This window comes from Spiribacter vilamensis, from assembly GCF_004217415.1.
GTDB lineage: Bacteria > Pseudomonadota > Gammaproteobacteria > Nitrococcales > Nitrococcaceae > Spiribacter > Spiribacter vilamensis.
In genome coordinates this window covers 224,742-455,427 of the sequence record NZ_SHLI01000001.1, presented here as the reverse complement: position 1 = coordinate 455,427, position 230,686 = coordinate 224,742, and the positions used below count along the sequence as shown (strand labels likewise).

Annotated in this window: 210 protein-coding genes, 6 tRNA genes and 1 other RNA gene (2 of these 217 only partly in view); 96 read left to right on the top strand and 121 right to left on the bottom strand. The window is 64.5% G+C overall.

All coding sequences use genetic code 11. From position 1 onward, the window contains the following. On the bottom strand, positions 1-506 hold the 5' portion of the coding sequence (locus EV698_RS02305; RefSeq protein ID WP_130502557.1) for a peroxiredoxin. Its footprint begins 157 nt before the window's first position; the window shows 506 of its 663 coding nt (coding positions 1-506); the start codon lies at positions 504-506; its stop codon lies beyond the left edge, outside the window. A 108-nt stretch (positions 507-614) separates the two neighbouring features. Between EV698_RS02305 and EV698_RS02300 the strand changes: the two genes are divergently transcribed. Genes EV698_RS02300 through fsa form a run of 3 tightly spaced genes read left to right on the top strand, consistent with a single transcriptional unit; the run spans position 615 to position 2,147 of the window. After that, positions 615-1,085, top strand: a complete 471-nt coding sequence (locus EV698_RS02300) for a hypothetical protein (protein ID WP_130502556.1) — start codon at positions 615-617, stop codon at positions 1,083-1,085. 48 nt (positions 1,086-1,133) lie between these two features. Further along, positions 1,134-1,490, top strand: a complete 357-nt coding sequence (locus tag EV698_RS02295; RefSeq protein WP_130502555.1) for a histidine triad nucleotide-binding protein — start codon at positions 1,134-1,136, stop codon at positions 1,488-1,490. Between the two features lie 6 nt (positions 1,491-1,496). Continuing rightward, positions 1,497-2,147, top strand: a complete 651-nt coding sequence (gene fsa, locus EV698_RS02290; protein ID WP_130502554.1) for a fructose-6-phosphate aldolase — start codon at positions 1,497-1,499, stop codon at positions 2,145-2,147. A 17-nt stretch (positions 2,148-2,164) separates the two neighbouring features. On the opposite strand, the gene EV698_RS02285 is transcribed toward fsa, so the two are convergent. Continuing rightward, positions 2,165-3,046, bottom strand: a complete 882-nt coding sequence (locus EV698_RS02285; RefSeq protein ID WP_130502553.1) for a DMT family transporter — start codon at positions 3,044-3,046, stop codon at positions 2,165-2,167. Positions 3,047-3,248: 202 nt separating this feature from the next. On the opposite strand from EV698_RS02285, the gene EV698_RS02280 reads away from it, so the two are divergent. Beyond that, positions 3,249-3,842, top strand: coding sequence for an NADPH-dependent FMN reductase (locus EV698_RS02280; protein ID WP_130502552.1), 594 nt, complete (start codon positions 3,249-3,251; stop codon positions 3,840-3,842). Positions 3,843-3,969: 127 nt separating this feature from the next. Here EV698_RS02280 and EV698_RS02275 read toward each other — a convergent pair. Next, positions 3,970-4,046: transfer RNA gene (locus EV698_RS02275), tRNA-Arg, on the bottom strand. A gap of 128 nt (positions 4,047-4,174) precedes the next feature. On the opposite strand from EV698_RS02275, the gene EV698_RS02270 reads away from it, so the two are divergent. The 7 genes from EV698_RS02270 (at position 4,175) to EV698_RS02240 (ending at position 10,709) form a co-directional block, all read left to right on the top strand. Beyond that, on the top strand, positions 4,175-5,122 hold the full coding sequence (locus tag EV698_RS02270; RefSeq protein ID WP_130502551.1) for a glycerophosphodiester phosphodiesterase: 948 nt from the start codon (positions 4,175-4,177) through the stop codon (positions 5,120-5,122). Between the two features lie 77 nt (positions 5,123-5,199). Beyond that, a complete protein-coding gene (locus tag EV698_RS02265) occupies positions 5,200-6,489 on the top strand; it encodes an NCS2 family permease (protein ID WP_130502550.1) in 1,290 nt (429 codons plus the stop codon). Between the two features lie 157 nt (positions 6,490-6,646). Further along, positions 6,647-7,831 (top strand): thiolase family protein, encoded by a 1,185-nt coding sequence (locus EV698_RS02260; RefSeq protein WP_130502549.1) that lies wholly within the window; start codon positions 6,647-6,649, stop codon positions 7,829-7,831. 252 nt (positions 7,832-8,083) lie between these two features. Further along, positions 8,084-8,485, top strand: coding sequence for an IS66-like element accessory protein TnpA (gene tnpA / locus EV698_RS02255; protein ID WP_130502548.1), 402 nt, complete (start codon positions 8,084-8,086; stop codon positions 8,483-8,485). Continuing rightward, positions 8,482-8,829, top strand: coding sequence for an IS66 family insertion sequence element accessory protein TnpB (gene tnpB / locus EV698_RS02250; protein WP_130502547.1), 348 nt, complete (start codon positions 8,482-8,484; stop codon positions 8,827-8,829). The genes tnpA and tnpB overlap by 4 nt, the downstream gene beginning before the upstream one ends. A 38-nt stretch (positions 8,830-8,867) precedes the next feature. After that, positions 8,868-10,454, top strand: a complete 1,587-nt coding sequence (gene tnpC, locus EV698_RS02245; protein ID WP_130502546.1) for an IS66 family transposase — start codon at positions 8,868-8,870, stop codon at positions 10,452-10,454. A gap of 12 nt (positions 10,455-10,466) precedes the next feature. Continuing rightward, the gene (locus EV698_RS02240; protein ID WP_130502545.1) at positions 10,467-10,709 is read left to right on the top strand and encodes a hypothetical protein; all 243 of its coding nucleotides are present in this window, start codon (positions 10,467-10,469) and stop codon (positions 10,707-10,709) included. 247 nt (positions 10,710-10,956) lie between these two features. Here the strand turns inward: EV698_RS02240 and EV698_RS02235 are convergent. Then, positions 10,957-11,046: transfer RNA gene (locus EV698_RS02235), tRNA-Ser, on the bottom strand. Positions 11,047-11,165: 119 nt separating this feature from the next. Between EV698_RS02235 and phnD the strand changes: the two genes are divergently transcribed. Genes phnD through EV698_RS02210 form a run of 5 tightly spaced genes read left to right on the top strand, consistent with a single transcriptional unit; the run spans position 11,166 to position 15,534 of the window. Further along, complete coding sequence (phnD, locus tag EV698_RS02230) at positions 11,166-12,119, top strand: phosphate/phosphite/phosphonate ABC transporter substrate-binding protein (RefSeq protein WP_130502544.1); 954 nt, start codon at positions 11,166-11,168, stop codon at positions 12,117-12,119. A gap of 30 nt (positions 12,120-12,149) precedes the next feature. Next, entirely contained in the window at positions 12,150-12,998 is an 849-nt protein-coding gene (phnC, locus tag EV698_RS02225) for a phosphonate ABC transporter ATP-binding protein (protein ID WP_130502543.1), read from the top strand. Continuing rightward, entirely contained in the window at positions 12,998-13,813 is an 816-nt protein-coding gene (gene phnE, locus EV698_RS02220; RefSeq protein WP_130502542.1) for a phosphonate ABC transporter, permease protein PhnE, read from the top strand. The genes phnC and phnE (EV698_RS02220) overlap by 1 nt, the downstream gene beginning before the upstream one ends. Further along, positions 13,810-14,622 carry a phosphonate ABC transporter, permease protein PhnE gene (phnE, locus tag EV698_RS02215; protein ID WP_130502541.1) on the top strand — a complete coding sequence of 271 codons (813 nt, stop codon included), beginning with the start codon at positions 13,810-13,812 and terminating at the stop codon, positions 14,620-14,622. The genes phnE (EV698_RS02220) and phnE (EV698_RS02215) overlap by 4 nt, the downstream gene beginning before the upstream one ends. A 21-nt stretch (positions 14,623-14,643) precedes the next feature. After that, positions 14,644-15,534, top strand: a complete 891-nt coding sequence (locus tag EV698_RS02210; RefSeq protein WP_130502540.1) for an HAD-IIA family hydrolase — start codon at positions 14,644-14,646, stop codon at positions 15,532-15,534. Here EV698_RS02210 and tadA read toward each other — a convergent pair. Genes tadA through guaB form a run of 3 tightly spaced genes read right to left on the bottom strand, consistent with a single transcriptional unit; the run spans position 15,493 to position 19,046 of the window. Next, positions 15,493-15,978, bottom strand: coding sequence for a tRNA adenosine(34) deaminase TadA (gene tadA, locus EV698_RS02205; protein ID WP_239016272.1), 486 nt, complete (start codon positions 15,976-15,978; stop codon positions 15,493-15,495). The two genes, EV698_RS02210 and tadA, sit on opposite strands and share 42 nt — an antisense overlap. Before the next feature lie 14 nt (positions 15,979-15,992). Continuing rightward, positions 15,993-17,576, bottom strand: a complete 1,584-nt coding sequence (gene guaA / locus EV698_RS02200) for a glutamine-hydrolyzing GMP synthase (RefSeq protein WP_130502538.1) — start codon at positions 17,574-17,576, stop codon at positions 15,993-15,995. A 3-nt stretch (positions 17,577-17,579) separates the two neighbouring features. Beyond that, a complete protein-coding gene (gene guaB / locus EV698_RS02195; RefSeq protein WP_130502537.1) occupies positions 17,580-19,046 on the bottom strand; it encodes an IMP dehydrogenase in 1,467 nt (488 codons plus the stop codon). A 116-nt stretch (positions 19,047-19,162) separates the two neighbouring features. Here guaB and xseA point away from each other — a divergent pair, with 116 nt between their 5' ends. Together xseA and EV698_RS02185 are read left to right on the top strand one after the other, a co-directional pair. Further along, positions 19,163-20,515 (top strand): exodeoxyribonuclease VII large subunit, encoded by a 1,353-nt coding sequence (gene xseA / locus EV698_RS02190; RefSeq protein ID WP_130502536.1) that lies wholly within the window; start codon positions 19,163-19,165, stop codon positions 20,513-20,515. A 79-nt stretch (positions 20,516-20,594) separates the two neighbouring features. Beyond that, a complete protein-coding gene (locus EV698_RS02185) occupies positions 20,595-24,083 on the top strand; it encodes an FAD-dependent oxidoreductase (RefSeq protein WP_130502535.1) in 3,489 nt (1,162 codons plus the stop codon). Here EV698_RS02185 and acpS read toward each other — a convergent pair. Genes acpS through lepA form a run of 7 tightly spaced genes read right to left on the bottom strand, consistent with a single transcriptional unit; the run spans position 24,080 to position 30,156 of the window. Beyond that, complete coding sequence (acpS, locus tag EV698_RS02180; RefSeq protein ID WP_130502534.1) at positions 24,080-24,472, bottom strand: holo-ACP synthase; 393 nt, start codon at positions 24,470-24,472, stop codon at positions 24,080-24,082. The genes EV698_RS02185 and acpS overlap by 4 nt on opposite strands. Then, positions 24,469-25,218 carry a pyridoxine 5'-phosphate synthase gene (gene pdxJ, locus EV698_RS02175; RefSeq protein ID WP_130502533.1) on the bottom strand — a complete coding sequence of 250 codons (750 nt, stop codon included), beginning with the start codon at positions 25,216-25,218 and terminating at the stop codon, positions 24,469-24,471. Before pdxJ ends, acpS begins: the two co-directional genes overlap by 4 nt. Next, complete coding sequence (recO, locus tag EV698_RS02170; RefSeq protein WP_130502532.1) at positions 25,193-25,948, bottom strand: DNA repair protein RecO; 756 nt, start codon at positions 25,946-25,948, stop codon at positions 25,193-25,195. Before recO ends, pdxJ begins: the two co-directional genes overlap by 26 nt. Further along, on the bottom strand, positions 25,945-26,865 hold the full coding sequence (gene era / locus EV698_RS02165) for a GTPase Era (RefSeq protein WP_130502531.1): 921 nt from the start codon (positions 26,863-26,865) through the stop codon (positions 25,945-25,947). The genes recO and era overlap by 4 nt, the downstream gene beginning before the upstream one ends. After that, positions 26,858-27,556, bottom strand: a complete 699-nt coding sequence (rnc, locus tag EV698_RS02160) for a ribonuclease III (protein ID WP_130502530.1) — start codon at positions 27,554-27,556, stop codon at positions 26,858-26,860. Before rnc ends, era begins: the two co-directional genes overlap by 8 nt. 16 nt (positions 27,557-27,572) lie before the next feature. After that, positions 27,573-28,310, bottom strand: coding sequence for a signal peptidase I (gene lepB, locus EV698_RS02155; protein WP_130502529.1), 738 nt, complete (start codon positions 28,308-28,310; stop codon positions 27,573-27,575). A 22-nt stretch (positions 28,311-28,332) separates the two neighbouring features. Then, a complete protein-coding gene (gene lepA, locus EV698_RS02150) occupies positions 28,333-30,156 on the bottom strand; it encodes a translation elongation factor 4 (protein WP_130502528.1) in 1,824 nt (607 codons plus the stop codon). 98 nt (positions 30,157-30,254) lie between these two features. On the opposite strand from lepA, the gene EV698_RS02145 reads away from it, so the two are divergent. Further along, complete coding sequence (locus EV698_RS02145) at positions 30,255-30,659, top strand: DUF6165 family protein (RefSeq protein WP_130502527.1); 405 nt, start codon at positions 30,255-30,257, stop codon at positions 30,657-30,659. Here EV698_RS02145 and EV698_RS02140 read toward each other — a convergent pair. The 12 genes from EV698_RS02140 to EV698_RS02085 form a co-directional block, all read right to left on the bottom strand. Then, positions 30,641-31,684, bottom strand: coding sequence for a glycosyltransferase family 9 protein (locus EV698_RS02140; protein ID WP_239016180.1), 1,044 nt, complete (start codon positions 31,682-31,684; stop codon positions 30,641-30,643). The genes EV698_RS02145 and EV698_RS02140 overlap by 19 nt on opposite strands. A gap of 1 nt (position 31,685) precedes the next feature. Next, positions 31,686-33,074, bottom strand: a complete 1,389-nt coding sequence (locus EV698_RS02135; protein ID WP_239016179.1) for a DegQ family serine endoprotease — start codon at positions 33,072-33,074, stop codon at positions 31,686-31,688. A 70-nt stretch (positions 33,075-33,144) separates the two neighbouring features. Further along, the gene (locus tag EV698_RS02130) at positions 33,145-34,176 is read right to left on the bottom strand and encodes a MucB/RseB C-terminal domain-containing protein (RefSeq protein WP_165385694.1); all 1,032 of its coding nucleotides are present in this window, start codon (positions 34,174-34,176) and stop codon (positions 33,145-33,147) included. Continuing rightward, positions 34,160-34,750: a sigma-E factor negative regulatory protein gene (locus EV698_RS02125; protein ID WP_130502523.1), complete on the bottom strand. Its 591-nt coding sequence runs from the start codon at positions 34,748-34,750 to the stop codon at positions 34,160-34,162. The genes EV698_RS02130 and EV698_RS02125 overlap by 17 nt, the downstream gene beginning before the upstream one ends. Positions 34,751-34,755: 5 nt before the next feature. Continuing rightward, the gene (gene rpoE / locus EV698_RS02120; RefSeq protein ID WP_130502522.1) at positions 34,756-35,343 is read right to left on the bottom strand and encodes an RNA polymerase sigma factor RpoE; all 588 of its coding nucleotides are present in this window, start codon (positions 35,341-35,343) and stop codon (positions 34,756-34,758) included. 84 nt (positions 35,344-35,427) lie between these two features. Beyond that, positions 35,428-35,859, bottom strand: a complete 432-nt coding sequence (locus EV698_RS10460; RefSeq protein WP_338062117.1) for a protein YgfX — start codon at positions 35,857-35,859, stop codon at positions 35,428-35,430. After that, entirely contained in the window at positions 35,807-36,070 is a 264-nt protein-coding gene (locus tag EV698_RS02110) for an FAD assembly factor SdhE (RefSeq protein ID WP_130502520.1), read from the bottom strand. Before EV698_RS02110 ends, EV698_RS10460 begins: the two co-directional genes overlap by 53 nt. Positions 36,071-36,084: 14 nt before the next feature. Next, on the bottom strand, positions 36,085-36,864 hold the full coding sequence (locus EV698_RS02105) for a succinate dehydrogenase iron-sulfur subunit (protein WP_130502519.1): 780 nt from the start codon (positions 36,862-36,864) through the stop codon (positions 36,085-36,087). Between the two features lie 18 nt (positions 36,865-36,882). Then, positions 36,883-38,670 carry a succinate dehydrogenase flavoprotein subunit gene (gene sdhA / locus EV698_RS02100; RefSeq protein WP_130502518.1) on the bottom strand — a complete coding sequence of 596 codons (1,788 nt, stop codon included), beginning with the start codon at positions 38,668-38,670 and terminating at the stop codon, positions 36,883-36,885. A 4-nt stretch (positions 38,671-38,674) separates the two neighbouring features. Next, the gene (gene sdhD, locus EV698_RS02095) at positions 38,675-39,055 is read right to left on the bottom strand and encodes a succinate dehydrogenase, hydrophobic membrane anchor protein (protein ID WP_130502517.1); all 381 of its coding nucleotides are present in this window, start codon (positions 39,053-39,055) and stop codon (positions 38,675-38,677) included. An 11-nt stretch (positions 39,056-39,066) separates the two neighbouring features. Beyond that, positions 39,067-39,447 (bottom strand): succinate dehydrogenase, cytochrome b556 subunit, encoded by a 381-nt coding sequence (gene sdhC, locus EV698_RS02090; protein ID WP_130502516.1) that lies wholly within the window; start codon positions 39,445-39,447, stop codon positions 39,067-39,069. 109 nt (positions 39,448-39,556) lie between these two features. Beyond that, on the bottom strand, positions 39,557-39,769 hold the full coding sequence (locus EV698_RS02085; protein WP_130502515.1) for a DUF1674 domain-containing protein: 213 nt from the start codon (positions 39,767-39,769) through the stop codon (positions 39,557-39,559). A gap of 95 nt (positions 39,770-39,864) precedes the next feature. On the opposite strand from EV698_RS02085, the gene ygfZ reads away from it, so the two are divergent. The 3 genes from ygfZ to EV698_RS02070 are packed head-to-tail and all read left to right on the top strand — an operon-like array spanning position 39,865 to position 45,313. Then, the gene (gene ygfZ, locus EV698_RS02080; RefSeq protein ID WP_130502514.1) at positions 39,865-40,875 is read left to right on the top strand and encodes a CAF17-like 4Fe-4S cluster assembly/insertion protein YgfZ; all 1,011 of its coding nucleotides are present in this window, start codon (positions 39,865-39,867) and stop codon (positions 40,873-40,875) included. A 29-nt stretch (positions 40,876-40,904) separates the two neighbouring features. Then, on the top strand, positions 40,905-42,185 hold the full coding sequence (locus EV698_RS02075) for an efflux RND transporter periplasmic adaptor subunit (RefSeq protein WP_130502513.1): 1,281 nt from the start codon (positions 40,905-40,907) through the stop codon (positions 42,183-42,185). Further along, complete coding sequence (locus EV698_RS02070) at positions 42,182-45,313, top strand: efflux RND transporter permease subunit (protein ID WP_239016178.1); 3,132 nt, start codon at positions 42,182-42,184, stop codon at positions 45,311-45,313. Before EV698_RS02075 ends, EV698_RS02070 begins: the two co-directional genes overlap by 4 nt. Here EV698_RS02070 and lysS read toward each other — a convergent pair. From lysS to thrH, 5 genes are all read right to left on the bottom strand, one after another. Further along, on the bottom strand, positions 45,310-46,797 hold the full coding sequence (gene lysS, locus EV698_RS02065; protein WP_130502512.1) for a lysine--tRNA ligase: 1,488 nt from the start codon (positions 46,795-46,797) through the stop codon (positions 45,310-45,312). The genes EV698_RS02070 and lysS overlap by 4 nt on opposite strands. Positions 46,798-46,836: 39 nt before the next feature. Then, positions 46,837-47,935 (bottom strand): peptide chain release factor 2 gene (gene prfB / locus EV698_RS02060; RefSeq protein ID WP_130502511.1). Its coding sequence is split into 2 segments (ribosomal slippage): positions 46,837-47,859 and positions 47,861-47,935, totalling 1,098 coding nucleotides; the frame shifts between segments, so codons are not numbered across the junction. Positions 47,936-47,971: 36 nt separating this feature from the next. Continuing rightward, a complete protein-coding gene (hrpA, locus tag EV698_RS02055; RefSeq protein WP_130502510.1) occupies positions 47,972-51,712 on the bottom strand; it encodes an ATP-dependent RNA helicase HrpA in 3,741 nt (1,246 codons plus the stop codon). Then, positions 51,705-52,292 (bottom strand): metallophosphoesterase family protein, encoded by a 588-nt coding sequence (locus EV698_RS02050; RefSeq protein ID WP_130502509.1) that lies wholly within the window; start codon positions 52,290-52,292, stop codon positions 51,705-51,707. Before EV698_RS02050 ends, hrpA begins: the two co-directional genes overlap by 8 nt. After that, positions 52,289-52,897, bottom strand: a complete 609-nt coding sequence (gene thrH / locus EV698_RS02045; protein WP_130502508.1) for a bifunctional phosphoserine phosphatase/homoserine phosphotransferase ThrH — start codon at positions 52,895-52,897, stop codon at positions 52,289-52,291. Before thrH ends, EV698_RS02050 begins: the two co-directional genes overlap by 4 nt. Positions 52,898-53,041: 144 nt before the next feature. Between thrH and EV698_RS02040 the strand changes: the two genes are divergently transcribed. The 4 genes from EV698_RS02040 to EV698_RS02025 all read left to right on the top strand — a co-directional run bounded on the left by EV698_RS02040 (position 53,042) and on the right by EV698_RS02025 (position 57,478). Beyond that, on the top strand, positions 53,042-53,725 hold the full coding sequence (locus tag EV698_RS02040) for a Bax inhibitor-1/YccA family protein (RefSeq protein WP_130502507.1): 684 nt from the start codon (positions 53,042-53,044) through the stop codon (positions 53,723-53,725). A gap of 115 nt (positions 53,726-53,840) precedes the next feature. Continuing rightward, a complete protein-coding gene (gene cysB, locus EV698_RS02035) occupies positions 53,841-54,827 on the top strand; it encodes an HTH-type transcriptional regulator CysB (protein ID WP_130502506.1) in 987 nt (328 codons plus the stop codon). A gap of 15 nt (positions 54,828-54,842) precedes the next feature. Beyond that, a complete protein-coding gene (locus tag EV698_RS02030; RefSeq protein ID WP_130502505.1) occupies positions 54,843-56,762 on the top strand; it encodes a DUF294 nucleotidyltransferase-like domain-containing protein in 1,920 nt (639 codons plus the stop codon). Between the two features lie 2 nt (positions 56,763-56,764). Beyond that, entirely contained in the window at positions 56,765-57,478 is a 714-nt protein-coding gene (locus EV698_RS02025; RefSeq protein WP_130502504.1) for a 3'-5' exonuclease, read from the top strand. Here the strand turns inward: EV698_RS02025 and EV698_RS02020 are convergent. The 6 genes from EV698_RS02020 to ffs form a co-directional block, all read right to left on the bottom strand. Continuing rightward, positions 57,475-59,127: a BCCT family transporter gene (locus EV698_RS02020; RefSeq protein WP_239016177.1), complete on the bottom strand. Its 1,653-nt coding sequence runs from the start codon at positions 59,125-59,127 to the stop codon at positions 57,475-57,477. The two genes, EV698_RS02025 and EV698_RS02020, sit on opposite strands and share 4 nt — an antisense overlap. A gap of 38 nt (positions 59,128-59,165) precedes the next feature. Further along, positions 59,166-59,585, bottom strand: a complete 420-nt coding sequence (locus EV698_RS02015; protein ID WP_130502502.1) for a universal stress protein — start codon at positions 59,583-59,585, stop codon at positions 59,166-59,168. A gap of 180 nt (positions 59,586-59,765) precedes the next feature. After that, entirely contained in the window at positions 59,766-60,365 is a 600-nt protein-coding gene (gene recR, locus EV698_RS02010) for a recombination mediator RecR (protein ID WP_130502501.1), read from the bottom strand. A gap of 15 nt (positions 60,366-60,380) precedes the next feature. Further along, on the bottom strand, positions 60,381-60,704 hold the full coding sequence (locus EV698_RS02005; protein WP_130502500.1) for a YbaB/EbfC family nucleoid-associated protein: 324 nt from the start codon (positions 60,702-60,704) through the stop codon (positions 60,381-60,383). After that, the gene (gene dnaX / locus EV698_RS02000) at positions 60,705-62,309 is read right to left on the bottom strand and encodes a DNA polymerase III subunit gamma/tau (RefSeq protein ID WP_130502499.1); all 1,605 of its coding nucleotides are present in this window, start codon (positions 62,307-62,309) and stop codon (positions 60,705-60,707) included. Positions 62,310-62,355: 46 nt separating this feature from the next. Next, positions 62,356-62,452: signal recognition particle sRNA small type (ffs, locus tag EV698_RS01995), an RNA gene on the bottom strand. Between the two features lie 60 nt (positions 62,453-62,512). Here ffs and chrA point away from each other — a divergent pair. Next, complete coding sequence (gene chrA, locus EV698_RS01990) at positions 62,513-63,685, top strand: chromate efflux transporter (RefSeq protein ID WP_130502498.1); 1,173 nt, start codon at positions 62,513-62,515, stop codon at positions 63,683-63,685. On the opposite strand, the gene EV698_RS01985 is transcribed toward chrA, so the two are convergent. Together EV698_RS01985 and EV698_RS01980 are read right to left on the bottom strand one after the other, a co-directional pair. Continuing rightward, positions 63,664-64,842: an FAD-dependent monooxygenase gene (locus EV698_RS01985; protein ID WP_130502497.1), complete on the bottom strand. Its 1,179-nt coding sequence runs from the start codon at positions 64,840-64,842 to the stop codon at positions 63,664-63,666. The two genes, chrA and EV698_RS01985, sit on opposite strands and share 22 nt — an antisense overlap. A gap of 12 nt (positions 64,843-64,854) precedes the next feature. After that, on the bottom strand, positions 64,855-66,429 hold the full coding sequence (locus EV698_RS01980) for an alkaline phosphatase family protein (RefSeq protein ID WP_130502496.1): 1,575 nt from the start codon (positions 66,427-66,429) through the stop codon (positions 64,855-64,857). A 33-nt stretch (positions 66,430-66,462) separates the two neighbouring features. Here EV698_RS01980 and mdoH point away from each other — a divergent pair, with 33 nt between their 5' ends. Next, positions 66,463-68,367, top strand: a complete 1,905-nt coding sequence (mdoH, locus tag EV698_RS01975) for a glucans biosynthesis glucosyltransferase MdoH (RefSeq protein ID WP_130502495.1) — start codon at positions 66,463-66,465, stop codon at positions 68,365-68,367. Here the strand turns inward: mdoH and lon are convergent. Next, positions 68,334-70,748 carry an endopeptidase La gene (gene lon, locus EV698_RS01970; protein WP_239016175.1) on the bottom strand — a complete coding sequence of 805 codons (2,415 nt, stop codon included), beginning with the start codon at positions 70,746-70,748 and terminating at the stop codon, positions 68,334-68,336. The genes mdoH and lon overlap by 34 nt on opposite strands. A 153-nt stretch (positions 70,749-70,901) precedes the next feature. Here lon and EV698_RS01965 point away from each other — a divergent pair, with 153 nt between their 5' ends. Then, complete coding sequence (locus tag EV698_RS01965) at positions 70,902-72,260, top strand: TrpB-like pyridoxal phosphate-dependent enzyme (RefSeq protein WP_130502493.1); 1,359 nt, start codon at positions 70,902-70,904, stop codon at positions 72,258-72,260. Positions 72,261-72,293: 33 nt separating this feature from the next. On the opposite strand, the gene EV698_RS01960 is transcribed toward EV698_RS01965, so the two are convergent. Further along, positions 72,294-72,611: a helix-turn-helix domain-containing protein gene (locus EV698_RS01960; RefSeq protein ID WP_130502492.1), complete on the bottom strand. Its 318-nt coding sequence runs from the start codon at positions 72,609-72,611 to the stop codon at positions 72,294-72,296. 162 nt (positions 72,612-72,773) lie between these two features. Between EV698_RS01960 and EV698_RS01955 the strand changes: the two genes are divergently transcribed. Further along, a tRNA-Leu gene (locus tag EV698_RS01955) sits at positions 72,774-72,860 on the top strand. Between the two features lie 77 nt (positions 72,861-72,937). On the opposite strand, the gene EV698_RS01950 is transcribed toward EV698_RS01955, so the two are convergent. The 6 genes from EV698_RS01950 to gltX form a co-directional block, all read right to left on the bottom strand. Continuing rightward, complete coding sequence (locus EV698_RS01950) at positions 72,938-75,427, bottom strand: arsenate reductase (azurin) large subunit (RefSeq protein WP_130502491.1); 2,490 nt, start codon at positions 75,425-75,427, stop codon at positions 72,938-72,940. Positions 75,428-75,440: 13 nt separating this feature from the next. Next, positions 75,441-75,974, bottom strand: coding sequence for an arsenate reductase (azurin) small subunit (locus EV698_RS01945; RefSeq protein ID WP_130502490.1), 534 nt, complete (start codon positions 75,972-75,974; stop codon positions 75,441-75,443). 16 nt (positions 75,975-75,990) lie between these two features. Next, positions 75,991-76,323, bottom strand: a complete 333-nt coding sequence (locus EV698_RS01940; protein WP_130502489.1) for a c-type cytochrome — start codon at positions 76,321-76,323, stop codon at positions 75,991-75,993. A gap of 202 nt (positions 76,324-76,525) precedes the next feature. Then, positions 76,526-76,602: transfer RNA gene (locus tag EV698_RS01935), tRNA-Glu, on the bottom strand. A 5-nt stretch (positions 76,603-76,607) separates the two neighbouring features. Continuing rightward, positions 76,608-76,683: transfer RNA gene (locus EV698_RS01930), tRNA-Ala, on the bottom strand. Between the two features lie 75 nt (positions 76,684-76,758). Continuing rightward, positions 76,759-78,177, bottom strand: coding sequence for a glutamate--tRNA ligase (gene gltX, locus EV698_RS01925; protein WP_130502488.1), 1,419 nt, complete (start codon positions 78,175-78,177; stop codon positions 76,759-76,761). Between the two features lie 115 nt (positions 78,178-78,292). On the opposite strand from gltX, the gene EV698_RS01920 reads away from it, so the two are divergent. Next, positions 78,293-78,367 (top strand) — tRNA-Val (locus tag EV698_RS01920). Between the two features lie 15 nt (positions 78,368-78,382). Here EV698_RS01920 and EV698_RS01915 read toward each other — a convergent pair. The 5 genes from EV698_RS01915 to EV698_RS01895 all read right to left on the bottom strand — a co-directional run bounded on the left by EV698_RS01915 (position 78,383) and on the right by EV698_RS01895 (position 84,875). Continuing rightward, entirely contained in the window at positions 78,383-81,457 is a 3,075-nt protein-coding gene (locus EV698_RS01915; protein WP_130502487.1) for a molybdopterin dinucleotide binding domain-containing protein, read from the bottom strand. Further along, positions 81,450-82,556: an NrfD/PsrC family molybdoenzyme membrane anchor subunit gene (nrfD, locus tag EV698_RS01910; RefSeq protein WP_130502486.1), complete on the bottom strand. Its 1,107-nt coding sequence runs from the start codon at positions 82,554-82,556 to the stop codon at positions 81,450-81,452. Before nrfD ends, EV698_RS01915 begins: the two co-directional genes overlap by 8 nt. Next, positions 82,553-83,317 (bottom strand): sulfate reduction electron transfer complex DsrMKJOP subunit DsrO, encoded by a 765-nt coding sequence (gene dsrO, locus EV698_RS01905; RefSeq protein ID WP_130502485.1) that lies wholly within the window; start codon positions 83,315-83,317, stop codon positions 82,553-82,555. The genes nrfD and dsrO overlap by 4 nt, the downstream gene beginning before the upstream one ends. A 177-nt stretch (positions 83,318-83,494) precedes the next feature. Then, positions 83,495-84,547: a GTP 3',8-cyclase MoaA gene (gene moaA, locus EV698_RS01900; RefSeq protein ID WP_207220471.1), complete on the bottom strand. Its 1,053-nt coding sequence runs from the start codon at positions 84,545-84,547 to the stop codon at positions 83,495-83,497. Then, positions 84,522-84,875, bottom strand: coding sequence for a carboxymuconolactone decarboxylase family protein (locus EV698_RS01895; RefSeq protein ID WP_130502483.1), 354 nt, complete (start codon positions 84,873-84,875; stop codon positions 84,522-84,524). Before EV698_RS01895 ends, moaA begins: the two co-directional genes overlap by 26 nt. A gap of 97 nt (positions 84,876-84,972) precedes the next feature. On the opposite strand from EV698_RS01895, the gene yqeC reads away from it, so the two are divergent. The 9 genes from yqeC to EV698_RS01850 all read left to right on the top strand — a co-directional run bounded on the left by yqeC (position 84,973) and on the right by EV698_RS01850 (position 93,418). Further along, positions 84,973-85,767: a selenium cofactor biosynthesis protein YqeC gene (gene yqeC, locus EV698_RS01890; RefSeq protein ID WP_130502482.1), complete on the top strand. Its 795-nt coding sequence runs from the start codon at positions 84,973-84,975 to the stop codon at positions 85,765-85,767. 11 nt (positions 85,768-85,778) lie between these two features. After that, a complete protein-coding gene (gene mobA / locus EV698_RS01885; RefSeq protein ID WP_239016271.1) occupies positions 85,779-86,360 on the top strand; it encodes a molybdenum cofactor guanylyltransferase MobA in 582 nt (193 codons plus the stop codon). After that, positions 86,357-87,601 carry a molybdopterin molybdotransferase MoeA gene (gene moeA / locus EV698_RS01880; protein ID WP_130502480.1) on the top strand — a complete coding sequence of 415 codons (1,245 nt, stop codon included), beginning with the start codon at positions 86,357-86,359 and terminating at the stop codon, positions 87,599-87,601. The genes mobA and moeA overlap by 4 nt, the downstream gene beginning before the upstream one ends. A 105-nt stretch (positions 87,602-87,706) precedes the next feature. Further along, complete coding sequence (locus tag EV698_RS01875) at positions 87,707-88,918, top strand: toxic anion resistance protein (RefSeq protein ID WP_130502479.1); 1,212 nt, start codon at positions 87,707-87,709, stop codon at positions 88,916-88,918. A gap of 6 nt (positions 88,919-88,924) precedes the next feature. Continuing rightward, positions 88,925-89,356 carry an OmpA family protein gene (locus tag EV698_RS01870; RefSeq protein ID WP_130502478.1) on the top strand — a complete coding sequence of 144 codons (432 nt, stop codon included), beginning with the start codon at positions 88,925-88,927 and terminating at the stop codon, positions 89,354-89,356. A gap of 23 nt (positions 89,357-89,379) precedes the next feature. Continuing rightward, positions 89,380-91,095 (top strand): OmpA family protein, encoded by a 1,716-nt coding sequence (locus EV698_RS01865; RefSeq protein WP_130502477.1) that lies wholly within the window; start codon positions 89,380-89,382, stop codon positions 91,093-91,095. A gap of 14 nt (positions 91,096-91,109) precedes the next feature. After that, a complete protein-coding gene (locus EV698_RS01860; protein ID WP_130502476.1) occupies positions 91,110-91,877 on the top strand; it encodes a vWA domain-containing protein in 768 nt (255 codons plus the stop codon). Then, positions 91,867-92,748: a glycine betaine ABC transporter substrate-binding protein gene (locus tag EV698_RS01855; RefSeq protein WP_165385691.1), complete on the top strand. Its 882-nt coding sequence runs from the start codon at positions 91,867-91,869 to the stop codon at positions 92,746-92,748. Before EV698_RS01860 ends, EV698_RS01855 begins: the two co-directional genes overlap by 11 nt. A gap of 1 nt (position 92,749) precedes the next feature. Next, on the top strand, positions 92,750-93,418 hold the full coding sequence (locus EV698_RS01850) for a hypothetical protein (protein ID WP_130502474.1): 669 nt from the start codon (positions 92,750-92,752) through the stop codon (positions 93,416-93,418). Positions 93,419-93,456: 38 nt separating this feature from the next. On the opposite strand, the gene osmF is transcribed toward EV698_RS01850, so the two are convergent. Further along, positions 93,457-94,371, bottom strand: coding sequence for a glycine betaine ABC transporter substrate-binding protein OsmF (osmF, locus tag EV698_RS01845; protein WP_130502473.1), 915 nt, complete (start codon positions 94,369-94,371; stop codon positions 93,457-93,459). Between the two features lie 125 nt (positions 94,372-94,496). On the opposite strand from osmF, the gene EV698_RS01840 reads away from it, so the two are divergent. Further along, positions 94,497-95,537 carry an NADP(H)-dependent aldo-keto reductase gene (locus EV698_RS01840; RefSeq protein WP_130502472.1) on the top strand — a complete coding sequence of 347 codons (1,041 nt, stop codon included), beginning with the start codon at positions 94,497-94,499 and terminating at the stop codon, positions 95,535-95,537. Positions 95,538-95,545: 8 nt separating this feature from the next. Here EV698_RS01840 and EV698_RS01835 read toward each other — a convergent pair whose 3' ends face one another. Continuing rightward, positions 95,546-96,475, bottom strand: coding sequence for a LysR substrate-binding domain-containing protein (locus EV698_RS01835; RefSeq protein WP_130502471.1), 930 nt, complete (start codon positions 96,473-96,475; stop codon positions 95,546-95,548). 156 nt (positions 96,476-96,631) lie between these two features. On the opposite strand from EV698_RS01835, the gene EV698_RS01830 reads away from it, so the two are divergent. The 5 genes from EV698_RS01830 (at position 96,632) to fdxA (ending at position 104,549) form a co-directional block, all read left to right on the top strand. Then, entirely contained in the window at positions 96,632-96,985 is a 354-nt protein-coding gene (locus EV698_RS01830; RefSeq protein WP_130502470.1) for a hypothetical protein, read from the top strand. Positions 96,986-97,080: 95 nt separating this feature from the next. Further along, positions 97,081-98,370, top strand: a complete 1,290-nt coding sequence (locus EV698_RS01825; RefSeq protein WP_130502469.1) for a metallophosphoesterase family protein — start codon at positions 97,081-97,083, stop codon at positions 98,368-98,370. Further along, the gene (locus EV698_RS01820) at positions 98,370-101,543 is read left to right on the top strand and encodes an AAA family ATPase (protein ID WP_130502468.1); all 3,174 of its coding nucleotides are present in this window, start codon (positions 98,370-98,372) and stop codon (positions 101,541-101,543) included. The genes EV698_RS01825 and EV698_RS01820 overlap by 1 nt, the downstream gene beginning before the upstream one ends. A 7-nt stretch (positions 101,544-101,550) precedes the next feature. Continuing rightward, positions 101,551-104,160, top strand: a complete 2,610-nt coding sequence (gene mutS, locus EV698_RS01815; protein ID WP_130502467.1) for a DNA mismatch repair protein MutS — start codon at positions 101,551-101,553, stop codon at positions 104,158-104,160. Between the two features lie 65 nt (positions 104,161-104,225). Then, complete coding sequence (gene fdxA, locus EV698_RS01810; protein ID WP_130502466.1) at positions 104,226-104,549, top strand: ferredoxin FdxA; 324 nt, start codon at positions 104,226-104,228, stop codon at positions 104,547-104,549. On the opposite strand, the gene xerD is transcribed toward fdxA, so the two are convergent. The 3 genes from xerD to EV698_RS01795 all read right to left on the bottom strand — a co-directional run bounded on the left by xerD (position 104,546) and on the right by EV698_RS01795 (position 107,394). After that, on the bottom strand, positions 104,546-105,460 hold the full coding sequence (xerD, locus tag EV698_RS01805; RefSeq protein WP_130502465.1) for a site-specific tyrosine recombinase XerD: 915 nt from the start codon (positions 105,458-105,460) through the stop codon (positions 104,546-104,548). The two genes, fdxA and xerD, sit on opposite strands and share 4 nt — an antisense overlap. Continuing rightward, positions 105,453-106,265: a slipin family protein gene (locus EV698_RS01800; RefSeq protein WP_130502464.1), complete on the bottom strand. Its 813-nt coding sequence runs from the start codon at positions 106,263-106,265 to the stop codon at positions 105,453-105,455. The genes xerD and EV698_RS01800 overlap by 8 nt, the downstream gene beginning before the upstream one ends. Before the next feature lie 103 nt (positions 106,266-106,368). After that, complete coding sequence (locus tag EV698_RS01795; protein ID WP_130502463.1) at positions 106,369-107,394, bottom strand: Fe(3+) ABC transporter substrate-binding protein; 1,026 nt, start codon at positions 107,392-107,394, stop codon at positions 106,369-106,371. A gap of 140 nt (positions 107,395-107,534) precedes the next feature. Here EV698_RS01795 and EV698_RS01790 point away from each other — a divergent pair, with 140 nt between their 5' ends. Then, entirely contained in the window at positions 107,535-108,674 is a 1,140-nt protein-coding gene (locus EV698_RS01790; RefSeq protein ID WP_130502462.1) for an ABC transporter ATP-binding protein, read from the top strand. Here the strand turns inward: EV698_RS01790 and EV698_RS01785 are convergent, their stop codons facing one another. Further along, entirely contained in the window at positions 108,675-110,369 is a 1,695-nt protein-coding gene (locus EV698_RS01785) for an ABC transporter permease (RefSeq protein WP_207220470.1), read from the bottom strand. A 127-nt stretch (positions 110,370-110,496) separates the two neighbouring features. Here EV698_RS01785 and hisC point away from each other — a divergent pair, with 127 nt between their 5' ends. After that, positions 110,497-111,573, top strand: a complete 1,077-nt coding sequence (gene hisC, locus EV698_RS01780; protein ID WP_130502461.1) for a histidinol-phosphate transaminase — start codon at positions 110,497-110,499, stop codon at positions 111,571-111,573. Here hisC and EV698_RS01775 read toward each other — a convergent pair. After that, on the bottom strand, positions 111,570-112,922 hold the full coding sequence (locus tag EV698_RS01775; protein ID WP_130502460.1) for an MATE family efflux transporter: 1,353 nt from the start codon (positions 112,920-112,922) through the stop codon (positions 111,570-111,572). The genes hisC and EV698_RS01775 overlap by 4 nt on opposite strands. Here EV698_RS01775 and EV698_RS01770 point away from each other — a divergent pair. Further along, entirely contained in the window at positions 112,921-113,592 is a 672-nt protein-coding gene (locus tag EV698_RS01770) for a 7-cyano-7-deazaguanine/7-aminomethyl-7-deazaguanine transporter (protein ID WP_130502459.1), read from the top strand. The genes EV698_RS01775 and EV698_RS01770 overlap by 2 nt on opposite strands. Here EV698_RS01770 and EV698_RS01765 read toward each other — a convergent pair. From EV698_RS01765 to EV698_RS01740, 6 genes are all read right to left on the bottom strand, one after another. Then, the gene (locus tag EV698_RS01765) at positions 113,589-113,978 is read right to left on the bottom strand and encodes a GNAT family N-acetyltransferase (protein ID WP_130502458.1); all 390 of its coding nucleotides are present in this window, start codon (positions 113,976-113,978) and stop codon (positions 113,589-113,591) included. The genes EV698_RS01770 and EV698_RS01765 overlap by 4 nt on opposite strands. Next, a complete protein-coding gene (serS, locus tag EV698_RS01760) occupies positions 113,975-115,258 on the bottom strand; it encodes a serine--tRNA ligase (protein ID WP_130502457.1) in 1,284 nt (427 codons plus the stop codon). Before serS ends, EV698_RS01765 begins: the two co-directional genes overlap by 4 nt. Before the next feature lie 15 nt (positions 115,259-115,273). After that, positions 115,274-115,657 carry a fluoride efflux transporter CrcB gene (crcB, locus tag EV698_RS01755; protein ID WP_130502456.1) on the bottom strand — a complete coding sequence of 128 codons (384 nt, stop codon included), beginning with the start codon at positions 115,655-115,657 and terminating at the stop codon, positions 115,274-115,276. 64 nt (positions 115,658-115,721) lie between these two features. Beyond that, entirely contained in the window at positions 115,722-117,020 is a 1,299-nt protein-coding gene (locus EV698_RS01750; protein WP_130502455.1) for a replication-associated recombination protein A, read from the bottom strand. After that, entirely contained in the window at positions 117,017-117,682 is a 666-nt protein-coding gene (gene lolA, locus EV698_RS01745) for an outer membrane lipoprotein periplasmic chaperone LolA (protein ID WP_130502454.1), read from the bottom strand. Before lolA ends, EV698_RS01750 begins: the two co-directional genes overlap by 4 nt. Beyond that, positions 117,682-120,105, bottom strand: a complete 2,424-nt coding sequence (locus tag EV698_RS01740) for a DNA translocase FtsK (protein ID WP_130502453.1) — start codon at positions 120,103-120,105, stop codon at positions 117,682-117,684. Before EV698_RS01740 ends, lolA begins: the two co-directional genes overlap by 1 nt. Before the next feature lie 85 nt (positions 120,106-120,190). Here EV698_RS01740 and EV698_RS01735 point away from each other — a divergent pair, with 85 nt between their 5' ends. The 4 genes from EV698_RS01735 to infA all read left to right on the top strand — a co-directional run bounded on the left by EV698_RS01735 (position 120,191) and on the right by infA (position 123,095). After that, on the top strand, positions 120,191-121,348 hold the full coding sequence (locus tag EV698_RS01735) for a GNAT family N-acetyltransferase (RefSeq protein ID WP_130502452.1): 1,158 nt from the start codon (positions 120,191-120,193) through the stop codon (positions 121,346-121,348). Continuing rightward, positions 121,341-122,087, top strand: a complete 747-nt coding sequence (aat, locus tag EV698_RS01730) for a leucyl/phenylalanyl-tRNA--protein transferase (RefSeq protein WP_130502451.1) — start codon at positions 121,341-121,343, stop codon at positions 122,085-122,087. Before EV698_RS01735 ends, aat begins: the two co-directional genes overlap by 8 nt. Further along, entirely contained in the window at positions 122,084-122,806 is a 723-nt protein-coding gene (locus EV698_RS01725) for an arginyltransferase (protein WP_130502450.1), read from the top strand. The genes aat and EV698_RS01725 overlap by 4 nt, the downstream gene beginning before the upstream one ends. A 70-nt stretch (positions 122,807-122,876) precedes the next feature. After that, the gene (gene infA, locus EV698_RS01720) at positions 122,877-123,095 is read left to right on the top strand and encodes a translation initiation factor IF-1 (protein WP_110882994.1); all 219 of its coding nucleotides are present in this window, start codon (positions 122,877-122,879) and stop codon (positions 123,093-123,095) included. A 6-nt stretch (positions 123,096-123,101) separates the two neighbouring features. Here the strand turns inward: infA and clpA are convergent, their stop codons facing one another. Both clpA and clpS read right to left on the bottom strand, forming a co-directional pair. Further along, positions 123,102-125,372 (bottom strand): ATP-dependent Clp protease ATP-binding subunit ClpA, encoded by a 2,271-nt coding sequence (gene clpA / locus EV698_RS01715; RefSeq protein WP_130502449.1) that lies wholly within the window; start codon positions 125,370-125,372, stop codon positions 123,102-123,104. Between the two features lie 59 nt (positions 125,373-125,431). Further along, positions 125,432-125,752 carry an ATP-dependent Clp protease adapter ClpS gene (gene clpS / locus EV698_RS01710; RefSeq protein WP_023367287.1) on the bottom strand — a complete coding sequence of 107 codons (321 nt, stop codon included), beginning with the start codon at positions 125,750-125,752 and terminating at the stop codon, positions 125,432-125,434. Positions 125,753-125,846: 94 nt separating this feature from the next. Between clpS and mnmA the strand changes: the two genes are divergently transcribed. The 3 genes from mnmA to acnA all read left to right on the top strand — a co-directional run bounded on the left by mnmA (position 125,847) and on the right by acnA (position 130,455). Then, complete coding sequence (mnmA, locus tag EV698_RS01705) at positions 125,847-126,968, top strand: tRNA 2-thiouridine(34) synthase MnmA (protein ID WP_130502448.1); 1,122 nt, start codon at positions 125,847-125,849, stop codon at positions 126,966-126,968. Next, positions 126,955-127,572 carry a high frequency lysogenization protein HflD gene (hflD, locus tag EV698_RS01700; protein WP_130502447.1) on the top strand — a complete coding sequence of 206 codons (618 nt, stop codon included), beginning with the start codon at positions 126,955-126,957 and terminating at the stop codon, positions 127,570-127,572. The genes mnmA and hflD overlap by 14 nt, the downstream gene beginning before the upstream one ends. Before the next feature lie 129 nt (positions 127,573-127,701). Next, positions 127,702-130,455, top strand: a complete 2,754-nt coding sequence (gene acnA, locus EV698_RS01695; protein WP_130502446.1) for an aconitate hydratase AcnA — start codon at positions 127,702-127,704, stop codon at positions 130,453-130,455. A 94-nt stretch (positions 130,456-130,549) separates the two neighbouring features. Here the strand turns inward: acnA and EV698_RS01690 are convergent, their stop codons facing one another. Further along, complete coding sequence (locus tag EV698_RS01690) at positions 130,550-132,727, bottom strand: malate synthase G (protein ID WP_130502445.1); 2,178 nt, start codon at positions 132,725-132,727, stop codon at positions 130,550-130,552. An 87-nt stretch (positions 132,728-132,814) separates the two neighbouring features. Here EV698_RS01690 and sthA point away from each other — a divergent pair, with 87 nt between their 5' ends. Next, the gene (gene sthA, locus EV698_RS01685; RefSeq protein ID WP_130502444.1) at positions 132,815-134,212 is read left to right on the top strand and encodes a Si-specific NAD(P)(+) transhydrogenase; all 1,398 of its coding nucleotides are present in this window, start codon (positions 132,815-132,817) and stop codon (positions 134,210-134,212) included. A 79-nt stretch (positions 134,213-134,291) separates the two neighbouring features. After that, positions 134,292-136,370 (top strand): polyphosphate kinase 1, encoded by a 2,079-nt coding sequence (ppk1, locus tag EV698_RS01680; RefSeq protein WP_130502443.1) that lies wholly within the window; start codon positions 134,292-134,294, stop codon positions 136,368-136,370. On the opposite strand, the gene ppx is transcribed toward ppk1, so the two are convergent. The 4 genes from ppx to EV698_RS01660 are packed head-to-tail and all read right to left on the bottom strand — an operon-like array spanning position 136,371 to position 139,979. Next, complete coding sequence (gene ppx / locus EV698_RS01675) at positions 136,371-137,900, bottom strand: exopolyphosphatase (RefSeq protein WP_130502442.1); 1,530 nt, start codon at positions 137,898-137,900, stop codon at positions 136,371-136,373. 19 nt (positions 137,901-137,919) lie between these two features. Further along, a complete protein-coding gene (locus tag EV698_RS01670) occupies positions 137,920-138,987 on the bottom strand; it encodes a GGDEF domain-containing protein (protein WP_130502441.1) in 1,068 nt (355 codons plus the stop codon). Beyond that, positions 138,984-139,379, bottom strand: coding sequence for a DUF2721 domain-containing protein (locus EV698_RS01665; RefSeq protein WP_130502440.1), 396 nt, complete (start codon positions 139,377-139,379; stop codon positions 138,984-138,986). Before EV698_RS01665 ends, EV698_RS01670 begins: the two co-directional genes overlap by 4 nt. Before the next feature lie 21 nt (positions 139,380-139,400). Next, a complete protein-coding gene (locus EV698_RS01660; protein WP_130502439.1) occupies positions 139,401-139,979 on the bottom strand; it encodes a hypothetical protein in 579 nt (192 codons plus the stop codon). Between the two features lie 198 nt (positions 139,980-140,177). On the opposite strand from EV698_RS01660, the gene EV698_RS01655 reads away from it, so the two are divergent. Further along, a complete protein-coding gene (locus tag EV698_RS01655) occupies positions 140,178-140,768 on the top strand; it encodes a GNAT family N-acetyltransferase (protein ID WP_165385689.1) in 591 nt (196 codons plus the stop codon). Here EV698_RS01655 and EV698_RS01650 read toward each other — a convergent pair. The 6 genes from EV698_RS01650 to relA form a co-directional block, all read right to left on the bottom strand. After that, positions 140,707-141,393, bottom strand: a complete 687-nt coding sequence (locus EV698_RS01650) for an ABC transporter permease (RefSeq protein WP_130502437.1) — start codon at positions 141,391-141,393, stop codon at positions 140,707-140,709. The two genes, EV698_RS01655 and EV698_RS01650, sit on opposite strands and share 62 nt — an antisense overlap. After that, positions 141,390-142,082: an ABC transporter permease gene (locus tag EV698_RS01645; protein WP_130502436.1), complete on the bottom strand. Its 693-nt coding sequence runs from the start codon at positions 142,080-142,082 to the stop codon at positions 141,390-141,392. Before EV698_RS01645 ends, EV698_RS01650 begins: the two co-directional genes overlap by 4 nt. A gap of 18 nt (positions 142,083-142,100) precedes the next feature. Further along, positions 142,101-142,838: an ABC transporter substrate-binding protein gene (locus tag EV698_RS01640; protein ID WP_130502435.1), complete on the bottom strand. Its 738-nt coding sequence runs from the start codon at positions 142,836-142,838 to the stop codon at positions 142,101-142,103. After that, the gene (locus EV698_RS01635; RefSeq protein WP_130502434.1) at positions 142,835-143,629 is read right to left on the bottom strand and encodes an ABC transporter ATP-binding protein; all 795 of its coding nucleotides are present in this window, start codon (positions 143,627-143,629) and stop codon (positions 142,835-142,837) included. Before EV698_RS01635 ends, EV698_RS01640 begins: the two co-directional genes overlap by 4 nt. 71 nt (positions 143,630-143,700) lie before the next feature. After that, on the bottom strand, positions 143,701-145,338 hold the full coding sequence (locus EV698_RS01630; RefSeq protein ID WP_165385688.1) for an ExeM/NucH family extracellular endonuclease: 1,638 nt from the start codon (positions 145,336-145,338) through the stop codon (positions 143,701-143,703). Continuing rightward, positions 145,328-147,544 (bottom strand): GTP diphosphokinase, encoded by a 2,217-nt coding sequence (relA, locus tag EV698_RS01625; protein WP_130502432.1) that lies wholly within the window; start codon positions 147,542-147,544, stop codon positions 145,328-145,330. The genes EV698_RS01630 and relA overlap by 11 nt, the downstream gene beginning before the upstream one ends. An 88-nt stretch (positions 147,545-147,632) precedes the next feature. On the opposite strand from relA, the gene lexA reads away from it, so the two are divergent. The 8 genes from lexA (at position 147,633) to uvrA (ending at position 164,776) form a co-directional block, all read left to right on the top strand. Beyond that, the gene (gene lexA, locus EV698_RS01620; RefSeq protein WP_130502431.1) at positions 147,633-148,268 is read left to right on the top strand and encodes a transcriptional repressor LexA; all 636 of its coding nucleotides are present in this window, start codon (positions 147,633-147,635) and stop codon (positions 148,266-148,268) included. A gap of 24 nt (positions 148,269-148,292) precedes the next feature. Beyond that, the gene (imuA, locus tag EV698_RS01615; protein ID WP_130502430.1) at positions 148,293-148,967 is read left to right on the top strand and encodes a translesion DNA synthesis-associated protein ImuA; all 675 of its coding nucleotides are present in this window, start codon (positions 148,293-148,295) and stop codon (positions 148,965-148,967) included. A gap of 34 nt (positions 148,968-149,001) precedes the next feature. Next, positions 149,002-150,450, top strand: coding sequence for a Y-family DNA polymerase (locus EV698_RS01610; RefSeq protein WP_130502429.1), 1,449 nt, complete (start codon positions 149,002-149,004; stop codon positions 150,448-150,450). A gap of 5 nt (positions 150,451-150,455) precedes the next feature. After that, a complete protein-coding gene (locus EV698_RS01605; RefSeq protein ID WP_130502428.1) occupies positions 150,456-153,548 on the top strand; it encodes an error-prone DNA polymerase in 3,093 nt (1,030 codons plus the stop codon). 64 nt (positions 153,549-153,612) lie between these two features. Continuing rightward, entirely contained in the window at positions 153,613-155,448 is a 1,836-nt protein-coding gene (gene recQ, locus EV698_RS01600) for a DNA helicase RecQ (RefSeq protein ID WP_130502427.1), read from the top strand. Between the two features lie 46 nt (positions 155,449-155,494). Then, complete coding sequence (locus EV698_RS01595; RefSeq protein WP_130502426.1) at positions 155,495-157,339, top strand: ABC transporter ATP-binding protein; 1,845 nt, start codon at positions 155,495-155,497, stop codon at positions 157,337-157,339. Then, positions 157,339-159,363, top strand: a complete 2,025-nt coding sequence (locus EV698_RS01590; RefSeq protein ID WP_130502425.1) for a tRNA(Met) cytidine acetyltransferase TmcA — start codon at positions 157,339-157,341, stop codon at positions 159,361-159,363. The genes EV698_RS01595 and EV698_RS01590 overlap by 1 nt, the downstream gene beginning before the upstream one ends. Further along, positions 159,356-164,776, top strand: a complete 5,421-nt coding sequence (gene uvrA, locus EV698_RS01585) for an excinuclease ABC subunit UvrA (RefSeq protein WP_130502424.1) — start codon at positions 159,356-159,358, stop codon at positions 164,774-164,776. Before EV698_RS01590 ends, uvrA begins: the two co-directional genes overlap by 8 nt. 6 nt (positions 164,777-164,782) lie before the next feature. Here the strand turns inward: uvrA and EV698_RS01580 are convergent, their stop codons facing one another. The 3 genes from EV698_RS01580 to rraA are packed head-to-tail and all read right to left on the bottom strand — an operon-like array spanning position 164,783 to position 166,133. After that, complete coding sequence (locus tag EV698_RS01580) at positions 164,783-165,187, bottom strand: RNA-binding S4 domain-containing protein (RefSeq protein WP_130502423.1); 405 nt, start codon at positions 165,185-165,187, stop codon at positions 164,783-164,785. Then, positions 165,165-165,623 (bottom strand): CBS domain-containing protein, encoded by a 459-nt coding sequence (locus EV698_RS01575; RefSeq protein WP_130502422.1) that lies wholly within the window; start codon positions 165,621-165,623, stop codon positions 165,165-165,167. The genes EV698_RS01580 and EV698_RS01575 overlap by 23 nt, the downstream gene beginning before the upstream one ends. Before the next feature lie 30 nt (positions 165,624-165,653). After that, the gene (rraA, locus tag EV698_RS01570; protein WP_130502421.1) at positions 165,654-166,133 is read right to left on the bottom strand and encodes a ribonuclease E activity regulator RraA; all 480 of its coding nucleotides are present in this window, start codon (positions 166,131-166,133) and stop codon (positions 165,654-165,656) included. 108 nt (positions 166,134-166,241) lie between these two features. On the opposite strand from rraA, the gene EV698_RS01565 reads away from it, so the two are divergent. Further along, complete coding sequence (locus EV698_RS01565; RefSeq protein ID WP_130502420.1) at positions 166,242-167,255, top strand: phosphoribulokinase; 1,014 nt, start codon at positions 166,242-166,244, stop codon at positions 167,253-167,255. On the opposite strand, the gene EV698_RS01560 is transcribed toward EV698_RS01565, so the two are convergent. The 3 genes from EV698_RS01560 to EV698_RS01550 are packed head-to-tail and all read right to left on the bottom strand — an operon-like array spanning position 167,252 to position 169,534. Then, positions 167,252-168,220, bottom strand: a complete 969-nt coding sequence (locus EV698_RS01560) for a patatin-like phospholipase family protein (RefSeq protein WP_130502419.1) — start codon at positions 168,218-168,220, stop codon at positions 167,252-167,254. The genes EV698_RS01565 and EV698_RS01560 overlap by 4 nt on opposite strands. Further along, a complete protein-coding gene (locus EV698_RS01555; RefSeq protein ID WP_130502418.1) occupies positions 168,213-168,806 on the bottom strand; it encodes a YceI family protein in 594 nt (197 codons plus the stop codon). The genes EV698_RS01560 and EV698_RS01555 overlap by 8 nt, the downstream gene beginning before the upstream one ends. Before the next feature lie 11 nt (positions 168,807-168,817). Continuing rightward, entirely contained in the window at positions 168,818-169,534 is a 717-nt protein-coding gene (locus EV698_RS01550) for a CDP-alcohol phosphatidyltransferase family protein (protein WP_165385687.1), read from the bottom strand. Between the two features lie 66 nt (positions 169,535-169,600). Between EV698_RS01550 and EV698_RS01545 the strand changes: the two genes are divergently transcribed. From EV698_RS01545 to EV698_RS01525, 5 genes are read left to right on the top strand one after another with little or no spacing between them, the layout of a single operon-like run. Then, positions 169,601-170,572, top strand: a complete 972-nt coding sequence (locus tag EV698_RS01545) for a zinc-dependent alcohol dehydrogenase (protein WP_130502416.1) — start codon at positions 169,601-169,603, stop codon at positions 170,570-170,572. A gap of 9 nt (positions 170,573-170,581) precedes the next feature. Next, positions 170,582-170,986 carry a 6-pyruvoyl trahydropterin synthase family protein gene (locus EV698_RS01540; RefSeq protein WP_130502415.1) on the top strand — a complete coding sequence of 135 codons (405 nt, stop codon included), beginning with the start codon at positions 170,582-170,584 and terminating at the stop codon, positions 170,984-170,986. Beyond that, the gene (locus EV698_RS01535; protein WP_165385686.1) at positions 170,983-172,059 is read left to right on the top strand and encodes a glycosyltransferase family 4 protein; all 1,077 of its coding nucleotides are present in this window, start codon (positions 170,983-170,985) and stop codon (positions 172,057-172,059) included. The genes EV698_RS01540 and EV698_RS01535 overlap by 4 nt, the downstream gene beginning before the upstream one ends. Then, entirely contained in the window at positions 172,029-172,847 is an 819-nt protein-coding gene (locus EV698_RS01530) for a class I SAM-dependent methyltransferase (RefSeq protein ID WP_130502413.1), read from the top strand. Before EV698_RS01535 ends, EV698_RS01530 begins: the two co-directional genes overlap by 31 nt. Beyond that, complete coding sequence (locus EV698_RS01525) at positions 172,835-173,716, top strand: lysylphosphatidylglycerol synthase transmembrane domain-containing protein (RefSeq protein WP_165385685.1); 882 nt, start codon at positions 172,835-172,837, stop codon at positions 173,714-173,716. The genes EV698_RS01530 and EV698_RS01525 overlap by 13 nt, the downstream gene beginning before the upstream one ends. Here EV698_RS01525 and EV698_RS01520 read toward each other — a convergent pair. Beyond that, positions 173,697-174,395, bottom strand: a complete 699-nt coding sequence (locus tag EV698_RS01520) for a RibD family protein (protein WP_165385684.1) — start codon at positions 174,393-174,395, stop codon at positions 173,697-173,699. The two genes, EV698_RS01525 and EV698_RS01520, sit on opposite strands and share 20 nt — an antisense overlap. Positions 174,396-174,589: 194 nt before the next feature. Here EV698_RS01520 and EV698_RS01515 point away from each other — a divergent pair, with 194 nt between their 5' ends. Beyond that, on the top strand, positions 174,590-175,702 hold the full coding sequence (locus tag EV698_RS01515) for a GTP cyclohydrolase II (protein WP_130502410.1): 1,113 nt from the start codon (positions 174,590-174,592) through the stop codon (positions 175,700-175,702). Here the strand turns inward: EV698_RS01515 and EV698_RS01510 are convergent. From EV698_RS01510 to EV698_RS01500, 3 genes are read right to left on the bottom strand one after another with little or no spacing between them, the layout of a single operon-like run. Then, positions 175,699-176,508 (bottom strand): creatininase family protein, encoded by an 810-nt coding sequence (locus tag EV698_RS01510; RefSeq protein ID WP_165385683.1) that lies wholly within the window; start codon positions 176,506-176,508, stop codon positions 175,699-175,701. The genes EV698_RS01515 and EV698_RS01510 overlap by 4 nt on opposite strands. Beyond that, complete coding sequence (locus EV698_RS01505; RefSeq protein ID WP_130502408.1) at positions 176,505-177,185, bottom strand: uracil-DNA glycosylase family protein; 681 nt, start codon at positions 177,183-177,185, stop codon at positions 176,505-176,507. The genes EV698_RS01510 and EV698_RS01505 overlap by 4 nt, the downstream gene beginning before the upstream one ends. Position 177,186: 1 nt before the next feature. Continuing rightward, on the bottom strand, positions 177,187-177,609 hold the full coding sequence (locus EV698_RS01500; protein ID WP_130502407.1) for a hypothetical protein: 423 nt from the start codon (positions 177,607-177,609) through the stop codon (positions 177,187-177,189). A 131-nt stretch (positions 177,610-177,740) separates the two neighbouring features. On the opposite strand from EV698_RS01500, the gene EV698_RS01495 reads away from it, so the two are divergent. The 4 genes from EV698_RS01495 to EV698_RS01480 are packed head-to-tail and all read left to right on the top strand — an operon-like array spanning position 177,741 to position 181,679. Further along, positions 177,741-178,187: a ProQ/FINO family protein gene (locus EV698_RS01495; RefSeq protein WP_130502406.1), complete on the top strand. Its 447-nt coding sequence runs from the start codon at positions 177,741-177,743 to the stop codon at positions 178,185-178,187. 29 nt (positions 178,188-178,216) lie between these two features. After that, the gene (locus EV698_RS01490; protein WP_130502405.1) at positions 178,217-178,399 is read left to right on the top strand and encodes a hypothetical protein; all 183 of its coding nucleotides are present in this window, start codon (positions 178,217-178,219) and stop codon (positions 178,397-178,399) included. 14 nt (positions 178,400-178,413) lie between these two features. Further along, positions 178,414-180,204 (top strand): SLC13 family permease, encoded by a 1,791-nt coding sequence (locus EV698_RS01485; protein WP_130502404.1) that lies wholly within the window; start codon positions 178,414-178,416, stop codon positions 180,202-180,204. A gap of 53 nt (positions 180,205-180,257) precedes the next feature. Next, on the top strand, positions 180,258-181,679 hold the full coding sequence (locus EV698_RS01480; protein ID WP_130502403.1) for a M20/M25/M40 family metallo-hydrolase: 1,422 nt from the start codon (positions 180,258-180,260) through the stop codon (positions 181,677-181,679). An 11-nt stretch (positions 181,680-181,690) separates the two neighbouring features. Here the strand turns inward: EV698_RS01480 and EV698_RS01475 are convergent, their stop codons facing one another. Next, the gene (locus EV698_RS01475) at positions 181,691-182,458 is read right to left on the bottom strand and encodes an SDR family NAD(P)-dependent oxidoreductase (protein ID WP_130502402.1); all 768 of its coding nucleotides are present in this window, start codon (positions 182,456-182,458) and stop codon (positions 181,691-181,693) included. A 33-nt stretch (positions 182,459-182,491) separates the two neighbouring features. On the opposite strand from EV698_RS01475, the gene EV698_RS01470 reads away from it, so the two are divergent. The 4 genes from EV698_RS01470 to pdeM are packed head-to-tail and all read left to right on the top strand — an operon-like array spanning position 182,492 to position 188,218. Continuing rightward, positions 182,492-183,505: a ligase-associated DNA damage response exonuclease gene (locus tag EV698_RS01470; RefSeq protein ID WP_130502401.1), complete on the top strand. Its 1,014-nt coding sequence runs from the start codon at positions 182,492-182,494 to the stop codon at positions 183,503-183,505. Continuing rightward, positions 183,505-185,097 carry an ATP-dependent DNA ligase gene (locus EV698_RS01465; RefSeq protein ID WP_130502400.1) on the top strand — a complete coding sequence of 531 codons (1,593 nt, stop codon included), beginning with the start codon at positions 183,505-183,507 and terminating at the stop codon, positions 185,095-185,097. The genes EV698_RS01470 and EV698_RS01465 overlap by 1 nt, the downstream gene beginning before the upstream one ends. Next, positions 185,094-187,553, top strand: coding sequence for a ligase-associated DNA damage response DEXH box helicase (locus tag EV698_RS01460; protein ID WP_239016174.1), 2,460 nt, complete (start codon positions 185,094-185,096; stop codon positions 187,551-187,553). Before EV698_RS01465 ends, EV698_RS01460 begins: the two co-directional genes overlap by 4 nt. Then, positions 187,550-188,218, top strand: a complete 669-nt coding sequence (gene pdeM / locus EV698_RS01455) for a ligase-associated DNA damage response endonuclease PdeM (protein WP_165385682.1) — start codon at positions 187,550-187,552, stop codon at positions 188,216-188,218. The genes EV698_RS01460 and pdeM overlap by 4 nt, the downstream gene beginning before the upstream one ends. Before the next feature lie 120 nt (positions 188,219-188,338). On the opposite strand, the gene EV698_RS01450 is transcribed toward pdeM, so the two are convergent. Genes EV698_RS01450 through EV698_RS01430 form a run of 5 tightly spaced genes read right to left on the bottom strand, consistent with a single transcriptional unit; the run spans position 188,339 to position 193,291 of the window. Beyond that, complete coding sequence (locus EV698_RS01450; RefSeq protein ID WP_130502397.1) at positions 188,339-189,892, bottom strand: cryptochrome/photolyase family protein; 1,554 nt, start codon at positions 189,890-189,892, stop codon at positions 188,339-188,341. Beyond that, a complete protein-coding gene (locus EV698_RS01445) occupies positions 189,889-190,704 on the bottom strand; it encodes a M23 family metallopeptidase (RefSeq protein WP_130503968.1) in 816 nt (271 codons plus the stop codon). Before EV698_RS01445 ends, EV698_RS01450 begins: the two co-directional genes overlap by 4 nt. 31 nt (positions 190,705-190,735) lie before the next feature. Continuing rightward, positions 190,736-191,224: a Fur family transcriptional regulator gene (locus EV698_RS01440; protein WP_130502396.1), complete on the bottom strand. Its 489-nt coding sequence runs from the start codon at positions 191,222-191,224 to the stop codon at positions 190,736-190,738. Continuing rightward, positions 191,196-191,972: a tRNA (adenosine(37)-N6)-threonylcarbamoyltransferase complex dimerization subunit type 1 TsaB gene (gene tsaB / locus EV698_RS01435; protein ID WP_130502395.1), complete on the bottom strand. Its 777-nt coding sequence runs from the start codon at positions 191,970-191,972 to the stop codon at positions 191,196-191,198. Before tsaB ends, EV698_RS01440 begins: the two co-directional genes overlap by 29 nt. Further along, positions 191,969-193,291, bottom strand: coding sequence for an MFS transporter (locus EV698_RS01430; RefSeq protein WP_239016173.1), 1,323 nt, complete (start codon positions 193,289-193,291; stop codon positions 191,969-191,971). The genes tsaB and EV698_RS01430 overlap by 4 nt, the downstream gene beginning before the upstream one ends. Positions 193,292-193,336: 45 nt before the next feature. Between EV698_RS01430 and ectA the strand changes: the two genes are divergently transcribed. After that, entirely contained in the window at positions 193,337-193,870 is a 534-nt protein-coding gene (ectA, locus tag EV698_RS01425; protein WP_130502394.1) for a diaminobutyrate acetyltransferase, read from the top strand. Between the two features lie 47 nt (positions 193,871-193,917). Continuing rightward, positions 193,918-194,307: an ectoine synthase gene (locus tag EV698_RS01420; RefSeq protein ID WP_130502393.1), complete on the top strand. Its 390-nt coding sequence runs from the start codon at positions 193,918-193,920 to the stop codon at positions 194,305-194,307. Here EV698_RS01420 and EV698_RS01415 read toward each other — a convergent pair. Beyond that, on the bottom strand, positions 194,286-196,214 hold the full coding sequence (locus EV698_RS01415) for a DNA repair helicase YoaA (protein WP_130502392.1): 1,929 nt from the start codon (positions 196,212-196,214) through the stop codon (positions 194,286-194,288). The genes EV698_RS01420 and EV698_RS01415 overlap by 22 nt on opposite strands. Continuing rightward, positions 196,211-196,720, bottom strand: a complete 510-nt coding sequence (locus EV698_RS01410; RefSeq protein ID WP_130502391.1) for a disulfide bond formation protein B — start codon at positions 196,718-196,720, stop codon at positions 196,211-196,213. The genes EV698_RS01415 and EV698_RS01410 overlap by 4 nt, the downstream gene beginning before the upstream one ends. Positions 196,721-196,785: 65 nt before the next feature. Between EV698_RS01410 and EV698_RS01405 the strand changes: the two genes are divergently transcribed. Then, entirely contained in the window at positions 196,786-198,294 is a 1,509-nt protein-coding gene (locus EV698_RS01405) for a protein adenylyltransferase SelO (RefSeq protein WP_239016172.1), read from the top strand. On the opposite strand, the gene EV698_RS01400 is transcribed toward EV698_RS01405, so the two are convergent. Continuing rightward, positions 198,213-199,013: a Crp/Fnr family transcriptional regulator gene (locus EV698_RS01400; RefSeq protein WP_130502390.1), complete on the bottom strand. Its 801-nt coding sequence runs from the start codon at positions 199,011-199,013 to the stop codon at positions 198,213-198,215. The genes EV698_RS01405 and EV698_RS01400 overlap by 82 nt on opposite strands. 138 nt (positions 199,014-199,151) lie before the next feature. Between EV698_RS01400 and EV698_RS01395 the strand changes: the two genes are divergently transcribed. The 5 genes from EV698_RS01395 (at position 199,152) to dsbG (ending at position 203,122) form a co-directional block, all read left to right on the top strand. Next, a complete protein-coding gene (locus EV698_RS01395; protein WP_130502389.1) occupies positions 199,152-200,486 on the top strand; it encodes an NAD(P)/FAD-dependent oxidoreductase in 1,335 nt (444 codons plus the stop codon). An 11-nt stretch (positions 200,487-200,497) separates the two neighbouring features. Further along, positions 200,498-200,845 (top strand): DUF5368 family protein, encoded by a 348-nt coding sequence (locus tag EV698_RS01390; RefSeq protein ID WP_130502388.1) that lies wholly within the window; start codon positions 200,498-200,500, stop codon positions 200,843-200,845. 3 nt (positions 200,846-200,848) lie between these two features. Next, complete coding sequence (locus EV698_RS01385) at positions 200,849-201,805, top strand: SLAC1 anion channel family protein (RefSeq protein WP_130502387.1); 957 nt, start codon at positions 200,849-200,851, stop codon at positions 201,803-201,805. A gap of 98 nt (positions 201,806-201,903) precedes the next feature. Further along, positions 201,904-202,242, top strand: a complete 339-nt coding sequence (locus tag EV698_RS01380; RefSeq protein WP_130502386.1) for a high-potential iron-sulfur protein — start codon at positions 201,904-201,906, stop codon at positions 202,240-202,242. A 106-nt stretch (positions 202,243-202,348) separates the two neighbouring features. Next, positions 202,349-203,122 (top strand): thiol:disulfide interchange protein DsbG, encoded by a 774-nt coding sequence (dsbG, locus tag EV698_RS01375; protein WP_130502385.1) that lies wholly within the window; start codon positions 202,349-202,351, stop codon positions 203,120-203,122. Here the strand turns inward: dsbG and EV698_RS01370 are convergent, their stop codons facing one another. The 9 genes from EV698_RS01370 to EV698_RS01330 all read right to left on the bottom strand — a co-directional run bounded on the left by EV698_RS01370 (position 203,123) and on the right by EV698_RS01330 (position 211,413). Further along, positions 203,123-203,980: a D-amino-acid transaminase gene (locus tag EV698_RS01370; protein WP_130502384.1), complete on the bottom strand. Its 858-nt coding sequence runs from the start codon at positions 203,978-203,980 to the stop codon at positions 203,123-203,125. It abuts the gene before it with no gap. A gap of 39 nt (positions 203,981-204,019) precedes the next feature. After that, positions 204,020-204,505 (bottom strand): pilus assembly PilX family protein, encoded by a 486-nt coding sequence (locus EV698_RS01365; RefSeq protein ID WP_130502383.1) that lies wholly within the window; start codon positions 204,503-204,505, stop codon positions 204,020-204,022. After that, the gene (locus tag EV698_RS01360; protein WP_130502382.1) at positions 204,502-205,356 is read right to left on the bottom strand and encodes a prepilin-type N-terminal cleavage/methylation domain-containing protein; all 855 of its coding nucleotides are present in this window, start codon (positions 205,354-205,356) and stop codon (positions 204,502-204,504) included. The genes EV698_RS01365 and EV698_RS01360 overlap by 4 nt, the downstream gene beginning before the upstream one ends. Continuing rightward, positions 205,353-205,745 carry a type IV pilus modification PilV family protein gene (locus EV698_RS01355; protein ID WP_130502381.1) on the bottom strand — a complete coding sequence of 131 codons (393 nt, stop codon included), beginning with the start codon at positions 205,743-205,745 and terminating at the stop codon, positions 205,353-205,355. The genes EV698_RS01360 and EV698_RS01355 overlap by 4 nt, the downstream gene beginning before the upstream one ends. Before the next feature lie 75 nt (positions 205,746-205,820). After that, positions 205,821-206,534: a TSCPD domain-containing protein gene (locus EV698_RS01350; protein ID WP_130502380.1), complete on the bottom strand. Its 714-nt coding sequence runs from the start codon at positions 206,532-206,534 to the stop codon at positions 205,821-205,823. A gap of 11 nt (positions 206,535-206,545) precedes the next feature. Beyond that, a complete protein-coding gene (locus EV698_RS01345) occupies positions 206,546-208,702 on the bottom strand; it encodes an adenosylcobalamin-dependent ribonucleoside-diphosphate reductase (RefSeq protein WP_130502379.1) in 2,157 nt (718 codons plus the stop codon). A gap of 167 nt (positions 208,703-208,869) precedes the next feature. Continuing rightward, positions 208,870-209,328 (bottom strand): hypothetical protein, encoded by a 459-nt coding sequence (locus tag EV698_RS01340; RefSeq protein WP_239016171.1) that lies wholly within the window; start codon positions 209,326-209,328, stop codon positions 208,870-208,872. 23 nt (positions 209,329-209,351) lie between these two features. Further along, on the bottom strand, positions 209,352-209,849 hold the full coding sequence (locus tag EV698_RS01335) for a tellurite resistance TerB family protein (protein ID WP_130502377.1): 498 nt from the start codon (positions 209,847-209,849) through the stop codon (positions 209,352-209,354). 40 nt (positions 209,850-209,889) lie between these two features. Next, complete coding sequence (locus EV698_RS01330; protein WP_130502376.1) at positions 209,890-211,413, bottom strand: LysM peptidoglycan-binding domain-containing protein; 1,524 nt, start codon at positions 211,411-211,413, stop codon at positions 209,890-209,892. Positions 211,414-211,475: 62 nt separating this feature from the next. Between EV698_RS01330 and EV698_RS01325 the strand changes: the two genes are divergently transcribed. Next, positions 211,476-212,885 carry a phospholipase D-like domain-containing protein gene (locus EV698_RS01325; RefSeq protein WP_130502375.1) on the top strand — a complete coding sequence of 470 codons (1,410 nt, stop codon included), beginning with the start codon at positions 211,476-211,478 and terminating at the stop codon, positions 212,883-212,885. Here EV698_RS01325 and EV698_RS01320 read toward each other — a convergent pair. Continuing rightward, positions 212,869-213,573, bottom strand: a complete 705-nt coding sequence (locus EV698_RS01320) for a DUF3429 family protein (RefSeq protein ID WP_130502374.1) — start codon at positions 213,571-213,573, stop codon at positions 212,869-212,871. The two genes, EV698_RS01325 and EV698_RS01320, sit on opposite strands and share 17 nt — an antisense overlap. 88 nt (positions 213,574-213,661) lie before the next feature. Here EV698_RS01320 and EV698_RS01315 point away from each other — a divergent pair, with 88 nt between their 5' ends. Both EV698_RS01315 and EV698_RS01310 read left to right on the top strand, forming a co-directional pair. Beyond that, complete coding sequence (locus tag EV698_RS01315) at positions 213,662-214,228, top strand: DUF3833 domain-containing protein (RefSeq protein ID WP_130502373.1); 567 nt, start codon at positions 213,662-213,664, stop codon at positions 214,226-214,228. Beyond that, on the top strand, positions 214,221-214,811 hold the full coding sequence (locus EV698_RS01310) for a chalcone isomerase family protein (protein WP_165385680.1): 591 nt from the start codon (positions 214,221-214,223) through the stop codon (positions 214,809-214,811). Before EV698_RS01315 ends, EV698_RS01310 begins: the two co-directional genes overlap by 8 nt. On the opposite strand, the gene EV698_RS01305 is transcribed toward EV698_RS01310, so the two are convergent. The 8 genes from EV698_RS01305 to EV698_RS01270 are packed head-to-tail and all read right to left on the bottom strand — an operon-like array spanning position 214,812 to position 221,060. Next, positions 214,812-216,278: a sodium:solute symporter family protein gene (locus EV698_RS01305; RefSeq protein ID WP_130502371.1), complete on the bottom strand. Its 1,467-nt coding sequence runs from the start codon at positions 216,276-216,278 to the stop codon at positions 214,812-214,814. Next, a complete protein-coding gene (locus EV698_RS01300) occupies positions 216,275-216,466 on the bottom strand; it encodes a hypothetical protein (protein ID WP_130502370.1) in 192 nt (63 codons plus the stop codon). The genes EV698_RS01305 and EV698_RS01300 overlap by 4 nt, the downstream gene beginning before the upstream one ends. Positions 216,467-216,489: 23 nt before the next feature. Next, a complete protein-coding gene (locus EV698_RS01295) occupies positions 216,490-217,644 on the bottom strand; it encodes a hypothetical protein (protein ID WP_130502369.1) in 1,155 nt (384 codons plus the stop codon). Continuing rightward, on the bottom strand, positions 217,625-218,407 hold the full coding sequence (locus EV698_RS01290) for a competence/damage-inducible protein A (protein ID WP_130502368.1): 783 nt from the start codon (positions 218,405-218,407) through the stop codon (positions 217,625-217,627). Before EV698_RS01290 ends, EV698_RS01295 begins: the two co-directional genes overlap by 20 nt. Continuing rightward, positions 218,407-219,144, bottom strand: a complete 738-nt coding sequence (locus EV698_RS01285; RefSeq protein WP_130502367.1) for an HAD-IA family hydrolase — start codon at positions 219,142-219,144, stop codon at positions 218,407-218,409. The genes EV698_RS01290 and EV698_RS01285 overlap by 1 nt, the downstream gene beginning before the upstream one ends. Further along, positions 219,141-219,869, bottom strand: coding sequence for a DNA polymerase III subunit epsilon (dnaQ, locus tag EV698_RS01280; protein ID WP_130502366.1), 729 nt, complete (start codon positions 219,867-219,869; stop codon positions 219,141-219,143). Before dnaQ ends, EV698_RS01285 begins: the two co-directional genes overlap by 4 nt. Beyond that, positions 219,869-220,315: a ribonuclease HI gene (gene rnhA, locus EV698_RS01275; RefSeq protein ID WP_130502365.1), complete on the bottom strand. Its 447-nt coding sequence runs from the start codon at positions 220,313-220,315 to the stop codon at positions 219,869-219,871. Before rnhA ends, dnaQ begins: the two co-directional genes overlap by 1 nt. Next, the gene (locus EV698_RS01270; protein WP_130502364.1) at positions 220,302-221,060 is read right to left on the bottom strand and encodes a class I SAM-dependent methyltransferase; all 759 of its coding nucleotides are present in this window, start codon (positions 221,058-221,060) and stop codon (positions 220,302-220,304) included. The genes rnhA and EV698_RS01270 overlap by 14 nt, the downstream gene beginning before the upstream one ends. 72 nt (positions 221,061-221,132) lie before the next feature. Between EV698_RS01270 and gloB the strand changes: the two genes are divergently transcribed. Next, positions 221,133-221,900: a hydroxyacylglutathione hydrolase gene (gene gloB, locus EV698_RS01265; protein ID WP_130502363.1), complete on the top strand. Its 768-nt coding sequence runs from the start codon at positions 221,133-221,135 to the stop codon at positions 221,898-221,900. A gap of 10 nt (positions 221,901-221,910) precedes the next feature. Next, positions 221,911-223,524 (top strand): LysM peptidoglycan-binding domain-containing protein, encoded by a 1,614-nt coding sequence (locus EV698_RS01260; protein WP_239016170.1) that lies wholly within the window; start codon positions 221,911-221,913, stop codon positions 223,522-223,524. 19 nt (positions 223,525-223,543) lie between these two features. Here the strand turns inward: EV698_RS01260 and minE are convergent, their stop codons facing one another. The 6 genes from minE to msrB all read right to left on the bottom strand — a co-directional run bounded on the left by minE (position 223,544) and on the right by msrB (position 229,633). Then, on the bottom strand, positions 223,544-223,798 hold the full coding sequence (gene minE, locus EV698_RS01255; RefSeq protein WP_130502362.1) for a cell division topological specificity factor MinE: 255 nt from the start codon (positions 223,796-223,798) through the stop codon (positions 223,544-223,546). A gap of 4 nt (positions 223,799-223,802) precedes the next feature. Beyond that, a complete protein-coding gene (gene minD / locus EV698_RS01250; RefSeq protein ID WP_130502361.1) occupies positions 223,803-224,609 on the bottom strand; it encodes a septum site-determining protein MinD in 807 nt (268 codons plus the stop codon). A gap of 16 nt (positions 224,610-224,625) precedes the next feature. Further along, positions 224,626-225,336: a septum site-determining protein MinC gene (gene minC / locus EV698_RS01245; RefSeq protein WP_130502360.1), complete on the bottom strand. Its 711-nt coding sequence runs from the start codon at positions 225,334-225,336 to the stop codon at positions 224,626-224,628. Next, positions 225,336-227,201, bottom strand: coding sequence for a molecular chaperone HtpG (htpG, locus tag EV698_RS01240; protein WP_130502359.1), 1,866 nt, complete (start codon positions 227,199-227,201; stop codon positions 225,336-225,338). The genes minC and htpG overlap by 1 nt, the downstream gene beginning before the upstream one ends. A gap of 67 nt (positions 227,202-227,268) precedes the next feature. Beyond that, positions 227,269-229,158: a biosynthetic-type acetolactate synthase large subunit gene (gene ilvB / locus EV698_RS01235; protein WP_130502358.1), complete on the bottom strand. Its 1,890-nt coding sequence runs from the start codon at positions 229,156-229,158 to the stop codon at positions 227,269-227,271. Positions 229,159-229,225: 67 nt separating this feature from the next. Next, positions 229,226-229,633, bottom strand: coding sequence for a peptide-methionine (R)-S-oxide reductase MsrB (gene msrB, locus EV698_RS01230; protein WP_130502357.1), 408 nt, complete (start codon positions 229,631-229,633; stop codon positions 229,226-229,228). A 63-nt stretch (positions 229,634-229,696) separates the two neighbouring features. On the opposite strand from msrB, the gene serB reads away from it, so the two are divergent. Next, a protein-coding gene (gene serB, locus EV698_RS01225; protein WP_130502356.1) for a phosphoserine phosphatase SerB crosses the window boundary here: on the top strand, positions 229,697-230,686 show its 5' portion. It continues 243 nt past the right edge of the window; only the first 990 of its 1,233 coding nucleotides appear in the window; the start codon lies at positions 229,697-229,699; the stop codon falls past the right edge of the window.

Below are 230,686 nucleotides of genomic sequence, written 5' to 3'. Positions count from 1 at the left end.
TTCAGTTGCAGCGAATCGAGCAGGCGCAGTATCTCGTTGAAATCGCGACCACTGGTCATCGGATAGATGAGCATCGCCTTGATGCGCTTGTCCGGACCAATGACGTAAACCGCTCGAACAGTGGCATTGTCCTTGGCGGTCCTGCCCTCGTAGTTCTCGCCATCGTCCTCGGGCAGCATGTCATAGAGCTTGGCGACGGTGAGATCCGTGTCGCCGATCATTGGATAATTCGGCGCCGTGCCCTGCGTCTCTTCGATGTCGCGCGCCCAGGTTGCGTGGTTCTCGACAGGATCCACCGAGAGCCCGATGACCTTTGTACCGCGCTTGTCGAAATCCGGCTTGAGCTGTGCCATGTAGCCGAGTTCGGTGGTGCAGACCGGCGTAAAATCCTTCGGATGTGAAAACAGGATCGCCCAGTCGTCACCGATCCAGTCGTGGAATCGGATCTCGCCTTCTGTGGTTTTGGCGGTAAAATCCGGCGCCAGGCTTCCTATACGCAGTCCCATCGAAACGCTCCAGTGGCTTCTGTTTAACGATAATGAAAAGAGCGTAGAGCCCAAGACCCATCATTTAAAAGAATTATTCATTATTTTTATATAACTGGATCGAATACTATGCATGCATGGGAAGGCCAGAGCTTCAACGACGTACACCTCCTCACCCAGCGCCGCGACCCCCGGCGCTTCCAGGTCGGCTGCGCCACGAGTGATGGCACACATCTCGCCCTCCAGTGGTTCCGCAATATGCCCGAGATCTCGCAGTGGCTCCGGCGCATGGAGCCTCAGCGCTGGGCCATACGCGGCCCCGCCCTGATCGCGATCAAGGCAGAGCTCGAGCCGATCCTCACGCGTGTCGACGTCTACGGGCTCGAGGAAGAGAGCCGCGTCGCCCACAATGCCATCACGTCAGCGCATTACCAGATCCTCTGGTGGGGGGACTTCAGCACCTTTGCCGCGGGAGGAGATCACTGGTCGGACATTTTTCTGACGCGGGAGGGCCTGACCCCGGTCAATGCGGCGGACAACGAGCAGGCCAGGGCACTGGCGGAAAGCCTTCGGGCCCGTGTCGATGCCCTGTCCGATTAACCGCCTCAGCGGTTGCGTTGCGCGGGAACTGGGCCTTAATGTCAGCTTATGAATAAACCCTGTATTTTTTGCGAGATCGCTGCGGGACGGATGGACGCCGAGCTCATCCACCAGGATGATCAGGTGGTCGCATTCCGCGACATCCACCCGCAAGCACCCACTCACGTGCTCATCATCCCGCGCCGACACATAGAGAGCATGACCGAGATCGAGGCGGCGGACGCCGAGCTCATCGGCCACATGCATCTAACGGCCAAAACGCTTGCTGAATCGCTAGGTATCGCGGAAACCGGTTTTCGCAGCATCTTCAACTGCGGACGCGATGCCGGCCAGACTGTCTGGCACATCCACCTCCATTTGATGGGTGGGCGCAGCATGGGCTGGCCACCCTGGCCCGGGAACTGATCTGATATGAAATTCTTTGTCGACACGGCGCAGGCCGACGATATCCGTGAACTCAACGATTACGGACTGCTTGATGGCGTTACCACCAACCCGTCGCTTATTGCGAAATCGGGGCGTGATTTCAAGGCCGTGGTCGGCGAGATCTGCGAGATCGTCAACGGTCCTGTATCCGCAGAAGTAGCGGCCCTCGATTTTGACGGCATGCTGCGCGAGGCCCACACGCTCGCGGCGATCGCGGACAATGTTGTCGTCAAGCTGCCGTTGACACTGGACGGCCTCAAGGCATGTCGTCGGTTGGACGGTGATGGTATCGCCACCAACGTAACGCTCTGCTTTTCCGCCAATCAGGCGCTACTGGCAGCCAAGGCCGGTGCGACCTACATCTCGCCGTTCATTGGTCGGCTTGATGACATCAATGTCGACGGCATGACGTTGATTAACGAGATGCGGGCGATCTACGACAATTACGATTTCCCCACGCAGATCCTTGCGGCGTCGATCCGTAACGCCAACCACGTCAAGAACGCCGCGCTTGCCGGCGCCGATGTGGCGACCATCCCGCCTGGCGTCATCCGCAGCCTCGCGAACCATGTGCTGACCGATCAGGGGCTGGATCAGTTTACCCGCGACTGGCGGACCACCGGCCAGTCCATCTGAGCGGATCAAACCCGCTTTCAGGTCGACTCCCGCTGACTGATGATGGTGAGCGCCGTCACCGAGGACAGGATAATCAACATCCCCACCACCTCGGCAATGGAAAGCGCCTCTCCGAGCCCGATCACGCCATAGAGCGTGGCGGTGATCGGCTCAATCATCGCCACTACCGCCGCCATTGTGGGCAATACACCCCGCAGGCCGATGAAGTAGCACAGGAACGACAAGCCTGCCCCGATCAGTCCGAACAGGAGAAATAACGGTGCATCGGGTGATAGCGGCACACTGATCGCCTGTTGCGGATCGACCAGGAACACCAGCGCCAGGACGGCGGCGAGAAACGCAATCATCAGCGAGACCGGTGTGCGCCCATGCGGTCCGGCGGATTTGAAGGCAAAGATAAACACCGAATACGAGATTCCGGACAGGAGACCGGCGATCACGCCCCACGGGCTGAACGCGCCCGGCGTTGTACGGTAAAGCCCCGTTAACAGCACAACCCCCACCATAATCGCCGCGATAACGCTCAGCTTTAACAAGGTTGGTCGTTCTGTCCCGCGCACGAACGACACGAAATAGACCATGACCGGCGCGCTGTACATCAGCGTCACTGCGACCGCGACACTGGCCTCCGTGATGCTGATGAAATAGAAAGTGAGATTGCCGGTAACGCCCAGCCCCGCCAACACTGACCACCCGACCAGGGGCCGCGTCAGGTTGAGGCTGTAACCCTGCAAGCGGATCACGGTCACCCATGCGAGCATACAAAAGAGGCCGATCAGCAAACGCCAGAACGATAGCAACTCGGGCTCCCAGCCCGAGGTCATCAGCTGGCCGGCCAGACCTCCGGCGAGCCCCCACTGGAACGCGGCGGCCATCACAAGCGCAATTGGAAGCAACATCGGCGTGATCCCCGGTCACCCGCTGAAAGGGTATGTATTGCGGTGACCTTCAGGGGACACATGTTGCGGTCAAGGGTTCCAGTGTCAACGGCTTACGGCGCGATGATTAATGAGCCCCAGCATCAACTTTACTGATGGCACGCTGGTAAACTATCAAAATTCACCTCACCAACAACTCCTTCGACAAGGTTAACGGCTTGATATGACTGACCAACAATTAGACCTGATCACGCTCGCCGGTAGTACCCGAAAGGCATCGGTCAACAAGAAGCTCGCTCGACTGGCAAGGGACCGGGCCCGCCACGCCGGTGCAAGCGTCGAGTTCCTCGATCTCGCCGATTACCCACTGCCGCTCTACGACGGAGATCTGGAAGATCGCGAGGGGATTCCGGCCGCTGCGCAAGAGCTCAAGGCCCGCTTGCGTCAATGCGACGGGTTTTTGATTGCGTCGCCGGAGTACAACAGTTCACTGTCGCCAGTGCTCAAGAACGCCCTCGACTGGATCTCGCGTCGGAAGGACGCGGATGAGCCACCTCTCGCGGCCTATCGGGGCAAGGTTGCAGCGCTGGTGGCCGCATCACCCGGTGGCCTGGGCGGTCTGCGCGGATTAGTCCCGCTGCGGATGATGCTTGGCAACATCGGGGTTCATGTTATCCCGGATCAATTCGCACTCGCCGGCGCATTCGATGCCTTCAATGACGCAGACGAGCTTGCCGATCCGAAGCAGGCGGAGCAATTGAGCACGGTGGTCGAAGCCTGGGTCGCGACCGCTGCCAGGTTGAAGCAGCACGGCTAGTCCGGGCGATATCGCTAACGGACGATTTCAGGAGGAAAGGCTGCGCCCGGGAGGATTAACTCAGGGGTTCGAACCCTCCCGGGTGTCCATAAAAAAAACCGGCTGAACGCCGGTTTTCCTTTGGTCTTGGTGCGCCCGGGAGGATTCGAACCCCCAGCCTCCTGATCCGTAGTCAGGTGCTCTATCCAGTTGAGCTACAGGCGCCTTAACGAGCGCGAATTATGATCAAGTTACCGGGGGGCGTCAAGGGAGGAGCCGGAGCCGAACTCTGCTTGCACTCGGGCACGAACGAGCTGTAGCGTTTTGATTGAACACTCAATCAAAGGAAGCATATGAGCTGCCAAATTTCCCTGAGCCGTCCGATCCGTCAATTCACGGGGATCCTCGCCATCACGATACTCACGGGCGCGCCCAATGCGTCGGCGAACACGCTTGATCGCCAGCTTACAGCGCTCCAGGACTTCCAGGTGGTTGCCCATCGCGGCGCCAGCGGGCATGCGCCCGAACACACGCTGCCTGCCTTTCAGATGGCGTATGACATGGGTGCCGATTACCTCGAGCTCGATATTCAGATGACGGCTGACGGTGAACTCGTCGTCCTGCACGACGAGACCCTCAACCGCACCACCGATGCCGAAGGTCCCCTTCAGGACTACACGCTTGCCGAGCTTCAGGAGCTTGATGCCGGGAGCTGGTTCAATACGACCAACCCGAGCCGTGCCCAGTCGAGATTCGCCGGCACGCAGGTACCCACCCTCGATCAGGTCATCGATCGCTTTGGCACGCAGACCCGCTATTACATCGAGACCAAGTCTGCAGAACGCGACCCCACGCTCGAAGCGGAATTAATGGAAGCGCTGGAGGGGCGTGGGCTGATTGAGGCTGGTGCGGTGACCATCCAGTCGTTCTCGCAGGAGAGTCTGCGCAAGGTACAGGCCATCAACCCGAATGTCCCGCTGGTACAGCTCGTCTGGTACTACCCGGAAAACGAGGACAGCGAGGAATTGACCGAGTGGACGGGTGTTACACCTGGCCCCGAGGCCATTACCGATGCCGATTTTCAGGAGGTACGTGATTACGCGGTAGCCATCGGAACCAATATGACTTACCAGGGTGAACCGGTGATTGACGAGGCTTTCGTGACACAGGCGCAGGACAACGATCTGCTGGTCCATGTTTATACAGTCAACGGTATCCCGATGATGGAGCAGTTGCTGGGCTGGGGTGTCGACGGGATGTTCACGAACTTTCCCGATCGCTTGATCCGCCTTACGCAGTAGGCCGGACCGGACAGTGTCGTGGCGAATAGCCGCTCAACGGGTATACTCGCATTTTTCGATTTGCGGGGGTTTTCACCATGCTGGATCGCTTCTTCGAACTGGCTGAGAGCGGCACGGACATCCGTCGGGAGCTGCTGGCCGGACTGACCACCTTCCTGACGATGGCCTACATCGTGGTCGTCAACCCGAGCATTCTCTCCGAGACGGGCATGGACTGGGGCGCCGTTTTTGTCGCCACCTGTCTCGCCGCCGCACTCGGCAGCCTCATCATGGGGCTCTACGCCAACTATCCATTCGGGTTGGCGCCCGGCATGGGGCTGAACGCCTATTTCACCTATGGCGTGGTGCTGGGTATGGGAATCGCCTGGGAGACCGCTCTCGGGGCGGTTTTCCTGTCCGGCATCCTGTTTCTGATCATCTCGGTGCTACCGATCCGCGAATGGCTGATCAACGCCATTCCGCTGTCACTCAAGATGGCGATTTCCGCAGGGATCGGGTTTTTCCTGGCGATCATCGCACTCCAGAACGCCGGTGTCGTGGTCAACAGCGACGCGACGCTCGTGACTCTGGGTGATTTGACAGCCATTCCGACCCTTTTGGCCATGCTCGGCTTCGTGATCATGGTGGGATTGAGCTACCGCGAGATCCCGGGCGCTGTCCTGATTGGCATCCTCGTGGTCAGCCTGATTGGCGTGCCCCTCGGCGTCGCGGAGTTCGATGGCGTGGTGTCCATGCCGCCGGATCCGAGCCCGACTTTCCTGCAGATGGATATTGCCGGGGCTTTGGAACTGGGCCTTGTCTCTGTCGTGCTGGTATTCCTGTTCGTCGATCTCTTTGACAGTACCGGCACGCTCGTTGGCTTGTCTCACCGTGCCGGCCTGCTCGATCGCGATGGCCGTCTCGGGCGGCTGCGCAGTGCCCTGGTGGCCGACTCGGGGGCGAGCATCGGCGGCGCCCTGTTCGGGACCTCAACGACAACAACCTACATCGAGAGCGCATCCGGGATTAACGCCGGCGGTCGCACCGGCCTGACTGCAGTCGTTATCGCCGTGCTCTTTCTGCTGTCGCTGTTCTTCCTGCCGGTGGTCAGCGCGATCCCGGGCTACGCAACGGCTCCAGCACTGCTGTTTGTGGCATGCATGATGGTCCGCGGTCTGGCCGAGCTGGACTGGGATGACATCACCGATACCGCGCCGGCCGTGGTGACGGCGATTGCGATGCCGCTCACCTACTCCATTGCCGATGGCATGGGGCTCGGGTTTATCACCTACGTGTTCGGCAAGACACTGGCCGGCAAGCCTATGCAGATCCACCCGGCCGTATGGCTGATTGCCGCGCTGTTCGTGCTGCGTTTCGCGTTTATCTGACTCGAACACAGCGGGGCGGATGTATCCAGGGGCGGAATGATGACGCTCGCGGGCCGCCGCCCTGGCTTGACGCCTGTCGCGACAACACGACTGTTGGTGTGCTGTACTTGGAGACAGACCTTCGGGACCGTCCCCTTGTCAACGCGAGGAATTCATCATGTCATCACGCAATGTCGTTATCTGCCATCCCGTTCGTACCGCCATCGGCACCTATAACGGTAGCCTGAAGGACACCCCTGCCACGGATCTGGGCGCGCGGGTCATTCAGGAAACCCTGTCTCGATCCGGCCTGGCCGCCGACAAAGTACAGTCGCTGATCATGGGGCATGTCATCCAGGCGGGCTGTCGCATGAACTCGGGTCGCCAGGCCGGCATTGGCGGCGGCCTGCCGGTAGACGTGCCTGCGCTTACCGTCAACCGGGTCTGTGGCTCCGGAGCTCAGGCAGTAGCGAGCGCCGCCATGGAGATCTGGAGCGGCATGACCGACTGCACCATCGCCGGCGGCATGGAGAACATGGACCGCGCCCCCTACGTGCTGCCCCAGGGCCGCTGGGGCGCACGCATGGGCGATGTGACCATGTTCGACGCCATGTTGCTGGACGGTCTCAACGATGCCTTCAGCAACAGGCATGCCGGCTGGCATACCGAGGATCTGGTAAGCCGCTATGGCATCTCTCGAGAGGATCAGGATAAGTGGGCGCTGCGCTCCCAACAGCACTTCTCAAAGGCCCAGGAGGCTGGGCACTTCGACGCCGAGATCGCCGGCGTGGAACTCACCAGCCGCAAGGGCACCACGACTTTCGCCCGTGACGAGCATAATCGTAGCGATGTGTCGCTTGAATCGCTCAACAAGATGAAACCCGCTTTCCGCAAGGAGGGCACCATCACCGCCGGCAATGCCCCGGGACTCAACAGCGGCTCGGCAGCGATGATCGTCGCCGAGCGTGGTTGGGCCGAACAACAGGGCCTCACCCCCATGGCCCGACTTGTGTCCTTCGGCGTCGGCGCCGTCGAGCCGGACTACTTCGGCATCGGCCCGGTACCTGCCGTCAAGCAGGCGCTTGAGCGGGCCGGCTGGTCGGTGGGTGATCTCGACCGGGTCGAGATCAATGAGGCTTTCGCCGCCATCGCCCTGGCCTGTCAGCGCGAGCTGGGGCTACCGGAAGACATCGTCAACGTGGAGGGCGGCGCCATCGCCCACGGCCACCCCGTGGGCGCGAGCGGAGCAGTGCTGACCACCCGCTTGCTGCATGCCATGCAGCGCAACGGCGAACGTCGCGGCGTCGTTACCCTGTGCATTGGCGGCGGGCAGGGCATTGCGCTGGCACTGGAAACGCTTTAACCGCGGCGGCAGACGCCCCTGCATCGTTGACGCGATTGGGCCCGCTTAGGTATCTGGCGGCGGATTGTCAGCCTTTCCTAACCGCTCGCACACTCCGTATACACACTCATTGATGTGTATAGGACGTGTGCAAGGAGTCGGAAAGAACGTAAGCGTACGGCTAGTACCGCCTTCCGGTCCGCTCGGTGATGATCGATGATCACGTCTCCATAAGTTAAGTGGGCATCGGTTAGGTGTCCATCGGGAGGCAAAGTGGACACCGACGAACAACACACGCGAGCTGGCGGTGGGGACCGACGCCGGTGGTTCACCGTTGGTTATAAGCGGCAAGTGGTCGAGGAGACCCTGACCGGAGACACTTCCGTGTCGGTGGTTGCCCGCCGCCACGACCTCAACTCCAACCAGCTCTTCAACTGGCGCCGGCACTATCGCAATGGGCTGCTCGAGGAGACGGCGAACTCGGGTGCGGCGCTGATGCCCGTTCACGTCGCCGATGCGCAGGTTGCTGCGACGGCCGAACCGCCGGGTTCTCCGCGGCCGCCGTCGGCGGGTGGCGAGGTGGAGATCCACCTCAGTGGCGGTCACCGAGTGGTGGTGCGCGGTGACGCCGACCATGCGGCGCTTCGCGTGGCGTTAGAGGTGTTGAGCGGATGATCGCGCCACCGACGGGCACGCGTGTCTACCTGGTCGCGGGTGTCACCGACATGCGCAAGGGCTTCGACGGGCTCGCCGCCATGGTCGCGCATCGGCTGAGCCGGGATCCGTTCTCGGGGCGGATCTTTGTCTTCCGCGGCCGGCGCGGGGATCGCATCAAAGTGTTGTGGTGGGACGGTCAGGGGCTGTGCCTGTATGCCAAGCGCCTGGAACGGGGTCGCTTTGTGTGGCCACGTGTGGACCACGGGGCCGTGTACCTCACCGCCGCGCAGTTGGCGATGCTCCTCGAGGGGATCGACTGGCGCACGCCGCAGCGCACGTTCGATCCGCAATACGCCGCCTGAGTCGTGCTCGGCGATGCGATGATCGGTATAATGCAGCCATGCCGACAACGCCCGCCAACCCTCTGGAACCGCCCGAGGATGTCGCTGCCCTGCGCGCCGAACTTGCGGCGAGCCGTGCGGCGTTGGCGGAGCTGCGTAGCCGTCTCCACCACCGCGACTGCGAGCTGGAGAAGCTCAAGCTCGAGCTCGCCCGGCTCAAGCGCTGGCGGTTCGGCCGCTCCTCGGAGCGGCTGGATGCACAGATCGCCCAGCTCGAACTCACTATCGAAGCGATGGAGACCGTGTCGGCCAGTGCGGCTGCGCAGGCCCCCGCACCGGCACCGCCCCGGTCATCGGCATCCACAGCCCGTTCAACACGCCCGTCCCTGCCCGAGGATCTGCCCCGCGAAGACCGGCACCACGCCGCTGCCTGCACCTGCCCGGACTGCGGCGCGGCGCTGACCTACCTCGGCGAAGACGTCAGCGAGGTGCTGGAGTACGTCCCGGCGTCGTTCAAGATCATCCGCCATATCCGCCCCAAGCATCGATGTGGGCAGTGCGGCACGATCGACCAGGCGCCCGCCGCCGAGCGGCCCATCGAGCGGGGGCGGGCCGGCGCCGGGCTACTCGCCCAGGTGCTGGTCGCGAAGTACTGTGATCATCTGCCGTTGTACCGCCAGTCGGCGATCTATGCCCGTGAGGGTGTGCCGCTCACGCGCTCGACCCTCGCCGACTGGGTGGGGGCGAGCAGTGCGCTGCTCGCACCGCTGGGCGACGCACTCCAGCGTCACATCCTCGGTGGCGCGACGGTCCACGCCGACGACACGCCGGTGCCGGTGCTCGCACCGGGCCGCGGCCAGACCCGTACCGCTCGGCTATGGACGTATGTACGTGATGAACGGGCTGCCGGTGGCGAGACGCCGCCGGCGGTGCTGTTCCGTTACTCACCGGATCGCAAGGGGCTGCATCCGCAGCGTCACCTGCGGGCGTTCACCGGCGTGCTCCAGGCCGACGGCTACCCGGGCTTCCGAGCGCTCTACGAGACGGGCCGCGTTCAGGAGGCGGCGTGCTGGGCGCACGTGCGACGCAAGTTCCACGATGTCGCCCAGGCCAACGACTCGCCGTATGCTCGCGAAGCGCTAACGCGCATCGGCTCGCTCTATGCCGTTGAGGCCGACCTCCGCGGCCAGCCGCCGGATCGCCGTCGCTGTGAGCGCCAGGCCCGGGCGGGTCCCGTGCTCGACGACCTGCGTACCTGGTTCAACGACACGCTCCAGCGCGTCTCGGCGAAGTCGACCTTCGCGGTGGCGGTGCGCTACGCGCTCGAGCGGTGGACGGCGCTCACGCGCTACCGGGATGACGGTCGGGTGGAGATCGACAACAACGCCGCCGAGCGGGCGCTTCGTACCGTGGCGCTGGGACGCAAGAACTACCTCTTCGCCGGCTCCGACCGGGGCGGGGACAGTGCGGCGTTGATCTACAGCCTCATCGGCACTGCCCGGCTGAACGGCGTCGACCCATACGCCTACCTCCGGGCCGTGCTCGAGCGCATCGGTTCGCACCCGATCAACCGCATCGATGAACTGCTGCCGTGGCACATCGCGCTCGGTGACCCGCAGCCTCAAGCGGCCGCTGCGGCCGCCTGAGCCGGAGGCGTGATGGCACAGATCGCCGACCCTGACCTGCCCAACCTCGCCGCGCTGCTTGCCGACGAGGGTAGTATCAACGTCGGCTACCTTCGCCCCGTCGGTCAGGTCGCCATCGCCAGCGATCCCCACCAGGCACTGGCCATGCTGCGTCGTCGTCCGGACGAGCCCCTCGCCGCGGTTCTCCGTCGACTCGACGCGGCGGTCGCAACCGCCCTCGAACACGGCGAGTTCACCGACGAGATCAACACTTAGTCTTCGTTGGAACCCGCTGACAAGACGGTCCTCGGCGGACGCTTACGAAAGAACTGACAGTGGAGGAGCCGAGAAGCCTTAATTCGGTCCGCGGCCACACCCTGCGGCCTCACCCTTCGGGCGCATCGCTTCGCGACGCGTCCCAATCGCTCGCGCGATTGGTCGAACCCCGTTTATCTGCGCCGGGGGTTCGAACCCCGCGCTGCATCAGACATAAAAAAGGGGCCTGCGGCCCCTTTTTTATGTCTGGCGGAGAGGGAGGGATTCGAACCCCCGGAGCCCTCTCGGACTCACCGCATTTCGAGTGCGGCGCTTTCGACCACTCAGCCACCTCTCCAACAACTACAAGTGTACAACACTCGATGGGTCGCGGAAAAATACTCGGGTGTCATATTTCCGTCATCAAGATCGACTAGCGTTGGCAGCACAAGATCACAATGCTAGTTGGAGTAAACGATGAAGATCCAGAACGCTGCCCTCACCGCCCTCGCTGCCGCGGCACTTGCCACATCGGCCAATGCCGAGTTCCAGCTTGATGATCGTTATACCGATGCAGACAACGACCTTGTTGCCGACATCCCCGAAGCGGCCTCGGACCAGGTCGATCCGAACACGCTTGTTTTCGCCTATACGCCCGTCGAGGACCCAGCCGTCTATGCCGACGTCTTCCAGGGCTTTCTGGATCACATGGAAGAGGTAACCGGCAAGAACGTGCGCTTCTTCCCGGTGCAGTCCAATTCGGCACAGATCGAGGCGATGCGGGCCGGACGGCTCCATGTCGCCGGGTTCAACACCGGGTCCAACCCCATTGCCGTTGCCTGCGCCGGATTCCGTCCGTTTGCGATGATGGCCGCCGATGACGGGTCCTTCGGTTACGAGATGGAGATCATCACCCATCCCGACTCGGGCATCGAGACGGTCGAGGATATCCGCGGCCGGGAACTGACGTTCACCGCCGAGACATCCAACTCTGGCTTCAAAGCGCCCTCTGCGATCCTCAAGGCCGAATTCGATATGGAAGCGGGTGAGGACTTCGAGACGAGTTTCTCGGGCGCCCACGACAACTCTGTCCTTGGTGTAGCCAATCGCGATTACCTGGTCGCGCCCGTCGCCAACTCGGTCAAGGGCCGCATGCTCGACCGCGACGTGATCAGCGAGGATCAGGTTGAAGTGGTTTACCAGTCACAGACCTTCCCCACCACCGGTTACGGTGTTGCTCATAACCTCAAGCCGGAGCTGCAGGAGAAAATCAAGGAGGCGTTCTTCAGCTTTGACTGGGAAGGTACGGCGCTTGCCGAGGAATTCGGGCGGAATGGAGAGGATCAGTTCATCCCGATCACCTTCGAAGAGGACTGGGCCGTCATCCGCACCATCAACGAGGCGAACGACGTGAGCTATACCTGCGAGTAAGGCGTTTCCAGATAAAAACAGGACCTTCCCATGTTGCAGATCGACAACCTTGGCAAGACTTTCGCAACCGGCGACACCGCACTGGCCAACGTCAGCATTGATGTCCCCAAAGGTCAGATCTTGGGCCTGATCGGTCCTTCCGGGGCCGGCAAATCCACGCTGATCCGTTGCATCAACCGACTGGTGGAGCCGACCGAGGGGGCAATCAGGCTGGGCGATGTCGACCTCGCCCGTGTCAGCGCCCGTGAACTGCGGCACCAACGCCGGCGGATCGGGATGATCTTCCAGGAATACTCACTGGTAGAGCGACTCACGGTGATGGAAAACGTCCTCTCCGGGCGGCTCGGTTACGTGTCTTTCTGGCGCAGCTGGACACGACGTTTTCCCGCCGAAGATATCCAGCGTGCCTTCCGGCTGCTGGATCGTGTTGGACTTTACGAACAGGCCAACAAGCGCGCGGACGCCCTCTCCGGTGGGCAGCGGCAGCGGGTGGGCATCGCCCGCGCTCTGGCCCAGGATCCGGAATTGCTCCTTGTCGACGAGCCGACCGCGAGCCTCGATCCCAAGACATCGCGCCAGATCATGCGCCTGATCACCGAGATCTGCGCCGAGCGTCAGCTTCCGGCCATCGTGAACATCCACGACGTACCACTGGCCCAGCAGTTCGTGCAGCGCATTGTCGGGCTGCAGGACGGTCGGGTCGTCTTTGATGGTCCGCCGGAGGGACTCAACGAGCAGACACTCACCGATATCTACGGCGAAGAGGACTGGAACCCGGATCGTAATGACGGTGAGGATGAGGACGTGACGACGGACACCACCAAGACCGGCACCCGCGCACCGGCGTCCTTGCAAAAGGCTCGGGAGGCCTCGGCGTAATGGCCGGGATCGATACAACCACCTATCCCGCGACCTGGCGCCGCCCGCCGCAGATCATCACGGACCGGCGCTGGCGGATCGGCATTCAGCTCGCGATCCTCGCCTACATGGTCCTCGCCTGGAACTCCGTCGAGGTCGACTGGCAGCGAGTCGTCGTCGGTCTGGAACGGGGGCAGCAGTTCGCAATGGGCTTTCTGCAGCCGGATTTCATGAGCCGCGGGGACGCCATCGTGCGCGGCATCATCGAGAGCCTCACCATGACGCTCACCTCGACCGTGGTAGGCATTATCCTTTCGGTTCCCATCGGAATCGGTGCTGCCCGCAACCTCACGCCGCGCTATGTCTATCTCGTCTGCCGCTCGATCGTGGCCGTAAGCCGGTCCCTGCAGGAGATCATTATCGCGATCTTCCTGGTGGCGATGTTCGGCTTCGGACCCTTTGCCGGTTTCCTCACCCTGAGTTTCGCCACCATCGGATTCCTCGCCAAGCTCCTTGCCGATGATATCGAGGAGATCGAGCCGGGACAGGCGGACGCCATCCGTGCCACGGGTGCGTCGTGGTTCCAGCTGGTTAACTACGCCATCCAGCCGCAGGTCATGCCGCGGCTGATCGGGCTTTCAATGTACCGGCTCGACATCAACTTCCGCGAATCCGCGGTGATCGGAATCGTTGGTGCGGGCGGGATCGGCGCAACGCTCAACACCGCCATCGACCGCTATGAATACGACAGCGCCGGCGCAATCCTGCTGGTGATCATCGCTATCGTTATGGCCGCCGAATACGCCTCGGGCGCCATCCGTGGGAGGTTGCAATGAAAGACTCGCACTCGGAGACGCCGGTCTGGCATTTCCGGACCAGTCGCCAGCAGTGGGCGCTCTGGGTCGGCTGGCTGGCACTGGTGGCCCTGTTCATTTTCTGCTGGACGCTCATGACGAGCGAGACCATGTGGTTTTTCGTCCTCGATGCGCCCGCCCAGGCGGCAGACCTCGGTGGCCGGATGTGGCCACCAAGGTGGGAGTATCTGCCCAGCCTTTGGGAGCCGATGTGGGACACCATCAACATCGCGACCATCGGGACGGTCGCCGGTGTATTAATGGCGATACCCGTGGCGTTTCTCGCGGCTCGCAACACCACGCCGTCGACGAAGATCCTGCGGCCCATCGCGCTCTTCGTGATCGTCACTTCACGTTCGATCAACGCCCTGATCTGGGCCCTGCTGCTCGTCGCCATCATCGGCCCGGGCATCCTTGCCGGTATGGTCGCGATCGCACTTCGCTCCATCGGCTTTGTCGGCAAGCTCCTCTACGAGGCTATCGAGGAAACCGATCCACTGCAGGTCGAGGCGGTCGCGGCCACCGGCGCCAGCCGGGCGCAGACGATCAGCTATGGGATTGTCCCGCAGATTATGCCGGCGTTCTGGGGCATCTCGGTGTTCCGCTGGGATATCAACATCCGCGAGAGCACGATTCTCGGTCTGGTCGGTGCAGGCGGTATCGGCCTGCAGCTGCAGGGCTCGCTGAATACCCTCGCGTGGGGACAGGTAAGCGTTATACTGCTGCTCATTCTCGCCACGGTTGTGGTGAGCGAATCGATCTCCGCGAAGATGCGTCACGCGGTCATCTGACAGTCACGTAACAGGAAACCCATGAATCAAGCTTTTAGCGCCTACGAGGCCATCCGGCATCGGCTGCCGGCCTCGAACGGATCGGGCGCCTGTCGCGACGCCGCTCACCTCGGCGAGATTGCCGACGACTTCGATACCGTGCTGCTGGATGCATTCGGCGTCCTCAACCGGGGGCAGGACCCGATCCCCAGTGTGCCCGAACGGGTTCGTGATCTGCAGGCGGCGGGCAAGCGCGTGATGGTGGTCTCGAACGCGGCCGGATTCTCGCACTCGACACTGATGGCGCGGTATCAGCGCCTGGGCTACGAATTCGACCCGGAGGATGTCGTCACTAGTCGCAAGACGCTCGTGCGCCAACTCGAACAGGAGCCACCCCGGCACTGGGGGCTCATCGCCGGGCAGCAGTTCGGGCCCGAAGAATTCCCGCCCCTCGACTATCGCATGCTTGCCGATGACATCGACGACTATCACGCCGTGGATGGATTTCTGTTCGTGGGCGCCTCGGAGTGGACGGCAGCGCGGCAGCGGCTTTTGATCGAGAGTTTGAGGGCGCATCCGCGTCGGCTCCTGGTCGCCAATCCCGATCTGCTGGCACCCCAGGAGGGGGGCGATTCCATCGAGCCCGGCACGCACGCCCACCAGGTCCAGGATGAAACCGGCGTCGAACCGGCCTTCTACGGCAAGCCCTTCGCGAATATTTTCGATCTGGCCCTGGAACGCCTTGGCCCCGGAATCGATCGTGATCGAACACTGATGGTCGGCGATACACTGCACACCGACATCCTAGGCGGCCAGGCTGCGGGGATCCGGACCGCGCTTGTCACCCGGACGGGCGTGCTCGCCGGCATGGACATCGCTGCAGCCATCGAGTCATCCGGCATCGCCCCGGACTGGATCCTGGATCAGGCCTGAGGGCGACGGCGTCGACCGACGCCGCGACCGGAAAAAGCCTCGCAGCAGTTCCGCGGATCGTTCCGCCATAAGCCCGCCATCGACCGAGAGTTGGTGGTTGTGGGTCGCATCGTTGTGCAGACTGATCGCTCCGCCACAGGCGCCCGTCTTGGGGTCCGATGCCGCGAAGACGATTCGCTCGACGCGGGCGTGGATCAGGGCGCCGACACACATCGAGCAGGGCTCGAGCGACACGTAGAGCGTTGTCCCCGGCAGGCGATAGGCCCCGAGGTGCCTACCCGCCGCGCGCAGCGCAATGATCTCGGCATGGGCGCTGGGATCGTGGGTTCCGATCGGTTGATTATGGCCCTCTCCGATCGTCTCGCCGTCTTGGACGAGCACCGCCCCCACGGGCACCTCGCCCCTGGCCGCCGCAACGCCGGCGAGCGCCAGCGCCCGTTCCATGAACGCCGCGTCGTTCACTCCCACTCGATAGTCGCAGGCGGTTTGCCGGATATGTCGTAGACCACGCGCGAAATACCGTCGATTTCGTTAATGATCCGACGCGAGACATGATCAAGGAAGTCGTAGGGCAAATGGGCCCAGCGCGCGGTCATGAAATCGATGGTCTCCACGGCGCGCAGGGCAATGACCCACTCATAGCGCCGTCCGTCACCGGTCACCCCTACCGAGCGCACCGGCAGAAAAACCGCGAAGGCCTGGCTGGTTTTCTCGTACCAGCCACTCGAACGCAGCTCTTCGATGAAAATGGCGTCCGCCGCCCGCAGGCAGTCGGCGTAGACCTTGTGGATCTCGCCGAGGATACGCACCCCGAGGCCCGGCCCCGGAAACGGATGCCGGTGGATCATTTCCGCCGGCAGACCGAGTTCGAGACCGATGCGCCGAACCTCGTCCTTGAAGAGCTCGCGCAGCGGCTCGAGCAGCTTGAGGTTCATGCGCTCCGGCAGGCCGCCGACATTGTGGTGCGACTTGATGACATGGGCCTTGCCGGTGCTTGCCCCGGCGGATTCGATGACGTCCGGGTAGATCGTGCCCTGCGCCAGCCACTGGATGTTGTCCAGCTTTCCCGCCTCCTCATCGAACACCTCGATGAAGGTTCGGCCGATGATCTTGCGCTTGACCTCGGGGTCGGCCTCGCCGGCCAGCGCATCGAGGAACCGGTCCTCGGCGTCCACCCGAATGACGCGAATACCCATATGCCGGGCAAAGGTCCGCATGACCTCATCGCCCTCGCCCAGACGCAGCAGGCCGTTGTCGACGAATACGCAGGTGAGCTGATCACCGATGGCCTTGTGCAGCAGCGCCGCCACCACCGAGGAGTCGACGCCGCCGGAGAGCCCGAGCAGGACGTTGTCGTCTCCCACCGTCGAGCGTACCCGGGCAGCCAGATCATCAATGATATTACCCGCGGTCCACTTGCCACTGCAGCCGCAGATCTCGTGGGCGAAGCGCTCGAGAATGCGCTGCCCCTGCGCGGTATGCGTGACTTCCGGATGGAACTGCAGGCCGTACAGGCCGCGCGCGTCGTCGCCGATGCCGGCGATGGGCGCCGAGGGTGTGCTGGCAATAACCTTGAACCCCGACGGCAGCGCGGCGACACGGTCGCCATGACTCATCCACACATCGAGCAGTCCATGGCCCTCGGCGTTGGTGCGGTCCTCGATATCGCGCAGTAATGCGGAATGGCCCCGGGCGCGGACCTCGGCGTAGCCGAACTCCTTGGTGGAGGACGCCTCGACACCGCCACCCAGCTCATGGGCGAGGGTCTGCATGCCATAGCAGATCCCCAGGATCGGCACGCCCAGCTCGAGCACCACCGGTGCCATGCGTGGCGTCCGCTCGCTATCCTCGTGTACCGATTCCGGGCCGCCCGAGAGGATCACCCCTCGGGGAGCAAAGTCGCGGATACGCTCGACATCGACGTCCCAGGGGCGGATCTCGCAGTAGACGCCCGCCTCGCGGATACGACGGGCGATGAGCTGGGTGTACTGTGAGCCGAAATCGAGGATCAGGATCCGCTCGGCATGGATATCGCCGGTCATGCCTCAGTCGCTCCGGTAGTTGGGCGCTTCCTTGGTGATGCTCACATCGTGGACATGCCCCTCGCGGACTCCTGAATTGGTGATCCGCGCGAAGGTTGCCCGGTTGCGGAAGCTGTCGATATCGGCGCAGCCACAGTAGCCCATGCTGGCGCGCAGACCGCCCAGCAGCTGATGGATGATGACGTTCATCGGCCCCTTGTAGGGCACGCGGCCTTCGATCCCCTCGGGGACGAGCTTGTCCGCATCGCGGGCATTGTCCTGGAAGTAACGGTCCGACGACCCCTGCTTGCCCGACATTGCGCCAATGGAACCCATGCCGCGGTAGGACTTGTAGCTGCGGCCCTGGTAGAGCTCGACCTCACCCGGGGCCTCATCGGTGCCGGCGAACATGCTGCCCATCATCACGCAATGGGCGCCGGCCGCCATGGCCTTGGCCATGTCGCCGGAAAAGCGGATCCCGCCATCGGCAATCACCGGCACGTCACTGTCGGCCAGCGCCGTCGCGACGTTGTCCACGGCCGTTACCTGCGGCACGCCCACGCCGGCGATCACCCGCGTGGTGCAGATGGAGCCGGGCCCGATACCGACCTTGACGGCATCGGCGCCCGCATCCGCGAGGGCCCGCGCCGCATTGCCGGTGGCGATATTGCCGCCGATCACCTGGACTGCCGGAAAATGCCGCTTGATCCAGCCGACCCGATCGATGACCCCTTTGCTGTGGCCATGCGCGGTATCGACGACCAGCAGATCCACGCCTGCCTCGGCCAGTGCCTCGACGCGCTCCTCGGTGCCCTCGCCGGTGGACACCGCCGCACCGACACGCAGCCGGCCGTACTCGTCCTTGCAGGCGTTGGGGAAATCCTCGGCCTTCTGGATGTCCTTGACGGTGATCATTCCACGCAGCTCGAAGCGGGGATTGACCACCAGCAGCTTTTCAATGCGGTGGCGATGGAGCAGTGTCAGTATCTCGCCCCGCTCAGCGCCCTCTTGCACCGTCACCAGCCGCTCCTCGGGGGTCATGGCATCGGTTACTTTCATGTCGAGCCGGGTCTCGAAGCGCAGATCGCGACTGGTCACGATCCCCTTGAGCTGACGGCCCTCGACCACCGGCACGCCGGAGATGCCGTACTGCCCCATCAGGGTGAGCACCTCGCGGATCGTTGCCTCGGGGGTAACCGTAATCGGCTCTTTAATGACACCGCTCTCGAATTTCTTGACGATTCGGACCTCGCGGGCCTGATCATCTACGCTCATGCTCTTGTGAACGATGCCGATCCCGCCCTGCTCGGCGAGCCGGATGGCGAGCCGCGATTCGGTGACGGTATCCATCGCGGCGGAGAGCAGCGGGATGTTGAGCCGGATATCCCGCGTTACGCGCGTCGTCAGATCAACGGCCTTCGGCAGCACCTCGGAGTAATCCGGCAGCAGAAGGACGTCATCGAAGGTCAGGGCTTCCTGGGTGATTTGCATGGTGACGTCCTCTTCTGGCGCGATAATTAACCGTTAATTATAAGCCGAATCGGACCTGAACGCCAATGTCAAATACGCTGGCTGGCGTTCACGGATGCAGCTGCTAGGCTTTCGGGATGGATACACCGACTGCGGACAACATCTACACCGTCTCGCGGCTCAACCAGACCGTGCGCGCCCTGCTCGAGCAGGCCCTCCCGCTGGTGTGGGTGGAGGGCGAGATCTCCAACCTGGCGCGCCCCCGCTCCGGGCACATCTATTTCACGCTCAAGGATGCCGATTCCCAGGTCCGCTGTGCGCTTTTCCACAACCGCGCCATGCGCCTGCGAACGACGCCGGAGAATGGTGACCAGGTTCGCATCCGAGCACGGATCGGTCTCTACGCGCCGCGCGGCGAGTACCAGCTCATCGCCGAGCACCTTGAACCGGCGGGTGACGGGGCCCTGCAACGCGCCTTCGCGGCGCTCAAGGCCCGGCTCGACGCCGAGGGCCTGTTCGATCCGGCCGGCAAGCAGCCAATCCCGACGTTGCCGCGGCGGGTCGGCGTCATCACCTCGCCGACCGGGGCCGCCGTCCGCGACATAGTGAGCGTGTTGCGGCGGCGTTTTCCGGCGCTGCCGATCCTGATCTACCCGGTCTCTGCACAAGGCGAACGGGCGGTCGGGGAAATCGTCGACGCCATCCGGACCGCCGATCGCCGCCAGGAAGTGGAGGCGCTGATCGTCGGTCGCGGCGGTGGCTCGCTCGAGGATCTGCAGGCGTTTAATGACGAGCAGGTCGCACGTGCCATCCACGCCTGCACCCTCCCGGTAATCAGCGCAGTCGGCCACGAGGTGGATATCACCATTGCCGATCTGGTGGCGGACGAGCGTGCCGCTACCCCGTCGGCTGCGGCAGAGCGTCTGTCACCCGACGGCGAGGCCCTCTCCCGCGCATTGCGGCAGGGTCGGGAGCGGCTGCAACAGGGACTGGCACGCAAACTCGGCGAGCGCCGTGAGCAGATCAATCGGCTGGAGCGTCGGCTAAGCGCGCAGCATCCGGGCCGCCGGCTCCGCGATCGGGCCCAGCGGCTCGACGAGCTTGATCAGCGCCTCGGCCGAGCCATGACCGCCCACCTGCAGACACGCTCGCGACAGGTTGAGCGGCTCGATCGACGCGTGCAGGCCCAGAACCCGACTCCCGGCCTCCAGCGACTGGCGGATTCAACCGCGCGGTTGAATCAACGACTCGAGCGCGGCCTGCGTGAGCGACTGAATCGCGAACGGGCCCGGCTGGAGGCGAGTGCGCGAACGCTCGAGAGTCTCAGCCCGCTGGGCACCCTTGCGCGTGGCTACGCGATCGTCCAGCCCGTGGACAGTGGTGCCGTTATTCATCGGGCGACGGATGTCGCCGTGGGAGATCCGATCCGCGCCCGGCTCAACGAAGGCATCCTCATCGCGCGGGTCGAGGGGCACGACGAGACGACTTAAACCCCATTTCAGCTGGCTTGTTGCCCCGGGGAGTCCGGCGCATGCTGCAGGAATCATCCACCCCGTCCGTTGGAATTCTATGGATCTTGATCACAGCCTCGGCCAGTACGGCCTTGATTTCCCCGCTCTGCAGACGCCGGCCGGACTCACACGTGTCGATGCGGCGTTCCTTGACGAGCTGAAAACCGCAGCACCGCATCTGGCCGCACGCCTGGAAGACTATCGCGGCCGCACCGCGGATCTGCCCGGCACCGAGAACAGCGAGTTGCTGATCGAACTCGGCCCCTACGTCGAGGCCTTCATCGGCCGGCTCTTCGGCATCGAGTCGGAGCTCGACAACCTGCGCACCTCGATCCTCGACGACGACGTGGTCATGCAGTTCAAGCAGGCCTTTGTGCAACGCCGGGTCAAGCGTCACCGCCGGCCGGTCGAGCATTCGTTCGAAGCACTGGATGCGGCGGTACGGGCGAGCCTCGGTCATGTCCGGCAGAATGACGAGGAGCGCGCCATCGCCGAGTTCGGCATGGCCCTGCTCGAGGACGAGGCAGCCAATGCCGAGGCCATCGAGACCCTCACCGCCTGGTGCAAGCTCGCCCGCCAGACCGCTGCCGGCCAGGCCCGCGTACGCGGCTGGGCGAGTTTCAAACTCCCCGAGCGCGTCGATCACTTCGACCGGGTTCCCGCCGAGCGGGTCGAGGTTGATGGCGTCGAGCGTCTGCAGGCCGAACCCGATCGGCGTCGTGCCCGCGACGGTTTCTCGCTCACCGATTATCGGATGGATTCCCGCCACGTCCAGAGCGAGATCCATTACTGCATCTACTGTCACGACCACGAGGGCGATTTCTGCTCGCGCGGGTTTCCCGAGAAAAAGACCCAGCCCGAGCTCGGTTTCAAGGAAGATCCGCTGGGCGTAACGCTCACCGGCTGCCCGCTCGAGGAGAAGATCTCCGAGATGCACGTGCTGCGCCGTGATGGCTACAACCTGGCGGCGCTGGCGATGATCATGGTGGATAACCCCATGGTCCCCGCCACCGGTCACCGGATATGCAACGACTGCATGAAGGGATGTATCTATCAAAAGCAGGATCCGGTGGATATCCCCCAGATCGAGACCCGGGTGCTCACCGACAGCCTGGACTTGAGTTGGGGGGTCGAGCTCTACCACCTGCTCACGCGCTGGAACCCGCTGCGACGCGAGCAGTATATCCAGCAGCCGGACAACGACCGCCGCGTCCTCGTCGCCGGCATGGGACCGGCCGGATTCACCATGGCCCATCACCTCACCATGAACGGGACGGCGGTCGTGGGCGTTGACGGCCTCAAGATCGAGCCGTTGCCCGAGTCCCTGCTCGAGGCACCGGTGCAACGCTGGGCGGATCTGCAGGAAGATCTCGACGAGCGCATCCTCATGGGCTTTGGTGGCGTCGCCGAGTACGGCATCACCGTTCGCTGGGACAAGAATTTCCTCAAACTCATCTACCTGACCCTCGCGCGACGGCAGAACTTCCGCGTATTCGGGGGCGCCCGACTCGGCGGGACGGTGACCCTGGAGGACGCGTGGGCGCTCGGATTCGACCACGTCGTCAACGCCACCGGCGCCGGACTGCCGCGCGTCGTGCACATGGGCAACAGCCTCGCCCGTGGCATGCGCCAGGCGAGTGACTTCCTCATGGCGCTTCAGCTCACCGGCGCAGCCAAGGCCTCCAGCCTGGCGAGCCTGCAGGTGCGACTCCCCGCGGTCGTGGTCGGTGGCGGACTGACCGGCATCGATACGGCAACCGAGGTCCAGGCCTATTACGTCAAGCAGGTCGAGAAGATTCTCGAGCGCTACGAGCGGCTGTCCGAACGGCTCGGTGAAGCCGCCGTCACCGAAGGAATGAATGACGAGGACCAGGCGACACTCGCGGAATTCCTCGAGCACGGCCGGGCGATCCGGACGGAGCGCGCACAGGCAGCCGCCGAGGCCCGCGAGCCCGATTTCAATCCCTTGATCCGCGCCTGGGGCGGCGTCACGGTCGCCTATCGCAAGGGCATGACCGACTCGCCCGCCTATGTGCGGAATCACGAGGAAGTCATCAAGGCCACGGAGGAAGGGCTCTACTACGCCCAGGGTCTGGAGCCGCTCCATGCCGAGGTCGATCAGTACGAACATGTCAGCGCGCTGGTCTGCCGCGAATTCGATCGCCGTGATGGCAAGTGGGCCCCCACGGGCGCCGAACGCCGCCTTCCCGCGCGGGCGATCTTCATTGCCGCCGGCACCGCACCGAACACCATTTACGAGCGGGAATACCCGGAGACCTTCCGGCTAGAGGGCAATCATTTCCTGGCGCATACGCCGACCGACCAGGGCCTGGAACCGGTGGCCGACGCCGAGCACTGCAAGTCGCGTGTATTCGGTCCGTTTACCTCCTACAAAGAGGGCGGGCGTCGGGTCACATTCATCGGCGATACGCATCCGGCCTTCAACGGCAGCGTTGTCAACGCGATCGCCTCGGGTATGCGAACCTATCCCTATGTCATGGCGGCGATGGCGCATGATGTCCCCGGCAGTGACGAGGCCCACACGGACTTCCTCGCCCGGATGGACGATCTGCTTACCGCCCGGGTGGTCGAGGTAAAAACCGACAACCCCGCAATGGTGGAGGTCTGGGTCAAGGCACCGATGGCGGCGCGCAACTTCAGGGCGGGCCAGTTCTACCGACTGCAGACATTCGAGTCGCTCTCGCCGATGGTCGACAACACCCGCCTGCAGATACCGATGATCACGGTGTCCGGCACGGGTGTTAAGGACGACTGCATCCGGTTGATGGTGCTCCAGTGGGGTGCCGGACCGCGGCTGGTCGGCCGGCTCCGCCCCGGTGACCCGCTGGTGCTCATGGGCCCCACCGGCGCCCCGACCGACATGCCCACCGGCCGCACCATCATGGTCGTGGCCGGCCGCTGGGGGGCGGCGGTGATGCTGGACATCGGCGCTGCCCTTCGCGCCGCCGGTAATCGCGTGTTGTATGTCGCCGCCTTCGGGGGTGCCGGTGACGTTGATCATCAGGACGAGCTCGAGGCCGGCGCCGATCAGATCATCTGGTGCACGGCGAAGGATGACCGTATCGAGGCCCGTCGGCCGCAGGATGTCAGCATCCAGGCCACGAACATGATCGATGTGGTCAAGCGCTACGATGACGGTGACATTGGCCCGAGTGAGGGCGGGATCCCGATTTCGGATGTCGACCGGATCATGGTCATGGGCGGTACCGGGCTACTCAAGGGATTCCAGTCGGCGGTACGGGGCGAGCTGGCGGAACGCGTCGCCAGTGGCTGTGATGCCTTCGGGACCGTGGGCAGCCCGATGCAGTGCATGATGCAGGGCGTCTGCGCCCAGTGCCTGCAGTGGCAGATCGACCCCGAGACCGGCGAGCGGACCCGGCCCGTCTTCTCCTGCGCTGGCCAGGATCAGCCCCTGACCTGGATCGATCTCGACAACCTGTCGGCGCGTCAGCAGCAGAATCGCCTGAGCGATCGCCTCAACTCGCAGTGGCTCGAACAGGTCCTGCCCGAGGCGGAGCCGCGCTAGCGCTCGAGGATCACGAAGGCGAGCGCCTGATCGTGCTCGTCACTGATACTCAAGTGACTCCGGGCGACGCCAAGGGCGTCCGCCCGGCGGCGTGCAGCGCCGGTGAATACCAGCAACGGCGCTCCGACAGAGGTATGTTCGACCTGGAGCTCCGTCAGTCGGGCCCTGGCACCGATACCGCAGCCCAGCGCCTTAGCGGCAGCCTCCTTGGCGGCAAAGCGCCGCGCCAGGTAGGCCGCCGCAGGGCCTTTGTGATTAGCGATGGATTGATATCCCCTCCACTCGGCCGGACCGAGTAGTCGGCTCGCCAGCCGATCACCATAGCGCTCCTCGAGCTTTTCAAGCCGCGCGACCCGAACAATGTCGGTCCCGATACCGATAATGCTCAATGACGCGCCTCGCGGATCAGCCGCCGCATCTCGCGAACCGCCCCGTCGAGCCCCGCGAAAATCGCATGGGCGATGATCGAGTGGCCGATATTCAATTCGGTAATCTCCGGTAACGCGGCGATCGGAGCGACATTGTGGTAGTGGAGGCCGTGGCCGGCGTTGACCTGCAGCCCCAGCGAGGCGCCCAGGCTCGCCGCCTCGCGGATACGCTGAAACTCGGCATGGATATCGCTATCGGTGCGGGCATCGGCGAACGCCCCGGTGTGCAGCTCCACCACCGGGGCCCCGACCTCCACCGCGGCATGTAACTGCGCCGGCTCCGGATCGATAAACAGCGATACACGTGATCCGGCCTCGGTCAGCATCCGACAGGCATCAGCACAACGCGATGGATCACCCGCCACATCGAGTCCGCCCTCGGTGGTCAGCTCCTCGCGGCGCTCGGGCACCAGACAACAGTCGGTAGCCTGGACTCGGGCACCAATGGCGAGCATCTCATCGGTGATCGCAAGCTCCAGGTTCATGCGGGTCTGCAGGGTCTGCGCGAGGATCTCGACATCGCGATCGGTTACATGGCGCCGATCTTCGCGCAGATGCACGGTGATGGCGTCCGCCCCGGCCTGCTCGGCGATCTGGGCGGCATGAACCGGGTCGGGATAGCGTGTACCGCGCTTGCGGCGCAGTGTCGCGACATGATCGACATTGACGCCGAGCAGTGGCTCAAGACTGCCTTGATGGTGGGCCATGATCGGAATCTCTCCTGGCTGTATAGCGGCCGTAGAGCTCGCGTGTTTTGAGTGGACGGTGACCGATATGCGGGTGCAGTGCCGCGCGCATCAGATCGCGGCTGGCGCGCGCGGTCGACTCGGTCATCACGGGTTCGGCAAGCCCGAGCAGGGTCTCGCCGCTCACGACCAGGCCGGTTGTCTCCGGCCCTGCTACCGGCATCGCCCCGCGCACCGGGTCGTAACGATACCATCGCGTCGGCTCCAGCGGGGCATCCTCGGTATCCCGCGCCAGCGGTAGCCCGTAACCGAGCAACCCGAGCAGATCCCGTTCGAACCCCCGCAGGACCACCGCTTCGGGAACGGCCTCGGCGAGCGCCTCGAGGAGGTTGAGGTAGTGCTCGAAGAGCCCCGGATGGGGATCCTCCCGGCCCAGTAACCGCATCAGGAGCTCGTTGGCGTAGAGCCCACTGACCAGCCGCCGGCCCTTTAGCGCAAAGGGCCGGCCGGCCGGTTCAACCTCGCGCAGCGACCCCATCTCACCGCGGCTGCGCCATGATAGCGCCAGCGGCTGAAAGGGCTGAAGCAACCCGGTCGTGCGGGATTTGCGGCCGCGGGCGCCACGCGCCACGAGCCCGACCCGTCCGTGGCTGCGACTCAGCACCTCGAGTAGCAGACTGGTGTCACGATAGGCGCGGGTGTGCAGGATAAACCCCGGCTCGAGGCTGGCATCCCGCGAGTGGATGGTCATTGATCAGCGCTATAACCCAGCGACTTCAGCATCCGTGCATCATCCGACCAGCCCTCTCGCACCTTGACCCATAGCTTGAGGTAGACCCGGCCCCCGAACAGGTGTTCCATCTGCCGACGCGCCGCCGCACCGATGCGCTTCGCCTGCTCGCCGCCCTCGCCGATGACGATGCGACGCTGGCCGACACGCTCGACCCAGATGATGACGGCGATACGCCGGAGCTGGCCCTCCTGCTCGAAGGCCTCGATCTCGACGGTGCTGGCGTAGGGCAGCTCGTCACCCAGCATCAACGTCAGCTGCTCGCGCACGAGCTCGGTCGCCATGAAGCGCTCGTCGCGATCGGTCACCTGGTCGCGGGGAAAGAGTGGTGGGCCCGCCGGCAGTTGCTCGATAAGCGAGCCCTCGAGCGCCTGCAGGTTATCGCTCTTGAGCGCCGAGATCGGAACCACCGCCACGAATTCGAAGCGCTTCGACATCGCTTCGATCTCCGGGAGCAGATAATTTTTGTCGCGCAGCCGGTCGGCCTTGTTAATGACCGCGATCACCGGCGTATCAACGGCCTGCAACCGCCTGAGCACCTGCTCGTCGGCCTCGGTCCAGCGGCCTGCCTCGATCAGGAACACGATCACATCGACATCGCCCAACGCACTACCCGCTGCCTCGTTCATGTAGCGGTTCATGGCGGTACGGCCATTCTCGTGGAGCCCCGGTGTATCCACGTAGACGATCTGGGCGTCGTCGCGCTGGTGAATGCCCAGGATGCGGTGGCGGGTGGTCTGGGGCTTGCGCGTTGCGATGCTGATTTTCTGGCCAAGCAGTGCGTTGAGCAGCGTCGACTTGCCAACATTGGGGCGCCCGACCAGCGCCACGAAGCCGGCGACGAAGCCGTCATCCGGTGGGGTTTGCGAATCAATCATGGGTCTGTCCCGTGCCTGCGGCGGCGAGTTGTTCCAGTAAGTCGCCAGCCGCGGCCTGTTCCGCCTGACGTCGATTGCCGGCGATGCCTTCGCCGACGAGTTGCAGGGATTCGCAGCGACATCCGACTCGAAACGTCTGCTGATGGGCACGACCGCTGACGTGCTCGACATCGTAACTCGGCAGCTCGAGGTGCCGCGCCTGGAGGTACTCCTGCAGTCGGGTCTTCGGATCCTTGAGCGCCTCCATGTCCGGAAGACGCTCGAGATGCTCATCGAACAGCCGCCGAACCAGCGCACGACCCGCTTCGTACCCGCCATCCAGGTAGACCGCACCGATGATCGCCTCAAGCCCGTCGGCGAGGATCGAATCACGGCGGCTACCACCGGTTTTCAGCTCGCCGCTGCCAAGGATCATGTGGGCACCGAGATCAATGCCGCGGGCAATCTCCGCGAGCGCATTCTTGTTGACCAGCGCGGCGCGCAGCCGGCTCAACTCGCCCTCATGCATCTCCGGACGGCGCTCGAATACCTCGGAGGCGATCACGAAATTGAGAATGGCATCGCCCAGAAACTCGAGACGCTCGTTATTCGGGCCGTCGGCGCTGCGATGCGTCACCGCGCAGTCGAGGAGCGTCGGATCATTGAATGTCCAATCGATACGCTCAACAAGTCGGTCACGGCTGTTCGTCACGTCTTGCTCCCGGTCATTACTCAATCACGTCGGCCATCCGCGACCAGTTGGGGCCTCCGTTCCAGCTGAGCCAGATAAAAAAGGCGCGCCCCACGAGGTGATCTCGCGGCACCGTGCCCCAGAAGCGGCTATCGCTGCTGCGGTCGCGATTGTCGCCCATGACGAAATACTCGTCCTCGGGGACCGTGAACGTGAACTGCCGGTCATCCGGCGAGCGGTGGACCAGCATCTCGTGCCACTCCCCGCCGAGGCGCTCGCGCAACAGACGGAAGCCGTCGTCGCCGCTCCACTCGCCGAGCCGTTCGATGTCGAGCGGCTCACCGTTGATGGCGAGGCGTTTATCCGCGTAGGTCAGGGTATCCCCGGGCAGGCCGACGATCCGCTTGATGTAGTCCTGGGAGGGATCCTCTGGATAACGGAATACGGTGACATCACCCCGCTCCGGGTCGCCCACCGGCACGATCAGGTTATGGACCACCGGCAACCGCAGGCCATAACTGAATTTATCGACGAGAATGAAATCACCGACTGCGAGGGTCGGCAGCATCGATCCGGACGGGATCCGGAATGGCTCGATAATGAACGAGCGGATGATCAGCACCGCGAGGATCACCGGGAACAGGGACCGGCCAAGATCCACCCACCACGATACCGCCGCATCGGGCGAACGACGTCGGCGGCGAAAGCGATCGATAATCCAGATCACGCCGCTCACGAGCGTGAGAAGAACCAGTAACTGTTCGAAATCAAGCATTGTTAACGGTCCGCACGCCGGCTCATTTGTCGTGATCGACCTGCAGGACCGCGAGGAACGCATCCTGCGGGATCTCGACCCGACCGACCTGTTTCATGCGGCGCTTGCCCTGCTTCTGTTTCTCCAGGAGCTTGCGCTTCCGGGTGATATCGCCGCCGTAGCATTTCGCCGTCACGTTCTTGCGCAGCGCCTTGACCGTGGAGCGCGCGATCACCTTCGAGCCGACCGCGGCCTGGATCGCCACCTCGAACATCTGGCGGGGAATGATCTCCTTGAGCTTCTCGGTGAGCTCGCGCCCCCGGAACTCCGCCTGGTCACGGTGAACGATCACCGACAGTGCATCGACCTTGTCGCCATTGACGCGGATATCCAGCTTGACCAGACGCTCGGTCTGAAAGCGCCGGAATTCGTAATCGAAAGAGGCGTATCCGCGCGATGCCGATTTCAGCCGATCGAAGAAGTCCAGAACGACTTCGCCCATGGGCATTTCATACTCGAGCGAGATCTGATTGCCGACATACTGCATGCCCTTTTGCACACCCCGCTTTTCCTCGCAGAGCTTGATGACCGCGCCGATGTACTCCTGGGGCACGAGAATGCTGGCGTGGATGATGGGCTCGCGGATCTCCTCCACGTCATTGATCGGTGGCAGCTCGGAGGGGTTATGTATGAGGAACGTGGCGCCCTCATTGTCCACCACCTCGTGCACTACCGTCGGCGCCGTCGTGATCAGATCCAGGCCGTACTCGCGCTCCAGACGCTCCTGGATGATTTCCATATGGAGCATCCCCAGGAAACCGCAGCGGAAACCGAACCCGAGCGCCTCGGAGTTCTCCGGCTCGTAATGCAGGGCTGCATCATTGAGACGGAGCTTGCCAAGGGCGTCACGAAACGACTCGTATTCATCCGAGCTGGTGGGAAAGACACCCGCAAACACCCGGGGCTGTACGCGCTTGAAACCGGGCACCGGCGTCTCGGTGGGCTGTTTGGCGTAAGTCAGCGTATCGCCGACCGGTGCGCCATCGATGTCCTTGATACCGGCCACCACGAAACCGACCCGGCCGGCTTCCAGCGTATCCCACGCCATCCGCCGGGGCGTAAAGATACCCAGGTTGTCGGCGTGAAACTCCCGGCCCGTGGACATGACTCGCAGCCGATCTCCCTTGCGAATCACACCATCGAAAACCCGGACCAGGCAGACGACGCCGAGGTAGTTGTCAAACCAGGAGTCGATGATCAACGCCTTCAGTGGCCCCTCGGGATCGCCCTGCGGTGCCGGCACATGCGCGACCAGCGCCTCGAGGAGATCGTCGACGCCTTCGCCCGTTTTGGCGCTGATCGGGACGACCTCTGACCCGTCCAGGCCAATGATCTCCTCGATCTGCTGGATGGCCTGTTCCGGCTCGGCGGAGGGCAGATCGATCTTGTTCAGGACCGGAATCACCTCGAGGTTCTGCTCGACCGCCGTGTAGCAGTTCGCAACGCTCTGGGCCTCGACGCCCTGCGAGGCGTCGACCAGCAGCAGGGCCCCCTCGCAGGCATACAGCGAGCGACTCACCTCGTAGGAGAAATCCACATGCCCCGGGGTATCGATGAAGTTGAGCTGATAGGTCCGGCCGTCGGCGGCGGTGTAGTCGAGCGAGACACTCTGCGCCTTGATGGTGATACCACGCTCGCGCTCGAGGTCCATGGAATCAAGCATCTGCTCGCTCGATTTCCGGGACTGGTGATGTGCCGAGCGCTCGATCAGTCGATCAGCGAGTGTCGACTTGCCATGGTCGATGTGCGCGATGATCGAGAAATTGCGTATGTGGTCGATACGACCGCGATTATCCCTACTGCTCATGCATTCAAAGGATACAGGGCGGCGCGGTGAATGTCGCCAGCATCCATCAGACAGTGGATAATAAGGCGCTTTCCACGTGAAGGTGACCAGGGGGTTCAATGGAAGACAGCATCGCGGTCCCGCTTTCGTTCGGGGAGGTGCTCGACAAGATCACCATCCTCGAGATCAAGTCGGAACGAATCACCGATCCGGGCAAATTGAAGAACGTGCGCTTCGAGCTCGAGGCACTCAACCGCATCTGGCACGACGAAGTCCGCATGACGCCGGAAATCACCGAGCTGCGCACGCAGCTGAAAACGGTCAATGAGGCCCTGTGGGAGATCGAAGACGGCATCCGCGATCTCGAGGCGCGGCAATCATTCCAGGAGGATTTCGTCAGGCTGGCAAGATCCGTGTATTTCACCAACGATCGCCGCGCGGCGATCAAGAAAGCGGTGAACGAGGGACTGGGCTCGCGATTGATCGAGGAGAAATCCTACCGCGATTACACGACGCCGGACTGATCCATCCAGGCATCGAGACGCTCGCGGGCGTCATCGAACGAGATCATCGCCATCGCCCCGGCGAACTCGGCCTTCGCCCCCCAGCGCGCCGTATCCACCGTCTTGCCCGTGAACCGCTCAAGGGCCTCGGGATAACGGTCGACGCACCAGCGAAGCGAGTGATACGGACCGGATCGTGCCGGATTGCTCGCCGCGTAGAGCCCGAGGACGTCAGTACCCACGGCGTTGGCGATATGGGCGGGCCCGGTATCCGGCGATATCAGCAAATCCGCCGACTCGAGGAGGGCCGCGAGCTGCTTTAACGTGTCCTGGCCGCAGATGTTGACGACCGGCATCTGCGCGAGTGATTCGATTGCCTCGCAGATTCGCCGCTCTGTCGTGGACGGACTGCCAACCAGCACGACGTTCGCGCCATAGTGATGGGCCGCGTAGTCCGCCAGCGCTGCGTAACGATCGGTTATCCAGTTACGCAGCGGATGGCTTGAACAGGGACTGATCACCAGGTTCGGACGATCCGCCGCCAGATGGGCACGGGCAAGGCCGTAATCCGCCACCTGTAGCGGTATCTCCCAGACCGGGGGCGCAGGATCGAGGCCGAGTGGCTCGAGAAAGCTCGCCAGGCCATCACGAACATGCTCGCGGCGTCGGGCCGGGATGCGCCGGTTGACGACAAGCCCATGCAGATCCTTGCTCCGGGCTCGGTCATACCCGACCCGGATGCGGGCAGGGACCATGGCGGCCACCAGGTTGGCGCGCAGCGAGACCTGCATGTGCAACAGGGCATCGAAGCGATGGCCGCGCAGTCGGCGACGCAGGGCCACCAGTCCCGACAACCCCGAGCGTTTGTCGTGGACGATGAATTCGACGCCGGGCAGATCACCGAGCAGCTTCGCCTCTAGTCGTCCAATCACCCAGGTGATCTGCACATCGGGAACCTGCGCCTGGAGGCTTTTCACCACCGGAATGACATGGGTGACGTCGCCCAGCGCCGACAGCCGGACGATGCAGATCGACCGGAGTGTCACCTCAGGGGATGCGCAGTGCCAGGAAGCGCTGACTCTGATCGCGCAGGACCAGCAGCGGCACACTCTGCCCCGATTCGAGGCCGTCAATAATGCTGGTAAACGGCTCGACGCCATCGACGGGCTCACTGTTCACCCTCGTGATGACATCGCCGGATTCAATCCCGGCATCAGCGGCAGGCCCGCCGCTAACGCCGGCGACGACCAGCCCCGTCACGTCATCATCCAGTCCCAGTGCGTCTCGCCGTTCTGCGTTCAGCGGCTCGACCGCCAGGCCAAGTTCCTCGAAAACACCGGGCTGGGCGCGCGACTGCTCGTTGCTTTGCTGACCCATGTCGTCAGGCAGCTGAGCCAGCTCGACTTCCAGCTTTTCACGCTCGCCATTGCGCATCACGACCACCGGCACCGTCGAGCCGACTGTCGCCTGACCCACCATCGGTGGCAGCGCCCCGGATGTCGCGACGTCGTTGCCGTTGAATTCAAGCACCACATCACCGGGCTCAAGCCCCGCCGCACCCGCCGGGCTGTCTGGCAGCACCTGCGCGATCAACGCACCCTCGGGACGATCCATGCCGAACGATTCGGCGAGATCACGTGTGACATCCTGAATAACGACTCCGAGCCAGGCACGATTCACCTCGCCGCCGTCGCGGAGCTGATCGGCGACGTCCATCGCCAGTTCGATCGGAATCGCGAACGAAATACCCTGGAAACCGCCCGACCGACTGTATATGTGGGAATTGACCCCGATCACCTCGCCATCGAGATTGAACAGTGGACCACCGGAGTTACCCGGATTGATCGCCACATCGGTCTGCAGGAAGGGGATGTAGTTTTCCATCGGCAGGCTGCGCTGCTTGGCGCTGATAATCCCGGCGGTTACCGAGTATTCGAAGCCGAACGGCGACCCGATGGCGAGCACCCATTCACCGACCTCGACTTCCGAAGACTTGCCGGTCCTGACCGTCGGCATGCCCTCGCCGTCCACCTTCAGCAGCGCCAGATCCGCCCGATCATCGGCGCCGACAAGCTCGGCGACCATCTGGCGACGATCATTCAGGCGGACGATAATCTCGTCTGCGTCCTCGACGACATGGTTATTGGTGAGGATGTAACCGTCCTCGGAAATGATGAATCCCGAGCCGAGCGATCGGGCATCACGACGCGGCGAGCGCTGCCCGTCGTCATCCCTGAAGCGATCCATGAAATCGCGAAAAGGATGCCCTTCCGGCAGGTCGTCGGGATCAGGCATCCCGGGCATATCGGGCATCCCGCCGCGATTGCCCTGAACGGACTGCGTCGTGCTGATATTCACGACCGCCGGGCTGTTTTCACGGACCATATCCGTGAATTCGGGGAGATTCTGTGCGAGTGCGCCGGTGCTGAAAACCATGAACGCTGTCGCCAGCGCGGTGATCAGCCGAAGGAGCGGTCGCGAAGTCGGCGTTGAAATAGACATAGGATTACTGGCCTGTAGCGTTGCTGTCGCTTTCGCGCACCAGTGACGTCGATATACGGCGGACGGTTGCCGCGGGCACTTGCCCGACCACCAGCGTCTGCACGCCATCAAGAGTGCGCGCGTGGATGTTCACTCCGCCCATGCTCATCGGACCTTCGAGGGGATTCGGTGCGTCGTGTCGCTCGATATAGACGGATACGGTCGCCATGCCGTCCGAAAACACCATGTGACGAACGGGCGTCTCGCGGTTGGAGAGCGTCTGAGCGCGGTCGGTCTGCAGCGTGAAACCCTCCGGCAAGTCCGTCACGGACCAGGCAACCTGAACGGGGACTTGCTCGTCATCGCCCTCGACACGCTGCGTCAGCCGATCGAATGACGTCCCATCCTCTGCCAGAACGGGATCGAGCGCCTCCGGCGCAAGGCGATCGCGGAATTCGAGATCGACGATTAAAAAGCGCTCCACGGACGTTGAATCCTGATCGATCACATCGGCGCGAAGCACCAGGCCGGTCTTTCGGTCAAGCCAGAGGGCGTAGCCGTAGCGGAACTCGTCCCGAGGGGCCAGCCGAATCCGCTGCACCGGGCGATCGGCGATCCGGTCATCACCGTCGACATTGAGCTCATAGTGCTCGTCAAGCCGCTCGATCTCGTCGGGGCCGGGCAGTCCGATCGAGCGGCCGGAATATCGTTGCGCCAGCCGTCCGGACGCGGACGGCATCAGGTAGGTTGTCGTCTCGGAGGTGCGCAGAATCTCGCGCTGCGGCCCGGATAAGGTCATGAGCCTCTCGCGGAGGCGGGAATCTTCCGCAACATCACGCCACAGCCGCAGCGCCTCGATGTGACTACCCTGCTCGTAGACGACATCGGCTACGAAGCTGTGGCGCTCTCCGGCACCACTCGCCTTCTCGATCCAGCCGGACGCGGTTTGCGGTTGCTGTGCAGCAGCACCGACGGAGGCAACCAGCGCGAGCGTCGGCAGGACAGCGCGCCGGCACACCTGCCGCCATAGGCTGCCCGAACTAGCGCTCGGCGTCATGACCAATGGTTCGTACCGACTCCAAAGTGCCACCGATAGGCCGCGTGGCGGATTGATCATTGTGGTCCATGAAATACGGCTGCAGCTGCCGGCGTAGCTGCTCATCCAGCGAGTCGTTCGCTACCGGGTCCTGGCTAGCCTGTCCGCCGACACGGGATAGTGTTCCCACGGTTGGCTCGGCGGCGATTTGAACAGTCGAGGAAGTGCTATCAGGACGGGTGGGGTCGGGCACCAGGGGCCAGGCGACAACCAGGGCGAGCGCTACACTGGCGGCGATCGCTATGCCGCCGATGGGCTGGGCCATGAAAAAGACCCGTCTCCATTTACCCGAGGTATCGCCCTCGCTTCTTTCATGGGGGGCCTCGGCCTCGAGATGCCGGCGGACGCGGTCCGCAAGACCGGCGGCCTCGGGAGCCGATTCGTTGCGCGCCGCGGCGCCAATGGCGTAATAGCGAGCCAGCGCCGCTCGCAGCTCTTCATCCGACTCCAGACGACGCTCGAGGAAACGGCGCTCGTCCCGACCGAGCTCTTCATCTACGTAGGCAGAGAGTTGTTGGTAAATATCATCCTGCATCGTTGTCACCCATCTGTGCCGGATACCAGCGGCCGCAGCCGCTTATCAATTGACTCTCGGGCGCGGAATATCCGCGACCGCACGGTTCCTATCGGGCAATCCATCGCCTCTGCAATTTCCTCGTAGGTGAGCCCCTCGAATTCGCGGAGTGTGATCGCTGTTCGCAGATCATCCGGCAAATCGCCAATGGCGCTCATCACTGTGTCCTGCACCTGATCGCGCTGCGCGAGCGCTTCAGGTGACTCCTGATCCTTCAGACGCGATTCGATGTCATATCGTTCAGCGTCCTGGGCATCAATATCGCTGTCGGGTGGACGCCGGCCCTGCGAAACCAGGTGGTTCTTGGCGGTGTTGATCCCGATCCGATAGAGCCATGTGTAGAAGCTGCTATCACCGCGAAAGCGGGGCAAGGCACGGTATGCCTTGATAAACGCCTCCTGCGAGACGTCCAGCGCTTCGGCATGGTCGTGTACATAGCGGGATATGAGCTTGACGAGCTTGTGCTGGTATTTGAGAACCAACAGGTCGAAGGCTTTCTTATCGCCCGCCTGAACACGCTCTACCAACTCCTTGTCCGCATTAGCGGTACTCATTAACCCTCCGCGTAGACTTTCGAGTCTGGTAGAAGTTCAGGAACGCCAAGAGGCTATCGGATACCGGAACAGCCGGCAAACGCATCACCGCTGGCGAACCTCGCAGCGAAGCCGACGATGACTCTCGCCATTCAGTGCATCGGCAGGAACAACCAGTGTCCGGCGTCCCCGTGACCCGCCGAGTGACAGAACAACAAGGATCGGCGAGACGAACGCATCCTCGAGCCGTCTTCGCTCTTCAATGCCGTCGCCTCGCCGCAGGTGCACGATGCCGTCGGGAAGTATCAGGAAGTCAATGACCGCGTGAGAACGGCCAGGCCAGTGTAAGCGCGCCGACTGACCGGCTACGAGGAGTGTTATCACTCCGAGCGCCCATCGCACGGGCAGTGGCACCCCCGGAGTCGATACCAGCACGCCGGTCGTGCAAGCGGGAACTGCAAGCAGGAAGCCGCATAACGCCCGGCTAGGTGTGAGTCGATAGGCCGGAGACGCCCCGGACCCGGTTAACGATATCAACGAAGGCGCCCTCCCTGGGCCGATGGCCGTTAACCAGCCAATCGATCAGATGATCATCTTCGCAGGCGAGCAGCCGATCGAAGTCTGCCCGGCCGTTCGCATCGAGCTCCTCGTAGCCATGGCTCGGATCATCGAGGAACCGCGTGAGCAACCGATCCAGTTCCGTCGTCCCGCGCCGGCAGCGCCAGCGCAGTCTCGACAACTCGCTCATTCGCCCGCCCGGCCCTACTGCCGGGCCACCATGAGGCGCTTGATTTCCGCAATCGCCTTCGCCGGGTTGAGTCCCTTGGGACAAGCGGATGCGCAGTTCATGATCGTATGGCAACGATAGAGCTTGAAGGCGTCGTCCAGATCGTCCAGCCGCCCCGCGGTATCCTCGTCGCGACTGTCGGCGATCCAGCGGTAGGCCTGCAGCAGCACCGCCGGTCCGAGATAGCGATCCGGGTTCCACCAGTAACTCGGGCAGGACGTCTGGCAGCAGGCACACAGAATGCATTCATAGAGACCGTCAAGCTCCTCGCGATCCTCCGGACTCTGGAGCCGTTCGCGGTCCGGCGGCGTGGGTGTCTCCGTGCGCAACCAGGGCCGGATCGAGGCGTACTGCGCGTAGAAATGCGTCATATCCGGGACCAGGTCTTTCACCACCCGCATCGACGGAAGCGGGTAGATACGGACGTCGCCGTCGATTTCGTCAATCGACTGAATGCACGCCAGCGTGTTGCGGCCATCGATGTTCATCGCACAGGAACCGCAGATCCCCTCGCGGCAGGATCGCCGGAAGGTCAGCGTCGGGTCGATCTCGTTTTTGATCTTCACGAGGGCGTCGAGCACCATCGGTCCGCAGGTATCCAGATCCACCTCGTAGGTATCCAGACGCGGGTTCTGACCACCGTCGGGCTCCCAGCGGTAGACCTTGAATGTCCGGGTGTTATCGACTCCGGTGGGGGCGGCGTAGTGCTCGCCCTTCTTGATTCGGGAATTGGGGGGTAGTACGAACTGGGCCATGGCAAATCTCTCCTGGAATCAGTACACGCGCTTTTTCGGGGGAATCACTTCCATCTCGTCAGTCAGCGTCGTCATGTGTACCGGCCGGTAATCAAGCTGGACGTCACCGTTCTCCTGCAGCCAGGAAACGGTATGCTTCATCCAGTGCTCGTCATCACGCTCGCTGTAGTCCTCCCGGGCATGGGCACCGCGACTTTCCTGCCGGTTGAGTGCCGAGTCCATGCTGGTCACGGCATTGCCGAGCAGGTTCTCGAGCTCGAGCGTCTCGACCAGATCGGTATTCCAGATCAGTGAGCGATCGGTCAGCTTGACATCGTCGAGCATGGCGCGGATCTCGTGAATCCGCGAATGCCCCGTAACGAGCGTCTCGTCGGTGCGGAAGACGGCTGCGTACTCCTGCATGGTCTTCTGCATCTGGTCGCGAATATCCGCGGTGGGGTTTTGGCCATCGGCATGACGCAGCCGGTCCAGGCGAGACAGCGCATAGTCCGCACTGTCCGCCGGCAAGGGCTTGTGCTCACCGGTCTCGGCCACGATCTCTGCTGCGCGGATCGCAGCGGCACGACCGAATACCACCAGGTCGAGCAGAGAATTGGAGCCGAGCCGGTTGGCGCCATGCACCGAGATGCAACCGGCCTCGCCGATTGCCATCAGCCCGGGGACCACCGCGTCGGGATCGCCGTCCCGTGGCGCCACGACCTCGGCGCGATAGTTGGTCGGAATGCCGCCCATATTGTAGTGCACCGTGGGCAGCACGGGGATCGGCGACTTCGTGACGTCAACGCCCGCGAAGATCTTCGCCGTCTCGGCGATGCCCGGCAGCCGCTGGTTGATCACCTCCGGCCCGAGGTGCTCGAGATGGAGATGGATGTGATCGGCATTCGGCCCCACACCCCGGCCCTCGCGGATCTCCACCGTCATCGAGCGTGACACCACATCACGCGATGCAAGGTCCTTGGCGTTGGGGGCATAACGCTCCATAAAGCGCTCGCCATCCGAGTTGGTCAGGTAGCCGCCCTCGCCTCGAACACCCTCGGTGATCAGGCAGCCGGCGCCATAGACGCCCGTGGGATGGAACTGGGTGAACTCCATGTCCTGGAGTGGCAGGCCCGCGCGCAGAACCATACCGCCGCCGTCACCGGTACAGGTATGCGCCGATGTGCAGGAAAACCAGGCCCGTCCGTAGCCGCCGGTAGCGAGCACCACGATATGGGCGCGGAAGCGGTGGATCTTGCCGGTGGCGAGCTCGAGGGCGATAACGCCCCGGCAGGCACCGTTTTCCATAATCAGATCGAGGGCGAAGAACTCGATGTGGAAATCGGCGGAGTGCGCCATCGACTGCTGATAGAGGGTGTGCAGGATGGCGTGGCCGGTCCGGTCCGCAGCGGCACAGGTCCGCTGTGCAGTCCCCTCGCCATACCGCGTTGTCATGCCACCGAAAGGCCGCTGGTAGATCTTGCCCTCCTCGGTCCGCGAGAACGGCACACCATAGTGCTCGAGCTCGATAATCGCGGGGATGGCCTCGCGGCACATGTACTCGATCGCGTCCTGGTCGCCGAGCCAGTCCGAGCCCTTGATCGTGTCGTAGGCGTGCCAGCGCCAGTCATCCTCGCCCATATTTCCGAGTGCGGCGCTGACCCCACCCTGGGCGGCGACGGTGTGACTCCGCGTGGGGAAAACCTTGGTGACGCAGGCGGTCTTGAGCCCCTTGGCGGCCATGCCGAAAGTGGCGCGTAGACCGGCTCCACCGGCGCCCACCACCACGACGTCGTAGCTGTGATCGATAATCTCGTAATCGGTGCTCATTCGGTCAGCCTCCGAGCGCAATCTTGAATAGGGCGAAAATCGCCGACACAGCCAGCAGGGCTGCCAGGAAACGCACGCCGGTCACCAGCGCAATACGCACTCCCTTGTGACTGACGTAGTCCTCGAGCACGACCTGCAGCCCCAGAGACGCGTGATAGAAGAGCACGCCGAAGGCAATGACCAGCACAACCGCGTTGACCGGATTGCCCAGCCAGGTGACCGTGCCTTCGTACCCGCCGCCCGTGTGTGTCGCGAGGCCGACAACCAGCCACAGCATCAGCGGCACCATGGCCACTGCGCTCAGACGCTGCATCCACCAGTGGGAAGCGCCGTGATGGGAAGCCCCCAGACCCTGGGCGCGTTTGAGTGGAGTCCGATAATCCATCGCTTTTCTCCTTAGACCAGGGCGATGAGCCAGGCGAGCAATGTAAGCACGGCGGCGGCGCCAATCGCAGCCTGGCCAGAGCGATGTGCGGTTTTCAGATCGAACCCGTAGCCGACATCCCACACCAGGTGCCGAATCCCGTTGCACAGGTGGTAGAACAGGACAAATGTCCACAGGAAGATCAGCACCTGGACCGGCAGGCTGCCGAGGAAGGCATTGGCGGTCGCATAGGCCTCGGGCCCGGCTGCCGCGGCAATCACCCAGTAGACCAGAACCAGCGCCCCGCCCGAGAGCAGCACACCACTGACGCGGTGGCTGATCGAAGTCAGAGCGGTAAAGGGAAGTCGGTAGACTTGCAGGTGTGGCGACAGGGGACGGTTATCCGAACTCATCTCAGCGCTCTCCGGGGGGTAGTCCGTGATTGGAATTATTCCCGTAAATTACGCCCAAGCAGCGCTTCGCGCAATATCGCGGCAGTGCAGCAAACTGGCCCGACGCCACTCAGAAATCGGTGCAGCGGCCGTTACTCTCCCAGTCGCCGTAGCGCGTCGGTTCGGGACCCCGCTTGCCGCCAATTTCCCGCGGCCAGGTCTCCGGACGCTGCCAGTCAACCGCTTCGGTATCGGGCGTTTCGGTGGTGGCGTCCTGCTCTGCCGACTCGGAGGGCACTTCAGGTTCCTGATGCTGATTCTTTTCCGGTGATTGATCGGTCATCGCTTTTGCTCCAGGTACACGTAAAAGCCGTCAGGTGGCATCCTGTACGACAGCGGATTGCATCATTCTATCCGCCTTCAAGCTCGGAGCCGATCATGCGTGAACCCTGGAACACCCTCCTCGCTCGATCAGCGGAGACGGTCGTGACCGCGCTGGCAACGCCGGACGAAATGGAAATGGCACTCGGCGACAGCGGCGTGATCTGTCCACTGCCGTCGCTGGGTATGCTCCATGTCGCCGGCGACGACGCCGTCGCCTTTTTGCAGAAACAGCTCAGCCAGGATGTCGCCGGGCTCGATGGATCACGCAGCACGCTTGCCGCCTGGTGTAATGCCAAGGGCCGCACGCGGGCCGTGTTCCGCGTGATCCCCAGTGATACCGGGCTGATCCTGCTCGCCGATGCCGAATTGCTCGAGGCCATCCGCCCGACCCTGCAGATGTTCATTCTGCGCTCGCAGGTGGCGCTGACTGACCTGGCGCCCGAGGAAGGGGCACTGGGAATGGCCGGCCCCGCGGCCGTGAGCCTGTTGACCGAGGGCGCGGGATCGCTACCCGATTCACCGGGGGGCGTCGTCCGTGCCGGCGATCTTCACGTGGTTGCCCTACCCGGAGCAGTGACAACGCGCTACCTCGTCATCGCCCCCACCGATCAGCTCGCGGCATTCTGGGGCCGTTATCGGGATGCCCTGACCGAGGGCAACGAGGACTTCTGGCACCTGCAGGCGATCCGCGCCGGCCTCCCGGATCTTACCCTGCCGGTGAGCGAGTCGCTCGTGCCAACGATGCTCAACCTCGAGCCCCTCGGCGGAATCAGCTACGAAAAGGGCTGCTATCCCGGCCAGGAAGTGGTGGCGCGCATGCACTATCGCGGCCAGCTCAAGCGCCGGCTCTATCGCGCTGCCCTGGCTGGTGATCCCCCGGCTGCCGGAACGGCCGTGGAGGATAATGAGGGCACTGAAGCCGGTGTCGTCATCAATGCGGCGCCGGCATCCGGGGGTGGCAGCGAACTGCTCGCGGTATTGCGCATCGAAAAGGCGGATAGCGACCTCCGGGTCGAAACGCGATCACTCCAGCTGCTCGATCTACCCTACGCGCCGCCCCACTGACGGCGCTGCGCGACCACAGGCGATTGCCCATGTCATCCGATGCCCCCGCCCGACACCGGCTTCGGTCGATATTCTTCCGATTGTTATTGCCAGTGATCATCCTCGGCCTCGCCGCCGGCGGCTACGTCTGGCTGAAACAAAGCGGACCCACCCCCCCGCAGGCCGATGTCGCCGAGCGTGAATGGCTGGTGGATACGACCACAATCCAGCCCGCAACCTATCACCCGCGCCTGACGCTGACCGGCGAGGTCGACAATCCCGACCGGGTATCGGTCAAGGCACCGATCCAGGCGCAGGTAAAGGCCCTGCCGGTAGCGGATGGCCAGGCTGTCGCGTCCGGCGAATTGCTGTTCGCCCTTGACCCCGCCGATTACGAGCCGCTCCTGCAGCAGGCCGAGGCGAACCTCGCTGATCTCGAGGCACAGATCACCCAGGCTCGGCGCGCACACGAGAGCGATCAGGCGGCGCTCGAGATCGAACAGGCGCTGGTCAACAATGCGCAGCGCTCGCTGGAGCGGACTCTCGACCTGCGCGAACGCGACCTCGCCTCCCCCTCGGAGGTTGAAGCAGCGCGGGATGCAGTTAACCAGGCCCGTCTCGCAGTGACCGCCAGAGACGAACGCGTCGCCACCTTCGAATCACGACTCGAATCCCTCCGCGCACGCCGTGACGCCGCCCGCGCCGATGTCTCGAGCGCTCGCCGCGATGTTCGGCGGTCACAATACGAGGCACCCTCCGCGGGGCTGGTCGCGGACCGACAGGTGGCGGTGGGCTCACGCGTCAACGCCAGCGAGACCCTGCTCACCTTCCTGCCCCGCGACGGGTTCGAAGTGCGCGCCCTGATACCGAGTCAATATGCCGACGTCATCCATGATGCGCTGGTCCGCGGCGAAGCACCTCGGGCCGAGGCACCACTGCTCGGTGGCGGCGCCCGGTTGCAGCTGGTGAGGCTGACCGGCGAGGCCAGCGGTCGTGGTGTCACCGGCGTGTTCACGTTTGAATCGCCCGGCGATCAACTGCGACCGGGGATTGTTACCAGCCTGTCGTTAATCATGCCGGCGATTGAAGATGCGATCGCCTTGCCACGCAGCGCCCTCTACGGCAACGACCGGGTCTACCGGGTGCGCGATGGCCAGCTCGAGCGCGTCGGCGTCGAGCATCTCGGCACCACGCAGATCAACGGCATGCAGCGCGTCCTCATACGCAGCGATGAACTGGCTGCCGGCGATCGAGTCGCCACCACGCAGCTGCCCAATGCGGTATCGGGTCTGCGCGTGCAGGTCGACGACAGCGCCGGGGCCGAGCAGTGAGCGAAACCCCCGGATTGCTGGAACGCTTCGCACGACACCGGGTTGCTTCGCACCTCGTCATGATCCTGATGATCCTGGGGGGACTGTTCGCCATCTCGCGGATGAACGTGCAGTTCTTCCCCAATTTCTCCATCGACGTGGTCACGGTTTCCGTCGTCTGGAGCGGCGCCTCGGCGGAAGACGTCGAACGCGGCATCACCGAACCGCTCGAGGAGCGGCTGCGCGCGGTCCCCGACGTCAGCAAGATGACCTCCACATCGGCGCAGGGGATCTCGAGCATCACACTCGAGTTCGTGGAAGGGACGGATACCGTGCTCGCTCTGGCCGATGTGCGTGAGCAGGTCGACAGCTTTCGCAATCTGCCGGCGAATGCCGAAACGCCACGGATCAGCCGGGCACCGGAGTTCGATCCGGTGGCCCGTGTCCTGATCCACGGCGATGTCGACCGATCGGCCCTGCGAACCTGGGCGGATCAGTACGAACGCGAACTGGTTGAAAGCGGTATCGACCGCATCACCGTCAACGGCGTGCCCGAACAGCAGATCGCCATCGCCGTGCCATCCGAGCGCCTCCCCCAGCTCGACCTGTCCCTGCCACAGATCTCCGAGCGCATCGCCAGCCGATCGGCGGATGTCCCGGCCGGTGAATTCGGCAGTGCCGATGGCGGGCGCGAGCTGCGAGCCGTCGAGCAGCGCCGCAACGTACTGGAATTCGCCGATTTGCCCATTATCAGCGGCGCTCGAAGCGAGATCACCCTGGGCTCTGTCGCCTCGATCCGCGAAATGCCCCGCAACGACTCCGTACTCATGCGGCACGAGGGTGAGCCAGCCGTCGAGCTGGTGCTGCAGAGAGCCCAGCACGGGGACAGCCTGGAATCGGCGCGTGCACTCGAGGAGTGGGTAGCCGATACCCGGCTGGAAATGCCGTCGGCACTGGAGCTGACCCTCTACGACCAGTCCTGGCAGTTGATCCGCGATCGCATCAATCTACTGGTCACCAACGGGCTGGGTGGACTGGTACTGGTCCTGATCCTCCTCTACCTGTTTCTACCCGCACGGGTCGCCTTCTGGGTCGCGGTAGGCATCCCGTCCGCCTTCCTGGCTGCACTGGCGATCCTCTGGCTCATCGGCGGCAGTATCAACATGATCTCGCTGTTTGCGCTGATCATGGCGCTGGGCGTGATTGTCGATGACGCGATCGTGGTAGGCGAGGATGCGGATGCGCATTTCCGGGGCGGTGAACCGCCCCTGCTGGCCTCGGAGGGGGCCGCGCGGCGGATGTTCTGGCCGGTCATGGCGTCGTCGCTCACCACCGTCGCCGCGTTCATGCCATTACTGGTAGTGGGGGGCACGGTGGGGCAGATTCTGCGTGACATCCCCATCGTCATGATCTGCGTGATCGCCGCCTCACTGGTGGAGAGCTTCCTCGTCCTGCCCGGGCATCTGCGCGGCGCGTTCACGGGCCGCGTCCGGACCGGCGACGGACCCGCCACCGGGGTGCTGAACCCGAGGGTCTGGCGGGAGGCCTTCGAGCGCGGTTTCGATCGCTTCCGTCAGCGCTATTTCCGCAGCGCCGTGCATTTCGCCGTCGGCCATCGAGCGGTGACGTTATCAGTGGCGGCCGCGAGCGTCGTCCTCGCCGTCGGGCTCATCGCGAGCGGCCGGCTCGGATTCACCTTCTTCCCGACGCCCGAATCACAGATCATCTACGCAAACGCGACTTTTGTCGCGGGCACCGACCGCCAGACAATGGAGACCTTTCTCGACGAACTCGAGCGAAGCCTGGCGGAGACCGAGTCGGAAGCAGGCGAGCCGCTGATACAGACCGCCATAACGCGGGCCGGCGGGACAATCGGCGGCGGTGGCGGCACCCAGGGCGACCAGCTCGGCTCAATGCTGATCGAGCTCACGCCGCCCGACGCCCGGCAGACCCGCAACACGGAATTCATTCGCGACTGGAAAGCCAACACCCACGTGCCGCCCGGTATGGAGAACTTCTCCATCTCGTCCCGACAGGGCGGCCCGCCCGGCGCCGATCTGACAGTACGCCTGACCGGTCCCCGAACCGAGTCCCTGAAGGCGGCGGCCGTCTCGCTCACCGAGACGCTCGACGGCGTACCGGGTGTGGTCGACGTGAACGATGATCTCCCTTACGGACGACAGCAGATCACCTTCTCGGTCAACGCCCAGGGTCGGGCCCTGGGCCTGTCGACGCAGGAGGTCGGTTCCCAGTTACGGGGCGCCTATGACGGCGTATTGAGCCAGATCTTCCAGTCCGGACCCGATGAGATGGAGGTCCGGGTAATGCTGCCGCCGGAGGAACAGCGCCAGATCGCCTCGCTGGCCGATCTCAGTATCCGAACGCCCGGGGGGCGTTTCGTGCCGGTCATGCAGGTTGTTGATCTGGGTGCCCAGCGGGGCTTCGAGGCGATCCGCCATGCCGAGGGTCGTCGCGCGGTAGAGGTTTCCGCCTCCCTCGATCGCGAGACCGCCAACGCGGACAGGCTGAGTGCCTCCCTGCGCGGGGAGACACTGCCGCGGCTCGCGGAGCGTCACGGCATCGAGTACAGCTTCGAGGGCCGCCAGGCCGACCAGCGCGACACCCTGGCAGACATGAAATTCGGTCTGTACCTCGGGCTGGCGCTCATGTCGATCGTCCTGGTCTGGGTCTTCTCCGCCTGGACGCTGCCCCTGATCGTCATGCTGGTCATCCCGCTGGGCCTGGTCGGTGCCATCTTCGGGCACTGGGTAATGAGCATCGAACTGACCATCCTGTCGCTGTTCGGCCTGTTCGGGCTCTCCGGCATCGTCGTCAACAACGCCATCATCCTCGTCACGTTCTACCGCGATCAGCTCGCCGAGGGTTTGAGTGTCAACGCGGCCCTCGAAGAGGCGGCCGTTCGCCGGCTGCGGGCAGTCATGCTGACATCGCTGACCACCATCGGAGGGCTGACGCCACTGCTGTTCGAGACATCGCTACAGGCACAGTTCCTTATCCCGATGGCGACCTCCATCGCCTTCGGTCTCGGTTACTCCACCCTGCTGGTGCTGTTCGTAATCCCGGCGCTGCTCTCGATTCACGCCTCGATCGGGCAGAGAATGGCCGCATGGCGGGCGGCGCTGGCCTAGTCGCGGGGACGCATCGCCGGGAATAGCAGGACATCGCGTATCGAGGCACTGTCGGTCAGCAGCATCACCAGCCGGTCGATACCGATCCCCTCGCCCACCGCCGGCGGCATGCCGTACTCGAGGGCGCGGATATAATCGGCGTCGTAGTGCATGGCCTCTTCATCGCCCGCGGCCTTTTCCTCTACCTGGCGGCGAAAGCGCCGTGCCTGATCCTCGGCGTCGTTGAGCTCGGAGAAACCGTTGGCGATCTCGCGACCGGCGACGATGAGCTCGAAGCGCTCGGTCACGGTCGGGTCGTCGTCACGGGGCCGGGCCAGCGGCGAGACCTCCACCGGATAATCAGTCACAAAGGTCGGCTGGATCAGCGCCGATTCCGCCGTTTTCTCGAACACCTCGAGCAGGATCTTTCCGGTGCCCCACTGCGGCTGGATCGCAATGCCGAGTGACTCGGCGTGACGCGCGAGGGCTGCCGGATCGTCGACCTCGGTGCCCAGCGCAGGATTATGCTCGATGACCGCCTCGCGAACGCTGACGCGCCTGAAGGCGGGCGCCAGGTCGATCGCCTCGCCCTGCCACTCGATCTGCTCGCGACCCACCACCTCGCCGGCCAGCTGGCGCAACAGCACCTCGGTGAAGTCCATCGCGTCCCGGTAATCGGCATAGGCCTGGTAGAACTCGAGCATCGTGAATTCCGGGTTATGCCGGGTCGAGACGCCCTCGTTGCGGAAGTTGCGATTGATCTCGTAGACACGCTCGATGCCGCCCACCACCAGGCGCTTGAGATAGAGCTCCGGAGCGACCCGCAGGTAGAGATCGATATCCAGCGCGTTGTGGTGGGTGACGAACGGCCGGGCCGCTGCACCGCCGGGAATGGGCTGCATCATCGGCGTTTCCACTTCGAGGAAACGACGCTCGTGGAAGGCATCCCGGATCGTGCGGATAATCCGGCTGCGCATCGTGAAGATCCGCTGCGACTCCGGGTTGGTCATGAGATCGAGATAGCGTTGCCGATAGCGCGCTTCCGTATCGCCGAGGCCGTGATACTTGTCCGGCAGCGGTCGGAGTGACTTGGTCAGCAGCCGCAACTCGTCGCAATGGACCGACAGTTCACCGGTCTGCGTACGCATCAGCGTACCGGCCGCGCCGACAATATCCCCGGCATCCCAGCCCTTGAACGCCGGGTAGACGTCCCCTGGCAGATCGTCGCGGCGGACGAAAAGCTGGATATCTCCCGACATATCCCGGAGCGTGGCAAAGCTCGCCTTTCCCATGACCCGCTTGCGAATGAGCCTCCCGGCGATCTGCACCCGCGTCGGCGCCGCCGCCAGCTGTTCGGCGTCGTGACCGGCATAATCCGCCTGCAGATCCGCCGCCATCGCGTCGCGTCGGAAATCATTGGGGAATGCCGACCCTCCGGCGCGCCACTCGTCGAGTTTGCGGCGCCGCTCGGCGATCAGGCGGTGTTCGTCCTGCTCTTCAGCCATGCTGTTCTCTTTTTCCGAATCGTCCGGCGTTTCACCGACCTACAGGCCGGCCTTGAGACTCGCCTCTATGAATGGGTCCAGGCCCCCGTCCAGTACGGCCTGGGTATTACCGACCTCGACACCGGTGCGCAGATCCTTGATCCGGCTCTGGTCGAGGACGTAGGAGCGGATCTGACTGCCCCAGCCGATATCGGACTTGGCATCCTCCACCGCCGCGGCCTGCTCGCGCTGCGCCTCCATTTCGCGCTCGTAGAGTTTGGCGCGCAGCTGGTTCATGGCGGTTGCCCGGTTCTTGTGCTGCGAGCGGTCGTTCTGGCACTGCACCACGATTCCGGTGGGCTGGTGGGTGATACGCACCGCCGATTCGGTCCGGTTGACGTGCTGGCCACCCGCACCACTCGCCCGGTAGACATCGATGCGCAGATCAGAGGGATCGACCTCGATATCCACGTTCTCGTCGATCTCCGGGCTGACGAACACCGAGGCGAACGAGGTATGGCGGCGGTTGCCCGAATCGAAGGGCGATTTGCGCACCAGCCGATGGACGCCGGTCTCGGTGCGCAGCCAGCCGAAGGCATAGTCCCCCTCGACCCGGATCGTCGCACTCTTGAGGCCCGCCTGGTCGCCCTCCGAGACCTCGATGAGGTCGGCCTTGAAGCCCCTGTGCTCGATCCAGCGCAGATACATCCGTAGCAGCATGTCCGCCCAGTCCTGGGCCTCGGTGCCGCCCGAGCCGGCCTGGATATCCACGAATGCGTTGGTGGGATCCATTTCACCGGAGAACATGCGCCGGAACTCGAGGCTCTGAATCAGGCGCTCATGGGCGGCCAGATCCGCCTCCACCGCCGCGAGCGTCTCGTCGTCGTCCTCTTCGCGGGCCATTTCGAGTAGCTCGCCGGCCTCGTCCAGGCCGCTGTTCAGACCGCGCAGCTGGTTGACCATCCGGTCCAGTGACGCGCGTTCGCGATTCAGGTTCTGGGCGCGCTCCGGATCATTCCAGACATCGGGCTGTTCGAGCTCGCGGGTGACCTCTTCGAGGCGTTCTTCCTTTCCCGTGAGGTCAAAGATACCCCCTCAGGGACTCATTGCGTCCCTTCAGGTCGTCGAGCTGGCTGGCGAGCTGGTTACTGTCGAGCACGGTATTCCTCTTGTCTGTCGGTCAATCGATGGGGCCCTAGCGGACCGTTTCCCAGGCGCGGGCGAGGCGCTTTTCGGAGACTCGCTCACGGGTACCGAGATCCTGGGCGAACAGCGAAACCCGGTACTCCTCGACAAGCCACCGAATCTGCTCGAGCGCCGGATCGCGGATTGCGCGTCGGGCGTGCCGGGCGAACGCCTCATCAAGGCGACGCTGATGCGGCTGAATGGCGGCCAGGCCGGCCTGATCCCGGCTCGGGTCACGCTGCAGGCGCTCGACGCGGCGCTGGATCGCGGTCAGATAACGCGGCAGATCGTCGAGTCGAGCCGGCTCGGTCTCGAGTAGAAACCCCGGATAGACCAGCCCGTCCAGCTGCTGGCGGATGTCCTGGTAACTGTCCATCATCCCCAGCGGAATATCGCCCTTGAGCGCGCGTCGCACCTGCTTCTGGCGTGCAAGGATATCAGAGACGCGGTCACGCAGCTGCTCGGCAAAGGGGAGGATCGCCGTGCGTCCCGACTCGCAGGTCTCGAGCCAGCCCGCCCGGTCCCGCGGCACCGCCCCGGCAAGAAAGACCTGGTCGAACACGGCCTGGGCGAACTCGCGCTTGAAGGCATCCGCATCGCCGACATCGCGATAGTCGATCGCCATGCGATCCAGCCCCGGCAGCCCCCGGCGCAAATGGCGCGCCTGCTGCGCAAAGCGCTTCATGAGCAGCTGACGAACCCCTCCCCGATGCGCGGCGGCCGCGCGCTCCGGCCCATCCAGCAGCCGCAGCGCCACCTCGTTACCCTCGGCGCAAAGCGCCGGATAGCCCTGCAGCTCGATACCGCCCTGCGTGAACGGGACACGATCGGGCAGATCACCAACATCCCAGTCAGTGATGCCGGTGCGCTCGAATCCACTGTCCGCCGGGGCGTTGAAATCCGCCGCCGCATCGTCGGCATGGGCGCGCTGCAGCGCCGGCAGATCGCGGCCGCTGCCGAGTCGCTCGCCCCGGTCGTCGAGCACCTCGAAGCGCATTTGCAGATGATTCGGCAGGACCAGCTCATCCCAGATACCTCCGGGGATATCGATACCGGTCATGCGCCGTAATTCATCGCGTACGGCCGATTCCAGTGACCCGGTGCGTTCCGGTAGCGATTCCAGCACGGCGCGGGCAAAGTCGGGCACCGGCACGAAATGCCGCCGCAACGACTTCGGCAGTGCCCGAATGAGCGTAACGACTTTCTCCTCGAGCAGACCCGGCACCAGCCACTCGAACGGTTCAGGGACGAGCGCATTCAGGGCGGCCACCGGAACGCAGACGCTGACGCCGTCGACCTCGTCCCCCGGCGAGAATGAATAGCGCAGCGGTAGATGGACGCCGTTCACGGCGAGGGTGTCCGGGTAGTCGGCAACACCCTCGGACACACCCCGGGCCATCAACTGCTCGCGGTCGAGCCGCAGCGGGGTGTCGTCGCCCCCCTGGCGCAGCCAGCGATCGAGGCTCGGGCCATCGACGACATCCGCGGGGAGTGCGCCATCGTAGAACGCCGCGAGGGCCTCGTTATCCACCAGCACATCACGGCGTCTCGCCTTGGCCTCGAGGGCCTCGACTTCGGCGATCAATGCCCGGTTGGCCTGGAGGAATGCCGGCGGCTCCGGCGGCGGGTCACCCAGCAGACCATCGCGGATGAATATCGACCGCGCCTCCTCCGGTGCGACCCGGGCATGGTCAACCTTGCGGCCGCTGACGATCGGCAGGCCGTAGAGCGTGACATCCTCGCGTCCGAAGACCTTGCCCTTCTCCGCATCCCACCACGGGTCGTGATAACGGTGCTTGAGCAGGTGACCGGCCAGCGGCTCGATCCACTCCGGGCGCACCTCGGCCACTACCCGTGCAAACACCCGGCGGGTCTCCACCAGCTCGGCGGCCATGATCCAGCGCGGCCGCTTGCGCGCGACCCCGGATCCGGGATGGATCGCAAGCTTCAGCCCGCGCGGCCCGCGATACTCCTCACCGTCTTCGCGGCGCGCGATGTTCGACAGAAAACCGCTTAGCAGCGCCCGATGGATCGCGACCGGTTTGGCCGGCGCGTCGTTTTCGACCAGCCCCATATCGTGAACCAGGGTACGTAGCTGCGAGTGTGTATCCGCCCATTCCCGCATCCGCACATGGGAGAGGAAATGCTCGTGACACCAGGCCTGCAGCTTGCGACGGTTCAGGTGGTGGGCCTGCTCGCGATAGGCGTCCCAGATCCGCAGCAGCCCGCCGAAATCGGACTGCTTGTCCTGCCAGTCGGACTGGGCGGCATCGGCCGCCTCGCGCCGGTCCATGGGTCGCTCACGCGGATCCTGCACGGACAGGGCGGCGGCGAGCACCAGTAGCTCGCGGAGCGCCCCCTCGCGGTCACCGGCAAAAAGGATACGGGCGATCCGCGGGTCCACCGGGAGCCGGGCGAGCCGGCGCCCCAGGGGCGAGAGATGCTGACGACGGTCGAGGGCGCCCAGCTCATCGAGGAGTTTGAGCCCGTCTTTCACATAACGCGGGTCGGGGGGCTCGATGAACGGGAAACGCTCGATGGCGCCCAGGCGCAGATGCTTCATCTGCAGGATCACCGAGGCCAGGTTGGTACGCAGGATTTCCGGATCGGTAAACGCCGGCCGGGCCTCGAAATCGGCCTGGTCGTAGAGCCGGATACAGACACCCGGGCCCTCGCGCCCGCAACGGCCGGCACGCTGGTCGGCACTCGACCGGGCCACCGGCTCCACCGGCAGGCGCTGGACCTTGGTGCGAAAACTGTAGCGGCTGATCCGCGCCAGCCCGCTGTCGACCACGTAACGAATGCCCGGCACCGTGAGCGAGGTCTCGGCGACGTTGGTGGCGAGCACAATGCGTCGGCCGCGATGCGCTGCGAACACGCGTTGCTGCTCGGCGGCGGAGAGTCGCCCGAAAAGCGGCAGGATTTCGGTCTGGGGTGGATGGTGCTTGCGAAGCGCCTCGGCGCATTGGCGGATCTCGCGCTCTCCGGGCAGGAACACCAGGACATCGCCCCGCCCCAGCCCGGCCAGCTCGTCGACCGCCTCGAGCACGCCCTGGCGCAGGCTACGCTCGCGCTCGTCCTCGGACTGCTCGATCAGCGGGCGGTAGCGGACCTCGACGGGCCAGGTCCGCCCCGAGACCTCGATCACCGGCGCATCGTCGAAATGCTTTGAAAAGCGCACCGGGTCGATCGTCGCTGACGTAATAATGACCCGTAGATCGGGACGCTGCGGCAAAAGCCGCTTGATATAGCCGAGCAGGAAATCGATGTTCAGGCTGCGCTCATGGGCCTCATCGATGATGAGCGTGTCATAGCCCTCGAGGCGCTCATCGGCCTGGGTTTCGGCCAGTAACATGCCATCGGTCAGCAGCTTGACCCGGGTCTGCGGGCGGGTCTGGTCGCTAAAGCGCACCCGGTATCCAACGCCACTGCCCACGTCCGTGGCGCATTCCTCGGCCACGCGGGCCGCGAGACTGCGGGCCGCGATACGCCGGGGCTGGGTGTGGGCAATCACGCCATCGATGCCCCGCCCCAGATCGAGCATCAGTTTGGGCAACTGCGTGCTCTTTCCCGAGCCGGTCTCGCCACAGATGACCACCACCTGGTGATCGCGCACCGTAGCCTTGATCTCCTCGGCATGCTCAAGGACCGGGAGATCGAGCTGATAGTCGGGACGCAGCTCGATGGACTCGCGGGCGGTCCGCGCCTGTGCATGCCGCTGCGGCGAAGGTCGTGATCGGCGCCTAGCCATTCCCACCATCGTTCTGCGCTGATGGCCCCGCGCCGGATCGGCGCCGCGTCCGAGGCGCCGACCGGGGATCGAATCGCAACGCCTCTATCTCCCAGGAGTCATCGTCGCAGGCGAGCACAAGGCAGCCAGGGCCACCATTGGTACGCGTGCGACCGGCGGCCCCGGGATTCAGCACCCAGGGCGTGTCGCGCCGGTCGACACACTGGCGGTGGCTATGGCCATAGACCACGGCGCGGCAATCCGCGAACTGACGCCGGTAGCGGCGGTGCCGCTGTTCCACGGTCCCGCCATCATCGCCATGAACGAGCCGGATCCGGCCACCGGGCAGATCCACGGTGGCATCGCCCGGGAGTCGGGCGAGCATATCGCGCTCGGCATCGGCCCAGTGCTCGACATCGTCGTTGTTGCCCCGAATCGCGACGGACTCATGTTTCGGGTGCATGGCAAATAGAACATCGGCACCGCCGACGTCACCGGCATGCAGGGCAATGTCACAGTCGCGGATACGATCGGCGATGCGCTGATCGAGGAAACCGTGCGTATCCGCGAGAATGGCAATCCGGGCGGTACGTCCGGTCATGCCTGCGCAAAGCCCTCGTCAATGGCGGCCGCCAGGGCGGAATAGTCACGGGTGACAGGGAACTGTGGAAACGCCGTGGTGACGTTATCGGGGGCGTGGAAGAATATCCCCTGCCCCGCGGCCGTCAGCATGCTCGTGTCGTTGTAGGAGTCGCCGGCGGCGACCACCGAGAAATTGAGCCCGCGCAGCGCTTCGACAGCGGCGCGCTTGTGATCCGTCATCCGCAGCTGATAGCCGATGATCCGCCCGTCGTCGCGGGTCTCGAGCCGATGGCAGAAAAGCGTCGGCCAGTTCAGCTGGCGCATGAGCGGCCAGGCAAACTCGTAGAACGTATCGGACAGGATGATCACCTGATACCGAGTCCGTAGTGTATCGAGGAATGCGCGCGCGCCATCGAGCGGCGCCATCCGGTCGATGACCGCCTGGATATCCGGCAGTCCGAGTTTGTGCGCCGCCAGGGTTTCGATTCGCATCCGCATCAACTCATCATAGTCAGCGACGTCACGCGTGGTCGCGCTCAATGCGTCGATACCGGTCAATGCCGCGAAATCGATCCAGATTTCCGGGACAAGCACGCCCTCGAGATCCAGGCAAACAATATTCACGCGGGGTTATTCCTCTACCGAAAGGCTAGCGGACGGTACGATTTTTCCACCCGGGCTGCAAGGCATTGAACTTCCGTGACAACGCCCTTATCCAATGAGATATTGATGGTAGTTGCATCATTGTCCCAACGGAGGAAGACAACAATGGCTCAGGATTTTCGCACCTCGATCGCCGGTGATCGCTCGACCGGCAACTCGGTGCTGGCAACCAACAAGGTACTGCGCAACACTTACGCGCTGTTGTCGCTGACCCTCGTGTTCAGCGCCGCCATGGCGGGCGTCGCCATGGCCACCAATGCACCGCCGATGCACTGGCTGATGGTGCTTGGCGGTTACTTCGGCCTGCTGTTTCTAACCACGTGGCTCCGCAACAGCGTCTGGGGACTGGCCAGTGTTTTTGCACTGACCGGATTCATGGGATTCACGCTCGGGCCCATCGTCAGTCTCTATGTCGGGGCATTCAGCAACGGCGCGGAACTGGTGATGATGGCACTGGGTGGCACGGGCATGATCTTCCTTGGCCTGTCCGCCTATGCACTGACGACCCAGCGTGATTTCAGCTTCCTGCGCGGATTCATCTTCGCAGGCGTGCTCGTGGCATTCGCCGGTTCCATCGTGGCCATCCTGTTCTCGATCCCGGCGCTGTCGCTGGCCGTGAGTGCGGCATTCGTCGTGCTGATGAGCGCGCTGATCCTCTACCAGACCAGCGAGATCATCAACGGCGGTGAGACGAACTACATCATGGCGACAATCACGTTGTACGTGACGATCTACAACCTGTTTCTCAGCCTCCTGCAGCTCCTCGCCGCGTTCGCCGGCGAGCGCTGATCGACCGCGGCGCCCGGGCGCCATCAAGGCCCCGCCCGATCGTTGATCGGGCGGGGCTTTTTATTTCTTCAGGGTCTATCATGATCATATTAAAGACGATCACTGAATAACGGCCATGAAACTCACCCAGCTCCGCTACATTGTCGAAGTGGCCCGCCGTGGCCTGAACGTATCCGCGGCCGCCGATGCGCTCTACACCTCGCAGCCGGGTGTCAGTAAACAGATCCGTATGCTCGAAGAAGAGCTCGGCATCCCCATTTTCGAGCGCAGCGGCAAGCACTTCACCGGGCTGACCCGTCCGGGGCGGCAGGTACTGGCGGCGGCCGAAAGAACACTGGCGGAGACCGCGGGCATCCAGTCGATCGCGGCCGAGTTCGCGGATGATCAGAGCGGCAGCCTGAGTATCGCCACCACACACACCCAGGCGAGGCACGCACTGCCCGAGGCCGTTCGCCGATTCCGACAGTGCTATCCCCGGGTCAGCCTGCATTTCCATCAGGGCACGCCCATGCAGATCGCGGAGATGGCCACTGCCGGTGAAGTGGATTTCGCCATCGCTACCGAGGCGCTGGAGCTCTACGACGACCTCGTCATGCTGCCCTGCTATCGATGGAACCGGAGCATCATCGTGCCCCGCGGTCATCCACTCTGCGACCATGACGAAGTGACGCTCGAGGCGGTGGCCGAGCACCCCCTCGTGACGTATGTCTTCGGGTTCACCGGTCGGTCCCGGCTCGATACGGCGTTCGCCGCCCGGGGGCTGTCACCCGATGTAGTTTTTACCGCGACCGACTCCGAAGTCATCAAGACCTATGTCCAACTGGGTCTGGGGGTCGGCATCATGGCGAGCATGGCGTTCGACCCGAAGCGTGATGAGGGACTGGTCGCCCTCGATGCAAGCCATCTGTTCGAAGCCAGCACCACGCGAATCGGTTTCCGGCGCAGTGCCTACATGCGCGGCTACATGTTCTCGTTTATCGAGACATTCGCGCCCCATCTCGACCGAACGGTTGTTCAGAACGCCATTGACGCACGCACGCCGGAGCAACGTGAAGCGCTGGAGCACACGCTCGAACCGCTGCTTGATTCGACTCACTACTAGGACAGGGAAATAGTCATGGATCCGGAACTGCTCGAAATCCAGCGTCATATCGGCGCCCACCCGCCATTCGATGGACTGACGGATGAACAGCTCGATGACGTCACCCGTCACATCGAGATCAGTTACTACCGCGCGGGCTCGGAGATCGTTGCCTCCAATCAACCGCTGACAGCGCTGCTCTACATCCGCAGCGGAGCCGTCGAGGTCTATCGGCGAAGCGGTGACCTGTTCGACCGCCTCGGCGAGGGCAGCATTTTCGGGCACTACGGGCTTTTGCGTGGCCGACGCTCGCACTACCCGGCCATCGCCATTGAAGACACACTGATTTACGCCATTGACGCGGATGTATTCGATCGTCTCTGCGAGACCGACAACGACTTTGCCGATTTCGTCGAGCTCGGGCGAGCCCGGTTACCGAGCGTCACCGAGACACAGCGCGTCAGCAACGACCGGATGGCGACACGGATACGCAAACTCGTCAAACGCCGGCCGCTGATCGCCGAGGCCGACGAGAGTGCCCGCGAGGCCGCCCGGCGCCTTGCCGACGAGCCCGCCGCAGCGCTCCTGGTGGTCGATGCCCGGGGCGATGACCCCCGCTATACCTATGCCGATGCCAATGGTGAACTCTGGCAGGTCATGGGCATCCTCACCGATGCCGATTTCCGGGCCCGGATCGTCGCCGAGGGCCGCTCGGTGGAAACACCCATCAGGGAAATCGTCAGCGAAGAACTGGTCGCCGTGCAGTCGGACGAGACAGTGCAGGAAGCGATGCTCGCCATGCTCCGGCACAACGTCCACCACCTGGCAGTGGTTCACCGCCGACGCCCGATCGGTGTGATCCGACTCGAGGATGTCGTTCGCTACGAGACGCAGAGCAGCCTCTATCTCATCGAGAGCGTTTTCAGTCAGCGCCATCCCAACGGCCTCGCCCGGCTGCTGCCCGATGTCCGCAACGCGGCGGTGAGACTGGTCCGTGATGGTGCCGACTCGCGGACCGTTGGCACCGCGCTCTCGTCCATCGGCCGCAGTTTCGCACGCCGACTGATCGAGCTCGCCGAAGCGGAGCTGGGTCCGCCACCCGTGCCCTACGCATTTATGGCGATGGGATCGATGGCGCGCAATGAGCAGACCCTGGTCACCGATCAGGACAACGCTCTCGTACTCGACGATCGCTTCGATCCGCAACAGCATGACCAGTATTTCCTCAAACTCGCACAGCGGGTCAGTGACGGACTGGATGCCTGTGGCTATGCGTACTGCAAGGGCGACATCATGGCGACCAATCCGCGCTGGCGACAGCCGCTATCGGTCTGGCAGCGTTATTTCCGAAGCTGGATCCAGGCACCCAACGCCGAGCGACTACTCCACAGCAACATCTTTTTCGACCTGGACAACCTCTACGGCGAAGAGCGGCTAATCGAGACGCTCCAGGAGCTGGTTGCCACCGAGGCGGGCCAGAGCCCGGCGCTGCTCGCCGCCATGTCGCGAAATGCGCTCAACCGCACGCCACCGATCGGGTTTTTCCGCGAATTCGTCACCGAAAAGGACGGACAGCAAAACGAGTTCATCAACGTCAAACGCCGCGGCACCGCGCCGCTGACCGATCTGATCCGGATCCACGCGCTGGCCTGCGGGTCCCGCGCACGGAATTCCTTTGAGCGTCTGGCGGATATCAAGGAGACGTCGCTGCTCGGGCCCGGTGTGGCCGATCGGCTCAGTTATGCGCTCGAGGTCCTGAGCCTGGCGCGCCTGCGCGACCAGGTCCTCGATATCGAGGAGGAGCGTGAGCCGGATAACAACATCGAGCCGCGTAACGTCCCTGCGAAGCAGCGCGCGGAGATCAAGGAGGCCTTCCGGGCACTGAGCGATGCCCAGAAATTCCTGCGCTTTCGCTATCCGGGACCGTCCAACCGCATTCGCACCGCGAGTCGCTGACAATGGCGGCGGGCAGAGAGAGGCGGGACCGCTGGCAGCCCTGGCTCGAGTCCATGGCGCAAGGCAGCGAAACGGCCGATCTGAGGCATTTCTACGAGGCATTCCCGGGAAATCCGGCGGATCCGATCGGCACGACCCCCCTCGCGGCGATCGATCTGGAAACGAGCGGCCTTGATCCACGCAAACACGCCATCCTCAGCATCGGGATCGTGCCTTTCAACCTGAGGAGTATTGCCACCGGCGCCAGCCGGCACTGGATACTGCGGCCGCCGCGAGGGTTTTCGGGCGAATCGGTGGCGTATCACCACATCCGGCACTTCGACGTGGAGCAGGCCCCTGATCTGGGTGACGTATTGCCGGAGATCCTGGAAAGCCTGCGGGGACGTCTGCCGGTGGTTCATTACCATCCGATCGAGCGGCGATTCCTTGATGGAGCCGTTCGCGAGCGTACCGGCACCGTGTTCCGGTTTCCGCTAATCGACACGATGGAAATCGAGGCGCGACGCCATCGCCGGCCGTGGCGGATGCGACTGGGCAGACTGTTCGGCCGGACACCGGCGTCGATCCGGCTTGCCGACAGTCGGGAGCGGTATGGCCTGCCCCCGTACGAGGGACACCAGGCCGTTGTGGATGCCATCGGTACCGCCGAGTTGCTGCAGGCGCAGATCCAGCACCATTACAGCAACTCGACGCCGATTGGCGACCTCCGGGTCTAGACTGCGCGCGGCTCGTCCATCAGCCCCCGGATCGTGGCGTAGCAAGCCACGAGCAGGACCAGCATCAGCGGAAGACCCGCGGACAGTGCCATCGCCTGCAGGGCGGTAAGCCCGCCACCGAGCAGCAGTGCGATCGCGATGGCCCCCTCGATGATCGCCCAGAACATCCGCTGGGGCTTGGGCGAATCCACCTTGCCGCCTGCCGTGATCGCATCGATAACCAGCGATCCCGAGTCGGACGAGGTCACGAAGAACACGACTACCAGGAAGATGGCCAGTGAGGAGGTAATCAGGCCCAGCGGCAGATTGCCGAGCATCTCGAAGAGCTGGGTATCCGTGCCGGCGTTAGCGACACTATCGAGCCCCTGGTTCACGACCTGATCGATGGCGGTGCCACCCAGCGCGGTCATCCAGAGCACCGAGATCAGCGTTGGAATCACTAGTACGGCAATCAGGAACTCGCGGACAGTCCGGCCCCGGCTGACGCGGGCGATGAACATGCCGACGAACGGCGACCAGGAGATCCACCACGCCCAGTAGAAGGCCGTCCAGCCCTGGGAGAAGTTCTCGTCCTCACGTCCGACCGGATTGGATAGCGCAAAGACCTTCGTCGCGTAATCCCCGAGATACTGGAAGAACCCGGTCGCAATCGCCAGTGTCGGGCCCACGACAATCACGAACAGCAGCAGTAAACCCGCCAGTCCCATGTTGAGCTGCGAGAGTCGCTGCACGCCCTTGTCGACACCCAGGGTGACCGATCCCAGCGCGATAATGGTGATGCCGATAATCAGGAACACCATGGTGGTGTCGGTATTGGGAACGCCATAGAGGAAGTTCAGCCCGACCGTTGCCTGCGTCGCACCGATCCCGAGGGAGGTTGCCAACCCGAACAGCGTCGCAAAGACGGCGACAATGTCGATCACGTGACCCGGCCAGCCCCAGACACGCTCGCCGAGGATCGGATAGAAGATCGAGCGCACGGTCAGTGGCAGGCCCTTGTTGAACGAGAACAGCGCCAGCGCCAGTGCAACCATCCCGTAGACGGCCCACGGGTGAATCCCCCAATGGAAGATCGTCGCCGCCATGCCCAGGGAGATAGCGGCATCCTGGTCGCCGGCCGCCGCGCCCAGTGGCGCCCAGTCGGTGCGCACGCCGCCATCCATCGTCGTACCGGCCATGGAACTGCTGAAGTGCCCCAGTGGCTCGGATACGCCGTAATACATCAGGCCGATGCCCATGCCCGCGGCGAACAGCATGGCGAACCAGCCGCCATAGGTGAAATCGGGGACCGCATCTGCCCCCCCCAGTCGGACTTTCGCCAGGGGCGTAAAGATCAACGCGACCGCCACGACCACGAGGATATTGGCGCCACCGATGAAGACCCAGGCGAGGTTGTTGGTCAACCACTCGCGCGTGCCCTCGAACAGCGGCCCTACTTCGTTCTGGAATGCCAGTGTGACAATGACAAAGGCGAGGATGATCAGCCCGGAAACGGTAAAGACCTTGCCATGAAGGTCGACATCAACCCCGAATTTGCTGCCGGAAACATTGTCCTGGCCGATAACGTAGTCGGTATCGATCAGCCCGGATGGACCATCCGGCGCCGGAACGCCCTTGGAGGCTCCGTCATCAACGTCTGCGTTACTCACGATTTTCTCCTTTTCGGTCTGTGGTGACGACGACCCGTTCAGGCCGGCCGCACCAGGAAGACGGATACATCGGTATGCGAGGCGATGCGATCGCCATGCGAGGGTATGACCGCATCGAGGTGCCTGGGCAGATGCGTCGCCATCACTACCAGGTCGGCGTTCACCACCTTGATGGTCTTGAGGATCGTATCATCCAGGTCGGACACCGGATCCGGGGAGTTGACGCAACGCGCCGACGTCGCCTGGCCGTGGACCTGGCTCTGTTCGTTCGCGAACACGTTGAGCTTCTGTTCGTATTCCTCGGGCGTGCGGGCAATGCTGCCCGGCGTCGAAGTGGTCACCGCCAGGTAACAGACCTCCGCCTCGTAATGTCGGGCCAGGTCCGCGCTGGTGGCCAGCGCCCGCTGGATCGCATCGATATGCGCCAGATCCACCGGGACGAGGATTTTACTAAACATGCGTTTTACTCCTTGCATCTTGCGCATAACCGCTGCACGAAGCGACTTGGACGGCCGGCCGTAGTATTTACGGCGCCGAAATCAATCATCGTTCACGGTAATAGCGTCCTAAGACTGCGGGAGTTTGGAGCAGGGGGTCAACCGATTTGTTGAAAATCTGACCGGGGCGGTCAATAAAAATCAACGATATTGCGAGCGACCGGCAAAGGCGTGAGAGAGCGTTCCGGCATCGACGTAGTCCAGATCACCCCCCAGGGGGACGCCGTGGGCAATACGGGCGATTTCGACACCGGCATCGGCCGCCATGCCGGCGAGATACTGGGCGGTTGCCTCGCCCTCGACCGTGGGACTGACCGCCAGGATGATCTCGCGGATCTCCCCGGTAGCAAGTCGTGCCTCCAGCCCCTCGAGGCCGAGTTCTCCGGGGCCGATGCCGTCGAGGGGCGATAGACGCCCCCCGAGCACGAAATACAGCCCGCCATAGTCGGTGGCGTCCTCGAGCGCCTGGACGTCGGAGGGGTTTTCGACAATACACAGCACCCCGGGATCACGCCGATCGCTCGCGCAGAGCGGACAGAGATCCGCCTCGGTGAGATTGCGACAGAGCCGGCACTCCCCCACCGATTCGGCGGCTGTCTGCAGCGCCCGTGCCAGGCGGTGTGCGCCGCCGCGATCGTGCTGCAGCAGCGCAAACGTCATGCGTTGCGCCGACCGGGGTCCAACGCCCGGCAAACAGCGCAGTGATTCCATCAATTCCCGAACCGCCGGAGAATAGGCCATGAATCTGGTTCCGCTCTAGAACGGCATCTTCATGCCCGGGGGCAGGTTAAGCCCATCGGTCAGTCCGCCCATGCGCTCCTGGGTTTCCTGTTCGAGCTTCTGGGCGGCATCGTTGAAGGCGGCCGCGACCAGATCTTCGACCATTTCCCGATCGTCATAGACACTCTCGTCAATCGACACGCGCTTTACCTCGTGGCGCCCCGTCATCACCACGCTGACCATGCCGCCGCCGGCCTGGCCGGTGATTTCCATCTCTGCAAGCTCGGACTGCGCTTTCTGCATTTCCTCCTGCATGCGCTGAGCCTGCTTCATCATATTGCCAAGTCCGCCTTTCATGATTCACTCCCGGTCGCGTGGACGTATGGATTCGTTAATGACTTCGGCACCGAATGTCGCCTTGAGTGCCGCGATATTCGGATCGGTTTCAATCGTCTCCCGGGCGCGGGCCTGTCGATCGCTGGCAACCCGCTGAGCGGCCCCGGCCGGTGTCTCGGCGCTGACCCGACCAACCCGGATATCGACGCTGAGTGCCTCCCCGAAGTGCTCGGACAATGCCTCCGAGAGGCGCGCGGTCACGTTGTCATTGACCAGGTGGCGATGACCCTCGTCGATCTGCAACGTGACACGCTTGCCGTCCCGTGCTACCCAGTCGCAGTGATCGGCCAGCGCCTGCCCCATCCCGCTCAACGACAGGGCGGCCGCCAGCCGATGCCAGTCCTCGTTGCCGGCGGGCGTTGTCGCGGTGGGTTCGGCCTGCGCCGGGGCGGCCTGCGACGCCGCGGTCGGCGGCGGCGGTGGCTGGCTGTCGCTCGCCGATGGCCGCGATGGAGTCGTGGTTCGTGGATTGCCATTGCCGCTGTCCGGTTCGAACGCCAGCATCCGCAACAGGATCATTTCAAAGCCGGCCCGGGGATCAGGGGCGAGCGGCAGGTCACGACGCCCTTGAAGGACGATCTGATAAAGCAGCTGCACCCAGGCCGCGTCCAGCCGTTCCGCGAGATCGGCGAGGCGTGCGCCCTCGGCAGTCTGTGCGTCGAATACCGCCGGTACTGTCTGTGCGAGCGAGAGTTGGTGCAGGGTGGCCAGCAGCTCCGCGAGGGCCTCGGCGAAATCCGGCGAGGTCTCGGCCATGCGCCCGACCGTGTCGAGCAGCCCGGGGCCATCGCCCTCGCTCAGGCGCTCGAGCAGATCAAGCACGAAATCATGATCGATACTGCCCAGCATGTCGCGGACTTCGCTATCCACCAACTGCCCACCACCGAAGGCCAGCGCCTGATCGGTAAGGCTCAGCGCATCGCGCATACTGCCGTCAGCGGCGCGGGCAAGGCGCTCGATCGCGGGCTTTTCGGCGGCGAAGCCCTCCGCGGCGCTGATCTTCTCGAGCTGGCCGCCGATCATGTCCGGCATCAGGGGCTTGAGATTGAACTGCAGACAGCGCGAAAGCACGGTAACGGGAAGACGTTGCGGATCGGTTGTCGCAAGCAGGAACTTGACGTGTTCCGGGGGCTCCTCGAGCGTTTTCAGTAACGCATTGAAGCTGTGCGTGGAGAGCATGTGCACTTCGTCGATCAGGTAGATCTTGAAGCGCCCGCGGGTCGGTGCGTACTGGACGTTATCCAGCAGCTCGCGGGTATCTTCCACCTTGGTTCGCGACGCCGCGTCGACCTCGATCAGATCAACGAAACGGCCCTCATCGATCTCTGTACAAGCCGCACAGGTACCGCAGGGGATATCGGTGATACCCTTCGATTCGCAGTTGAGACACTTGGCGAGGATGCGCGCAACGGTGGTCTTGCCAACTCCCCGCGTCCCCGTAAACAGGTAGGCGTGATGCAGCCGGCCATTGGCGAGGCCATTACCGAGTGCCCGCAGCACATGGGCCTGGCCAACCATTTCATCGAAGCGATGGGGGCGCCACTTCCGCGCGAGTACCTGATAACCCATGGCTCGAGTATACCATTGGCGGATACGGACAAGAGAGGAAAGGCGGCGACACCAGCCACACCCCGGCGCCCGAATCCACCGCTACCGCTGCTCCCTTCCGGGCCTGACGGGGTTTGCGGTTTATCGTCGCGGGGGGACCAGCGCCACCGCGTCGATACTATAACAGGACACCTTGACTCGCGCTAACGACGGGGTTCGCATCCATGGCCCGCATCGCGGAGATATCCACCACATTTCTGCAGCTCGGGCTCATCGCATTCGGGGGACCGGTCGCGCATCTCGGCTACTTCCATCGCTGGTTCGTCGAGGATCGGCGCTGGCTGGACAGTGAGACCTACACCCAGACCCTGGCGCTCTGCCAGTTGCTGCCGGGACCGACGAGCAGCCAGACCGGCTTTGCCATCGGCCTGCACCGTGGCGGACTGGCGGGGGGATTGGCGGCGTGGCTCGGCTTCACGCTCCCTTCCGCCGCACTGATGATCGGGATGGGCGTGGGGGTCGGTCGCCTCGGGGGCATCGACAGCGCCGACTGGCTCGCCGGGCTGAAGCTGGCTGCCGTCGCCGTCGTTGCCCATGCGCTCTATGGCACGGCGCGCCAGCTCTGCCCCGATCGATCACGGCAACTCGTCGCCGCGGCGAGCGCCCTCGCGGTCAGCCTCATCCCGGGAGCTGTCGGTCCATTCATGGTCATCATCGGCGGCGCCGTGGCGGGGCTGGCGTTGTTCCGTCCGTCACCGGTGCCCCACGCCGACCTCGGCGATTCAGTCAGCCGATGGCAGGCCATCGCCGCGCTGGCCTTTTTCGCCCTCGGTCTACTCGCCCTGGCGGGTCCCTTCGGCGCCGCGCCGCTTTATTCAGCGCTTTATCAAAGCGGGGCACTGGTGTTCGGTGGCGGCCACGTGGTGCTGCCCCTGCTTGACGCCAGTGTGGTGGGCCCGGGGCTGATCGACAACAACCGCTTTATCGCCGGCTATGGCGCCGCCCAGGCGCTGCCGGGTCCGCTTTTCTCCTTCGGCGGTTTCCTCGGCGCCAGCGTTATGGCGGAGACGCCGGTGATCGCCGGCCTGATCGCCACGCTGGTGATATTCGCGCCCGGGCTTTTGCTGGTAATCGGTCTCCTGCCCTTCTGGCAGTCAGCGAGCCGTTATCCGGCGTCACGGCGCGCCCTGCCCGGTATCAACGCCGCCGTGGTCGGATTGCTGGCAGCGGTACTCTGGGATCCGGTCATCACCGACAGTATCCATGCACCCGGCGATGTCGCCATAGCGCTGATTGCACTCGCCCTCCTGTCGATAACGCGCACCCCGCCGTGGGCGGTTGTTGCAGGATGCGCGCTCGCCGGGGCGGGGCTCGGCTACTGGCCCTCCATGGCATAGCGCAGCACCCGCCGCTTCAGCCAGCCGCCGTGGTTGGCGATCTGCAGACCCAGCCCCCGCAACGGCGCAAACGGTCCGATGGGGGCCGTAAAGCCGACATGAAACGCAGTCATCGTCGACTGCATGAGCTGATTATCCGGCCGTCGCTCGCGCTCGTAGGCGGCCAGTCTTGACGGATGCGACGCCGGCAGGCCGCGCCGGTACGCCTCCGCAATCTGTCCCGCCAGTGCCCGCGCGTCCCGCAATCCGATATTGACGCCCTGACCCGCCAGGGGATGGATGACATGCGCCGCATCGCCCACCAGCACCACGTTATCCTGCCAGTAACGCTGCGCGTGCAGCCGCCGGATCGGGAAGCTGCCGCGGGCGTAAACCTTATCGATGAGCCCCAGGTCCGTCGGGAACGCCGCCTCCACCGCCTCGATGAAATCGGCCTCACTCATGGCCTTGAGGAGTCGCGCCTTCGCCGGTGAGACATACCAGACCAGCGACGCCATCCCCTCCGCCAGCGGCAGCAACGCCTGGGGCCCGTCCGGAGTGAATCGCTGCCAGGTCTGGCGCCCCGCCGGCGGGTTCGGGCGTACCGTTGCCACCACCGCATGCTGGCCGTAATCCCCTTCCCAGACACCGATTCCGGCACTGTCCCGGATCGGCGAGGCCGCCCCGTCCGCCGCCACGATCAGGGCCGGCGTCAACTCGCCCTCGCCCTCGAGGAGGAGCCGGGGAGCATCGCGACCGGGGCGGATATCCAGGGGCGCGGCGGGCGCATCCAGCTGGACGGACTCCAGGGTCGATGCGGTATCGAGCAGGGCCGCCTGCAGGTGATCGTTTTCGAGAAACACCCCGAGCCGATCGAATCCCAGGTCATCGGCGGTAAAATGCAATCGACCCGACGCGGCGATATCCCAGACCATCACTTCGTCGAAATCCTGCAATCGCTCGTGGTCGAGTGCCGACCAGGCACTGAGCGCCTTGAGGTATTCGATGGAGCGACCGTTCAACGCGGACACCCTCAGCCGCGGCGGCTCGTCGCCGGTGGGTCGAGTCGGCGGCCGCGCCTCGAGCACACGAACGGGAATGCCCCGCCGGCCGAGATCCACGGCAACGGCGGCACCGACCATGCCGCCACCGACCACGAGCACATGATTGCTGTTCATCCAGACGTCTCCTTACTGAGATTCAAATACGGTTAGCAGCCGGCCGCGCAGATCGGCCAGTGTTCCCGACGAGTCCGGTGGCGGCATGACACCGACGCGGAACCCCTCGGCCTCGAAACGACCTACCAGATCCGGATCGCTGGCAATGATATGCACCGGCACGGCGCGCGAGCTCGAATCGCCGGTTATCAGGGGCGCGGGCTGGTGATCCCCGAGCAGAATCAGCACCCCGTCATCGAGCGACCGGGCCGCCCACTCGCCGGCAGTCCGCAGCGCATAGTCGACGGCACGCTGGTAGTGATCGCGGATGCGATCGCCGTCACTCCAGACCTCGCCCGGGGGCGGGCCCGCATCGGCCCAGCGCTGGAACACCGCGCCGTCGCCGATCCGCTCCCAATCGATGATCGGCAGGATCGGTGTCCACGGGGCATGACTGCTGATCAGCGCCACCTCGGCGAAAACCGGCGCGGCGGTATCCTCCCGGATCGCGCTCTCGAGGTAATGCCAGGTGTACTGATCAGGCATCGTTACCCAGTTCAGCGGCGGACCGGCGTAATCGATACGCGCGTGGTCATCGATTCGGTCATAGCCCCACTGCGCACCGGCGGGCCAGGGATCGGTGATTGCCGGCATCAGCGCGACGGTTTCATAGCCCGCGGCGTCGAAATCCCGGATCAGCGACGGCTGGTCGGCATTCAGAAACAGGTCATAGCGGATCTGATTGCTCATCCACTGGCCGCTGAGCACCGTGCCATGGGCGAGCCACGACTGACCGCCCTGCACGGGTGATTCGAAACGGCCGGTCGCCACATGTAGACCCGCCTGATCCAGCGACTGTCCCAGCTGCGCCAGTGCGGCCTCGCCCGTCGAGCGGTAGCGCGGATCGTCCAGCATGGTGACGCCATAGGATTCGATAAAACCGAGGATGACATCGCGATCGGCCAGCCGGGTCATCTCCCGCTCTACGCTGACCGGAGATTTTTCGAGTGCATCGGCGAAAGCCGCGCGCTCATGCGCAGTCCGGATCACGCGCTCGGTCTGATCGTTGAAGCGGATGATCGCCGGCGCATCCACCGCCAGCCCGATCGGCGGCTGATCCCGGTAGTGCTGCAACAACAGCCCGGCGGCGAGCAGGCAGACCCCTGCCACACGAACCGCCACGCTGCCGCGCGGCGGGACCAGTCGGAACAGCCGCCACGCCAGGACCACCAACAGCACCACAACGCCCAGTGCCGCCAGCGCCAGCGTCAACCAGGCAAGCGGTCGGCCGATAGCGCCCCGCAGCAGATGCTCCACCGACGTCGCGAGCGGCACATCGATCAAGAGGTTCATGGGACGACCCAGGGCCCAGCCGGTGGCCAGGTCGGACAGCGCCAGCCCCACCGCGACCAGAACCCCAAGTGCGACTGGCGGTGACAACCAGCGCGCGGCCCTGGCCGGTATCACCATCATCAAACCGACGATGATAAGCGTCTCCGCCGCAAGCCAGGGGTAGGGGAAGCGGGTATAAGGCATCCACCACTCCGGCACCACCAGGAGCAGATTCAGCACCAGTGCGAACAGCAGACCGGCAGACAATGGACGCATCAATCAACCCCGCGGTTTTGTCGGCGCACGATTATGCCCTTGCAACTTCCATCCCGTGGCATTGTCGACGCGATGTTGAGGAGAGTGTTGATGCAGGACAAGAAACCAACTGACCAGCAATCCACGTGGGCCTTGAGTGAGCCCGGGCTGCCGCTGCGCCGCGCGGTAATGGGTGCGCTCGCCATCGCAACGTCGATGCTGGGCATCCACTGGCTGTGGACACTCCTCCAGCCGAACGGCGTCGGCGGCCTGGAATGGCTGGTCATTGCGGCCTTCTCGGTCACGTTCAGTGTCTCCTGCGTTGCGTTCTGGACCATGCTGGCGGGCATTTTGTTGCGTCTCGCCGGACGGCACCCCGTCACGCTGCGGCGCGAGCTGCCCAGTGCGGCGGATGCCCCGCCGCTCGCGAAGACCGCCCTAGTGATGCCGGCCTATAACGAAGACATGGCCGATGTCGTTCACTGTCTCATGTCCACCCTCCGATCGCTGCATGAGACCGGTGAGAGCGACTGGTTCGATTGCTTTCTACTCAGCGACAGCAGCGACCCCGCCCAACGTGAGCGTGAGCGCGAGGGAATGGCGCGCCTGCAGCGGCACTTCCCCGACGGTCCCCGGCTCTACTATCGGGCGCGCGACGAGAATACCGGCCGCAAGCCCGGCAACATCCGCGACTTCTGCGAACGCTGGGGAGCCGGTTATGAGTACATGATCGTGCTGGATGCCGACAGCCGCATGACCGGCGATGCGATCCTCACCCTCGTGCGTCGAATGGTGGCCAATCCGCAGGCCGGCATCATTCAAACGGTGCCGTTGCCGGTGGGACAGCGAACCGTCCTGGGGCGCTTCCAGCAGCTCGCTGCCAGTCTCCATGCCCGTCATATCGCCAACGGGCTGGCTTTCTGGCAGGGCAACAGCACGAACTACTGGGGGCATAACGCGATCATTCGCATTGCCGATTTCCAGGCCTGCTGCGGGCTCTCGCCACTGCCCGGGCGGCCGCCGCTGGGTGGCGATATCATGAGCCACGACTACGTCGAGGCCGGCCTGATGCGCCGGCATGGACGCAGTGTCTACGTACTCCCCGAGATCGGCGGCAGCTTCGAGGGCATGCCCGGCAATTTCGTCGACGACCTCAAGCGCGAGCGCCGCTGGTGCCAGGGCAATCTCCAGCATCTGCGACTCCTCACCGGTCGCGGCTGGCGTCCGGTCACCCGGCTCAATTTCCTGCTCGGTGGACTAGCCTACGTGACCGCGCCGCTGTGGCTGATGATGATCGGTGCCGGTGTCCTCGATGCAGTCCTGACAACCGGCGACGGGCGCTGGGTGAGCGCCGCCACCTCGGCACCGCAGTCGGTAATCAACCTGGTGGGGCTCAGCCTGATCATCCTGTTTCTGCCGCGCCTGATCGGCATCGCACTGGCCGTGCTCGATAACGACAACGCCGGGCGCCGGCTCGCACTACTCCGCGGCAGCCTGCTCGAACTGGGATTCGGGATCCTGCGCTCACCGCTGATGATGGTGCTCTATACGGGGTTCATCCTGCGCATCCTCGCCGGACGACCGGCCCGCTGGGACACCTCGCTGCGGGGTCGCCGGCGTATCCCGGCCCTCCAGGCCTGGCGGCTGGGCGGGCCGGTTGCCGGTGGCACGCTGGTGGTGGCGTTGGTAGTGGCCATCACGGCGCCGCGATTACTGCCCTGGTTGCTGCCGGCACTGGCCGGACCGATGCTGTTTCCCCTGTTCCTCCAGGTCACGAGTCTGCTCGCGCCCGCCTGGCTTCCTGCGACGCCGGCGGAGTCGCGGCGGCGGGTTCCCATGAACCCGGCCGCCGTGGGTCGGACACTCCCACCCCCAGCGGTCACCCTCTGCGATACGCCCCGCGAGGATTATCGACCGATGCCGCTTCAGCCGTTGTCCACGCCGCCCTCCAGCACCTGAGGGGCGGCACCCGAGGCCTCGTCACGGAGGGCAATGGCCGTCGACTCCTCGACATGCTCGATCCAGTGGAACGTCATGTCCTGGCGCGCGGACTCGGGGATGTCCTCGTAGTCCTTGCGGTTACGGGCCGGGAGCAGGACGGTATAGATCCCGGCCCGACGGGCGGCGAGCACCTTCTCCTTGATGCCACCGACCGGCAGCACCAGGCCGCGCAGGGTGATCTCACCGGTCATGGCAACGTCCTCGCGGATGCAACGCCCGGTCACCAGAGACACCAGCGCGTTGTACATGGCGACACCGGCGCTCGGGCCATCCTTCGGAATCGCCCCGGCCGGCAAATGGACATGGATGTCGTCGCTCGAGAAGGTGGTGGGGTCGATACCGATCTGCTCCGCCCGGGCCCTGATCAGACTGAGCGCGGTCTGGGCACTCTCCTTCATGACGTCGCCCTGCTGCCCGGTCAGGACCAGCCGCCCGGTGCCGGCATAGCGGTTCGCCTCGATGAACAGGATATCGCCGCCCACCGGCGTCCAGGCAAGCCCCGTCGCCACGCCCGGGACGCTGGTGCGCATGGCCGTCTCGCCCTCGAATTTCGGCGCGCCCAGGATCGTCGCGACATCGTCGGCATCGACATGCGCCTGCGTCAGGGTGCCCTCGGCGAACTGCACGGCGAAGTGGCGGGCAATGGCACCGAGCTCACGCTCTAACTGACGGCAGCCCGCCTCGCGGGTGTATTCGGCGATCACCCGCTCGATGGCGGCATCGGTCACCTCGAACTGCTCGGCGGAGAGGCCCGCCGAATCGCGCTGGCGATCGAGCAGATAGCGCCGGGCGATCTCGACCTTTTCCTCCCGGGTATAGCCGGGGATGTCGATCATCTCCATACGATCGCGCAGCGGGCCCGGGATCGAATCGGGAACATTCGCCGTCGCGATGAATAGCACCCCGGTCAGATCGAAGGGGACGCCCAGATAGTTGTCCTGGAAGGTCCCGTTCTGGGCCGGATCGAGCACCTCCAGCAGCGCCGCCGAGGGATCGCCCTGGATACCGCCACCGAGCTTGTCCATTTCGTCGAGCATGAGGACGGGGTTGCGAGAGCCGGCCTTGTGCAGGCTCTGAATCACCTTGCCGGGCAGTGCCCCCAGGTAGGTCCGCCGATGGCCGCGGATCTCCGCCTCGTCGTGAACGCCGCCAAGGCTCGAGCGCATGAAATCACGCCCGGTCGCGCGGGCAATGCTCTGACCCAGCGAGGTCTTGCCCACGCCCGGCGGACCCACCAGACACAGGATCGGACTGCGACCGTCGGGGTTGAGCTTGCGGACGGCGAGATGCTCGAGGATGCGGCGCTTCACCGGCTCGAGTCCGTAGTGATCGGCATCGAGGATCTCCCGGGCACGGGCGATGTCGATATCCTCCGGCCGCGTCACCGTCCAGGGCAGCTCGAGCAGCCAGTCCAGATAGGTTCGCACCATCGAGTACTCGCCTGCCCCCTCGGGCATACGCTCGAGGCGCTTGAGCTCCTTGCGGGCCTGCTCATCCACGGCCTCCGGCAGCTGCAGCGCGTCGATGCGCTGCTCAAGCTCGCGGATCTCCTCGCCCTTCTCGTCGCCCTCGCCCAGCTCTTCCTGGATCGAGCGCAGCTGCTCGCGCAGCAGCGCCTCGCGCTGGCGCTCGGACATGGTTTCGTGGGTCCGCTCACTGATTTTCTGCGAGAGCTTGAGCACCTCGACCCGGTAGTCGACCAGGGTAAGCACCCGCTCCAGCCGGGTCTCGACGTCAAGGATCTCGAGCAGCTCCTGTCGGTCTTCGCTGCCCAGATCGAGATAACCGGCCACCGTATCCGCCAGCACCCCGGGCTCCTTGATGTTCGACAGCGCCCCGGCCAGCTCCTGCGGAGCCTGCGGCAACAGCTCCAGCGCCTCGAGCGCCTTGTCGCGCAGCGCAATCATACTCGCATCAATGGCCTGCCCCACCGGCTGCTGCTCGGGGATGCGCTCGACGCGGGCCACCGGGAACGGATAGCCCTCGAGGTATTCAATGACCCGGAAGCGCTCATCGCCCTGAAGCACGAGGTGGTGATGCCCCTCACGCCCGTTCACGAACCGCATGACGTTGGCGATGGTGCCAATCCCGTGGAGATCATCCGGCCCAGGATCCTCGACGTCGGCATCCCGCTGCGTTATCACGCCCATGGCCTGCTCGTTCTGCACCGCCTGGCGGGCGGCGAGAATCGATTTGGAACGACCGATACCCACCGGCACCAACATGTTCGGAAACAGCACCATGTTGCGGATCGGCAGCAGGATCATCGCGTCATCCGGCAGCCGCGGAATCACCAGGCTGCGGGATGGCTCGACACCCTCGTTTTCAATTGTCTGCATTGCAACCTCCATGCGTAGCCGGTCATCGCCCGGCCTGTCAGGAAGAGATGGTGACTGCGGGCCCCGGATTCAAGCGGTCGATGGGGCGCATCGAGCGCGTGAGATGCTATCTTTACGCCATTATTCATCCCGCACTGAGAGGCGCTCCCTGCAATGGACGAGACGGTCAAGATCACGCTGCCCGAAAGCGATATCCCCCGGTACTGGTACAACATCAACGCCGATCTGCCGGCGCCGCTGGCGCCGGTCCTGCGGCCGGACAACTATGAGCCCGTGGGACCGGACGATCTGGCGCCGATTTTCCCGAATGCCGTGATCGAGCAGGAGATGAGCACCGAGCGCGAGGTGGAGATCCCCGAGCCGGTGCGCGACGCCTATCGGCAGTGGCGACCGTCACCGCTATACCGGGCGCGGCGCCTGGAAAAGGCGCTGGGGACACCGGCGCGGATCTACTACAAGTACGAGGGCGTCAGCCCGGCGGGCAGCCACAAGCCCAACACCGCCATCCCGCAGGCGTTCTACAACAAGGCGGAGGGCGTCAAACGGATCACCACCGAGACGGGTGCCGGACAGTGGGGCTCGTCACTGGCCCTCGCCGGGGCCATGTTCGACCTCGATATCGAGGTGTTCATGGTCAAAGTGAGCTTTAACCAGAAGCCCTATCGGCGGGCGTTCATGGAGAGCTTCGGCGCGAGCTGCATCGCTAGTCCCAGCGACACCACCGCGGCCGGTCGGGCCGTGCTCGCCGAGCAGCCCGACGCCACCGGCAGCCTCGGGATCGCCATCAGCGAGGCGGTGGAACTCGCCGCCCAGCGCGACGACACCAAGTATGCCCTTGGCAGCGTACTCAACCATGTCTTGCTGCATCAGACGGTCTCCGGCCTGGAAACCATGCGCCAGCTCGAGCAGGTAGACGACTATCCCGACAAGGTGATCGGCTGTACCGGCGGTGGCTCGAACTTCGCCGGTGTCGCCTTCCCTTTCCTTGGCGAGCGGCTGCGCGGCGGACCGGCAACGGAATTCATCGCCGTGGAACCGGCCGCCTGCCCTACCCTCACCCAGGGCAAGTTTGCCTACGACTGGGGGGATACCGGCCACCTGACGCCGCTGACCAAGATGCACACGCTGGGCTCGGCATTTATGCCCCCGGGGTTCCACGCCGGCGGGCTGCGCTATCACGGCATGGCACCGCTGATCAGTCATCTGACCGACCTGGGCTATATCGCACCACGCGCCTACGGCCAGCTGGACTGCTTTGCCGCGGGACTGACCTTTGCGCGGGCTGAAGGCATTATCCCCGCACCGGAGGCCAACCATGCGGTGAAGGCGACGATCGACGAGGCGATTGCCTGCCGCGAATCCGGGGAGTCAAAGGCGCTGCTGTTCAACCTCTGCGGGCATGGCCACTTCGACATGCAGGCCTATACCGACTATCTCGCCGGCAAACTGGAGGCGGAAACCGGCCCGTCCGCCGAGCAGTCGATGGCGCTGTCGGGGCTGCCCGGCGTCTGAGTGTATTACGGGATCAGGGGCGTCGCCGGCGTATCAGCTGGCGGCGGACCGATCCCAGTCGCGCGCGGCACCCAGGGCAATGGTCACCCACACCGGCAGGTCATCGGACAGCCGGTAGTGGATTCGGGGGTGCTGGTGCCTCGCGGCGAGCAGGCCACGTGCGGCCAGGTCGCCGAGCATCTGCCGGGTATGGGACGGTTCCTGGGTCATCGCCCGGGCAAGATCATCGGCCTCGAGCTCGCCGGCCCGATGGAGACAGGTCAGCATGCGCAGACGTGTCTTGTCGCCGATAATGCGGTGGAATTCTGCGCCGCGCAGCACAACGGTCTGGGGATTGTTTCTGCTTTCCACGGGATACCTCCTGGTGGTTTTCCGGAGTATTGCCCCGGAATCGTTACAGGAGTGTGAACACGGGCAGGGTCCAGGTGATACACATCCACTCGGGTGACGAGACGACCTCAACCACGATGCGTTAGAGTAATGTCCGGTCAGAGCGGTAACGACGACTGCACGGCGGGAGTGGCGAAACGGTAAACGCAGCAGGCTTAAAACCTGCCGTCATTCAATGACTTGCGGGTTCGATTCCCGCCTCCCGCACCACATGAACGTCATGCATCGATCTGGCTCATAGTAATCAGGGCCCGAGTTCGGACCCTGACCCTTGATATGACGCGGTTCTAAACGTAGCGGCGTCGCTTGAAGCTCACCTTGTCCGCATAGTCGTCAATCTTGCCAATCCGGCGGATATCCGCCCAGGTTCCCTTGTAGTAGGGGATGTGGTTCCGGTCGGTCCAGGGAGTGACCAGGTCACCCATGACGGAGTTGAAGTACATGGCCATCATGAATACCTGGCCTTTCTTGATGTCGGGCTCCGGGTACGCCATCGCCGTCGTGGCGCCATAGTCATTGAACAACTCCAACAGGTCACCGGATTCAATGCCGAGATCCTTTGCATCTTCCGGATTGATTTCCAGCGGAGCGACGGGATAACGGCCGCGTCGGAATTCGACGTGCTGATCGTGGTAAGCGCTTTGCCAGATCTGGTTGGTACGCCCGTTGTTAATCCAGAAACGATACTTCCTGCGCTGTTCCTCCACCATCTCCGGAAAACCATTCCAGGGCGCCGGCAGGAAATGCGCCCGACCGTCATCGGTATCGAATTTCTTGTCGGTGTAGAGCATTTCCGTTCCGATCAACTCGCCGTTTTTATATTCCTTGATTGGCAGCTGAACGCCGTTATTGCCCGCAGCCCGTAACCGGTCGTAAGTGGCCAGGTGACCTGTCGGCCCCCCCTGGCTGTGAATGACCGGTGCATCGGGTTGGCCGGCACGACGAAAACCGTCGTTATAGGCATCTTCCTCCGTCTTCCAGTCAAAGCCCTCAAAGCGCCTGGCCATTTCCGTGTTGCCCTCGGCTTCGTAAAGCTTGCGCAGGGCGTTGGCCATATCAGCGGCAATCAGGCAATCGGGCTGGGCGGTTCCGGGCGGGTCCATGAATCTCTCGGACAGGCGCAGGCGCCGTTCGCCGTTCATGGAGGTCAGGTTCATTTCGCCGGTATGCGCGGCGGGCAGCACCATGTGTGCGGCCTCCGCAAACTTGGTGGCATACAGGTCGATAACGGTGACGAACAGGCCGCCGTCTTCCTTTACCGCTTTGTGAATCACTTCCGCCCTCTTCTCGGGGCCGGCACCGCGGACCTTGCGCAGGGCCTGTTTGACGATGTCGCTGCGACGCAGGACCTCGTTACGATACTGCTCGGCGTTCAGAGTCGTCTGGAAGGCGTTGCAGGCCCAGGCGGTGAGCATCTGGCCATTGCCCTGGATGATTTCCCGGTCGACGTAGGGCGCCGGACGCCCCCCCGGGAACGGCGGCCGGCAGTAGCCCTCCTGATGTCCCCCCATGCGGACGACGCCCGTGCCCCGACGACCCACGTTGTGGGTGGCCAGTACCAGATCGACCAGAGACGACTGAATGCGGTAGTTGTCGTTGCCCCAGATAACGCCTTTCTCATACCCGTGCATGGTTCGGGGCGAGTGGCCGGATTCTTTCGGCTTGTAGGCCCATTCCGCGGCCTTGATGATGTTGTCTTGGCTGATGCCGGTAATGCGGCTGGCCTCGTCAAGGCTCGTGCGGTTGGCTCGCACCGCATCGTCGAAACCGGTGGTGTGCGCCTCGATAAAGCCCTTGTCGTGCCATCCCTGATCAACCACATAGGTCAGCAGACCGTTGAACAGGGCGGTATCGGTGCCCGGCTCGACGTCCAGATGCAGGACGTTCTCCTTGCCAACCGCCTCCTCAAGCAGGGCCACGGTCAGCGAACGGCGGGGATCGATCAGTACCACCCGGGTTTGCCGGATCGTCTCGCCATCCTCGTAGACCGCACGCTTACTGTCCACGTGGCCTGTGAGGCCGACAAGCCAGTGGTTGAGGAAGTAGTTGGTCTGGCTCTCGTAGGCGTTGGCACCCACCGAGAAGATGCAATCGGCCATCCGGGCATCCGCGTAGCTGTTGTTCAGCTCGCCGATCCCCATGTCACGGGTGGCGTGACACTCGGAGTTGTAGGCCGGGCGGTTATGGATGCGAACCATCTTGGTACCGAGGCCGGTAAAGATCAGCTTGCCGGTGCCCCAGGTGTTCTCGAACCCCCCGCCGGCGCCGCCGTGATCGAACAGGTTGAACATCAGCTGGTCCGGGCCGGCATCGTCCAGAATCCGCTTTGCAAGATGACTGTAGAGGCCGATGGCGTCTTCCCAGGTGGTATCCCGCCATTCATCCCCGGTGGAAACCCTCGGATACTTTACCCGCTTGCTGCCGACCGGTGTCTGCGGCGAATACATGATGGAGGCCATCTGGCCGCCCCGGGTCGAGGACAGCCCGCCATTCACTTCGCAGTCCTTGTCCGGCAGGATCATGATCCGGTGATAACTGCCATCGTCATCCTGAACCACGTTGGTCATCGACTGGGTCATGGTGACCTGCATCGGCGGAATCTGTTTGCGGAAATCGAGGCCGAGCGCATTCTGATGGGGTGCCAGCCCGCCCTCCTGGTCCACGGGCCATTTGTAGACATGGTAGCCGCAGCCAACGATGCAGAAATGACAACAGGTCTGGGTTTTCTCGGCGTTGGCCGGAGGTAGCGCAATCCGGTCGCTTTTGTGTTCAAACATGATGCGTCCCTCCTCAGGCGCTCGGCAGAATGTTGGCCTGGCGGCCGTAGATCAGGCCCTCCACGCCAACCGCCTCAATGGAATCATCCGAAGCCCGGTAGCTCAGCAAAATCCGGGGCAGGCTTTCCGTTGCCTGGCCAGACACCATTTGCCCATTGAGCTCGGAGTCGAACACGCTGAAATGGCAGGGACACTTGAACGTCCGTTCCTCGGCGGAGTAAACCACCGGGCAGCCCATGTGTGTGCACAGGATGCTGTAGGCCACGATGTCACTGTCAGGGCCTACACCTCCCCGGGTCTCGCGACCGGTTTTGATCAGATTGCAGGGTGACGAGGAATCCGGATAGGTGAATGACACCGCCTGTCCGACTCTCAGGTCGCCGGCCTTGCCGACAGGGATCGTGGGGTAATCCAGATTGACTTTGCCGGGCTGCTGGCTGCTCTCCGCGGCGCGGGCCGGGTTGAACAATAGACTGTCGCCCAGAGTGGCGGCACTGGCGGCGGTCGTGCCAGTAAAGGCAAGGAACCGTCTTCTTGAAAGTTTCATCACACTCTCCTCATCATTATTCGCCAGCTGCCGGCAGACCGGCATAAAAGGCCGCCAGGTTGACGATGTCGTCGTCGCTCAACCCGGTCGCCTGGCCCTGCATGACCAGTGCCTGACCACCGCGGCGCTGCTTGCCCCGGTAGGCTTTCAGCGATGACACGAGATACTGCTCGTTCTGACCCGCGAGGTTCGGATAGCCCTGTATTTGAGCAATGCCATTACTACCGTGGCAGGCGGCGCACGACGTTGAGAGTGCCTCGCCGGCCTGGATATCCGCAGCGGCCGATAGCCCGGGAACGAGCAGGCCCAGCCCAAACAGACCGGCAATGATGTAACTTTTCGGGCTCATTATTCCTCTCCCCTTTATTTATTTTCAGGCGTAACTCCAGTGGATCTCACCGGAACGCTTTTATCAAGCGTGGGGAGCGAACGAATACGCGAGTTGTGCCCAGGACTTATGAAGCGCAGAGGGATAGGCGTCGGGACAACGCTGAGGAAGAGGCTGGATTATTCCGGGGAATCCGGCGACTCGAATAGGTACAGGCAGGAAATGGCGTCCCCAACGGGATTCGAACCCGTGTTACCACCTTGAAAGGGTGGTGTCCTAGGCCGTCTAGACGATGGGGACAATGATGGTGGAGCCAGGCGGGATCGAACCGCCGACCTCCTGCATGCCATGCAGGCGCTCTCCCGGCTGAGCTATGGCCCCCTTAATCCAACAGCGTGAAGTCTAGAAACAGACGGCCCCGCTGTCAATACAGACACGGGAATTCGGCGCCGCGCCTCAGGCGTCCGAACGGGCACGCACCCACTCGCTTGCCGTGTCGAGGCGATGCAGGACGGACTCACGCCCGAGCAACTCCAGGGTGATATCAATCGGCGGCGATACCGGCCCGCCGGAGACCGCCACCCGCAACGGCTGGGCCACTTTGCCCATTTTCAGATCATGCTCTTCGGCCACACCGACGACCGCCTGATGTACAGCATCCGCCTGCCAGACCTCTACCGCCGCCAGGGCGCGCGAGAGCGCATCGAGGACCTCAGCAGCGTTAAGCAGATGCTTTTGGGCGGCCTTCTCATCAAAGTCCTCAGGCGCTTGATAGAAAAACCGGCTGTTCTTCGCCATCTCCACCAGTGTCTTGCTGCGCTCTGCCTGGGCGGAGACCACCGCCTCGATGCTCGGTGCACCGGCCGCACCCGGGTCGATCCCCAGCGCCCCCAGATGCCAGGCCAGATGCCGCGCAACGTGCGCAGGCGGTAGTGCTTTCATGTAGTGCTGGTTGAGCCAGTCCAGTTTCGACGGGTTGAGACTGGACGCCGAGTGGTTGATGTCGGCGATGTCGAAATACTCGATCAGCTCATCGAGAGTAAAGACCTCCTGATCGCCGTGCGCCCAGCCGAGCCGGACCAGGTAATTGATCACCGCCTCCGGCAGGTAGCCCGCATCCCGATACTCCATGACACCGGCGGCCCCGGTGCGCTTCGAGAGCTTCTTGCCCTCGGCATCGAGGATCATCGGCACATGCGCGTAAACCGGTGGCTCGGCACCCAGTGCCTTGAGGATGTTGACTTGGCGCGCGCTGTTATTGAGGTGATCATCACCGCGAATGACATGGCTAATCCCCATGTCCATATCATCCACCACCACCACGAAGTTATAGGTGGGTGACCCGTCGGAGCGCGCAATAATGAGATCGTCGAGCTCGGCGTTGTCGAAAACGACCCGCCCCTTCACCTGATCGTCGACGACGGTGTGCCCCTCGTGGGGCTGACGGAAACGCACGACCGGGTCACCCACGGCATCCGCCGGACGCTCGGTCAGGCACCGGCATCGGCCGTCGTAGCGCGGTTTGACCTTGCGCGCCTGCTGATCGGCGCGGAGGTTGTCGAGTCTTTCCTTCGAGCAGTAGCAGTGGTAAGCCGTGCCCTCTTCGAGCATCCGATTGAGCATGGCCCGGTAGCGATCGAAGCGCTCGGTCTGGTAGAGCGGCCCTTCGTCGTAGTCGATCCCGAGCCAGCTCATGCCCTCGAGGATGGCGTTAATCGCCTCCGGCGTTGAGCGCTCCCGGTCGGTGTCCTCCACTCGCAGGACGAAACGGCCACCATGTCGCCGGGCATAGAGCCAGCAGAACAGTGCTGTGCGGGCACCGCCGATGTGGAGATAACCGGTGGGACTGGGGGCAAAACGCGTCGTGACGGACATATCGGCCTTCGTTGTGAATCGTCCTTATAGTCTAGCGATTGACGGGGGCAGACCGCCAGCCGCCGTCAATCGCGATTGACAGAAGTGTCACCGATTCCTAGACTTTCGGATTATTGGGCGGTTAGCTCAGCGGGAGAGCACTGCCTTCACACGGCAGGGGTCGCTGGTTCGATCCCAGCACCGCCCACCAATCCCGATTTGTCGCTCAGGTTACCCGCTCGATTCGTGCGGGTAGTGCCTGGCGTACCGATGCCCCGCTCACCCAGTCCACCCAGGCATTGCCGGAACTGTGCGTGGGATCAACCAGCCCCAGATCATTCAGATTGACGCCAGCCCCGATTTCCTCGTCACCGGGCAGGGCCGTCCCGTCGATGGTATGGGTACGGGCACCCAACTCGCGATGGCCGAAACCATGCTCGATCGCGACGGCACCGCGCTTGACGCCATCACGCAGCATCGCAACGCCTTCGACTGACCCGCCGGGCGTAATCACGCGCACCCGATCACCTGTCTCGATACCGACCGCGTGGGCGTCCCCCGTGTTGATCCCTACCGGGTTAAAGGGGTGAATCTGACGAAGCCGCGAGGCAGCTATCGAATGCGGGCTTTGCAGATGCGACTTGTAAGAGGTCAGGCGAAGCGGCCACTGATCCAGTGGATAGTGCTGCTCGACGCGCGAGCCATCGGCAAATCGCGGCGGATGAAACGTAGGACAACCCGTGAAGTATGCGCCACTCATTGAATGGCGTTCGCTACCGACCTTCTCGTTCCAGAGCGTTACCGGCCGATCCCAGAGCGTAATGGGCCCTGCGTCCTTTGCCGGCGTTTCACCAAAGCGTCCGCCGCGACAGTAAACATAGGCCACTCGCCGCCATTCCTCGGGTTTGAGATGTGACTGAAGTGTCCCGGAAATGCGCTCGACACCCGTCAGGCGCAAATCGTCTTCATCGGCTGCGGGAACGACTCCATCGTCCCAGGCCACGTTGGCCGCACCGCGCAGGTACCAGTCGGCAGCACTGTTGAGCGGGTGGAGATTACCCTCCGTATCGGGGATGGCATTGTCACCGAAGCCGGGCAGGCCCAACCGCTTCGACACCGCGATCAGGAAGGCCTCCATGCTCAGTGGCTCGCCGTCAGGGGTCTCACCCACCCGTGGCTTGACGATCGGCCAGCGCGCACTGGTCATACGCTGTTTAACCCCCGCCCAGGCCGTGGAAAACCCCCATCCTTCGTAGGTCAACACGTCCGGCACCAGATAATCGGCGTAGGCGTTGGTCTCGTTAATGAATGGCTCAATGCCGATGATCAGGCCGATACGGGAGGGATCCTTGAGGCGTTGATCGATCGCCTTGCGTAGCCCCGCCTGACCGTAAATCGGGTTACCCATATGGTTAATCCAGACTTTCGCCTGATAGGGATAACCCTCGAGCGCCGAGCACAGATGCTCGGTGAAAAGCGGCGGCGAGACCGGATACCACGGGGCCTTCGCGGGATAGGGGTTGCGCCCGGCGTTCACCTTGCGACGGTACTCACTGCTCGCCTCGTACGTGGTGCGGCTGCGGGAGAGGAAAATCCCCTGCGGACCGACCTTGCCCGGGAAGTTGGCCATGTCGTAGCGCTTTCCGGCGCCGGTATCGGTAAACGGCTGACCTTTGACGTAAGTCCCGCCGGGGGCGTTGAGGTTACCGACCAGCGCATTGAGCATGATGATCGCGTACGCGGTATAAAAGGCACTGCCGTTCATCACGCCGCCATGGGTGTTGATAACCGCCCTTTTGCCGTGACTCGTGAACTTGCGTGCCAGCGCCTCGATTGTTGCCTCCGGAACGCCTGACTCCGCGCTGTATTCCGCGAGGGACAAACGCCGCGCCTCTTCCGTCAACCGCTGCATGGCGGATTTAACCGTCACGACGCTCCCGTCGGCCAACGTTACCTCGCGGCTAACGAACAGCGTTGCGGGCCGCGGTGCCGTGTGCGCCATCCAGGAACCCCCGTCGGCATCGACCACCACCGAGTCGTCGGCATTATCCGCCCAGCCCAGATCACGGCCACGCAGGATACGCCCGGTCAGCTCATGGTCCTCTGTCGTCACCACAAGATGAGTGGCATTGCTCCAGCTGGGCTCGCCGGCGGCTTTCTGTGCCGCCGGGCCGGGCTGAACCAGGTACTGGTGATCATAGCGCTCGTTATCGATGATCCAGCGGATCATGGCCATGGCCATTGCCGAGTCACCGGCCGGGTTGATCGGCACCCAGTTGTTGTTGGACCGGGTCGCCAGGCTCGATGAGTTGGGCAGCGAGGGGGTGACCACCACGTATTCGAATTTGCGGTCGGTGCGGGCTGTTGCCAGCTGACGCCCCTGCTGCTTGTACGGGTTACCGGCATGCGCCGGCGCCGTGCCCATGAAGATGATGAACCGGGCGTGATCCCAGTCCGGCTTGGCATGAGCGAACCCCTTCATGTCATCGAACAGTGCGCCCGAGCCGACGCGATAGCCGAGCCCGCAGTAAGAGCCGTGATGACCGAAATTACGTGTCCCGAAGGCATTGAAGGTAAAGCGCGTGACGAGGTCTCGCCGGCCATCCGGTCCGGCGTCGGTCACCAGGAGCCGATTGGCAATCGGGCCATACTCCGGATTGTCGGGGTCCATGAGCGTTTCCGTGTCATGGATGGCACGCAGTCCCTCGACGGCGCCCTCGCCGAACAGGTCCCCACCCTCGGTGACCTCTTCGATCAACTGCTCGAAGCTGATGGTCTGCCACTCGCCCGCACCCCGTGGGCCAACACGTTTCATCGGCTGAGTGATGCGCTGCGGGTTGTCGAGCAGCTCCAGCATGGCCGCTCCCCGAGCGCAGGCGGCGGAGCGACCCTCGATTCCCTTATCACCACCTAGGTCCGTGTAAGCGGCGCGCACCGAGTCGGCATAGGGGCGCGGGTTTTCATGCGACAGCGGATGGTAGGGATTGCCCGCGATCCGCAGGACGCGATTATTCACGGTGTCCACCCGGGCACGGATGCCGCACTGGGTCCAGCAGCCCAGGCACTGGGTCAGACTCACGACCTGTCCGTCTGCCGGTGTCAGCTTGCCGGTATCGGCATCGATGCGGAATTCCGGTGTCAACGCGTTGCCAGTGATCCGGTCGATCGTCGGCTCGCCGGCGCTGCCGCTGAGCAGCCCCTCGGTCGCCTTTTTGACCGGCCCCATGTAGCCCGCGCCAAATACGCCGAGCCCGCCGGCTGCCACGCCTCCCTTCAGAAGGTTGCGACGTTTTTTATCCATGAGCCACCTCACTCATTGTTCGGGTCGGGTGAACGGCACCGCGGTTGGCGATGATCCCCGGAAGGACCATTAACACCGCGACCCAGAGACCGAATACACCCAGAATGCCAAGCAACCCGTCGCTGCCCAGCGGCAATTGGTAGGGATAGAGCCCTGCCCCGTATTTCGGGACGGTCTGAACGTCCATCAGGACTGCCCAGCGAAATGACCAGGCGGCCAGCAGCGCCACTGGCGCCAGCCACCACGACCGCGCTACGCCCCGGGGGGTGCGCAACATCCACAGTGCCGCGAGCAGCAATCCGCCGCCCACCGCTACCGAGAGCGCAAGGACGATTCGCCAGTAAGCGAACTGTTCGACAAGCCGCAGGAATTCCTGGAACGATACCGAACCATTCACCCAGCCACTCACCGCCCAGCCAACAGCGCCGAGACCCGTACCGATCAACGCCAGCACGAGAAGCCGCAGCGTGAAGCGCTGATCACCGGGTGCTGCCGAGACAATTCGCGCCTGGGTAAAAACGATGGCGGCCAGACTGGCCATGAAAGCGGTCAGGGCCAGATTCACGATCATCCATTCGGTGTGCCAGAGCGCCCTTGCCTTTACGATCATTACCTCGGAGCCGGTGTAGATCAGGATCCCCAGCGAGCCGATCAGCATGACGCCGGCCAGCCATGGCATGAGGGACCGCCCGGACCAGCGACCTGCCGCCCACAATGAGAGCCAGCGCGGCGCCCCTTCGTCTTTGAAAACGGCCCGCTGCCAAAGCACCCAGTAGCCGAGGAGGCCGACCAGAAACACCGGCAGGATCAGCGCGCCCAGCGACATCCAGGACCACGGCGTTATATCGGTATAGAAATGATAGAAGCGTCCGGGCTGATGCAGATCCGCCAGCAGCGCAATGGGCGCAATCACTCCGGTCGACACGGCGACGATAAGGGCCGGCGCCTGCAGACGCTGCCAGCGTCCCCCCCGGATAAACTCCCCGATGCCGACCACGATGGCCGCGGTCGCTGCTATCCCGACGAGAAAGAAATACTGAACGGCCCAGGGCAGCCAGGCGACCTCCTGCTGCGGGACGATGATTTCAGCGATGTTCATGACGTGGCCCCCATGACACCACCGTGTTCGGAATCAAACCACAAACCACTTTCGCCCTGGATTTGCTCGATGAATGCGTCCGTCATCCCGATGTAGAAGACATGCGGACGGGTGTTGAGCTCGGGCTTGAGCACCTTGACGTCATCGTAGTTTTCGTTGAGGACGCGGTTGATGTGGCTGTCGGGGTCGTTGAGGTCGCCGATGATGCGGGCACCGCCGACACAGCTCTCGACGCATGCGGGTAGCAACCCGGCCTCGAGGCGGTGGACGCAGAAGTTGCATTTATCAGCAACCTGCGTCTCGTGATTGATGAAACGGGCGTCGTAAGGGCAGGCCTGGACGCAATAACCACAGCCAACACACTGATCGCTGTCGACCACCACAATCCCGTCCTTGCGCTGCCAGGTAGCCTGCACCGGACACACCGGCACACAGGGCGGGTTATCGCACTGGTTACAGAGTCGCGGCAGCATCATGGCCGCTGTCTCTTCGGTGGCCTTATCCGTTACCTCGTACTGATGAACGATCGTGCGGAACTGGCCCACCGGCGGCTGGTTTTCGACCGAACAGCTGACCGTGCAGGCCTGACAGCCAATGCAACGTCGCAGGTCGATGGCCATGCCATAGCGCTTTCCGGGATCCCCGCCGCGACGCGGTGGCTGATCGTTGAGGCCGGCCTCGGCCTCCGAGAGGGGCATTACGGCAATGCCGGCAGTAACCGACGCCGCCTTGCCAAGAAATTCCCTGCGCGAAATGTCCATGCCACGACTCCAATGTGATTTGACAGCATGTTCACGGACAACCTAGCGGTCGCCACAAACTGCCGTAAATCAAATATTCGCTGCATTTAACGCGGCATTGATCTGGATCAAGACTCAGTAGGTTGAAAGCGTTGGAGGACTTCGTGAACAACCCGACGGTGGACAAGGCCTTGGTCGCTACCCGCCGATGTGGGACATCTCCACTTTGTATTGCAGGGGTGCCGTCTCGCTGGTGCGCTGCTCCGAATAGCGATCCCGGCGTTTGTGCCAGACACCCTGGACGATCTCCGCGAGATCGCCGTCGCTGACGGTTTCGTCGCGCAGCGGCGTGCGCAGATCAAAGCCCTGGCTACCGAAAAGGCAGGTAAACAGCTGCCCCTGGGAAGCCAGGCGAGCGCGGGTGCAGGTGCTGCAGAACGGCTCGCTCACCGACGAGATGATGCCGATCTCGCCGGCGCCATCACGATAGCGGTACCGGCTGGCGACTTCGCCAGTGTAGTTCGGGTCGAGGGGCTCGATCGGCCAAGTGGCGTTGAGGGCATCCCGAATCTGCGCGGCGGTGACCACCTCGTCCAGCCGCCAGCCATTGCTGTTGCCGACGTCCATGAACTCGATATAACGCAGGATATGGGGCGTATGGCGGAAGTGCTCCGCCATGGGCACGATCTGTCCCTCGTTCATGCCGCGTTTGACCACCATGTTGACCTTCACCGGGTTCAGGCCCGCCTGAGCGGCGGCTTCGATGCCGTCGAGCACCGGCTGCACCGGATAGTCGACGTCGTTGATGGCCTTGAAGACGTCATCATGAATGGCATCAAGGCTCACGGTGACGCGGTTAAGCCCGGCATTGACCAGATCCTGCGCGTGCCGGGGCAACAAAGATGCATTCGTAGTCAGGGTAATGTCGTCGATGCCATCGATGCCGGCGAGCATCTCGATGAGATCGGGCAGATCCTTACGCACCAGGGGTTCGCCGCCGGTGATGCGCAGCTTGCGCACGCCCAGATCGGCGAAGATGCGCGTCAGCCGGGTAATTTCCTCGAAGGTGAGCAGTTCCCGGCGTGACAGGAACGGGTAATCCGAACCGAAAATCTCTTTGGGCATGCAATAGACACACCGGAAATTGCAGCGGTCCGTAACGGAGATCCGTAGATCCTGCAGCGGCCGGTTGAAGATGTCTCTGGTAGCCAAGATCAACTCCTTTTCAGTCGATGCCGTCCTGATCGCCATTGTCCGTCCCGCCTGCCGCGCCAAGGATGTCATCCACCCAGGTCAGGGCCGCGATCGACGCCGGGAAGCCCATTGTGGGTATACCCAGCAGGGCGACCTGCCGCAGCTCATTGCCGGTAAATCCTTCACCCGTGGCGCGTCGGACATGGGAATGGGTTGCTCCCTCGCTGCCACGGGCCATCGCCATAGCCAGCTTCACGAGGCGGCGTTCGCGCTCGTCCAGCGGTCCCGCATGGGCGCAGGCGCGCCCCAACTTGCTGTAGGCATCCCAGATCTCCGGGTGGTCATCTGCCAGATCGCCGGCGCGAGACGGAAGTTTATCGCCCATTTTTATCAACCTTTTGCCGCAACGAAATACCGGTTTGGCGGGATCAACCGCTACCCGTGTAAAGTCTCGCAATCGATTGTGAGCCGAGCATAGCCTTATGGCCAGCCTATCCAGCCTTGCATTACCCGATGCCCTCGAGGCTCGAACCGGCATCATCTGCGCGGTGGGCGCCGGCGGCAAGAAGACCACGCTTTACCGAATACTCGAGCAGATCTCCGCCCGCGTCGGCCTGACCGCCACTACCGCGCTGACGCCGGTGCCTCCGGCATTGCTCGACGCGCAACACGTGGCAGCCCCGGAGGAGCTGATGCGCGATGTCCCGGAGGCGGCAGGGACCGCACTGCGGGTGGGATTTGCCTGCCCGGGGCAAAAGCCCGGCCGTTATGGGGGTGTGCCGCCCGATGCCATCGCCGAGATCCACGCCCGATCAGCGTTCGAAGCCACGCTGGTGAAGGCCGACGGTGCACGAATGCGGGGCATCAAGGCCCCCAGGCCCGATGAACCTCTGCTGGTACCCGGCTGTTGCACGGTGCTTTTCCTGGTCTCCGCTGATGTGATCGGTCAGCCGCTGGATGCATCTATCGCACATCGAATCCCCGAGCTATCGGCGTTACTGGATCTGGCGCCCGGCCAGCCGATCACGCCCGAGCACATCGGTCGATTGCTGAGCGAGCCGGCCGGCGCCCGCCAGCATGTCGGCACGGCACGCCTGATCGGGGTGATCAACAAGGTGGATGACGCCAGCCGGCTCGACCCCGCACGTCGCGCGGCCCGGGCCGCGTTCGCAGGTCACCATCCCCCCGACCGGGTCGTGCTAACGGCGATGACCGCGGCACAGCCGGTGATCGAGATCCTGGAGCCGGCCGACGCAACGCCCGGCAGCCAGGAATGACCGTGACCGCGATGATCCTCGCCGGCGGTCTGGCGACCCGCATGGGGGGCCAGGACAAGGGGCTGATCCCCCTTGCCGGCCGGCCGATGATCAGCTGGGTGATCGAGGCTATTGATTCTCAAGCCGACGCCGTCATCATCAACGCCAATCGCAACATCGAGGCCTACGAGGCGCTCGGCTACCCGGTCATCACTGACCACGTCACCGGGGCCGCCGGCCCGCTGGCCGGCATCGCCGCCGGGCTGATCGGGTGCCGCAGCGAGTGGCTGGTGACGATGCCCTGCGACACACCCCGTGTCCCGGCCGTGCTGATCCAGCGCCTGGCGGACGGGATCAACGGCGCCGAGGCAGCGGTAGCCCACGATGGTCAACGCCTGCAACCCGCCCATGCCATGCTGAGGGCCTCGGCGGCCGATCGGCTCGAGACATTCCTGGCCCGTGGCGGGCGACGAATGCATGACTGGTACGCGGCCATCGATACGGCAACTGTTGACTTCTCCAACCACCGGGACGCATTCGACAACGTCAATACACCTGAGCAGCACGCCCGGATGGAGGCACGACTGCTCGGCTGGCAAAAGGAAGCGAGATGACGGACGCCACTCATGGTGACCCCCACGGATCGGACCGCTCACTGGCAGCAGCCCTCCACGATCTGGTTACGGCGATCGAGCCCATCACCGGATACCGCCGTGTTGCCCTGCGCGCTGCACTGGGTCAGATCCTGGCCGAACCCTTGAGCACGCCGGTTTCGGTGCCGGCGCATGACAACTCGGCCGTTGACGGCTATGCACTGCGCCATGCCGATGCCGGCCATGTCCGGCTCGGCATTGTGGGCACGGCCGCCGCCGGGCATCCCTACCCGGGCGAAATCGGCCCGGGCGAGTGCGTGCGCATCATGACCGGTGCCGTCGTGCCGCCCGACGCCGATGCCGTGGTCATGCAGGAGCGGGTGACCATCGATGGCGACGTCATCACCCCCACCCAGTGGCCCGCGGCCGGCAATAACATTCGACGCGCGGGCGAGGACCTACAGGCCGGTGATCGCATTCTCGACCCCGGGCGCCGGTTGACCGCGGCCGACCTGGGTGTGATCGCCTCCACCGGCCGCGCCGAGCTGGAGGTAAGACGCCCGCTCCGAGTGGCGTTTTTCTCCACCGGGGACGAGCTGCGCGGGGTCGGTGAGCCGCTCGGGCCGGGGGACATCTATGACAGCAACCGCTACAGCCTCTACGGCATGCTCACCAACCTGGGTGTCGAGGTTCTCGATCTGGGCGTTGTCAAAGACGAGCCGGACACCCTCGCGGGCGCGCTTGCGCAGGCCGCTCACGAGGCGGACGCGATCGTCACCTCGGGCGGTGTCTCGGTCGGCGATACCGACCATCTGCCGACACTGCTGGAGCGCCACGGCGAACTACGCTTCCGGAGCATCGCCATGAAGCCGGGGCGGCCCGTCACCGTCGGGCGATTCGGCACTGCCTGGTACTTCGGGCTGCCCGGTAACCCGGTCTCGGTGATGACCACGTTTACTCAGGTCGCCACGCCTGCCCTGCGCCGGCTGGCGGGGGAAGCCCCTCGCCCCGCTCGACGCCTGAGCGTGACCACCCGCAGCGCACTGGGGAAAAAACCCGGCCGCCAGGATTTCCAGCGGGGACGCCTCGTCGAGGGCGCCGACGGCACGCTCGAGGTGGTCAGCGCGGGGCACCAGGGCTCGGGGGTCCTGCGATCCATGAGCGAGGCCGACTGCTTTATCGTCCTGCCCGTCGAGCGTGGCGATGTCGAGGCCGGTGAAATCGTTGAGGTCGAGCCGTTTACGGCGCCCCTGGTTGTCTAGCAGCCGCGCCTTCCCTCCTCGCCATGACGCCAGTCTCCCGCTACGATGACGGTTTAGCCGGAGCGACGGCTTGTCCGCCCTGGCAGTGACAAGAGGATTTGAATCATGAGCACTTCCGCCGATCAGGCGCTCCAGCCACCCGAGCCGGCACCCGCCGTCGAGCCCGAGGAGGCGGAGCGCAAGGTGCCGCTGCCCGCGGAACGCCAGGACAAACTGGCCGAGCAGGCGACGGCCTTTGTCACGCGGGTGGTGGAATCCGACCCGGAGAGCGACGACTTCAGGGAAGCGGTACGCAGCGCCCATCAGATGGGCAACGCATCCATGCGCGACGCCGCCAATGTCTCCAACCGGCTGCTCGACAAACCGGTCAAGTCGATGGATCAGGGCGCGCTGTCTGGCGAGAGCGATGTCTCCAAATCGCTCCTGGAGCTGCGCAGCACCGTCGAAGAGCTCGATCCCTCGCGGCGCGGCAACCTGTTCGAGCCCAAAAAGCTACTCGGCTTCATCCCCTGGGGCAACAAGCTGAACGACTACTTCCGCGAGTATCAGTCGGCGCAGTCCCATATCGATGCAATCATTCAGTCGCTCTACCAGGGGCGCGACGAACTCCAGCGCGATAACGCCTCCATCGATGAGGAGAAACGCAATCTCTGGGGGCTGATGCAGACGCTCGAGGAGTATGTCTACCTGGGCCGGCAGATCGACGCCGGACTGGAGCAGCGTATCGCCGAAATCGAGAAGCATAGCGAGCACAAGGCGCGTGCGGTTCGCGAGGAGCTCCTGTTCTACGCCCGGCAGAAGGTGCAGGACCTGCAGAGCCAGCTGGCGGTCTCCGTGCAGGGCTATATGGCGCTGGACATGATCCGCAAGAACAACCTCGAACTGATCAAGGGCGTCGAACGCGCCACCAGTGTGACGATTTCGGCGCTGCGCACCGCGACGATCGTCGCGCAGGCACTGACCAACCAGCGCCTCGTCCTCGAGCAGATCAAGGCCCTCAATGAGACGACCGGCGACGTGATCCAGGGCACCAGTGAGTTGATGCGCGATCAGTCGGCGCAGATCCACGAGCAGGCCGCCGACTCGACCATCGAGCTCGACAAACTCGAGAATGCGTTCTCGAATATCTACGCGACCATGGACGAGATGTCCGATTACAAGAGCCGGGCGCTCGAGAGCATGAAACAGACCGTGGACACCCTCGACGGGCAGATCGGCAAGGCCCGCGAGCGAATGGATCGTGTCCAGCAGGAAGAGGCGCAGGATGCCCTCGAGTCGGACAGTGCCAGTCGACCCGCCAGCGGGCTGGAGCTCTGATCGGCGGTGGATCCGAAACGCTACGTCGGCCTGACCCTGCTGGCGGTCGCCATTGCCGCCGCCCTGACACTGGACTGGATCGGTCGCGATCATGCACCGCGCACCTATACCGTGGGATTCGAGCGCGGTACGTCACTAACGGCCGCTGGTGAGCGAACCGTCGAGCGGGTCGCGGCCACCATGGATCGACAGTCAGGCTACCGGGCGAGTCTCGTCGGACATACCGGCACCCGGGGCGAGGCTGAAGCCAACTACGCACTGGGTGAACGCCGCGCTCGAACGGTTCGCGATGCGCTGCAAGCATCGGGCATCGAGCCCGAGCGCATCACGACGCATTCGGTTGGCGGTAAAGAGCCGCTTGAAAGGCAGGCCGATGAGACGGATCGTGCCTACCGCGACCGACTCAGACGCACTGAGGTGAGGTTGCAACTGCAGTGAAACGCAAGGGATCGGAGTGGTACATGGTCAGGAAATCGTTTATCGCACTGGGCGCTACGCTGATGCTTGCGGGCACGGTGCATGCCGGCGACACGGAATCCCTCCGGCAGGCGGTTGATGTGGCGATCCGCGACTGCAGCGCCAGCGACACGCTCAACGTGCCGCTGCGCACGTCCGGCCTCGACCTGGTCCCGCTCTACGCCAATGGCTATGCGCAGGAAACCGCCGGCAACAGTCCGTTCGCCGAGCAGGATGTGGAAGTCGACCTCGCGCTGGAAAACGATCTGGATCAACAGCTCGCCGCCTATCTGCGCTGCGAGACACCCGTCATGCGCCTCACCCAGGCCCAGATGCTGCTCGCAGGCGCGCTGACCGGTGACGATCCACGCACCGAAATGGTGGCGATCTACCAGCACGGCTACTCGAGCGGGGCGGATGCGCTGGTCACGCGGGACAGCGTCGATTCGCTGGCCGATCTCTCGGGCGCCACGATCGCGCTGCAGTCGTATGCCCCCCAGCTCGACCTGCTGGTGAGCACGATCGAGGCGGCGAAAAACCGGGCAGAGGATGCGAACGTATCCTGGACCGATCCGGAGCTGGTCTACACCGATGACCAGGTGGGGCTCGACGGCGACACACCCGGGGCGCGTTTCTACGCCGATGACACGATCGATGCCGCGCTGGTCACTCGGCCCGACGCGGACGTGCTGACCAGCGGCGGAGAGACAGGCACCGGCGCGGAGGGGTCGGTGCGCGGCGCGGAAATCCGGTTTTCGACCCAGGCCGCCAGCCGCGCGATGTCCGAGGTCTACGTGGTGCGGGCCGATTATCTCGAGGCCAACCGGGAGCAACTCAAACGCTTCATCACCGGCCTGCTCCGCGCCGAGGAACAGGTGCGCGAGGACGTCAAAAAGCTGATCGTTGACTGGGAGGCGGTCGCCGGCCAGCTCCTCGGCGACCCGGCCGTGGCGGATGAAGCCGCCGATCTGTGGCGCCGGGTGCAAACCGTCGGCATGCAGGGCAACAGCGACTGGTCCAGCGACGATCATCCGCGGGCGTTTGCGGCGGTGAACAACCGGCTCGCCAATACCCTGGTCCCGCTGGGCGTGCTGGATACCGCGCGCTCCGTGCGTCTGGCCAACTACGACTACAGCGCCCTGGCGGAGGGCGTTTTCGACAAGCGCCGCGTCTCCCTGCCCTCCTTCAATCGGGATGCCGCAACGCGCATGGTCAGCGAGCAGCGTGACGCCGGCGATCTGGAGGCCCGCACAATCGCGGAGTTCCGCATCCAGTTCGAGCCCAACCAGTCCACGTTCCCCATCGACGAGTACCGGGAGGAGTTCGCGACGATCGCCGAGGCGGCGACCGAATACGGCGGCGCGGTCTTTACCGTGGAAGGGCATGCCGACCCCCTCGCCTACCTGCGGCGCAAGGAAAACGGCGCGGATCTGAGTACGCTGCGCTCGATCCGGCAGTCTGCACGCAATCTCAGCCGCAATCGCGCCGTTTCGGTGCGCGATCAGATTATCGACTATGCCGAACAGCAGGACGTCAGTCTGGATGCCTCGCAGTTCGTCACCGAGGGCCTGGGCTTTTCCGATCCGCGGACCGGGATTTGCGGGGGCGATCCCTGCCCACCAGAGACGGAGGCGGAGTGGCGATCGAACATGCGGGTCGTCTTCCGTGCCGTGCAGGTCGAGGCCGAGAGCTCGAGCTTCTCGCCGCCCAACTCGTGGTAAGTGAGGCACAGGCGATGACCCGCATATTGCTTGTACCCGTCGTGCTGTTGATCGCCGCCTGCAGTGATCAACCGGATACGCCGGAACCCGCTCCCACACCATCGGAGATGGGCTGGTCGGCGATTACCGAGCAGCAGTGGCCACCCCGGAACGAAGCACCGGCAACGGAGGCCGATCTCGACATCAACCCCGGGCGCGTCAATATTGCCGTGGTGCTGGACATGTCCGGCTCGATGGCGGAAAGCCGCTGCGCCGGCGAGCATCGCGACAAGGCGGCCGCCGCGCGTGTCGCGATGGGGCGCTGGATCGAGTCGGTACCGGACGATGCCAACCTCGGGCTGGTGACATTCGACGCCGCTGGCGTGGAGGTGGCCGTATCGCCCGGGACAGGTAATCGCGAGGCCTTTCGGCGCGCTGTCGGCACGACTCGACCGGGTGGCGGGACGCCGCTGCGCTCGTCGCTGCAGGAGGCCCACGAGCTGTTGGCGGCGCAGGGCCGACGCCAGCTCGGGTACGGGCGCTATCAACTGATCGTTGTCACCGATGGCGCTCACTCCTCCGGCGAGGATCCGGCTCCCATCATCGAAACCATCGTCACCAACCCGGCCAACCCGGTGGAACTGCATACGATCGGGTTCTGCATCGACGACAGTGCCCTGCGTCGGCCCGGCTGGGTTAATTACCAGTCAGCGAACAATCCCGCGGAACTGGCGCAGGGGCTCTCCCGTGTCCTGGCAGAGTCCACGGCGTTCGAACCCCTGGAGGATTTCCATGAGAACTGATCGTCAGTGGCACGGCCACGGGCGGGGCATTGCCGCCTTTGCCGCCCTCTTTCTGGCCTTTCTGGTCGCCATTGCCCCGGCAAACGCCCGTGAACCGGATATTCGTATCGGCTGGACCGCCTGGAGCGATGCGGAAGTAATCAGCAAGATGACTTACTTCATGCTCACACGCCTGGGGCTCGATGCCGAACTGACGCTGGCCGACGTGTCGGCGCAGTACAAGGCCATCGCCAATGACGATCTGGACGTGATGCTGATGTCGTGGCAGCCGCAGACCCACGCCCGATATCTGGAGGCCTACGGGGCGCGGCTGGAAGACCTCGGCACCCTCTACAACGGAGCCGATGTGGGTCTGGCAGTCCCGGACTACGTTGACCCGTCCATCCGGACCATCGGTGACCTGGCGGCGAATGCGGATCGATTCGACAATCGCATCGAGGGCATTGGTGCAACGGCCGGGGTGATGGGACTCACCGAGGAGGCGATGGAGGCCTACGGGCTGGACGGCTTCGAGCTGCGCGAGGGCAGTGGTCCGCGCATGGCGCAGCGGCTCGGCAGGGCGATCGAACAGAATCAACCCATGGTGGTGACGGCCTGGCGGCCGCACTGGAAATGGGCCGAGTACGATCTCCGCTACCTCGAAGACCCCAGGGGGATCTATGACAGCGTCGAGTCGGTTCATGCGATGGCTCGCACCGGTTTCAGCGCCGATCATCCCCGGGTTGCCGGGCTGATCGAGCGTATCGACTTCGATCTCGATGAGCTCCAGGCGCTGATGGCCGATGCCCAGCGCAACGGACACCGACAGGCGATTCGTGACTGGCTCAATACCCATTCCGAGCGGGTCCGCGGCTGGATTGAAGGCGAGTGACGTGGGTGGCGTCCTGAGCGGCCGGGAGTGGCTTCGCGAACTCTCCGCCGGATCGATGGCCGCCGCTGCCTTCCTGCTCAGCCACTATTCTCTCGGCTTTCCACACTGGCAGTTGCCCGCGGTGGATCTGGCGCTGGAGGCGGCGGTCTCCGTCACGGTCTATGTCGGTATTCGCCTCGCGTGGCCCACACGACCGGGCCTCATCGAGCGTTGGCTCGGACTCGATGATCCGCTACGTCCCCACCTCGCCGACGATGATCCGGAAACGCTCCGCAATGCATTGCAACTGAGTGTCGGTGCCGTTCGCGAGCAGGTAACCGCCCCGGTACAAAAAGAGCTCGACCGGATCGTGGCGGGTGTCGATGCGGTGCTTGCTGTCTGGGACCAGGCGGGGGCAGGCGCAGAGCTCGATTATACGCTGCGGGCGACAATCACCCGCTACGTGCCGGATACACTCGAGCGCTATCTCAAACTGCCCCGGCGCTTCGCCATCGAGCGCGAAATCCGCGACGGCGCCACGCCCCGTGATCTGGTGGTCGAACAGTTACGCACCATTGCCGAGGAGCTTGAATCCATCGCGGAGGAGGTTCATCTCGGCAATGCTCAGGACCTGGCCGCCCACGGCCGGTTCCTCGAGGAGCGCTTTAATCGCCAGGATCCGCTGAGGTGATCACGGGATACAGCACGAGCGCCAGGACAACAACCGACTTAACGTTTCAACTGCTCGAGAAAGCCCGACGCAACCGCGTGGGCCGACTGCCCCTCGACCGCGACGCGGGCATTGAGGATCTGTAGCGTCTCGAGATCAAGTTCGGCAAACAGTGGCTCGAGATGATCGGCAATCGACGGATGCGCCTCGAGCACAGGCGCCCGGACCACCGGTGATGGCTGATAGACCGGCTGGACACCACGGTTATCTTCCAGGACCACCAGTCCCAGCGCGCTTACGCCGCCATCGGTCCCGTAAGTCATGGCGCCGGTGACGTCATTGTCCGAACGTGCCGCCGCGCGCAGGGTGGCCGCCGTGTCCCCGCCGGAGAGGACGAGCAGTTCGTCGGCCGTCAGCTCGAAGCCATAGGCGGACTGGAAGGCCGGCAATGCCGATTCCGAATCCACGAATTCGGCACTGGCGGCGAAACGGAATTCGCCACCATCGTTGAGATAGTCGGCCAGGTCATCCAGCGACTCGAGCCCTTCGGCCTCGGCAAGGTCGCGACGCACGCTCATCGCCCAGGTATTGTTCGCCGGAGCGGGCTGTAACCAGACCAGGTCATTGCGCTCGCCATCGAGCTCGCGGACTGTCTCGTAGGCCGTTTCGGCATCGTTCCAGCCGGGCTGATCGGCGCGATCGAAGAAAAAGGCGCCATTGCCCGTGTATTCCGGATACAGATCGATCTCGCCGGCCTTGATCGCCCCGCGGACGATGCTCGTTGTGCCGAGCTGGAGGCGATTCTCGGTGGGCACGTTATTGGCCTCGAGCGTCTGGATGATCAGCTGGCCGAGCACCGATCCCTCGGTATCGATCTTCGACGACACCACGACCGGTGACTGGGCCTGGGCCGCACCGACGCCGAGGGCGAGCGCCATCGAGGTGACGAAACGGAACGGGTGGATAGTGGCCATAGCATCTGTCCTTGAAGCATAGACAATCGAGTGTAGCGAAACCGGACTGAGCGGGTCGACTGATACGGCATGGCGCCGCAAACTGTGATTTGATCTATCCAACCCCGTTCAACAGGAGCCAATGAGTGGAATACCGCAAACTCGGCCATACCGACATCGAGGTCAGCGCGCTGTGTCTTGGCACCATGACCTATGGCAAGCAGAACACGCAGCAGGACGCCTCGTCGCAACTCGACTATGCGGTAGAGCGCGGCATCAACTTCATTGATACCGCGGAGATGTACCCCGTTCCGCCAGAAACGGAAACCCAGGGTGATACCGAGACCATGATCGGTCACTGGCTTGCCAACCGCCGCCGTCGCGACGATCTGGTCATCGCCACCAAGATCTCCGGCCCCGGCCTGAGCACCGTGCGCGGTGGCAAGGGCGACTACAGCCCCGAGAACATCCGGCTTGCGGTGGATGAGTCGCTGCAACGGCTGCAGACCGACTTTATCGATCTCTTCCAGTTGCACTGGCCCGCCCGAAACAGCAACTTCTTCGGCAAACTCGGCTACACGCCGCGTGGCGACGAGAGCGATCCGGCCGAGGACATGCTCGCTGTGCTGACAACTCTCGGGGAACTGGTGCAGGCGGGCAAGATTCGCCACGTCGGGCTCTCCAATGAATCCGCCTGGGGCACCATGAAATTCCTCGAGCTCGCGGAACGGCACGGGCTGCCGCGCATGGTGAGCGTGCAGAACCCCTACAACCTGTTGAACCGCAGCTACGAGGTCGGACTTGCGGAGGTATCGCACCGGGAAAATGTGGGGCTTCTGCCCTATTCACCCCTCGCCTTCGGCGTGCTGAGCGGTAAGTATCTGAACGGCCGCCAGCCGGAGAACGCCCGGCTTACACTGTTCGAGCGTTTCTCGCGCTACACGAAGGCCCCGGGCGTTCGCGCCACCGAGGCCTACGTCCAGCTCGCACAGGAGCATAATCTTGATCCGGCCCGAATGGCGCTGGCATGGGTGACCTCACGGCCATTCGTAACCAGCAACATCATTGGCGCGACCACGATGGAGCAGCTCGAGAACGACATCGACAGCGCCGACCTCAGGCTCGACGATGATGTGCTCGACGCCATCGAGGCGATTCATGCAGAGGCGCCCAATCCCTGCCCATGATGGGCTGATCACCCCGTCGCCGAGGCAGCCGCACCGTTGGGAGTACCCGCGAAGTGATCCATGATGTGCTGGGCGAGCGCCTCAACGGCCGCCCCCCGGGCGGGCATACGCAGCATGAGCACCTCGTAATCCCCCAGCGGTGACAGGCCGGCTTCATCTTCCTCGATCACCCGTAGCGGGGGCCGCACGAGTCCGCGGGGCAGCGGCGTGATCGCGATATCCTGCCCGGTAGCGGCCTCCTGCGCCGCGGTGTGCTCGCAGGTGTAGGCAATACGGTAACGATGGCCGCTGCGACTCAGCGATTCCAGCGCCATGCGTCGCCACGGGCAGCCACGATCGGCGACGGCGATGGGCAGAGGTGTTCGCTGCAGGGCGACACCGCCCTCGCGACCCGCCCAGACCAGCGGTTCGCGATAGACCGGTTCGGCAAGCCGGTGGGGGCGATTGCCGGCCTCGGCAATCAGCAGGGCCAGATCCAGCTCACCGATATCGAGACGCCGCATCAAATCCGGGCTTCGACCCACGCGCACATTGACCTGGACGGCCGGATAGCTGCGACTGAACAGCGACAGAATGCCGGGCAGAACGCGTGTCCCCAGATCGTCCGGCGCCCCCAGCCGGACAGTGCCCCCGACCTGCGGCGAGAGAAACTGCCCCACCGCCTCGTCGTTGATCTCCAGTAGCTGCCGGGCGAAACCCAGCATCGTCTCTCCTTCGGGCGTGAGATGGACCTGGCGCGGCTCGCGCACGAACAGGGCCCGCCCCAGCATCTCCTCGAGACGCTTGATCTGCATGCTTACCGCCGACGGCGTCCGATAGATCTGCTGTGCGGCGCGCGAGAAGCTTCCGGTCTCGGAGATGGCGAGAAAAGTCCGCAGGATTTCCATATCCAGCAGTGGCAGGCCCTGGGGTGAATTCGGTGACGTCGGTGTCGACATCGACAGCTCCTATCCGTCCATGTGGATCATTAAAATTCAATTGAAAGTTTATTCTTATTCGTTTGTCTGAACAAATGCTCGGCGGGACAATATAGTCAATGCAGCGGAAAGGCTGCTTATGAAAGCCGTCACACGACTCAACGGAGGTCTACGACGATGATCAACAATACCGATCGAAACACCCATACCATTAACCTCCGTGAACAGACGGAGAAAAACAACATCGGGCTCTGCCTGCCGGCCATGCCGCCCGTCGGCCTGTCGCGGGCCATCGGGCAGTGGCTGCGGGGCCGCCGTCGGCACCACGGTGCAGCCGACCCGACCCGGCTGAACAGCCATCTGAAGGCCGACATCGGCATCAACACCCGCGACGACCACCGCCTGGGCGAGCGGGAGCTGACACGGATCTATTCCCAGCCGCTGGGACAGATCCGGCTGAGCCGGCAGAGTGGCGCCCCCGCGGAGCAGCATCGGACCATTGGCCGCCGCGTACAGGATACGCGCCACTAATTTCCCCGATCTGCGAGGCTCCGACCGACCGCCGGTGGCATAAAACACCGGCGGTCGACTTGTTTATTGCGGTCTGATCTTCGAGCATTGGGTGCATGACCCTCAAACTTCTCGCCGTAGGCGACCTGCACCTCGGCCACCGGCCCACCCGATTACCCGACGACCTGGCGCAACGCAGCGATGACTTCTCACCGGCCACGGCCTGGCGACGCACGGTCGATCTGGCAATCCGGGAGCACGTCGCAGCCGTTCTGCTTGCCGGTGATGTCGCCGAATCCAGCCATGACTATTTCGAGGCGTTGCCGCGTCTGCAGGCCGGGATCGCCGATCTCGCAAGTGCCGGTATCCAGACCTTTGCCGTTAGCGGCAATCACGATGTCAACGTCCTGCCACAGCTACTCGAGCGTGTCCCCGGGGCCCGGCTCCTGGGTCGCGACGGACAGTGGGAGTCTGTACGGCTATCCGACCCGTCCGGCGAGAGCAGTGACAGCGCAACGCTTTGGGGGTGGTCCTTTCCCACCGATCGGGTGAACACCAGCCCCCTCGCGCAGCTGCCAGCAGACCGCGGGACGGGGCCGCTGCTCGGGCTCCTTCACTGCGATCGGGATCAGGCCGGAAGCCCCTATGCCCCGGTCACCAGCGACGAGCTCCGCGGTGCCCGGTTCGACGCCTGGCTCCTCGGGCATATCCATCAGCCCGACCCGCTCACTCCGACCCGGCCGACCGGCTACCTGGGCACGGTGGTCGGCCTGGATGCCGGCGAGGCCGGTCCTCGCGGTCCCTGGCTCATCGAGATCAGCAGTGGTCGTATCCAGCGCTTCGATCAGCGCACCATCGCTCCCATGCGCTGGGAGCGCATGGATATCGATCTCAGTGACGCCACGACGAGCGAGGAGGTCACCCAGCGGCTCAGCGATGCACTGGCGGCGCTTGCAACACGGCTTGGCGACGATCGGGAACAGCCGGACCTCGTGGCCCTGCGGCTACGCCTGATCGGCGAATGCGATCTGACCGAAGCGGACATTCGTGCGGCAATGCCCGAAACCGACCGTAGCCTGGGCCTGCCGGGTGGGTCCTCCATCCAGTGGTATATCGAATCGTGGCGCATTGACACGCGGCCGGTGACGCCGCTGACGCGCCTAGCCGAGCGGGACGATCAGCCCGGGCTACTCGCGAGACGGTTGCTGATCCTGCAGCGCGACGCCGACGACGCGGATCGCCGCGCCCTGCTCGAAGCGGCGACACAACACCTGCAGTCCGCAGCCACCCGATCGCGCTGGGAGCAGCTGCCCGGCCGCCCGCCGGAGACCGACATCGTCGCCGAATGGCTGCGTGAAAGCGGGCAGAATGCGCTGCGCGCCATGCTTGCCCAGGAGCGGGACTGATGCAGCTATCCCGCATCGACATCGAGCTGCTTCCCGGTATCGACCCGATACAAGTCACCGACCTGCGCCCCGGCACGAATTTCATCACTGGTCCCAATGCAATCGGCAAGAGCAGCCTCATCCGGGCCCTGCATTATCTGCTTGCCGACGCGCGTCCCGGCGATCCGTCCGCGCTCTCGATCAGCGCCCGGTTCAACGACGGGCAGCATCACTGGCAGGCACAGCGTAACGGCCAGCACCGCCGCTGGCTTCGGGACGACGAGCCCGGCGACCCGCCGTCACTGCCCACCCCCGACACGCTGCACTGTTACTGGCTGCGGGCGGAGACACTGATCTCGCCGGACGGAGACAGCGATCCGGCGCTCGAGCGACGCTTGCGCGAGGCCCTGGCCGGCGGCATTGACCTCGATCGCGTGCGCGAAGACGCCGGCCTGATCCCGGCGGCATTCCCGCGCAATGAGCGCAGCGAGTGGCAGGCCGCAATCCGCCACCGGGAGGATACCGAACGCCATTACCGTGATCTGGAGGAACAGCGCGCACGCCGGCCGAATCTTGCCCGGCAACAGGCAGACGCCCGAGCGGCGCGGGACAGCCTCGAGCGCCTTAACCAGTGTTACCGGCTCAAGGAGGCCATGGATCAACGCCGGGCGCTGGAGGCCCGCCAGGCAGAGTTTCCGGCGGTTCTGCGGGCGCTGGAGGGCAATGAGGCCGAGCAGATCGATGCCCTCGATCAGCGCATCGATACCCTCCGGCAGGAGCTTCGCGACCTGGCACGCACGCGGGTGGGACAAGACACCACGCTGGCCGCCACCGGTCTCGCCGAGCGCCAGCCGGATCGCGGGCTGATCAGTGACTGCCGGCAGCGGCTCGAAGCGTTGCGCAGCGCCGAACAGACCCGTGCCCACGCCGCCGAGGCGCAGGCCGTGGCCGCGACTGAACGCGACCATGCCGCCGCGGCACTGAATGTGGACACAGCCACGGCACCCGCCCTCGATCCCGCTACGGTGGATTCGGTCGGCGAGGCCCTGCGCGAATACCGCGCTGCCCGGGAGATGGAGGCGCGGACACGCACGCCGGCGCGATCAACGGATCGCATCACCCTGGCTTGCCTGGCGCTCGCCACTGCCAGCGGACTGGGCGCTGGCATCGCGGACGGCCTGACCGGCCAACTGCTGACGGCCACTGGCGCACTGGTCGCGGGTCTCGCCGCGGCGGCGGCCGCCGTCCGGCTACGGTTGAGTCAACGCACCACCAGCGCTGGCTTCGAGGTGGTGACTGCCGAGGCGCGCGACCAGCTCGATACAACGCTTGGCCGGGCCGGGCTGGCGCACCTGGACTATGTCGAGCTGGGGCTTGCACGCTTCCTTGATCTGGTAAGCGCGCTCGATCGGGCACGGCTCGAGCATGACCGCGAGGCGGCAAGAGTCGCGGAGCGGGATCGTCAGATCGCAACCACGCAGGCCCGGCTTCGTGAGCGGCTGGCCGCGTGGATTGATGTCGGGGAGACCGCCGATACACCTGCCTTGCAGACCGCCCTGGAATCGCTGGACGAGCGGCTGGATCGCGCCCGGGACTGCCTGCGAGCGATCGACGAGTCCCGCCGCGAAGAGGATCGCCTGCAGGCCGACCTCGACGACTGCCGGAACCGCAAGGCGTCGATCTACGCGAAAGCGGCGCTTTCCAGTGACGATCGCTCGGGCCTTAATGAACGACTCGCGGATCAGCATCGCTACATGGACAACGAGCGGGCACTCGAGCAGGCGCGGGTAGTGGAGAAGCAGCTGGAGGCCCCGCTGGCAAACCACCCCGATCTGGTTGAATGGTGCACCCGCGCGGAGCCCGGCACCATCGCCACGGCCATCGAGGAAAAGCAGGAAACAGCCGAGCGACTCGAGCCGCTGACCCGCGAGCTTGCCGATCTCGACGCGGAACTCGAGCGTGCCGGCAGCGATGACACGCTGGCCGGGGCCATGGCCAGCGAGCAAGCCCTGGCCCGATCCCTGAGCGATCGGTACGACGGCTACCTGCAGGCGAGCCTGGGGGATTGGCTGTTGACGGATATCGAGGCGGATTACCGCAAGCGTCATGAACCGGGCCTCCTCCGCGACGCCCGTGAGCGGTTCGAGCAGTTCACCCATCATCAGTGGTCGTTCGAGGTCGATGCCGCGCACCGACCGGTGGCGCGGGACCTCAGCCGGGATGTGCGCCGGCCACTGACGGCCCTCTCATCCGGCACACGGATGCAGCTGCTCCTCGCCGCCCGCATCGCGTGGGCCCGGGATCAGGAGGGTCATGGGTCCCCCCTGCCGCTGGTGCTCGACGAAGCACTCACCAACACCGATGCCGACCGGTTCGCGGCGATTGCCCGGAATCTCGAGACGCTTACCCAGGACGAGGGGCGACAGATTCTCTACCTGACTGCGCGGCACGAGGATCTGGACCTCTGGCAACAGAGCGTCGGGGAGGCGCCGCATTGTATCGACCTGGGCGTGCTGCGTGGCGTGACCGACCGGGCGCCCAGACTGTCCGCAGCATCGCCCTCCCGCCAGCCACCGGCGCCGGGTGACTGCGACGCGGTGGAGTACGGCGAACTGCTGCAGGTACCTGCGATTGATCCGCTCGAGGAAGCCGGCATGATTCACCTGTTTCACCTGCTACGCGACGACCTCGAGGGCCTCTATACACTCATGAGCCAGTGGCGGCTTTCGCGCCTCGGACCGTTCGCGGCATGGCTGGAGACACCGGCTGGCGGGGTGGGCCGCCAGCCACTGGCATCGGGCGACAGCCTCGGCGAGCGTCTGCTGATTGCGCGCGCCTGGCACGAGCTCGCGCGCGAGGGGCGCGATCATCCCGTGGATCGGGCAGTGATCGAGACTGCCGGGAGTTTCTCGGCGAAAATGGGCGAGCGAGTCGCGGAACAGGCGGACAGGCTCGCTGGCGATCCGGCGGCGCTGCTCGATACCCTGAGGGGAGGTACCGTACGCCGCCTCCAGCAGGATCACATCAACGCATTCGAATCATGGCTGCAGGAAAACGACTATCTCGATCCGCGGCCCCGCCTTGATGCCGATACCCTGACCCGCCGCCTGCTCGATCAACTCGGTCACAGGGCGGATCCCGTCCTGATCCAGCGAATCAGCCAGTGGCTGGCTGCCGGCACGGACGACCTGTAGTACTGATATGGCTTCCAGCGAATCATCCAGACATACGCCGATGATGCAGCAGTTCCTCCGCATCAAGGCGGAGCACCCCGATATCCTGCTGTTCTATCGAATGGGCGACTTCTACGAGCTCTTCTACGAGGACGCCCGGCGGGCGTCGGCGTTACTCGACATCACCCTGACTCAGCGCGGCGAGTCGGCCGGGGCACCGATCCCCATGGCCGGTGTACCGATCCACAGCTACGAGGGCTACCTGGCGCGGCTCCTGGCGCGGGGCGAATCCGTGGCGATCTGCGAGCAGATAGGCGATCCGGCCACCGCAAAGGGTCCCGTGGAGCGCCAGGTAGTCCGGGTCGTTACACCGGGGACGGTCACCGACGAGGCGTTGCTGGAGGATCGGCGCAGCAACCTGCTCACCGCCCTCGCCCGCGACGGCGATGACTGGGGAGTCGCCAGCCTGGAACTGGCCGCCGGCCGGTACACGGTCAGCGAAGGGCGGGGAGCGGCCGAGCTGAGCGCCGAGCTCGAGCGCCTCTCACCTACCGAGCTACTGGTCGCGGAAACGGCGGAGCCACCGGCCGGCTGGGACGGCTGTGCGAGCCTGACCCGTCGGCCACCCTGGCATTTCGAGCGCGAGGCCAGCGAGCGTGCCCTCGTCCGCCACTTCGGTACTCGCGATCTGAGCGGTTTCGGTGTCGTCTCGATGCCCCGGGCAATCGGCGCCGCCGGCGCTATCCTGCAGTACGTCGCCGATACACAGCGCTCGGCACTGCCGCATATCCGCGAACTGCGCGTCGAGCAGACCGACGCCGCGATCACCATTGATGCCGCCAGCCGTCGCAATCTCGAGCTCGAGACCAACCTCGCCGGCGGGAGCGATCACACCCTCGCTGCGGTGCTCGATACCACCGTTACCGCCATGGGTGGCCGCACCCTGCGGCGCTGGATCAATCGCCCGCTGCGCGATCAGGCCGTGCTTCGGGATCGCCAGGCGGCGATTGCCGCGCTCATCGAGCACGATCCCGCCCCGCTGCGCGAACAGCTGCGACGCTGCGCCGACGTCGAGCGGATCAGCGCCCGCGTCGGGATGGGGTCCGCCCGCCCGCGCGATCTGACCGGACTGCGCGACACGCTCGAGGTGCTGCCGGATCTCGCCGCTGACCTGCAGGGATTCGAAGAGCCGCGCCTGCAGGCACTCGGCCGCGATGCCGCGCCGCTGCCGGTCCCGGCCGATGCGCTGCAACGGGCCCTCGTCGCGCAACCCCCGGTGGTGATCCGCGATGGCGGCGTGATCGCCGATGGATACGACGACACCCTCGATGAGCTCCGCGATCTGTCGCGCAATGCCGACGACTATCTCGCGGATCTGGAAGTCCGCGAGCGGGAGGCCACGGGGCTCAGCTCGCTCAAGGTGGGTTTTAACCGGGTCCACGGCTACTACATCGAGATCGGCCGCAGCCAGAGCGGCGAGGCACCCACCCGCTACACACGACGACAGACCCTGAAGAGTACCGAGCGCTACATCACCCCGGAGCTCAAGGCGTTCGAGGACAAAGTGCTGTCTGCCCGCGAACGCGCACTGGCCCGGGAGAAGGCCCTCTACGATGAACTGGTGCGCTGGCTCGGCGAGCATCTCGGCGGATTGCTTGATCTTGCCGCAGCGCTCGCTGAACTGGATACCCTGAGCACCCTTGCAGAGCGGGCCGACAGTCTCGGCTACAGCCAACCGACCCTGGTACAGACGCCGGGGATCACGATCAGCGAGGGTCGGCATCCGGTCGTCGAGCGCAGCACCGAGAGCCCGTTCATCCCCAACGACATCGCGCTCGATGATCGACGACGGATGCTGATGATCACGGGCCCCAACATGGGTGGCAAATCCACGTACATGCGCCAGATCGCCCTGATCACGCTGATGGCCCATATCGGCAGCTTCGTGCCTGCGGCAACGGCGACATTCGGCCCGGTCGATCGCATCTTCACCCGCATCGGCGCCTCCGACGACCTCGCCGGCGGGCGCTCGACATTCATGGTGGAGATGACCGAGACGGCGAACATCCTCCGCAACGCCACCCGCGAGAGCCTGGTCCTGCTCGACGAGATCGGCCGGGGGACGAGCACCTTCGATGGCCTGGCCCTTGCCTGGGCAACCGCCGAGGCGCTTTGCGAGCGGATCCGTGCCTTTACTCTGTTCGCCACGCACTATTTCGAGATGACGACACTACCCGACCAGTATCCGAGTGCCGCAAACGTCCACCTCGAGGCCGTCGAGCACGCCGAGCGGATCGTTTTCCTGCACAGCGTCCGCGACGGACCGGCCAGTCAAAGCTACGGGCTGCAGGTCGCCGCTCTCGCCGGCGTGCCCGACACGGTCATTCGCACCGCCCGTGACAAGCTCGCCCGGCTCGAGGCCAGTGAACCGACCGCTCCGCAGCTCTCGTTGTTCGCCGAGCCTGCGAGGAACCCGGCACCCGCCCCGGCGGATCCGCAGGCCAGCGCCGTCAGGGAACGCCTGGAAGCGATCGACCCCGATGCGCTGACACCTCGCCAGGCACAGGAGCTTTTATATGCGCTTTGCGACGAGATAAGCGGAAGCGATGATCAGGGCGCCCAACCCCAGCGCACGTAGGTTGATGCCACCCGACCTCCCGCCTAGTCTCGTGGGTATTCAACGCTTACACGCCGGAGAGAACCATGACGTACGTCGTCACCGATAACTGCATCAAGTGCAAATACACCGATTGCGTCGAGGTCTGCCCCGTCGACTGCTTCCACGAGGGCCCCAACTTCCTCGCCATCGACCCGGACGAGTGCATCGACTGCACGCTCTGCGAGCCCGAATGCCCCGCCGAAGCGATCTACTCGGAGGACGACCTGCCTGGCGAAATGGCCCATTTCCTCGGTCTCAACGCCGAGCTGGCGCAGAAGTGGCCGGTCATTACAGAGATGAAGGACTCGCCGGCGGACGCCGAGCAGTGGGACGGCGTACCCAACAAGCTCGAGCACCTCGAGCGCTAACCGCGAGGGTGGTGCCCGGCATGCAACGCCTGTAGCCGCGCCCGGGCCACGTGGGTGTAAACCTGGGTGGTAGAGAGATCGCTGTGTCCCAGCAGAAGCTGGACGACCCGCAGGTCAGCGCCGTGATTGAGCAGGTGAGTGGCAAACGAGTGGCGTAGCGTATGCGGTGACAGTGACTTGTGGATGCCGGCATTTCGGGCGTGATCGCGAATGCGATACCAGAAGGCCTGCCGCGTCATGCCCTGGCCTCGACCGGTGATGAAAACGGCCGACGTTGTCGAGGCCGCGGGCGTTACCCCCCTCGCCCCGTCCAGGTAGTTATCGAGAGCCGCCAGCGCCGCCTCGCCGAGAGGTACCAATCGTTCCTTGCCCCCCTTGCCCGTCACCCGAACAACGCCCTGTCGGCGATTGATCTGATCCATGCGAAGCGATACCAACTCGGAGACCCGCAAGCCGGTCGCGTACAGCACCTCGAGCATCGCCCGATCACGCAGCCCCAGCGTTGTCTCGCCATCCGGTGCGTCCAGCAAGCACTCCACCTCATCCTCATCAAGGGATGCCGGGAGGGGGCGACCGGCCCTGGGTGCATCGACACGAGCGGTGGGGTCATGCTCCATTGCCCCCTGTCGGACCTGGAACCGGTAGAAACGCCGCAGCGTCGATAGCAGCCGGGCACCACTGCGGCGACTCGAGCCGGCCGCGACCCGGGCCGAGAGATAGCCCATCACGTCGGCTCGCCCTATCCGGAGCAGCGTTGGTCTCTCACCGGCTCGCAGCCAGCGGGCGAATGCCTGCAGATCGCTGCGATAGGCGGAGAGCGTGTTGTTCGCAAGCCCGCGCTCCATCCAGAGACCGTCGAGAAAGGCCTCGATAATGGCGGTATCTTCTTCGGCCCCGGTCGACTCAGCCATCCGTACCGGCGGCGGTGCTGGCCGTGGTGGGCGCGACATTGAACGGGGCGCCACCGGTCTGCAGCCCACCCGGTCCCAACGCCTTCATCATCTCCATGGGCACCGGGAAGACAATGGTCGAGGCATTATCCACCGAGATATCGCTCAGCGTCTGGAGGTATCGCAGCTGGATGGCCTGCGGATTCTCGGCCAGCACGTTGGCCGCGTTGAGCAGCTGCTGCGAGGCCTCGTATTCGCCCTCGGCGTGGATCACCTTGGCCCGTCGATTACGCTCCGCCTCGGCCTGGCGGGCGATGGCCCGGATCATCGATTCGTCGAGGTCGACGTGCTTGATCTCGACGTTGGCCACCTTGATGCCCCAGGAATTGGTCTGGTCATCGAGGATCTCCTGGATATCGGAATTGAGCTTGTCCCGCTCGGAGAGCATCTGATCGAGATCGTGCTTGCCGAGAACCGAGCGCAGCGTGGTCTGTGCCAGCTGACTGGTCGCGGCATTGAAGTCTTCGACATGAATGATGGCACGCTCGGGATCCATGACGCGGTAGTAGAGCACCGCGTTCACCTTGACGGTGACATTGTCCTTCGAGATGACATCCTGGGAGGGCACATCCAGCGTTATTATCCGCAGGTCGGTCTTCACCGCCTGCTGTATGAACGGAATGATGAGGCGCAGCCCGGGTCCCTTGACCCGCCAGAAACGGCCCAGGAGGAACACGACACCGCGTTCGTACTCCCGGAACACCCGGAACGACGCGAAAAGGATGATGGCGATCGTGGCAGCGACGATCAGACTGGGAATCAGCATATGACTTTCCTGTAAAACACCCATATATATTAAGACAAAAAAGGCCGCGACAGGGTTCTCCCCGCCGCGGCCAGGTCATCAAGGGGTGGGAAAGTCGACCAGCTTAACGCCAGCCGGCGCGATCCATCACACGCACGGCTTCGGCGTTATTGTCGCCGAGCACGCTCATGTTGACGTCATCGAACTTGTTGCCCGTAAACGGCTGGATGGCTGCGACCGGCTCGACGCCTTCAACCGCCGGGAACTCGTTATTTCCGGCCGAGAACAGCTTCTGCGCCTCATCCGTGGCAAGGAACTCGAGGAACTGCTGAGCCGCGTCCGGATGGGGCGCACCCTCCACCATGCCTGCTCCACCGATGTTGCGGTGGGTGCCACGACCGTCCTGGTTCGGGAAGATCAGCCCTGCGCGATCCGCCACGGCCCGGTCCCCTGCACTGTCCGACAGCGAGAGACGGACCCAGTAGTAGTGATTGGCGACTGCGACACCGCATTCACCAGAGGCCACGCCACGAATCTGGTCGGTATCACCGCCCTGGGGCGAGCGCGCCATGTTGTTGACCAGACCGTTGGCCCACTCCTCGGTCGCTTCAACGCCATGTTCGGCGATCATTGAGGCAACCAGCGACTGGTTGTAATCGTTGTTGGACGAGCGGATACAGACCTCGCCCTTGAAGCGCGGGTCCGCCAGCTCTTCGTAACGCTCCAGCGGTGCCTCGTCATACTGCTCGGTGTCGTAAAAGATGATGCGGACACGCTCGCTGAAGCCGTACCAGAGGTTGTCCGGATCACGCAGCGGGTCGGGGATACGCTCCGCGAGCACATCGGACTGCGTCGGTGCAAAGAGGCCCGCCTCCTCGGCACGCTGCAGACGGGCGGCGTCCACCGTCATGAAGACATCGGCCGGACTGGCGGCGCCTTCGCGGCGAATACGCTCGATCAACTGATCCGAATCGCCCTGCAGCTCGTTGACCTCGATACCCGTGCGCTGTTCGAACGCGTCGTAGAGGGCGTCGTCGGAGTCGTAGTGACGCGCCGTGTAGAGATTCAGGCTCTGTGCGCCAGCGACACTGACACCGACAGTCAGACCGACGCCAATCAGCAGGGCTGTACTGTGGATCATTCTGGACATCGTTTTCTCCTGGTTGTCCGATTGATTGCAGATGCGAATCATTCGCAACTGTTGGGTGATTACAGCGAAAACATGACGGCGCGTCAACCACCAATGAGAATCGCTTGCAAAAACCCGGAGCGATGACGGAAACTTCTAATATGAGCGCACAGCAGCATGATCTGGTTTCCCGTTTCCCCGCCGGCGGCGTATCGGCGACCCGGGCACCCTGCCCTGCGCCCTCCGGTGAAGCACTCCAGCTCGAGGCGATCAGCCACCAGTTCGGCAGCGTCACGGCCGCCGACGACGTCACCCTGCATGTCGAACCGGAAGAACTCCTCTGCCTTCTGGGCCCATCGGGCTGTGGCAAGACAACGCTGCTACGATTCGCGGCGGGGCTGGAGCGACCCCAGCAGGGGCGGGTACGCATCGGCAATACATTGATGTCCGACGCCGCTGACGGCACCTGGACGCCGCCGGAGCAGCGGCAGGTCGGTCTGGTGTTCCAGGACGCCGTTCTGTTTCCGCACCTGAGCGTACTCGATAACGTCGGGTTCGGATTGCCCAAGGTGGCGCCTCGCGAGCGCGAGCAGCGCTCGCGGGCACTGCTCGCGCAGCTCGGTCTCGCGCCCTTCGCCGAGAGCTTTCCGCATGTCCTCTCCGGCGGGCAGCAGCAGCGGGTCGCGCTGGCTCGCGCCCTTGCCCCCTCGCCCCGGATCATGCTCCTCGACGAACCCTTCTCAGGCCTCGATGCCCGGCTCCGTGATCGCATTCGCGACGACACATTGCATTTACTCAAGCGCAACGGAACCGCGACGCTACTGGTGACGCATGACCCGGAAGAGGCCCTGTTCATGGCGGATCGTATCGCCGTTATGAGAGATGGCCGCATCGTCCAGCAGGGCACGCCCACTGATATCTACTGCAATCCGCAGGACCCGTTCGTGGTGCGTTTTTTCGGGGACGTCAACGAGGTCCGCGGCGTGGTGAGCGATGGCCGCGTCGACACGCCGCTGGGCCCCGTGGACGCCGGCCACCTCGCCGATGGGACCAATGCGCAGGTCCTGATTCGACCCGAGGCGCTGCGCGTCGAGCGGCGCTCGGGCCCGGTCGACCCTCGCCACAGCCATGTGTTGATGTCGCGTCTGCTAGGCGGCGCCAGCTTCATCCATCTCTGCGTCCATCAGGGCAATGACGAATACCACATGCATGCCCACATGCCCGGGGTCTTCCTGCCTCAGCGCGACGACCCGATCGATATCCACCTCGATCAGACCCAGGCGTTCGTCTTCCCCGCCTGATCAGCCGTTTTCGTCATATCCGGGACGGGAGCGTCGTATTGCCCGGCTCAGCAGGATGACCGGGATAATCCCGACCACCACGATGGTGAGCGAGGCCGTCGATGACTGACTCAGGCGCTCGTCCGATGCCAGCTCGTAGGAGCGCACCGCGAGCGTCGTGAAATCGAACGGCCGCAGGATAATGGTGGCGGGCAACTCCTTCATGACATCGACGAATACCAGGATGCCCGCGCCGAGCAGACTGCCCCGCATGATCGGGGCATGGACCCGGCGCAGCGTACCGCCGGCCGTCTTTCCCAGGGTCCGGGACGCCGCGTCCATGGTCGGTGTCACCTTGCTCATGCTCGCCTGAACCGTGTTGTAGGACACCGCCAGGAAACGCACCAGGTAGGCATAGACCAGGGCGAACCCACTGCCCGTGAGCACCAGGCCGACATCCCAGCCGAACTCACCGTTGAGAACCCCGTAGATCCGCTGATCCATCCAGCCGAGCGGGATCAGGATGCCCACGGCAATCACCGCACCGGGCACGGCATACCCCATCGCCGATACGCGCACCGCCGCCTCGGTGAGTGGCGATGGCGCGAGCCTCACCCCGTAGGAGAGCACGACCGCCAGGCCGACCGCACCCAGCGCCGCCACCGCCGCGAGGCTTACACTATTGAAAATGTAGGGCAGGAAAGACGCGCCGAACTGTGCATCCCCGTTCGTGATGCTCATCTCGAGCAGCAGCAGCGCTGGCAGGATGAAACCCAGCAGCACGGGCAGACCGCAACCGGCCACCGCCAGCCATCGCCGCCAGCCCGCCAGCTCGTACTGTGGCAGTTCGCGATAGCGACTCGAAGTGTGGAAATATTGCGCCTTGCCACGCGATGCCCGTTCGATCAGCAGCAGCGCCAGGACGAACAGCAACAGCACGCCGGCGAGCTGCGCCGCGGCGGTGCGCTCTCCCAGGCCGAACCAGGTTCGATAGATTCCCGTCGTAAAGGTGTCGAGGGCGAAAAACTGGACCGCACCGAACTCGTTCAGCGTCTCCATCAGGGCCAGCGCCGCACCACCGGCAATCGCGGGCCGGGCCAGCGGTATCGCAATCGTACTGAACAGTCGCCAGGGTCCGCGCCCCAGCGTCCGTCCCACTTCCAGCACGCAGACCGACTGTTCGAGAAAGGCGGCACGGGTCAGCAGATAGACGTAGGGATAGAGGACCAGCGACAGCAACGCGATCGCACCGCCGAGAGAGCGAACCGGCGGGAACCAGTAGTCACCGGCACCCCACCCGAACATGTCGCGCAGAAAACTCTGCAACGGTCCGGCAAACTGCAGGAAGTCGGTATAGGCATAGGCGATCACGTACGTGGGCACCGCGAGCGGCAGCAACAGCGCCCACTCGAAGATACGCTGCCCCGGGAACCGGCACATCACCACCAGCCATGCCGTTCCAACACCCATCACGAGAACACCGACGCCCACGCCCAGGACCAGGCCCGCGGTATTCAGGAGATACCGTGACAGGACCGTCGCTGCCAGATGCGACCAGATATCGGGGGCGGGCACAAAGACCTGCACAAGGACGGTGAGGACCGGAAGCGCTACCAGCAGCGCAATCACGGCCATGATGACTGTCCAGATGCCCATGCGCCGCGAGGCGAGCAGCAGCCGGGGGAGCAGGGAGAGCGAGTGCGCAGAGGCCGCCAAGGTTGTTACTCCGAAAGCTGGATGAGGACCTTATTGGTCCAGAATCATACTCGCCTCAGTCCGCTTTTTCAGCCCGTCGGCCCGGTTCGGCGCTGACGCTCACCCCCGGCGGCGGTATCATATCGTTATGACTTACGAACGCGACATCATCCGCCGCATGGCCGGCTACGCCCCGGGCGAGCAGCCCGCCGATACGGGCGTCATCAAACTCAACACCAACGAGAACCCCTGGCCACCATCACCGCATGTCGTCGACGCACTGGCCGCCGTGGGTGCCGAGTCGCTGCGCCGGTATCCGTCACCGAGCGCCGCGGCATTCCTTGGCGAGGCAGCAGCCCTGCACGGCGTCAGCGCCGAGCAGCTGGTCGCTACCAACGGCGGCGATGAACTGCTGCGCCTGGCGATTACGACCTTCGTCCCGCCGGGCCGCCCGATCGCAATCGCCGAGCCGAGCTATTCGCTCTATCCGGTGCTCGCCGCCATTCATGACAGCCCCGTGCATCGCATCACACTGGACGATGACTGGTCGCTGCCCGGCGGATTCGCAGAAGAACTGAATGACGCCAACGTCCCCCTCACACTGCTGGTCAACCCGCATGCCCCCAGCGGCCGACTCCTCGATGCAGCGACGATCGCCACTTTCGCGAGCGCCCTGAAGGGTGTCCTGCTGGTGGACGAGGCCTATGTCGACTTCGCTGATCCCGGCCATGATGTCGTGAGCCTGATCGCGAATCACGACAACCTGATGATCCTGCGGACGCTCTCCAAGGGCTATTCACTGGCCGGGTTGCGACTGGGCTACGGTATCGGGCCGGCGGACCTGATCCGCCCCATCGCCGCCAAGACGCGCGACAGCTACAGCGTGGATGCGGTGGCCGACCGACTCGGTGCCGCCGCCCTGGCTGACCAGGAGACGGCGCGGGCAAGCTGGATCGCGGTTCGGCGCGAACGCCAGCGGCTGACGGAAACGCTTCGCGACCGAGGGTTCGAGGTACCGGACAGCGAGGCCAACTTCTGCCTGGCCCGCGTCCCTGCCGACGCCCCCGCCAGCGCGGCGACACTCCATGCCGGACTCAAGGCCGACGGCATTCTGGTGCGGCACTTCGATACACCGCGACTGCGGGATCACCTGCGGATTTCGGTGGGGACGCCCGAACAGAACGACGCGCTGCTCGAGTCGCTACGGGTACAGCTCAACCGCTAGGCAAACCAGCTGCCACGCCGCCAGGATCGCCAGAACACCGCGCCCAGCAGTAGACTGCGCGCCACGGTAAAGCTCACGAATGCGAGCCACAGGCCATGGTTACCGAGGCCCTGTGTCAACCACCAGACCGGCAGGTAGAAGCCCGCAACCGCGATAATCATCGTGTCGCGCATGGCCCGGGTTCGGGTGGCACCGATGAAAAGCCCGTCAAGAAGATAGCTCCCCACCGCAAGGATCGGCATCGCGATCATCCACGGCAGGAATCGGCCCGCCACGGCCTGCACATCGGGCAGATCCGTTAACAGCGCAATCAGGGCCTCACCCCCCAGCGCGAAGCCGAGACTCGCCAGCACCGCCGTTGCCAGCGACCATTCAATGGCCGCACGCACCACGCGGCGGAAGCCGTCGCGATCGTTGGCGCCGATCTGCTGACCAACCAGTGATTCCGTGGCGTGGGCAAATCCATCGAGCCCGTAGGAGGCGAGCAATACAAACTGAAGCAGCACCGCGTTGGCAGCCAGGGTGACATCACCCAGCTGGGCACCCCGGGAGTGGAAGAACGCAAACGCGAACAGCAGGCAGAGCGTACGGATGAACAGCGCCAGGTTGACACCGATCAGCCGCCGATAGTCGCCGATCGCTGCGATAACGCCGGAGACACGACGCCACGCCCATCCCTGCCAGGCCCGCAATGCCAGCCCGATTCCCACGGCCATGGTCAGGTAGTCCGCGATCACACTTGCCAGCGCCACGCCATCGGTCGTCATCCCGAGTCCGACCACGAACGCCAGATCGAGGACGATGTTGGCAGCGTTGTTGACGATCATGAGCAGGAGCGTGATGCGGCTGTAACCACGTCCCAGGAACCAGCCAATCAGGGCATAGTTGGCAAGCACTGCCGGCGCGCTCAGGATGCGAATCCGGGCATAGCGATCCGCCTCGGCGGTGACGGCGGCGCTGCCGTCGAGCAACTGAAGTCCGAGCGGGATCAGCAACGGATGGAGCGAGATCAGCACAATGCCAATCAACCCCGCCAGCATCAGGCTCTGCCCGAGCAACCGGATGAGGTCATCGAGGTCATCGCGGCCGCAGGCCTGCGCTGCGAGCCCGGTCGTCCCCATGCGCAGGAAGCCGAACCCCCAGTAAAGGAAGCTGAACAACGTCGCCCCCAGGGTCACGCCTCCGAGAAACCGACTATCCGGCAGATGCCCGACAACGGCGGTGTCCACCAGTCCGAGCAACGGTACGGTCAGATTGGAGACGATCAGCGGCCAGGCGAGCGCGAACACCCTTCGGCGTGGCGACAATCCCGTGCGACCATTGGCCGGGCTGCTATAATCCGGCGCCATGAAAACAATCACCCCCGAACAGTATCGTCGCGCCCTCCTCATCCTCGCGGGCGCGCACATCGTCATCATTGCCGCCAGCAACTATCTCGTGCAGCTGCCGGTCTCGCTGCTGGGCGTACAGACCACCTGGGGCGCGTTTTCCTTCCCGTTCATTTTCCTGGCTACTGACCTTGCGGTTCGGGTCTTCGGCAAGGTTTCGGCCCGGCGGATCATCTTCTTTGCCATGGGGCCCGCCCTGCTGGTGTCCTACCTGCTCGGCGTGCTGTTTCAGCAGGGCAGCTTCCAGGGGGCTGACGCGCTGCTGTCGCTCAATGCCTTCGTAGGCCGAATCGCGCTGGCGAGTTTCATGGCCTATGCACTCGGTCAGTTGCTCGACATCCACGTGTTTGACCGCCTCCGACGCGCGGCGCACTGGTGGATTGCCCCGGCGGTTTCCACCGTGTTCGGTAATCTCGCCGACACGATCGCGTTCTTCGGCATCGCATTCCATCGCGGCCCCGATGCCTTCATGGCCGCCAACTGGCCGGAAATCGCAGCGGTGGACTACGCCCTCAAGATCACCATCTCGCTGCTGCTGTTCATCCCCGCCTACGGGCTCTTGCTGGGGTGGCTACGGCGCCGGGTGCTCGGGCCGGACGGCCGTGTCCACCTGCAGACCGCCCACCGCTAGGCGATTGTCTCCGGCCGCCGCGGATACCACACCAGCGGCCCGCCGCGGCGACTGTCATCGATGTGAAAGCCGTGCCGGGCGTACCAATCGAGCAGATCGCCCTGGCTCAGCCCATTGGCGTCGTCCGCGTTGGCCTGGCCAAGCAGCGTGACGCCATAACGATCGCAGAGGGTTGTCAGCCAGTCCAGCACTCGGCTCGCCTCGCCCTGCCCGCGCCAGGAGGGGTCGGTCTCGATGCGCATGAGCACCAGGTAGGCCGACTCCGCCTCCACGACCGCGCGCACATGGCCCGACCACCGATAGGCCAGAAGTGATTGCGGATCCGCGGCCACCGGCGTGGTCTGCTCACGCCAGGCGCGAATCGCGGCATCGATATCCCCGTTCACGGCGACAGCCACTCCCGATTGCCCATGTACGGCCGTAGCGCGTCAGGGATGCGGATCCGACCGTCGGCCTGCTGGCAGTTCTCGAGAATCGCCACCAGGCAGCGCCCCACGGCCAGCGCCGACCCGTTCAGGGTATGCAACGGCTCGGGGCGCCCGGTTTCCGGGTTGCGCCAGCGCGCCTGCATCCGACGCGCCTGGAAGGCCTCGGTATTGCTGCAGGACGAGATTTCGCGGTAGGCCGCCTGGCCGGGTAGCCAGACCTCGATGTCGTAGGTCTTGGCAGCGGCAAAACCGATGTCACCACCGCAGAGCGTCACCACCCGGTAGGGCAGCCCGAGCCGCTGCAGGATGAGTTCGGCATGACCGGTGAGGCGCTCCAGCGCCGCATAGGAATCATCCGGCCGGGTCAATTGAACCAGTTCGACCTTGTCGAACTGGTGCTGGCGGATCATGCCCCGCGTGTCCCGACCATAGGATCCCGCCTCCGAGCGAAAGCACGGGCTGTGGCAAACATAACCCCGCGGCAGCTGATCGGCCTCGATGATCTCCCCGGCCGCGAGATTGGCGAGCGGCACCTCGGCGGTGGGAATAAGCCGGAGCGAGGGCTCGAAGCCCTCGATGGAGAACAGATCGGCCTCGAATTTCGGCAACTGACCCGTCCCGACCAGCGCCTCTTCGCCAACCAGGTAGGGGACGTAGGTCTCCTGGTAACCGTGCTCCTCGGTGTGGATGTCGAGCATGTACTGCGCGAGGGCACGATGCAGCCGCGCGACGCCGCCCTGCATAACGACGAAGCGCGAGCCCGAGAGCTTCGCCCCGGCGGCGAAATCGAGACCACCGTCCAGTGCTTCGCCCAGCTCGACATGATCACGGGGCCGGAAATCGAACACCGGTGGCTCGCCCCAGCGACGGATCTCGACATTACCGGCCTCATCCTCACCCGGCGGCACGCTCTCATGCGGCAGATTGGGCAACCCGAGCTGACAATCCCGCAGCTCGGACTGGACACGCTCGAGCTCGGACTCGGCGGCCTTGAGCGCATCGCCCAGGTTGGTGACCTCGTCGAGCAGGGGCTGGATATCGTGACCCGCCTGTTTGGCCTGCCCGATCGCCTTCGATCGGGCATTGCGCTCGTGCTGGAGTGACTCCGTGCGCGACTGCAGCTCGCGGCGTCGCGCCTCGAGCGCCGCATAATGCCCGGCATCGAAGGAATGGCCACGACGGGCCAGTTCTCTGGCGACGGCGTCGGGATCGTGGCGAAGGGTTTTCTGATCAAGCATCGATTGGCTCGTGTCCTAGAAACTTCGGGTGATAATAATGCCCGCGAGCGTGGCCAGCAGGCAGGTGGCCACGCTCGCCAGCACATAGAGCCCCGCGCGAAGGCTGGCGCCGGCCTCGTACAGTGCGATGACATCGAGTGAGAACGTCGAGAATGTCGTGAACGCCCCGATCAGTCCGACACCGAAGAAAAGCCGCCAGCCGGAGCCGGGCATTCCCCTTTCGACGAGCAGGACGAAAGCGATACCCATTAAAAGGCTGCCCAGCACGTTGACGGAAAGCGTCCCCCAGGGGAAACCGCGCGGCAGCCAGCCGGTCGCCAGCATCGTGGCGCCGTAGCGCATGACGGCACCGATCGCCCCGCCGGCGGCAACGGCCGCAGCTTCACCGACGAACGCCATTGATCCGCCCCCTGACTCACAAGACGGCCAGAGTGTACGCGAATCACGATCACGATCGTAGCGATCAGCTGTGGCGCGCCGCCTCGTCAAGCTCGGCCAGCCACGCGAGCCGGTCGGCGATACGCCGCTCCATTCCGCGATCGGTGGGCTGATAGTAACGGCGCCCGGCCAGGGCCTCCGGCAGATAGGTCTCGCCGGCGGCATAACCATGGGGCTCGTCATGGGCATAGCGATAGTCATGACCGTAACCGAGGGCTTTCATCAGCCGGGTCGGGGCATTGCGCAAATGCACCGGCACCTCTAGCGATCCCTCGGAGCGGGCGTCCGCCATCGCGGTGTTGTAGGCGCGGTAAACCGCATTGCTCTTCGGGACGGCCGCCATGTAGCTGATCGCCTGAGCAATGGCCAGCTCACCCTCGGGAGATCCCAGACGCTCCTGCGCCTGCCAGGCATCGAGCCCGACTTGCAGCGCCCGGGGATCGGCATTACCGATATCCTCCGAGGCGATGCGTACCACCCGGCGGGCGATGTAGAGCGGATCACAACCGCCGTCGAGCATGCGGGCAAACCAGTAGAGTGCCGCATCAGGCGCGGAACCCCGTACGGACTTGTGCAGCGCCGAGATCAGGTCGTAGAAGGCATCCCCGCCCTTGTCGAAACGGGCCCGTCCTCCCGCTGCCGCCTCTCGAATCCGGTCGACATCAATCACGCCGGCGTCATCGGCGAGATCGGCAGCCACCTCGAGCAGGCTGAGCGCGGTGCGGGCATCCCCGTCGGCGAGCTGGGTCAGGGCCTCCCGTGCCGCCTCACTCAGGCTCAGGTCGGTGTCACCCAGACCCCGCTCGGCATCGCTCATCGCCGCATCAATCAGTTCACCAATCGCCACCGGCTCGAGGGCACGGAGGACATAGACCCGTACCCGCGAGAGCAGTGCGTTGTTCAGCTCGAAGGACGGATTCTCGGTCGTTGCACCGATAAAAAGGAGGGTGCCGTTCTCGATGTAGGGCAGGAAGGCATCCTGCTGAGCCTTGTTGAAACGGTGAACCTCGTCGACAAACAACAGCGTCTGTCGTCCGGCCTCACGGTTGGCGCTGCCACGGGCCGCGCACTCGCGGATATCCTTGACGCCTGCCATGACCGCGGACAGCGTCAGGAACTCGGCATCCGCCGCTGCGGCCACCATCCGGGCGAGTGTGGTCTTGCCGGTGCCGGGCGGCCCCCACAGGACCATGGAATGCGGCCGGCCCACCGCCAGCGCCTCGCACAGCGGTCGTCCGGGATCGAGCAGATGCCCCTGCCCCGCGAACTCATCGGCGCTGCGAGGCCGCATCCGGTCGGCGAGCGGACGGGTACGGTCGATCATGAACCCCGCATGACATCGACGCCCTCGGGAGGCTCGAAATCGAATCGCTCCGATTCGATCGCCGGATTACGCACGACATCGAGCAACTCCACGACGATGCGCTGGCCCATGCCATCCGCCACCTCAATGGCGGTCGGCACGCCGTCATCAAGGGTGAGGTGGACACGCTGGAAATCCCAGGCCGGATCGGTCGGCTTCATGAGAATCCGGCCATCATCCGCCACGGAAAGATCGAACTGCGCCTGGAGGTTGGCGAAGTCACCGCTCAACAGCTGCGCCGCGCCCACGCCCAGCGCCTCGTCCAGCGGACGCACAACGACCTGGTCGAGCGCCACATCGTGGACCCAGAGCTGCTCACCGTCGGCGACGATTACCTGCTCGTAGGGCGTTCGATAGTCCCAGACAAACCGCTGCGGGCGGGCAATCACGAAAGAGCCCTCCGCCTCCTCAACGACGGTGCCGGTCTCGTCCATCGTGACCTGGCGGAACTCGCCCTGGAGCGTCTCGATGGCAACGAAGTATCGCTCGAGCTCCCGCAATGCCTCGGGTTGCGACGCCGATGAATCCGTTTTCGTCGTCGCCGAGACATCCCCGAACATCACGAGTACGCCGACTAACAGGACGAACATTCGCCCACATAGACTGCCTGTCAGCTTGATCATCAATCCCCCGGTGGTGGTGGCGCGATCACCTCGCGCGAACCATTGGCTTGCAGCGGTCCGACAATGCCAGCCGCCTCCATCTCCTCAACCAGGCGCGCCGCACGGTTGTAGCCGACTTTCAGGCGCCGCTGAACACCCGAGATCGAGGCTTTGCGGGTTTCAGTCACAATACGTACCGCCTGGTCGTAGAGCGGATCGGACTCGCCGCCCGTGGCGTTCGCTTCGCCGGGGAGGGCGCCGGCGCCGGCCCCTTCCGCGCCGGATTCATCGAGAATACCGTCGACATATTCCGGCGAGCCGGTCTGCTTGAGATGCTCGGCGATCCGGTGCACCTCGGCATCCGAGACGAATGCGCCGTGCACCCGCTCCGGCAGACCCCGACTGCTGGGGCCGAGGTAGAGCATGTCACCGTGCCCGAGCAGCGATTCGGCCCCCATCTGATCAAGGATGGTGCGTGAATCGACGCGGGAGGATACCTGGAACGCCATGCGGGTCGGGATATTGGCCTTGATCAGTCCGGTAATCACATCCACCGACGGGCGCTGGGTGGCGAGGATAAGATGGATACCGGCGGCGCGGGCCTTCTGCGCAAGCCGGGCGATAAGCTCTTCGACCTTTTTGCCGACCATCATCATCATGTCGGCGAACTCATCGACCACCACGACGGTGTAGGGCATCGGCTCGAGCAGTGGGGCCTGGGGCGATTCGCCATCGATTCCCGGCTCGATTCGACCATCGCCCTTGTCCCAGAGGGGATCCGTGATCGGCTCGCCCCGCCCCCGCGCTTCGCGAATCTTCGCGTTCGCACCGTCGATATTGCGCACTCCGAGCGTCGACATCAGCCGATAGCGACGTTCCATCTCGCCCACACACCAGCGCAATGCGTTGGCCGCTTCCTTCATATCGGTGACGACTGGCGCGAGCAGATGCGGAATGCCGTCGTAAACGGAAAGCTCCAGCATCTTGGGGTCGATCATGATCATGCGGACCTGCTCGGGATCGTTCTTGTAGAGCATGCTGATGATCATGGCGTTAATGCCCACCGACTTGCCGGAGCCGGTCGTGCCGGCAACAAGCAGATGAGGCATCTTCGCGAGGTCGACAACCTGGGTAAAACCGCCAATATCCTTGCCGATGGCGAGGGTCAGCGGTGAATCCGCCTTGTCAAAGGCGTCGGCGCGGATAATCTCCGACAGGGCAATCACCTGGCGATGCTCGTTGGGGATTTCCAGTCCGACCACCGATTTCCCGGGAATGACCTCAACAACCCGCACCGCGGTTACCGAGAGCGCGCGGGCAAGATCCTTGGAGAGGTTGCTGATCTGGCTCACCTTGACCCCCGCGGCGGGCCTGAGCTCGAAGCGAGTGATCACGGGGCCGGGCTGCACCGCCACCACCTCGACCTGCACCCCGAAGTCGCTCAGCTTGGTCTCGACCAGCCGTGACATCGTCTCCAGCACGTCCTCGCTGTACCCGGGTTGCTCCGCCTGGGGTGCATCCAGCAGGGAAACCGGTGGGCGGCCACCCGGCGCCGACGCCGGTGTCGGCTCCGGGCGCCGACGCCGCTCCGCCCGCGAGGCCTTTTCCGGAGCGGGCGGTGACGCTGGCGTCGATAACACTGCCGGCGATGGCGATGTCGGTGCGGGTGCAGGTGCGGGTTCTCCGGCAACCGCCTTCCCGCGGGCCGGTGCCGCGATGGCCGGCCGGTTGCGCTCGCGGTTCTGCCGGCGCTCGGCGTACTTCGTCGTTTGTCGAGCGACCTGCGCGCGCAGCCTCGCACTGCAGGACTGGATCCAGCCCTGCAATGCGACCAGGTACTTACCCTGGGCCAGGACGATTTGCCCAAGCCGGTCCATCAGCAGGATCCAGGACAGCCCCGTGAAAAGCGTAACGCCGGCCAGCAGCACCGCCAGTGCCAGCAAAGTGGCGCCAGTGAAGCTGAACGCCTCCTGCCCCCAGTCTCCGACCAGGTTCCCGAGCACTCCGCCGGAGCTGAGCGGGACGATGCCGGGGACGGGCGGGATGTGCAGGCGAGCCACCGCGGCACCGGCAAACAGGGTGAGCAGAAAGCCGATCACCCTCACCCCCATCACCGCCCAGTGAACGGAGCCGCCATGGCGCTGCCAGCGATACACGAGTGTCGCCAGTAATACGATCAGAGCCGGCAGCAGGTAGGCGAGGTAACCGAACAGATACAGGCTCAGATCCGCCCAGTAAGCACCCACCACCCCACCGGCATTACCAACGCCCCGGACCGGACCGGACTGGCTCCAGCCGGGGTCGGCCGGGGTATAGGTCAGAAGCGAGAGCATGAGAAAGCCGGCCACCGCCAGCAGCAAAAGCAGGGCCGCCTCCCGGATCACCCGGCTGATGTGCTGGGTGCGTGGCGCCACCAGTTGCCGCGCTGTTGTCTTGCCTGCCATAAGCTTGAGTGTACAGTAGGCACCCGGCCTTTAGCAGCGGGGAGCGACAGGGCACTTCAGGGCAACCTTTGCGGTCTGTCGAGGCATGCAACTCAAAGCCATATCAGCAATCAGCGAGATCGCCGCCGAACGGTGGAACGCCCTTGTGGGTGCGGACAACCCGTTCCTGCGACATGAATTCCTGGACGCGATGGAGCGTCACGGTGCCGTGTCCCGGAATAACGGGTGGATCCCCCATCACCTCGTCCTCGAAGACGATGACACGCTCGCTGCCGCGGCACCGGCCTACCTCAAGGGCAACTCGTGGGGCGAGTTCGTGTTCGATTTCGCCTGGGCGCACGCCTACGAGCGCAACGGGCTTGACTACTACCCGAAGCTCATCATCGCCGTGCCCTACAGCCCCGTGAACGGCCCCCGCATGCTTTTGAATGCCGACTACTCCGAAGAAGGCCTGCGCCAGGCCCTCGCGGCGGGTGCACAACAGATGGCCGATGCGATGGAAATCAGCTCCGTGCACTGGCTGTTCCCGCAGGTGGAAGATGTGGAAACCCTCGAGACATCGGGCTATGCCCGCCGCGATGGTTGCCAGTATCACTGGCGGAACGCCGGCTACCGCGATTTCGAAGATTTCCTCGGCGGACTCAGCGCCAAAAAGCGCAAGAATATCCGCCGCGAGCGTCGCCGGGTCAGCGAACAGGGCCTGCAGATGCGTACGCTCCATGGCCACGAGGTCAGCCATCAGCTCTGGACAGCGCTGCATGGCTTCTACGAAGACACCTTTCATGCCCACGGCAACCTCCCGGTGATCAGCCGGGACTGTTTTGTCGAACTGGGCGAGCGGCTCGGTGACCGAGTGGTGGTATTTCTCGCCGAGGCGGACGGCGATCCCGTGGCGGCGGCGATCTGCCTGCGCAGCGACGATACCCTCTACGGGCGCTACTGGGGCGCGGCCCGCGACTATGACGACCTGCACTTCGAGGCCTGTTATTACCAGGGCATCGATTACTGCATCCGCGAGGGCATGGACCGGTTCGAGCCCGGTGCCCAGGGCGAGCACAAGGTGGCTCGTGGTTTCCTCCCGGTGCTCACGCATTCCGCGCACTATCTGCGCGATGAGCAGTTCCGCGCCGCCGTCGACGACTTTCTGGCACGCGAGCGCCCGGCCGTCGCCGAATACGCCCGGACTCTGACCGCGGAGGGTCCCTATCGGGCCGATGTGCTGGAGCAACTGCCACGTGACTGAGCCGGCGCTCCCGATTCCATGGCTCGCGCCGAATGACGAGACTACGCCCCTGCCCGACCCGGAAACCGCGCTCGCCGAGCCCAACGGCCTGCTCGCCATTGGCGCGTCACTGTCACCGCAACGGCTGGAATCGGCCTATCGGAACGGGATTTTCCCGTGGTACTCCCCCGGCGAACCTGTCCTGTGGTGGAGCCCCGATCCACGCGCGCTCATCACTCCGTCCGGCTTTCACATGAGTCGGTCGCTGAGGCGGCAACTGCGAAAGACCGACTACCAGGTATCGCTGGATACGGCCTTCGAGGCGGTCATCGCCGCCTGCGCCGCGCCACGGCTGGATCAGCCGGAGACCTGGATTACACCGGAAATGGCCGATGCCTACTACGACATGCACACGCTCGGGCTGGCCCATTCCATCGAGGTATGGCGCGGAAAACGTTTAATCGGTGGCCTGTACGGCGTTTCCACCGGCCGAGCCTTCTTCGGGGAATCGATGTTCAGTCATGCGACCAACGGCAGCAAGATCGCCCTTGCCTGGCTGCTCCGCCAGCTCGGCGAATGGGGATTCGACTTCCTCGACTGCCAGATGCCCACCGAACATCTACTCAGCCTGGGGGCCGAGGTCGTCCCCCGCAAACGCTTCCTGCTCAGGCTGGCCGCCAGTCAGCGCGGAGAAACGCGCCCGGGGGCCTGGTCACTGTCTATCACGCGCGATGACGTCACTCGCAAGTGGCCGTCATGACCGAAGCCGATACAACCCGGCGACTGCGGCTGTTCGGGACAGGCTATCGCCCCTGCCCTTACCTCCATGATCGGCCATCGCAGTTCGACTTCGTCGACCCGCGGCTGACGCCGACACCGGAACTCTATGACGAGCTGCTCAAAAACGGCTTCCGACGCGGGGGCGAACATCTCTACCGCAATGCCTGCCCCGGCTGTCAGCTATGTCAGAGCATCCGCATTCCGGTGGCGCGATTCCAGCCGCGACGCCGGCACCGGCGCTGCCGGCGAGACAATTCCGATGTCTATCTGACAAGTGTCGGATTCCGGTATCGGCCCGAGCATTTCGAGCTCTACAGCCGCTATGTCTCGGCCCGCCACCCGGGCGGCGGCATGGACGACGCGGATCCGGACCTCTACTGGCAGTATCTGACCTCGCACTGGTGCACGACGGAGTTCCTGGAACTCCGCGAGGCAACCAATGATCGTCTGCTCGGCGTGGCGGTCACCGACGATACCGGAGCCGCATTCTCGGCCGTTTACACCTTCTACGACCCGGCCGCGACCGAACGTGGCCTGGGCACTCTGGCAATACTTCTACAGATCGAGGAAGCGAAACGCCGACAGCGTGACTGGCTGTACCTGGGTTACTGGATCGAGGGGTGTCCGGGGATGGACTACAAGACCGGCTTCCGGCCGCACGAGCGGCTGTCACCTGACGGCTGGATCGCGGTTGAATAGAACCTCGCGATTGGTGAACGTACCCGGCTCGGGTAGAATTAAGTGTTTTAATCAGGAAGAGAAAGGCTGAATGGCGAAGGAAGAGAATATCCGCATGCAGGGCACCATCACCGAGGTGATGCCCAACACCATGTTCCGCGTCGAGCTGGAGAACGGCCACGTGGTCACCGCGCATATTTCCGGAAAAATGCGAAAGCACTACATCCGGATTCTGCGCGGTGACAAAGTTACCGTCGAGTTAACGCCCTATGATCTCAACAAAGGGCGTATCGTTTTCCGGGCGCGTTGAACCGGTTTACTCAACCGGCTCTGGCGTGTCGATATGGAAGGCCAGCGCTTCGCCGGTCTCGTCCAGATCGACCGCAACATGCCCGCCATTGGTCAGCTTGCCAAACAGCAACTCATCCGCCAGCTCACGCTTGAGCCGATCCTGGATAAGACGGGCCATCGGCCGAGCACCCATCTTCGGGTCGTAGCCCTGCTCGGCCAGCCAGTCGCGAGCGGGATCGCTCACTTCCAGCGTGACCCGCTTGTCAGCCAGCTGGTGACGCAGATCACGGATGAACTTGTCGGCCACCCGCTGGATTACCTCCGGCGCCAGGCCGTTGAACTGGATGATGGCATCCAGCCGGTTCCGGAACTCCGGCGTGAACTGCTTGCGGATCACCTCGATCTGGTCGCTGCTCTGATCCTGCGGCGTGAAACCGATTGTCCGCCGGCTCTGCTCTTCGGCGCCGGCATTGGTGGTCATCACAAGGATCACGTTGCGGAAGTCGGCATGCCGACCATTGTTATCCGTGAGCGAGCCATGATCCATAACCTGTAGCAGCAGGTTGAAGACGTCGGGGTGCGCCTTCTCGATCTCGTCGAGCAACACGACCGAGTGGGGATGCTTGAGCACCTCCTCGGTGAGCAGCCCGCCCTGATCGAAGCCGACATATCCCGGCGGCGCACCAATCAGCCGCGACACCGTATGCCGCTCCATGTACTCCGACATGTCGAAGCGGATCAGATTGATGCCCATGGTCTCGGCAAGCTGCTTCGTGACCTCGGTCTTGCCAACACCCGTGGGGCCGGCGAACAGGAAACTGCCCACGGGTTTGCCCGTATCACGCAGCCCGGCACGGGACATCTTGATCGTCGTAGCCAGCGTATCAATCGCTTCGTCCTGGCCGAAAATGGTCCGCTTGAGATCCTTCTCGATCGTTTCAAGCAACCGCATGTCCGACGTCGACACCCGCTTCGGGGGGATGCGGGCGATTTTCGCGATAATCGTCTCGACATCGCTCACGCTGACCGTCTTTTTCTTCTTCGACGGCGGCAGCAGACGAAGGTTGGCGCCCGCCTCGTCGATGACGTCGATGGCCTTGTCGGGCAGGAACCGGTCGCTAATGTACTTCGCCGCCAGCTCCGCCGCCGATTCCAGTGCCGGATGCGTGAACCGAACGCCATGATGCTTTTCGAACCGATCCTTGAGCCCGCGCAGGATCTGCACGGTCTCCTCGACAGTGGGTTCGGCGACATCGATCTTCTGGAAACGCCGCGCCAGTGCGCGGTCTTTCTCGAACACGCTGCGATATTCCTGATAGGTCGTCGAGCCGATGCACTTGAGTTCGCCGCTCGCCAGCATGGGCTTGAGGAGATTGGATGCATCCATCACGCCGCCCGAGGCCGATCCGGCACCAATGATGGTGTGGATCTCGTCGATGAAGAGGATGGCGTGCTTCTGCTTTTTCAGCTGCGCAAGCAGACCTTTCAGGCGCTTTTCGAAATCGCCCCGATACTTGGTGCCGGCCACCAGTGCGCCCATGTCGAGGGAGTAGATCGTGGCGTCGGAGAGCACCTCGGGCACCTCTTGATCCTCGATGAGCTTGGCAAGCCCTTCGGCAATGGCGGTCTTGCCCACGCCGGCCTCACCCACGTAGAGCGGGTTGTTCTTGCGCCGGCGGCAGAGGATCTGAATGGTCCGCTCGACCTCGAACTTGCGCCCGATCAGCGGGTCGGTCCGCCCCTGGCGAGCCCGGACATTGAGATTGGTGGCAAAGCTCTCGAGCGGATTGGTGCTCTCACCATCCTCGCTGGTCTCGCCCTCTTCGCGGGACGGCTCGGATTCGCCGCCGCCTTCCTCACTGCTGCCCTTCGAGACGCCGTGGGAGATGAAATTCACGGCATCGAGCCGGGAGATATTCTGCTTATGGAGGAAATACACGGCCTGCGACTCCTGTTCACTGAACATGGCGACGATCACGTTCGCGCCGCTCACTTCCTTCTTGCCCGACGACTGGACATGCAGAATCGCGCGCTGCAGCACCCGCTGGAATCCCAGCGTGGGCTGAGTCTCACGGTTATCGTTGGCCGGCAGTAGTGGTGTTGTTTCGTCGAGGAATGCCTCGAGATCCTGTCGCAGGGTCTCGAGATCGGCCTCGCAGGCACGCAACACCTCGAGCGCTGCCGGGTTATCGGTCAGCGCGAGGAGGAGATGCTCCACGGTAAGGAACTCATGACGCTTGTCACGCGCTTCCTTGAAGGCGAGGTTCAACGTGAATTCCAGCTCTTTGCTCAGCATCGATATCTCACTTGCAATCTTGTTGGGAAAACCCGGCTGCACCGGGTTGAATACAGCGATCAGGCCGGTTCGAGCGTACACATGAGCGGGTGATCGTTCTCACGTGCGTAATCATTGACCTGATCCACCTTGGTTTCCGCGACGTCGCGACTGAATTCTCCGCAGACACCCTTGCCGCGGGTATGGACGTGGAGCATGACCTGCGTGGCCTGCTCGCGGTCCATGCGAAAGAAGGTCTGCAACACCTCCACGACGAATTCCATTGGCGTGTAATCGTCGTTCAGGAGCACGACTCGGTACAGCGGTGGTTGCTTGACACTCGGCTCACTTTCTTTGACCGATAGATCGTCGTCGCGTTTCGGATCGTTCTCTTCGCTCATCAACCGATTATCCCCAAGGCTTCATCTCCTGATATGAGGACACTTCCCGTCGAGTAAAAGGTCCATCCGGGATCCCCGATGTTATTATTCCACCATGCAGCGTACATCACACATCATTGTCGGCCTCTCGGGTGGCGTCGACTCCGCGGTCAGTGCCTGGCTGCTCAGGGAGCAAGGCTACCGGGTCGAAGGCCTGTTCATGAAGAACTGGGAGGACGACGACACCGAGAGCCATTGCAGCGCCGAAGCCGATTATGCCGATGCCCGACAGGTCGCCGATGCCCTGGGCATTCCCCTGCATCGGGCCAACTTCGCCGCACAGTACCGGGCCGAGGTGTTCGACCATTGCCTGCGCGAGTTCCGCGCCGGCCGCACGCCGAATCCGGACATCCTGTGTAATCAGCGTATCAAGTTCAGAGCTTTTCTCGATCATGCCCGACGTCTGGGTGCCGATGCCGTCGCCACGGGCCATTACGCCAGTGTCGGGGGCGAACCGGGCGCAAGAACACTGCGACGGGCGACCGATACCGAGAAGGACCAGACCTATTTCCTCTACACGCTCGGTCAGGAACAGCTCGAGGCGGCGATCTTTCCGCTCGCCGGTCTGACCAAGCCGGCGGTGCGGCGCCTGGCGGACCAGGCCGGGTTCAACAACTTCGACAAGCCTGACAGCACCGGCATCTGCTTCATCGGCGAACGCGACTTCCGCGGTTTCCTCGGCCGGTACATCGATAGCCGTCCCGGGCCGATCGCGACCCCCGACGGCGAAACGGTGGGCCAGCACGAGGGGCTTGCGTTCTACACCCTCGGTCAGCGTCGCGGCCTGAACCTGGGTGGCGATGCGAAGCGTCCGGGACTAGCCTGGTATGTAGCGGACAAGAACATGGAAACCAATCAGCTCATCGTTGTGCAGGGCCATGACCACCCGGCGCTCATGAGTGATGGCCTGGTCGCGGATCACTGGCACTGGATCGATGGACATGGCCCCGATGCGCCGATTCGCTGCACCGCCAGACTCCGTCATCGCCAGATCGACCAGCCCGGTTGGCTTACGCCACTCACGGCAGGTCGACGAAGACTGACCTTTGACCACCCGCAGCGTGCCGTGACGCCGGGACAGTCGGTCGTGGTGTATAGCGGAGCATGCTGCCTCGGCGGCGGCATCATCGAAACCCGTACCCCGGTGGCAGAGAGCCCGATCAGTGGCGTCGCCTGAGCAGGAGCGCACACAGGCACTTGGCGCGGTCTTCCAGGCCCTGGGTGAAGTCCGGGCGATTGCCGAGCGTGGACAGCACGATCCGGCGCGCACTGAAACCTGCCTGCTCGGCTTGCTGGGTGATTACTCCGGCTCGGTGGAAACGCTCTACGGCGGCCCTGGCGCCCTTGACACGGGCCTGAGGGCGCTGGCCGATCATCTCTCGAAGCCCGAGTCCATGCATCTGACCCGCTACGTGATTGGCGTCCTGCAGCTCGAGCGCCGGCTCCGGCGCGACAGGAACCGCCTGCAAACACTGGCCGCCGGCCTCGAGCGCACCCGGAACCAGGCGGACTATTTCGGCCGAATTGGCCATGACAGCGTCATCCACCATCTCGCCGATCTCTACAGCGAGCACATCAGCCCGCTGCGGCCACGGATTATCGTCCAGGGCCACGCGGCGTATCTCCAGGAAACGCGCAACGCGGCCATCATTCGTGCATTGCTGCTCGCCGCGATTCGCGCGGCGGGGCTCTGGCAGATGAATGGTGGCGGTCGTCTGCGGCTCGTCTTCGGCCGCCGGGCTATTGTCGAATCCGCCCGGGCGGCACTCAATGCGCGATAACTGCTATCAGTCGCTCGTAAAGCGCATGCCCTTGTGGTGTCGCGTCATGTAAAATGAAGAACTCAGACGGGTCGATAGACCTAATACAACGGTCGTGCATGGTGCGCACGCCGATTCCGGGAGGAAGTCATGACCAATAGCTACAATGCCCGCGGAACACTGGACGTCAAGGGTAAGCAGTACGAGATCTACCGACTCGATGCCCTCAAGGACCAGTACGACATCGATCGGCTGCCGTTCTCGCTGAAGGTCCTGCTCGAAAACCAGCTGCGCAAGGAAGATGGCCAGAATGTCGGTCCGGAGCAGATCAGGGCGATCTGCGAATGGGATCCGAACGGCGGCCCGGGCGGACAGGTCGCGTTCATGCCGGCGCGGGTGTTGCTCCAGGATTTTACCGGGGTGCCGGCGGTGGTCGATCTGGCCGCCATGCGCGATGCGATGAAACGTCTGGGCGGCGATCCGAATCTGATCAATCCGCTCGAACCGGCGGACCTGGTCATCGATCATTCGGTCATGGTGGATCATTTCGGTACCAGCGACGCGCTCGATCTGAACAGCAAGATCGAATTCAAGCGCAACGAGGAGCGTTACAAGTTCCTTCGCTGGGGCCAGAAGGCGTTCTCCAACTTCCGGGTCGTGCCGCCGGGGACAGGCATCGTCCATCAGGTCAATCTCGAATATCTCGCCAAGACGGTATTCACCAAGGAGACCGAGACCGGCACCCTGGCCTATCCGGATACGCTGGTGGGCACCGACTCCCACACTACGATGGTGAATGGTCTCGGCGTTCTGGGCTGGGGCGTCGGTGGCATTGAGGCCGAGGCAGCCATGCTCGGTCAGCCGATCACCATGCTCGTCCCCGAGGTTGTCGGCTTTCGACTGAGTGGTGAGCTGCGCGAGGGTGCGACCGCCACGGACCTGGTCCTGACGGTCACCGAAAAACTCCGCAAGAAGGGGGTTGTTGGTAAGTTCGTCGAATTCTTCGGCGACGGCCTCGACAATCTGCCGCTGGCCGACCGCGCGACCATTGGCAATATGTCTCCCGAGTACGGCGCGACCTGTGCGATTTTCCCGGTGGACAGCGAAACCATCGAGTACCTCCGGGTCTCGGGGCGTGATGAAGAGACCATCGACCTGGTCGAGGCCTATGCCCGCGAGCAGGGCATGTGGCGCGAGACCGGTTGCCGCGAAGCTGAGTACAGCGATGTGGTCGAGCTCGACCTGGGCGAGGTCGAGGCCAGCATCGCCGGACCGCGACGGCCCCAGGATCGTATCCCGCTCACTCACGCGAAACCGGCCTTCCTCGAGTATCTCGAGGAGGAACTCACCTCCCGCGGCGCCATGCCGGACGACGAGGAGGCCCGGTTCGAGGGCGAAGGCGGCGCCACTGCGGCCGGTCACGAGCTGTGGCATGAAAAGGGCGCAGTCAAGGTGAACTACGCGGATCAGGAGTTCATGCTCAAGCATGGCGATGTGGTCATCGCCGCGATCACCTCCTGCACCAACACCTCGAACCCCGCGGTACTGGTCGCTGCGGGCCTGGTCGCGAAAAAGGCCCACGAGCGGGGTCTGACCAGCAAGCCCTGGGTGAAGACCTCGTTTGCCCCCGGGTCACAGGTGGTCCCCGCCTATCTGGGGGCGGCCGGCCTGATGGAGCCGCTCCAGGCGCTCGGCTTTGATGTCGTCGGGTTTGGCTGCACGACCTGTATCGGTAACTCCGGTCCGCTGCCGGAGCCGGTAAGCGACGCCATCCGTGACGGAGAGCTCAACGTCGCCGGCGTACTCTCTGGTAACCGCAACTTTGAAGGCCGCATCCATCCGGATGTGCCCGCCAACTACCTGGCATCGCCGCCGCTGGTGGTCGCCTATGCCCTCGCCGGCAGCGTCGCGAAGGATATTTCCAGCGAACCGATTGATGTCGATCGCGATGGCAATCCGGTTTATCTGAAGGATATCTGGCCGAGTCAGAAGGAGATCTCCGACATCATCGAGGAGCACATCAACTCCAAGATGTACCGCGATCAGTACGCGAGCGTGTTCGATGGATCGCAGACCTGGCGGGAGCTCCCGGCGCCGGAGGGCGAGAACTACGAGTGGCCGGATTCGAGCTATGTCCGTAATCCACCCTACTTCGAGGGTATGGATATGGAGCCCGGCGATATTTCCGAGATCCGGCAGGCCCGCTGTCTGGTCAAGGTCGGCGACTCCATTACCACCGACCACATCTCGCCGGCGGGCGCCATCAAGGCCGACAGCCCGGCGGGCGAGTATCTGCGGTCACTTGGCATCCTACCGCAGGACTTCAACAGCTACGGCTCGCGGCGCGGAAACCACGAGGTCATGATGCGCGGGACGTTCGCCAACGTGCGGCTTAAAAACGAGCTTGCACCCGGGACCAAGGGGAGCTGGACAACCTACTTCCCCACCGGCGAACAGACCTCCATCTACGACGCCGCCATGCGCTACAAGGAGGAGTCGACACCGCTGATGGTACTGGCCGGCAAGGAGTATGGCACCGGATCGAGCCGGGACTGGGCCGCCAAGGGAACCGCGCTGCTGGGCGTTCGATTCGTCCTGGCCGAGAGCTACGAGCGCATCCACCGCTCCAACCTGGTCGGCTTCGGTGTTGTCCCGCTCCAGTTCGCCGAGGGTGAGAATGCCGAAAGCCTCGGCCTCACCGGTGAGGAGACCTTCAGCATTGGCAGCCTCGATACCCAGCCTTCCACGGTAACGGTCCGCGCGGTGACACCGGATGGCGAGGTGAAGAGCTTCCAGGCGATGGTGAGGATCGACACATCCACCGAGTGGAGCTACTTCCGCAACGGCGGCATCCTCCACTATGTCCTGCGGGACCTGGCCCAGCGCAGCCACCAGGCGGCGTAACGCCCGTTCAAGGGTGTGATACGAAAAACCCGGCCGAATGGCCGGGTTTTTTATGCGCGAATGATGCGCGTGATCGACGTGACGCGCGGCGTGATCAGGCTGCCGTGCTGCCCTTCAGAGCCAGGCGATGGGCATGCAGCAATGGCTCGGTATAGCCGCTCGGCTGTTCCCGACCCTTGAACACCAGATCACAGGCCGCCACAAAGGCCGTCCCGTGGAACGCCGGACCCATCGGCGTATAGGTCGGATCATCGGCGTTCTGACGATCCACGACCGCCGCCATCCGCTTCATCGTCTCCATGACCTGCGCCTCGGTCACGATCCCGTGATAGAGCCAGTTGGCGATATGCTGACTGGCGATGCGCAGTGTCGCGCGATCCTCCATCAGGCCGATGTCATTGATATCCGGCACCTTCGAGCAGCCCACGCCGTGATCGATCCAGCGCACCACGTAGCCGAGGATCCCCTGGCAGTTGTTGTCGAGCTCCGCGGTGATCTCCGCCTCGCTCCAGTCGGTATCAGTGGCGACCGGGATTGTCAGCAGGTCATCGATATCGGCCCGCGACTGCCCGGCGAGTTCGGCCTGCCGCGCCCGCACGTCGACCTGGTGATAATGCGTTGCATGCAGCGTGGCCGCCGTGGGTGACGGCACCCACGCGCAGTTGGCACCGGCCCGCGGATGGCCGATCTTGGCGCCGAGCATGTCGGCCATCCGGTCCGGCATGGGCCACATGCCCTTGCCGATCTGGGCATGGTCCTGCAGCCCGCAGGCGAGCCCGGTATCGACGTTCCAGTCCTCGTAGGCGTTAAGCCAGCGTGACTGTTTCATGGCGGCCTTCCGGATCATCGGACCGGCCTCCATGCTCGTGTGAATCTCGTCCCCCGTGCGGTCGAGGAACCCGGTGTTGATGAAGATCAGGCGCTCCCGGGCCTCGTGGATGCAGCGCTTGAGGTTGAGCGTGGTCCGCCGCTCTTCGTCCATGACGCCGATCTTGAGGGTATTCTCGGCGAGCCCGAGGATCTGCTCGACATGGGCAAACAGCGCCACCGTGAGGGCCACCTCATCCGGGCCGTGCATCTTGGGCTTGACGATGTACACGCTCCCGGCCCGGCTGTTGCCGCCCTCACGCTGGAGGTCGTGCATGGCGATCAGCGACGTGCACAGGGCATCGAGAATGCCTTCGGGGATCTCGTTGCCGTCGGCGTCGAGTACCGCCGGTGTGGTCATCAGATGGCCGACGTTGCGCACCAGCATCAAGCTCCGCCCCTGGAGGCTGAGCGGCTCGCCATCGGCACCCGTGTAGTCCCGGTCCGGATTGAGGGTGCGGATTACCTCCCGCCCCTGCTTGTAGAAACGCTCCTCGAGATCGCCGCGCATCAGGCCCAGCCAGTTGGCATAGACGAGTGCCTTGTCCTCGCCGTCCACGGCGGCAACGGAGTCCTCGCAGTCCTGGATGGAGGTAACAGCCGATTCCATGACCAGGTCACGAACGCCTGCCGGATGGGTTCGACCGATGGGATCGGATGGATCGATGCTGATTTCGACATGGAGGCCGTGGCGGCGCAATAGAACGGCGGTCGGTGCCGATGCCTCGCCGGCAAAACCGACCCACTGGGCCGGATCTGCAAGCCCGGTTTCGCCACCTTCGCCAATGGTCACGCGCAGAGTGTGTCCGGCATCGCCGGCGGCGATGTGGTAGGCAGTGACATCGCCATGGCTGCCGGCCGCCAGCGGGAAATTGGCGTCCAGAAACGCCGTCGCCCAGGCCACTACATGGCGGGCGCGCTCCGGGTTGAAGGCATTACCGCGCTCGATACCTTCATTATCCGGGATCACGTCGGTGCCATAGAGGGCATCGTAGAGACTCCCCCAGCGCGCGTTGGCGGCGTTCAGCGCGTAGCGTGCGTTGTTGAGCGGGACGACCAGCTGCGGACCGGCAGTCTCGGCGATTTCGGCATCCACATGGGCCGTGATTACCTCGACCTCATCCGCCGGTGGCTGCAGGTAGCCGATCTCCTCGAGGAAATCCCGATAGGCCCTGTCGGCGTATTGCCCCGGATGCTGACGGTGCCACTCGTCGATGCGCGCCTGAAGCGTGTCGCGCTGGGCCAGCAGGGCGCGGTTGCGCGGACCAAGCTCACTGACCAGCGTGGCCAGACCCTCCCAGAAATGCGCCTCGTCGACGCCGGTGCCGACAATGGCCGACTGGCTGATAAGGTCATGGAGTGGCTTCGCCACCTGCAGCCCCGCTTTTTGAACACGCTCCGTCATTGACTCATCCCCGTCATGATTCATGTGAATTTTGTTCTTTAATGTCGTGCAGCTAAAATAAAGCAGAACGACTGAGGGATGAACCCCATGAATGACTCGCACTACGACACACTCGTCCTCGGCAGCGGCCCCGCCGGCGAAGGCGCGGCGATGCAACTCGCCAAGGGCGGCCAGCGCGTGGCGATGGTGGAGCGTCTGCGTGAAGTGGGTGGCGGCTGCACCCACTGGGGCACCATCCCGTCGAAGTCATTGCGCCACAATGTTCGCCGGCTCATGGAATACAATAGCTCGCCGCTATTCCGGGAGGCGGGGGAGCCGCGTCATTTGTCCTTTCAGACGATGCTCAATCATGCCCGCAATGTCATCGACCAGCAGGTCGGCATGAGGAGCGGATTCTACCAGCGCAATGACGTTCCCGTTCTCACCGGCGCCGCCCGCTTCGAGGATGAACATACACTGGCACTGACCGGGGGTGATGGTCGGACTCAAAGGCTGACCGCCGGGCATTTCCTGATTGCCACCGGCTCACGTCCGTATCGACCGGTGGACGTGGATTTCACCCATCCGCGGATCCATGACAGCGATCAGATACTGTCGCTCGAGCACACGCCGCGTAGCGTGATCATTTATGGAGCGGGCGTCATCGGCAGCGAATACGCGTCGATCTTTCGCGGCCTGGGCGTCAAGGTAGACCTCATCAACACGCGGGAGCGGATGCTCGAATTCCTCGACGACGAGATATCCGACGCGATCTCGTATCATCTTCGCGAGCACGGCGTGATCCTCCGTCACCGCGAGCAGTATCAGTCCATCCAGGGCGACGATGACGGCGTGACCCTGGCGCTGCAGTCCGGCAAACGGGTGCGAGGCGATCTCCTGCTCTGGGCCAACGGGCGCAGCGGCAACACCGACGGAATGGGCCTGGAGGCCATCGGCATACAGCCCAACGGCCGCGGCCAGGTCCGGGTCAACGACAGCTTCCAGACCGCGCAACCGCATGTCTATGCGATCGGCGATGTCATCGGCTATCCGAGCCTTGCCAGCGCCGCCTATGATCAGGGCCGGTACGCGGCAACGCATATGCTCGACGGGCAGTGCGACTATCGACTCGCTCACGACGTCCCGACCGGCATCTATACGATCCCCGAAATCAGTTCCGTGGGCCGCACCGAGCGCGAGCTCACGGACGCCCAGGTGCCCTACGAGATCGGGCATGCGTTCTTCAAGGACCTGGCACGGGCGCAGATCTCCGGTCAGACCATGGGCATGCTCAAGCTGCTATTCCACACCGATACGCTGGAGCTGCTCGGCATTCACTGTTTCGGCGATCAGGCCGCCGAGATCGTGCACATCGGACAGGCGATCATGGCGCAGCCCGCACCCAACAATACACTGCGCTACTTCCTGAATACGACGTTCAACTACCCGACCATGGCGGAGGGTTACCGGGTTGCCGCGCTCAACGGCTACAACCGCGTCACCTGATCCGCGCCGGGTGCCACCGTAACCTCACGGCAACCAATCTGGTCTATGCTTGGGCGTCGATTCAAAGGACAGGGACACGATGCAAGCCGACAACCTCCACCAACCCGCCCTCTACCTCAACCGCCAGCTCAGCCTGCTGGCATTCAATGAACGCGTCATGGCGCAGGCCGCCGACCTGTCGAATCCGCTGCTCGAGCGACTGAAATTCCTGTGCATTGCCAGCTCCAACCTCGACGAGTTCTTCGAGATCCGGGTGGCCGGACTGCGACAGGCCCGGGAAATGGGCGTCGGGCAGTCCGGGCCGGACAACCGGACGCCCCAGCAGGTCCTGCGGGAGATCAGCGAGCGCACCCATGCACTGGTGGACGAGCAGTACCGGCTTCTCAACGACGAGGTCACGCCGGCACTGGCCGAGGCGGGCATCCGCTTTCTACGCCGCAATGAATGGACACGCGAACAGCAGGACTGGATCCGTGCCTATTTCGAGACGGAGTTGCTGCCCATCCTGAGTCCGCTGGGGCTGGATCCGGCCCACCCCTTCCCGCAGGTACTCAACAAGAGTCTCAACTTCATTGTCTCGCTGGAGGGCAAGGATGCTTTCGGGCGTAGCAGTGGCATGGCGGTGGTTCAGGCCCCCCGGGCGCTGCCGCGCATTATCCAGTTGCCGTCCGAGCTGGATGGCGGGGGCGCCTGTGATTTCGTGTTCCTGTCATCGATCATTCATGCCCATGTCACCGACCTTTTCCCGGGCATGAAGACAACCGGCTGCTACCAGTTTCGTGTCACCCGCAACTCCGATCTCTACGTCGACGAGGAGGAGATCGACGATCTGCTCCGGGCGATGGAAGGCGAGCTACCCTCGCGGCGGTATGGCGATGCGGTTCGGCTCGAGGTGGCGGTGAACTGCCCCGAACATATGGCCAACTTTCTGCTCGAGGAATTCGAGCTCGAGCCCGAGGCGCTCTACCAGGTCAACGGCCCGGTCAATCTCAGCCGCCTGCTCGCCGTCTGCGATCTGGTCGATCGCCCCGATCTGAAATACCCCGGATTCACACCGGGACTGCCAGGCGAACTCGGCTATAGCGGGGATATCTTCAAGGTCATGCGTCGGCGCGATGTCCTGCTCCACCACCCCTTCGAATCATTCGCACCGGTCATCGAACTGCTCCGCCAGGCGGCGCAGGATCCGGAGGTGCTGGCGATCAAGCAGACCCTCTACCGGACCGGGCCCGACTCCGCCGTGGTCGATCACCTGGTTACGGCGGCTCGCGCCGGCAAGGAGGTGACCGTCGTCGTCGAACTGCGCGCCCGTTTTGACGAGGCGGCGAATATCGGTCTGGCGAACCGGTTACAGGAAGCCGGCGCGCACGTCGTCTACGGGGTGGTGGGCCACAAGACCCACGCCAAGATGATGCTGATCGTCCGTCGCGAGGGGCGCCGCCTCCAGCACTACGTGCATCTGGGCACCGGCAACTATCACTCCCGCACCGCGCGGCTGTACACCGACTACGGCCTGATGACCACCCGCACCGCCATCGGTGAGGACGTCCATCGCGTCTTTCTGCAGCTCACCAGCCTCGGCAAGGTCTCGGCGCTGAATCACCTGCTGGAGTCACCGTTCACGCTGCACCCGGGCATGCTCGACAAAATCGCCCGCGAGCAGGCCCACGCCGAGGCCGGACGTCCCGGGCGGATCATCGTCAAGGTGAATGCCCTGGTCGAGCCGAAAGTCATCCGGGCTCTGTACGCCGCCTCGCAGGCTGGCGTTGAAATCGATCTGATCGTGCGCGGTATGTGCTGCCTGCGACCCGGCGTCGAGGGTGTGAGCGAGACCATTCGCGTGCGCTCGATTATCGGTCGGTTCCTCGAGCACACCCGGGTGTTCTACTTTGCGAATAATGGCGACCCGGAGCTTTTCTGCAGCTCCGCCGACTGGATGGAGCGGAATTTCTTCCGCCGTGTCGAGGCCGCTTTCCCCGTACTCGATACCGAGCTGCGGGATCGGGTATTAGCCGATCTGCAAACCTATCTGGCGGACAATACCCAGGCCTGGGTGCTGGATTCGAATGGGCATTACGAGCGGCTGACGCCCGGTGACGATGAGGAGGTCGTCAATGCGCAGCATGCCCTGCTAGAGGGCTACGGCGAGGGCAACTGATCAGTCCTCGACGATCTGCAGCTGAAACCCGGCCGCCTCGAGATAGCCGGCTTCTTCATTGAGATCGGCCTCTACCAACGGGTTGTCCTCCAGCCAACCCGCCGGGAAACCCATCGTGAGACTGCGGCCCGAGGCACTGAGGGACAGCGGCGGTAACGGCTCGTCACTGCGCGCCCGATAGAGCCCGACGGACAGGCGCAGCAAGACGGCAAGCCGGGTTGACGATTGCTGCCAGTCCTCCGGGAGCTCACGGAACACATTACGCGGGAATTTGCGCCGATGAGCGCGAACCAGGGTCGCCAACACCTGTTGCTCCTCGCGCGTAAAACCGCCCAGATCACTATGACGAACAATGTACTCGCCATGCTTGTGATACTGGCTATGGGAGAGATCAAGGCCGATCTCGTGGATCCAGGCGGCCCAGTTGAGCGTGTCCCTCGCCGTCAGGGTATTCAGTTCCCAGTCGTTTGCTACCTGGCTTCGAAGGTACTCCGCGGATCGGGCCACCCGGCGGGCCTGATCGATATCGACGTGATAGCGCTCCGCCATCGCATCAATGCTCTCCGTACGAACGTCGGCATGCCGGATCCGCCCGATCAGATCAAGCAGCAATCCCTCCCGAAGCGCCCCGTCGGCGGCCTCCATGTGCTCCAGGCCCAGTTGCCGGAAAGCCCCCAGCAGAACCGCAAGCCCGCCGGGCAGCACCTCGGCACGGGCAGCGCCGACGCCATTGAGTTTGAGTCGCTTGATATTCCCGGCCTTCACCAGCGCGCGACGCAGCTTCTCCAGACCGCGAAGATCGATCCCGCTCGAGGTCCAGCCGTTCTCGCGAAGGCAGCGCTCGATCGCACGAATCGTACCCGAGGCGCCAATGACCCGATCCCAGCCCAGTCGGCGGTAGCGATCGGAGATTGGCTCGAGCTCGCGACGCGCGGCGATCTCGGCATTCCGCAGGCGCTTGTCGGTGATGCCGCCGTCGGAGAAAAACCGCCGTGTGGTGCTCACGCAGCCCATATGCAGGCTCTCCATCTCACGCGGAACGAAGTGCTCGCCGATAATGAACTCGGTACTGCCCCCGCCGATATCCATCACCAGCCGACGGTCGTCATCATCGGCAATGCTGTGCGCGACACCCAGGTAGATCAGCCGCGCCTCTTCATAGCCGGAGACGATCTGAATCGGATGCCCCAGCGCGCTCTCGGCCTCGCGGAGGAATTCCCGCGCGTTGCGGGACTGGCGCAGGGTGTTGGTGCCCACGGCGCGGACCGCCCCCTGAGGCAGGGTACGCACGCGCTGGCCGAAACGCTCCAGGCAGGCAAGCGCCCGCTCGCGCGCCTCGGCGGATAACTGTTTGTCGTCATTCAGGCCGGCGGCGAGTCGGACCGATTCACGCAGCCGATCATGAGTGCGCAGTCCCGATTCCTCCGGTCGGGCAATGATCATGTGAAAGCTGTTCGAACCAAGATCAACAGCGGCGACCTCATCCGCCTCGCTGGCCGAGTCGATCGCTCCCGGTTGGTCATCCGCCATCAATAGTCCCCTTAACGCCCTATGCGGATTCCGTATCAATACGGGCTCGCTCGATGGCCTGCCAGATATCGGTATCCGATGACTGGTACGAGCTGATCCCCACTACGCAGCGCATGCGCTGTCGCGCCGGTAATGGTGCAAAGCGTCGGCTCTCGACGGAGGTGCGCAGCTTTTCGGCCACCCGGCTCGCCTCTTCCTCCGTTGCATCAGGGAGCACGATGAGGAATTCCTCCCCGCCATAGCGGCCCAGTCCGTCTATGTCCCTCACGCAACCGCGGAGTCGTCGTGCCACTTCGCGGAGGATTTCATCCCCGATGGCATGGCTGTACTCGCGGTTAATGCGTTTGAAGTGAATCAGATCCATGAATATCACCGCCAGCGGTTGCCCGAGCCGCTCCGCGCGCTGACACTCCTGGTCGAGGAAGGCAATGATCGCGCTGCGGTTGCTGATCCCGGTCAGCGGATCGAGCACCTTCAGATCATGGGCCTCCTCGCGGGCCCGCTGGAGGTCGATCTGGCGGTCACGCAGCAACCGCCGCAGCTGACTGACATGACTGGCGAAAAAGCCTCCGCAGGGGACCAGCGTGCTCAGCGCCGCCAGATGCAGCAGCTCGACCTGGGCATCGAACGCATCCGGGCGCTGATGCCAGACCGCTCCCAGTGCCACGGCATAGCAGAACAGCGCGAATCCGCCGAGGGCGGTGAACTGCCGTGCGTTAAGCCGCAGCACACCAAACATCAACAGCACGAGGAACAGCAGCAGCAGCCCGCCCCGTCCGCCGTCGAGCAGATACATCGTGACGCCCATGAGCAGGCAGACCATGAACATCTGCAGGCCGGTCAGGCTGGGATCGGCGAAGCGCTCGTTACGGCCACTACGCAGCAACGCGTAAAGTCCGGCGTTGACGGTCAGCACGACCAGGCTCAGAAAATGCCACTCGGACACCGCGAGCAGCCCCTGGCGGACATAAAATCCCATGAGTGCCACCGCGAGCGTGTAGACGGTCGCTGCCAGCAAAAAGCGGCGCACCCGCAACGACTGGCGCGGATCATCGTGGGGCACCACCACGCCCAGCGAAGGCCTCACTTTTCCGACTCCAGTTCGGCGAGCTGGATATTGATGGCGTTGACGGAGATCCAGATCTCGCGAACAGAAAGGGTCAGGGAGGCCATCATCAGGATCAGGCTGAGCCCGAACAGCCAGCGGGCTACGGGTATAAAGCCGCCGAACAACAGAAACATGCTGATGACGCAGGCCAGCAGACTACCAACGCCGGCGGCCTGCATGTACTGGATGAGCCGAACCCGGCGCCGAAGGTTGTCAATCTGCTCCAGCAGGCTGCGACGCTGGGTCGATGAATACCTGGCCTGCAGGTCACGGATTAGCGACGCCAGCGCCAGGAATCGATTCGTGTAAGCGAGCAGCAGAAGGGATACCGCCGGAAACAACAGGGACGGCGTTCCCAGCGTGAGTTCCATCTCCGTTCGCCCTCGATACCGCTACTGCGCGCCAGCACCGTTACCGGCGCCACCCGCGGAACCGGAGCGCCGCTGGCCCTGGACCTCGGAACGCAGGTCCTGGAAGCGCTCGATCATATCGGGCACTTCACCGTCGATATCGCTCATCGCACTGACGATGTCATCCTGCAACTGGGCCTGATCTTCCTGGATACCGCTGTCCTGCATGGCGGTCCGGCGGGCTTCAAGCAGCGACTGACGCTTGCTCTGGTACTCCTCCATCAGAGTCGCCCGCTCTTCCTCGGCCACGTCGCCGCCACGGAGCTGGCGAGCGATGTCCTGAAGCCGTTTGACGTCCTCCCGCGGATTGACGCCCTGATCACGCATCCGCGACATCATCCGATCCTCGAGAGACTCCTGACGGTCACCCAGGTTGGGGTTTTCGTTGATGGCCTCTTCACGAATCGACGCCAGGGACTCCTGGAGCGACTGCAGCTCCTGGCGCTGCGCGGAGGGACCATCGGTGTTCTGGGCCGCAGCGATCCCCGCTACGCCAGCCGCCGATACGGCGAGCGTCAGGAACGTACGTCGCGTCCAGTTACCAAGGGATAATGTCGACATCAGTGACTCCATTTTATCTGTTTAGATCGCGTGAATACCGGCAAGTTATCAGCTTGCTGCGCTGTCGTGTCAACAATCCCTCATGCCGTTCGGGTTATTATGCCGCCCATGATCAAACAGCACCGGCTTGACCCGTTCCAGCGCCGCCATCGATCCGATCGATTCGGTTACAGCTCCCGCGTCGTTTTCCTGGAACGAATGGTTGACCCAGCTGAATATTCGGCCGATCAGGCCGACCCATGGTTCCCGGGTATCGACGATTACCTCGACGCTTATCACCGCGTCGGTGCGCCCTGGCTGTGGTCTGACCGACTGGCCATGGGGCGGGATCGCATCGAGCGCGACCTCATGGACCCCCGTCAGCGCTGCTGGCGCATCGATGAAGGACACAGACTGGCGGGCTTTTGCGAGTTGATCGCCCGATCACCGGCCGAGGCCGAGATCCTGCACTGCGGCCTCATCTCCGCAGCGCGCGGTCGCGGCCTGGGACAGCGCCTAATCAATAGCGCACTGGCCGGTGCCCATGCGCTGGGCGCACGGCGGGTCTGGCTGCATACCTGCAGTGAAGACTCCGAAGCGGCGCTCGGTTTCTATCAGCGAGCGGGTTTCCGGATTTTCGCTACCCGGCTGGAATGGGTGATTGACCCTCGACGCCGCGGTTTGCTGGATGCCACCGCGGGCAATGCCGTGGATTTGCCATGGACCGGCCAACAGGCCGTCAATGCATTCAGTGCGGCTGCAGATGGCGGTTCAGGCGCCGCTCAAGCAATCGAAAACCGCTCAGGATGATGACGGTCAGCACCCCGTAGACCAGTCCGGCCGCGAGGAACAGCTCCATGGGAGTATAAGTCCGCGCGATGATCGTTCGCGCGACTCCGGTCAGATCCATGAGCGTAATGGTACTGGCGAGCGCACTGCCCTTGAGCATGAGGATGACCTCGTTGCTGTAGGCCGGCAGTGCGATACGAAACGCGCGGGGCAGTCGGATGCGGCGCCAGATAAGTGCAGACCCCATGCCAACCGCCCTGGCCGCCTCCACCTCGCCCCGGGGAACGGCCTGTATGGCGCCCCTGAGGATTTCAGCGGTGTAGGCGGACGTATTCAGCGTGAAAGCGATAATCGCACACCAGTAGGCCTGACTGAGATAGGGCCAGAGGATGGATGAGCGGATCGCCTCGAACTGCCCGGTCCCGTAGTAGACGAGGTAGATCTGCACGAGCAATGGCGTCCCGCGGAAAAAGTAGATATGCGCCATCGGCAGCAGACGTATCCACCATCGATCCGAGACGCGGGCCATGGCGACGGGGACCGCCAACATGAAACCCAGCACACCGGAAACCGCCACCAGTTCGAGCGTCAGCAATGCGCCTTCCGCGAGCGCGGGAAGACTCTCGATCATCACCGACCAGTTCATTCGGTCAGCGTCCGCATGCCGTGAGTGGTTCGCCGTTCAAGCCAGTGAATACCCAGCGACGCCACGGCGGTTAAACCGAGATAAATGAACGCGGCAGCGACGTAGAAGGTGAACGGCGCCTTGCTGTAGCCGACCGCAATGGAGGTCTCGCGCATGAGATCCTGGAGGCCGATCACCGACACCAGGGCAGTGTCCTTGAGCAGAGACAGGAAAATATTGCCGCTTGCCGGCAGCGCCACCCGCCAGACCTGGGGCAGGACGATGCGGCGGAAAATCCGCGCCCGGCCCATTCCGAGTGCGAGCCCCGCCTCACGATGCCCGGAAGGTATCGTCGCCAGCGCACCACGAAAGACTTCGGTCATATACGCGCCGTAATTGAATGCCAGCGCGATCACGCCCGCCATGAATGGCGAAAGCGCAATGTAATCGCTGTAGCCGAAGGCGTTGGCGACCTGGTTGATGATATTGGCCGCGCCGAAGTACACCAGGAGGATGACCAGCAGTTCCGGGAGCCCGCGCACCGTCCCGGTGTAGAGGGTACCCAGCCACCTCAGCGGGGCGGGACCGGCGGTTTTCGCGCCGGCCCCGAGCAGACCCAGAACCACGGCGCAGACCATGCTGACGATGGCAAGCTGCACCGTGATCCACGTTCCGGAGGCGAGCTGCGCGCCAAACCCCTGAAGATCCATGCGCAGACGCCTGTCGGATCAGTAGATATCGAAGGGGAAGTAGTCGGCGTTGATCGCCTGATACGTCCCGTCGGCCCGGATGGCCTCGATTGCATCGCTGAACCGCTCGGCCAGCTCGTCATTACCCTTGCGCACGGCAACGGCGATCTTGTCGTCATCGTAGACGGGATCGCCCTTGAACTCGTAGGCAGCGCCTTCGTCGCTTTCCAGCCACTCATAACTGACATAGACGTCGGCGAGTACGGCATCCAGTCGACCGCTTTCCAGATCGAGGTAGGCGTTCTCCTGGGTGTCATAGACGCGGCGTTCGGCCTCGGGGACGTTATCCTCGAGCCACTGGGCGGCGATCGTGGCGCGCTGGGCACCGATCACGGCATCGGCGGCATCGCCGGGACCGAAATCGCTCTCTTTCGGCGCGATGAACTGCAGCTTGTTGGAGTAGTAAGGCTCGCTGAAGGTGACCGCCTCCTGGCGCTCGGGGGTAATCGACATGGACGCGATGATGGCGTCGTACCGACCGGCAATCAGGCCCGGGATAATCCCGTCCCACGACTGGGTGACGAGTTCGCAGTCGGCGCCCATTTCCGCGCACAGGGCGTTGGCGATGTCGACGTCAAAACCCTTCAGCTCGCCCGAGGAGTCGATGACGTTGAAGGGTGGATAGGCCCCCTCGGTGGCAATCCGGAGGGTGTCCTGAGCAAACACGGGGAAGGCGAGGAAGCTGCCCAGCAGCAGACCGAGTATTGGACGGATCATGACAATGTCACTCCTTTTGATTCCGACAGATGGGTGGCAAGGAATGCGCGACAGCGCTCCGATCGGGGACTTTCGAATACCTCGGAGGGCGGCCCCTCCTCCTCGATGCGACCGGCGTCGAGGAAAATAACGCGGTGGGCGACATCACGGGCAAAGCGCATTTCGTGAGTCACGATGAGCATGGTCCGGCCCTCTTCCGCCAGCTGGCGAATCACGCCGAGGACCTCGCCGACCAGCTCCGGATCGAGCGCCGAGGTGGGCTCGTCGAACAGGATGACGGCGGGTTTCATGGCCAGCGTCCGGGCAATGGCGGCGCGCTGTTGCTGACCGCCGGAGAGGAAGGCCGGGTAGGCGGTTTTCTTGTTGCCCAGGCCGACTTTCTCGAGCAGGACCTCCGCCTCCGAAACGGCCTGTTGCCGGGATATTCCCAACACATGCACGGGCGCCTCGATCACGTTCTCGAGGACATTCATGTGTGGCCATAGATTGAAGTTCTGGAACACGAATCCGATGCCCGCCCGAACACGGGTGATCTGATCATTACTCGCTGGACAGAGCGTGCCATCACGTCCGGGACGAAGATCGAGGGTCTCGCCGTTGAAAACGATCTCGCCGGCATCGGGTTGCTCGAGGAGGTTGACGCAACGCAGCAGCGTGCTCTTGCCCGAACCACTGGTGCCGATCAGCGCCACGACTTCTCCGCGCCGGGCGGTGAGATCAATCCCCTTGATGACCTCCAGATCACCAAAGCGCTTGTAAATCCCGCGCAGCTCGATCGCGGCCTCATCCATGCAGCATCCCCGGGCCATGACGTTTGTGTGACAAGGTTAGCAGTGCAGCATGGCGATGTCGCCCTGTCCACTCAGGGTGCCGGCGCGAACATATCGACGATGACGGGGTCGTGGTCAGATAGTCGCCAGTATCCCTTTCCCTCGCGCCTCAAGTAGGCCGGTTCATCGGCATTGATCGACCAGAGCTCCACATCGGCGACGTGCTCGAGCAGGGCCGGATTCGCCAGCGCATGATCAAGGTAGCCTGCCCGCCCGTGATAGTTGTAAGTGTAGCGTGCCATCGGCTTCACATAGCGGGCCAGCAGATCCGTGTAGCCCGCTGACGTCCAGCGGGACAGGGCCTCTTCCTGCGGATAGGCATTGAAGTCGGCCATCACCAGTAGCGGCGGCTGATCCGCGGCTTTCGGTTCGCCGGTATCCTCCAGCCAGTCGAGCATGGCCTCGCTCTGGGCCTGTCGGCGCTCGGCCCAGCAGCCCTCCCCGCGGTCGATATCACCGTGGTCGGGACAGCCGCCGCGGGACTTGAAATGGGCAACCGCAACGCGAAAGCCGATTCCGCTCGCGGTGCGGAAGCGCGCCTGGATCGGATCCCGCGGATGAACAGGATCGACCTGGTGCGCCCCATCGACCCGGGACAGCCGGACGGGGCGATAGAGCAGCGCGCTGCGAATGACCGCATCGCTGCGGCCCCGGACCGCCGCCTGATACGCCTCGGACACCTGCAGGCCGTCATTCAACAGACCCGTCAGATCATCCATCGTCGCCGGATTGTTCTCGATCTCGTGGAGCGCGATGAGATCCGGGTCAAGGGCGCGCACGAAACGGCGCAGACGTTCCCGCTGATGCTGGAACGCCGCCTCGGTTCGGGCCCCTCGACCACTGCGATCGGTAAAGTAGTTATGCAGGTTGAGCTGCACCGCGCGAATCCCCTCCCCGCCCGGTGGAGGACTCGGGCGGGGATTCGCGGCGCGGAAGGTGGGCGGTCGAGTCGGGTGGATTCGCCAGCGCCCGAAAGCCCGGGCAAGGATCCCGGTTACCGATTCAACGCGATCCCCCGCGCGTCGAACACCGTTATCGGTATGGGGAACGGGGCGCGGATCACGTTGATAGCTGCCATCGTCCACGAGCAGATCCAGTCGCTCGCCGCCGCCGACGCCATTGTTCGGATGGAAGGACCGCTCGCCCCGTGCCAGCCGCAGGGTGCCGTAGCGCCCCAGATCGTAGACCTCGGCGACGCTCAGCGGTCCGTCAATGCGCACGAGTCGATCGTGCAGGCGTTCATAGGCCGCATCGTCATCGGGTTCGAATGCAGCGGGCGTCACCGTCTCCGGCCCGCAGTAAACCATCGACACAATGCGCTCGAGCTGAACATCTCCCCGGTAGCGACCACTGTGGGCTCGAATCCGCCAGCGCTCGTTACGCCCCGGCGTTGTTGCCGGCGTCAGATCCGGGGCGTAGACAAACAGCCCCGCCGCCGGGGAGTCCGCTGCAAGGTAGAAGCCATTGAGCCCCTGATCGCCCGGGAAGCGGCCGCTCACGACGGCCTCCACCTCGATCTGTCGCCCCTCGGCGACGGCGGGCCCGTCGAGGCCACGGACATCCGCCAGCGATGTCGAACCCGAGGCGCCGCAGCTCGGCTCAGTGGATGCCATCGCCAGGCCCGGCAGGGCCATGACGATGGCTGCCGGCAGCCAGAAATCAGACCGCACGGTGGACATCACGAATGTTGCGCAGACCGACCATTCGCTGCATGACACGGCTCAACTGATCGACATCGGCCACTTCGACGGTCATGACCATGCGCGCAACCTGGTCATCGGGGTCGGTCCGGGTGTTCACCGCCGTGACATTGATACCGTCATTATTCAGTAGCGAAGAGATATCGCGGATGAGCCCCGGCCGGTCATACGCCTCCACCACGATGTCTACCGGGTAGGCCCGCCCTGAACCCCGACTCCAGCTGACCTCGATCAGCCGCTCCGGAGCGGTTTCCTGCAGCCGGCGGATATTCGGACAGTCGGTACGGTGAATCGCCACGCCCTCGCTGCGGGTAATGAAACCGAGGATGGTGTCGCCCGGCGTCGGCTGACAGCAGCGAGCCATGCGAGTCATGAGATTACCGACGCCATAGATGGTGACATCGTCCTCCGGTGCGGTCGGGGTCGAGGCCTTACCGCTGCGACGACGTAACAGCTGCTCGTCGGTTTCCGGCTCTGGCGGCAGCAGGCGGTCGCGCAGCAGGCTGGCGATCTGTCCACCCGTGATGTCGCCCCGCCCGATCGCTGCAAGGAATTCCGGCAGCCGCCGAAAACGCGAGCGTGCTGCGAGTGTCTCGAGGTTGACGTCGGCCAGACCCAGCCGATGCAGCTCGCGGTCGAGCAGCTCACGGCCGAGCTGCGCGGTCTTGTCCTGATCCTGCTGACGGAACCAGGCGCGCACCTTCGCCCGCGACCGGGGCGAATTCAGATACCCCAGCGCCGGGTTGAGCCAGTCGCGGCTGGGACGGGCGTGCCGGGCGGTGAGGATCTGCACCTGATCACCGTTCTGCAGGGGCTGTGTCAGCGTGACCATCCGGCCGTTCACCCGCGCACCACGACAGTGGTGTCCGATGTCGCTATGGATGGTGTAGGCGAAATCCAGTGGGGTCGTCCCCTGCGGCAGATCAACGACATCCCCCTTGGGCGTGATCACGTAGACCCGGTCTTCGAAGATTTCGGCACGGAAGCGGTCGATCAGATCGCCGTCGCTATCGCTGTCCGATGCCGATTCGAGCAGCCGGCGCAGCCAGGCCACCCGCGCATCGAAATCGGGATCCTCACTGCGCCCCTCCTTGTAGCGCCAGTGCGCGGCAATCCCCAGTTCCGCCTGATCATGCATCTCGCGGGTACGGATCTGGACCTCGACAGAGCGACCACCATCGCCCACCACGGCGGTATGCAGCGAGCGGTAGTTATTCTCCTTGGGGGTTGCGATGTAGTCGTCGAACTCGCGCGGGATCGGCTGCCAGAGGCTGTGGACGATCCCCAGCGCGGTATAGCAGGCCGGGACACTGTCCACCAGGACGCGCACGGCACGCAGATCGAACAGCTCATCAAAACCCAGCCCCTTGCGCTGCATTTTCCGCCAGATGCTGTAGATGTGCTTGGGCCGACCGGTGACCTCGGCACTCAGGCCCGCCTCGGCAAGATGCGTTTCAATACGGGCTTTCATCGCCTCGATGAAACGCTCGCGATCGACACGCCGCTCGGCCAGCAACCCGGCAATCCGCCGGTAGTTCTCCGGCTCCAGGTAGCGGAATGACAGATCCTCGAGCTCCCATTTGATCTGCCAGATCCCCAGCCGATTCCCCAGCGGGGCATGCAGATCGAGGGTTTCCCGGGCCATTCGCTGCCGGTCAGCCTCCGGCAGGACGCCAAGAACACGCATGTCATCCAGGCGCTCCGCCAGCACCAGGAACACCACGCGAATGTCGCGGGCCATCGCCAGCAGCATCTTGCGCAGCGCCTCGGCCCGCTTGCTTTCATTCTCCGTGGCACCGGCCATGTGCAGGCGGCTGACCTGCCCCATGCGCAGGCAGCCCTCCACCAGACTCGCAACCGTGTCGCCCATCCGTGCCCGAATGGCGGCCAGATCAGGTCCGCCGCAGGCAGGCAGGTCATGCAGGAGACCGGCAATGATCGAATCGGCATCAAGCTCGAGGCCGCTCAGGATATCGGCAACCGCAACGGCATGATCGAAGCGGCGGTCCCCGGTGGTCCGAACATCTTCGCCGTAATGCGCGGCGGCATAGTCCCAGGCATTCGAGAGACGCTCGCGCGCCTCCGCTCCGGGCTGCCGGGGCATGGCTTCCAGCCAGTCCATGACGGACTGATCACCGGGACGACCGACGGTCGAATTATCACTCACTTTCACCATGGACAGAATTCTATCGCCTGTAGGTATTGAACATCCATACAGTACTGTATAGATTAACAGCTAATCGAAGACTGATCGGCAGCAAACCATGAACGCGCTCACTCCCCGTCAGGACCAGATCCTCCAGTTTATCCAGCGTTTTCTGGAGCGTACCGGCTACCCGCCCACACGTAACGAGATTTCGGCAGAGCTCGGGTTCCGTTCGGCCAACGCCGCTGAACAGCACCTTCGAGCCCTCGCCCGCAAAGGCTTCATCACCCTCCAGCCCGGTGCCTCGCGCGGCATCCGGTTACGTCAGCAGGTGTCGGCCTCGAGCGATGACATCGAGGGTAGAGAAGCGGAGGGGCTACCGGTCATCGGTCGGGTGGCCGCCGGCAGCCCGCTGCTCGCGGAAGCCCACATCGATCATCATTACCGGGTCAGTGACGGACTGTTCTCTCCGGGCGCGGACTATCTGCTCCGGGTTCGCGGCATGAGCATGCGCGACGCCGGCATCCTCGATGGTGACCTGCTCGCGGTTCATTCCACCACCGAGGTTCGTGACGGCCAGATCGTCGTCGCCCGCATTCAGGACGAAGTGACGGTCAAGCGCTTTTCCCGGACCGGCCATCACGTCCAGTTACTCCCGGAAAACCCCGAATTCACCCCCATAGAACTCGATCTGCGCCAGGACGAACTGGTCATCGAGGGAATCGGTGTGGGTGTGATCCGTTCCGGGCTCTAAGCCTGAATCCACAGGAGGTTCATCATGAAAGAAGCCATCCACGAGCTGCTCGACCAGCCCGGTATCTGGCGCGCCAATACACCGCACCGCGGTCCGTCTTCTCCGGCGCGGGATCATGTCCCCAGCGGCTTTGCAGCACTGGACCGGGCACTGCCTGGCGGTGGTTTCCCCGGTAGTGCACTCACGGAGATCCTGTACGAGGCCCATGGCGTCGGCGAACTGCGGCTGGTCATGCCAGCCCTTGCCCGGCTATCGCGGAGCGGCCGCTGGATCGCCATGATCGCGCCGCCTTTCGTGCCCTATGCCCCCGCACTGGCGGCTCAGGGCATCGACCTGTCACGTCTGCTGGTTATCCATCCAAACGACGGACCACAGGCACTGTGGTCCGTCGAACAGGCACTGAGAAGCGGCACCTGCGCGGCGGTCATGGCCTGGCCGAGCCATTGCGACGACCGCAGCCTGCGTCGTCTCCAGCTGGCCGCTGAATCCGGCGACAGCGTGGGCATGCTGTTTCGCGATTCGACCGCCGCCACCGAACGTTCACCGGCGGCGCTCCGGCTCGCACTAGGCGAGAGCAGCGGTCAGCAGCTGAACATCCGTGTACTCAAATGCCGGGGCACTCCGCCCGGCGCGGTCGCACTGGATAGCTGGTCGACCGCGCCGGTACGCCCACAGCATCCGCTCCCCCTGGAGGAATGAGGCAGCGCCCTCGTAACCGGGTGAATGCGCAGTAATGCTCTGGCTGTGCCTGCACTTCTTCAATCTGCCGGTCGAGTGTTTCGGTGACACCGAGGGGGAGACATTTCCCCTTTTCGTCTCCCAGGCGGGCCGTGTCATCGGAGGCAACCGACCGGCCCGGCATCTCGGCATCCGATCGGGGATGACGCCAACGGCCGCCCGGGCGCTTACGGAAGACGGCCGTCACCGGCTGCGCGATCCCGACCGGGAGCAACGTATGCTCGAGCGGCTGGCCACCTGGGCGGTTCAGTTCACACCGCGGGTCAGCATCGAACCGCCCATGGCATTACTGCTGGAGATCGAGGGGAGCCTGCGCTATTTCCATGGCATCGAACCACTGCGACGGCAGATCTCGGAGGGCCTCGAGCAATGGGGTCACCGTGCGAACACGGCCATTGCGCCAACGCCCACGGCGGCATGGATTCTGGCCCGGGCGGGCGACGGCACGCCGGTGACGGCACGACCGGCGCTGGCGGAACGTCTGGCCAGCCTGTCAGTGAACGTCCTGCCCCTGGGGCAACGCGCTACGGACGCCCTTCAGGGCCTGGGCTGCGAGACCATCGGCGCGCTTCGTGCCCTTCCCGATGACGGGGTAGCACGACGCCTGGGTCGCGCGCTGCTCGAAACCCTCCAGCGGGCACACGGCGAACGGCCCGACCCGCGTCGGAACTGGCAGCCACCTAACCGCTTCGAGCGCCGGATCGATTACCTTGAGGCAATTACAACCGTCGATGGCCTGCGCCCGATACTCCGGCAGCTGATCGATAGCCTCTGCACCGATCTTCGCTACCGCGACACCGGTATCATGCGGTTGCGATTCGTACTCCGGCATCGCGAAAGGCCGCCTACACGACTTCCGCTGGGTGTCCTGTCACCTACCCGCGACGCTGGCCACCTGAAGTGGCTGGTCGATCAGCAACTCGACAACATCGCGCTGACGGCCGATGTAACCGCTGTCAGCCTGCAGGCGGGACGTTTCCACGCCCTGCACGGCACGAGCGAGGCACTGGATCTGCTCGATCGGGATGATCGGCACACCACGGATGCCGACTGGCGGACACTCATCGAGACATTCGACAGCCGCCTGGGTGAAGAGCGGGTCTGCATGGTCAAACCGCTGGCAGAGCATCGACCGGAGCGTGCCTGGTGCTATCAACGCCCCGGCAGGACCGTCGAGCCACTGGCACAGCCATCCGGGACCGCGCGACCTGCCTGGTTGCTCGAACAGCCGCTGCCCCTGCGAAGCCCCCGGGGCCGACCGGAGCACAACGGGGCACCGCTGGTGCTGGAATCGGGCCCGGAGCGCATCGAGACCGGCTGGTGGGATGGACTCGACATCACCCGCGATTATTACCACGCGCGCACCGCGAACGGACAGCGAATCTGGATCTTCCGCGATCGGCGGGGGCAGCGGGACTGGTATCTGCACGGGATTTTCGGCTGACCCTCATGGCGGTTATCGATGCGGCCTACGCCGAGCTCCACTGCATCAGCAACTTCAGTTTTCTGCGCGGGGCGTCGCATCCCGAAGAGCTGGTGCGCCAGGCCGATGCGCTCGGCTATCGGGCGCTTGCGCTGACCGACGAGTGCTCCCTTGCCGGTGTGGTTCGCGCCCATGCCGCCGCCAGGGATCACGATCTGAAGCTCATCATCGGCAGCGAATTCCGGTTTGATGATGGCCTGCACCTCGTGCTGCTGGCTCCGGACCGTTCGGCCTATGCACGGCTGTCGGCGCTGATCGCTCTCGGCCGGAGCCAGGCCGACAAAGGCCACTACCGGCTCGACCGAACCGATCTTCAGGATGGCGTGCCGGGCTGCCTGGCACTGCTTGTCACCGGGCCGGAAAGCGCCGCCGAGGACGCTGACTGGCTCAAGCGCACATTCCCGGGTCGGGCCTGGCTGACCACGGCCGTCCGCCGCGATGGTCTTGACGCGGAACGGCTCCGGCACTGTCAGCGCCTGGCCCACGACCAGCAACTGCCGGCGGTGGCGAGCGGCGGCATCGTCATGCACCGCCGTGGGCGACGGGCACTGCAGGACACCCTGACCGCCATTCGCCACGGGCGGAAACTCGGCGAGCTGGGCAATGCCGTGATGGCGAATGGCGAGCGCCATCTGCGACCGAGACGGCATATCGCCCGCGATTACCCCGAGGCAATGATCACCGAGAGCATCCGCATTGCCGAGCGCTGCGTTTTCCGCCTCGACGAGCTTCGTTATGAATATCCCGAAGAGCTGGTCCCGGCGGGCCATACGCCCGCCAGCTGGCTGCGCGAGCGGGTGGATGCCGGTGCCCGCCGGCGATGGCCCGAGGGCATTCCCGAGCGGGTTCGAGCATCCATCGAGCATGAACTGGAACTGATCCGTGAGCTCGCCTACGAGCCGTTCTTCCTGACCGTCGACGATATTGTCGAATTCGCCCGCCGCCAGGGCATCCTCTGCCAGGGGCGCGGCTCGGCGGCCAACTCCAGCGTCTGTTATTGCCTGGGCATCACCGCGGTCGACCCCTCCCGCTCGCGGCTGCTCTTCGAGCGTTTCATCTCCCGCGAGCGCAATGAGCCACCGGATATCGACGTCGACTTCGAGCACGACCGACGCGAAGAGGTCATTCAGTACATCTATCGCAAATACGGCCGGCATCGCGCCGCCCTCGCCGCAACCGTGATCTGCTACCGACCCCGAAGCGCGGTACGCGATATCGGCAAAGCGCTGGGACTCGACAGCGATCAGATCGACCGCCTGACCGGAACGCTGCAGTGGTGGGACGGCCAGACCATCGACGATGACCGGCTCCGGGAAGCGGGCTTCGATCCCGACAACCCGATGATCCACCGCCTCCTCACGCTGGTTCAGGCGCTGGTGGGATTTCCCCGCCACCTGTCCCAGCATGTCGGCGGATTCGTGATCAGCCAGGGGCCGCTAAGTGAACTCGTTCCCACCGAGAATGCAGCGATGGCCGGGCGCAGCATCATTCAATGGGACAAGGACGATCTCGAGACCCTGGGCCTGCTCAAAGTCGACTGCCTGGCACTGGGCATGCTCAGTGCCGTGCGGCGGAGTCTCGAGCTCATCGAACGCCATCACGGACGATGCCTGGGGCTGGCCGACATCCCTGCCGAGGATCCGGCCGTCTACGACATGCTCGATCAGGCCGACACGGTCGGCGTATTCCAGGTCGAGTCGAGGGCCCAGATGGCCATGCTCCCGCGCCTTCGACCGCGCTGCTTCTACGATCTGGTCATCGAGATATCCATCGTCCGCCCCGGTCCCATCCAGGGCGATATGGTGCATCCCTACCTGCGCCGCCGCGACGGACAGGAGGCCGTCGACTACCCCGGCGAGGCCGTCCGTGGTGTGCTCGAGCGCACCCTGGGGGTGCCGATCTTCCAGGAGCAGGTCATGCAGCTCGCCATTGTCGCGGCGGGGTTCAGCCCGGGCGAGGCGGATTCGCTACGGCGCGCCATGGCCGCCTGGAAAAAGCGCGGCGGACTGGGATCGTTCCGCGAGCGGCTGCTCGACGGCATGCGTGCCCGCGGCTATGCGCCGGAATTCGCCGAACGCCTTTTCGAGCAGATCTGCGGTTTCGGCGATTACGGCTTCCCCGAATCCCATGCCGCGAGTTTTGCGCTGCTCGTCTATGTCTCCGCATGGATCAAGCGCCATTACCCGGCGGTGTTCGTCTGCGCGTTGCTCAATAGCCAGCCCATGGGGTTTTACGCGCCGGCTCAGCTGGTCCGCGATGCACGTGCCCATGGCGTCGACGTCGAAGGGGTGGATGTCCGCTTCAGCGACTGGGACTGCACCCTCGAGCACGATCGCGATCCGTCGGCGCACCCTACCCTGCGCCTGGGGATGCGACTGATCCATGGGCTTGGCGTCCAGCCGGCGCAACGCCTGTGCCAGAGCCGCGAGCGCGATGGCCCGTTCACCGATGTCACCGATCTTGCCCGTCGCGCCAAACTGGATCGCCGGAACCTGCGGGCACTGGGGGATGCGGGTGCGCTGGCAGGCATCGGCGGGCATCGGCGCCAGGCCTGGTGGCAGGTCCTTGGCATTGAAGCGCGCGGCCCGCTCCTCGAGCCGGTATCGACGACAGAGACTGCACCGGACCTCCCCGCCCCCTCGGAGGCCGAGGACCTGATCGGTGACTACCGGAGTCTGGGCTTGAGCCTGGGGCGCCACCCCCTGGCGCTGTTACGGGCGCGACTGCGACAGCGCGGCTACCGACCGGCCACGGAACTGGCGCAGAGTGGCCACCGGCGGATTGCCCGCGGGGCGGGTCTTGTCATTAACCGCCAGCGTCCGGGGGCGGCAGGTGGCGTCGTCTTTCTGACGCTGGAGGACGAGACGGGCAGCATCAACGTGGTCGTCTGGAAGGATCTCGCCCGCCGGCAGCGCTCCCTGGTGGTCAGCGCCCGGCTTCTGGGCGTGGTCGGTATCTGGGAACAGCGTGGCGATGTCCAGCATCTTGTCGCCGGTCGGCTGGAGGACCACAGCGATCTACTGGGCGAACTGCAGACCCGATCACGGGATTTCCACTGACGTCCTCCGCGTTGCGGCGATAAGATGGCAGCCTCTGTCCAACGGGCGCCCACTGATTCAACGCATGCACGACGCGATATCCAGCAAACCCGCCAGCTCCGCCAGCCGTGTTCTCGAGGCGGTCTTCGGTTATTCGCATTTCCGCGGCCGTCAGGCCGAGATCATCGAGCACGTAGTCGGCGGCGGCGACGCCCTCGTGCTGATGCCGACCGGTGGCGGCAAGTCGCTCTGCTACCAGATCCCGGCGCTGCTCCGCACCGGTGTCGCCGTGGTCATATCGCCTTTAATCGCCCTGATGACCGATCAGGTCACCGCCCTGAAACAGCAGGGCGTGCGGGCCGCCGCCCTCAACTCCAGCCTGCCACCCGAAGAACGGGCGGAAACCGAGCGTGCCCTGCACACCGGCGATATCGATCTGCTGTACATCGCTCCGGAACGCCTGCTCAACAGCGACCTGATGCAGCGCCTGGCGACCGTCAACGTCGCGCTGTTCGCCATCGATGAAGCACACTGCGTTTCCCAGTGGGGGCATGATTTCCGCCCCGAGTATCTGCAGCTGGGCGTCATTGCCGAGCGATTCCCCGGCGTACCCCGGATCGCCCTCACCGCTACCGCCGACCAGCGCACCCGCGAGGAGATCCGCGATCGCCTGCTTCCGGGCGACGCCGCGTCGTTCGTCTCCAGCTTCGATCGACCCAATATCCGCTATGAGGTCGGCCTCAAGGAGCGACCCCGGGATCAGCTGCTGCAGTTCATCCGCGACCGTCATGCCGGCGAATCGGGGATCGTCTACTGCATGTCACGCCGCGCCACCGAGCAGATCGCCGACTGGCTGAATACCCGGGGCGTCCCGGCACTGGCCTACCACGCAGGCCTGGAACCGACGCTCCGCGCCCACCACCAGGCCCGCTTCATCCGCGAAGAGGGACTGGTGATGGTGGCCACCGTCGCCTTCGGCATGGGTATCGACAAACCCGACGTCCGCTTTGTAGCGCATCTCGACCTGCCCAAGACCCTCGAGGCCTACTACCAGGAAACCGGTCGCGCCGGCCGTGACGGACTGCCGGCCGAGGCCTGGCTGGTTTACGGCCTGCAGGATATCTACCGGATTCGGCAGATGGGGGCGGAGTCGCAGGCCGGCGAGGGCCACAAGCGCCGCGAGCAGCAGCGCCTCGAGGCGTTACTGGGTTTCTGCGAGACCAGCGGGTGCCGCCGCCCTACCCTGCTCGCGCATTTCGGCGAGTCCTACGCGGGCCCCTGCGGCAACTGCGACAACTGTCAGACGCCACCGCGCACCTGGGATGCCGCCGATCCGGCGCGACGCCTGCTGTCCTGTGTCTATCGAACGGGGCAGCGGTTCGGCGCCACGCACGTAATCGACGTCCTGCTGGGACAGGACAACGAACGGATACGCCAGCGCGGTCACAACCGGCTGAGCACTTTCGGCATCGGCACGGATCTGCCCCGCGCCACCTGGCAGTCGGTGGCCCGTCAGCTTCTCGCTCATGGCTATCTCGAGCCCGATCCGGAAGGACATGGCGGGCTGCGCCTCAATGACGCCTGCCGGCCGCTGCTGCGTGGCGAGCGTGGACTGTCGCTGCGCGAAGACCTCCCGGTGCGTCGTCCCGAGCCACGCTCGCGGGTGGCCGCCGCCGATGTGGCCATGGCCCCGGATACCTGGGCGGCGCTGCGGGCCCAGCGACGCCGGCTCGCCGAGACCGAGGGTGTTCCGCCCTACGTCATCTTCCATGACGCCACTCTGCTGGCCATGGTCGAGCAGCAGCCCACCAGTCTCGAGGAGTTCGCGGCACTGCCGGGCGTCGGCGCCCGCAAGCTAGAGCGTTACGGCGAGGCCTTCCTCGACACGCTCGCGGCACTACCCGACCCCTCTCATCGCTGACCGCGCGGTGCCGCCTGCACCCTGCCGCATGCGTTAAACTGGCCGGATGGCAGCATCTCCGCATTCGAACACGGACTCCTCCGATAACCCGAACCGGGGCTGGCGCGACTACCTCGGTGTTTTCCGCTACAGCCGCCGCGCCATCGAGCTGGTCTGGCAGACCAGCCGGCTGCTCACCGTCGTGCTCGCGACGGGTACGCTCATCGCGGGGCTATTGCCGGCCGCCGCCGCATGGGTCGGGCAGCTCATCGTCGATGGCGTCGTGGCGGCCATTGAGGCCAGTGCCGGTATCCCCGCGGAGCTGCTCTGGCTGGTAGCACTGGAGGGCGGGATCATGATGGGCATCGCCGGCGCGCAGCGGGCCATCCAGATTGCCCAGTCTCTGCTGCGCGCCCAGCTCGGCCAGCGGGTCAACGTCATGATCCTCGAGAAGGCACAGTCCCTGCAGCTCGCGGATTTCGAGGATTCCGAATTCTACGACAAGCTCACGCGGGCTCGGCGCGAGGCCTCGAGCCGGCCACTGAGCCTCGTCAACCGCACCTTCGGGCTGATCCAGAACGGCATCTCACTGGCGAGTTTCGCCGGTTTGCTGCTTGGCTTCTCGCCCTGGGCTGTCGCAATCCTCGTGGCCGCCGGGCTACCGCAGTTTTTCTCCGAGGCGAAATTCTCCGGCGATGCATTCCGGCTCTTTCGCTGGCGAAGCCCCGATACGCGCCGGCAGATGTATCTTGAAACAGTCCTGGCACGGGAGGACAGCGCCAAGGAGGTCAAGCTCTTCGGGCTCGGTCCGCTGTTCCTGCAACGCTACCGGGATATATTCAAGCGCCTCTACCGCGAGGATCGGCGCCTGACGCTGCGCCGGGATTTGTGGGGATTCGGCCTGGGGCTGATTGCAACGCTCGCGTTCTACGCCACCTATGCCTGGATCGTGGTGACCACCGTGGCGGGGCAGATCACGCTCGGGCAGATGACCATGTACCTGAGTGTATTCCGCCAGGGACAGAGCGCTGTAAGCGCGAGCCTGACCGCAATCAGCGGCATGTACGAAGACAATCTCTACCTCTCCAATCTCTACGAATACCTCGAACAGCCCGTCACCGTCGGCAGCGGCGAGGCGACCAGTGGTGCCGATCCGGGCGACGGGCTGCGCTTCGAGTCCGTGAGCTTTCGCTATCCCGGCAGTGAGCTCGATGCCCTGACCGATGTCTCGCTGCATCTCACGCCCGGTCGCAGCATCGCGCTGGTGGGCAGTAACGGATCGGGCAAGACCACCCTGATCAAGCTGCTCGCCGGACTCTATGCCCCCACCCGCGGGCGTATCCTGCTCGACGGCACCGATCTGCGCGACTGGGAAAGCGGCGCGCTGCGCGAGCGCATCGGTATCATCTTCCAGGACTTCATGCGCTATCAGTTGCCGGTGGGCGAGAACATCGGCGCCGGCGACGTCACCCGCTTCAGCGATGAAGAGCGCTGGGAGCGCGCCGCCCGTAAGGGCCTCGCGGCATCGTTCATCGAGGATATCCCCGGCACCTACCACGCGCAGCTGGGCCGCTGGTTCCGCGATGGCCGCGAGCTCTCCGGCGGTCAGTGGCAGAAAATCGCGGTCGCCCGGGCATTCATGCGCGAAAGCGCCGACGTGCTCGTCCTCGACGAGCCAACGGCCGCCATGGACGCCGCCGCCGAGGCGGAGATCTTCGAACACTTCCGGGCCCTTACCGAGGACCGCATGGCCATTCTCATCTCGCACCGGTTCTCGACCGTGCGCATGGCCGACGAGATTATCGTCATGGATGCCGGCCGGATCATCGAGCGCGGCAACCACGACTCGCTGCTCGCCGATAATGGTCACTACGCGCATCTGTTCCGCCTCCAGGCGGCGGGCTATCAGTGATGGCCGACGGCCAGCGTTCGCTGGTGTGGATCGAGGGTGACGCCGCGACCTGCCGGGAGCGTGCCCTGCAACTCCTCGGCGAACAGCCAGCGGCTACTATCGGCTGGATCGGCGCGCCGCTGGATACCCGCGACGGGTCGCTCGCATCCTCAATCCAACCCGTACCACCCGGCCACGGACGACAGTTGCTGGGACGGACGCTGACCGGTGGCGTTCTCGATGCGCATACCGGGTTTGATCCCGATGACCTGGGAGCGCTCGCCGGCGCCATTGACGGAGCGGGTGTGCTCCTGTTGCTGACGCCCCCGGCGGCGGTCTGGCCCACGTGCCCGGACCCCGCTTTTGCCAGACTGCTCAGCGAGGGGGTCACGCCCGATCCGGGTGGCTCGTTTTTCATCGCACGGCTGATTGATTACCTGACGGATGATCCGGCGGTCCACCGCGAGGCCAGCGCCGGGCAGGCGCTACCGACGTATGCGACCCCCCGAATCGCGGATACACCGTTGCAGCCCACCCATGATCAGCGACAGGTCATCGAGGCGATCAATGCCCTGTCCCGACGACCCGACCCCGGGACACTGCTGATCACCGCCGACAGGGGACGGGGTAAATCCGCAGCACTGGGCATGGCGATGCAGACCATGGCGCTGGCCGAGACACCGCGACTGGCCGCCCCCTCGCGGGCCGCGACGGCCACGGCGATCGCCTGTGCCGGTGATCGCCCCCTCCGGTTTCTCGCACCCGAGGCGGTCACGCCGGAATCGTCGCTGCTGCTGGTCGACGAGGCGGCCGCCCTGCCCCTGCCGCTGGTGGTCCGGCTGGTCGACGAGAATCCCTATTGCGTGCTGACCGGTACCGTCCACGGCTATGAGGGCAGCGGCCGCGGCATGATCCTGCGCCTTGCCGGAGCGCTCGCCGACCCCGAGCGGTGGTTCGAGCACCGGCATCTTGCCGAGCCGATTCGGTGGGCCAGTGATGATCCTCTCGAGGCCCTTATCGATCGTATCCTGCTGCTGAGCGTGGAGCCCGAGCCCCATGGCAGCGCGCAGGCGGTAGTCATTGAGCGCATCGATCCAGGGGTTCTGGCCGCTTCCGAAACCGACCTGCGGGCTGCCTTCGGACTGCTGGTCGCGAGCCATTACCAGACCCGGCCGCGGGATCTGCGCCAGTTACTCGACGACCCCTCCGTCCGGCTCCATGTCGCACGGGACGGCGGGCGGATCATCGGGGTACTGGCGGCGCGGGCCGAGGGCGGGATCGATGCCGAACTCTGCGCGGCGATTCATCGGGGTCGACGACGACCCGGCGGTCATCTCATCGCCCAATCACTCACCTTTCACGCCGGTATAGCCGATGCCGCACGGTATTATGGATGGCGCATCCAGCGTATTGCCGTCCACGACGACTATCGACGCCGGGGTATCGGCCGGCGTCTTGTCGAGGCCGCGCGTCGGGATGCGATGGCGGCCGGGATGGACTGGCTCGGTACCAGCTTCGGCATGACCACCGAACTTCTCGATTTCTGGACCGCCTGCGGGTTCAGACCGGTGCGAGTCGGCAACCGCCGCGACGCGAGCAGCGGGACGTTTTCGGTCATTCTACTAAGCGCACTGAACGCCGCCGGCGAAGCGCTGGAGGCCGCAGCCGAGCGGCGCTTTGCGCGCCACTTGCCGGATCAGCTGAACCATAGCCTGCGCGGTCTGTCCGTCTTCATGCGGAGCCGCCTTCGACCGGATCCGCTCGGTGACCATGAATGCGATGCTATCGATGAAGCGGACCTCGAGGCCTTCGCCAGCGGATACCGACCGCTGCTGGACAGTCACGCCGCGCTGTCACGCTGGGCGCGGCAGGCCACCGCCAGCGTCCAGGAGTCGCAGCGCGACCGGGCCCTGATTGCGGCCGCTGTGGAGCGGCCACTCGATACCGCCGCGATGGCGCGAGCGGCCGGGATGTCCGGCCGCCGCGAGGCCATTGCCCGACTGCGCCACCTCATTGCCCAAAGCCCGAGGATCCACCATGAGTGATTCCTGCATCCGCATCCGCGGTGCCCGCCAGAACAATCTGCGCAACCTGGATCTTGATCTGCCCACGGGCGAGTTCACGGTAATCACCGGGGTCTCCGGATCGGGTAAATCGTCCCTCGCCTTCGATACGATCTACGCCGAGGGTCAGCGCCGCTACGTCGAGACCTTCTCGCCCTACGCACGGCAGTTCCTCGATCGCATGGACCGGCCGGCCACCGACCGGGTGGAGGGCATCCCCCCGGCGATCGCGATCGACCAGACCAACCCGGTTCGCACGTCGCGCTCCACGGTGGGCACGATGACCGAGCTCAACGATCATCTGAAGCTGTTGTTCGCCCGCGCGGCGCGGCTTTTCTGCGGCGGCTGCGGCCGCGAGGTTGCCCGGGACACGGCGGATGGGGTCTATGACCGGCTCATGGAGCAGTGTGCCAACGCCCGCGTCGTGATCGCCTTCGACACCGTCATCCCCGAGCACTACGACGCGGAAGAGATCCGCGGCCTGCTCGAGCGCCAGGGCTATACACGCATCCGCGAAATCGATAATGACCGGCTGCGGGTAACACAGGATCGTGTCCGGGTGGAGGCCTCGCGGCGCGACCGGCTTGTAGAGGCGGTCGAGGCTGGATTCCAGCATGGTCGGGGGCATCTCGTCGTGGAGGTGCTCGATGGCCAGCGCGAGGTGGCCGCCGAGCATCGCTTCTCGCAGGCACTCCACTGCGCCGACTGCAACCGCCATTATCGCGAACCGACCCCCAGCCTGTTCTCGTTCAACTCCCCGGTGGGCGCCTGTGAGACCTGCCGTGGCTTTGGCCGGATCATGGGGATCGATTACGGCCTGGTTATCCCCGACCCCGGCAAGACACTCGCGGGCGGCGCCATCCGTCCCTGGCAGTCCGGTAAGTCCGCGGAGTGCCAGAAAGACCTGATTCGGCATGCGCGGCGGCGCGGCGTCGCCACCGATATCCCCTGGCGTGACCTGCCGGCCGCGGACCGCGACTGGGTGATCGAGGGCGAGGGCAGTGGCCGGCAGCAATGGTACGGCGTGCGGGGTTTTTTCGACCGGCTGGAGTCGAAAAGCTACAAGATGCATGTCCGGGTGCTGCTCTCGAAGTACCGGAGCTACGACCTGTGCCCGGACTGTGACGGCGCTCGTCTCAACCCCGAGGCCCTGCTCTGGCGGCTCGGCGGGCTGAACATGCATGACCTGATGAGCCTGCCGCTCGCACAGGTCGAGCGGTTCTGCAAAGCGCTGCAACTGCCCGCCCCCATGGACGAGGCGGTCCCGCTGCTGCTCGAGGCGATCCAGACGCGGCTGGGATTCCTGGCGCGGGTCGGTGTCGGCTATCTCACCCTCGATCGCCAGTCGCGGACGCTCTCGGGGGGTGAGGTTCAGCGGATCAACCTCACGACCGCCCTGGGGACCTCGCTGGTCAACACGCTGTTCGTACTCGACGAGCCCAGCATCGGGCTCCACCCGCGCGACATCCAGCGGATCACCGGGGTCATGCACCGACTGCGCGACGCCGGCAACACCCTGCTGGTGGTGGAGCACGATCCGGATATCATGCGCGCCGCCGATCGCGTCATCGATATCGGCCCCGGCCCCGGCCGCGAAGGCGGCAACATCGTCTTTAATGGCACGCCGGATGCGCTGACCGAGGACACGCAGTCGCTGACCGGGGCCTACCTGCAGGGTCGCCGGCGCGTCGAAGCGGGCAGTGGACGCAACAGCCGACCCCGCCCCGATCAATGGCTGACCATCCGCGGGGCGCGCGAGCACAACCTCACCGGCATCGATATCGATCTGCCGCTGCACCGGCTGGTCTGCCTGACCGGCGTATCGGGATCGGGCAAATCGACACTGCTCGAATCGATTCTCTATCGGGGACTACGCAAGCGCATGGGTGAGGCCGTCGATCCGCCGGGTGATCATGATGGCATCGACAATGCCGAGTCGATCGATGAAGTCGTACTGGTCGATCAATCCGCGATCGGCCGTACGACCCGCTCCAACCCGGCGAGTTATGTCGGTGCCTTCGACCCGATCCGCAAGGCCTTCGCCCGCGAGCCACTCGCGAAGGAACGCGGCTATACCGCGGGCACGTTCAGCTTCAACGCCGGCGCCGGCCGCTGTCCCGCCTGCGGCGGCAACGGCTTCGAGCACGTCGAAATGCAGTTCCTCTCGGATGTGTACCTGCGCTGCCCGACCTGCGATGGTCGGCGCTATCGCGATGCCGTGCTCGAGGTTCGTCTGGCGCCTGCCCCCGAATGCGAGCGGGCGCCGGCATCCATCGCCGAGTGCCTCGACATGACCGTTGACGAGGCGCGGCAGTTTTTCGCTGACCAGAAAGACGTTCTGCGCGGACTCGAACCGTTGGCGGCGGTAGGTCTCGGCTACGTGAAACTCGGCCAGCCGGTCCCCACCCTGTCCGGCGGTGAGGCGCAGCGCCTGAAACTCGCCGGTCATCTCGCCAAGGCCCGGCGGCGCGACGGGGCTCACAAGCTGTTCCTGTTCGACGAGCCCACCACCGGTCTGCACTTCGAAGACATCCGGGTTCTGCTCACCGCCCTTGAGCGGCTGCTGACCGTCGGCCACTCGGTGATCCTCATCGAGCACAACCTCGATGTGATGCTGGCTGCCGACTGGCTGGTCGACCTCGGCCCGGAGGGCGGCACCGGTGGCGGGCAGCTGCTCGCCGCGGGGTCACCGGAAGCGGTCATGACGGTCGGGGACAGCCACACCGGTGTCGCGTTGAAGCGCTATGTCGCCGATCGCGAATCGCCATCGTCCGGCTCGACCCGGGACCGGGTCGCCGAGGCCCGCGTGCCGGCGACCCCGCGATCCGAACCACGGGCCATCGAGATCCGCAACGCCCGCGAGCACAACCTGCGCGGGATCGATGTGCGCATTCCCCAGAACCAGCTGACTGTCATCACCGGCCTGTCGGGCTCGGGCAAGAGCACCGTCGCCTTCGATATCCTCTTCAACGAGGGACAACGGCGCTATCTGGAGTCCCTCAACGCCTACGCGCGGCAGTTCGTCCAGCCCGCCGCCCGGCCCGACGTCGATGCGGTGTTCGGTATCCCGCCCACGGTCGCCATTGAACAGCGCACCAGCCGTGGCGGGCACAAGAGCACGGTCGCCACGATGACCGAGCTCCACCATTTCCTGCGCCTGCTGTTCGTCAAGCTGGGGACCCAGTACTGCCCGGACTGCGACCGGCCCATCCAGGAGCAGAGCCAGGCGTCCATTGCGGCACGGCTGATCGAAGACTGCCGGGGCGAATCCGTCACCCTGCTGGCGCCGCTGGTCGTCGCCCGCAAGGGCTATTACACCGACCTTGCCCAGTGGGCCGCCGGCAAGGGGTTCACGCATCTGCGGGTGGATGGCGAGGATCGCCCCACCGATCAGTGGCCCCGGCTGGATCGCTACCAGGAGCACGACATCGATCTGCCGGTAGCAACGGTGACGCCGGATCCCGCCAATGAAAAGGCGCTGGATACCGCCCTTGAACACGCCCTTGGCTATGGCAAGGGCCAGGTCCGGGTAGCAACGGCGGACGGCGCGGCAACGCTCTACTCCACGCAACGCGCCTGCCCGGGCTGCAACCGGAGTTTCGCCCCCCTCGACCCGCGGCTCTTCTCCTACAACACCCGCCATGGCTGGTGCCCGAGTTGCTATGGCACCGGGGTCATACTCAAGGGCTTCGATGCCGAGCAGACCGGCGAAGAGCGCCAGTGGCAGCGCGGCGATGACGATACGGCCCGACCCTGCCCGGCCTGTAAGGGCCATCGCCTGCGGCCCGAGGCGCTATCCGTGCGGTTCCTGGATCGGGGGATTGCCGACTACGGGGCCTTTTCCGTGGAACAGGCAGCGGCGTTCTTCCGGGACGTCGAGCTGCAAGCGCGGGACGCGCAGATCGCCGATGACGTCATTACCGAGCTGCAGGGCAGACTGGGTTTTCTGGAAGCGGTGGGCCTTGGCTACCTCACCCTCGACCGGTCGGCACCAACGCTGTCCGGCGGCGAAGCGCAGCGCATCCGACTGGCCGCCCAGCTCGGCTCCAACCTCCAGGGCGTCTGCTACATCCTCGATGAGCCAACGATCGGTCTGCATGCCCGCGACAATCGCATGCTTCTCGACACGCTCTCCGCCCTCGAAGCCAAGGGCAACACGATGGTTGTCGTCGAGCATGATGAGGACACGATCCGGCGCGCCGAGCATGTCATCGATCTCGGGCCGGGCGCAGGGGTCGAGGGCGGGCGCATTGTCGCCGAGGGCAAGCTTGACGATCTGCTCGTCAACCCCGATTCCGTTACCGGTCGTGCCCTCGCCAATCCGCTGCAGCATCCCCTGCGCGGTCAACGTCGGGATCCACACGAGGCGGACGCCATCGAACTCGGCGGTGTTCATGCCCACAATCTGCAGGACGTCAACGCCCGCATTCCGCTGGGGCGGCTCATCGGGGTGAGCGGTGTCTCGGGATCGGGGAAAAGCACCCTGGTCCGCGATGTCCTGCACGGCAGTCTCGCCCGTCGCGTGGGCCGCAAAGGGGACGCCGACGCACCCCTGCGAGGGTGTCGAACGATCAGTGGCTGGACGTCACTGGACCGCGTCCTCGAGGTGGACCAGACCCCGATCGGCAAGACACCCCGCTCCTGCCCGGCGACCTACGTGGGCATCTATGACGAGATCCGGCGACTGTTTACCCAGACCGAGGAGGCCCGCATCCGCGGCTATGGCCCGGGTCGGTTTTCGTTCAATACCCGCGAGGGGCGGTGCCCGGAATGCGAGGGCCAGGGCATGCGTCGGGTGGAAATGAACTTCCTGCCGGATGTGACCGTTCCCTGCGAGAGCTGCCACGGCCAGCGGTTCACGCCAGAGACACTGGCGGTAACCTGGCGAGGCTGCTCGATCGGTGACGTGTTGAATATGGAGATCGAGACCGCGGTGGATTTCTTCGCCGCCCATCATCGTCTCCACCACACGCTGGCGCTGCTCCGCGATACGGGTCTTGGCTACCTGACCCTTGGCCAGCCGAGCCCGACCCTCTCAGGCGGCGAGGCTCAGCGCATCAAACTGGTCAGCGAGCTTGCCAAGGCACGACCGGAGGCCGGCGGCGCCCGGCCGGCCAGAACCCTCTACATCCTCGATGAGCCGACCGTAGGCCTGCACATCGCCGATGTCGAACGCCTGATCGGCGTCCTCCATCGACTGGTGGATGCGGGCCACAGTGTCGTCGTGATCGAACACAACCTCGACATCCTCGCGGAGGCGGACTGGTTGATCGATCTGGGGCCGGAAGGGGGTGATGGTGGCGGTCGGATTGTTGCCCAGGGCACACCCGAGCAGGTCTGCCGCAACCGGACCTCCCACACCGGCCGGCTGCTGGGGGAATTCACGAGCCGGTGAGGCCGGTCAGTCGCGGTCGCCCCGCTTGAAGTCGGCCAGGCGCTGACGGTCGCGGCGATCGGGACGGTGATCCGGTCGCGGCTGCGCCGCCGAGGCGGCACGCAGCTCTTCACGCTGACGCTCCCGCGCACTGATGCTATCCGGAGTCTCGGTGTAGAGCGCCTGCGCCTCGGTGGCCGGACCGCGCTGCTCGGCGAGGCCATCGATGTGGACCTCGAACGTCTGCGGCCCCTTGCGAATCACGAGCCGCTGGCCAATCCGGACGGCGCGGGCCGGCTTGGCCCGGACCCCGTCGACATCGACCTTGCCCCCCTTGATCGCGTCAACGGCCTGGCGACGGGTCTTGAAGAAACGCGCCGCCCACAACCAGCGATCGAGGCGAACCGAATCAGCCGCCGACATGGCCGCCATAACTACCGTGCAGATAGCTGGTCAGGGCCGCGACTTCCATGTCCCGCTCGCGGACCACGGCGGCGCTCAGATCCCGCACCGAGATCATGCCCAGCACGCGCTGGTCATCCATCACCGGCAGGTGCCGGACATTGCGCTGCGCGACCAGGGCAAGCGCCTGGTCCGTGGTCGCCGCAGGGGCGATCCAGAACACCTCACGGGTCATAACCGATTCCAGCGGCGTCTCCGCCGGATCGAGCCGCTGGCCGAGTACACGCCGCAGCACATCGCGCTCGGTAAAGATCCCCAGCAAGGCCTCGTCCGGTGTCATCACCAGTACCGCACCGATATTACGACGGTTCATCAGCGCCACGGCGTCAGCGACCGAGCCGTCGGGACCGAGCGCCTGAAGGCTGCCGCTGCCGTCTCGCAGCAGCGATCGCATCGTATTGGGCATGCCACTCTCCTCCGATTTTTATAACGCCGGTCAGGCCAGCGCGGTGTCCGCGATTACAATACCGTCACGGTCGGCGCAGAGCCACTCACCCGGCGTCAGTGTGGCGCCCGCGAGGGTCACGACCACACCCACCTCGCCCTCGCCGTCGGGCTGACTGCGACAGGGATGGGTATTGAGTGCCTTGATGCCGATATCGAGGTTGGCGAGATCGGCGGCATCGCGAACGCAGCCGTAAACGAGCAGCCCGGCCCAGCCGTTATCACGGGCCCTGGCGGCCAGCTGATCGCCCATCAGCGCACAGCGCAGGGAACCCGATCCGTCCACGACCAGTACCTGTCCCTCGCCGGGTGTCTCCAGCACCTCGCGTACCCGGCTGTTGTCCTCGAATGTCTTCACCGTCTGAATCGGCCCCGAAAAACCGTGCCGGCCGCCGTAATCACCGAAAATGGGGGCAAGCACCCGCAATTCGTCGGCGTGGTCATCGCAGAGGTCTGTCGTCTTGATTGCCATCCGGAAACTCCTTGAATAATGCCCCAACGCTAACGGTCAGCCGGATGCCGAGCAACTCCGGCGTTGCTTTGGTTTGACAGCCCGCCGCCGCGGCGGAGAATACAGCGGATGACACCGACTACTTCCCCCAGCGGGGCGCCTCGCCCCGGCGCCAGCCAGCTGCCTTCACGACTCGCCGCCCGCGAGCGTCCCATCATTATTGGCGTGGCCGGTGACAGCGGGAGTGGCAAGAGCACCTATACCCAGGGCATTGAGTGGTTACTGGGGCCGGAGCGCGTCAGCAAGATCAGTCTCGATGGCTACCATGCCGAGGACCGGGCCACCCGACGGATCACCGGTCGCACCCCTCTCGACCCCGACGCCAATCACCTGGAACAGGCGGTCAGTCACATCAAGTGTCTACGCGCGGGCGAGGCGGTCGAGGTACCGATCTACGATCACGAATCAGGCTCGTTCCGCGCACCGCGTCTGCACACGCCGACACCGATTGTCGTGGTCGAGGGATTGCACACGCTCTACCCGGCCTTTCAGCCGCTGCTCGACTTCTCCGTTTATGTCGACACGGATGCGTCGGTCAAGCACGACTGGAAGCAGCGTCGCGACACCCGGGAGCGGGGTTATGCCCAGACCGACGCCGCGGCGGAGATCGAGCGCCGGGCAAACCAGTACGAGCAGTGGATCGCCGGCCAGCAGGATGTCGCCGATGTCATCCTGCGCATCCACCCGAGCGAGCTGAGTCGTCTGGCCGTCGGTCAGCTCAGCGCCGAGATGCCCGAGACCTGCTATCACCTGGAGATGATCGTGACACCGCGCGACGACGACCAGCAGCCGCTGTTCCTGCCGGTCGACCTGAGTAACATGACCCGGCAAGAGGCGATGCCGTTCATGCTCGCGACGGTCCCCAGCCGGTTTCGCGGTGAGGCGGTCAACGTGCTGCATGTTGACGGTTACATGGCGCCAACGGCGCTCGAAACCCTTGAGTACGCGATTTCGGCCTTTGTCGGTCTGGATGCACCGGCGGCTGATCCGGGCGTTGACGAAGGGCAGCCGGCCACGGTCCGTTTTGCCCAGATGCTGGTCGCGTGGCCAATGCTCAATCGCATCGTCGCGTTGAGCGGCTAATCCCCGAAAAGGGCGTCGATCGCCGGCTGCAGGCGAGCGACTGCCGCTGCCCCCTCGGTAATCGCCTCCGCACCACGGTGCAGTTCAAGCAGATCGATATGGGACAGATCCGGCGTAACGATCAGATCGGGGGGGTCGCCGGCCATGCGGCTGCGGGTGATACGATCCTGCATGACGTTGATGGAGGTGGCGATCACATCGAACACCCCGGGCGCCGACTCCGCACCGCCTTTCTCGAACTGCGCCTGCAGTGTCTCGGCGCCGTCCCGGAATCCACTGGTCAGCCGATGCCACCAGTCGGGAGGGGTGATCGATTCCGCATCGGGCCTTTGGGTGGCGGCCGCCGATTGCGTTTGCGTGTGGCGCACCGGGGGTTGGATGCGACGGCCGACCAGCCCCCCGCTGAGATTCACGGCGATGACGCGATCCGCCCCCATGGCGTGGCAGAGTGATACCGGAACCGGATTGACCAGCCCGCCGTCCACGAGCCACTCACCCTCCACCTGCACCGGCGTGAAGACCCCGGGCAAGGCCATCGAGGCTCGCACCGCGGTGGCAAGATCACCCTCGCGCAGCCAGCGCTCCTGGCCGCTGTAGAGGTCGGTGGCAACCACCCCGAGCGGACAGCCGAGCTCGGCGAAATCCGCCGCGCCCAGTGTCCTGTTGAGTTGCGCCATCAGCCGCCGGCCCTGGACGAAGCCGCCGTTGCCGAGTGCGAAATCGACATAGCTGAAGATGTCGCGACGCTTGAGTGACCTCACCCAGTCTTCGAAGGCATCCATCCGGCCGCTGCCAGACATGGCGCCGACGATCGCCCCCACCGACGTCCCGGCAATGATGTCCGGGTTGATCCCCTGCGCCTGCAGCGCACGAATGACCCCGATGTGTGCCCAGCCACGAGCGGCGCCGCCCCCGAGGGCGAGACCAATGCTCGACCGCCGGACCGGGGCCGACGGTTCAGTCATCCTGTCGGACCGCCTCGAACTCGACGATCAGCTCAATGGCATCACTGACCAGATCACCCTGTAGCGCGTAATCCATGCCGAAGTCGCTGCGCTGGATCGTTCCACGCGCGGATCCTCCGAGGGTATCGGCACCGCCGATTGGATGGTCGCCACGGCGGTTAAGGGTCAGATCCAGCTCGATGGGGCGAGTCTCCCCCAACAGCGTCAAATCACCCTTCAGCACGCCCCGACGGTCGTCAACGGGCTGGTAGCCGCTCGCCTCGAAAACGATCACCGGGTGGGCGTCGACATCAAGGAAGTCGCCGTCCCGCACATGATCATCGCGTTCGTCATGGCCGGTGAAGACCGTTTCGGCCACGACCTCGACGCGTCCGGAGGTCAGCGTCTGTGTGTCCGCATCATAGACAAAGCCGCCGGAGACGTCGGTGAACTGGCCGAGAACATCAGCGAACCGGGCATGCCCGACCAGGAAGCCGACACTGACGTGACTCTCATCGATCTGAAAACGCTCCGGCTCCGCCTGAACCGCAGTAGCGGCGGCCAGACCAAGGACGGGAAGGATTAACTGCTGCCGGAATCGCGCCATGACACATCTCCTTAATGACGAAGAAACCGCCACAGGGCGGCGATATCCACTATAAATGAATAGCTGAGCAGTACTAGCAGGAGCGCCGCGAGGGGAGGAATCCATGGCGACGGAAACCCCGGAGCCAGCAATACCGCCAGACCACTTGCCTGGATCCCGCAGATGATGCGGCGTCGCTGCGACGCCGGCAGGGACTGGCGCAGCGACGGGCGCCAACGACCGGCGAGGATGAATGCGTAGCGCCAGGCGCCGATCGCGAGCACCCAGACACCGGCGAGGTCGAGTTTGAAAAGCCACAGCGTCAGCACCAGAAGCAGCACGGCATCCAGCTCCATATCGAAGCGGGCCCCCGCCGCCGTGACGCAGTCGAGTCGACGCGCCACCCATCCATCAACGCCATCGAGCAAAACCGCGGTTATCCCCAGTGCAAACGGCAGGGCGGGCTCGGCAGGCAGCGCGCCGGCCGACGGCAACAGCCCGATCAGCAGCATGACCAGCAGGCCGCGGCCCAGGGTTACCCGATCGGCCGGTGTCAGTGGCCGGTTGCCGCGCAGGCGCCAGACCAGCAACGCCATCGCCGCGTAGGCCAACAGCGCGAGGACCATTACACCGGCGGGCAGATCGAGCGCCCGCTGCAGCCCTGCCGCGGCCCCCGTCAACACGATGGCGGCCACGAGGAAATCGGGAAGAATCTGTAACGGCGACTCGTCTGTCCGAGGGGGAACCAATGCTACGCTCCGGTTATCCGATCGATTTGCCCGAATTCTAGCAGCACAGGGGAGCGTAACGGCGTAATGGATGAGCGTAGCAGCAGGGCTTTCTGGATTACGCATCCAGGCACCGGAGCGCTTCGGGCGGAAACCGTGCCCGAGCCCGCAACCGGCGAACTCGGTATCCGGGCACTCCACTCCGGGATCAGCCGCGGCACCGAATCGCTGGTCTGGCACGGAAGAATCCCCGAGAGCCAGCACGATCGGATGCGGGCACCGTTTCAGGCGGGATCATTTCCGGCACCGGTCAAATACGGCTATGCCAGCGTCGGCGTCGTCGAGGCCGGGCCCAATGAGTGGCGCGGCCAGACCGTTTTCTGCCTCTATCCGCACCAGAGTCGCTACACCGTACCGGCGGACGCCGTTCAGCCGCTGCCAGCGACGCTGCCGCCCGAGCGGGCGGTTCTCGCCGCCAACACCGAAACCGCGCTGAATATCTGCTGGGATGCCGCCCCGCGGGCGGGCGAACGGATCAGCGTCATCGGCGCGGGCGTCGTCGGGGCCCTGACGGCCGCCCTGTGTGCCGAGATACCGGGGACGGAGGTCGAACTGGTCGATATCAATCCGGCCCGGCGTTTCCTCGCCGATCCACTGGGTGTCGAATTCGCTCACCCGGACGACGCCCGTGGCGACAACGACCGGGTCATCCATGCCAGCGGTAGCGAGGACGGGCTCGCGCTCGCGCTGCGGGTCGCCGCCGACGAGGCGACCCTGGTCGAGGCCAGCTGGTTTGGCGACCGCCAGCCCCGTGTCCCGCTCGGCGAGGCCTTTCATTCCGGCCGCCTCACCCTTCGCGCCAGCCAGGTGGGGCAGATTTCGCCCGCCATGCGACCGCGCTGGGGCCACGCCCGGCGCCTGGGCAAGGCCCTGGCGCTGCTCGCCGATCACCCCCGCTGGGACTGCCTGATCGACGGCGAAACGGCCTTCGACAAACTCCCCGAGGCGATGGCCGACATCGTCAACGGCTCGGGTCTGTGTCATCGCATCAACTACTGAGGAGTCAGCATGTACCGCGTCAACGTCCGTGATCACTTCATGATCGCGCACAGCTTCAAGGGTGAGACCTTCGGACCCGCACAGGCGCTTCACGGCGCAACCTATGTCACCGATGCAACCTTCTTTCGCGATCGGCTCGACGCCGACAACGTGGTGGTCGACATCGCCCGCGCCACGGAGGTCCTCCACACAATACTGAGCCGCTATAACCTCACCAATCTCGACGGGTTGCCGGAGTTCGAGGGGGTCAACACCACCACCGAGCATCTCGCCCGGCATATCGCCGACTCGCTCGCGACCGCCATTCACGCCGGTGAGCTCGGAGAGACGGCGCGCACGCTGGACCGGATCCGCATCACGCTGCATGAATCGCATATCGCTTCGGCCGCGTACGAGCGACCGCTGCAACCGTGACCGACTGCCATTTCCTGGTGCCCGGGGCGCTGGACCGACCCACCGGGGGCAGCCGTTATGACCAGACAATTGTTACCGGCCTGCGCGCAGCCGGGCGATCGGTGGCGGTGCACGAGCTCCCGGGGCGCTACCCCGATGGCGATGCGACCGCCCGCCAGACCGTGGCCGCCGCGCTATCGAGAATACCGGCAGGTCAGCGGGTCATCGTCGATGGCCTCGTCCTGGGCGGGCTGGCGGACGTATTCGCCGGGCATGCGCAACGGCTGCGGCTCGACGCGCTGATTCACCACCCGCTCGCCGATGAGACCGGTATTGACCCGGATCGAGCGCGTCAATGGCTCGCCGACGAGGCCCGGGCCGTTGCCCTCGCCGAGCGGGTTATTACGACCAGCCGGTTCACCGCGCACCGCCTCAGCGTACTGGGCATCCATCACGGTAGCGTTCATGTCATACCACCGGGCTGTGCGCCCCGACCGCTCGCCACCGGTTCACCCGGTGACAATCCGGTGCTGCTGTGCGTCGCCTCACTGACCCCCCGCAAGGCCCAGCATCACCTGCTCGACGCACTCTCCCGGCTTACCGATCGGCCCTGGTATTGCCGGCTGGTGGGCCCCACTGATCTCGATCCCGACTACGCCGCGGCGATTGCGGCGCAGCGCGATCGGCTGGCCCTTGGCGATCGCGTCGAGATTGATGGCGCCGTCGGCGCCGATCAGCTCGACACGGCCTATCGCACGGCGGATCTGTTCATCCTGCCCTCGGTTTACGAGGGATTCGGCATGGTCATCAGTGAAGCGGTCGCCCATGGCCTGCCGATCGTGACCACCACCGGGGGTGCGTTGGCCACCACTCTGCCGGAGGGCGCCGGTATAGCTGTCCGGCCGGATGACCCCGAGGCACTGGCGACGGCGCTGGCGAGCGTTCTCGACCACCCCGAACGACGTCATGATCTGGCCCGCGGCGCCCGACGCGCCCGGGATCAGCTCAACAGCTGGAACAAGAGCGTCGCCGATTTTATCGATCTTCTCGAGGAGGACTCATCATGCCCGAGCGATTCGCGGCCCAGTGGCTGACACTGCGTGAGCCCGTCGATCATACGGCCCGCGCCGACGACCTTTCACTGACCCTCGCCGGCTTGCTGCCCGGAGACCGCCGCGTCCATGTCGCCGATCTTGGCGCCGGGGCTGGCAGCAATCTCCGTTACCTCGCGCCACGGCTGCCACAACCCCAGCAGTGGGCCCTTATTGACCATGACACCGATCTGCTCGACCGTGCCGTGGCCACCGCTCCCGGCGACAGGTGGGCAAGTGACACCCGGATCCATGCCTATGCCCACCCGGCCGATCTGAACGACTTCCCCGACTGCCTGCCCGGAACCCCCGATCTGCTCACCGCTTCCGCCCTGCTCGATCTTGTCACCGGGGAATGGATGCAGCGGGTCGTGGACACATGCGCCCGGCGATGCATCCCAGCGCTCTTCGCCCTCAGCGTGGATGGCCGGATGTCACTCGCACCAGCGGTGACCGGAGACGAGCTTATCGAGACGGCGATCCTCGCCCATCAACGCGGTACAAAGGACATGGGACCCGCCCTGGGACCGGACGCAACCGACGTTGCGGCCCGGATGTTTGTCGAGCGGGGGATAACGGTTGAACGTCGCTGGAGTGACTGGCAACTCGGCCCCGAGGAGGCGTCGCTACAGAAGCTCCTCATCGAGGGCTGGCACGAGGCCGCCCGCGCGCAGCGCCCCGACGCTGCCGAGACCATCGACACATGGCTCAACGATCGGCTGCGACTGCTCGATCAAAGCCGCATCCTTGTCGGTCATCAGGATCTGCTGGCCATCCCGTGCCGCGACTGATCCGACTGCTGATCAGCCTCCTGATGCTCGGCTTCATCGCCGAGCGATTCGGTGCCGGCGTCCTGGAGCGGCTCGAGCAGGTGGACTGGCGCTGGCTTGTGGCGGGTCTGCTGATCACGGTGGCCCAGGTGCTGCTATCGGCGTGGCGCTGGCGGTTCACCGCCACGCGGCTGGGCTTGTCACTGCGCCGCGGCGTCGCGATCCGTGAATACTACCTGGCGACATTGATCAACCAGGTCCTGCCCGGTGGTGTTGTCGGCGATGCCCAACGCGCCTGGCGCCATAGCCACGATGCCCCCCGTCGCGGACCCGCGTTCCAGGCGGTTGTGATCGAACGCTTCTCGGGGCAATTGGCTATGGTCGGGCTGGCGCTGGGGGTATGGGGATACTGGCCACCGGGCAAGGCACTCACCCTCCCCGACGGCTGGCTCTCCGGGGCGGTGGCGGTCATCGGCGGTGCCGGCACAATCATCGTGGCGCTGGCGCTGATCAGCGGCCGGCGCCCGCACTGGCTGATCGACTGGTGGCAGGCACTGCGTTACGCGCTGCTTGCGCCACGTGTCCTGCCCGTCCAGCTGATTGCCTCGATTGTCGTCGCCATCAGCTACATTGGCGTTTACGCCTGTTGCGTGCTTTCACTGGGCCCCGAATCATCGCCCGGGACCTGGTTACCGCTGATTCCACTGGTCCTGTTTGCCATGCTGATCCCGGCGAGCATCGCCGGCTGGGGGCTGCGCGAGGGGGCCGCGGCCGTTCTCTGGCCGCTCGCCGGCCTCCCGGTCGCCGAGGGTGTCAGTGCCGCAGTGCTTTACGGGGCATTGTCGCTGGTGGCGAGCACACCCGGGCTGATCACCCTTCTGCGACGGTGAAGTCGAGCCGGTAGAGCCGGTCGACCCCCAGATCGAATGCCTCGACGGCGGGACGCCAGGCCTGGTCCATGTGCTCGATGACAGGCAGGTTCAGCCCGGTCGGCCCCGAACCGATAATGACTGGCGCTACGGCCAGATAAAGCGAGTCCACCAATCCCGCAGCAAGCCAGGCGGAGACCGTCTGCGCCCCGCCCTCGACCAGCAAACGCCGGATACCGGCGGCGGACAGGCACTCCAGTACCGCCGCCGGTGACAGTTCCGGCAGCGAAAAGTGGCGATCCACCGGCGGGGGCACGGCGGTCGGCCCGGTAACCGCCCAGGTCGGCGCGGCACCATCCTCGAACAGATGCCGCCGGGGCGCGAGGTCATCACGGCTCATCACGACCACGCGGGTCGGGTTGGGACCTTCCACGGCACGGACCGTCAGCCGCGGGTCATCAGCGACAACGGTCCCCGCCCCGACCAGCACCGCATCGCAGAGCGCCCGGAGGCGATGCAAATGGGCCCGGTCGGCCTCGCCGGTGACGTAGTGTGAGTGGCCGGTGGGCGTGGCGATCCGGCCATCCAGGCTCTGCCCGAGCTGGGCGACGACCCGTGGCCGCTCGGTCACCGGCCGGACCAGTGGTGCGTAGCGTGCCTGCAGCTCGGTAACGAGTTCACGGGCGGAGCGCCCGGTCACGTCCGCGGGCGCCGGGCATTGCGAATCAGCCGGAGAGGAGCCGTTCAGCGAGTCGCCCCGACAGCGGCGAACGAGTTCAGGCCAAACCGATTCTGGCCGCAACCCCGTTTCTGATGCATTATTTTGTGCCATATTGGCGGAATTGTTACAGGGCCGGACGGTCTATTGCGAGAAATCGTTTCCAAGGAGCAGGCATGCAGCGCATTCGGCGCGCACTGATCGACCTCAGGCGGGGCGAGCCCGTCCATCTGGCTCACCCGGAAGGCGGGATGCTGATACTGGCCCTCGAAAACCTGAGCGAGGCCCTGTTGGCACGGGCCCGGACGCTGGCCACGGACGACCCGTATCTGTTGATCACGCGGCACCGCGCCCACGCAGTGGGGCTGGAGAACGACGACGATCACGATCTGGCCATGGCACTGGATGCGGATGAGCCCGTCGAAACCGCGATCAGGCTCGCCAGCGACCGAGCCGCTCCCCGCACCGAACGACCCGGCCGGGCTGCCGATCCTGCAGAGCAGCAGGCGCTGCACCTCGCCCGACAGGCAACCCTGTTGCCGGCACTGGTGGCTCTTGGTACCGGCCGCGACGATACGCGGCTCGATGACGAGATCCGGTGCGGCGAAATCCTCTCCGTCGATATAGCGGATATTCGCACCGCCTGCATCGAAAACGCCCGACAGCCCGAACGCATCAGCGAGGCGCGAGTGCCTCTGGCAGAGGCGGAGCAGTCGCGGTTTATCCTCTATCGCGAGGCTGACGGGCTGCTGGAGCACGTCGCGCTGATCGTCGGTGAGCCCGATCACTGGCCCGAGACCCCTGCCCTGCGCATGCACTCCGCCTGTCTTACCGGCGATCTGTTCGGCTCGCTACGCTGTGACTGCGGTGAGCAACTCCGAAGCGCTGTCGGCACGATTGCCGCCGAGGGCGGTGGTGTCCTCCTCTATCTTGCCCAGGAAGGCCGTGGCATCGGCCTTGCCAACAAGCTCCGCGCCTACGGCCTCCAGGACACCGGGCTCGACACCGTGGACGCCGACCGGCTGCTCGGGTTTGGAGCAGATGAGCGCCGTTACGAGGTAGCCGCCGCGATGCTCAACGATCTCGATATTCATCGAGTCCGGTTGATGACAAACAACCCCGCCAAAATCGCTGCACTGGAGCGTCACGGCATCGAGATTGCCGGTCGTGAGGCGCTCCACGGCGCCGTTAACCGCCATAACGAACGTTATCTGACGACCAAGGCCGAACGGGCAGGCCACTGGCTGGGCGAGGCGATTACCAACGCCGCCCGCCGCCAGTCCCGCTAGGTAAGCGGGTGCGGCGTCGACAGCCGCGCCAGCGGGAAACCGGCGGTTTCGGCCACGATTGCTGCCAGTGATTCGGCGTAGTGCGCTGCGAGCCGCGCGCCGAGTGCCGCGTCGGAGCACCGGGCGTCCCCCGTAACACCCGTCGGATTGAGATCGCCGGCCAGCCAGGCAAATCGCGCCGGCCGGGTTTCCGCGCCAATCCACTCGAACGCGGCCAGGGCATCGTATTCCACGGAAACCGCATGATCGACTTGATGATCGACCACCTGCGCCGGCGAAAAATGCCGCATCAGGGCCGTTTCAAGCGCACCACCATGCAGCCCCTCACGCGCCTCGCGGGCACTGATCGCGTCCACGGGGGGCGGGAAGTCGAAGTAGCAAGCCTTTATCACAAGCAGCCCGAGATCGCGGCGCAGTCGCAGTGCCGCGGTATCCATGGCGGCGAGATTGCCGCCATGGGCCGAGAACATGACCAGTCGACGAAACCCCGAGCGGGCTACCGACGCGCCGATATCGTAGAGCATTGCCTCGAAGGTGGCCGGCTCCAGAGCCAGAGTTCCCGGATAGTCCGCGTGCTCAATGCTCTGGCCGATGTTGAGTGTTGGCAGGCGCAACACCGATACGTCGTCGGCGCAGCGCTCGATGGCGGCCTGTGACAGTCCCTCGGCAATGCGGGCATCGGTCGAGAGAGGCAGATGGGGACCATGCTGCTCAACGGCGCCCAGCGGCAGCAGGGCGACGGGTTCGGATCCGCCGACGGCGCGGAGGGATTGCGTGGTGTGGCCCCCCCACTCCGATATCGTCACGGTGAGGCCTCCAGCCGATCCAGGCGTGCCGCCAGCAGCCCCGGGAAGTGCTTGAACCAGGTGGCATTGAGCGGTGAGGGATGCGGCAGCGGATGCAGCGTGAGCTGACGGACCCTGTCATCGGGGCCACGATAGTCGAGTCCGAGGGACTGCTCGAAACGATCTTCGCGTTGCCAGTGTTGCTCCAGCTGACGGCGGGCGCCTGCGGACTGTCCAAGGCCAAACCAGAAAAAGGCCTCGCGACCGAGTGTGATGACGTCACCGCCATGCCACAGATCGCACAGGACCTCGGCGACCAGCGGCTGAAAGCGCCGCTTGACCGCCATCGACCAGGCCTTGTTGCCCTTCGGCTTGTAGGGGACGGTGTTGGCCCAGAAATAAGACCTGCCCGCCATGAGGGCATCGTCGGTACCACGCATTACACCGCCGTGGTGGCGTTCGAACAGCACCCGCCGTACCTGGCGCCCCCCGGCGCCGATGAACGGAACGCCGACGTGGACCTCGTCCCGCCCCGGATCACGACCGAAAAACGCGATCCGGGCGTCGGCCGGGCCAAGACCGAAGATCGGATCGGTCGTTGGCCGGCCGGCAGCCTCGTAAACGCCCTCGTCGCGCCCGGCAAGATCCACCGAGGCATACCGGAACCGATCCATCAGGGCGGCGGGGAGATCTCGCATGTCAATGCACGGTTGCCTGGCGCTCGCGGGTTTCCTTGAGGACGCCGACCACGTCCTCCTCCCAGCTCTTGGCCAGCGGCGACTGTGCGACCAGCGCGGAGACCTCGTCCGCGCTGACCGGATCACCACCATCATCGTCGCCCACGGCGAGCCGGGAGTGGTCCTGGTCACGGAGTTCGTACGCCCGTTCGCCGCTGTCACCATCGCCAACCCGGAGAGTGATTTCGTCGGCATCGACGATCGCGCGCCAGTTCACCTGCGCCATCCAGCCGCGGGCGTTGGAATACAGCGACACGCCGGCGAGCTCGTGGCCACTGCCGCGCTGATTATCCATCACGTGGACACTGCTCGAGAGGTGCTCGAATGGATTGTCTTCGAGGATCTGCAGGAGCTCCTTTTTGGGAATAACGGCTTCTGCTCTCATCAAGTCCACCTTTGCGGTCGCCTGTCTATTTAATGTCATCATACAACCCGACCGCCGGTCTGTTGACCCATATCCGCATCGGGTATGCTCTCGGGGTCGAAGATGATTTGCAGAGCGACGGCTACTCGACCATGTCCAATTCGATCCGCCAGAGACAGCGGCGCGCGGAGCGCACACGCGACTTCCTCAAGGAAATGACTCAACGCTACCCGGCCTGTTTCACCGGCAACCGCGACGCAATCCGCCCCCTCGAGATCGGAATCGAGAAGGCCCTGCGCGCTGCGCTCGACCACGACGATGGCGATCAGGCGGCTCCCAACTGGCTGATTCGACAGGCACTTGCCCGGTATACGCGATCACCGGCGTACCTGAATGCCATCATCGCCGGGCACGATCGCGTCAATCTGCAGGGCGAGGCGGTGGAAGCGGTCACCGAATCCGCGATCAGCCGCGCCCGCGAGCAGCGTGCCGAGCAGAAACAGCGGACTGCGGAGCGTAAACGCCAGCAGGCCGAGGAGGCCGAAGCCCGCAAGCGCCAGGAGAAGCTCTCGCAGCTCGCCGATCGCTTCAATCAGTAACTTTTACCAACCGGCAACAGGTAACCTCAGTGAACCCATCCATTGATCTGAAGGCATTGAGCCGGGACGCGCTGGATTCCCTGCGCAACCGGATCGAGACAGAGCTCGAGGCGCGCGCGTTCGAAGAAGGCCTCCGCCAGGATCTGCAATCCCATCTCAGCCGGCAGGCCTGGATCGATCGACATCACCAGGCACAACGGCGCCGACGCTGACTCCGTCCCTGCCGATGGCCTGGGAAGGCTGGCTGACGATTTTCGTCGTGCTCACGGTGCTCGGCGGACTGGCGACCGGTCTCGCCTCTCCCGTGGGGATCCTGTTCACGGGGCTGGCTCTGCTGGTTACCGCAACCGCGGTTACCGGTAGCGAACGACTGCTGGACGCCGCAACCGCTGTGGCGGGGTTTGGCAGCAGTGGACTGATCACTGTCGGACTGCTCTTTGTCGTCGCCTCCGGGCTCACCCGCACCGGAGCGATCGCGATGATCGCCGAGCCACTCATTGCCCGGTCCCGCGGCCTGCGCTCCGCCCAGCTGGGTCTGCTGACACCGGTTGCCGGTCTCAGCGCGTTTCTCAACAACACCCCCATCGTTGCGGTCTTCCTGCCGGTGGTCGATGACCTTGCGCGGCGTCTGCAACTGCCCGCCTCACGCCTTTATCTGCCCCTGAGCTATGCCGCCATCCTGGGGGGCACCTGCACGCTGATCGGCACCAGCACCAACCTCATCATCAACGACCTGTCGAGCGGCAGTCGGGGAATGGAGGGCCTCGGCCTGTTCGATCTCGCCTGGGTGGGCGTACCGATCACCGTTGTCGGACTCATCTATCTGTTCACCGCCTCTCCCTGGCTCCTGCCCGACCGTCGCGACAGCGCGGCCGATCGCCTCGACCCGCGACAGTACACCGTCGAGGTGGAGGTGATCCGCCACGGGCCACTGATCGGCAAAACGATCCGGGACGCCGGGCTGCGCCACCTGCCGGGCCTGTTCCTCGCCGAGATCGAGCGCGACGGCCAGGTCATCCCCGCCGTTGGTCCCACCGAAAGGCTGCAGGCCGGCGACCGGCTGGTGTTCGTCGGCGTGCTGGAATCCGTGGTCGATCTACACAAAATGCGGGGACTGCGGCCGGCCACCCGGGCGGTCGAGGATCTCGGCGAGCCGCGGCGCGAGCGCTGCCTTGTAGAGGCGGTTGTCTCCGAGGCCTGCCCCCTGGTGGGCCGCAGCATCCGCGAGGGGCGTTTCCGGGAGCGCTACCAGGCCGCGGTCATCGCCGTCGCCCGCGGTGGGCGTCAGCTGCCGGGCAAAATCGGCGACATCGTCCTGCGTCCCGGCGACACGCTGCTACTCGAGACCCACGCGAGTTTCGTCAGTCGCCAGCGCGATACGCGCGACTTCTACCTCGTCAGTGGCGTGGAGGATTCGGCACCCCCTCAGCACGATAAGGCATGGCTGGCCATTCCGATTCTCTTCGCCATGGTCGCCCTCGCTGCAACCCCCTGGATGAGCATGCTCAACGCCGCCCTGCTCGCCGCCATCGCACTGGTGGTAACGCGCTGCATGGACCTCGGCGAAGCGATCCGTAACGTCAACTGGAATGTGCTACTGGTTATCGGCGCGGCGCTCGGCATCGGTCAGGCCATGGATAACAGCGGCGCCGCGGCCGCCATCGGCAGCCAGGTCATGACGATCACCGCCGACCAGCCGCTGCTGACCCTTGGCGCCATCTATCTGCTGACCATGATTACCACCGAGATGATCACCAATAACGCCGCCGCGGTGCTGATGTACCCCATCGCCATGGCGGCCGCCGAATCACTCGGCGTGTCGGCCACGCCGTTTGCCGTCGTGATCATGATCGCGGCGTCCGCCGCATTCGCTACACCCATCGGCTATCAGACCAATCTCATGGTCTTCGGCCCCGGCAGCTATCGCTTCAGCGATTATGTTCGCTTCGGCCTGCCTCTCAACCTCATCGCCATGACCCTGGCCCTGCTGATTATTCCAAGGGTATGGCCCCTCTAGGGCGGGACCGCTAGGCTGTCGCCACGACCAGGAACAACTCATCGGAGGCCTTGATGAACGCGCATTTCAATCCCGCTCTTGCACGGGAAATGGTGGAAGCGGACTGGCAGACGAGCATCCGCCCGGCACTCGAGGCGTTCATTCGTATTCCGGCCAAGTCTCCCGCTTTCGACCGTGACTGGGCCGACAACGGGCATATCGACGCGGCGGTAGCGCTGGCCGAGGACTGGTGCCGGCAGCAGGCACCGGCCGGCAGTCACGTCGAAGTGGTTCGCCTGAAAGGACGAACACCGCTGCTGTGGGTGGACGTGCCGGGCACCGGCACCGGCGAGACACTGCTCTACGGCCATCTCGACAAGCAGCCCGAGGCCAGCGGCTGGGACAGCGACAAGGGCCCCTGGACCCCCGTGGTCGAGGGCGACCGGCTTTATGGCCGCGGGGCGGCGGATGATGGCTATGCCGTCTTCGCCTCGCTCGAGGCGGTCCGGCTGCTGCACGAACAGGGCATCCCCCACCCCCGCTGCATGCTGCTCATCGAGTGTGCCGAGGAGAGTGGCAGCCCGGATCTGCCTGCCTACATCGACTATCTCGGCAGCCGCCTGGGCCAGCCCGGAATGGTCGTCTGCCTCGACTCCGGATGCGCCAACTACGAGCAGCTCTGGGTCACCACCTCGCTACGCGGCATGGCCGCGGGGGATCTGACGGTGCGGGTCCTCGAACAGGGCGTTCACTCCGGTGATGCCGGCGGTGTCGTGCCGTCGAGCTTTCGCATCGCCCGCGCACTCCTTGATCGCATCGAGGATGCCGCGACCGGGGCGATCCGCCTACCGGCGCTGCAGGCCGATGTCCCCGCCGAGCGGCAGGCGCAGGCGCAGCAGGCGGCGGAGGTGGTCGGCGGCGATCTGGTCGCGAAGTTCCCGTGGGCCAGCGGGACGCGACCGAGCAGCGATGACACGCCGGCGCTGATCCTCAACCGTACCTGGTATCCGGCACTGGAGGTGATCGGCGCCGACGGCCTGCCGTCACGCGCCGAGGCCGGCAATGTGCTGCGCTCCGAGACCACGCTGCGACTCTCGCTCCGGTTGCCCCCCACCGTGGACGCCGACGCCGCGACCCGGGCACTGGAGAGTACGTTAACGGCCGATCCGCCGCAGAACGCGGAGGTCGGTTTCCGGGCCGCCGGTGCCGCCAATGGCTGGAACGCCCCGGCATTCGAGGGCTGGCTCGGTGACAGCCTGGTCGCAAGCTCGGACCACTGGTTCGGCAAACCGGCGGTGTTCATGGGCGAAGGTGGCAGCATCCCGCTGATGAACCTGCTCGGGCGACATTTCCCGGCAGCGCGTTTCCTCGTCACCGGGGTACTCGGTCCGGGCTCCAACGCCCACGGCCCCAACGAATTCCTCCATATGCCCATGGCAAAACGCCTCAGCGGCGTGGTGGCGGAGGCACTGGCCGCCCAGGCGGCGGCCGGATAGGGAGCCGGACGCTACCAGGGAATCGGCGCTCCATCCCAGGCGAAAAAGCCGCCCGAGTCCTCGAGGCTGGCCGCATCGATGCGCTCGAGCAGCTTGCCGGCGGCGAATTCGGTTCCGAACAGCTTGCCCTCGGGGACGCGCCTCTGGAATGGCTCCGACAGCCCGGTATCGGTGGTACCGGGATGCAGCGCCAGACAGATCACCCGCCGCGCCCGACGCCGGCATTCGATGGCCATGTCGCGGGTGAACATATTCTGCGCTGCCTTGCTGATCCGGTACCCGTACCAGCCACCCAGCCGATTGTCGGTGATACTGCCGACCCGGGCCGAAAGGCTGGCAAACACCGCCCGATCGGTGTGGTTGAGCAGTCCCAGGCAATAGCGGCCGATTAGCGCCGGGGCCAGTGCATTGACCCGGTAATTCGCCAGCATCGCATCGCTGGTGATGTCTTCAAGGCGCTTTTCCGGCCAGATCCCCCGATCCTCGTCATGGAGCAGGCCGAATGCATTGATCAGCAGGTGCAGACGCGGACTGTCATCACTGATGGTCCGTGCCAGCGCGGCGATGCTGGTCTCATCGAGGATGTCCACCGCCACCGGCGCGCATCGCTCGCCGTAGGTCTCGACAAGCGCTTTGAGCCGCGGGCTCTCCGGTGTCCGGGTGGCCGCCCATACCCGGCGGGCGGATGAACCGTCGAGCAGTTGCTCGACGAGCGCCGCACCAATCCCCCCGCTGGCCCCTACCACCAGCACGTTCGAGTCACCATCGAGCGTATTCATCCGTCCGTCCTCATGCCGCGTTATACTTTCATTATGGCAGTTCCGCTCATCCAGCCCACTCATCTGGGCCTCTACTGTGCCGCCGGCGATTTCCACATCGATCCCTGGCGGCCGGTGCCCCGGGCCGTTATCACCCATGCCCATGCCGATCATGCACGCCCCGGCAGCGATGAGTACTGGGGCAGCCACGCGGGACTCGGCCTGATGCGGCGACGGCTGGGGAAAAAGGCGGTGCTCAACGGCGTGGACTACGGCCAGACACTGCGCTTCGGCCCCGTGACGGTCAGCCTCCATCCCGCGGGACATGTCCTCGGATCGGCACAGATCCGTGTCGAGCACGACGGTGAGGTCTGGGTCGCCTCCGGAGACTACAAGCGTGATGTCGACCCGACCTGCGCGGCCTTTGAACCGGTGCGCTGCGATACCTTCATCACCGAGGCCACCTTTGCCTTGCCGGTGTATCGCTGGCCGGCCGTGGAAACGGTGGCGGCAGACATTGATCAGTGGTGGCGGCGTAACGCCGCGGACGGGCGGACGACGGTGCTGTTCTCCTATGCCCTCGGCAAGGCGCAGCGCCTCATGGCGGCGCTGCCGATGGAGCGCCCCGGTCCGATCTACCTGCATGGGGCGGTGGCGCCACTTACCGAAGACTATCGCGAAGCGGGCGTCGCCCTGCCTGATACCCATCGGGTCAGCGAAGCGCCGAAGGACGAGGACTACGGCACTGCACTTGTGATCGCGCCGCCGAGTGCCGCGGGATCGACCTGGATGCGCCGCTTTCGCCGCCCAGCGCTCGGCTTTGCCTCCGGCTGGATGCGCATTCGCGGCAATCGCCGGCGCCGTGGTTACGATCGTGGCTTCGTCATCTCCGATCATGTCGACTGGCCGGGACTGCTGCAGACCATCGAGGACACCGGCGCCCGCGAGGTTCTCACCACCCATGGCCGCGCCGACGAACTGGTCCGCTACCTGGGTGAGCGTGGCCTTCGGGCGCGACCACTGGCAACGCTCTACGGCGATGACGAGGAAAGCGGGGAGAACGAGTGATGCGGGCTTTCGCCGATCTGTTTCGCGAGCTCGACGAGCAGCGCGGCACCAACGCCAAGGTCGATGCAATGGCAGAGTACTTCGGCCAGGTGTCGGCGGCGGACGGCGCCTGGGCGGTGTACTTCCTCAGCGGACGTCGACTGAAGCGGCTGATCGGTCCCGTGCAGCTGCGCGAGTGGCTGACGCAGATGACTGGTCTGCCCGCCTGGCTGGTCGAGGAGACCCACCAGCACGTGGGCGATCTCGCCGAAACGGTGGCGCTAATGCTGGAGACACCGCCAGGAGTGACCACCAGTCCCACCGACGCCGGGCTCGCCACCTGGGTCGAAAGACGTATCCTCGCGCTCCGCGATCTCGATGACGAGACCCGCCGCGAGCGCGTTACACAGGCATGGCGCGAGCTCGACGAGGCAGGGCGATTCCTTCATACCAAGCTCCTCACCGGGGCCCTTCGGGTCGGGGTCTCGCAGACCCTGGTAGAGCGCGCCCTGGCCCGGGCAAGCGGTCACCCGCGTCCGGTCATCGCCCATCGGATGATGGGCCAGTGGACGCCGGAGCCGGCGTTCTATACGGGACTCTTCGATGCGAGCTCCGGACAGGAGGATGCCTCGCGGCCCTATCCCTTTTTCCTGGCGCATCCGCTCGAGGGCGATCCCGCCGAATCCCTCGGCGCCATCACCGACTGGCAGCTGGAGTGGAAGTGGGATGGCATTCGCGCCCAGCTGGTACGACGGGCCGATGCGGTCTATCTGTGGTCGCGGGGCGAGGCGCTGGTGACCGAGACGTTCCCCGAGCTGATCGACGGGGCCGACGCATTGCCCGCGGATACCGTGATCGACGGCGAAGTCCTCGCCTGGCGCGACGGTGTGCTGCCCTTCGCCGAGCTGCAACGCCGCCTCGGCCGCAAGCGCGTGACGCGCCGGTTCATGAACGAGGTCCCGGTTCGGCTGATGGCCTATGACCTGCTCGAGGCCGACGGCGAGGACCTGCGCGACGCGCCACTGACATCGCGCCGGGCCCGGCTCGAGGCCCTGATGGCAGCCGTGGAACCTCCCCTCATGCTCTCACCGCTCATCGAATCGAACAGCTGGTCGGATCTGGCCGAGCGCCGGGATGAATCCCGTGACCGAGGCGTCGAGGGCATCATGCTAAAGGGGCGTGACACGGTGTATGGAACCGGCCGCCCCCGGGGTCCGTGGTGGAAGTGGAAAGTCAGTCCCCTGACCCTCGATGTAGTGCTGCTCTATGCCCAGCCCGGTCATGGGCGGCGCGCCAACCTCTATACCGATTACAGCTTCGCGGTCGCCGACGGCGATCAGCTGGTGCCCATCGCCAAGGCCTACTCCGGGCTGGATGACCGGGAGATCCGGCGTCTGGATCGGTGGATACGGCGCAATACGCGGGAACGGTTCGGACCGGTCCGCTCCGTCGAGCCCGTCCAGGTGTTCGAACTCGCCTTCGAGGGCATTGCGCCCTCGTCGCGACACAAATCGGGGCTGGCGCTGCGCTTCCCGCGCATCGCCCGATGGCGCGAGGATCTGGGGCCGGCCGACGCCGACACGCTGACCCAGGCGCGGGCACTGCTAGGTTGAGTGATCTGTCGCGCACAAAGCTGATCGGGTGGTTTGCCGACAACGGCTGGCAACCCGCCGATTTCCAGCACACCGCGTGGGACGCCTACACCCGGGGCGAGAGCGGACTCATCCACTCGGCCACCGGCTCGGGCAAGTCGCTGGCGGCCTGGGGCGGGCCACTGATCGAGGGGCTCGATGAGGCCGCCGCGAGCGGCCAGCGCCGCGCCGGGTTCCGGGTCCTCTGGATTACCCCGCTGCGGGCCCTCGCCGGGGATACCGTCCACAACCTGGCGACGGCCGCCGCCGGTGTCGGCCTCGACTGGCGCATCGAAAAGCGCACCGGCGATACCAGTAGCAGCGCCCGCACCCGTCAGCGCCGACGGCCACCCGAGGCCCTGGTCACCACCCCCGAGAGCCTCTCGCTACTCCTCTCCTACCGCGACGCCGGCCGTCAGTTCGAATCGCTGCAGGCGGTTATTGTCGATGAGTGGCACGAGCTGATCGGCACCAAGCGGGGCGTCCAGCTCGAGCTCTGCCTGGCGCGGCTGCGGCGGCTCTCCCCCGGCCTGCGCACGTGGGGGCTGTCCGCCACCCTCGGCAATCTCGACGAGGCCCGCGACTGCCTGCTCGGCGCCGGGTCCGAGGCGGGGCGCCTGGTCGAAGGGCCGCCCGCGCGTCCCATCGATATCCGCACCCTCGAGCCCGACACCGACGAGCGCTTTCCCTGGGCGGGTCATCTCGGCACCCGACTCATTAACGGTGTTATCGCCGAGCTCGAGGGGTCGGGCAGCTGCCTGCTTTTCACCAATACCCGATCACAGGCGGAGCTATGGTTCGAATCGCTGGTGCGCGCCCGACCGGACTGGATCGAGGGACTGGGGCTGCATCACGGCTCCATCGATCGTTCACTGCGCGACCGGATCGAGGCGGGGCTCGCCGCCGGGGAATTCCGCTGCGTTGTCGCCACCGCCAGCCTGGATCTGGGCGTGGATTTCGCGCCGGTAGACCGCGTCATCCAGGTCGGCAGCCCCAAGGGCGTGGCCCGACTGGCCCAGCGCGCCGGACGCAGTGGTCATCAGCCCGGTCGCCGCAGCACGGTGCTGTGTGTCCCCACCAATGCCCTGGAGATGATCGAGATCGCCGCGGCGAGGCGCGCCTGGGCAGCGGGCGAGGTCGAGGCGCGGCGACCGCTGCGCAACAGCCTTGATGTCCTCGCCCAGCACCTGGTCACCCTCGCGGCCGGCGACGGCTTTGACGCCGACCGACTCTACACGGAGGTCCGCGATACGCATGCCTTTGCCGAGCTGGACACATCGGCCTGGCAGTGGACACTCGATTTCATTACCCGCGGCGGGCCGGTGCTCGCCGCCTATCCGGATTTCCAGCGCGTCGTTCAGGATGCCGAGGGGACTTACCGAATCGCCGGTCGCGGTCACGCAAGCCGCCATCGCATGGGCATCGGGACAATCACCAGCGATGCCGCCATCGCAGTATGCTACCAGGGCGGCGGACATATCGGCACGATTGAAGAGAGCTTCATCGCCCGTCTGCGGCCGGGCGATGTTTTCCTCTTTGCCGGTCGCAGCCTCGCCCTGGTACGAGTGCGCGACCTGACGGCCTACGTCCGCCGGTCCAGTGCCCGGCGACAGGCCGTTCCGCGCTGGCAGGGCGGGCGTCTGCCGCTGTCAACCGCCCTTGCCGATCATGTCCTCGCGCTGCTGGCCGAAGCCGCCGAGGGCCGCTTCGAGACACCGGAGATGGCCGCCATCCGGCCCCTGCTGAGCGTTCAGGCGAAATGGTCGTCCCTGCCGCGGCCAGGGGCGCTGCTCATTGAGCGGACACGCTCCCGCGAGGGAGAGCATCTGTTTATCTACCCCTTCGCCGGCCGGCTCGCCCACGAGGGACTGGCGACGCTCTTTGCCTGGCGGCTCGGCCAGCAAACGCCGGCCACCTTCAGCCTGTCCGTCAATGACTATGGCTTTGAGCTGTTGGGCCACACCATCCCGGATATGGATCCGGCCGGCTGGCAGGCGCTTTTCGATGGCGAGGATCTGGTCGATGACCTGATGGGCGCCATGAACGCCAGCGAACTGGCCCGCCGCCAGTTCCGCGACATTGCCCGTGTGGCGGGACTCGTGTTCCAGGGGTATCCCGGTAAGGGCAAGAGCGCCCGACAGCTGCAGGCCTCCAGCGGACTGATGTTCGACACCATCGATCGTTACGACCCGGACAATCGGCTAATTCACCAGGCCCGCCGCGAGGTGCTCGACAGTGGCCTCGAAGTGGAGCGGGTGCGCACGGCCCTGCAGCAGATGGCGCGTGCCGATCGACTGATCCACACCACCGATCGATTCACGCCGCTCGCCTTCCCGCTCTGGGCCGAACGGCTGCGCAACCGGCTGACGACACAGAGCTGGCAGGATCGCGTCGCGCGCATGGTCGCGCAGCTCGAGAAGGCCGCCGGTCGATCGTGACGGCGCAGTCAATCAACCTCGCCGGCCAGACACTGGATCTGCTCCCGCAACGCGCCGTGTTCTGGCGACAGACCGGCGCGCTGCTGCTGGCCGATCTGCATCTCGGCAAGGCCGCGACCTTTCGACGCGCCGGGCTTGCCATTCCCGAAGGCGACAACCAGTCGACACTGCAACGCGTGGATGCGCTGATCAGCGCCTGGCAACCGCAGTCGCTGATCCTGCTCGGCGACATCATGCACACCTCACTGGCAACCGACCCGGCACTGCACCGGCAGCTGCTGGACTGGCGGGCAAGCCATCCCGACCTCGCTATCACCGCCATCATCGGCAATCACGATCGCGATATCCGCCGACTCGAGCCGGTCATCGATTGCCAGGTCGAGGGCCTCGAGCGAGCCGGACTGACACTTCGACACCACCCCCCGGAGACCCCGACGGAAGCGCCCTGGATCGCTGGCCACTGGCATCCGGTGGTACGCCTGGCCGCCGGCGGGGACAGCCTGAGACTCCCGGCATTCATCCATGAACCGGACGGTGGCCTGGTGCTGCCGGCGTTTGGCGGCCTTACCGGTGGGGCGCTGGTCGAGCGTCGACCGGGGCGACGGCGCTACGTCACCAGCGAGGCGGCGGTCTTCGGCATCGACACGCGTGAGACGGCGGACTGACGGCTGGCCAAAAAAAAGCCGACAATAATGTCGGCCAAGAGGAGGAGAGAGAGTAAGTCCGTGTTGCAATGCAATATACCACTTCCAGGACTCCCGTCAACCGCGTTGTGATCTCCTCCCTCAGGTCGTGCCCATGCGAGCCCGCAGTGTCTCGGCCTGCCGGCGGATCGCGGCGCGCTGGTCGTCGGTCTTGCGCTGCAGGTTGCGATACTGGAACTGGAGTCGGCGATTGCCGGCCAGCTGGTCTTCGTGACGATCCAGGAAATCCCAGTAGAAGGTCGTGAACGGACAGGCCTTCTCGCCCACCGCCTCTTTCGGGTTGTACCGGCACTGGCCACAGGCGTTGCTCATCCGGTCGATATAGGCACCGCTCGCACAATAAGGCTTGGTTCCCACCACGCCCCCGTCACCGAACTGGCTCATTCCCAGGGCATTGGGGAGACTGACCCAGTCGGCCGAATCCAGATAAAGGGCCATATGCCACTCGTGGAATGCGTACGGATGCGCACCGTAGAGCTGGGCAAACAGCCCGAGCACCATCAGGCGCTGGATGTGATGTGCATAGCCATGGCGCAGTAGCGCCGACATCGCATCGGCGACACAGGCCATGTCCGTCTGCCCGTCCCAGAAGAAAGACGGCAGATCGGCCTGGTGATCGAGGGCATTCAGATCGGCATACTCCGGCATCCGAAGCCAGTACACACCGCGAATGAACTCCCGCCAGCCAAGGATCTGGCGGACAAACCCCTCGACCGCGTTGAGCGGCGCATCGCCGGCCGTGAATGCTGCCTCCGCGCGCTCCAGGCAGGCTCGCGGGTCAAGCAGATGCAGATTGAGCGAGGTCGAGAGCCGGGCGTGATAGAGCAGCGGCTCACCCACCCAGATCGCATCCTGCCAGGTCCCGAATTCCGGTAGCCGATAACGGATGAAGTCATCGAGTGCGATCTGTGCCTGATCGGGCGTCACGGGCTGATTGAAATCGGCGGCATCGCCGGGGTGATCGCCATAGCGCTGGTGCACCATATCGATCACCCCGCGGGTAATGGCATCCGGCTCGAAAGCCGGGTGCGCCGGCAACTCGCCAGGCCCCGCCGGGCCAAAGGCCGCGCGGTTATCCTTGTCGAAATTCCAGGCGCCGCCGCTCGGCTTGTCGCCGTCCATCAGGACGTCGTGGCGCTTGCGCATGCTGCGGTAGAAATATTCCATCGTCAGGCTTTTTCGCCCTTCCGCCCACTTCTGGAACGCCTCGCGGCTTGCGAGGAAATGGCTGTCGCGATGCCACTCGAGCGTCGCTTCCGCCGCCGCCACGACATCGCACAGTGCCTGCTCGATCGACCAGTCACCGGCCTCCATCAGCGCCACTGTCTCCGGCTGCAGCCGCTGTAGATCCGCGGCCAGTCGGCCCGCCGGTCCGTCGATCGCGGCAGGCGAGTCGGCATCGTCGGCGGCGTGGTAGTGCACGGTCACGCCGCGTTCACGCAGCTCATCGCGCAGGTGCCGCATGGCGGCGAAATAGAGCACCAGCCGTTGCTGGTGCACCGCCCCGCCCGTTGGCTCGCTGACACTCTCCGCCATCCAGACTGCATCCCGCTGCGGATCGATATTGTCGAGTAGCGGACCATTGCGATCGAGCTGATCGCCCAGCACGACGATCAGTCGCCGAGGTGTATTCATTCGCTTCTTGCCTCCTGCATGGGGGGAACCAGCATCGACGGATCGATACGCTGATCAAACCAGTTCATTCGCCAGTCGAGGTGTGGCCCGGTTACCCGACCCGTCGCCCCCACTTCGGCAACGATCTGACCCTGGCGGACCGGGTCGCCCGGTTCTACCCGCATCGCGGACAGATGCAGGAAGCTCGACGACAGCCCCTGGCCATGATCGAGAATCAGCGTTCCGCCGGAGAAAAACAGATCCTCGGCGGCGAGGGTCACGACTCCGTCCGAGGGTGCGCGGACCGGTGTCCCGGTCGGTCGAGCGATATCAATGCCGTAGTGGGGCTGACGCGGCTCGCCGTTGAGAATGCGCTGACTGCCAAAGACCCCGGAAACGGGACCGGTCAGCGGCCAGATCCAGCCCGCATCGAAGTGGCGCGCCGGCAGCCGCTCGGACCGCGCCGACCGCACTGCGGCCGCATCGCGACGGATCCGCTCCAGGGTTTTTGAATCGGGGCTGACCTGGTTGCGATCGAGGCCATCGATACGCTGGATGTCGTAATCGCGCCGGGCCACCCGCAGGGTCCGTTGCTGACGCGCCCCGTCAGCGTGAATGACCGTTACGGTCGCGGTCTCGGGCGCATCCCGGCCGAGCCCGATCACGAATCGGCCCTCGGCATCCACGGGCACCTCATGGCCCATCGCGCGAACCTCCGCATCGGGGGCCACCCGTCCCTGCAACAGCCCGCCCTGTCGAAGCGGCCCGTCCATCTCCAGCGCCGCTGCCCCCGCCGAGAGGCACAGCAGCAGTAGAACGATCGCAATGTTCATTCCGGCCACGGCTTGGGGCCCTCCGTCGGGATCAGGACGTATCACCCACCAGCGGGCGACAGTGAGGGCAGATGCCCTCGATTTCCACGGTCTGTTCAAGCTGCACGAAGCCGAGGTCGCCGGCCCGATGGTCGAGAGACGCCTCAATGGCGTCATCATCAAGCTCGGCCACCCGGTGACAGTAGCGGCAGATCAGGAACTGGCCGTTGTGACTGTGCTCGGGATGGCCGCAACCGACATAGGCATTAATGGATGCCAGCCGGTGGACGAATCGCTCCGCCATGAGAAAATCCAGCGTCCGGTAGACGGTCGGCGGCGCCGCCGACGCGTTCCCGTCGCGCAGCCTTGCCAGCAGATCATAGGCCTTGACCGGCTGATGGCTCTCCCAGATCAGCTCCAGCACCCGGCGCCGCAGCGCGGTGAGCCGTCGCCCCCGCTGCGCGCAGAGGCGCTCGGCCTCGGCCAGCGCCTCGTCAATACAGTGTTGGTGATCATGATCGTCGCCGGGGAAAACCGCCATCCGCCTCATCTCCTGGTACGGACGACAAGCCTAAGCGCTCGGCCTTGTCCGCGAAACCCTGGGCCGGCTGGGCCACGCGGTTGCGCAGATAAACCGGTTCCAGCCGCTCGCCGGGGAGGCTGTCTCCCTCTTCCAGACAACGCCGCGCAAGCGGCATGGCCGCCCCCATGTCGGGTGCGCAGTCGGGCCACACGCCGATCAGTCCGGTCGCATCGGCCAGCGGCGGATAGGCGGCGAAGCCACTGCCGGCACCGATCCACCGCCCGGCGGGCAGGGTCGGACTGACCGGCGCCCCGAGCCACTCCCCGGTCACCGCCGCGGTGGTTGACTCCCCCTCCGCCACGCCGCGACGGAACATCCCGCCGTAGATCTCCCCCATCCGCGCGTCCAGCATCACCAGCGCACCGGCTGCGGCCGCGTCGGCCTGCAAGGCGGTCTCCGCGACGACCCGAAGGGTCGACAAACCCACCACCGGCCGATCCAGCCCCAACGCCAGGCCCTGACCGATGCCGGTACTGATGCGCACGCCGGTGAAACCACCGGGTCCCCGGGTACAGGCGATGGCATCGATGGCGGAGCGACCCAACCCGGCCTCCGCCAGCAGTTCATCCGCGAACGCGAGGGTCGTCGAGGTCTGGCCTTTGCGCTGATGCACAGTGCGGGTACGAACTGACCCGTTGACGCCCAGGGCGACACTGCAGATCCCGGTGGTCGCATCAATGCCGAGAATCACGGGCAATGGTTTCATGGCTCGGCCTCCGGTTCAGGCGCATCGGCGATACCCGCCTCGAAATCGAATTCCAGCTGGACCTCCTCGTAGTAGGGGTCAAGGCCGCCGGCGTAAACCGCTTCCTGGGGCACGATCCGGTAGGTAGCCGGCTCCCCCACGGGGATTGGCGGACCAATGCGCTGCCGCAGCCAGGCGAAACTACCCAGCAACAGCCCGGCCCCCGCCAGGGTCCAGAACAGCCCCGCCGGCCCCGTGAACGACATCAGCTGCGAGGCGATCAGCGGCCCGAGGATCATCCCCGCACCATGGACCAGCAACAGGCTGGCACTGGCGCCGAGCATCTGTTGCGGCTTGATGAAGTCATTCGCCAGCGACAGCGAGATCGGATAGAGCGTAAAGGCGAGCCCGCCCCAGAGAATCGCCATGCCGATAACCAGTAGTTCGCTATGCCCGGTGACGTAGACGATACCCAGGCTGGTCCCCGTCATGAGGAAGCTTACCCCCATCAGCACATCGCGGCGATTGAAACGATCCGAGAGATGGCCGATCGGCCACTGCAAAAGGAAACCGCCAAGGATGCTCAGCCCCATCAGCCACGCGATGCGGCTGTCAGTGAAGCCGGCACTACGGGCATAGACCGGCGCGAGACCGAGGAACGCGCCACCGACCGTCCCGGCAAGCGCGGAACCGACTACGCCGAGTGGCGAGGCATCGAAAAGATCACGCAGGCCGACGCGTTCGACCACGGGTAACGCCGGCGATGCGATCCGGGTGATCGTCACCGGCACCACCGCTGCGGCAATCAGCATCGCGGCAAGGCTGAAGAGCTCGAACCCGCCCGGTTTGCCGATCATGAGCAGGAACTGCCCACCGCCGAGACCGACATAACTGACGATGCTGTAGACGCCGAGCACCTGGCCCCGCCGGTCACTCGGCGTACGGTCGTTGAGCCAGCTCTCGGTGACCATGTAGAGGCCCGCGAGGCTGAACCCGTAGGCAACCCGCATCGCGCCCCAGAGCCACGGATCGATGAGCAGGGGGTAGACCAGGGTACTGATTGCCGCCATGGCCGCGAATGCCGCGAAACTGCGGATGTGGCCCACCTGCGAGATGATGCCGGCGCAGACCAGCGTTGCCAGCACGAATCCCACCGAGTATCCGGCCGTGACAATACCGATGACACCGGTATTGAAGGCCTCCTCGGACATACGCACACCGACCAGCGTCGTAAGCAGGCCGCCGCCAGTCAGCAGCAGTCCGAACGACACGAACAGTGCAATTAGCGGTGAAAGCGTGCGGTGCATATGGGTCGGAGGATAGTCGACCTGCCGCGGCATTGCTACTATCGGGAGCCACGCGGACAGGCCAATACGGGGGCAGGATTGATCGACGAAGAGATCCCTGACAAGGGTATCCGGCTGCGCTCACCCACGGCGGATGAGGGCGGTGCAATGTGGACGGTCGCACGGGATACACAAACGCTCGATCTCAACTCGAGCTATCTCTACATGCTGCTTGCGCGGGATTTTGCCGATACCTGCGTCATTGCCGAGCATCACGGCCGGATCGTTGGATTTGCCAGCGGCTATCGCCGACCGCGACACCCCGAAGTGGTGTTTCTCTGGCAGGTCGGCATCCGTCCCGGCCTGCAGGGACAGGGACTGGGCAAGCGCCTGATCGCCGCTTTCCTGCGCCAGCCCGGCGCCGATCGTGCCAGCATGCTCGAGACGACCATCGCCCCCGATAACGAGGCCTCACGGGCGCTATTCCAGTCGATGGCGCGGGAGCTGGATGCGGAATGCCGGATCGATCCCTGCTTTCGGGCGGAGGACTTCCCGGATTCCGGCCACCCGGCGGAGGAGTTGTTCACGATCGGCCCCTATCGCCCGTCGGCCCTCAATCGACTCGCCCCCTGAGCGGGCGCTCCCACACACGCACCCGAAACGACACAAGGACTCACAGAATGAAAATCGTTGATCTGGAAGACATCAAGGGCTCCGAGCGCGAAATCCAGGGCCCCGGCTGGACCAGCCGTCGTCTGCTGCTGAAAAAGGATGGCATGGGCTTCTCCTTCCACGAGACCATCATCCCTGCCGGCGCCGAAATGACGCTCTGGTACAAGAATCATCTCGAGGCGGTCTACTGCGTCGAGGGCAATGGCAGCATCGAAGACCTGGCGACTGGCGAACGCCATGAGATTCGGGATGGCGTGCTCTATGCCCTCGACCAGCACGATCGCCATGTCCTGCGCGGCGGGACCGAAGACATGCGCCTCATCTGCGCCTTCAACCCGCCGGTTACGGGTCGTGAGACCCACGACGCCGATGGCTCCTACGAGCTCGTCGAGGACTGATCCGAGAAGAACGCAGTCACGGCATCAAGGTCGCGGACCAGAGGCATCGGCGGCAGGCTGCGGCGGAAAAGCCGGCCATAGGGCTTGCTGACGAGACGGCTGTCACCGAGTACCAGCACGCCCCGGTCCGCGGCATCGCGGATCAGGCGACCAACGCCCTGGCGAAGACCGATAATGGCCTCCGGCAGCTGATATTCGCCAAACGGGTTACGGCCCTGGTCGCGCAGCCACGCCGCCCGCGCCTGCAAAACCGGATCTCCCGGCGAGGCGAAGGGCAATCGGTCGATCATCACGCAGGATAGCGCCGGCCCGCGAACATCCACGCCCTCCCAAAAGGACTGGGTGCCCAGCAGGATAGCCCCGGTTGTCTGCCGGAAGCGCTCCAGCAGCTGCTTGGGCGCGGCGTCACCCTGCACCATCAGGCCCGACCAGCCGCGGCCACGCAGCCACTCGGCCGCCTGCTGCAGGGCCCGGTGACTGGTGAACAGCATGAATGCCCGCCCCTCGCTCGCCTCCAGTACCGGCTCCACCGCCTGCAGGTAGGCCTCGTTGAAGCGCGGGTCCCGCGGTTCCGGCAGTGACGCCGGGAGGTACAGGAGGGTGTTGGCGGCATAGTCGAAGGGGCTGTCGAGCTGCAATGTCTGCGCCGACTCCACCCCGAGCCGGCGCTGGAAATGCTCGAACGACCCGTTGACGCTCAACGTGGCCGAAGTGAGCACCCAGGACTGGCCGTGGCGTGAACGGCTCCTGCGAAAATGCTCGGCGACATCCAGCGGTGTCAGCCGCAGCGCGAACCCCTGGCCGCGGGTCTCCACCCAGGCCACCTCGCGGGTGTCGGATTCGTTGGCGAGAAAGCCGCGCAGCGAGGAATGGAGTTCGTCACTGCGCTTGTGACAATTCTCCAGTCCCCGGCCACGGGCGGCCTGGGGGGCGAGCGCCTCGGTCAGCGACTCGAGGGCGGCGGCAAGGTCCGTCGCCGCCTCGACCGCCGCCTCGGGCGCTTCCGCCCATGCGGTCCGAGTGCCATCACCAAGGGTGAGTCGCAACACCGAGCTCTGACGCTCCACCGCTCCGGCACGCTCCGCCAGGTCGGCCGAATCACCGGCCTCGCGCTGCTGCTCGAGCCGGGTGTCGCGCACCAGATCCTGTAGCTGACGGCTGGAAATCGTGACGCCAAAGAATCGCGCGGCGGTCTCCGGCAATTGATGGGCCTCGTCGAGGATGTAGACATCCGCGCTCGGCAGCACCTCGCCATAGCCGCCCTCGCGGAGCGCCCAGTCGGCCATCAGCAGATGGTGATTGACCACCACGACATCCGCTTCCTGGGCCTCACGGCGGGCCTCCATCAAAAAACAGTCGGCATAGAGCGGGCAGTTCTGACCCAGGCAATTATCCGCCGTCGACGTCACCCGTGGCTGCAGCCGTCCCTCGGCACTGCCGGCCGGCGCCTCGGCCAGATCACCGCTGCGCGTCCGCCCCGCCCAGGCCCGAAGCTGCTGCAGGCCGTCGGCCATCGCCGTGGTCTCCAGACGACCCTCTTCAAGAGTCCGCTCCATGCGGTAGAGGCAGAGGTAATTCCCCCGCCCCTTCAACAGCGCGGTACGGACCGGACGCCCCAGTGCGTCGCGGGCGAGTGGCAGATCGCGATGATAGAGCTGATCCTGCAGCGTTCGCGTCCCGGTGGAGATAACCACCCGCTGCCCCGACAGAAGCGCCGGGATGAGGTAGGCGAGCGTCTTGCCGGTCCCGGTCCCCGCCTCCACCACCAGGGACTCGTCGGCCTCGATGGCGGCGGCGACCGCGTGCGCCATGCGCAGCTGCTCGTCGCGCGGCGCATAGTCATCGAGGACGTCGGCAAGGGGGCCATCAGCTGCCAGTGCGCGGTCGACCGCTGGATATGCGGTCATCGCTGTACCGCTCTCCGCCCGGCACCCAGGTTGACGTAAATGGCAACGGCGCCCAGGAGCGCATAGATCAGCAACGTCCACAGCGGAATACTTACCCCGAGCACCCGATCGACCTCGGCACACTCCCCGGATCCCGCAAGCACCATCCCGATCACCTCGGTCATAGGGAATACACCCACCAGGTAATCCAGGCCGGGGCCGCAGGCCGGGACCTGATCAGCGGGCAGTGACTGCAGCCAGAGATGCCGCCACGCGAGACCGATACCGGCAGCCACTCCGACCAGGCTGGACGCGGCGACGATACGCCCGGGGAAGAAAACCCCCACCAGGAGGACGGCCCCGATCACGAGGAATGCGATCCGCTGGAAGACGCAGAGCGGGCAGGGCTCCATCCCGCCGATGGCCTCCAGAAGCAGCGCCACCCCCACCAGGGCGAAACAGATCAGTGCAATGAAGAGATTGACCCGGGCCGGTTGCCGCCACTGGTGCCTGATAAACGCGATCATCCGTATAGTTTGCCGAATGGGTCCCGGCCTCGCCATCCCCTTTCGTCATCGGATACGGTGACCCCATGACAATGACATCGCTCGATAACCGCTATCCCGACGAGGCCCCCGAAGGCGGCTACGCGTACTGCGAGCCGACACCGGCCCCCGCTCCCGCCATGCGGCTCGTCAACCACGACCTGGCCGCCGACCTGGGTCTCGATTCGCAGTGGCTCCGGGGTACCGGCGCAGCGGCCCTCTGGACAGGGACGCAACTACCCCCCGGCACTCGTCCTGTCGCCCTCGCCTATGCCGGTCATCAGTTCGGGCAACCGGTCGCGCAGCTCGGCGACGGCCGGGCGCTGATCATTGGCCAGCTCACCGACCGGGACGGACGCCTGCGGGATCTCCAGCTCAAGGGATCGGGTCCGACGCCCTTCTCCCGGGCCGGCGACGGCCGAGCGGCGCTGGGCCCGGTGCTGCGAGAGTATATCGTCAGCGAGGCGATGCATGCGCTCGGCATCCCCACGAGCCGGGCGCTGACGGTGGCGACAACCGGTGAGACCATCCATCGGCAGTTCGGGCCCGAACCAGGCGCGGTACTCACCCGCGTCGCGGCAAGCCATCTGCGCTTCGGGACCTTCGAGTACTTCGCCCATCGCGGTGATACGGCGGCGCTGCAGACCCTCACCGACAATGCCATCAACTGGCATTACCCGGACCTGCGCTCGCTACCTCCCGCGGAACGCCCGGCAGCACTGCTGCAGCGGGTCGTCGAGCAAACCGCCACGCTGATCAGCGAGTGGCTGCGGGTCGGGTTTATTCACGGCGTCATGAACACCGACAACATGACAATCAGCGGCGAGACGCTGGATTACGGACCCTGCGCATTCATGGACGGTTTTCGACCCGACCGGGTTTTCAGCTCCATTGACGCCCGCGGGCGCTATGCCTGGAACCAGCAGCCCCGGATCGGTCACTGGAACCTGACCCGACTGGCGGAGTGCCTCATCCCGCTGCTGGACGATGACGAGGACGCCGCCGTCAAACGCGCCGAGACCATTCTCGAGACCTACCCGGCCCAATTCGAGGCCCGTTATAACCGGGTGCTAGCCGCGAAACTGGGGCTGCTGGACCGCGAGGACGAGGTCACGACGGCATCTCCCGAGGATGGCGAACTGGGTGAGCGCTTCCTGGGGCTCATGGCGCGGCACGAGGCCGACTTCACGAACAGCTGGCGCGCACTGGCAGAGGGACCACCCGATAGCCCTGCACAGATTGATCACATGAGCCAGTGGCTGGGGGATACTGACGAGTTGAGGCACTGGATGGCGGATTATGCGAACCGCCTCGAACGGGCGGGAGTCAGCGAGTCGCGGCGGCGGCTTCACATGGACCATGCCAATCCCGCCATCATCCCTCGCAACTACCGGATCGAGACGGCCATCGAGGCCGCCCGGCAGGGCGACATGGATCCGGCGGAGCGGCTAATGGTGGCGCTTCGCTCGCCTTATCAGCTCCCGGAGGCCTCGCCGTGGCTGCGCTCCCCGCCTTCCGCGGACGAAGTGGTGCCGGCCACGTTCTGCGGGACCTGATCCGGGCTATTCAGCGCCGCAATCGGGTCGGCCATGGCCTGCAGGCGATCCGGATCGACAAAGCGTACATTACGGCCACTCGCCTCGATCAGACCCTCACGGCGCAAATAGGTGAACATGCGACTGGTGGTCTCCGGCGTCAGACCAATGGAGGACCCGAGCTCCGCCCGGGACATGGGCAGGCGGATGGTATCGGCTAACGGCCGACCACCCCCCATCCGGAGCCGCAGCGACAGCAGCAGGAAGGCCAGCCGGGCCGGGGCGGCATGGCCAGCCATCGCTGCATAAGCGCCCTGCTCGGTGAGGATCACCCCGCTCATCAGCCGCATGAGTTGACGTCGCAACGGCGGGGATTCATCCGCGACCCGCGACAGCCCCTGATACGACAGCGAGCATACCGCCGTACGCTGCAGCGCGATGGCGGTGTTGACGTAACGCTCGGCATGAATCGCGGTCAGCCCGAAGAACTCCCCCGGCAGGTGGAACGAGAGCACCTGCTCATCGCCGTTATCGTCGAATTCGACCGTTTTGACCGCACCGAAGCGCACGGCGAAAATCGCCGAAAAAGGGGTCCGGTCGGTATAGATCCGGGTGCCGGGCGCTACCGGTGGATGCTGCGTGGCAACATGACGCAGACGCTCCACGACCGGCTCACCGAGAACGGCCGGCGAGGCCGCATCCAGCGCCAGGCAGGGCGATGATTCAGCGTTGTTTTCCATGGCACCTTGTGCGTCTCGGTAGGGGGGCTATTCTTTCAATATCGCGTCGGCTAATCGGTGACATTGTCACTGTGTACCAGACCCTGATCACAGGACACTATAAGAATAAAGGCAACCTGCCTTCCCCGAGGAGGAAACATGGAAAAAGCAAATGCAACGGACACTTCCCGTCGGCGTTTTCTGGCCGGATCCGCCATGGCGGCGGGCGCGGCGGCAAGCGGTATAGGCGGTGGAGCGCTGTTTAAAAGTGGTACCGCAAAAGCCGTATCCACCAATGCCCGGATCGTTATTGCCGGCGCCGGCGCCGCCGGTCTATCGATCGCAACACGGCTCAATCGCCAGCTTGATGGCGCTCGTATCACGCTCATCGACAGTCACCAGGTCCATCTCTATCAGCCCGGACTGACACTGGTGGCCACGGGCATCTGGGAGGCGGATCACGTCGCGGATCGCAACGCCCGCTACATGCCGGATAGCGCCGAATGGATCCAGGATGATGTTGTTGCCTTCCATCCGGATCGCAACCAGGTCGAAACGGCAGACGGCAGCCGGGTCGACTACGATTACCTCGTCGTCACGACGGGACTGCAACTCAACTTCGATGAGATCGAGGGAATGGATCCGAGTCTCATCGGCAGCAACGGGATCGGTTGCGTCTACGACACGCCGGATAACGCCGCCGGGACCTGGAATGCCGCCAGCGACTATATCCGCAATGGTGGTGTCGGGCTATTTACCCGCCCGCCGGGACCGATCAAGTGTGCCGGTGCGCCACTCAAGGTCATGATGCTCACCGAGGATGCGCTGCAGGACAGCGGCATGCGCGATCGGGCGGAGATGCATTACCTGCCGCCGGCCGAGGGGCTTTTCTCGCAGCCGGATACCAACGATTTTCTCGTATCCTATCTCCCGGAGAAGCGAAACATCGCCATCGACTGGAACCATCCGCTGGCAGGGATTGATCCGGAGAATCGTCGCGCGACCTTCGCGACGCCGGAGGGATCACGGACACTGGACTACGACTTTATCCACGTTGTCCCGCCCATGTCGGCTCCCGACATGATCCGCTACGGCGATCTCGGCTGGCAGGAGGGCGACTTCCGGGGCTGGCTCGAAGTGGATCAGTACAGCATGCAGCATCGTCGCTATCCGAACGTATTCGGTGCCGGCGATGTGGTCGGCACACCGGTGGGCAAGACCGCGGCCAGCGTCAAGGCGCAGGCACCGGTGGTGGCGGACAACCTGGTCGCGGCCATCGATGATCGGGAACTGCCGATGGAATGGACGGGCTACACGTCCTGCCCGCTGATCACCGAAAAGGGCCAGGCGATGCTGGTGGAATTCGACTTCAGCCTCGAGATGACGCCCTCGTTCGATTTCCTCAAGGCGCTTGAGCCGCAGTGGGCGCCGTGGTTTCTCAAGGAGCGCATGCTGCACGCGGCCTATAACGCCATGCTCCGCGGCCGGGTATAAGGAGAGACATCATGGAATTCTCGATTTTCGGTATTCTCGCAGTGGTGCTGGAGCTATTCCGGCCGATTCTCCTGCCCCTCGGGCTGGTTATACTCGTGGATCTGTTCATCTTCGCCATGGTTGTCGGCCGCTACCGTCGGCTCAACCTGGCCCGTGGCATCCGCACCGCAGCCGGTATCGGAGTGCTATTCGGCATCGCCGCTGCGCTCTACTTCCCGGCCTGGACCGGCGCCAGCCTGACGCAGCTCCAGAGCGCCATCGACTACCTGGCGATCATTGCCGCCGGTGTCGGGATTGGATTCGCGTCGGCCTGCATCGTCTATCCACCCCTACAGCTCATGATGAGGAAAAAGGCCTGACGGATGCCTGACTCGCCAAGACTTCAGCACCTGCCCATCGCCCTGTTCGCCATGGTGATGGGCCTTTCCGGCCTGACACTGGTCTGGCAGAAGTGCGCATCGATATTCGATTTACCCGTTACGATCGGCCAGGGCCTGCTTGTCCTGACCGGCACCCTTTTCGCGCTGTTGCTATCAGCGTATGGGGTCAAGCTAATGCGCCATCCCGACGCGGTAAGGGCGGAGCTGAATCATCCCGTAAAACTCAGTTTTTTCGCCACGATCACGATCAGCCTGATCCTGATGGGTACGGCGACGCGGCATATGCTGCCAGACCTCTCACTGACCCTCTGGGCGGTCGGCGCGTCCCTGCATCTGGTGCTGACACTGTTTATCGTCGATCGCTGGATGCACCATGACCACTTTCAGGTCAAACATATCAATCCGGCCTGGTTTATCCCGGCGGTGGGCAACATCCTCGTTCCCATCGCCGGCATGACTCATGGCTACGAGGCAGCGTCGTGGTTTTTCTTCAGCATTGGGCTGATTTTCTGGATGATTCTGCTGACGATCATCTTCTACCGCATTATCTTCCACGATCCGCTGCCGGGCCGACTCCTGCCCACGCTTTTCATCCTTATCGCCCCACCGGCGGTCGGATTCATCGCCTACGTCGACATGGTGGATGCGATCGATCCCTTCGCCCGTATCCTGTTCAACACGGGGCTTTTCATGACGCTGCTCGTGGCCTCGCAGATCGGTCGATTCGCCCGTCTCCCGTTTTTTCTCTCGTTCTGGGCCTATTCGTTTCCGCTCGCGGCAATGACTATCGCGACGCTGATCTACCAGCAGCACACTGGGACTGGGTGGGCACAGTGGCTGAGCGTAGCCCTGATCACGGTGACCACCGGGGTTATTCTCTGGCTGTCGATGCTGACCCTGCAGGCGGCAGGACGCGGACAGATCTGCGTCCCCGAGTAGCGCTCATGCTTTCCTGAACGATTCGCAGTCGGTAGGCTGATGGTGAAAATTAAAACGCTTCCAAAGCGATTTCCTGACCACCATCAAGGGGTGAAGACATGACCGATAATAATTTCCGCAACGACCGCCGTCGTCTCCTGCGGGGTGCGCTGATGGGTGTGGCCGCCGCACCGATCGGCTATATGGGCGTTCGCGGCTCCAACGCACTCGCCCAGGATATGCCGAAGCTTGCCGAGGACGACCCGCAGGCAGTGGCGCTTAACTACGTGCATGACGCGACCGAAAAAGACGATATGCGCGAATCGGGAGCGGTCTGCGCCAACTGCCGGCTTTATCTCGGTAACTCGGACGATACATGGGGCGGTTGCACGGCATTCCCGGGCAAGGCGGTCAACACGAACGGCTGGTGCAGCGCCTGGGTGCAAGCCAGCAGCTAGTAGAGACATGTGTGCCAATTCGAACCTCCGTCTCGTCCTTCGAGTCGGGGGTTTTTCTTGCGCCCACAGCCGAACCAATCCACCAACACAATCCAAGGCACCCTGCATGATGCGATTTGCACTCTCCGCACTGGCTCTGCTGCTACCCGTCACCACCCTCGCGCAGATCGACGATTCAGCGCTCCCGGCTCCGATCGTGGCACTGGAGGATCGAGGCGCGACAATCGGCGAGACCTTCGAGGCTCCGGGCGAGCTCACCGGCTATACCGTCAGCTTCCAGGGCCAGACACTGGCCGCCTACGTCACTCCCGACCGGGAGCACGTGCTTGTCGGGACACTGCTGGATGATGATGGCACCAACCTGTCGCAGCCGATTCTCTCCGCCGCCGCCAATGCCCCGCGGCCGGAAAGCGAGTGGGAAGCGATCAGTGATGCCGGCTGGATCGCCGACGGCAGCGACGATGCGGAACGCGTAATCTATGCCTTCACCGATCCCAACTGCCCTTACTGCAGTCGTTTCTACGATCAGAGTCGGGACTGGGTCGAGTCCGGCGACGTCCAGATCCGCCACGTCATGGTAGGCGTGCTGCGAGAGGACAGCCTCGGCAAGGCGGCGACGCTACTGGCGGACGATGACCCCTCCGCCGCCCTGGCAACACATGAAGCGCGGTTTGACCAGGGAGGGGTAGCACCCGCCGACCCGATCCCGGAATCCACCGCGTCGATTGTCGAGGCCAACAACCAACTCATGAGCCGCCTCGGAATACGTGGCACGCCATCGGTCTACTATCGTGACCAGGATGGCGAAATCCGGCTGGCCCGCGGACTGCCCCGCGACGATCGGCTCATCGACGTGATGGGGGGGGCGCGCCCCGAGTGATCAGTACCGCAGTCGGTCGCGGCTGTGGTCGATATAGTGGGCCCGGATTCGGCGTGTCGCCGGACCCGGGCGGCCATCACCGACAGGAACGCCATCCACCGCCACCACCGGGGTCACGAACGCGGTGGCACTGGTGATGAAGGCCTCGCGTGCCTCCTGCGCTTCAGCGACGGTAAACGGCCGCTCAATGACCTCGGCGCCGGTTTCCCGCGCGTAATCGAGTACCGCGGCACGCGTGATGCCATGGAGAATGTCTTCCGAGGTCGGGCGCGTCACCAGGCTGCCGTCGGCGGTAATGATATGGGCATTGCTCGAGCTCCCCTCGGTGACATGTCCCGCCTCCACCATCCACACGTCGTCCGCGCCCTGCTCGTTGGCAAGCGTTTTCATCATCGACGGATAGAGCAGCTGGGTCGTCTTGATATCCCGCCGATGCCAGCGCTTGTCCGGCCGGGTGATGACGGACAGGCCGGATTGGGCCGCGGGCGCATCGAGCAGTGTCTGCGCCTGCGTGAACAGCACCACCGAAGGCCGGATATTCGCCGGCTGGAGAAAGCTGCGATCCGCCACGCCGCGGCTGATCTGCAGATAGACGAGCCCCTCCTGCAGATCGTTGCGACGAATCAACTCTCGATGTAGGTCAATCAGACCCGCCGCGACGGGATCGAAATCGATCGCGAGTTCAGCGAGGCTCCGGCGCAGTCGTGCCTGGTGGGCATCGAAGTCGACAAGCCCGCCATCGAGCACGGCGGTGACCTCGTAGACGGCATCGGCGAAGAGAACGCCGCGATCGAATATGGACAGACTGGCGGACGCCTCCGGCAGAAACTCGCCGTTGACATGGACGATACGTGACATCCCTGGATTCCCCTGGCACTCGATTCGCGGTTGAGGATATCACCGCAGCACCCGCCAGATCCGGACCGCCGAGCCATCGATAATCCGCGCCTGCAGCACGACATCCGCCCCGTCATCGCGGTTATCGGCCAACGCGGTGAGCCGGTAACCGCAGTCGCCGTCACTGCAGTCGTTCGAACCGATCGGGCGGAGTCTCTCGACCAGGACCTCCGGGGCCCGGTCCAGCAATGCGTTATGGGGCGCACCGCTCACTGGCCGTCCCCGGGCCCGGATCACCGGTTGCCATGCATCCCGGTGCGGCGGCGGCACCGGATCCACGGACGACCGGGACCAGTCTGTCGCATGGTCGGCCGCGCGGCGCAGGGCGAACTCCGCGGCCTCGAGCGCCCGGGCGCGATCAAGCGCGGCGGTAACGGTTCGGGTCTGAAGCATGCCCCGCTCCAGCGCCGACAGGGTGATCAGCGCCACAATGCCCACCACGGCGAGCACCCCGATCAGTGCAACGCCACGCTCGTTACCCCTCACGGACGGGCATTCCGCAGTGCGATCGTCGTTGCTACCCGCTGATTCGCCCCGGCCATCTGCAGGGCGACACCCACAAAGACGATATCCAGCCCGTCCAGCCCCGCCGCGCCGGTGACGGTTCGATCGGCATAGCCGTCACCGTTGTCATCAATGCCCGCCTCGACAGTGAGTGACTGAACACCGACGACCAGTTCCTCCCGGTCGCCACCTGTCGATTCGCGACGCCGGAATAGACTGCTTCCATCCTCGCTGCCCACCGCGGTGTCGACGAAAAAAGTCGTCCGCTCGGGTACAAGGATCTCGACCCGTTCACCCATCGGGCGGTAGCCCTCGGCAGGTACCCGGTTGATCGCTGCTGCGCCCGGCCCCCGATCGAGGGTATCAATGGCGGTCGTCGCCTGGCGGAACAGCACGCAGCCACTACCGCTGGCATTAACCACGACGACCGGTTGCCCGGGTTCTACCCCATGGGCCCGGTCCAGCGACAGGGACTCGCCAGTGACCGGTGCGCCCACGATGCCTCTCTGCCCGAGGCTCCGCAGGGTGCGGATAGTGAGGCCGTTACTCGTACTGATGGCGGGTACGGCGGGGTCTTCACCCGTGCTGACAAGGTTCCGTCGACGGTCCGGATGGCAGCCCGGATAACCGGCCTGTCGCAGTGACCCTGCGATCAGCGTCAGCGCGAGCCGTGCCCCATCCAGGTTGCGGGCCGTCGAACGGTCGATCCGTTCCATCTGGCGGGCGGTCAACAGCGACTCCCCCGCCGTCAGCAGCACGATCGCCCCGAGGCCCGTGGCAATGAGCAACCCGAGAAGGGTAAACCCGCGCTGGCGACGGAGGCCGGCCGTCATGAGAAGAAAACATAGCGAAGCTCGGCATCACCGGCGTTCCCCGGTAAACGCCAGACAAGCGTGATGGTCCCGCTACCACCGGCCTCGGCAGGCCACTCGACGGTGGCCTCGCCGTCGGGCAGCCGTTTGACGACACGATCCCGCCATGCCGAACGACGAGAGGTCGGCAGACCGGAGGGACCGTAGGCCCGAACCTGCTCCGCGAGATCGATCGCGAGGAAAAGGGCATCGGTCCGCCACTGCGAGTGGCGCAGGTCGATGCCGGCCCGGGTCTGACCGAGGATAAGGCCGAGCAGCCCCACACCGAGGATGGCAGAGGCGACCAGCACTTCGATGAGCGAGCTCCCGGCCTGGTTGCTCGGGGAGCGCGGGTTTTTCGTGACTCGCATGGCCCCAACGTAGCAGGGCCCGCCTGCGGCCGGACGACCGTCGATCGGCCGTCCGGTGCCGTCAGACGGCGGCGATCAGCCGCATTTGCTGTCACCGCAGTTGAGACAGGTCAGGCAGCCGTCCATGACCACCATGGCCTTGACATGGCACTTGCCGCAGAGCTCGGCCCCCGACGGGTAGCCGTCATCGTCCGTCCCGGCATCCCCGGCCGAATCACCCGGGTGGGCACGGTCCATCGCCTCGGCCTTTTTCTGCTCGATGTAGCGGCGCTGATGCTCGTCCAGTTCTCCCGACTCGATCATGCCGATAGAGCGCAGGTGCTGCTCGAGCACCTCGCCAATCTCGGCCACCAGCGAGGGCATGAACCGACCACCTTTCTTGAAGTAGCCGCCACGCGGATCGAAAACACTGCGCAGCTCCTCGACCAGAAAGGTGCAGTCGCCGCCCTTGCGGAAAACCGCCGAGACGATCCGGGTCAGCGCCACAATCCACTGGAAATGATCCATATTCTTCGAGTTGATGAACACCTCGAACGGCCGCCGCAGTTCGTGCTCCGTCCCCTCGTTGAGAACCAGGTCGTTCACCGTGACATAGAGAGCGTGCTCGGAGAGCGGCGTCTTGATCTTGTAGGTCTGCCCTTCCAGGCGATCAGGGCGCTTGAGCTCCTCGTGCATGTGCTCAATCGGGGCCGCCGCAGGGGCGCCACCGTCATCGTTGGGGGAGGCCTCTTCGGCGTCGGCCCGGGCGACTTCGTAGTCGACGATTTTGCTATCGATTTTTACTGCCATGGCGTCTTTCCTCAGAATTTCCCGTAGTACCCTTCCTTGAGGGCGTCGTAGAGGTTGGCGGCGGTATGCACTTCGCCGTCATACTCGACCTCATCGCCGCCTTTCACCTCGACGGTGCGGCCATCCTCGAGGCGGAAGCGGTAGGTCGTGTTCTCCAGATCCGACTCCTTGACCAGGACCCCCTGGAACGCCTCCGGATTGAAACGGAAGGTCGTGCAGCCCTTGAGCCCGTTGTCATACGCATACTGATAGATGCCCTTGAAGTCCTCGTAGGGATACTCGGTGGGCACATTGGCCGTCTTGGAGATGCTCGAATCCACCCACTTCTGGGCAGCGGACTGGATGTCGACATGCTGTTTCGGCGTGACATCATCCGCGGCAATGAAGTAATCGGGCAGGTTCCGGGTCTCTGCATCCATGCTCGGGAGCGCCCCCTCGTCGATCAGCGTGCGATAGGCGAGCAGCTCGAAGCTGAATACGTCCACCTTCTCCTTCGATTTCTTGCCCTCGCGGATCACGTTGCGGAAGTAGTGATGCGCAAAGCTCGGCTCGATGCCATTGGAGGCGTTGTTCGCCAGCGACAGACTAATCGTGCCGGTCGGCGCGATGGAGGTGTGGTGCGTAAAGCGCGCGCCCTTCTCGACTAGCGCATCCACCAGCTCCGGCTCCTCGCCGGCAATCCGCTGCATGTAGCGGCTGTAGCGGCCCCAGAGCACCCGGCCCGGGATCGTGTCACCGCTACCGTAACCATCGTCGCGAAGCTCGGGCCGCCAGGCGAGCATCCGCTCGGTGACCGTGAACGACTCCTCCATGATCGGCGCCGGGCCCTTTTCCTCGGCAAGCCGGAGGCCTTCGCGCCAGCCTTCCAGCGCCATCTCGCGGGACACCTCGTCGGTAAACGCCAGCGAGTCGGCATCGCCATACTTCATCCGCAGCATGGTTACCGTCGAACCGAGACCGAGGAAGCCCATGCCGTGGCGGCGCTTGCGCTCGATCTCTTCGCGCTGGCGCTCGAGCGGCAGCCCGTTGATCTCGACAACGTTGTCGAGCATGCGAGTGAAAAGCGCCACTACGCGGCGATACTCGTCCCAGTCGAAATGGGCACGCTCGGTAAACGGCTCACGCACGAATTTGGTGAGATTCACCGAACCGAGCAGGCAGGCACCATAGGGCGGCAGCGGCTGTTCACCGCAGGGATTGGTCGCGCGGATCTCCTCGCAGAACCAGTTGTTGTTCATCTCGTTGACCCGGTCGATCAGCACGAAGCCCGGCTCGGCATAGTCGTAGGTCGAGGTCATGATCATGTCCCAGATCCGCTGGGCCTTGACCCAGCGATAGATCCGGCAGGCGACCAGGCCGTCATCCCGAGTCAGATAGCCACTGGTGCGATTGGGCCACTCCCGCCAGAGCACCTGGTCGGGATCGTTGACATCGACGCTTCCGCTCTCCGCCTCGTCGGGCTTTATCGGGAAGGCCAGCGGCCAGTCATCGCCGTCGCGGACCGCCTGCATGAAACCGTCGGTGATCAGTAGCGAGAGGTTGAACTGACGTAGGCGCCCGTCCTCGCGCTTGGCACGGATAAAGTCCATGACATCGGGATGACCGACGTCGAAAGTGGCCATCTGGGCCCCCCGGCGACCGCCCGCGGAGGAGACCGTAAAGCACATCTTGTCGTAGATATCCATGAACGACAGCGGTCCCGAGGTGTAGGCGCCGGCGCCGGACACATAGGCGCCCTTGGGACGTAGGGTCGAGAACTCGTAGCCGATACCACAACCCGCCTTGAGGGTCAGGCCGGCCTCGTGGACCTTGTCGAGGATGTCGTCCATCGAGTCGCCTACCGTGGACGAGACGGTGCAATTGATCGTCGAAGTGGCCGGCTTGTGATCCCAGGCACCGGCATTCGAGGTGATGCGACCGGCCGGTATCGCTCCGCGACGCAACGCCCAGAGGAACTGCTCGAACCAGTAGCCCCGATCTTTCTCCGGCTCGACATCGGCGAGTGCCCGAGCGACCCGCTGATAAGTGTCATCCACCGTCTCGTCGATGATCACATCTTCCTTGGACTTGAGCCGATACTTCTTGTCCCAGATATCTGCGGAGGCGGGCTGGATGGGGATTTCCGTTACGGCTTTGGGTAGCGCACGCAGTTTCGTTGCGGTCGTCATGAGGTTCTCCTTGCGCTTATCGATTCGGCTGCGGAACCCCGCCAGAGGCGGGTTGCCGGCGGTTATCCACAACATGTACAGGTGTTTTCCCAAGTCACCACTACATATTGTGTAATGGCCCACAGTCTAAACCAGGACGGGCACAAGTCAATTCGGGCGGGAGGGGGTCAGCACTCGATATCGTGCTCGGTAACCGGGATGAATCGAGCGCCGTCGCACTCCGGTTGCAGGACGAGGATATCGGCCTTGCGAAAGATCCCGGGACCCAGGCCCTGGCTTTGATGGGCGAGCGCCTCGACCGTCGGTATATCCATCGCCGAGTCGGGCAGGTCGAGCAGGAAACCGATAATCCGTTCATCATCGAGGGCAAGCGCCCAGTCGGTCTCCGTTTGCACGCGCTGGAGCTCGCGCTCGAGGTCGGCATCGGTCGAAGCCGCTGATTGACCGCTGGCGACCGCAGTCAGCAGGCGTTCACCCAGCGCCCCACTCGCGTCGCCGCTTCGGTCTCCCGGGACTTGCGCGCCCCCGGCGTCGACGAACGCACGGGCAAAGGTCAGCCGATCAGGCCGGGCAGACTGCCGCACTGCCTGGCGCCCGGCGGCGACGGCATCACGTATACGTGCCACCTGTCTGGCTCGAAATACCGCCACTATTCGTAGCCATCATAGTCGCTGAACTGGCTGGTCGCGCTGTAGTCGCGCTGGACGCGCAGTTTCGCGGCGATGAAAGCGCTGTGCTCGACGTGGAGCAGTTCGGCGATCTTGCGCACGAGGTGTTCCTCGTAGCGATCCATCTCCGAATCGGCCAGGCAGACCCGCCAGAGAAGCTCCACCACCTTGCACTTCTGCTGATAATTGAATTGCTCGTTGATCAGCTGACTGAAATCGAAGTGATCGGTCGCCTCATGCACTTCCTGATCCGCCAGTTCTATGACCTCGGCTGTCTCTTCGGGCGATAGGCCGAAGACCTCGATAATGCCGTCGTGAATCGCCTGGAATTCGACACTGTCACGCTGATCGTCCGCCTGCGCCATCTCGATGAGCAGCGCGGCCGTGGCAAGCTGCAGTCGGTGCGTTTCGGGGTCGTCGGTTGATGCTCGCGCCGGGTTCATCCGCCGTTCATAAAACTGCTTGATCGCTTCAATCATCTCCAGAACCTGCTTCCTACTGTCCGGGCTTTCCGTCTTATCAGGGCTCATCCGTCATGTCGACCACGGCCACCGATGCCGACCGCGTAACCCGCAATCGGTGACCCGCTTGGATCCGGTCGGGATCGTCGAGTTCATTAAGCCGGACAAGCTCATCGATATCGACGTCGTGGCGTATCGCAATCGCCTCTAACGTCTCACCGGGACGGACCTCGTGATGATGGCCACCCACCGCGGCCGGCATCGATCCCGCCATTGGCAAATCCAGGCGCTGCCCGGCGCGCAGCCGCCGCGGATCGGCAATACCGTTGGCAACCATCAGCGCCTGCAAATCGATATCGTAGCGTTGCGCTATCGCCGAGAGCGTCTGCCCGGTCGTCACGGCATGCTCGCGGGTCGGGCGCTGGTTGCGATAGAGCCGATCGCCGGGCAGTCCGGCAATGGCGGTTGCCCAGTCGATGCCTCGCTCCGCCGGCAGTACCAGTTCATGCTTACGCGGGATGAATTTGCGACCGTCCCAGACCGACGGTCCCAGGCCCGGATTGAGGCGTTGCAGGACGGGGCGTTCAATCGGAGTGCCCGCCAGCAGCGTATCCACGGGCGTGTAGTGCGGGAGCCGGACGCGTACCGTCTTCAACGGCGGATCGCGCTGAAGCCCCGGGAAATAGCGTTCGGCGTCTGCGTCGATTCGCGCCGCAGCAATGAATGCCGGGTAGAAATTACGCGATGCGAAGCCGAAACGACCGCCCTCGTATTGTTGGCGAATGTCCATGTACCGCTTCGAGCCCACCTCGCGAACGGCCCGGCGCATGCCGTTGAGGCCATGGTTATAGGCGGTGATGGCGAGCGGCCAACGGCCCAGTTCGGCGTAATTGTGGGCGAGGAGCGCTGCCGCGGCGGTGCTGCTTTTCCACGGGTCGAGTCGCTCATCGACCACCGGGTCAATCTGCAGGAAGCGTCGCCCGGTCCCCGCGGTGAACTGCCAGAGTCCCGCCGCCCCGGCATGAGAGCGGGCTTGCGGGTTGAAGGACGACTCGACGTGCGGCAGGGCGGCAAGCTCGGCGGGCACACCCCGGCTGGCGAGCTCTGCGCGGATATGTGCCCGCCAGCGGCCGGATCGCACCAGTCCCTCGCGGAAGCGCTGCCGCAGTCCACCCTGAAAGCGCAGACGCTCCGCCATTTCGCGCGCGGCGCTGGCGCCCGTGCCGCCTGGCAGCCGGGCAAGGAGATCCGACTGCCGGGCACTCGCGGGCTGCATCCCCTGATCCGCCAGGGCATTCAGGGCGTCACGATGTCGATCCAGTGCTTCGCGGATGGCTTCACGACGCGCCTGCCAGTGCGGTGGGCGGGGAACATCGATCCGCGCGATGATCCGCATCTGCGGGCCAGTCTCGTGGATGACCCCCTCGTCGACGGACACCTCGGTGTAGATCCGTTGCCAGAACTCGACGGCCGGCTCCAGCGCCTCCGGAACCGGCAGTAGCGCCGGAGTCTCCGCCGCCGACGCGGAGACCATACCCCCCACCAGCAGGACGGTTTGCAGCGCGCGACGAAGCGTTAACATGGCATTCTCGATGTGGGGGTGAACTACCCGATCGATATTAGTCGTGGAGGACGTCGCAGACAATGCAGCCGCTTCAATGGATTCTCGTCGCCGCCGTCCTGCTGATCTCGACCGGTACCGCCCTCCACGCCCTGCTCTTCAAGCGCGACCCGGCGACGGCATTCGGCTGGATCGCCTTCTGCCTGCTGTTTCCCGTTGTCGGCCCGGTGTTCTATTACCTGCTGGGGATCAACCGTATCCAGATGCGTGCCCGCCAGCTGCGGGGTGAACACACCAGCAGCCTCGATGTCGACAACGCCAGCGTCGCCGACCCGATTCCAGCCGCGTTCCGTACCCAGGCCCAGATCTCCCGCGCCGTGACGGGGCTGCCCATGACCCGCGGCAATGTCATCGACAGCCTGGTGGGCGGCGAGGCCGCCTATTCCGCCATGCTCGACGCGATCGATCAGGCCACCGACCGGGTCTACCTCGCCACCTATATCTTCGAGAGCAACGCCACCGGGCAGCGCTTCGCCGATGCCCTGGCAGCGGCCCGGTCGCGGGGCGTCGACGTTCGCGTGCTGGTGGATGGCGCGGGTGAGTATTACAACCGCCCGGCGATCCGACATCGGCTGCGACGCGATGGTGTTCATGTCGAGCGCTTCCTGCCGCCCCGACTGTTCCCCCCGAGCCCGGTCATCAACCTCCGCAATCACCGTAAACTGCTCATTACTGACGGGACCACCGGCTTCGTCGGCGGAATGAACATCGGGGATCGCCACCTCCATCACCGGCCCGACCATCGCGAGGGTATCCGCGATATCCATTTCCGCGTGCAGGGGCCGGTGACCCGGCAGCTCGAGGACATCTTCCTCGACGACTGGGAGTTCGTCACCGGCGACCGTCCCGAGCTGCCAGCGCCTGTCGAGCCGGCGCAGGCCGGCACCGCGATGAGCCGGACACTGGTCGATGGCCCCAACGAGGATCTGCACCGGCTAACCATGGTCCTGGTCGGCGCCGTGGCCGCGGCGCGCGAGCATGTCGCCATCATGACGCCCTATTTCCTACCGCCCCGCGAGCTGGTCGCCGCGCTGCAGGCGGCCGCCGTCCGCGGCACCCGCGTTGATATCATCCTGCCGGGACACAACAATCTGCCGTTCATGCACTGGGCAACCAGCAATATGCTGTGGGAACTGGTGAAGTGGGATGTCGGCGTCTACTACCAGCCGGGTGCGTTTGATCACACCAAGCTGATCGTCGTCGACCGGCACTACACCCAGATCGGTTCGGCCAACCTGGACGCGCGCAGCCTGCGACTCAACTTCGAGATCATGGTCGAGGTCTACGATACCGACTTCGGCGTCCGGATGGCCCGGCATATCGAGACGGCCCGGGAAAACGCCCATCGGGTCACACTGGCGGAGCTGGACGAGCGGCCGCTGCCGTCACGGATCCGTGACGCGATTGCCTGGCTGTTTACGCCGTACCTGTAGACGGCAGTATCGCGAGCCAGCCGCCAAGCAGCCCGGCCACGGCCCCCAGCGTCAGGACCGTGCGCAGGCGTCGAAACCAGCGCGGCATGGTCACCGTGGCATAGCGAAACTCCCAGAATCGCCAGGCAATGAAGCCGGCCGCGAGGAGTGGCAGCGCGATCAGGGTTGGCAGACCCAGGGCAATCCATCCCGCCAGCGCGGGGATGACCGAGGCATGGAATGAGGCCGGCGCCGGGTTGTGCTGCCCCATGGCGAGCCCCCAGTGAATTGCGCCGATGAACGAAAGGATGACCGCGCCGTAGGCGAGCAGCCATTCCAGCGTCCACGCCAGCCCGAGCCACGGGCCAGCGGCCGTCGCCGCGAATGGCAGCAGGCCGAGATAGCCCATCCAGTTCGCCGCGACCGGATGGCTCTGCGGGGTATCGATCCGCGCAATCGCTTCGCGCAGGCCACCGACAAAGCGTCCCTCAATAAAGACCTGTGGCAGCGTCGCCGACCCGGTGAGCGCCTTGAGACCCGCGAACCGCTCACGATTCTCCGCCGATCCCATACCCATCTCGATGGCGCGCCAGTCCCGGCCGGAGGCCTCCAGCAGCTCATCGAGGCCGCCCAGATCCGTAACGGTTGAGTGAAAGACAACCACCTCTGCGCTGGCGGCGAGATCCTCGAGAGTCGATTCATCCGACATGGTTCACCCCGGCGTTGAGAATTCCGCGATCATGATAAAGTCGAAGGATATAACACCCAATCGATCATCGCGTATTCCGGAGGTTTCGATGTCGCGTCTGCGTTTGCTGGCACTGAGTCTGATAACGGCAACCACACTGGCACTGACCGGCTGCGCAGGCGTCTCACCCGAGGATTATGCCGGTCAGACCCCGGAATTCCGGATCGAAGACTATTTCGACGGCGACGTGAAGGCCTGGGGAATGTTCCAGTCACGTAGTGGCGAGGTGAAACGTCGGTTTACGGTGGACATCGAGGGCACCGTCGAAGGCGACCGCATCACCCTCGACGAGCGATTCACCTACGCGGACGGCGAGACCGACCGTCGAGTCTGGGAAATCGAGCGCATCGACGAGCACACCTACGAGGGGACCGCCGGCGACGTGGTGGGTGTCGCCGAAGGCAAGCGTTACGGCAACGCCCTCAACTGGCAGTACACCCTTGCCCTCGAGGTCGGTGATCGCACCTGGAATGTTCAATTCGATGACTGGATGTACCTGAGCGACGAGGACACCCTCATCAATACCGCGGAGGTCAGCAAGTTCGGCTTCCGGGTCGGTACGGTCACCCTTTTCTTCCGCCGCGACGATGCCAACAGGAATGACGGCAATGGCTAGAATCCTCCTGGCCACCCTCATGATGCTGACCCTGGGTCTGACGTCCGCCGCGAACGCCGCGGTGGTGGAGAAAGGCGCGCGTTTCGAGGAGCGGATTGATCTGGACGGCGAGCGTCTCGAACTGACCGGGACCGGCATCGTGAAATACAGAATCGTCTTCACTGTCTATGCCGCCGGCCTCTACCTCCCGCCGAATACGTCCAGCACCGAAGTTCTGGCGGCGGACACGCCCCGGCGCCTGGAAATCGAGTATTTCCACGACATAAGCGCCGACGACATCATCCGCGGGGCAAACACCAAGCTGGCCGAACAACTCAGCGCTTCGGAACGGGATGAACTGCAGCCAAAGATCGAGCGCTTCCACTCCCTGTTCCAGGCGGTTAGCGATGGCGATCGCTACCGTATGGAATACGTCCCCGGTGAGGGCACACGACTATCCTTCAACGGTGAACCGGTCGGTCAGGTGGAAGGCGAGGCATTCGCCGCCGCCTACTTCGGCATCTGGCTGGACGCAGACAACCCGCTGTCAACGCGGCTACGGGATGGCCTGCTCACCGACGTCAACGATACATCAGCGGACTGACTAGCGGATCCGGTGCCGGGCGAGCCCCCGTGTCACGGGTTCGAGGAAGGCGTCAGCGCGCTGCGCCGGGGTCGCAGTAACGCCGCTGACGACAACGAACAGGCCAACCGCGAGCAAACCGCCACAGACCGATGCCGGGATACCCAGCGGGTCGATGCCGGTTACCTGCAGCCAGGTGACCGTGACACCGGCACCGACCATGCTGGCAATCGCGCCAGGGGCGGTTCCACGGCGCCAGAAAAAGCAGCCCACAATGGCTGGCACGGTTACCAGTAACCCGGATGAGGCGGCGACGGAGAGGACCGTTATCAGATCCAGCTGCAGCCGTGCGAAAAGAATCGCGAGCACGGTAATAACCAGCATCACTGCCTGTCCGGCAAGCATTTCGCGACCACCGCGCGGCGCGAGGGGACGGTAGATATCGCGGGCCACTAGCGACGAGAGGCTCAGCAGGATGGAATCCACCGTCGAAACCGCCGCTGCGATGATACCCACCACCAGCACGATCGCCACCGGCGCCGGTACGGCACCGGTAGCCAGGAGCCGTGGTGTCGCGAGATCGGCCTGGTCCAGATCCGGCACCAGCTGCAGCGCGGAAAACCCCCAGGTCACCGAGATCAGGGTGTAGACGAATCCCAGCACCAGGAACCCCATGAGCATGGTGCGCATCGCGCCGATGGAGGCCGTGGTAAACAGGCGCTGACTGACCTGGGGGTTACTGATGGAGAAGAAAAACCACGGCAGGGTCAGGCCGATGAAGGTCGTGAGGCTGAACAGCCCCGGCCCGGGGACACTCAGCCAGTCGCCGTGGCTCGCTGTGGTCGACTCGAGGAAAGCCCCCGGTCCCCCCAGGGCCGCCACCACGAACCCCACGGCGACAAGACTGGTGATCAGCATCACGACGACCTGCAGTGCGTCGGTCCAGAGCACCGAGCGCATCCCCGCAGCGAGCGTCCAGATGAGTGCAAGCGACGCCCCGATCAGGATGCCCTGCTGGAAGCTGATGGCATTATCGGTCACCCCCGATACCAGGTAACCGATCCCCATCAGCTGAACCGCGCTGTAGGGCACCAGGAACACGCAGGCGGTAAGCGCCATGACGCCGCCGACCAGCCGGCTGTCATAGCGATAGCTGAGCATTTCCGCCGGGGTAATGAAACCGAACGCACGGCTCGCAAGCCAGAAGCGCGGGCCGAAGATCGCCACCAGGCCGAGCCCGGCGAGGTAGACAAGCTCGAAGCCGAGCGCGCCGACGCCACCGGCATAGGTCAGCCCGGCGAGGCCGATCATCATGAAGGCACTGTAGGTCGTCGCTCCGTAGCTGAGGGCCGAGATCACACCGCCCGCCCGGCGTCCCGCCAGGTAGTACTCTGCGGCCCCGGCGCCAAGGCCCTGGCGGGCGGCGAACGCAATACCCAGGCCGATGAGCGCATACAGGACCAGCGCCGTGACAATCCCTGCCGTCATGGCCGCCAGTCCGCTACGAGCCGGCCAATCAGAACGATCACGACGACGCCGAAGACCATCCAGAAAAGAAACGCGCCCTGCCACAGTGCCACCCCCCGAAGTGGCCCGTAGGGCACGAGATAGGCAAGCACGATAGCGACGGCGAGAAGCGCGAATGTTGCGTGACTGCGTCGACGATAGTCACTCATGGCGGACCTCCCTTGCCTGGGCTTCAGTGCGTTCGGGCGCGCGGATCGGTTCCGGTCAGCAACTGCGCCGCCACGACACAGGTCAGCCCGAACGGCAGATAGCCGGCATACCCTAGCAGCGGCATCTCGAAGACGTGCAGGATCTGGGCATTGGGGATGTGGTACGTCCAGCGAGCCAGGCTGAAGATATTCCAGAGCTCCCAGCAGAAACCGCAGAACAGCGCAGCGAGCACGGCGAGCCAGGGGTCACGCCAGTTTCCCGATGCGACGCCACTGAAAAGATGACGCTCGCCAAACGCCCCCTGGATAGCCACGATCAGCAACGGAGGCGCGACCCAGACCAGGGCATAAAATGAATCGGGCCGCAGGGCGATAGCCACCAGTCCGAGCACGCCGGCCACCAGCACCGCTTTGGCGGTGCCTTCCGGCCGCGCTGGCCGCAGCCGGATGAATTGGTCCAGGCCGCGGGAGAGCGACGGCCAGGTCGCGAACAGATCCCGGGTAACCAGCACCGCCGGCAGCACGGTGCTGAACGGCAGCGCTGAGCGCAGGAACCAGTTCAGGGCATCGTGCTCGGCCACACCCGTACCGATATAGATCCAGTTGCCGGTGAACTGGTTGAGGTACTCGAAGAGATACCAGAACAGCGCGCTGGCCGGGAAAAGCGCAAGGAATCGCCATGGCTGCTCGATGAGCAGCACCCGACCACCGCGGTGCTGGATCCAGGCGCTGACCACACCGACATAAGCCACCCATAGCGGCGTAAAACTGAGTCGACGCACCATCTCCAGCCCCGGAACGGGGACCCAGGCGATCACCCAGAAGACGCCAAGCACGATCAGCGAAACCCATCCCCAGCGCGGAAACGGTAATCGCGACGATGACGGTGACGACGGTGCCCGGACCCGGTGCCGGGCATTGGCCCGCAGGATCCGGATGATGAACGGCAGCAGGGTACCAACGATCAGGATCGCGTAGAGCGCAAAGGCGACCGGTACGAAACTGCCGGGCGCAGGCTCGAGGGGGCGCGGCGGAAAGCGCAGATACGCCCCCGGATCGCCGTTAACGATCGCCACACCTACCAGTGGCGCGATCACCATCAGTATCACGATCACCAGGGTCTGGAGAGCGTGACGCTGCCAGCCGCGGAGCGACCGCTCAGTCGCCGCCGGAACCATCGACCGCTACCACTCGCCACTCGAAGCCCATCGCTGCGACGGCCTCGCGCAGCGCGTCCATGGCCTTTTCCACCGCCGCCGGGGCACCCCGGAGCCCCAGCTCCAGGGAGAAGCCCTCGCCACGCAGCGTCGGCAAGCAGGACAGACGCAGATCGGGGTAGTCATGCTCAAAGCGCTCGAGCAACGGGATCATGTCGCTCTCGCGGGCACCGTCGACGGCGATAGCCTGTTCCGCCAGCCGCTCGGCGTCCTGAAAATGCGCATAGTGGTGGTCGAGCACCCAGGCCATCATCGGCCAGGCCATACTCGGAAAGCCCGGCATGAAATGGTGATGAGCAGCGCTGAACCCCGGCACCTGGTTGACCGGGTTGGGGATCAGATCCGCCCCCTCGGGGAATTCCACCAGCTGGAGTCGATGCGCAGGCTCAACCGGTCGGCCAAAGCGCTCCTCGAGTATCGCGACCCCCTCGGGATGGAAGCTCAATGATCGGCCGAGTGCCGCGGCTGCGCACTGACGCGTCCGATCGTCGGGAGTCGCCCCGATACCTCCACAGCTGAACACGACGTCACCACTCGCCAGTGTTTCCTCCAGCGTACGGGTAATCAGTGCCGGCTCGTCGCTGATCATTCTCACCCAGCGCAGCTCGAGACCTCGCTCCGCCAGCAGCCCCAGCAGGTGGGGAAAATGCTTGTCCATGCGCTTGCCGGACAGCAGCTCATCACCGATTACGATCAACCCGAACCCGGGGACAGCCTCCGTCATTAAATCGACTCCCGAATCAGCCCGAGCAACATGCCCTCGAGCTCCGCCAGCGTAGACACCGGAGTGTGCGACACACGGGGTACATCCTCCGGCCAGACCGCGTTGTCCCGATTGAGCCAGACCGCCTGCATACCATTCTCCGCTGCGCCGTAGACGTCGCTATGGACATCGTCACCGACATGAACGATCTGCCCGGCCGGGACGCCGGCCCGGCCTGCCGCCGTATCGAAGACCAGGTGCGAGGGCTTGGCCGCACCCAGCTCGACTGCCGAGAGCGCGAAATCGAAATACCCGTCCAGCCCGATGCGGGCGATCTCGGCGTTGCCGTTGGTGATGGCACCCACCGCGACACGGCCCTGGAGGGCCCGCAGCATCGGCAGCGTATCGGGGTAGAGCCTGACCGCGTGACGGGCCTCGAGGAAAACCTCGAAGGCCTCCTCTACCAGCGCCTCAAGCGCATCGCCGGCGTACCCCGCCTGCTCGCCGGCGCGACGCAGGCCGGCGCGGCGCAGTGCCGTTACATCATGCGCGAGCTCGGGGCGCTCGGCGGCGATCCGGTTACGCAGTTCACGCATTCCGGCAACGTCGAAGTGTTGGGTAACGGCCGGATAATGCTGCTCGAGCAACCCCTGGCAGACCGCCTCGGCATGCGGAAGCACGCCGTCCAGGTCCCAGAGCGTGAAATCGAGGTCGAACGTCACCGCGGCGATCGGTGCCCGGAGCATCCGGCGCGTCATCCTCGAGCCTCCCCGTCCAGTGCCCGCCAGACGCAGCGTCCGTCGCTTTCGCGGTCGAGCTGATCGAGCCATGACGCATGGGCGGCGATTTCCGCCGCGGTGGGCTCGACGACCCGTAGCCGTGGGCGGTCGGCGCTGACTGGCTGGTCGCTCTCGATCCGTTGCGCGGGGCCATCCTCCTCCCGGGCGCCAAGGTGCAGGGTCACCTGCCCCCCGGTCATTGCCAGGTACACCTCGGCGAGGATCTCGGCGTCGAGCAGGGCGCCGTGGAGCGAGCGACCGCTATTATCGATCGCATAGCGACGGCACAGGGCATCGAGGCTGTTGCGCTGGCCGGGGTGACGCCGGCGGGCCAGCGTCAGGCTGTCGGTCACCCGGCAATGATCCGCTATTCGGCCCCAGTCGGTACCGAGCCGGCCCAGTTCGCTGTCGAGGAAGCCGACATCGAAGAGCGCGTTATGGATAATCAGCTCGGCGTCGGCCACGAAATCGAGAAAGGACCGCGCGATGTCCGCAAAACGAGGCTTGTCCATCAGGAACCGATCGGTAATCCCGTGCACTTCGACCGCCTCGGGATCGACCGCCCGGTCGGGGTTGATGTATTCGTGAAAGCGGCGCCCGGTAGGCCGGCGCTGCTCGACCTCGTAGCAACCGATCTCGATGATCCGGTGACCGTTTTCCGGCTCGAGGCCGGTGGTTTCCGTATCCAGAATGATCTGGCGCATCAATCCGCCGCCCTTTCCAGTTCGTCGATCCCCTGGTTGGCGAGATCATCGACGCGTTCATTACCGTCGTGCCCGGTGTGGCCACGCACCCAGTGCCAGCGTATCTCATGACGCTGCGAAAGCGTATCCAGACGCTCCCACAGGTCACGATTCTTGACCGGCTGGCGACTGGCAGTCTTCCAGCCACGACGCTTCCAGGCATCGATCCACTCCGTAATGCCCTTGCGTACATACTGGGAATCGGTCGTGAGATCCACCGACGATGGCCGACCGAGTGCCTCCAGGGCCTGAATAGCCGCCATGAGCTCCATGCGGTTGTTCGTGGTCTCCCGCTCACCACCGTGCAGGGTCTTCTCTACCCCGTCCCAGCGGATCAGAACACCCCAGCCACCTGCCCCGGGATTCCCCCGACAGGCGCCGTCCGTGAAAATCTCAACCGGCGTCATGCCAGCTCTCCCTTCGATTTCGAGTGGCCCCGGCACCGGCCTGCGTCAGACCGCCGGGGATGATTTCAAACCGGCGTCGCCACTGACGGGGCGCATCCACCGATCCATTGACGCGCTTCTGGCCAATCACCAGGTTGACGCCACCCATCCAGTTGAGGCCTGCCCCCAGCGCTTCCCGGCGATGGTTCGTGTCGGGATGACGCTGCAACCACCAGCGACTCAGCGGTGGCGGGAGAGCGGCCAGCCCCTCCGGTCGCCGGGGCACCATACCCAGCAACATCATCCAGTCGGCAACGCGTCGGGCGGCAAGATAACGCCCCGACCATGGCGGCGTCCGGGCATTACTCGACATAACGCGGCGCAGCCCCCACAGGCTGTAGGGGTTGAACCCCAGCACCATGAGATGCCCCTCCGGCGCGAGGACGCGGGCGGACTCGCGGATGATCTGGTGGGGAGCGCCACTGAATTCCAGCTGGTGGATCAGGATAACCACATCGACGCTGCTCGATGCCAGCGGAATCACTCGACTGTCCGCCTCCAGGTCGATCGGCCCACCCGGCAAGTCGTCCATCACCCACTGACGGACGTTACCGAATACCGCCGGACTGACACCGCCCCCGTAGGCCCCGATCTGGAGGACGCGCCGGGCGTACAATCCGGCCAGGCGCCGTGTCAGCAACCGCGATTCACGTTCGGCGAGATCCTGCCCCGCCGGGGTGGCAAACCATTCATGCAGCGCACGCATTGATGACTCCTCCCTGCGGTTGACCGGAGATTGCCAATTGAGGCGATTGTTCGGTCGGGGTAGCATGCGGCAATGATTGAAATTACCCCAATCCCCGTTCTCAAGGACAATTATACGTGGCTCATCCACGAGTCACAGTCTTCCGGAGCGATCGTTGTCGATCCCGGCGACACGGCGCCGGTGGCCCGCGCACTCGAAAGCCTCGGGCTGCAATTGAGCGCGATCCTGATCACGCATCACCATGGCGATCATGTTGCCGGCGTTGAGGGGCTTCTGGCGGACGCTATACCGGTCTACGGACCGGCGGACAGTAACATCCCCTGTCTTACCCACCCGCTTCGGGCCGGCGACCGGCTTGTGCCTGACGGGATAGATATGCCGCTGGAAGTGCTCGCGGTCCCCGGACATACCCTGGACCATATCGCCTATCGGGGCGATGGCGTGCTTTTCGCCGGCGATGCGCTTTTCGCGGGCGGCTGTGGCCGCATGTTCGAGGGCACGCCAGCGCCCATGCAGGGCTATCTCGCCACGTTACGCGACCTGCCCGCAGACACTGCTGTCTATTGCGGGCACGAGTACACGCAGGCAAACCTCGAATTCGCTGTCGCCGCCGAGCCCGAGAACGAGGCGCTGCAGGCACGCCTGGAGCGTGTGCGTGAACAGCGTCGGCGCGGTGCCATTACGGTGCCCTCCACGATCGGCGAGGAGCGTGCCACCAATCCATTCCTGCGCTGGGACAGCGCGGCGGTCGTACGGCATGCGACCGAGCGCGCGGGACGCGTTCCCGAGGGCCCGGCAGATGTCTTCGCCATCCTCCGCGACTGGAAAGATCACTTCTGAGGACCCTCCCTTGAACCGCTACTGCTTTGGACCGCTACTGACGGTCTTTCTAATCGCCGGCTGCGCCGGTGTCTCCGAGCAAACGACATCTCCCGGCGCCGACAAGGCGGCGTCTTCCGGCGGATCCCCGGCCGGCGCCGCCGCACACCCCATGACCGGCCCGGGATCGCCACATGACGCGAGCGATGCTGATGCCGCCGGGGACACGGCGGAAACGGCGACCGATGTCTGGGAACGGATCCGGCGTGGATACGCCATCCCCGACCACGACAATCAGCGTGTGCGCCGCCAGCTGGCCGACTACGCCACCTATGGCGACTACTGGCGGCGGGTGTCGCAGCGCGCCCGTCCTTATCTCTATCATATCGTCGAGACACTCGAGTCCCGCGATATGCCGCTGGAGCTGGCACTGCTGCCGATTATCGAGAGTGCATTCCGGCCATTCGCCTATTCCCACGGCAGTGCGGCCGGCATCTGGCAATTCGTCCCTGCCACCGGTCGGCATTACGGCCTGGCGCAGAACTGGTGGTATGACGGCCGGCGCGATGTACTCGCCGCCACCGCCGCAGCGGTAACCTATCTCAGCTACCTCGGCGAGATGTTCGAGGGTGACTGGCTCCTCGCCACCGCCGCTTACAACGCCGGAGAAGGCACAGTACTGCGGGCGATCGAGCGTAATCGCCAGGCCGGCCGCCCGACCGATTACTGGTCGCTTGACCTGCCCCGCGAGACCATGAACTACGTCCCACGGCTGCTGGCAATCAGTGAGCTGGTGGCGAATCCGTCGGCGCATGGCGTCGAGCTGGAACCGATCCCGAACGACCCGGTGGTGATCGCCGTTGACCTTGACCGCCAGATCGATCTCGCACTGGCGGCCGAACTGGCCAATATCGATATGGAGACCCTCTATCAGCTCAACCCGGGCTACAACCGCTGGGCCACGCCACCATCCGGGCCTCATCGTCTACTCCTGCCAAAAGACCACGCACCCCGATTCCGGCAGGCACTGGAGGGCACACCCGAAACCGCGTGGATGCGCTGGCAACGGCACCGAATCGGTCGGGGCGACACCCTGGGAGGCATTGCCGACGAATATCACACAACGGTAGCGTCCCTCCGCGATGCGAACCAGCTCGACGGCGACACGATCCGTCGAGGCGATCACCTGCTCGTACCGATCGCCAGCCGCCCGAGCGGTGAGTATGCGATGACCGCGGGCGCGCGTCGACAGGCCACCCGCGACCGCAGCCGGGGAGATGGCGAGCGGCGGCGCTACGCGGTCCGATCCGGCGACAGCCTCTGGGGCATCGCCAGGCGTTTCAATGTGGGGGTGCGGGAACTGGCGAGCTGGAACGGCATGGCCCCCGGGGACACGCTCAAAGTGGGTGAGCAGTTGGTCGTGTGGACCCGGTCCCGCGACGCCAGCAGTATTGCCGCGTCAAGTCGTTTGCAGTCGGTGACCTATTCCGTACGGCAGGGTGATTCCCTATACAGGATCGCGCGCCAGTTCAATGTCAGCGTCGGTGACCTGAGACGATGGAACGAGCTGAGTCCCGGCACCTATCTGCAACCCGGACAGGAGTTACAGATGAAAGTGGATGTGACCGCCCAGAGCGAGACCTGAGCGGTCGCCGAACGCCCGCCTATTCGCTGTCGGGCAGGGTTACGTTCAACTCCAGTACTTCGCAGTCCCCCTCGCGATCCACTTCGATCCGCACCGCGTCGTCCTCGACTTCGATGTAGCGACGAATAACCTCCAGGATTTCCTGCTGGAGGGCCGGGAGATAATCCGGACCGCCGCGGTTACCCCGCTCGCGGGCCACGATCACTTGCAGTCGCTCCTTCGCGACGGAGGCACTGCGTTTCTTCTCTGAGCGGAAATAGTCCAGGAAAGCCATTGCGTTAGCCCTTGAACAGCCGACCGAACAGGCTCTTCTTCTCGGTCAGAAAACGCTGATCACGCTCTTCACCGAGATAACGCGCGACGATATCCGCGTAGGCCTGTCCGGCGTCCGTTTTCTCTTCCATGATCACCGGCACACCAGCGTTCGAGGCGTTAAGCACCGCGGTGGACTCGGGGACAACGCCGAGCAGATCGATCGACAGGATCTCGCAAACGTCCTCGATACTAAGCATCTCGCCTTTGCCCACGCGCGATGGGGCATAGCGGGTAACCACCAGATGCTCCCTGACGGGATCGTCTCCCTGCTCCGCGCGACGCGTCTTGCTGGACAGGAGCCCCAGCACCCGGTCGGAGTCGCGGACCGATGACACCTCGGGATTGGTGACCACGAGGGCATCATCGGCGAAGTACATTGCCAGATGGGCGCCGCGCTCGATGCCTGCCGGGGAGTCACAAATGACATAGTCATGGGTGCTTGCAAGCGTCTCGAGGACCGACTGGACCCCCTCAAATGTCAGCGCGTCCTTGTCGCGGGTCTGGGAAGCCGGGAGGATCTCGAGCCCAGTAACCCGCTTGTCGCGGATCAGGGCCTGGTTGAGATTGGCCTCGCCATTGATCACATTGACGAAATCGTAAACGACCCGCCGCTCACAGCCCATAATGAGGTCAAGGTTGCGTAGCCCCACGTCGAAGTCGACGACGACCGTTTTATAGCCCGCTCGGGCGAGTCCCGCCCCGAATGCAGCACTGGTGGTCGTCTTACCAACGCCCCCCTTGCCCGATGTCACAACCACGATTCGCGCCACAGTCACCTCCCGATTATCAGAGCGCGTTGAGTTCCAGCTCTCCGTCGCGCAGCCAGACCATGGCCGGGGCGTCACGGAGTTCGGCGTTGATCTGGTCACTCAGCCGATAGTGCCCGGCGACCGCTACCAGTTCCGCCTGCAACGATCGACAAAAGATACGCGCATTCTCGTCGCCCTGCACACCTGCCAGCGCCCGTCCACGCAATGTATCGTAGACATGAATATGGCCATCGGCCATCAGTTCTGCACCGGCACTGACCGGCGCAGTGACGATCAGATCGCCGCCCCGGGCGTACACCTGCTGGCCGGAGCGCACCGGCTGGCTTACCAGTCGCGCCGCGCCGGTAGCCGTTGGCGCTGGCCGCTCGCGGCGTTCACTCGGTATCGCTTCCGCGGCCTCCGTGCGCGGTTCATCGAGGTTGCTGATGACCCCCAGTCCGGCCGTCGCCGCCTCCTGTGCCTTCATCCCGGCAGCGGCCACAGGCAACAGGTGCCGGTCACGAAGGCCGGCCACCAGTTTCGTCAGGGCATCGGGGTCGATCTTGATGCCGTCAGCCGGCACCAGCACCAGCGGCATGCCGTCGAAGAAATCCGGCGCCTGTGCGAGTCGTGCGTCAAGCTGCAGGAACAGTGCCGCTGGATCCGGTGTCAGCACCCGCAGTACGGTCAGGGTGGTCATACGACCCTTGAGTTCAAAGGCCGCTCCGGAGCGTTCGGTCACCGCCATCAGTCGAGCAACCGGTTCATGCGCCGGACGAAGCTCGCCGGATCTTCCAGACGCCCCCCGTCCATGAGCATTGACTGCTCGAGGAGCAATGAAGCCCACTCATCGAGCGGCGCGTTTCCGTCTTCGGCCAGGCGCTGGATGATCGAATGCTGCGGGTTGATCTCCAGTACCGGCGGCTGCTGCGGGAGTTCGTGGCCGGCGGCCTTGAGCATACGCTGCATGTTCAGTCCGAACTCGTGGTCACCCACGACAATACAGGCCGGCGAGTCGGTCAGTCGGCTACTGGCGCGAACCGCCGAAACCCGGTCTCCCAGCGCCTCACCAATGCGGGCGATAAGCGCTTCGACCGATTCGCTCGTCTCCGGCTGTTTCGGAGTCTCATCATCGGCACCGCCGAGCTCGTCGATTTCCAGATCGCCCTTTGCCACGCTCTGCAGCGGGGTACCATTGAATTCCGTGAGGTGGGCGACCAGCCACTCGTCCACCGGCTCCGCGAGCAGAAGCACCTCGATGTTGCGCTGGCGGAATACCTCCAGATGCGGGCTGTTGCGTACCGCTGCCAGGCTCTCGCCGGTCAGGTAATAGATCGCCTTCTGCCCCTCGTGCATGCGGCCGACATAGTCGGAAAGGCCGACACTCGAGCCACCGTCGCCATGGGTCGAATGAAAGCGCAGCAGACCGGCGACTTTCTCGGCGTTGGCGGGATCTTCCACGGGACCTTCCTTGAGTACGGTCCCGAATGCCTCCCAGAAACGCGCGTAGCGATCGTTGTCATCCCGCGCCATGCGCTCAAGGGTATCGAGCACGCGCTTGACCGAGGCGCCCCGAATGCGATCAACCAGCTTGTTGTGCTGCAGCAGTTCCCGCGAGACGTTGAGCGGCAGGTCGTCCGAGTCGACCAGTCCGCGCACGAAGCGCAGATAACGGGGCAGAAGGCGGCTGTCCCGGTCTTCCATGATGAACACGCGACGCACGTAGAGACGCAGGCCCTGACTGGAGTCCGGCTCGAAGAGATCAAACGGTCGCTGGGCCGGTATGAACAGCAGCGAGGTGTAGGACTGATTGCCCTCCACCTTATTGTGAATCCACTCCAGTGGCGGCTCCGGATCGTAACTGAGCTGCTGATAGAACTGGCGATACTCTTCGTCGGTAATCTCGGATTTGGGCCGCATCCACATCGCGGACGCCTGGTTGGCCGTTTCCATCTCGCCCTGCTCGTTTTCGAGCTCGATGGGCAACGCGATGTGATCGGAGTAGCGACGCACGATCTGGCGCAGCCGATTGCGATCGAGGAACTCATCCTGACCTTCGGCCAGGTGGAGAGTGACCGCCGTGCCTCGCCGATCGCGCGGGAGTGATTCGAGGCTGAACTCCCCCTTCCCGTCCGAGCGCCAGAGAACACCCTGGTCAGCCGCTTCGCCGGCGCGGCGGGTATGCACGGTCACCTGATCGGCAACGATGAAAGCGGAATAGAACCCGACGCCGAACTGCCCGATAAGCTGGGCATCCTGTTTCTGGTCGCCGGTCATCGCGTCGAGAAAGCGTCGGGTCCCGGAGCGCGCGATGGTGCCGAGGTTGTCGATGACATCCGCACGGTTCATACCGATGCCGTTGTCACTGATCGTCACCGTGCGCGCGTCGTTGTCGACCGCGATCGACACCCGCGGATCCGGATCGTCCTCGAGCAGTGTCTTGTCCTGCAGTGCCTCGAAGCGCAGCCGGTCGGCGGCATCCGCAGCGTTGGAAACGAGCTCCCTGAGGAATATCTCGCGGTTGCTGTAGAGGGAGTGGATCATCAGATCCAGCAGCTGCCGGACCTCGGCCTGAAATTCGTAGGTTTCCGCGGCTTTCTCTTCGTTACTCATTCCTGTTTCCGTTTTGTCCCGAACCTGACCGCGTAGTGGGGGCGGGCGCCCCCTTTTTCAACGGCGGTCAGAAGGCCTCGCTGGGATTAACCCGTCCGTGGCGGCCGATCTCCGGGATTTCCCGGCCAGGAATGTACTCACCGGTCACCATCTGCTTGTAGCCCATCCCCGGACCAACCATCGGATAGACCGATGTATCGGGGTCGACGCCCACCTCAAGGAAGGCCGGACCATCGAACTGGATAAACGCCTCAAGCGTAGTGGCCATCTCGGCAGGATCGGAAACACTGCGGGCAAACTCGAAGCCATCGGCCTCGGCCGCCTTGATAAAGTTCTTGCGGTGCAGGGACTTGTCACTCCCCGAAAAACGGTCGCCGAAGTAGAGTTTTTGCCACTGCCGCACCATGCCATCGCCGACATTGTTGAGTAGCAGGATCTTCACCGGCAGACCATAGGTCGTCACCGTCTCCATCTCGCCGAGATTCATGCGCAGACTGCCGTCGCCATCGATGTCGATCACCAACTCACCGGGATTGGCGAACTGGGCGCCAATCGCTGCCGGCAGCCCGAACCCCATGGTGCCCATGGAGCCGGACGTCAGCCATAGTCGCGGGCGACAGTAATCCAGGTACTGCGCCGCCCACATCTGATGCTGGCCGACACCGGTGGTGATGATCGCATTGCCCCCGGTCAGGTCATTCAGCGCCCGCATCACCGCCTGCGGCTGGATGAGCTCGCCGTCCCGCTTGAAATCCATCGGATGACGCTCCCGCAGCGTCCGGCAATGCTCGCCCCAGGCGTCGTAATCGGCACTGAAGCCCATGCTGCGTCCGTGTTCAAGGAGCTGGTGGAGCGTGCTGCCCGCCTCGCCGACATGCGACCAGGTGACCTTTTTGACCTTACCGATCTCGGCGGCGTCGATATCGATATGCGCGATATTCTCCGCGTTCGGAGCGAACAGCTCCGCTTTCGCCGCGACACGGTCATCGAATCGGGACCCAACGGCAATGATGAAATCGCAGTCTTCCACCGCGTAGTTGGCGTAGGCCGTCCCATGCATGCCGAGCATGTGAAGATGCAGATCATCGGTAGTATCGACGGCTCCCAGCCCCATCAGGGTGCTCACGCTGGGGATCCCGTACTCGTGGGCGAGAGCCGTCAGTGCCGCGCTACCCTCACCATGGATTGCGCCGCCACCCACATACAAGAGCGGCCGACGTGACTGCCCGAGCATCTCGAAGAACTGTCGGGCCTTGGCCTCGGCAAGGGGTGTCTGACGCAGTGATTCCATCCGCTGGCGATAGCCGCGGATTCCCAGCAGACCATCGCCCTTGAACTCTCCGACCCAGTTCTGAACGTCTTTCGGCAGGTCGACGACAACCGGCCCCGGCCTGCCGGAGCGCGCTACCTCGAATGCCGTGCGGATAGTCTCCTCGAGCTGTTCCGGACGGGTGACCAGAAAGACATGCTTCGCGCAGTTCCCCATGATGTTGACGATGGGAGCCTCCTGGAAGGCGTCGGTACCCATCGCGGCGCGCGCCACCTGCCCCGTGATCCCGACCACGGGCACCGAATCGGCCATGCAGTCACGGATGGGCGTTACCGTGTTGGTTGCCCCCGGTCCCGACGTCACCAGAAAGCAGCCGACCTTACCGGTACTGCGCGCATAACCGGCCGCCATGAAGCCGGCGCCCTGCTCGTTGGCGGGAACCACCAGTTGCATCGGGTCCCGGTCCGTCTCGGTGCGCTCACGCTCGTTGTAGCGGAAAACGGCGTCGTAGGTCGGCAGGATCGCACCACCGCTGTAGCCGAAGACGGTATCGACTCCCTCCTGCGCCATTACCTCGACGACCATCTCGGCCCCACTCATCGCCTCGCCGGCGCGAGGATGGCCCGACTTGTGCCGGGGCGTCTGGTCGGTCTGCTCGGGGTCGAGATGGGGAGCCGGTTCGTTCATGGTGAAATCCTGAAATCAGTAACTTATCCAATCGACTATACCGAGGCTTGATGCACGGCGACAAGCCTCAATCATTGCCGTCGCGAGCCTCAAAGCGTAGCGACACGGAGTTGATGCAGTAACGCAGCCCGGTGGGCTCGGGACCATCCGGGAAAACGTGGCCGAGATGCGCCTGGCATTCCGGGCAGTGCACCTCGGTGCGACGCATCCCCATGCTCCCGTCGCTCTCGGTGGCGACGGCATCATCATTCGCCGGCGACCAGAAGCTCGGCCAGCCAGTGCCAGAGTCGAATTTCTGCCGGCTATCGAACAACAGCTTCCCGCAACAGACACAATGGAACATGCCGTCGGCCTTCAGATTGTTGTACTCGCCACTGAACGGCGGCTCCGTGCCGCCCTCGCGAGCCACTCGGAACTGGGCCGGCGTCAGCCGCTCACGCCAGTCGGTCGATTTCGGATCAGTCGAGTCAGTCATGGGCATGGGCTCCTTTGTAATTTCACCTACAATATTCCGACGATTATTCAGTGAGCGAATTCCATGAGCGATACCGAACCCGCCAGCGAAATTATCCTCGTCAACATTTCGGGTAGCGACCGGCCAGGCGTCACGGCGGCATTAATGGGGATACTCACCGACTACCAGGTGCGGGTGCTGGATATCAGCCAGGCGATGGTCCACGAGAATCTCGCGCTGGCCATACTGATCAAGCTCTCGGGGGATACGGCGTCGGCACCGGTACTCAAGGACCTGCTCTACGAGGCCCACAAGCTCGAACTGCGGGTACGTTTCCAGCCCGTACCGCCGGCGGAGTATCAACAGTGGGTTCGAGGCGAGGGTCAGCCGGCCTATGTCCTGACACTGCTCGGCCGCCGGGTTACCGCCGGTCAGATCGCGCGTATCGCCACCGTCACTACGCAGCACGGGCTCAACATCGAGGATATCGTCCGGCTTTCCGCTCGCAGCCCGCTCCACGATGATCACGCGGAGAGCCGCGCCTGCCTCGAGCTGAGCCTGCGGGGTGAACCCGATGATGCCGATGCAATGAAGGCGGAATTCCTGTCCATTTCGCAGGAAATGGACATCGATATTTCCTTCCAGCAAGACAACTTCTACCGGCGCAACCGGCGCCTCGTGGTCTTCGATATGGACTCGACCCTCATTCACGAAGAGGTTATCGACGAGCTGGCACGCGAGGCGGGAGTAGGTGACAAGGTGGCTGATATAACCGCGGCGGCCATGCGCGGCGAAATCGATTTCCGCGAGAGCCTCACCCAACGCGTTGCCTGGTTAGAGGGGCTGGAGGAGAGCGTCCTCGAGCGCGTCGCCGAGCGGTTGACACTCACGGAAGGTGCCGAGCGACTGCTGAAGACCCTGCAAATGCTCGGTTATCGGACCGCCGTGATCTCCGGCGGCTTCGAATTTTTCGGGCGCTACCTGCAGGCGCGGCTGAACCTCGACACGGTTTACGCCAATCAGCTTGAAATCGCTAACGGTCGACTCACCGGTCGAGTGACAGGCCGCATTGTC

Bases quoted from the DNA above. Each gene is read 5' to 3' on its own strand.
- EV698_RS02300 (WP_130502556.1), top strand. From the start codon at position 615: ATGCATGCATGGGAAGGCCAGAGCTTCAACGACGTACACCTCCTCACC.
- EV698_RS02295 (WP_130502555.1), top strand. From the start codon at position 1,134: ATGAATAAACCCTGTATTTTTTGCGAGATCGCTGCGGGACGGATGGAC.
- fsa (WP_130502554.1), top strand. From the start codon at position 1,497: ATGAAATTCTTTGTCGACACGGCGCAGGCCGACGATATCCGTGAACTC.
- EV698_RS02285 (WP_130502553.1), bottom strand. From the start codon at position 3,046: ATGTTGCTTCCAATTGCGCTTGTGATGGCCGCCGCGTTCCAGTGGGGG.
- EV698_RS02280 (WP_130502552.1), top strand. From the start codon at position 3,249: ATGACTGACCAACAATTAGACCTGATCACGCTCGCCGGTAGTACCCGA.
- EV698_RS02270 (WP_130502551.1), top strand. From the start codon at position 4,175: ATGAGCTGCCAAATTTCCCTGAGCCGTCCGATCCGTCAATTCACGGGG.
- EV698_RS02265 (WP_130502550.1), top strand. From the start codon at position 5,200: ATGCTGGATCGCTTCTTCGAACTGGCTGAGAGCGGCACGGACATCCGT.
- EV698_RS02260 (WP_130502549.1), top strand. From the start codon at position 6,647: ATGTCATCACGCAATGTCGTTATCTGCCATCCCGTTCGTACCGCCATC.
- tnpB (WP_130502547.1), top strand. From the start codon at position 8,482: ATGATCGCGCCACCGACGGGCACGCGTGTCTACCTGGTCGCGGGTGTC.
- tnpC (WP_130502546.1), top strand. From the start codon at position 8,868: ATGCCGACAACGCCCGCCAACCCTCTGGAACCGCCCGAGGATGTCGCT.
- EV698_RS02240 (WP_130502545.1), top strand. From the start codon at position 10,467: ATGGCACAGATCGCCGACCCTGACCTGCCCAACCTCGCCGCGCTGCTT.
- phnD (WP_130502544.1), top strand. From the start codon at position 11,166: ATGAAGATCCAGAACGCTGCCCTCACCGCCCTCGCTGCCGCGGCACTT.
- phnC (WP_130502543.1), top strand. From the start codon at position 12,150: ATGTTGCAGATCGACAACCTTGGCAAGACTTTCGCAACCGGCGACACC.
- phnE (WP_130502542.1), top strand. From the start codon at position 12,998: ATGGCCGGGATCGATACAACCACCTATCCCGCGACCTGGCGCCGCCCG.
- phnE (WP_130502541.1), top strand. From the start codon at position 13,810: ATGAAAGACTCGCACTCGGAGACGCCGGTCTGGCATTTCCGGACCAGT.
- EV698_RS02210 (WP_130502540.1), top strand. From the start codon at position 14,644: ATGAATCAAGCTTTTAGCGCCTACGAGGCCATCCGGCATCGGCTGCCG.
- tadA (WP_239016272.1), bottom strand. From the start codon at position 15,978: ATGGAACGGGCGCTGGCGCTCGCCGGCGTTGCGGCGGCCAGGGGCGAG.
- guaA (WP_130502538.1), bottom strand. From the start codon at position 17,576: ATGACCGGCGATATCCATGCCGAGCGGATCCTGATCCTCGATTTCGGC.
- guaB (WP_130502537.1), bottom strand. From the start codon at position 19,046: ATGCAAATCACCCAGGAAGCCCTGACCTTCGATGACGTCCTTCTGCTG.
- xseA (WP_130502536.1), top strand. From the start codon at position 19,163: ATGGATACACCGACTGCGGACAACATCTACACCGTCTCGCGGCTCAAC.
- EV698_RS02185 (WP_130502535.1), top strand. From the start codon at position 20,595: ATGGATCTTGATCACAGCCTCGGCCAGTACGGCCTTGATTTCCCCGCT.
- pdxJ (WP_130502533.1), bottom strand. From the start codon at position 25,218: ATGGCCCACCATCAAGGCAGTCTTGAGCCACTGCTCGGCGTCAATGTC.
- recO (WP_130502532.1), bottom strand. From the start codon at position 25,948: ATGACCATCCACTCGCGGGATGCCAGCCTCGAGCCGGGGTTTATCCTG.
- era (WP_130502531.1), bottom strand. From the start codon at position 26,865: ATGATTGATTCGCAAACCCCACCGGATGACGGCTTCGTCGCCGGCTTC.
- lepB (WP_130502529.1), bottom strand. From the start codon at position 28,310: ATGCTTGATTTCGAACAGTTACTGGTTCTTCTCACGCTCGTGAGCGGC.
- lepA (WP_130502528.1), bottom strand. From the start codon at position 30,156: ATGAGCAGTAGGGATAATCGCGGTCGTATCGACCACATACGCAATTTC.
- EV698_RS02145 (WP_130502527.1), top strand. From the start codon at position 30,255: ATGGAAGACAGCATCGCGGTCCCGCTTTCGTTCGGGGAGGTGCTCGAC.
- EV698_RS02135 (WP_239016179.1), bottom strand. From the start codon at position 33,074: ATGGTTTTCAGCACCGGCGCACTCGCACAGAATCTCCCCGAATTCACG.
- EV698_RS02130 (WP_165385694.1), bottom strand. From the start codon at position 34,176: ATGACGCCGAGCGCTAGTTCGGGCAGCCTATGGCGGCAGGTGTGCCGG.
- EV698_RS02125 (WP_130502523.1), bottom strand. From the start codon at position 34,750: ATGCAGGATGATATTTACCAACAACTCTCTGCCTACGTAGATGAAGAG.
- rpoE (WP_130502522.1), bottom strand. From the start codon at position 35,343: ATGAGTACCGCTAATGCGGACAAGGAGTTGGTAGAGCGTGTTCAGGCG.
- EV698_RS02110 (WP_130502520.1), bottom strand. From the start codon at position 36,070: ATGAGCGAGTTGTCGAGACTGCGCTGGCGCTGCCGGCGCGGGACGACG.
- EV698_RS02105 (WP_130502519.1), bottom strand. From the start codon at position 36,864: ATGGCCCAGTTCGTACTACCCCCCAATTCCCGAATCAAGAAGGGCGAG.
- sdhA (WP_130502518.1), bottom strand. From the start codon at position 38,670: ATGAGCACCGATTACGAGATTATCGATCACAGCTACGACGTCGTGGTG.
- sdhD (WP_130502517.1), bottom strand. From the start codon at position 39,055: ATGGATTATCGGACTCCACTCAAACGCGCCCAGGGTCTGGGGGCTTCC.
- sdhC (WP_130502516.1), bottom strand. From the start codon at position 39,447: ATGAGTTCGGATAACCGTCCCCTGTCGCCACACCTGCAAGTCTACCGA.
- EV698_RS02085 (WP_130502515.1), bottom strand. From the start codon at position 39,769: ATGACCGATCAATCACCGGAAAAGAATCAGCATCAGGAACCTGAAGTG.
- ygfZ (WP_130502514.1), top strand. From the start codon at position 39,865: ATGCGTGAACCCTGGAACACCCTCCTCGCTCGATCAGCGGAGACGGTC.
- EV698_RS02075 (WP_130502513.1), top strand. From the start codon at position 40,905: ATGTCATCCGATGCCCCCGCCCGACACCGGCTTCGGTCGATATTCTTC.
- lysS (WP_130502512.1), bottom strand. From the start codon at position 46,797: ATGGCTGAAGAGCAGGACGAACACCGCCTGATCGCCGAGCGGCGCCGC.
- hrpA (WP_130502510.1), bottom strand. From the start codon at position 51,712: ATGGCTAGGCGCCGATCACGACCTTCGCCGCAGCGGCATGCACAGGCG.
- EV698_RS02050 (WP_130502509.1), bottom strand. From the start codon at position 52,292: ATGACCGGACGTACCGCCCGGATTGCCATTCTCGCGGATACGCACGGT.
- EV698_RS02040 (WP_130502507.1), top strand. From the start codon at position 53,042: ATGGCTCAGGATTTTCGCACCTCGATCGCCGGTGATCGCTCGACCGGC.
- cysB (WP_130502506.1), top strand. From the start codon at position 53,841: ATGAAACTCACCCAGCTCCGCTACATTGTCGAAGTGGCCCGCCGTGGC.
- EV698_RS02030 (WP_130502505.1), top strand. From the start codon at position 54,843: ATGGATCCGGAACTGCTCGAAATCCAGCGTCATATCGGCGCCCACCCG.
- EV698_RS02025 (WP_130502504.1), top strand. From the start codon at position 56,765: ATGGCGGCGGGCAGAGAGAGGCGGGACCGCTGGCAGCCCTGGCTCGAG.
- EV698_RS02015 (WP_130502502.1), bottom strand. From the start codon at position 59,585: ATGTTTAGTAAAATCCTCGTCCCGGTGGATCTGGCGCATATCGATGCG.
- recR (WP_130502501.1), bottom strand. From the start codon at position 60,365: ATGGCCTATTCTCCGGCGGTTCGGGAATTGATGGAATCACTGCGCTGT.
- dnaX (WP_130502499.1), bottom strand. From the start codon at position 62,309: ATGGGTTATCAGGTACTCGCGCGGAAGTGGCGCCCCCATCGCTTCGAT.
- chrA (WP_130502498.1), top strand. From the start codon at position 62,513: ATGGCCCGCATCGCGGAGATATCCACCACATTTCTGCAGCTCGGGCTC.
- EV698_RS01985 (WP_130502497.1), bottom strand. From the start codon at position 64,842: ATGAACAGCAATCATGTGCTCGTGGTCGGTGGCGGCATGGTCGGTGCC.
- EV698_RS01980 (WP_130502496.1), bottom strand. From the start codon at position 66,429: ATGCGTCCATTGTCTGCCGGTCTGCTGTTCGCACTGGTGCTGAATCTG.
- mdoH (WP_130502495.1), top strand. From the start codon at position 66,463: ATGCCCTTGCAACTTCCATCCCGTGGCATTGTCGACGCGATGTTGAGG.
- lon (WP_239016175.1), bottom strand. From the start codon at position 70,748: ATGCAGACAATTGAAAACGAGGGTGTCGAGCCATCCCGCAGCCTGGTG.
- EV698_RS01965 (WP_130502493.1), top strand. From the start codon at position 70,902: ATGGACGAGACGGTCAAGATCACGCTGCCCGAAAGCGATATCCCCCGG.
- EV698_RS01950 (WP_130502491.1), bottom strand. From the start codon at position 75,427: ATGTTTGAACACAAAAGCGACCGGATTGCGCTACCTCCGGCCAACGCC.
- EV698_RS01945 (WP_130502490.1), bottom strand. From the start codon at position 75,974: ATGAAACTTTCAAGAAGACGGTTCCTTGCCTTTACTGGCACGACCGCC.
- EV698_RS01940 (WP_130502489.1), bottom strand. From the start codon at position 76,323: ATGAGCCCGAAAAGTTACATCATTGCCGGTCTGTTTGGGCTGGGCCTG.
- gltX (WP_130502488.1), bottom strand. From the start codon at position 78,177: ATGTCCGTCACGACGCGTTTTGCCCCCAGTCCCACCGGTTATCTCCAC.
- EV698_RS01915 (WP_130502487.1), bottom strand. From the start codon at position 81,457: ATGGATAAAAAACGTCGCAACCTTCTGAAGGGAGGCGTGGCAGCCGGC.
- nrfD (WP_130502486.1), bottom strand. From the start codon at position 82,556: ATGAACATCGCTGAAATCATCGTCCCGCAGCAGGAGGTCGCCTGGCTG.
- dsrO (WP_130502485.1), bottom strand. From the start codon at position 83,317: ATGGACATTTCGCGCAGGGAATTTCTTGGCAAGGCGGCGTCGGTTACT.
- moaA (WP_207220471.1), bottom strand. From the start codon at position 84,547: ATGGCGATCAGGACGGCATCGACTGAAAAGGAGTTGATCTTGGCTACC.
- EV698_RS01895 (WP_130502483.1), bottom strand. From the start codon at position 84,875: ATGGGCGATAAACTTCCGTCTCGCGCCGGCGATCTGGCAGATGACCAC.
- yqeC (WP_130502482.1), top strand. From the start codon at position 84,973: ATGGCCAGCCTATCCAGCCTTGCATTACCCGATGCCCTCGAGGCTCGA.
- mobA (WP_239016271.1), top strand. From the start codon at position 85,779: ATGATCCTCGCCGGCGGTCTGGCGACCCGCATGGGGGGCCAGGACAAG.
- moeA (WP_130502480.1), top strand. From the start codon at position 86,357: ATGACGGACGCCACTCATGGTGACCCCCACGGATCGGACCGCTCACTG.
- EV698_RS01875 (WP_130502479.1), top strand. From the start codon at position 87,707: ATGAGCACTTCCGCCGATCAGGCGCTCCAGCCACCCGAGCCGGCACCC.
- EV698_RS01865 (WP_130502477.1), top strand. From the start codon at position 89,380: ATGGTCAGGAAATCGTTTATCGCACTGGGCGCTACGCTGATGCTTGCG.
- EV698_RS01860 (WP_130502476.1), top strand. From the start codon at position 91,110: ATGACCCGCATATTGCTTGTACCCGTCGTGCTGTTGATCGCCGCCTGC.
- EV698_RS01855 (WP_165385691.1), top strand. From the start codon at position 91,867: ATGAGAACTGATCGTCAGTGGCACGGCCACGGGCGGGGCATTGCCGCC.
- osmF (WP_130502473.1), bottom strand. From the start codon at position 94,371: ATGGCCACTATCCACCCGTTCCGTTTCGTCACCTCGATGGCGCTCGCC.
- EV698_RS01835 (WP_130502471.1), bottom strand. From the start codon at position 96,475: ATGTCGACACCGACGTCACCGAATTCACCCCAGGGCCTGCCACTGCTG.
- EV698_RS01830 (WP_130502470.1), top strand. From the start codon at position 96,632: ATGATCAACAATACCGATCGAAACACCCATACCATTAACCTCCGTGAA.
- EV698_RS01825 (WP_130502469.1), top strand. From the start codon at position 97,081: ATGACCCTCAAACTTCTCGCCGTAGGCGACCTGCACCTCGGCCACCGG.
- EV698_RS01820 (WP_130502468.1), top strand. From the start codon at position 98,370: ATGCAGCTATCCCGCATCGACATCGAGCTGCTTCCCGGTATCGACCCG.
- mutS (WP_130502467.1), top strand. From the start codon at position 101,551: ATGGCTTCCAGCGAATCATCCAGACATACGCCGATGATGCAGCAGTTC.
- fdxA (WP_130502466.1), top strand. From the start codon at position 104,226: ATGACGTACGTCGTCACCGATAACTGCATCAAGTGCAAATACACCGAT.
- xerD (WP_130502465.1), bottom strand. From the start codon at position 105,460: ATGGCTGAGTCGACCGGGGCCGAAGAAGATACCGCCATTATCGAGGCC.
- EV698_RS01800 (WP_130502464.1), bottom strand. From the start codon at position 106,265: ATGCTGATTCCCAGTCTGATCGTCGCTGCCACGATCGCCATCATCCTT.
- EV698_RS01795 (WP_130502463.1), bottom strand. From the start codon at position 107,394: ATGTCCAGAATGATCCACAGTACAGCCCTGCTGATTGGCGTCGGTCTG.
- EV698_RS01790 (WP_130502462.1), top strand. From the start codon at position 107,535: ATGAGCGCACAGCAGCATGATCTGGTTTCCCGTTTCCCCGCCGGCGGC.
- hisC (WP_130502461.1), top strand. From the start codon at position 110,497: ATGACTTACGAACGCGACATCATCCGCCGCATGGCCGGCTACGCCCCG.
- EV698_RS01770 (WP_130502459.1), top strand. From the start codon at position 112,921: ATGAAAACAATCACCCCCGAACAGTATCGTCGCGCCCTCCTCATCCTC.
- EV698_RS01775 (WP_130502460.1), bottom strand. From the start codon at position 112,922: ATGGCGCCGGATTATAGCAGCCCGGCCAATGGTCGCACGGGATTGTCG.
- serS (WP_130502457.1), bottom strand. From the start codon at position 115,258: ATGCTTGATCAGAAAACCCTTCGCCACGATCCCGACGCCGTCGCCAGA.
- crcB (WP_130502456.1), bottom strand. From the start codon at position 115,657: ATGGCGTTCGTCGGTGAAGCTGCGGCCGTTGCCGCCGGCGGGGCGATC.
- EV698_RS01750 (WP_130502455.1), bottom strand. From the start codon at position 117,020: ATGATCGACCGTACCCGTCCGCTCGCCGACCGGATGCGGCCTCGCAGC.
- lolA (WP_130502454.1), bottom strand. From the start codon at position 117,682: ATGATCAAGCTGACAGGCAGTCTATGTGGGCGAATGTTCGTCCTGTTA.
- EV698_RS01740 (WP_130502453.1), bottom strand. From the start codon at position 120,105: ATGGCAGGCAAGACAACAGCGCGGCAACTGGTGGCGCCACGCACCCAG.
- EV698_RS01735 (WP_130502452.1), top strand. From the start codon at position 120,191: ATGCAACTCAAAGCCATATCAGCAATCAGCGAGATCGCCGCCGAACGG.
- EV698_RS01725 (WP_130502450.1), top strand. From the start codon at position 122,084: ATGACCGAAGCCGATACAACCCGGCGACTGCGGCTGTTCGGGACAGGC.
- infA (WP_110882994.1), top strand. From the start codon at position 122,877: ATGGCGAAGGAAGAGAATATCCGCATGCAGGGCACCATCACCGAGGTG.
- clpA (WP_130502449.1), bottom strand. From the start codon at position 125,372: ATGCTGAGCAAAGAGCTGGAATTCACGTTGAACCTCGCCTTCAAGGAA.
- clpS (WP_023367287.1), bottom strand. From the start codon at position 125,752: ATGAGCGAAGAGAACGATCCGAAACGCGACGACGATCTATCGGTCAAA.
- mnmA (WP_130502448.1), top strand. From the start codon at position 125,847: ATGCAGCGTACATCACACATCATTGTCGGCCTCTCGGGTGGCGTCGAC.
- acnA (WP_130502446.1), top strand. From the start codon at position 127,702: ATGACCAATAGCTACAATGCCCGCGGAACACTGGACGTCAAGGGTAAG.
- EV698_RS01690 (WP_130502445.1), bottom strand. From the start codon at position 132,727: ATGACGGAGCGTGTTCAAAAAGCGGGGCTGCAGGTGGCGAAGCCACTC.
- sthA (WP_130502444.1), top strand. From the start codon at position 132,815: ATGAATGACTCGCACTACGACACACTCGTCCTCGGCAGCGGCCCCGCC.
- ppk1 (WP_130502443.1), top strand. From the start codon at position 134,292: ATGCAAGCCGACAACCTCCACCAACCCGCCCTCTACCTCAACCGCCAG.
- ppx (WP_130502442.1), bottom strand. From the start codon at position 137,900: ATGGCGGATGACCAACCGGGAGCGATCGACTCGGCCAGCGAGGCGGAT.
- EV698_RS01665 (WP_130502440.1), bottom strand. From the start codon at position 139,379: ATGGAACTCACGCTGGGAACGCCGTCCCTGTTGTTTCCGGCGGTATCC.
- EV698_RS01660 (WP_130502439.1), bottom strand. From the start codon at position 139,979: ATGTCGACATTATCCCTTGGTAACTGGACGCGACGTACGTTCCTGACG.
- EV698_RS01655 (WP_165385689.1), top strand. From the start codon at position 140,178: ATGGTTGACCCAGCTGAATATTCGGCCGATCAGGCCGACCCATGGTTC.
- EV698_RS01650 (WP_130502437.1), bottom strand. From the start codon at position 141,393: ATGAACTGGTCGGTGATGATCGAGAGTCTTCCCGCGCTCGCGGAAGGC.
- EV698_RS01645 (WP_130502436.1), bottom strand. From the start codon at position 142,082: ATGGATCTTCAGGGGTTTGGCGCGCAGCTCGCCTCCGGAACGTGGATC.
- EV698_RS01640 (WP_130502435.1), bottom strand. From the start codon at position 142,838: ATGATCCGTCCAATACTCGGTCTGCTGCTGGGCAGCTTCCTCGCCTTC.
- EV698_RS01635 (WP_130502434.1), bottom strand. From the start codon at position 143,629: ATGGATGAGGCCGCGATCGAGCTGCGCGGGATTTACAAGCGCTTTGGT.
- relA (WP_130502432.1), bottom strand. From the start codon at position 147,544: ATGGTGAAAGTGAGTGATAATTCGACCGTCGGTCGTCCCGGTGATCAG.
- lexA (WP_130502431.1), top strand. From the start codon at position 147,633: ATGAACGCGCTCACTCCCCGTCAGGACCAGATCCTCCAGTTTATCCAG.
- imuA (WP_130502430.1), top strand. From the start codon at position 148,293: ATGAAAGAAGCCATCCACGAGCTGCTCGACCAGCCCGGTATCTGGCGC.
- EV698_RS01610 (WP_130502429.1), top strand. From the start codon at position 149,002: ATGCTCTGGCTGTGCCTGCACTTCTTCAATCTGCCGGTCGAGTGTTTC.
- EV698_RS01605 (WP_130502428.1), top strand. From the start codon at position 150,456: ATGGCGGTTATCGATGCGGCCTACGCCGAGCTCCACTGCATCAGCAAC.
- recQ (WP_130502427.1), top strand. From the start codon at position 153,613: ATGCACGACGCGATATCCAGCAAACCCGCCAGCTCCGCCAGCCGTGTT.
- EV698_RS01595 (WP_130502426.1), top strand. From the start codon at position 155,495: ATGGCAGCATCTCCGCATTCGAACACGGACTCCTCCGATAACCCGAAC.
- EV698_RS01590 (WP_130502425.1), top strand. From the start codon at position 157,339: ATGGCCGACGGCCAGCGTTCGCTGGTGTGGATCGAGGGTGACGCCGCG.
- uvrA (WP_130502424.1), top strand. From the start codon at position 159,356: ATGAGTGATTCCTGCATCCGCATCCGCGGTGCCCGCCAGAACAATCTG.
- EV698_RS01580 (WP_130502423.1), bottom strand. From the start codon at position 165,187: ATGGCGGCCATGTCGGCGGCTGATTCGGTTCGCCTCGATCGCTGGTTG.
- EV698_RS01575 (WP_130502422.1), bottom strand. From the start codon at position 165,623: ATGCCCAATACGATGCGATCGCTGCTGCGAGACGGCAGCGGCAGCCTT.
- rraA (WP_130502421.1), bottom strand. From the start codon at position 166,133: ATGGCAATCAAGACGACAGACCTCTGCGATGACCACGCCGACGAATTG.
- EV698_RS01565 (WP_130502420.1), top strand. From the start codon at position 166,242: ATGACACCGACTACTTCCCCCAGCGGGGCGCCTCGCCCCGGCGCCAGC.
- EV698_RS01560 (WP_130502419.1), bottom strand. From the start codon at position 168,220: ATGACTGAACCGTCGGCCCCGGTCCGGCGGTCGAGCATTGGTCTCGCC.
- EV698_RS01555 (WP_130502418.1), bottom strand. From the start codon at position 168,806: ATGGCGCGATTCCGGCAGCAGTTAATCCTTCCCGTCCTTGGTCTGGCC.
- EV698_RS01545 (WP_130502416.1), top strand. From the start codon at position 169,601: ATGGATGAGCGTAGCAGCAGGGCTTTCTGGATTACGCATCCAGGCACC.
- EV698_RS01540 (WP_130502415.1), top strand. From the start codon at position 170,582: ATGTACCGCGTCAACGTCCGTGATCACTTCATGATCGCGCACAGCTTC.
- EV698_RS01530 (WP_130502413.1), top strand. From the start codon at position 172,029: ATGCCCGAGCGATTCGCGGCCCAGTGGCTGACACTGCGTGAGCCCGTC.
- EV698_RS01515 (WP_130502410.1), top strand. From the start codon at position 174,590: ATGCAGCGCATTCGGCGCGCACTGATCGACCTCAGGCGGGGCGAGCCC.
- EV698_RS01505 (WP_130502408.1), bottom strand. From the start codon at position 177,185: ATGCGAGATCTCCCCGCCGCCCTGATGGATCGGTTCCGGTATGCCTCG.
- EV698_RS01500 (WP_130502407.1), bottom strand. From the start codon at position 177,609: ATGAGAGCAGAAGCCGTTATTCCCAAAAAGGAGCTCCTGCAGATCCTC.
- EV698_RS01495 (WP_130502406.1), top strand. From the start codon at position 177,741: ATGTCCAATTCGATCCGCCAGAGACAGCGGCGCGCGGAGCGCACACGC.
- EV698_RS01485 (WP_130502404.1), top strand. From the start codon at position 178,414: ATGGCCTGGGAAGGCTGGCTGACGATTTTCGTCGTGCTCACGGTGCTC.
- EV698_RS01480 (WP_130502403.1), top strand. From the start codon at position 180,258: ATGAACGCGCATTTCAATCCCGCTCTTGCACGGGAAATGGTGGAAGCG.
- EV698_RS01475 (WP_130502402.1), bottom strand. From the start codon at position 182,458: ATGAATACGCTCGATGGTGACTCGAACGTGCTGGTGGTAGGGGCCAGC.
- EV698_RS01470 (WP_130502401.1), top strand. From the start codon at position 182,492: ATGGCAGTTCCGCTCATCCAGCCCACTCATCTGGGCCTCTACTGTGCC.
- EV698_RS01465 (WP_130502400.1), top strand. From the start codon at position 183,505: ATGCGGGCTTTCGCCGATCTGTTTCGCGAGCTCGACGAGCAGCGCGGC.
- EV698_RS01450 (WP_130502397.1), bottom strand. From the start codon at position 189,892: ATGAATACACCTCGGCGACTGATCGTCGTGCTGGGCGATCAGCTCGAT.
- EV698_RS01445 (WP_130503968.1), bottom strand. From the start codon at position 190,704: ATGAACATTGCGATCGTTCTACTGCTGCTGTGCCTCTCGGCGGGGGCA.
- EV698_RS01440 (WP_130502396.1), bottom strand. From the start codon at position 191,224: ATGGCGGTTTTCCCCGGCGACGATCATGATCACCAACACTGTATTGAC.
- tsaB (WP_130502395.1), bottom strand. From the start codon at position 191,972: ATGAAACCATTGCCCGTGATTCTCGGCATTGATGCGACCACCGGGATC.
- EV698_RS01430 (WP_239016173.1), bottom strand. From the start codon at position 193,291: ATGCCGCGGCAGGTCGACTATCCTCCGACCCATATGCACCGCACGCTT.
- EV698_RS01420 (WP_130502393.1), top strand. From the start codon at position 193,918: ATGAAAATCGTTGATCTGGAAGACATCAAGGGCTCCGAGCGCGAAATC.
- EV698_RS01415 (WP_130502392.1), bottom strand. From the start codon at position 196,214: ATGACCGCATATCCAGCGGTCGACCGCGCACTGGCAGCTGATGGCCCC.
- EV698_RS01410 (WP_130502391.1), bottom strand. From the start codon at position 196,720: ATGATCGCGTTTATCAGGCACCAGTGGCGGCAACCGGCCCGGGTCAAT.
- EV698_RS01405 (WP_239016172.1), top strand. From the start codon at position 196,786: ATGACAATGACATCGCTCGATAACCGCTATCCCGACGAGGCCCCCGAA.
- EV698_RS01400 (WP_130502390.1), bottom strand. From the start codon at position 199,013: ATGGAAAACAACGCTGAATCATCGCCCTGCCTGGCGCTGGATGCGGCC.
- EV698_RS01395 (WP_130502389.1), top strand. From the start codon at position 199,152: ATGGAAAAAGCAAATGCAACGGACACTTCCCGTCGGCGTTTTCTGGCC.
- EV698_RS01390 (WP_130502388.1), top strand. From the start codon at position 200,498: ATGGAATTCTCGATTTTCGGTATTCTCGCAGTGGTGCTGGAGCTATTC.
- EV698_RS01385 (WP_130502387.1), top strand. From the start codon at position 200,849: ATGCCTGACTCGCCAAGACTTCAGCACCTGCCCATCGCCCTGTTCGCC.
- EV698_RS01380 (WP_130502386.1), top strand. From the start codon at position 201,904: ATGACCGATAATAATTTCCGCAACGACCGCCGTCGTCTCCTGCGGGGT.
- dsbG (WP_130502385.1), top strand. From the start codon at position 202,349: ATGATGCGATTTGCACTCTCCGCACTGGCTCTGCTGCTACCCGTCACC.
- EV698_RS01370 (WP_130502384.1), bottom strand. From the start codon at position 203,980: ATGTCACGTATCGTCCATGTCAACGGCGAGTTTCTGCCGGAGGCGTCC.
- EV698_RS01360 (WP_130502382.1), bottom strand. From the start codon at position 205,356: ATGACGGCCGGCCTCCGTCGCCAGCGCGGGTTTACCCTTCTCGGGTTG.
- EV698_RS01355 (WP_130502381.1), bottom strand. From the start codon at position 205,745: ATGCGAGTCACGAAAAACCCGCGCTCCCCGAGCAACCAGGCCGGGAGC.
- EV698_RS01350 (WP_130502380.1), bottom strand. From the start codon at position 206,534: ATGGCAGTAAAAATCGATAGCAAAATCGTCGACTACGAAGTCGCCCGG.
- EV698_RS01345 (WP_130502379.1), bottom strand. From the start codon at position 208,702: ATGACGACCGCAACGAAACTGCGTGCGCTACCCAAAGCCGTAACGGAA.
- EV698_RS01335 (WP_130502377.1), bottom strand. From the start codon at position 209,849: ATGATTGAAGCGATCAAGCAGTTTTATGAACGGCGGATGAACCCGGCG.
- EV698_RS01330 (WP_130502376.1), bottom strand. From the start codon at position 211,413: ATGTTAACGCTTCGTCGCGCGCTGCAAACCGTCCTGCTGGTGGGGGGT.
- EV698_RS01325 (WP_130502375.1), top strand. From the start codon at position 211,476: ATGCAGCCGCTTCAATGGATTCTCGTCGCCGCCGTCCTGCTGATCTCG.
- EV698_RS01320 (WP_130502374.1), bottom strand. From the start codon at position 213,573: ATGTCGGATGAATCGACTCTCGAGGATCTCGCCGCCAGCGCAGAGGTG.
- EV698_RS01315 (WP_130502373.1), top strand. From the start codon at position 213,662: ATGTCGCGTCTGCGTTTGCTGGCACTGAGTCTGATAACGGCAACCACA.
- EV698_RS01310 (WP_165385680.1), top strand. From the start codon at position 214,221: ATGGCTAGAATCCTCCTGGCCACCCTCATGATGCTGACCCTGGGTCTG.
- EV698_RS01305 (WP_130502371.1), bottom strand. From the start codon at position 216,278: ATGACGGCAGGGATTGTCACGGCGCTGGTCCTGTATGCGCTCATCGGC.
- EV698_RS01300 (WP_130502370.1), bottom strand. From the start codon at position 216,466: ATGAGTGACTATCGTCGACGCAGTCACGCAACATTCGCGCTTCTCGCC.
- EV698_RS01295 (WP_130502369.1), bottom strand. From the start codon at position 217,644: ATGGTTCCGGCGGCGACTGAGCGGTCGCTCCGCGGCTGGCAGCGTCAC.
- EV698_RS01290 (WP_130502368.1), bottom strand. From the start codon at position 218,407: ATGACGGAGGCTGTCCCCGGGTTCGGGTTGATCGTAATCGGTGATGAG.
- EV698_RS01285 (WP_130502367.1), bottom strand. From the start codon at position 219,144: ATGACGCGCCGGATGCTCCGGGCACCGATCGCCGCGGTGACGTTCGAC.
- dnaQ (WP_130502366.1), bottom strand. From the start codon at position 219,869: ATGCGCCAGATCATTCTGGATACGGAAACCACCGGCCTCGAGCCGGAA.
- rnhA (WP_130502365.1), bottom strand. From the start codon at position 220,315: ATGACGCCGGTTGAGATTTTCACGGACGGCGCCTGTCGGGGGAATCCC.
- EV698_RS01270 (WP_130502364.1), bottom strand. From the start codon at position 221,060: ATGCGTGCGCTGCATGAATGGTTTGCCACCCCGGCGGGGCAGGATCTC.
- gloB (WP_130502363.1), top strand. From the start codon at position 221,133: ATGATTGAAATTACCCCAATCCCCGTTCTCAAGGACAATTATACGTGG.
- minE (WP_130502362.1), bottom strand. From the start codon at position 223,798: ATGGCTTTCCTGGACTATTTCCGCTCAGAGAAGAAACGCAGTGCCTCC.
- minC (WP_130502360.1), bottom strand. From the start codon at position 225,336: ATGGCGGTGACCGAACGCTCCGGAGCGGCCTTTGAACTCAAGGGTCGT.
- htpG (WP_130502359.1), bottom strand. From the start codon at position 227,201: ATGAGTAACGAAGAGAAAGCCGCGGAAACCTACGAATTTCAGGCCGAG.
- ilvB (WP_130502358.1), bottom strand. From the start codon at position 229,158: ATGAACGAACCGGCTCCCCATCTCGACCCCGAGCAGACCGACCAGACG.
- msrB (WP_130502357.1), bottom strand. From the start codon at position 229,633: ATGACTGACTCGACTGATCCGAAATCGACCGACTGGCGTGAGCGGCTG.